239 protein-coding genes, 1 tRNA gene, 4 pseudogenes and 2 other annotated features (2 of these 246 cut by a window edge) are annotated in these 230686 nt (G+C 46.4%); of the genes and pseudogenes, 144 read left to right on the top strand and 100 right to left on the bottom strand.

Features of this window, described 5'->3' with window-relative positions; all coding sequences use genetic code 11:
• The 4 genes in view from G4D54_09635 to G4D54_09650 are tightly spaced (at most 47 nt apart) and all read left to right on the top strand, a layout consistent with a single transcriptional unit that may run on beyond the window.
• Positions 1-1461: the 3' portion of a septation ring formation regulator EzrA gene (locus G4D54_09635; protein ID QJA02673.1), read on the top strand. 294 nt of this gene lie to the left of the window's left edge; 1461 of the gene's 1755 nt are visible here — the last part of the coding sequence; its start codon lies beyond the left edge, outside the window; the stop codon is at positions 1459-1461.
• A gap of 1 nt (position 1462) precedes the next feature.
• Entirely contained in the window at positions 1463-2593 is a 1131-nt protein-coding gene (locus G4D54_09640) for a cysteine desulfurase (GenBank protein QJA02674.1), read from the top strand.
• Positions 2574-3782, top strand: coding sequence for a tRNA 4-thiouridine(8) synthase ThiI (thiI, locus tag G4D54_09645; GenBank protein QJA02675.1), 1209 nt, complete (start codon positions 2574-2576; stop codon positions 3780-3782). Before G4D54_09640 ends, thiI begins: the two co-directional genes overlap by 20 nt.
• Positions 3783-3829: 47 nt before the next feature.
• Positions 3830-4063 carry a hypothetical protein gene (locus G4D54_09650; protein ID QJA02676.1) on the top strand — a complete coding sequence of 78 codons (234 nt, stop codon included), beginning with the start codon at positions 3830-3832 and terminating at the stop codon, positions 4061-4063.
• Positions 4064-4119: 56 nt separating this feature from the next.
• On the opposite strand, the gene G4D54_09655 is transcribed toward G4D54_09650, so the two are convergent.
• A complete protein-coding gene (locus tag G4D54_09655) occupies positions 4120-4662 on the bottom strand; it encodes a nitroreductase (GenBank protein ID QJA02677.1) in 543 nt (180 codons plus the stop codon).
• A 112-nt stretch (positions 4663-4774) separates the two neighbouring features.
• Between G4D54_09655 and G4D54_09660 the strand changes: the two genes are divergently transcribed.
• The 34 genes from G4D54_09660 to G4D54_09825 all read left to right on the top strand — a co-directional run bounded on the left by G4D54_09660 (position 4775) and on the right by G4D54_09825 (position 36610).
• Positions 4775-5593 (top strand): methyltransferase domain-containing protein, encoded by an 819-nt coding sequence (locus tag G4D54_09660; GenBank protein ID QJA02678.1) that lies wholly within the window; start codon positions 4775-4777, stop codon positions 5591-5593.
• A 37-nt stretch (positions 5594-5630) separates the two neighbouring features.
• Positions 5631-7043 carry a signal recognition particle protein gene (gene ffh, locus G4D54_09665; protein QJA02679.1) on the top strand — a complete coding sequence of 471 codons (1413 nt, stop codon included), beginning with the start codon at positions 5631-5633 and terminating at the stop codon, positions 7041-7043.
• 155 nt (positions 7044-7198) lie between these two features.
• Entirely contained in the window at positions 7199-8179 is a 981-nt protein-coding gene (locus G4D54_09670; GenBank protein QJA02680.1) for a lactate dehydrogenase, read from the top strand.
• A gap of 460 nt (positions 8180-8639) precedes the next feature.
• Positions 8640-9122 carry an RNA polymerase sigma factor gene (locus G4D54_09675; GenBank protein ID QJA02681.1) on the top strand — a complete coding sequence of 161 codons (483 nt, stop codon included), beginning with the start codon at positions 8640-8642 and terminating at the stop codon, positions 9120-9122.
• Positions 9115-10425, top strand: coding sequence for a hypothetical protein (locus G4D54_09680; GenBank protein QJA02682.1), 1311 nt, complete (start codon positions 9115-9117; stop codon positions 10423-10425). The genes G4D54_09675 and G4D54_09680 overlap by 8 nt, the downstream gene beginning before the upstream one ends.
• Positions 10426-10642: 217 nt before the next feature.
• Positions 10643-11512: a GNAT family N-acetyltransferase gene (locus tag G4D54_09685; protein ID QJA02683.1), complete on the top strand. Its 870-nt coding sequence runs from the start codon at positions 10643-10645 to the stop codon at positions 11510-11512.
• A 614-nt stretch (positions 11513-12126) separates the two neighbouring features.
• Positions 12127-14805, top strand: a complete 2679-nt coding sequence (locus G4D54_09690; protein QJA02684.1) for a hypothetical protein — start codon at positions 12127-12129, stop codon at positions 14803-14805.
• A 332-nt stretch (positions 14806-15137) separates the two neighbouring features.
• The gene (rpsP, locus tag G4D54_09695) at positions 15138-15410 is read left to right on the top strand and encodes a 30S ribosomal protein S16 (protein QJA02685.1); all 273 of its coding nucleotides are present in this window, start codon (positions 15138-15140) and stop codon (positions 15408-15410) included.
• A 6-nt stretch (positions 15411-15416) separates the two neighbouring features.
• Positions 15417-15665 carry a KH domain-containing protein gene (locus G4D54_09700; GenBank protein QJA02686.1) on the top strand — a complete coding sequence of 83 codons (249 nt, stop codon included), beginning with the start codon at positions 15417-15419 and terminating at the stop codon, positions 15663-15665.
• Between the two features lie 36 nt (positions 15666-15701).
• Positions 15702-16205, top strand: a complete 504-nt coding sequence (gene rimM / locus G4D54_09705; GenBank protein QJA02687.1) for a ribosome maturation factor RimM — start codon at positions 15702-15704, stop codon at positions 16203-16205.
• Complete coding sequence (trmD, locus tag G4D54_09710) at positions 16202-16939, top strand: tRNA (guanosine(37)-N1)-methyltransferase TrmD (protein ID QJA02688.1); 738 nt, start codon at positions 16202-16204, stop codon at positions 16937-16939. The genes rimM and trmD overlap by 4 nt, the downstream gene beginning before the upstream one ends.
• Positions 16940-17295: 356 nt before the next feature.
• Positions 17296-17883: a hypothetical protein gene (locus tag G4D54_09715; protein QJA02689.1), complete on the top strand. Its 588-nt coding sequence runs from the start codon at positions 17296-17298 to the stop codon at positions 17881-17883.
• 268 nt (positions 17884-18151) lie between these two features.
• The gene (gene rplS / locus G4D54_09720) at positions 18152-18499 is read left to right on the top strand and encodes a 50S ribosomal protein L19 (protein ID QJA02690.1); all 348 of its coding nucleotides are present in this window, start codon (positions 18152-18154) and stop codon (positions 18497-18499) included.
• Between the two features lie 55 nt (positions 18500-18554).
• A complete protein-coding gene (lepB, locus tag G4D54_09725; GenBank protein ID QJA02691.1) occupies positions 18555-19157 on the top strand; it encodes a signal peptidase I in 603 nt (200 codons plus the stop codon).
• A 3-nt stretch (positions 19158-19160) separates the two neighbouring features.
• Entirely contained in the window at positions 19161-19754 is a 594-nt protein-coding gene (gene lepB, locus G4D54_09730) for a signal peptidase I (protein ID QJA02692.1), read from the top strand.
• A complete protein-coding gene (gene ylqF / locus G4D54_09735) occupies positions 19744-20610 on the top strand; it encodes a ribosome biogenesis GTPase YlqF (protein ID QJA02693.1) in 867 nt (288 codons plus the stop codon). Before lepB (G4D54_09730) ends, ylqF begins: the two co-directional genes overlap by 11 nt.
• On the top strand, positions 20594-21217 hold the full coding sequence (locus tag G4D54_09740) for a ribonuclease HII (GenBank protein ID QJA02694.1): 624 nt from the start codon (positions 20594-20596) through the stop codon (positions 21215-21217). The genes ylqF and G4D54_09740 overlap by 17 nt, the downstream gene beginning before the upstream one ends.
• Before the next feature lie 129 nt (positions 21218-21346).
• Positions 21347-21724: a hypothetical protein gene (locus G4D54_09745; GenBank protein ID QJA02695.1), complete on the top strand. Its 378-nt coding sequence runs from the start codon at positions 21347-21349 to the stop codon at positions 21722-21724.
• A 7-nt stretch (positions 21725-21731) separates the two neighbouring features.
• Entirely contained in the window at positions 21732-22163 is a 432-nt protein-coding gene (locus tag G4D54_09750; GenBank protein QJA02696.1) for an NfeD family protein, read from the top strand.
• Between the two features lie 22 nt (positions 22164-22185).
• A complete protein-coding gene (locus G4D54_09755; GenBank protein QJA02697.1) occupies positions 22186-23130 on the top strand; it encodes an SPFH/Band 7/PHB domain protein in 945 nt (314 codons plus the stop codon).
• A 114-nt stretch (positions 23131-23244) separates the two neighbouring features.
• A complete protein-coding gene (gene dprA, locus G4D54_09760; protein ID QJA02698.1) occupies positions 23245-23976 on the top strand; it encodes a DNA-protecting protein DprA in 732 nt (243 codons plus the stop codon).
• Positions 23977-24046: 70 nt separating this feature from the next.
• Positions 24047-26293: a type I DNA topoisomerase gene (gene topA / locus G4D54_09765; GenBank protein QJA02699.1), complete on the top strand. Its 2247-nt coding sequence runs from the start codon at positions 24047-24049 to the stop codon at positions 26291-26293.
• Positions 26290-27588, top strand: coding sequence for a methylenetetrahydrofolate--tRNA-(uracil(54)-C(5))-methyltransferase (FADH(2)-oxidizing) TrmFO (locus G4D54_09770; GenBank protein ID QJA02700.1), 1299 nt, complete (start codon positions 26290-26292; stop codon positions 27586-27588). The genes topA and G4D54_09770 overlap by 4 nt, the downstream gene beginning before the upstream one ends.
• The gene (xerC, locus tag G4D54_09775) at positions 27588-28496 is read left to right on the top strand and encodes a tyrosine recombinase XerC (GenBank protein ID QJA02701.1); all 909 of its coding nucleotides are present in this window, start codon (positions 27588-27590) and stop codon (positions 28494-28496) included. Before G4D54_09770 ends, xerC begins: the two co-directional genes overlap by 1 nt.
• Positions 28468-28677, top strand: coding sequence for a hypothetical protein (locus G4D54_09780; protein QJA02702.1), 210 nt, complete (start codon positions 28468-28470; stop codon positions 28675-28677). Before xerC ends, G4D54_09780 begins: the two co-directional genes overlap by 29 nt.
• Positions 28668-29621: a 30S ribosomal protein S2 gene (gene rpsB / locus G4D54_09785; GenBank protein ID QJA02703.1), complete on the top strand. Its 954-nt coding sequence runs from the start codon at positions 28668-28670 to the stop codon at positions 29619-29621. The genes G4D54_09780 and rpsB overlap by 10 nt, the downstream gene beginning before the upstream one ends.
• 36 nt (positions 29622-29657) lie before the next feature.
• Entirely contained in the window at positions 29658-30545 is an 888-nt protein-coding gene (locus G4D54_09790) for an elongation factor Ts (GenBank protein QJA02704.1), read from the top strand.
• Positions 30546-30744: 199 nt separating this feature from the next.
• A complete protein-coding gene (locus G4D54_09795; protein ID QJA02705.1) occupies positions 30745-31458 on the top strand; it encodes a UMP kinase in 714 nt (237 codons plus the stop codon).
• A gap of 4 nt (positions 31459-31462) precedes the next feature.
• Positions 31463-32005, top strand: coding sequence for a ribosome recycling factor (frr, locus tag G4D54_09800; protein ID QJA02706.1), 543 nt, complete (start codon positions 31463-31465; stop codon positions 32003-32005).
• A gap of 171 nt (positions 32006-32176) precedes the next feature.
• Positions 32177-32881, top strand: a complete 705-nt coding sequence (locus tag G4D54_09805; protein QJA02707.1) for an isoprenyl transferase — start codon at positions 32177-32179, stop codon at positions 32879-32881.
• 1 nt (position 32882) lies between these two features.
• Positions 32883-33656, top strand: coding sequence for a phosphatidate cytidylyltransferase (locus tag G4D54_09810; GenBank protein QJA02708.1), 774 nt, complete (start codon positions 32883-32885; stop codon positions 33654-33656).
• Complete coding sequence (locus tag G4D54_09815) at positions 33653-34819, top strand: 1-deoxy-D-xylulose-5-phosphate reductoisomerase (GenBank protein ID QJA02709.1); 1167 nt, start codon at positions 33653-33655, stop codon at positions 34817-34819. The genes G4D54_09810 and G4D54_09815 overlap by 4 nt, the downstream gene beginning before the upstream one ends.
• A complete protein-coding gene (gene rseP / locus G4D54_09820) occupies positions 34816-35874 on the top strand; it encodes an RIP metalloprotease RseP (GenBank protein ID QJA02710.1) in 1059 nt (352 codons plus the stop codon). The genes G4D54_09815 and rseP overlap by 4 nt, the downstream gene beginning before the upstream one ends.
• A 247-nt stretch (positions 35875-36121) precedes the next feature.
• Positions 36122-36610: a hypothetical protein gene (locus G4D54_09825; protein QJA02711.1), complete on the top strand. Its 489-nt coding sequence runs from the start codon at positions 36122-36124 to the stop codon at positions 36608-36610.
• Between the two features lie 104 nt (positions 36611-36714).
• On the opposite strand, the gene G4D54_09830 is transcribed toward G4D54_09825, so the two are convergent.
• Together G4D54_09830 and rpsT are read right to left on the bottom strand one after the other, a co-directional pair.
• Complete coding sequence (locus G4D54_09830; protein ID QJA02712.1) at positions 36715-37842, bottom strand: transglutaminase; 1128 nt, start codon at positions 37840-37842, stop codon at positions 36715-36717.
• A gap of 70 nt (positions 37843-37912) precedes the next feature.
• Complete coding sequence (gene rpsT / locus G4D54_09835; GenBank protein QJA02713.1) at positions 37913-38179, bottom strand: 30S ribosomal protein S20; 267 nt, start codon at positions 38177-38179, stop codon at positions 37913-37915.
• 104 nt (positions 38180-38283) lie between these two features.
• Between rpsT and G4D54_09840 the strand changes: the two genes are divergently transcribed.
• The 4 genes from G4D54_09840 to G4D54_09855 all read left to right on the top strand — a co-directional run bounded on the left by G4D54_09840 (position 38284) and on the right by G4D54_09855 (position 41526).
• Complete coding sequence (locus tag G4D54_09840; GenBank protein ID QJA02714.1) at positions 38284-39159, top strand: GPR endopeptidase; 876 nt, start codon at positions 38284-38286, stop codon at positions 39157-39159.
• Between the two features lie 80 nt (positions 39160-39239).
• The gene (locus G4D54_09845) at positions 39240-40196 is read left to right on the top strand and encodes a stage II sporulation protein P (protein ID QJA02715.1); all 957 of its coding nucleotides are present in this window, start codon (positions 39240-39242) and stop codon (positions 40194-40196) included.
• A gap of 6 nt (positions 40197-40202) precedes the next feature.
• Positions 40203-40499, top strand: a complete 297-nt coding sequence (locus G4D54_09850) for a hypothetical protein (GenBank protein QJA02716.1) — start codon at positions 40203-40205, stop codon at positions 40497-40499.
• 115 nt (positions 40500-40614) lie between these two features.
• A complete protein-coding gene (locus tag G4D54_09855; GenBank protein ID QJA05183.1) occupies positions 40615-41526 on the top strand; it encodes a methionyl-tRNA formyltransferase in 912 nt (303 codons plus the stop codon).
• Positions 41527-41583: 57 nt separating this feature from the next.
• On the opposite strand, the pseudogene G4D54_09860 reads toward G4D54_09855, so the two are convergent.
• Positions 41584-41718, bottom strand: a pseudogene (locus G4D54_09860) (helix-turn-helix domain-containing protein).
• Between G4D54_09860 and G4D54_09865 the strand changes: the two are divergent.
• The 31 genes from G4D54_09865 (at position 41717) to G4D54_10015 (ending at position 69996) form a co-directional block, all read left to right on the top strand.
• Entirely contained in the window at positions 41717-41863 is a 147-nt protein-coding gene (locus G4D54_09865; GenBank protein QJA02717.1) for a hypothetical protein, read from the top strand. The pseudogene G4D54_09860 and the gene G4D54_09865 sit on opposite strands and share 2 nt — an antisense overlap.
• Before the next feature lie 300 nt (positions 41864-42163).
• A complete protein-coding gene (lepA, locus tag G4D54_09870; GenBank protein QJA02718.1) occupies positions 42164-43972 on the top strand; it encodes an elongation factor 4 in 1809 nt (602 codons plus the stop codon).
• A gap of 90 nt (positions 43973-44062) precedes the next feature.
• Positions 44063-44905, top strand: coding sequence for a hypothetical protein (locus tag G4D54_09875; GenBank protein ID QJA02719.1), 843 nt, complete (start codon positions 44063-44065; stop codon positions 44903-44905).
• 9 nt (positions 44906-44914) lie between these two features.
• A complete protein-coding gene (gene hemW / locus G4D54_09880; protein ID QJA02720.1) occupies positions 44915-46018 on the top strand; it encodes a radical SAM family heme chaperone HemW in 1104 nt (367 codons plus the stop codon).
• Positions 46015-47043 (top strand): winged helix DNA-binding domain-containing protein, encoded by a 1029-nt coding sequence (locus G4D54_09885; GenBank protein QJA02721.1) that lies wholly within the window; start codon positions 46015-46017, stop codon positions 47041-47043. Before hemW ends, G4D54_09885 begins: the two co-directional genes overlap by 4 nt.
• Positions 47044-47165: 122 nt before the next feature.
• Positions 47166-47432 carry a 30S ribosomal protein S15 gene (gene rpsO / locus G4D54_09890; GenBank protein ID QJA02722.1) on the top strand — a complete coding sequence of 89 codons (267 nt, stop codon included), beginning with the start codon at positions 47166-47168 and terminating at the stop codon, positions 47430-47432.
• A gap of 88 nt (positions 47433-47520) precedes the next feature.
• On the top strand, positions 47521-49698 hold the full coding sequence (pnp, locus tag G4D54_09895) for a polyribonucleotide nucleotidyltransferase (protein QJA02723.1): 2178 nt from the start codon (positions 47521-47523) through the stop codon (positions 49696-49698).
• A 194-nt stretch (positions 49699-49892) separates the two neighbouring features.
• A complete protein-coding gene (gene pepV / locus G4D54_09900) occupies positions 49893-51284 on the top strand; it encodes a dipeptidase PepV (GenBank protein QJA02724.1) in 1392 nt (463 codons plus the stop codon).
• 18 nt (positions 51285-51302) lie between these two features.
• Entirely contained in the window at positions 51303-51974 is a 672-nt protein-coding gene (trmB, locus tag G4D54_09905; protein QJA02725.1) for a tRNA (guanosine(46)-N7)-methyltransferase TrmB, read from the top strand.
• Between the two features lie 28 nt (positions 51975-52002).
• A complete protein-coding gene (locus tag G4D54_09910; GenBank protein ID QJA02726.1) occupies positions 52003-52332 on the top strand; it encodes a thioredoxin family protein in 330 nt (109 codons plus the stop codon).
• 17 nt (positions 52333-52349) lie between these two features.
• Positions 52350-53069 (top strand): internalin, encoded by a 720-nt coding sequence (locus G4D54_09915; GenBank protein ID QJA02727.1) that lies wholly within the window; start codon positions 52350-52352, stop codon positions 53067-53069.
• A 14-nt stretch (positions 53070-53083) separates the two neighbouring features.
• The gene (murC, locus tag G4D54_09920; protein ID QJA02728.1) at positions 53084-54388 is read left to right on the top strand and encodes a UDP-N-acetylmuramate--L-alanine ligase; all 1305 of its coding nucleotides are present in this window, start codon (positions 53084-53086) and stop codon (positions 54386-54388) included.
• Between the two features lie 50 nt (positions 54389-54438).
• Positions 54439-54816 (top strand): histidine kinase, encoded by a 378-nt coding sequence (locus G4D54_09925; GenBank protein QJA02729.1) that lies wholly within the window; start codon positions 54439-54441, stop codon positions 54814-54816.
• Positions 54817-54818: 2 nt separating this feature from the next.
• Positions 54819-55367 carry a hypothetical protein gene (locus G4D54_09930; protein QJA02730.1) on the top strand — a complete coding sequence of 183 codons (549 nt, stop codon included), beginning with the start codon at positions 54819-54821 and terminating at the stop codon, positions 55365-55367.
• 6 nt (positions 55368-55373) lie between these two features.
• Positions 55374-56369, top strand: coding sequence for a LacI family transcriptional regulator (locus G4D54_09935; protein QJA02731.1), 996 nt, complete (start codon positions 55374-55376; stop codon positions 56367-56369).
• A 36-nt stretch (positions 56370-56405) separates the two neighbouring features.
• Positions 56406-56601: a binding site (T-box leader), on the top strand.
• 39 nt (positions 56602-56640) lie between these two features.
• Positions 56641-57873: a tyrosine--tRNA ligase gene (locus G4D54_09940; protein QJA02732.1), complete on the top strand. Its 1233-nt coding sequence runs from the start codon at positions 56641-56643 to the stop codon at positions 57871-57873.
• A gap of 170 nt (positions 57874-58043) precedes the next feature.
• Positions 58044-58817, top strand: a complete 774-nt coding sequence (locus tag G4D54_09945; GenBank protein QJA02733.1) for a hypothetical protein — start codon at positions 58044-58046, stop codon at positions 58815-58817.
• Entirely contained in the window at positions 58807-59385 is a 579-nt protein-coding gene (locus G4D54_09950; protein ID QJA02734.1) for a dipicolinate synthase subunit B, read from the top strand. Before G4D54_09945 ends, G4D54_09950 begins: the two co-directional genes overlap by 11 nt.
• Before the next feature lie 3 nt (positions 59386-59388).
• Positions 59389-60255 (top strand): 4-hydroxy-tetrahydrodipicolinate synthase, encoded by an 867-nt coding sequence (gene dapA / locus G4D54_09955; GenBank protein QJA02735.1) that lies wholly within the window; start codon positions 59389-59391, stop codon positions 60253-60255.
• A gap of 26 nt (positions 60256-60281) precedes the next feature.
• On the top strand, positions 60282-60461 hold the full coding sequence (locus tag G4D54_09960; protein ID QJA02736.1) for a sporulation protein Cse60: 180 nt from the start codon (positions 60282-60284) through the stop codon (positions 60459-60461).
• Positions 60462-60504: 43 nt separating this feature from the next.
• A complete protein-coding gene (locus G4D54_09965) occupies positions 60505-60669 on the top strand; it encodes a DUF1540 domain-containing protein (protein QJA02737.1) in 165 nt (54 codons plus the stop codon).
• A gap of 285 nt (positions 60670-60954) precedes the next feature.
• Complete coding sequence (locus G4D54_09970; GenBank protein QJA02738.1) at positions 60955-61887, top strand: ABC transporter substrate-binding protein; 933 nt, start codon at positions 60955-60957, stop codon at positions 61885-61887.
• 1 nt (position 61888) lies between these two features.
• Positions 61889-62869, top strand: a complete 981-nt coding sequence (locus tag G4D54_09975) for an iron ABC transporter permease (GenBank protein QJA02739.1) — start codon at positions 61889-61891, stop codon at positions 62867-62869.
• Positions 62869-63876, top strand: coding sequence for an iron ABC transporter permease (locus G4D54_09980; protein QJA02740.1), 1008 nt, complete (start codon positions 62869-62871; stop codon positions 63874-63876). Before G4D54_09975 ends, G4D54_09980 begins: the two co-directional genes overlap by 1 nt.
• Positions 63877-63880: 4 nt before the next feature.
• Complete coding sequence (locus G4D54_09985) at positions 63881-64681, top strand: ABC transporter ATP-binding protein (GenBank protein ID QJA02741.1); 801 nt, start codon at positions 63881-63883, stop codon at positions 64679-64681.
• Positions 64682-64927: 246 nt separating this feature from the next.
• Positions 64928-65452, top strand: a complete 525-nt coding sequence (locus tag G4D54_09990) for a hypothetical protein (protein QJA02742.1) — start codon at positions 64928-64930, stop codon at positions 65450-65452.
• Positions 65453-65476: 24 nt separating this feature from the next.
• Complete coding sequence (locus G4D54_09995) at positions 65477-67129, top strand: oligosaccharide flippase family protein (GenBank protein QJA02743.1); 1653 nt, start codon at positions 65477-65479, stop codon at positions 67127-67129.
• 4 nt (positions 67130-67133) lie between these two features.
• Positions 67134-67835, top strand: a complete 702-nt coding sequence (locus G4D54_10000) for an rRNA pseudouridine synthase (GenBank protein ID QJA02744.1) — start codon at positions 67134-67136, stop codon at positions 67833-67835.
• Entirely contained in the window at positions 67832-68293 is a 462-nt protein-coding gene (locus tag G4D54_10005; protein ID QJA02745.1) for a dihydrofolate reductase, read from the top strand. The genes G4D54_10000 and G4D54_10005 overlap by 4 nt, the downstream gene beginning before the upstream one ends.
• Before the next feature lie 20 nt (positions 68294-68313).
• The gene (locus G4D54_10010) at positions 68314-69615 is read left to right on the top strand and encodes a pyrimidine-nucleoside phosphorylase (protein ID QJA02746.1); all 1302 of its coding nucleotides are present in this window, start codon (positions 68314-68316) and stop codon (positions 69613-69615) included.
• Positions 69616-69711: 96 nt separating this feature from the next.
• Positions 69712-69996 carry a hypothetical protein gene (locus G4D54_10015; protein ID QJA05184.1) on the top strand — a complete coding sequence of 95 codons (285 nt, stop codon included), beginning with the start codon at positions 69712-69714 and terminating at the stop codon, positions 69994-69996.
• Between the two features lie 256 nt (positions 69997-70252).
• On the opposite strand, the gene G4D54_10020 is transcribed toward G4D54_10015, so the two are convergent.
• From G4D54_10020 to G4D54_10030, 3 genes are all read right to left on the bottom strand, one after another.
• The gene (locus G4D54_10020; GenBank protein ID QJA02747.1) at positions 70253-70813 is read right to left on the bottom strand and encodes a hypothetical protein; all 561 of its coding nucleotides are present in this window, start codon (positions 70811-70813) and stop codon (positions 70253-70255) included.
• Between the two features lie 692 nt (positions 70814-71505).
• Positions 71506-71838: a cupin domain-containing protein gene (locus G4D54_10025; protein ID QJA02748.1), complete on the bottom strand. Its 333-nt coding sequence runs from the start codon at positions 71836-71838 to the stop codon at positions 71506-71508.
• The gene (locus G4D54_10030) at positions 71828-72427 is read right to left on the bottom strand and encodes a TetR family transcriptional regulator (GenBank protein QJA02749.1); all 600 of its coding nucleotides are present in this window, start codon (positions 72425-72427) and stop codon (positions 71828-71830) included. Before G4D54_10030 ends, G4D54_10025 begins: the two co-directional genes overlap by 11 nt.
• Before the next feature lie 110 nt (positions 72428-72537).
• Here G4D54_10030 and G4D54_10035 point away from each other — a divergent pair, with 110 nt between their 5' ends.
• The 4 genes from G4D54_10035 (at position 72538) to G4D54_10050 (ending at position 75818) form a co-directional block, all read left to right on the top strand.
• Positions 72538-73701 carry an MFS transporter gene (locus G4D54_10035; GenBank protein ID QJA02750.1) on the top strand — a complete coding sequence of 388 codons (1164 nt, stop codon included), beginning with the start codon at positions 72538-72540 and terminating at the stop codon, positions 73699-73701.
• Positions 73702-73940: 239 nt separating this feature from the next.
• Positions 73941-74462, top strand: a complete 522-nt coding sequence (locus tag G4D54_10040) for a hypothetical protein (GenBank protein ID QJA02751.1) — start codon at positions 73941-73943, stop codon at positions 74460-74462.
• Positions 74440-75213 (top strand): HAD-IIA family hydrolase, encoded by a 774-nt coding sequence (locus G4D54_10045; protein QJA02752.1) that lies wholly within the window; start codon positions 74440-74442, stop codon positions 75211-75213. Before G4D54_10040 ends, G4D54_10045 begins: the two co-directional genes overlap by 23 nt.
• Before the next feature lie 38 nt (positions 75214-75251).
• Positions 75252-75818 carry a DedA family protein gene (locus G4D54_10050; GenBank protein ID QJA02753.1) on the top strand — a complete coding sequence of 189 codons (567 nt, stop codon included), beginning with the start codon at positions 75252-75254 and terminating at the stop codon, positions 75816-75818.
• Here the strand turns inward: G4D54_10050 and G4D54_10055 are convergent.
• Entirely contained in the window at positions 75791-76438 is a 648-nt protein-coding gene (locus tag G4D54_10055) for a gamma-glutamyl-gamma-aminobutyrate hydrolase family protein (protein ID QJA02754.1), read from the bottom strand. The genes G4D54_10050 and G4D54_10055 overlap by 28 nt on opposite strands.
• A gap of 45 nt (positions 76439-76483) precedes the next feature.
• Positions 76484-77428 carry a TIGR01212 family radical SAM protein gene (locus G4D54_10060; GenBank protein QJA05185.1) on the bottom strand — a complete coding sequence of 315 codons (945 nt, stop codon included), beginning with the start codon at positions 77426-77428 and terminating at the stop codon, positions 76484-76486.
• A gap of 184 nt (positions 77429-77612) precedes the next feature.
• Between G4D54_10060 and G4D54_10065 the strand changes: the two genes are divergently transcribed.
• The 7 genes from G4D54_10065 to G4D54_10095 all read left to right on the top strand — a co-directional run bounded on the left by G4D54_10065 (position 77613) and on the right by G4D54_10095 (position 83574).
• Positions 77613-78296, top strand: a complete 684-nt coding sequence (locus G4D54_10065) for a M48 family metallopeptidase (protein QJA02755.1) — start codon at positions 77613-77615, stop codon at positions 78294-78296.
• Between the two features lie 18 nt (positions 78297-78314).
• Positions 78315-79148: a DegV family protein gene (locus G4D54_10070; protein QJA02756.1), complete on the top strand. Its 834-nt coding sequence runs from the start codon at positions 78315-78317 to the stop codon at positions 79146-79148.
• A 36-nt stretch (positions 79149-79184) separates the two neighbouring features.
• The gene (locus tag G4D54_10075) at positions 79185-79589 is read left to right on the top strand and encodes a DUF2809 domain-containing protein (GenBank protein ID QJA02757.1); all 405 of its coding nucleotides are present in this window, start codon (positions 79185-79187) and stop codon (positions 79587-79589) included.
• Positions 79582-80622: a M42 family metallopeptidase gene (locus G4D54_10080; protein QJA02758.1), complete on the top strand. Its 1041-nt coding sequence runs from the start codon at positions 79582-79584 to the stop codon at positions 80620-80622. Before G4D54_10075 ends, G4D54_10080 begins: the two co-directional genes overlap by 8 nt.
• Before the next feature lie 17 nt (positions 80623-80639).
• On the top strand, positions 80640-81413 hold the full coding sequence (locus tag G4D54_10085; GenBank protein ID QJA02759.1) for a Nif3-like dinuclear metal center hexameric protein: 774 nt from the start codon (positions 80640-80642) through the stop codon (positions 81411-81413).
• Between the two features lie 79 nt (positions 81414-81492).
• Complete coding sequence (locus G4D54_10090; protein QJA02760.1) at positions 81493-82410, top strand: hypothetical protein; 918 nt, start codon at positions 81493-81495, stop codon at positions 82408-82410.
• Between the two features lie 168 nt (positions 82411-82578).
• Complete coding sequence (locus tag G4D54_10095; protein ID QJA02761.1) at positions 82579-83574, top strand: pyruvate kinase; 996 nt, start codon at positions 82579-82581, stop codon at positions 83572-83574.
• A gap of 105 nt (positions 83575-83679) precedes the next feature.
• On the opposite strand, the gene aroF is transcribed toward G4D54_10095, so the two are convergent.
• The 3 genes from aroF to G4D54_10110 all read right to left on the bottom strand — a co-directional run bounded on the left by aroF (position 83680) and on the right by G4D54_10110 (position 87190).
• A complete protein-coding gene (aroF, locus tag G4D54_10100; GenBank protein QJA02762.1) occupies positions 83680-84696 on the bottom strand; it encodes a 3-deoxy-7-phosphoheptulonate synthase in 1017 nt (338 codons plus the stop codon).
• Positions 84697-84715: 19 nt separating this feature from the next.
• A complete protein-coding gene (locus G4D54_10105) occupies positions 84716-85981 on the bottom strand; it encodes a shikimate dehydrogenase (protein ID QJA02763.1) in 1266 nt (421 codons plus the stop codon).
• A gap of 303 nt (positions 85982-86284) precedes the next feature.
• Positions 86285-87190 (bottom strand): LysR family transcriptional regulator, encoded by a 906-nt coding sequence (locus G4D54_10110; GenBank protein ID QJA02764.1) that lies wholly within the window; start codon positions 87188-87190, stop codon positions 86285-86287.
• Between the two features lie 161 nt (positions 87191-87351).
• Here G4D54_10110 and G4D54_10115 point away from each other — a divergent pair, with 161 nt between their 5' ends.
• From G4D54_10115 to G4D54_10195, 17 genes are all read left to right on the top strand, one after another.
• Positions 87352-89346 (top strand): FAD-dependent oxidoreductase, encoded by a 1995-nt coding sequence (locus G4D54_10115; protein QJA02765.1) that lies wholly within the window; start codon positions 87352-87354, stop codon positions 89344-89346.
• 38 nt (positions 89347-89384) lie between these two features.
• A complete protein-coding gene (locus tag G4D54_10120) occupies positions 89385-90257 on the top strand; it encodes a shikimate dehydrogenase (GenBank protein ID QJA02766.1) in 873 nt (290 codons plus the stop codon).
• A 27-nt stretch (positions 90258-90284) separates the two neighbouring features.
• Complete coding sequence (locus tag G4D54_10125; GenBank protein ID QJA02767.1) at positions 90285-91463, top strand: MFS transporter; 1179 nt, start codon at positions 90285-90287, stop codon at positions 91461-91463.
• A gap of 84 nt (positions 91464-91547) precedes the next feature.
• On the top strand, positions 91548-92060 hold the full coding sequence (locus G4D54_10130; protein QJA02768.1) for a TRAP transporter small permease: 513 nt from the start codon (positions 91548-91550) through the stop codon (positions 92058-92060).
• 4 nt (positions 92061-92064) lie between these two features.
• Complete coding sequence (locus G4D54_10135; GenBank protein QJA02769.1) at positions 92065-93357, top strand: TRAP transporter large permease; 1293 nt, start codon at positions 92065-92067, stop codon at positions 93355-93357.
• 13 nt (positions 93358-93370) lie between these two features.
• Entirely contained in the window at positions 93371-94375 is a 1005-nt protein-coding gene (locus G4D54_10140; GenBank protein QJA02770.1) for a TRAP transporter substrate-binding protein, read from the top strand.
• Positions 94376-94383: 8 nt separating this feature from the next.
• The gene (locus G4D54_10145) at positions 94384-95145 is read left to right on the top strand and encodes a type I 3-dehydroquinate dehydratase (protein QJA02771.1); all 762 of its coding nucleotides are present in this window, start codon (positions 94384-94386) and stop codon (positions 95143-95145) included.
• Positions 95146-95459: 314 nt separating this feature from the next.
• On the top strand, positions 95460-96302 hold the full coding sequence (locus tag G4D54_10150) for a sulfide/dihydroorotate dehydrogenase-like FAD/NAD-binding protein (protein QJA02772.1): 843 nt from the start codon (positions 95460-95462) through the stop codon (positions 96300-96302).
• A 1-nt stretch (position 96303) separates the two neighbouring features.
• Entirely contained in the window at positions 96304-97689 is a 1386-nt protein-coding gene (gene gltA / locus G4D54_10155) for an NADPH-dependent glutamate synthase (protein QJA02773.1), read from the top strand.
• Between the two features lie 354 nt (positions 97690-98043).
• Complete coding sequence (locus G4D54_10160; GenBank protein QJA02774.1) at positions 98044-98286, top strand: hypothetical protein; 243 nt, start codon at positions 98044-98046, stop codon at positions 98284-98286.
• A 55-nt stretch (positions 98287-98341) separates the two neighbouring features.
• Positions 98342-98540: a binding site (T-box leader), on the top strand.
• A 43-nt stretch (positions 98541-98583) separates the two neighbouring features.
• On the top strand, positions 98584-100983 hold the full coding sequence (locus tag G4D54_10165) for a leucine--tRNA ligase (GenBank protein QJA02775.1): 2400 nt from the start codon (positions 98584-98586) through the stop codon (positions 100981-100983).
• 318 nt (positions 100984-101301) lie between these two features.
• Positions 101302-102171: a YitT family protein gene (locus tag G4D54_10170; protein ID QJA02776.1), complete on the top strand. Its 870-nt coding sequence runs from the start codon at positions 101302-101304 to the stop codon at positions 102169-102171.
• Between the two features lie 154 nt (positions 102172-102325).
• On the top strand, positions 102326-103567 hold the full coding sequence (locus G4D54_10175) for an acyltransferase (GenBank protein ID QJA02777.1): 1242 nt from the start codon (positions 102326-102328) through the stop codon (positions 103565-103567).
• 205 nt (positions 103568-103772) lie between these two features.
• Entirely contained in the window at positions 103773-104510 is a 738-nt protein-coding gene (locus G4D54_10180) for a YebC/PmpR family DNA-binding transcriptional regulator (GenBank protein ID QJA02778.1), read from the top strand.
• A 354-nt stretch (positions 104511-104864) separates the two neighbouring features.
• Complete coding sequence (locus G4D54_10185) at positions 104865-106202, top strand: histidine--tRNA ligase (GenBank protein ID QJA02779.1); 1338 nt, start codon at positions 104865-104867, stop codon at positions 106200-106202.
• A gap of 12 nt (positions 106203-106214) precedes the next feature.
• Positions 106215-107957 (top strand): aspartate--tRNA ligase, encoded by a 1743-nt coding sequence (gene aspS, locus G4D54_10190; protein QJA02780.1) that lies wholly within the window; start codon positions 106215-106217, stop codon positions 107955-107957.
• Between the two features lie 491 nt (positions 107958-108448).
• Positions 108449-108886, top strand: coding sequence for a DUF3795 domain-containing protein (locus G4D54_10195; GenBank protein QJA02781.1), 438 nt, complete (start codon positions 108449-108451; stop codon positions 108884-108886).
• 80 nt (positions 108887-108966) lie between these two features.
• Here G4D54_10195 and G4D54_10200 read toward each other — a convergent pair whose 3' ends face one another.
• The 7 genes from G4D54_10200 to G4D54_10230 form a co-directional block, all read right to left on the bottom strand.
• A complete protein-coding gene (locus G4D54_10200; GenBank protein ID QJA02782.1) occupies positions 108967-109395 on the bottom strand; it encodes a DUF3021 domain-containing protein in 429 nt (142 codons plus the stop codon).
• A gap of 11 nt (positions 109396-109406) precedes the next feature.
• Positions 109407-109847 carry a LytTR family transcriptional regulator gene (locus tag G4D54_10205; protein ID QJA02783.1) on the bottom strand — a complete coding sequence of 147 codons (441 nt, stop codon included), beginning with the start codon at positions 109845-109847 and terminating at the stop codon, positions 109407-109409.
• Between the two features lie 11 nt (positions 109848-109858).
• The gene (locus G4D54_10210; protein QJA02784.1) at positions 109859-110761 is read right to left on the bottom strand and encodes an ABC transporter permease; all 903 of its coding nucleotides are present in this window, start codon (positions 110759-110761) and stop codon (positions 109859-109861) included.
• The gene (locus tag G4D54_10215) at positions 110758-111681 is read right to left on the bottom strand and encodes an ABC transporter ATP-binding protein (protein QJA02785.1); all 924 of its coding nucleotides are present in this window, start codon (positions 111679-111681) and stop codon (positions 110758-110760) included. Before G4D54_10215 ends, G4D54_10210 begins: the two co-directional genes overlap by 4 nt.
• A gap of 525 nt (positions 111682-112206) precedes the next feature.
• Positions 112207-113181: a transposase gene (locus G4D54_10220; GenBank protein QJA02786.1), complete on the bottom strand. Its 975-nt coding sequence runs from the start codon at positions 113179-113181 to the stop codon at positions 112207-112209.
• Positions 113182-113544: 363 nt separating this feature from the next.
• Entirely contained in the window at positions 113545-114477 is a 933-nt protein-coding gene (locus G4D54_10225) for a DNA ligase (GenBank protein ID QJA02787.1), read from the bottom strand.
• A complete protein-coding gene (locus G4D54_10230) occupies positions 114477-115271 on the bottom strand; it encodes a Ku protein (protein ID QJA02788.1) in 795 nt (264 codons plus the stop codon). The genes G4D54_10225 and G4D54_10230 overlap by 1 nt, the downstream gene beginning before the upstream one ends.
• Before the next feature lie 719 nt (positions 115272-115990).
• Here G4D54_10230 and G4D54_10235 point away from each other — a divergent pair.
• Positions 115991-116569 carry an HD domain-containing protein gene (locus G4D54_10235; protein QJA02789.1) on the top strand — a complete coding sequence of 193 codons (579 nt, stop codon included), beginning with the start codon at positions 115991-115993 and terminating at the stop codon, positions 116567-116569.
• Between the two features lie 326 nt (positions 116570-116895).
• Here G4D54_10235 and G4D54_10240 read toward each other — a convergent pair whose 3' ends face one another.
• Entirely contained in the window at positions 116896-117852 is a 957-nt protein-coding gene (locus G4D54_10240; protein ID QJA02790.1) for a tRNA 2-thiocytidine(32) synthetase TtcA, read from the bottom strand.
• A gap of 110 nt (positions 117853-117962) precedes the next feature.
• Here G4D54_10240 and truB point away from each other — a divergent pair, with 110 nt between their 5' ends.
• The 24 genes from truB (at position 117963) to G4D54_10360 (ending at position 142268) form a co-directional block, all read left to right on the top strand.
• Positions 117963-118793, top strand: a complete 831-nt coding sequence (gene truB / locus G4D54_10245; protein ID QJA02791.1) for a tRNA pseudouridine(55) synthase TruB — start codon at positions 117963-117965, stop codon at positions 118791-118793.
• Positions 118794-118801: 8 nt separating this feature from the next.
• Complete coding sequence (locus tag G4D54_10250; GenBank protein ID QJA02792.1) at positions 118802-119746, top strand: bifunctional riboflavin kinase/FAD synthetase; 945 nt, start codon at positions 118802-118804, stop codon at positions 119744-119746.
• On the top strand, positions 119737-121113 hold the full coding sequence (locus G4D54_10255) for a RelA/spoT family protein (GenBank protein ID QJA02793.1): 1377 nt from the start codon (positions 119737-119739) through the stop codon (positions 121111-121113). The genes G4D54_10250 and G4D54_10255 overlap by 10 nt, the downstream gene beginning before the upstream one ends.
• A gap of 61 nt (positions 121114-121174) precedes the next feature.
• Positions 121175-121732 (top strand): SpoIIIAH-like family protein, encoded by a 558-nt coding sequence (locus G4D54_10260; GenBank protein ID QJA02794.1) that lies wholly within the window; start codon positions 121175-121177, stop codon positions 121730-121732.
• A 39-nt stretch (positions 121733-121771) separates the two neighbouring features.
• Positions 121772-122101, top strand: a complete 330-nt coding sequence (locus tag G4D54_10265) for an Asp23/Gls24 family envelope stress response protein (protein ID QJA02795.1) — start codon at positions 121772-121774, stop codon at positions 122099-122101.
• Between the two features lie 50 nt (positions 122102-122151).
• A complete protein-coding gene (locus G4D54_10270; GenBank protein ID QJA02796.1) occupies positions 122152-123054 on the top strand; it encodes a 5'-nucleotidase in 903 nt (300 codons plus the stop codon).
• A 75-nt stretch (positions 123055-123129) separates the two neighbouring features.
• A complete protein-coding gene (gene nusB / locus G4D54_10275) occupies positions 123130-123507 on the top strand; it encodes a transcription antitermination factor NusB (GenBank protein QJA02797.1) in 378 nt (125 codons plus the stop codon).
• The gene (gene xseA, locus G4D54_10280; protein ID QJA02798.1) at positions 123504-124832 is read left to right on the top strand and encodes an exodeoxyribonuclease VII large subunit; all 1329 of its coding nucleotides are present in this window, start codon (positions 123504-123506) and stop codon (positions 124830-124832) included. Before nusB ends, xseA begins: the two co-directional genes overlap by 4 nt.
• A complete protein-coding gene (gene xseB, locus G4D54_10285; protein ID QJA02799.1) occupies positions 124832-125044 on the top strand; it encodes an exodeoxyribonuclease VII small subunit in 213 nt (70 codons plus the stop codon). Before xseA ends, xseB begins: the two co-directional genes overlap by 1 nt.
• Positions 125037-125879 (top strand): polyprenyl synthetase family protein, encoded by an 843-nt coding sequence (locus G4D54_10290; GenBank protein QJA02800.1) that lies wholly within the window; start codon positions 125037-125039, stop codon positions 125877-125879. The genes xseB and G4D54_10290 overlap by 8 nt, the downstream gene beginning before the upstream one ends.
• Positions 125880-125892: 13 nt before the next feature.
• The gene (dxs, locus tag G4D54_10295) at positions 125893-127770 is read left to right on the top strand and encodes a 1-deoxy-D-xylulose-5-phosphate synthase (protein QJA02801.1); all 1878 of its coding nucleotides are present in this window, start codon (positions 125893-125895) and stop codon (positions 127768-127770) included.
• Complete coding sequence (locus G4D54_10300) at positions 127767-128546, top strand: TlyA family RNA methyltransferase (GenBank protein QJA02802.1); 780 nt, start codon at positions 127767-127769, stop codon at positions 128544-128546. The genes dxs and G4D54_10300 overlap by 4 nt, the downstream gene beginning before the upstream one ends.
• A 4-nt stretch (positions 128547-128550) precedes the next feature.
• Positions 128551-130212 (top strand): DNA repair protein RecN, encoded by a 1662-nt coding sequence (gene recN, locus G4D54_10305; protein ID QJA02803.1) that lies wholly within the window; start codon positions 128551-128553, stop codon positions 130210-130212.
• Between the two features lie 51 nt (positions 130213-130263).
• Positions 130264-131265 (top strand): stage IV sporulation protein B, encoded by a 1002-nt coding sequence (locus G4D54_10310; protein ID QJA02804.1) that lies wholly within the window; start codon positions 130264-130266, stop codon positions 131263-131265.
• 184 nt (positions 131266-131449) lie between these two features.
• A complete protein-coding gene (gene spo0A / locus G4D54_10315) occupies positions 131450-132283 on the top strand; it encodes a sporulation transcription factor Spo0A (protein ID QJA02805.1) in 834 nt (277 codons plus the stop codon).
• 52 nt (positions 132284-132335) lie between these two features.
• Positions 132336-133517 (top strand): DNA polymerase IV, encoded by a 1182-nt coding sequence (gene dinB, locus G4D54_10320; GenBank protein ID QJA02806.1) that lies wholly within the window; start codon positions 132336-132338, stop codon positions 133515-133517.
• Positions 133518-133611: 94 nt separating this feature from the next.
• On the top strand, positions 133612-134235 hold the full coding sequence (locus G4D54_10325) for a stage II sporulation protein M (GenBank protein QJA02807.1): 624 nt from the start codon (positions 133612-133614) through the stop codon (positions 134233-134235).
• 37 nt (positions 134236-134272) lie between these two features.
• Positions 134273-134935 (top strand): methyltransferase domain-containing protein, encoded by a 663-nt coding sequence (locus G4D54_10330; protein QJA02808.1) that lies wholly within the window; start codon positions 134273-134275, stop codon positions 134933-134935.
• Positions 134932-135849 carry a tyrosine recombinase gene (locus G4D54_10335; GenBank protein QJA02809.1) on the top strand — a complete coding sequence of 306 codons (918 nt, stop codon included), beginning with the start codon at positions 134932-134934 and terminating at the stop codon, positions 135847-135849. The genes G4D54_10330 and G4D54_10335 overlap by 4 nt, the downstream gene beginning before the upstream one ends.
• 317 nt (positions 135850-136166) lie before the next feature.
• Complete coding sequence (locus tag G4D54_10340) at positions 136167-137003, top strand: Mrp/NBP35 family ATP-binding protein (protein ID QJA02810.1); 837 nt, start codon at positions 136167-136169, stop codon at positions 137001-137003.
• A 267-nt stretch (positions 137004-137270) separates the two neighbouring features.
• Positions 137271-138572, top strand: a complete 1302-nt coding sequence (locus G4D54_10345; GenBank protein QJA02811.1) for an adenylosuccinate synthase — start codon at positions 137271-137273, stop codon at positions 138570-138572.
• A 147-nt stretch (positions 138573-138719) separates the two neighbouring features.
• Positions 138720-139976 (top strand): glutamine synthetase, encoded by a 1257-nt coding sequence (locus tag G4D54_10350; GenBank protein QJA02812.1) that lies wholly within the window; start codon positions 138720-138722, stop codon positions 139974-139976.
• Between the two features lie 16 nt (positions 139977-139992).
• Positions 139993-140565, top strand: a complete 573-nt coding sequence (locus tag G4D54_10355) for an ANTAR domain-containing protein (protein ID QJA02813.1) — start codon at positions 139993-139995, stop codon at positions 140563-140565.
• A 101-nt stretch (positions 140566-140666) separates the two neighbouring features.
• The gene (locus G4D54_10360) at positions 140667-142268 is read left to right on the top strand and encodes a CTP synthase (protein QJA02814.1); all 1602 of its coding nucleotides are present in this window, start codon (positions 140667-140669) and stop codon (positions 142266-142268) included.
• 102 nt (positions 142269-142370) lie between these two features.
• Here the strand turns inward: G4D54_10360 and G4D54_10365 are convergent, their stop codons facing one another.
• On the bottom strand, positions 142371-143801 hold the full coding sequence (locus tag G4D54_10365; protein ID QJA02815.1) for an adenylosuccinate lyase: 1431 nt from the start codon (positions 143799-143801) through the stop codon (positions 142371-142373).
• Positions 143802-143839: 38 nt separating this feature from the next.
• Positions 143840-144547, bottom strand: coding sequence for a phosphoribosylaminoimidazolesuccinocarboxamide synthase (locus G4D54_10370; GenBank protein ID QJA02816.1), 708 nt, complete (start codon positions 144545-144547; stop codon positions 143840-143842).
• A 310-nt stretch (positions 144548-144857) separates the two neighbouring features.
• Between G4D54_10370 and G4D54_10375 the strand changes: the two genes are divergently transcribed.
• The 6 genes and pseudogenes from G4D54_10375 (at position 144858) to G4D54_10400 (ending at position 149040) form a co-directional block, all read left to right on the top strand.
• The gene (locus tag G4D54_10375) at positions 144858-146192 is read left to right on the top strand and encodes a DUF1727 domain-containing protein (protein QJA02817.1); all 1335 of its coding nucleotides are present in this window, start codon (positions 144858-144860) and stop codon (positions 146190-146192) included.
• Between the two features lies 1 nt (position 146193).
• The gene (locus tag G4D54_10380) at positions 146194-146934 is read left to right on the top strand and encodes a glutamine amidotransferase (GenBank protein QJA02818.1); all 741 of its coding nucleotides are present in this window, start codon (positions 146194-146196) and stop codon (positions 146932-146934) included.
• A gap of 350 nt (positions 146935-147284) precedes the next feature.
• Positions 147285-147605, top strand: a complete 321-nt coding sequence (locus G4D54_10385) for a helix-turn-helix transcriptional regulator (protein QJA02819.1) — start codon at positions 147285-147287, stop codon at positions 147603-147605.
• Positions 147606-147609: 4 nt separating this feature from the next.
• Positions 147610-147888: pseudogene (locus G4D54_10390) on the top strand (hypothetical protein).
• Between the two features lie 299 nt (positions 147889-148187).
• Complete coding sequence (locus G4D54_10395) at positions 148188-148628, top strand: LytTR family transcriptional regulator (GenBank protein QJA02820.1); 441 nt, start codon at positions 148188-148190, stop codon at positions 148626-148628.
• A gap of 10 nt (positions 148629-148638) precedes the next feature.
• Positions 148639-149040 carry a DUF3021 domain-containing protein gene (locus G4D54_10400; GenBank protein QJA02821.1) on the top strand — a complete coding sequence of 134 codons (402 nt, stop codon included), beginning with the start codon at positions 148639-148641 and terminating at the stop codon, positions 149038-149040.
• Between the two features lie 136 nt (positions 149041-149176).
• On the opposite strand, the gene G4D54_10405 is transcribed toward G4D54_10400, so the two are convergent.
• The 24 genes from G4D54_10405 to G4D54_10520 all read right to left on the bottom strand — a co-directional run bounded on the left by G4D54_10405 (position 149177) and on the right by G4D54_10520 (position 168231).
• Positions 149177-149482, bottom strand: coding sequence for a DUF3795 domain-containing protein (locus G4D54_10405; protein ID QJA02822.1), 306 nt, complete (start codon positions 149480-149482; stop codon positions 149177-149179).
• 86 nt (positions 149483-149568) lie between these two features.
• Positions 149569-150771, bottom strand: a complete 1203-nt coding sequence (locus G4D54_10410) for a hypothetical protein (protein ID QJA02823.1) — start codon at positions 150769-150771, stop codon at positions 149569-149571.
• Between the two features lie 277 nt (positions 150772-151048).
• Positions 151049-151753 (bottom strand): zinc metallopeptidase, encoded by a 705-nt coding sequence (locus tag G4D54_10415; protein QJA02824.1) that lies wholly within the window; start codon positions 151751-151753, stop codon positions 151049-151051.
• 172 nt (positions 151754-151925) lie between these two features.
• Positions 151926-152210 carry an HU family DNA-binding protein gene (locus G4D54_10420; GenBank protein QJA02825.1) on the bottom strand — a complete coding sequence of 95 codons (285 nt, stop codon included), beginning with the start codon at positions 152208-152210 and terminating at the stop codon, positions 151926-151928.
• A gap of 119 nt (positions 152211-152329) precedes the next feature.
• Entirely contained in the window at positions 152330-153808 is a 1479-nt protein-coding gene (gene spoIVA, locus G4D54_10425; protein QJA02826.1) for a stage IV sporulation protein A, read from the bottom strand.
• A 93-nt stretch (positions 153809-153901) separates the two neighbouring features.
• Positions 153902-154084 (bottom strand): (2Fe-2S)-binding protein, encoded by a 183-nt coding sequence (locus tag G4D54_10430; protein QJA02827.1) that lies wholly within the window; start codon positions 154082-154084, stop codon positions 153902-153904.
• 157 nt (positions 154085-154241) lie between these two features.
• Positions 154242-155834, bottom strand: a complete 1593-nt coding sequence (locus G4D54_10435; protein ID QJA02828.1) for a peptide chain release factor 3 — start codon at positions 155832-155834, stop codon at positions 154242-154244.
• A gap of 176 nt (positions 155835-156010) precedes the next feature.
• Entirely contained in the window at positions 156011-157012 is a 1002-nt protein-coding gene (locus tag G4D54_10440; protein QJA02829.1) for an NAD(P)H-dependent glycerol-3-phosphate dehydrogenase, read from the bottom strand.
• A 2-nt stretch (positions 157013-157014) separates the two neighbouring features.
• Positions 157015-158325 carry a ribosome biogenesis GTPase Der gene (locus tag G4D54_10445; protein ID QJA02830.1) on the bottom strand — a complete coding sequence of 437 codons (1311 nt, stop codon included), beginning with the start codon at positions 158323-158325 and terminating at the stop codon, positions 157015-157017.
• Between the two features lie 35 nt (positions 158326-158360).
• On the bottom strand, positions 158361-159017 hold the full coding sequence (locus G4D54_10450; protein ID QJA02831.1) for a (d)CMP kinase: 657 nt from the start codon (positions 159015-159017) through the stop codon (positions 158361-158363).
• 2 nt (positions 159018-159019) lie between these two features.
• On the bottom strand, positions 159020-159994 hold the full coding sequence (locus tag G4D54_10455; protein QJA02832.1) for a hypothetical protein: 975 nt from the start codon (positions 159992-159994) through the stop codon (positions 159020-159022).
• Between the two features lie 122 nt (positions 159995-160116).
• A complete protein-coding gene (efp, locus tag G4D54_10460; protein ID QJA02833.1) occupies positions 160117-160680 on the bottom strand; it encodes an elongation factor P in 564 nt (187 codons plus the stop codon).
• A 96-nt stretch (positions 160681-160776) separates the two neighbouring features.
• Positions 160777-161106, bottom strand: coding sequence for a hypothetical protein (locus G4D54_10465; protein QJA02834.1), 330 nt, complete (start codon positions 161104-161106; stop codon positions 160777-160779).
• Positions 161107-161134: 28 nt separating this feature from the next.
• A complete protein-coding gene (locus tag G4D54_10470) occupies positions 161135-161608 on the bottom strand; it encodes a hypothetical protein (protein QJA02835.1) in 474 nt (157 codons plus the stop codon).
• Positions 161553-161972 (bottom strand): type II secretion system protein, encoded by a 420-nt coding sequence (locus tag G4D54_10475; GenBank protein QJA02836.1) that lies wholly within the window; start codon positions 161970-161972, stop codon positions 161553-161555. The genes G4D54_10470 and G4D54_10475 overlap by 56 nt, the downstream gene beginning before the upstream one ends.
• Complete coding sequence (locus G4D54_10480; GenBank protein QJA02837.1) at positions 161935-162099, bottom strand: hypothetical protein; 165 nt, start codon at positions 162097-162099, stop codon at positions 161935-161937. The genes G4D54_10475 and G4D54_10480 overlap by 38 nt, the downstream gene beginning before the upstream one ends.
• Positions 162089-162496, bottom strand: a complete 408-nt coding sequence (locus tag G4D54_10485) for a prepilin-type N-terminal cleavage/methylation domain-containing protein (GenBank protein ID QJA02838.1) — start codon at positions 162494-162496, stop codon at positions 162089-162091. Before G4D54_10485 ends, G4D54_10480 begins: the two co-directional genes overlap by 11 nt.
• Positions 162462-162761: a prepilin-type N-terminal cleavage/methylation domain-containing protein gene (locus tag G4D54_10490; protein QJA02839.1), complete on the bottom strand. Its 300-nt coding sequence runs from the start codon at positions 162759-162761 to the stop codon at positions 162462-162464. Before G4D54_10490 ends, G4D54_10485 begins: the two co-directional genes overlap by 35 nt.
• Before the next feature lie 22 nt (positions 162762-162783).
• Positions 162784-163737 (bottom strand): type II secretion protein F, encoded by a 954-nt coding sequence (locus G4D54_10495; protein ID QJA05186.1) that lies wholly within the window; start codon positions 163735-163737, stop codon positions 162784-162786.
• Positions 163730-164722 carry a Flp pilus assembly complex ATPase component TadA gene (gene tadA, locus G4D54_10500; protein QJA02840.1) on the bottom strand — a complete coding sequence of 331 codons (993 nt, stop codon included), beginning with the start codon at positions 164720-164722 and terminating at the stop codon, positions 163730-163732. The genes G4D54_10495 and tadA overlap by 8 nt, the downstream gene beginning before the upstream one ends.
• Positions 164723-164838: 116 nt before the next feature.
• A complete protein-coding gene (locus tag G4D54_10505) occupies positions 164839-165303 on the bottom strand; it encodes a GNAT family N-acetyltransferase (GenBank protein QJA02841.1) in 465 nt (154 codons plus the stop codon).
• Positions 165304-165305: 2 nt separating this feature from the next.
• Complete coding sequence (locus G4D54_10510) at positions 165306-165917, bottom strand: MBL fold metallo-hydrolase (GenBank protein QJA02842.1); 612 nt, start codon at positions 165915-165917, stop codon at positions 165306-165308.
• A 38-nt stretch (positions 165918-165955) separates the two neighbouring features.
• On the bottom strand, positions 165956-166105 hold the full coding sequence (gene rpmG / locus G4D54_10515) for a 50S ribosomal protein L33 (protein ID QJA02843.1): 150 nt from the start codon (positions 166103-166105) through the stop codon (positions 165956-165958).
• A 53-nt stretch (positions 166106-166158) separates the two neighbouring features.
• Positions 166159-168231: a penicillin-binding protein 2 gene (locus tag G4D54_10520; protein QJA02844.1), complete on the bottom strand. Its 2073-nt coding sequence runs from the start codon at positions 168229-168231 to the stop codon at positions 166159-166161.
• 142 nt (positions 168232-168373) lie between these two features.
• On the opposite strand from G4D54_10520, the gene ispG reads away from it, so the two are divergent.
• Both ispG and G4D54_10530 read left to right on the top strand, forming a co-directional pair.
• Positions 168374-169438, top strand: coding sequence for a flavodoxin-dependent (E)-4-hydroxy-3-methylbut-2-enyl-diphosphate synthase (ispG, locus tag G4D54_10525; GenBank protein ID QJA02845.1), 1065 nt, complete (start codon positions 168374-168376; stop codon positions 169436-169438).
• Positions 169439-169686: 248 nt separating this feature from the next.
• The gene (locus G4D54_10530; protein ID QJA02846.1) at positions 169687-171129 is read left to right on the top strand and encodes a transposase; all 1443 of its coding nucleotides are present in this window, start codon (positions 169687-169689) and stop codon (positions 171127-171129) included.
• A gap of 281 nt (positions 171130-171410) precedes the next feature.
• Here G4D54_10530 and G4D54_10535 read toward each other — a convergent pair whose 3' ends face one another.
• From G4D54_10535 to G4D54_10545, 3 genes are read right to left on the bottom strand one after another with little or no spacing between them, the layout of a single operon-like run.
• Positions 171411-171941, bottom strand: coding sequence for a GNAT family N-acetyltransferase (locus G4D54_10535; protein ID QJA02847.1), 531 nt, complete (start codon positions 171939-171941; stop codon positions 171411-171413).
• A 1-nt stretch (position 171942) separates the two neighbouring features.
• Positions 171943-172824 carry a deoxyribonuclease IV gene (locus tag G4D54_10540; protein ID QJA02848.1) on the bottom strand — a complete coding sequence of 294 codons (882 nt, stop codon included), beginning with the start codon at positions 172822-172824 and terminating at the stop codon, positions 171943-171945.
• Entirely contained in the window at positions 172821-174185 is a 1365-nt protein-coding gene (locus tag G4D54_10545) for a DEAD/DEAH box helicase (protein QJA02849.1), read from the bottom strand. Before G4D54_10545 ends, G4D54_10540 begins: the two co-directional genes overlap by 4 nt.
• A 200-nt stretch (positions 174186-174385) precedes the next feature.
• Here G4D54_10545 and ispH point away from each other — a divergent pair, with 200 nt between their 5' ends.
• Positions 174386-175297, top strand: coding sequence for a 4-hydroxy-3-methylbut-2-enyl diphosphate reductase (gene ispH, locus G4D54_10550; protein QJA02850.1), 912 nt, complete (start codon positions 174386-174388; stop codon positions 175295-175297).
• A gap of 198 nt (positions 175298-175495) precedes the next feature.
• On the opposite strand, the gene G4D54_10555 is transcribed toward ispH, so the two are convergent.
• The 10 genes from G4D54_10555 to ybeY form a co-directional block, all read right to left on the bottom strand.
• Complete coding sequence (locus tag G4D54_10555; protein ID QJA02851.1) at positions 175496-176008, bottom strand: NUDIX domain-containing protein; 513 nt, start codon at positions 176006-176008, stop codon at positions 175496-175498.
• Positions 176009-176148: 140 nt separating this feature from the next.
• Complete coding sequence (locus G4D54_10560; protein ID QJA02852.1) at positions 176149-176811, bottom strand: SAM-dependent methyltransferase; 663 nt, start codon at positions 176809-176811, stop codon at positions 176149-176151.
• On the bottom strand, positions 176811-178007 hold the full coding sequence (gene rpoD, locus G4D54_10565; protein ID QJA02853.1) for an RNA polymerase sigma factor RpoD: 1197 nt from the start codon (positions 178005-178007) through the stop codon (positions 176811-176813). The genes G4D54_10560 and rpoD overlap by 1 nt, the downstream gene beginning before the upstream one ends.
• Positions 178008-178011: 4 nt before the next feature.
• Positions 178012-179778, bottom strand: coding sequence for a DNA primase (gene dnaG / locus G4D54_10570; GenBank protein ID QJA02854.1), 1767 nt, complete (start codon positions 179776-179778; stop codon positions 178012-178014).
• 20 nt (positions 179779-179798) lie between these two features.
• Positions 179799-181181 (bottom strand): glycine--tRNA ligase, encoded by a 1383-nt coding sequence (locus G4D54_10575; protein QJA02855.1) that lies wholly within the window; start codon positions 181179-181181, stop codon positions 179799-179801.
• A gap of 380 nt (positions 181182-181561) precedes the next feature.
• Entirely contained in the window at positions 181562-182302 is a 741-nt protein-coding gene (gene recO, locus G4D54_10580; protein ID QJA02856.1) for a DNA repair protein RecO, read from the bottom strand.
• Positions 182302-183201 carry a GTPase Era gene (locus tag G4D54_10585; protein ID QJA02857.1) on the bottom strand — a complete coding sequence of 300 codons (900 nt, stop codon included), beginning with the start codon at positions 183199-183201 and terminating at the stop codon, positions 182302-182304. The genes recO and G4D54_10585 overlap by 1 nt, the downstream gene beginning before the upstream one ends.
• Positions 183198-183608 (bottom strand): cytidine deaminase, encoded by a 411-nt coding sequence (gene cdd, locus G4D54_10590; GenBank protein QJA02858.1) that lies wholly within the window; start codon positions 183606-183608, stop codon positions 183198-183200. The genes G4D54_10585 and cdd overlap by 4 nt, the downstream gene beginning before the upstream one ends.
• The gene (locus G4D54_10595; protein ID QJA02859.1) at positions 183605-183967 is read right to left on the bottom strand and encodes a diacylglycerol kinase; all 363 of its coding nucleotides are present in this window, start codon (positions 183965-183967) and stop codon (positions 183605-183607) included. The genes cdd and G4D54_10595 overlap by 4 nt, the downstream gene beginning before the upstream one ends.
• The gene (gene ybeY / locus G4D54_10600) at positions 183936-184403 is read right to left on the bottom strand and encodes an rRNA maturation RNase YbeY (protein ID QJA02860.1); all 468 of its coding nucleotides are present in this window, start codon (positions 184401-184403) and stop codon (positions 183936-183938) included. Before ybeY ends, G4D54_10595 begins: the two co-directional genes overlap by 32 nt.
• 289 nt (positions 184404-184692) lie before the next feature.
• On the opposite strand from ybeY, the pseudogene G4D54_10605 reads away from it, so the two are divergent.
• A pseudogene (locus G4D54_10605) lies at positions 184693-185535 on the top strand (Na/Pi cotransporter family protein).
• A gap of 173 nt (positions 185536-185708) precedes the next feature.
• Here G4D54_10605 and G4D54_10610 read toward each other — a convergent pair.
• The 9 genes from G4D54_10610 to G4D54_10650 form a co-directional block, all read right to left on the bottom strand.
• The gene (locus tag G4D54_10610) at positions 185709-186902 is read right to left on the bottom strand and encodes a site-specific integrase (GenBank protein QJA02861.1); all 1194 of its coding nucleotides are present in this window, start codon (positions 186900-186902) and stop codon (positions 185709-185711) included.
• 80 nt (positions 186903-186982) lie between these two features.
• Complete coding sequence (locus tag G4D54_10615; protein QJA02862.1) at positions 186983-187186, bottom strand: helix-turn-helix domain-containing protein; 204 nt, start codon at positions 187184-187186, stop codon at positions 186983-186985.
• Between the two features lie 409 nt (positions 187187-187595).
• On the bottom strand, positions 187596-187847 hold the full coding sequence (locus tag G4D54_10620) for a helix-turn-helix domain-containing protein (protein QJA02863.1): 252 nt from the start codon (positions 187845-187847) through the stop codon (positions 187596-187598).
• Complete coding sequence (locus tag G4D54_10625; protein ID QJA02864.1) at positions 187831-188271, bottom strand: sigma-70 family RNA polymerase sigma factor; 441 nt, start codon at positions 188269-188271, stop codon at positions 187831-187833. Before G4D54_10625 ends, G4D54_10620 begins: the two co-directional genes overlap by 17 nt.
• A gap of 492 nt (positions 188272-188763) precedes the next feature.
• Entirely contained in the window at positions 188764-189261 is a 498-nt protein-coding gene (locus tag G4D54_10630; GenBank protein ID QJA02865.1) for a hypothetical protein, read from the bottom strand.
• 22 nt (positions 189262-189283) lie between these two features.
• Positions 189284-190312 carry a HAMP domain-containing histidine kinase gene (locus G4D54_10635; GenBank protein QJA02866.1) on the bottom strand — a complete coding sequence of 343 codons (1029 nt, stop codon included), beginning with the start codon at positions 190310-190312 and terminating at the stop codon, positions 189284-189286.
• Positions 190309-191013 carry a response regulator transcription factor gene (locus G4D54_10640; protein QJA02867.1) on the bottom strand — a complete coding sequence of 235 codons (705 nt, stop codon included), beginning with the start codon at positions 191011-191013 and terminating at the stop codon, positions 190309-190311. Before G4D54_10640 ends, G4D54_10635 begins: the two co-directional genes overlap by 4 nt.
• 16 nt (positions 191014-191029) lie before the next feature.
• Complete coding sequence (locus G4D54_10645) at positions 191030-193180, bottom strand: ABC transporter permease (GenBank protein ID QJA02868.1); 2151 nt, start codon at positions 193178-193180, stop codon at positions 191030-191032.
• Positions 193170-193952 carry an ABC transporter ATP-binding protein gene (locus G4D54_10650; protein ID QJA02869.1) on the bottom strand — a complete coding sequence of 261 codons (783 nt, stop codon included), beginning with the start codon at positions 193950-193952 and terminating at the stop codon, positions 193170-193172. Before G4D54_10650 ends, G4D54_10645 begins: the two co-directional genes overlap by 11 nt.
• A gap of 445 nt (positions 193953-194397) precedes the next feature.
• Here G4D54_10650 and G4D54_10655 point away from each other — a divergent pair, with 445 nt between their 5' ends.
• The 4 genes from G4D54_10655 to G4D54_10670 all read left to right on the top strand — a co-directional run bounded on the left by G4D54_10655 (position 194398) and on the right by G4D54_10670 (position 196903).
• Entirely contained in the window at positions 194398-194763 is a 366-nt protein-coding gene (locus G4D54_10655) for a helix-turn-helix transcriptional regulator (GenBank protein ID QJA02870.1), read from the top strand.
• Positions 194764-195006: 243 nt separating this feature from the next.
• On the top strand, positions 195007-195336 hold the full coding sequence (locus G4D54_10660; GenBank protein QJA02871.1) for a MobC family plasmid mobilization relaxosome protein: 330 nt from the start codon (positions 195007-195009) through the stop codon (positions 195334-195336).
• On the top strand, positions 195297-196643 hold the full coding sequence (locus tag G4D54_10665; protein QJA02872.1) for a relaxase/mobilization nuclease domain-containing protein: 1347 nt from the start codon (positions 195297-195299) through the stop codon (positions 196641-196643). The genes G4D54_10660 and G4D54_10665 overlap by 40 nt, the downstream gene beginning before the upstream one ends.
• 2 nt (positions 196644-196645) lie before the next feature.
• Positions 196646-196903, top strand: a complete 258-nt coding sequence (locus tag G4D54_10670) for a hypothetical protein (protein QJA02873.1) — start codon at positions 196646-196648, stop codon at positions 196901-196903.
• 179 nt (positions 196904-197082) lie between these two features.
• Here the strand turns inward: G4D54_10670 and G4D54_10675 are convergent, their stop codons facing one another.
• The 18 genes from G4D54_10675 to G4D54_10760 form a co-directional block, all read right to left on the bottom strand.
• Positions 197083-197445 (bottom strand): conjugal transfer protein, encoded by a 363-nt coding sequence (locus G4D54_10675; GenBank protein QJA02874.1) that lies wholly within the window; start codon positions 197443-197445, stop codon positions 197083-197085.
• Complete coding sequence (locus G4D54_10680) at positions 197442-197648, bottom strand: conjugal transfer protein (protein QJA02875.1); 207 nt, start codon at positions 197646-197648, stop codon at positions 197442-197444. Before G4D54_10680 ends, G4D54_10675 begins: the two co-directional genes overlap by 4 nt.
• A gap of 2 nt (positions 197649-197650) precedes the next feature.
• Positions 197651-198595, bottom strand: a complete 945-nt coding sequence (locus G4D54_10685) for a hypothetical protein (protein ID QJA02876.1) — start codon at positions 198593-198595, stop codon at positions 197651-197653.
• Between the two features lie 3 nt (positions 198596-198598).
• A complete protein-coding gene (locus G4D54_10690; GenBank protein QJA02877.1) occupies positions 198599-202432 on the bottom strand; it encodes a DUF4316 domain-containing protein in 3834 nt (1277 codons plus the stop codon).
• A 154-nt stretch (positions 202433-202586) separates the two neighbouring features.
• Positions 202587-204677 (bottom strand): DNA topoisomerase III, encoded by a 2091-nt coding sequence (gene topB / locus G4D54_10695; protein QJA02878.1) that lies wholly within the window; start codon positions 204675-204677, stop codon positions 202587-202589.
• A gap of 16 nt (positions 204678-204693) precedes the next feature.
• Complete coding sequence (locus G4D54_10700) at positions 204694-204882, bottom strand: hypothetical protein (GenBank protein ID QJA02879.1); 189 nt, start codon at positions 204880-204882, stop codon at positions 204694-204696.
• A complete protein-coding gene (locus tag G4D54_10705) occupies positions 204879-205607 on the bottom strand; it encodes a DUF4366 domain-containing protein (GenBank protein QJA02880.1) in 729 nt (242 codons plus the stop codon). Before G4D54_10705 ends, G4D54_10700 begins: the two co-directional genes overlap by 4 nt.
• A complete protein-coding gene (locus G4D54_10710; GenBank protein ID QJA02881.1) occupies positions 205597-205854 on the bottom strand; it encodes a DUF4315 family protein in 258 nt (85 codons plus the stop codon). Before G4D54_10710 ends, G4D54_10705 begins: the two co-directional genes overlap by 11 nt.
• 32 nt (positions 205855-205886) lie before the next feature.
• Positions 205887-207923: a CHAP domain-containing protein gene (locus G4D54_10715; GenBank protein QJA05187.1), complete on the bottom strand. Its 2037-nt coding sequence runs from the start codon at positions 207921-207923 to the stop codon at positions 205887-205889.
• A gap of 49 nt (positions 207924-207972) precedes the next feature.
• Complete coding sequence (locus G4D54_10720) at positions 207973-210408, bottom strand: conjugal transfer protein TraE (protein QJA02882.1); 2436 nt, start codon at positions 210406-210408, stop codon at positions 207973-207975.
• On the bottom strand, positions 210356-210760 hold the full coding sequence (locus G4D54_10725) for a PrgI family protein (protein QJA02883.1): 405 nt from the start codon (positions 210758-210760) through the stop codon (positions 210356-210358). Before G4D54_10725 ends, G4D54_10720 begins: the two co-directional genes overlap by 53 nt.
• A 21-nt stretch (positions 210761-210781) precedes the next feature.
• Complete coding sequence (locus G4D54_10730; protein ID QJA02884.1) at positions 210782-211651, bottom strand: hypothetical protein; 870 nt, start codon at positions 211649-211651, stop codon at positions 210782-210784.
• Positions 211652-211667: 16 nt separating this feature from the next.
• Positions 211668-211883 (bottom strand): conjugal transfer protein, encoded by a 216-nt coding sequence (locus G4D54_10735; GenBank protein ID QJA02885.1) that lies wholly within the window; start codon positions 211881-211883, stop codon positions 211668-211670.
• A gap of 198 nt (positions 211884-212081) precedes the next feature.
• Entirely contained in the window at positions 212082-212249 is a 168-nt protein-coding gene (locus tag G4D54_10740; GenBank protein ID QJA02886.1) for a hypothetical protein, read from the bottom strand.
• Entirely contained in the window at positions 212242-214029 is a 1788-nt protein-coding gene (locus G4D54_10745; GenBank protein ID QJA02887.1) for a type IV secretory system conjugative DNA transfer family protein, read from the bottom strand. Before G4D54_10745 ends, G4D54_10740 begins: the two co-directional genes overlap by 8 nt.
• Complete coding sequence (locus G4D54_10750; protein ID QJA02888.1) at positions 214026-214502, bottom strand: PcfB family protein; 477 nt, start codon at positions 214500-214502, stop codon at positions 214026-214028. The genes G4D54_10745 and G4D54_10750 overlap by 4 nt, the downstream gene beginning before the upstream one ends.
• Positions 214503-214584: 82 nt before the next feature.
• Complete coding sequence (locus G4D54_10755) at positions 214585-214803, bottom strand: DUF5348 domain-containing protein (GenBank protein QJA02889.1); 219 nt, start codon at positions 214801-214803, stop codon at positions 214585-214587.
• 19 nt (positions 214804-214822) lie between these two features.
• On the bottom strand, positions 214823-215698 hold the full coding sequence (locus G4D54_10760; protein QJA02890.1) for a helix-turn-helix domain-containing protein: 876 nt from the start codon (positions 215696-215698) through the stop codon (positions 214823-214825).
• Between the two features lie 413 nt (positions 215699-216111).
• Here G4D54_10760 and G4D54_10765 point away from each other — a divergent pair.
• A pseudogene (locus G4D54_10765) lies at positions 216112-216957 on the top strand (Na/Pi cotransporter family protein).
• Between the two features lie 243 nt (positions 216958-217200).
• On the opposite strand, the gene phoU reads toward G4D54_10765, so the two are convergent.
• The 5 genes from phoU to G4D54_10790 form a co-directional block, all read right to left on the bottom strand.
• Positions 217201-217839: a phosphate signaling complex protein PhoU gene (gene phoU / locus G4D54_10770; GenBank protein QJA02891.1), complete on the bottom strand. Its 639-nt coding sequence runs from the start codon at positions 217837-217839 to the stop codon at positions 217201-217203.
• A 12-nt stretch (positions 217840-217851) separates the two neighbouring features.
• Positions 217852-218613 (bottom strand): phosphate ABC transporter ATP-binding protein, encoded by a 762-nt coding sequence (locus tag G4D54_10775; protein QJA02892.1) that lies wholly within the window; start codon positions 218611-218613, stop codon positions 217852-217854.
• Positions 218614-218628: 15 nt separating this feature from the next.
• Positions 218629-219876 carry a phosphate ABC transporter permease PstA gene (pstA, locus tag G4D54_10780; protein ID QJA02893.1) on the bottom strand — a complete coding sequence of 416 codons (1248 nt, stop codon included), beginning with the start codon at positions 219874-219876 and terminating at the stop codon, positions 218629-218631.
• Positions 219873-220814: a phosphate ABC transporter permease subunit PstC gene (gene pstC / locus G4D54_10785; GenBank protein ID QJA02894.1), complete on the bottom strand. Its 942-nt coding sequence runs from the start codon at positions 220812-220814 to the stop codon at positions 219873-219875. Before pstC ends, pstA begins: the two co-directional genes overlap by 4 nt.
• Before the next feature lie 78 nt (positions 220815-220892).
• Complete coding sequence (locus G4D54_10790; GenBank protein QJA02895.1) at positions 220893-221843, bottom strand: hypothetical protein; 951 nt, start codon at positions 221841-221843, stop codon at positions 220893-220895.
• Between the two features lie 171 nt (positions 221844-222014).
• Here G4D54_10790 and G4D54_10795 point away from each other — a divergent pair, with 171 nt between their 5' ends.
• Both G4D54_10795 and G4D54_10800 read left to right on the top strand, forming a co-directional pair.
• Positions 222015-222602: a hypothetical protein gene (locus tag G4D54_10795; protein QJA02896.1), complete on the top strand. Its 588-nt coding sequence runs from the start codon at positions 222015-222017 to the stop codon at positions 222600-222602.
• Positions 222603-222988: 386 nt separating this feature from the next.
• Positions 222989-223279, top strand: a complete 291-nt coding sequence (locus G4D54_10800) for a hypothetical protein (protein ID QJA02897.1) — start codon at positions 222989-222991, stop codon at positions 223277-223279.
• Positions 223280-223333: 54 nt separating this feature from the next.
• On the opposite strand, the gene G4D54_10805 is transcribed toward G4D54_10800, so the two are convergent.
• Together G4D54_10805 and G4D54_10810 are read right to left on the bottom strand one after the other, a co-directional pair.
• Complete coding sequence (locus G4D54_10805) at positions 223334-223822, bottom strand: hypothetical protein (protein QJA02898.1); 489 nt, start codon at positions 223820-223822, stop codon at positions 223334-223336.
• A gap of 397 nt (positions 223823-224219) precedes the next feature.
• Positions 224220-224294 (bottom strand) — tRNA-Glu (locus G4D54_10810).
• A gap of 249 nt (positions 224295-224543) precedes the next feature.
• On the opposite strand from G4D54_10810, the gene G4D54_10815 reads away from it, so the two are divergent.
• A complete protein-coding gene (locus G4D54_10815; protein ID QJA02899.1) occupies positions 224544-224924 on the top strand; it encodes a helix-turn-helix domain-containing protein in 381 nt (126 codons plus the stop codon).
• Positions 224925-224975: 51 nt separating this feature from the next.
• On the opposite strand, the gene G4D54_10820 is transcribed toward G4D54_10815, so the two are convergent.
• The 7 genes from G4D54_10820 to G4D54_10850 form a co-directional block, all read right to left on the bottom strand.
• Positions 224976-226196 carry a HAMP domain-containing histidine kinase gene (locus G4D54_10820; protein QJA02900.1) on the bottom strand — a complete coding sequence of 407 codons (1221 nt, stop codon included), beginning with the start codon at positions 226194-226196 and terminating at the stop codon, positions 224976-224978.
• Complete coding sequence (locus tag G4D54_10825; GenBank protein ID QJA02901.1) at positions 226183-226863, bottom strand: response regulator transcription factor; 681 nt, start codon at positions 226861-226863, stop codon at positions 226183-226185. Before G4D54_10825 ends, G4D54_10820 begins: the two co-directional genes overlap by 14 nt.
• Positions 226841-227827 carry a PhoH family protein gene (locus G4D54_10830; protein ID QJA02902.1) on the bottom strand — a complete coding sequence of 329 codons (987 nt, stop codon included), beginning with the start codon at positions 227825-227827 and terminating at the stop codon, positions 226841-226843. Before G4D54_10830 ends, G4D54_10825 begins: the two co-directional genes overlap by 23 nt.
• Before the next feature lie 15 nt (positions 227828-227842).
• The gene (locus tag G4D54_10835; protein QJA02903.1) at positions 227843-228769 is read right to left on the bottom strand and encodes a sporulation protein; all 927 of its coding nucleotides are present in this window, start codon (positions 228767-228769) and stop codon (positions 227843-227845) included.
• Positions 228759-228959: a sporulation protein gene (locus G4D54_10840; protein QJA02904.1), complete on the bottom strand. Its 201-nt coding sequence runs from the start codon at positions 228957-228959 to the stop codon at positions 228759-228761. The genes G4D54_10835 and G4D54_10840 overlap by 11 nt, the downstream gene beginning before the upstream one ends.
• A gap of 307 nt (positions 228960-229266) precedes the next feature.
• Positions 229267-230064 carry a hypothetical protein gene (locus G4D54_10845; GenBank protein QJA02905.1) on the bottom strand — a complete coding sequence of 266 codons (798 nt, stop codon included), beginning with the start codon at positions 230062-230064 and terminating at the stop codon, positions 229267-229269.
• Positions 230057-230686, bottom strand: the 3' portion of a protein-coding gene (locus tag G4D54_10850) for an ABC transporter ATP-binding protein (protein ID QJA02906.1). 267 nt of this gene lie beyond the right edge of the window; 630 of the gene's 897 nt are visible here — the last part of the coding sequence; the start codon falls outside the window, past its right edge; its stop codon occupies positions 230057-230059. The genes G4D54_10845 and G4D54_10850 overlap by 8 nt, the downstream gene beginning before the upstream one ends.

Consider the following 230686-nt stretch of genomic DNA (forward strand, 5'->3'; position numbering starts at 1 on the left):
TGCAGCGTTACACTGGCCGAGGCGGATGATCTGATCTATGTTCATAAAGCCAAGGCCGCAAAGCGGCGCATGGAGAAGCTACGGGAACAGATGGCAGAGCTGGAGGGTGTCGCAAAGGATGTCAATCAGGCACTGGACAGCATTTTGGAGCAGGAAAACGAGCAGCGTGTACATATCAATAAGCTGAAGGATGATTTTCGTATCATCAAGCGCAATATCAATGAGAACCGTGCCTCCTTCTCCCAGAGCTATGAATATCTGGAAATGGAGATTGCAGGTATTGAAAAGATGTTTTCAGCCTTTGAGGAATGGATGTTTGCGTCCGAATTCAACAAGGCCGCTGATCAGCAGAAGGAAATACGGGAATCTGTCGCTCATTTAAAGGAGCTGGTGGATGTCCTGCCATCCATGTATGAGCGTGCCAGAGGTGTTCTTCCGCGAGCAATCGATGAAGTCGGTTATCAGTATGCACAGGCGAAAAACAAGGGTGTGTATACCGAGCATCTGGAGGTTCGCAAGAATCTGGATATCATCAGCGACATGCTGAAAAATGATTTGAATAAGCTTCGCAACGGAAATCCGAAGGATGTTCATGAGGATCTCAACGATTGTGAAAAACGCATTTCCCAGCTTGCCGAACAGCTGAGCAGGGAAGAGGGTGCCTTCGATGAGGTCAGCGACAATGTCGACATCCTCTTTGATACGATTCGCAGCATCAATATGGATGTGGAAGCTATCGAGGAGCTGTATAACCGCGTATATGAACGGTTTGGCTTTGAAAACTGGACCCAGCGGCTGCAGGAGGTGCATGAGCGCCTTTCTGTATTAAACGACATGCAGCGCAAGCTGGAGGCTGTCATCGCACAAAACAAGGTGCCATACTCCACAATACTGATTGCATATAAGGAGCTGGAGCAGAGTGCGGCTGCCTTCACCAATGAGGTTGGTGAAATGAAGCAGAAGCTCGACAATGCCTGCAGTGATGAGGAGCGGGCAAAGAAACAGCTGATCAAGCTGCAGCTGATTGTGAATGAAATTCGTGTGAAAATGTCCAAGCACCGGCTGCCGAGTGTTTCACAAAAATATGAGGATGACCTGCATAAAGGGGAAATCATGATCAAGGACATTCAGGTGATTCTGGATAATTCTCCGCTGGATGTCAAACGCCTGAACGCCGAGCTGCGCAGTGCGATTGATTATATTTATACATTATATAACAGTGTGAATAATCTGGTGGGAATGGCAATTATGGTGGAAAATACGATTGTGTTTGGAAACCGGTATCGCTCCTCCTTTCCGGATATCGACAGTGAGCTGACAAGAGCAGAGCTGTGCTTTCGAAACGGGCAGTATACCAAGGCATTGAAAATCGGCATCCAGTGCATTGAGAAAATGCATCCGGGAGCTTATGAAAAGCTGATCAACAAGAAGGATCCAAGTATCCTGAATGCGGGGGAGTAGCATGATTTATCTGGATTATGCCTCCACCACGCCGATTTGCCCGGAAATTTTAAAAACCTATACCAGGCTTTTGGAGAAGCATTACGGCAACAGTGATTCTCTGCATGAGCTGGGAAGGGAAACCGGTAAATTGATGGAACAAAGCCGTGCACAGATTGCACAGCTTTTGCACGTTTATAAGGATGAGATTCTGTTTACCTCCTGTGCCAGCGAATCCAACAATGCGGCAATCAAGGGGGCAGCCTGGAAATATGCCAATCGCGGCAAGCATCTGATCACCACCTGTGTGGAGCATTCCAGCATTCATAATGCCATGAAACAGCTGCAGGAGGTTTTTGGATATGAGGTGACCTATCTTCCCGTGAATGCGAAGGGTTGCGTGGAAGTAGAAGATTTGAAGCAAGCATTACGAAAGGATACTGTTCTGGTATCCATGATGATGGTGAATAATGAAACCGGGGCAGTGAATGCGATTCGTGAATGTGCCCAGTACGTGCACGCCAATTCCAGGGCACTCTTTCACATGGATGGTGTACAGGCGCTGGGAAAGCTGGAGGTCGATCTTTCCTGTGTTGATCTGGCAACCTTTTCCGCCCATAAAATCTACGGACTGAAGGGCAGCGCTATCCTATATAAGAAAAGAAATGTAGAGCTGGTCCCGCTTATCAGCGGCGGTCAGCAGGAAAACGGACTGCGAGCCGGCACCAGCAATGCACCGACAAATATTGTGTTTGCGAAAACGCTGCGCCTTGCCATGGAACAGCGTGAGGATGCCTATGCCCATGTGCAAAAGCTGAACAGCTACCTTCGTAAAGCGCTGTCCACAATGGAGGATATCGTGATCAATTCCCCAGAGGAAGGCAGCCCGTTTATCCTCAATATATCCAATCTGCGCATTGGCAGTGAAATCATGCTCAATGCACTGAATGCCAAAGGCTTTGCTGTTTCTGCCCAAAGCACGTGTTCATCACACAGTAAAGCGGTTTCCGCAGTTCTGCTTGCTATGGGGTTGGGGGAGCAGCGTGCAACCCATGCAATACGCATATCCCTGTCGCATCTGACTACCAGAGAGGAAGTCGATGCCTTTTTACAGGCTTTAAAGGAGATCAATCATGACTATCGAACAAAATAACATTGTATATAACCATATTCTTGTCCGCTTCGGAGAGCTGTCCACGAAGGGAAAGAATAAAAAGGATTTCATCAAGCGCTTATTAACAAATGTGAAAAATGCGCTTCGGGATTATGACAGACTGAGCTATGAGCGTACCCATGACAGACTGTACATCATGCTGAACGGAGAAGATCCGCACGCTGTCAGCGAGCATCTGCAGAAGGTATTCGGTATTTCCTCCTTTTCCTTCGCAATCCGCGTGGATTCCGATATCGAGGCGATGAAGCAAACGGCACTGCAGGTGGCGAAGGAAAGCGATGCACGGACCTTTAAAATCGAAGCACGCAGAAGTCACAAGCTGTTTCCGATGATTTCCGATGAAATCAACCGTGCTGTTGCCGGAGAGATTCTGCGGAACACTGAACTGAAGGTGAATGTGCGAGAGCCGCAGTTACGCATCCAGATCGAGGTGCATCAGGAGGATACCTATATTATGACTGGCAGAATTGCCGGGGCAGGCGGTTATCCGGTCGGTGTCGGCGGGAAGGCGCTGGTCATGCTGTCCGGTGGAATTGATTCCCCGGTCGCATCCTATCTGACCATGAAGCGCGGCGTTGCGATCGAATGCGTTCATTATGCATCACCACCATACACCAGTCAGGCAGCACAGGACAAGGTACTTGAGCTTGCCCGTCAGCTTGCCCCGTATCAGGGACATATTCGTGTCCATGTGGTGCCTTTTACAGACTTACAGCTTGCCATCTATAAAAACTGTGATGAAAGCTATGCCATTACGATAATGCGCCGTATGATGTATCGCATTGCACAGCGGCTTTGCGAGCAGCAGCACTGTCTTGCCATTGTCAATGGGGAAAGCATCGGACAGGTAGCGAGTCAGACACTGGAAAGTATGCAAACCATTAACTGTGTAACGACAACACCGGTTATTCGTCCGGTTGCCTGCATGGACAAGGTGGAAATCATCAATGTTTCCCGTGCCATTGACACCTATGATATCTCCATACAGCCCTTTGAGGACTGCTGTACGATATTTACGCCGAAAAACCCGGTAACCAAACCGACGATTCAGCGCTCAGAACGGCTGGAGGCGCGCTTTGATTATGAGTCTTTGCTGCAGGAATGCATCGAGAAGACAGAGCATGTGGATGTATACCCGAAAGCGAAGCTTGATGAGGATATTTTTTAGTATAAATTGACAACACTCACCCATACTAACAATGTGAGGTGAGAATAATGGAAAGAAGAAAACAGTACAACGAAAAACAAGTTGAGCAGGACTTATATCAGTACGAAATGGGTATTGAATTAGGTGCTGACGTTGAAGCTGAAAAGAGAAATCATCAGAAAGAATACGACAAAGAGCATTCTTCTCAGGATTTCAAAAACAACTTCAATAACAACAACCAGAGCAACTCCCAGAGAAACAACCAGAACCAGCGCAACAACAACCAGAATCAAAATCGTTAAGGCTGGCACAAAAAAAACCGCTCCTCTTCCGATTGGAAAACAGGAGTGGTTTTTTTTTATGTTTCGTAATACGTTACGATATCGTCCAGCTTCTTACGCTTTGGCTTCTCAGGGTCCATGGCCTTGTAGCCGACACTGATGACGCTGACAATAATTTCCGTCTCTGGGATGTTGAGAAGTCTTTGTATGGCTTTTGCATCACGGATGCCCATCACAAGGGTATCAAGCCCAAGATCCCTTGCCTTTAATAAAAGATTTTCATTATGCAGGCCCAGATCATAGGCACCCCACAGATTTCCGAGCTCATTGCTCGGGGTACCGTCCTTATCAAAGCCGGCCACATCCTTTACAAAGCTTGTGACAATGAGTACCGGAGCATCCTTTGTGTTTTCTGCATTAAAGGGGGCCAGACCTTCCTGCTTCATAGCCTGCAGTATGGTCGAAGATGTGATGACGTGATAGCGTGCTGTCTGGGAATTCTTCCAGCTCGGTGCCTCCATGGCACAGCGAAGCATTGCTTCGATATCCTCTTTTGCCACCGGTCTTGCGGCATATTTACGGATGCTTTTTCTTGTGACTGCAACTTCATTAAATTCCATTAAAATCACCTCTTTGTATTTATTTTACTACAATTTCCCTTAAATTTCCGTAATTAAGCAAACTTTTCCTATTTTGCCTGTGGTATACTTAGATAGGAAATGAGGTAGGTATATGCTGTTATGTCCGAAATGCGGAAATAAACTGGTCAGGGAGGAACGCGTATGGCGCTGTCAGAATAACCATTCCTATGACATTGCAAAGCGCGGATATGTCAATCTGGCGCTGCATCATAAAGCGCTCAGCGGGGATGATCGGGAAATGGTAAAGGCACGCACACGATTTTTATCCCATGGATATTATGCACCGCTGCAGGCTGCACTGGTTGAGCTGGTACGGGGCTATCATCCGTCAGTCGTCATAGATGCAGGCTGTGGGGAGGGGTATTATACGAACAGAGTGAAACAGGAAACGGAAACACTGCTTGGCTTTGACTTATCCAAGTATGCAGTCGATGAAGCGTGCAAGGCCAGAAGCGGTGCGGTATATGCGGTGGCGAGTGTTTTCCATATGCCCCTGTGTGATGCCTGTGCCGATATGGTGCTTTCTGTGTTTGCGCCGTTTCAGGCAGAGGAATTTCTGCGTGTCTTACAGCCGGGTGGTATCTTCATCAAGGTTGGTCCCGGTCCGCAGCATCTGATGGGGCTCAAGGAAATCCTGTATGATGTGCCCTATGAAAATCCGTCGGAAACGCTGCAGCAGGAGGGCTTCATTCTGGAAAAAACGCAGACGGTGGAAGCTACTATCTGTATTCGGGATGCAGCTGATATTCAGGCACTGTTTCATATGACGCCCTATTACTGGAAAACACCAAAGGATGCGGCTATGCTCTTGCAGGAGCTGGATGAGCTGAAAACGAAAATTCAGTTTCAAATCGAAATCTATCGCAAAGATGAAAACATGCTTAACAAACAAGAGCAGGCTATGCTATAATGTGATACAGGTATTAGGAGAAAGGCGGTAAACAGGTATGGCATTTGAATCACTAAGTGAACGTCTGGGAAAGGCGTTTAAAAATATAACCGGAAAGGGAAAGCTGAGCGAAAAAAATATGAACGACATGCTGCGCGAGGTGCGTATGTCGTTGCTGGAGGCCGATGTTAATTACGGCGTCGTTAAGGATTTCATTGCCCGCGTAAAGGAACAGGCACTGGGAACGGAGGTCATGACCTCTCTGAATCCGGGGCAGATGGTTGTAAAAATCGTTCATGACGAAATCGTAGCGCTGCTGGGAAGCGAGGATGCTCCGGTAAATTATAAAAGCAGTGGAATAACAACTGTCATGATGGTGGGTCTGCAGGGTACCGGTAAAACAACGGCATCCGCAAAGATCGCCAACGTAATGAAGAAAAAGCAGAGCCGCAAGCCGTTGCTGGTAGCCTGTGATGTTATTCGTCCTGCAGCGATTGAACAGCTGAAAACACTGGGGGAAAGCATTGGTGTTGAGGTCTTTTCACTTGGTGTGGAGACCAAGGCGCTGGAAACAGCGAAGCAGTCAATGGATTATGCCAAGGAAAACGGCTATGATACCGTGCTCTTTGATACTGCCGGGCGTCTGCATATTGATGAAGAGCTGATGCAGGAGCTGTCCGATATCAAGGCTTTTGTACATCCGGATGATATTTTGCTGACTGTCGATGCAATGACCGGACAGGATATTGTGAATGTTGCAGGCAGCTTCCATGAACAGCTGGAGGTTACCGGTCTCGTATTGACGAAGCTGGATGGTGATTCCAGAGGCGGTGGTATTCTGTCTGTGCGCTCCATCACACAGGTTCCGGTAAAGTTTGTCGGTCTGGGTGAAAAAATTGACGACTTGGATGTGTTCCATCCGGATCGTATGGCCGATCGTATTCTGGGCATGGGAGATATCATGTCTCTGGTCGAGCAGGCACAGGATAAAATGGATATCGAAGCGAGCACGAAATCTGCGAATCGCATGATGAGCGGACAGTTTACTCTGACAGACATGCTTGTGCAGTTCCAGCAGCTTGAAAAAATGGGGTCTCTGGGCGGTATGATGAAGCTGATTCCGGGGATGAACCAGCTGGCAGGGCAGATCGACGAAGCCAAAGCCGGCAACAAAATGAAGAAAAGCACCGCAATCATTCAGAGTATGACGATGGAGGAGCGGGAGAATCCCAATATCCTTCGTGCATCCAGAAAGAATCGTATTGCCAAAGGTAGTGGTACAACGGTAGCGGATGTAAACCGGCTGTTGAATGAATATGAGAAAATGAAGCAGGTCATGAAGCAGATGGGTGCTATGACCAAGTCCGGTAAAATGCCGAACATGGGCGGTATGGGAGCCATGGGGGCGATGAAAAACATGCGCAGCATGAATAAGATGATGCGTCAGGGCGGAAAACGAGGAAAACGATAACAAGGCATACACTGCCTTGTTTTTATTAAAAGGAAGGTGTAGTTAACTGTTGGTCAAAAAGGTTGCTTACGATTCTGATTTCAAAAGGAGATTACAATCAGTGATACCAATCAAGATTTGATGAATGCAATACGTATTTTGTGAGGAGGGTGTTTATGAAGGTATTTGTATATGGCTATCGAAAAGAGGAAGCTGCTTATTTCAGTGCCTGTGCAAAAGCGATGCAGCTGGAAATCGGTACCTGTGCACAGCGACCGACACTGGAAAATGCACAGCTTTGTCAGGGCTATGAATGCATCAGTGTGCTATCAACACCGATCGATGCTGCATTGCTGCAGAAATTGCAGGAGGTAGGTGTCCGCTTTCTGTCAACACGTACTGTCGGCTATGATCACATTGACCTTGCTTATGCCAGAAAAATCGGTATTCATATTGGAAATGCAACCTATGCGAGTGAGAGTGTGGCGGACTATACGATTATGCTGATTCTGATGGCATTGCGTAAAATGAAGCTGATTTTGCAGAGTGCGGTCAGTCAGGATTATTCCTTTGATGCGGTATTGGGCAGCAATCTGAAGGGAAAAACACTCGGAGTGATTGGGACGGGAGCCATCGGACAGACGCTCATTCGTCATATAGCCGGCTTTGATTGCCGAATACTTGCCTATAATCCACATCCGCGAAAGGAAATGGAGCAATATGTGACCTATGTGGATTTGAATACCCTGTATCAAAACAGCGACATTATCACGCTGCATGTACCGTTAAACGATGCCACCTACCATTTGCTCAATGAAGCGGCTTTTGCCCGGATGAAGCCTGGTGTAATCATCGTGAATACAGCACGCGGTCCTCTGATCGATAATACGGCGTTGATTGCTGCGATAGAATCAGGAAAGGTCGGTGCAGCTGCGCTGGATGTCGTCGAGGGAGAAACCGGTATCTATTACAATCGAAGGAAAGGGAAGATACTGAAGCAGCATGATATGGCTGTATTAAACTCCTTTCCCAATGTACTGCTAACACCGCATCTCGCTTTCTTAACCGATGATTCCTATCGGGATATGGTGACACATTCGATGAAGAGCTGCTATCTGTTTATGCACGGTGAGGAAAATCCATGGCTTATTCAGTAGAGGGATGGATAATCAGACTGCAAAACCTGATGAGAGGCTTTCACACTTTTTTCAGTATAGGAGTCGATTGATATATATGATGAAAAGGGTCAAGTTTATGTTGATCCTTTTTGTTCACACATGATCAGGATGATTTCCGGCTCGGAGCCTTGGTCTGGTTTTTTGATCACGGTTACAACAAGAAAGTGAACATAATGCATGATTCTCCTCCTTGCAGCTAAAACTGATCCTTGGAGTGGAGTGCATGCTTTCCCTTTGCAGCAGCCTGCAAACAAGGCTGTTTTACTATTTGCGAATTGCTGAAGCAGCTGTATAGGTCTTTACATGAGCATGACTGCATACAAGCGGTAGGCTGATTATGTCCTACAGGTGCTAATTGTTTTTCACTGCAACTTTTCTGCTCATATAATCGTGTTTATAATAGAGGGGATAAAATTCCTTGTTAGGAGGGAAGTGCGGCATGAGAACTTATGCGGATATGACATTTGAAGAAGTTATGGAAGCCTTTGCGGATACTGTGACCCGTCTTGCATATTTGCGGATGGGAAATGAGCAGGATGCAAAGGATATCTTTCAAAATGTCTTTTTGAAGCTATATACACAGACAATGGAATTTCACGATCCTCAGCATGTGAAGGCTTGGCTGATTCAAACAACGATTCATGCGTGTGCAGATGAGCATCGAAAATTCTGGCGAAAGCATCATATACGGCTCGATGAAGCCTTTGCTCAGGTGGAGGATGTACAGGAGCGCAATGAGCTGTATGAGCTGATGGAGCTGGTACCCAACCATCGCAATGCTTTGTATTTATATTATTATGAGGGCTATTCCATACGGGAAATCAGTAGACTCATGAACGCACGCGAGAATACTGTGAAGTCCTGGATGCGGCGCGGGAAACAGGAGCTGCGCAGTCTTTTGGGAGGTGAAGAGGATGCGTGAGAAAAAATTCAGGGGCTTTGATGATATACACTGCCCGCAAAGCTGGAAAGAACAGGTGATGGATCAGGCGGAGTCCTCCGAAAGAAAAAAAAGCGTCTATATATGGCGAATTGCTGTTTTATTTCTGCTGGCATTGCTTTCCTTAGGTACTGCATATGCGTGCAGTGATACGGTACGCGATTGGCTTTTATCACTGTTTAGCAATGGACAGGAGAAGGTGCAGGTAAAGGAAGACCCTGTTTCTGTACAAGCCCTCAATGGAATCACCTATCTGGATGCCGACTGCCGCTATTATGTAAAACTGCCGGAAGAAAAAATTGCGGGGGAAGATACGTTGACCGTATATGAAAAAGGACGAATCGTAGAAGACGCTGTTCCAAAGAAAAGCTTAGAGCTGCAGCTGCCAGTGGAAAACAGCACCGTGACCGTACAATTACAATATGTCCATCTGAAAAACGAGTACCTCCCTCTGTATCTAAAAGGGGAGGAGGGCACTGGAATACCGGATTCGTCATTCCGTGTACTGGCGGACGGAATGCTGGTGATCGAATATATGCAGGATACCTTTCAAAATGCCTATCTGGTAAATCCGGAAACAGCAGATGTGCAATCCATTGGAGATTTATCTCATGCATACCATGCAGAAGCGGAATCTGGAATGCATATCTATGCCAACACCGTACAAAGCAGTGCCTCCGGGCGGTTTCTGCTATATCGCACGTATGCATTGGCACAGGGATGGGCGAAGGAGAAAACAGAAGCACAATGGGTGCTACTGGACAGGGTGGAAAATACCCGTCGTAGGCTGGATACAAAACGGCTGCCTGGCTATCTGCTGGGAAATGAGCTGCGTATGGCTGGCGATACGCACATCATTACAACAAAAAGCTATGCAGTGGATGCTACGACCGAAGCGAATTACCCGATTGTGTATAATTACCGTAAGAATACCTGGACAGAGTACAGTGACTACCAGTGCGCTGTTCCCTTTGTCAGTGATTATTTGTATCGTGCAAGAGACTCTTCCATGGAGCTGCTGAATTTCTGTACACAGGAAAAGCATTCGATTCCATTACCGGAGAACATGCGGGCAGAAGACTGTATTTTGTATCCGTATGATGGGTTTTATATCAGTGAGAGTACGCTGAGCAGTGCATTGGATATCTATATTGTATCGCAGCAGCGATGGATTCATTTGGATGCAAAGATATTGAATGGTGAGACAGCTGTCCTCTTTGCGTATCCGCTGGATGATCACACGCTTTTGCTCAATCAGACATATTTGATCGAATTTCACAAATAATCTGGAAAAGTATAGGATAGTATGCTATAGTACTGTTATACCTTAAAGGTACCGTATATAATAAGAAAGGCAGGTGGTTTGTATGAATACATTCAAAACGTATAAACTGAGGAAAGATACAGACTGCCGTGTTGATAGCTAGCGCATGTTCTGGGCATCCCTTGGGATGCTTTTTTCTTTCCTATGCAGCACATTTATGAAAGGAAAGGACAAAAAAATGAAAACAGAAATTTGTAAAGAGCAGTACGCAGCATCTATGACAGCGATGCCGGCAAGCAGCAAGGAACAGAACCGTTCCCTGAAACGGGGGTTAAGCAGACAGGAGCTGTCTCTGCAGCAATGCTATGTGATGATTCGTAAGGAGCAGGTGGTTGCCAGAGCAGTTATTTATGATGAGCATTCCTACATTGGCAATCTGACACTGGAGGCGATCGAGCAGACGGAGGCTGATCAGTTTGTAAGGGATGTTATTGGCCATCTGGATCGAAGCAGAGAATGGCGCATCGACCTGTATTCGGACAAAATCAACTATACACTCGTATATCGGGTGCTGAAGCGCTGGTTTCCCATTGAAATTAAAAGGGAAAGCTACACAGTGATGACTGCTGAACGGGATTTGCATTCCTATGAGTTCGTATCGGCAAAGCAGATGACGAAGGAAAATCTGCTGGAGCTGATGGTGAGCGCAAGCAGAACTACACCGGATTTGCTTTTGCAAAGAGAACATACCAGTATGGGGCTGTATCCGGCAGTCCAAAAGCAGATGGAGGAGCTGCTGGATGATGAAGAAAGCGACATTTTATTTCAGATTCTGCTTGTTGAAGGGCAACCTGCAGGCTTTATCAGTGTAAATCGTCTGCTGGATGATGTTGGAGGAATCGGATATATTGGGGTACATGCCGATTATCAGGGAAAGCGGCTTGGCAGCGTGCTGCTGCAAAAGGCAATGGACATGGCCTGGCATCACGATATTCATAAGCTGATAGGGGATATTGATGTTCATAATATCGCTATTCGAAAAAATCTGATACAATGCGGCTTTATGCTCGATTGTAGGATGTGTATGTTTCTGTTGGAAAAGCAGTAGCTAAGTCAATGGAAATCTGAAAGGACAGGGAACAGGCAGTTCATCATTTTATACAGAAGGATTTAGAAGAGACGCCTACAGCGAGGGACTGGGATAACTGTTTGTAGGGTGATTCGTTAAGGAATGTCAGGGAGAAAATCTGATTTCTTGCGGACTGAAATGTTCATAAAAAAAGGGGAATCCAATCTTCTGTTAAGTGGATTCCTCTGTTTTCTTTATTATCAAGTAAAAATCACCTGTTGTTTTTTTCTCTTAGGTCTGAATAGAAAAGATTATGCTTTTTCTATCCTGTGTGGCACTTGCCAGAGCTGAAGCTTTTTACATCATACAGGAAAGAAACCGCGTATCTGGTACGGCGTTTCTTTGAGAACACCACGATAAAGACTAGCCGGACATAAGGTTTCAAACAGAAATTGATGTAAACGATTGCAAAATCGTTAAAAGCAGGGTAGTATATAAATGTAATATTTAATAATGTATACAATTGGAGACATCCATAAAACCTTAGAATAATAGCTGTAATTTGATGTCTGTACAGCTGTTTTATTAAAAAAAGCACAGATATTGGAATGTCTCATACAGTATACCTTGTGAAATAAAAGGGAGGTACTGTAATGAAAAGATGTGTTCATGCTGTAAAGCTGGCAATGACAGTAATGCTGTCAGCCTTTCTGTTTCTTTCGGTTCAGGATTTGGGATTTATTCATGCTGCTGATAAGAAAATCGTATTGTTAAAACAAGCTTCTAAAGAAAACTATGATACTATTCAAGCTGCGATAGATGCTGTTGCTGCCGGAGAAGACGCTATAATACAAATTCCTGCAGGGACTTATAGCGAGCCGCTGAAAATATCAAATACTTCTTCTCGGACGATTATACTGAAAGGGGCAAGTGCTGATGTCAGTGCCTATAGCAACGGTGGTGTCAGAAGCAGCGAGGAAACCATCCTGACCGGTGGTATAGAGGTAAACGGTCTTTTAGAGGATGACTCCTTGGAAATCAATGGATTGACACTGCATGGCAAGGGAATCAATATCGTTGGATGGGGTGCTCCAATCATATCGAGCGGGTCAATAAGAATTGTGAATAATGTGATAACAAATATCACAGATAAGAGCATTTCTGCGATACATATCAATTGTGGTTCTGATGAGTATCTCGATACTGTGAATTTAAAAAACAACTATATAGATAATATCGGGGAAGAAGGCTATGCGTCAAACGGTGTATATTCAACGCTTCCAGTTCGTGCGATGTATATATCCGGAAATTATATAGGAAATGTCAATCACACTGCAATTCAGCTGGGAAGCATGACAGTGAAAGAACTGCTTTCAATAACAGAAAATCATATTTTCAATTGGAATAAGGATGGAATCGCCGGGACAGGTGCACAGGGAAGCCAGGGAGATGGGATTTACCTTCCCAAGGGAAGTACCCCGGTGGCAGTACCGGTACAAGTGAATCAAAATTATATTGCAAGAGAAAAAGAATTGCCAGGCTCTGCAGGCTTTGCGACACGCTGTAATTTAAAAAAAGGCGCGATTGATCTTTCGGCGAATTACTGGAACGAGGTGTATCCATACAAGGTGATTTCTGGAGGTACGTATGCAAATGTCACTGTGAAATCTGTTTGTGATGAGCATATGAATGTAACACAGCAAAGCATTGGAGACTTTCGGTTTTCTATTTCCACGCTTTACAACAGCGGAACGGACAAAGAGAAAATGCTGAGCGCAACCATAGTGATGCTGGATCAGGATTTTGATAAGCCTGCCGTACAGTGGAGCAGCGCTGATGAACGTATTATTGCTGTCGAACAACGTCAGGATGCAGCTTATTATGTAGCGAAGAAGAGTGGGATGGCAAAGATTAGCGGAAAAATCACGGACCCCAAATCAGGTGTGATTTATACACAGGAAGCGGAGGGTAAGGTCATTGATATTGATATGGATAACGTTGTAATGGAGCCCGGCTCGCTGAAGCAGCTGCAAATCAGTGTGCTGCCGGAAGGGGAATCTATTTACTATAATAAGATTGAATGGACCTCCAGTGACGAGAGTATTGTAGAGGTTGACAGCAACGGCTGCTTGAGCAGTAAGGATAAAAAAGGAAATGCAGAGGTCACAGTGACCATGTATGGATTCGGTACGAAGCTGTATGCACAGAAAACCATAACAGTAACCGTTGAAAAGCCGAATCCGGTACAGAAAATCAATATGCAGAAAAACTTGCTGATGAAAAAGGGGGATACGCATACGCTGCAAGCGGAGATACTTCCTGCAGATGCGGATTCACAGAAAATCATATGGACATCCTCGAATGAAGATGTTGCTGTTGTGCATGCGGATGGCAGTATTTCAGCAGTTGCAAATGGAACCAGTACCATTACTGCCACCATCGATCATGTGACTGCGACCTGTGATGTGTCTGTCTATGAAGTCAAGGAAGCGAATATTGAGCCGCTAGATCCATCAAGGCCGTCCAGCACAAGTCAAGCAGGTATTATGGATGAAAAATCACAGGATATCATTGAAAGTACAGTTGATAATATCCTTTCTGATATAGCGGAAGGAAGAGAAATTGCTTCGGATGTCCTTGATGAAACAACTAGAACTGCCGTTTTACAGGCAATGAATGTAGGAAAAGCTATTAAGCTGACAGCAAATGCAGAGGTGCTTAAAGAAGAGGAAATTGATGCAGTGGATCTGCGTATAATACAGGAGTATCTTTCAAATATAACGGACGCTCAGCATTCCGCCCTGCAATATTTTGACTTCAGCTTCCACCTTGTGAGCGATGATGGAGCCTTATTGGGAGAAATTAAGCAGCTGAAACAGCCGATTTTCTATGCTGTTGTATTGCCTAAGGGAACAGTACAACAGGATACAAGCTATTATATGGTGCGGCTGCATAACGGTAACATCACCAAAATCCCATTGCATACCAATGCGGATGGAACTATGACCTTTTCCACCGATCAGTTTTCATTATATGCACTGGTTGCAGAAAAGAAGGTGGATGCGGGCAATGAACCAATAGAAAAGCCGAAGCAGCCACATGAGAAGCCCGAGGAACCCAAGCAGCCGAACACTCAACCAGAGCATCCGGTTACAGACGCGAAGCAACCAGCCTCTACACATGAAAAAACAGAGAAACCGGTAAAAAAGAAAGTTGCTGCTGTCAGCACCGCCGATATGCAAAATGAAGCCTTATGGCTGTCAGCGGCTGCGCTTACCGTACTTCTTATGGCAGTTGTCCTTCGAAAAAAACACAAAAAGGGTGCGGAGTAATAAATTGATGATTAGACAACTGATGCACATGCTGCTTGTTGTCTGTTTACAGGAGAAGTGATGCATCCTTAGTGTCTTTAAAGCTGCCACTGCATGGCAGCAGTGTCTGTATGCAGATGCCGTTCATTAAATATTCAGCAACCAGAAAAGGATCATCAGAGACTGCTACTAACTTCTACGCTTTTATCAATTATCTTGACAGAGAAAATTCAAAGAATATAACATAGTCACAAAAAAAACAAGGGTGTCAAGTAAAAAACCTTGACAGACGGATAATCTATGGTATACTTGTCAAGGTAATGCTAAGAAAATAACCAATAGGAGGAAATTATATGGCTGTAAAATTAAGATTAAAGAGAATGGGTTCCAAGAGAAAACCTTTCTACAGAATTGTCGCTGCGGATTCCCGCGCACCTAGAGATGGACGTTTTATCGAAATCATCGGTACTTATAATCCAACAACAAATCCTGCAAGCGTAGTGCTGAACGAAGAACTGGCTACAAAGTGGCTGAAAGAAGGAGCACAGCCTTCTGATACTGTTCGTAACATTCTTTCTAAAGAAGGAATTATGAAACGTCTGCACGAAGAAAAAAACGCTAAGTAAAAGAGTATGATCGATTACGAAAAAGTATTGTTGGATCTTGTAACACCGATGGTTGAGGATAAGACCAATGTATCTGTCAAAATGATGCCGACACTGGAGGATAATGAAATTCTGTTGTACGTATATGCCAACAGCGATGATGTTGCCCGCCTGATCGGACGTCGTGGCATGATGGCTTCTTCTATTCGTCAGATGATGTCTGTGGCATCAAGGAAAGAGGATAAAAGAGTCACCATCAAGTTTGAATCTTATTAGGATGCCTTTCGCATCCTTTTTTTGGAGGTAGGACATATGAAAGAAATCAATATCGGTATGCTTGTGAATACACATGGACTGCGTGGTGAAATGAAGGTCAAGGTGCTTACGGATTTTCCGCAGCTGCGATTTCAAAAGGGGGCAGTTGTGCATCTGCAGCTGGCACAGGGACAGTTGGACCTGAAGATACAGCATGTACGGGAAAGCAAGGGGCAGCTGCTAGTCAAATTTAAAGGCTATGATGATATAAATCAGGTGGAGTGCTGGAAGGGCAGTATGCTGACCATACGGGAAGAGGAGCTGCAGGAGCTGGATGAATACGAAGCTTATTTTTATGAACTGCAGGATGCCGTGGTCTATGATATGGACGGTGTACAGCTGGGGACGGTCAGTGAAATCATAGAAACCGGAGCCAATGCAATCCTGCGTGTCAAAACAAAGGATAAGGATATTCTGATTCCTTTTGTCAGAGCCTTTGTCAAGGAGTTTGATCGTAAAAGCAAGGTGATGAAGGTGGAGCTGATGGAGGGGCTTGTATGAAGATAACAGTACTGACACTGTTTCCTGAGTTTTTTGACAGCTTTCGTTCCACATCCATAATCAAGCGTGCACTGGAGCAGCAGCTTGTGGAATTTGAAACGGTGGATTTTCGGGCGTTTACGTTAGACCGCCACAATCATGTGGACGATACGCCGTGCGGCGGCGGACAGGGGATGGTGCTGTCCTGCCAGCCTATCGTTGACTGTCTGAAATCGGTACGCAGTGAGGATTCCTTTGTCATTATGATGACACCGCAGGGGAATCGCTTTGATCAAAAACTGGCTCACCGCTTTGCCTCCGAAATCAAGCATCTGATCATTCTTTGCGGACACTATGAGGGCTTTGACGAGCGCATTCGTTCCTTTGTGGATATGGAGGTATCTCTTGGGGATTTCGTATTGACCGGAGGAGAGGGTGCTGCGCTGGTGATTTCCGATGCTGTCATACGACTGCTGGATCACGTTATCAAAGAAGAAAGTCACAGTGATGATTCTTTTGAAAACGGTCTGCTGGAGTATCCGCAATATACCCGTCCCATCGAATATGAGGGAATGCGGGTACCGGATGTTTTACTGAGTGGTCATCATGCCAATATCCGCAAATGGCGGCTAAAGGAATCGTTGAAGAAAACGATGGAGAAACGTCCGGATTTATTAAAAAATCGTGAGTTTACAAAGGAAGAACGGAAGCTGCTGGATGAAATTAAAGCTGAGGAGGAACAAGGTGAAGGATAAAAAAATCCTTTGCCTTTTTACAATAATACTTGTTTCTATCTGCTGCAGTATAAGTACATGTAAAACGATTGGTATCACATAGGGCGTCTGTTTGAGTAAATACTGGTAGTTACTGAATACAGATTGATACGTGCTGTATTATCATACACTATATTGATAAGTAATTATCATGACAGCTTGTCTGGGATTTGTATCTCAATGGTATAATATAGTTGTCGGAGATATAAGTATAAGACTGGTTAGAATTACATGATGAAGCTCATCAGCCCTGTACGGTCTGTGTTAGCTTTTTTTGGAATATGACAATACGCTGTCGTTGAAGGTGTGCTATACTTGGGAAAAAGGAGAGATTTAAAATGAACATGAAGAGCTATCTGGAGCAGTATTCCCATACGGCGCTGGCTATGAATGACATAGAGATATCGCCTGAACACATACGTGTGGTAATGGTGAACGAATGTGCACCATTAAGGGATGAAGATGATTTTTATGGGAATACGGATGGTGAATATGCTGTATCATTGCGCTCGTTTTTTTCGGATTCAGAACCTGCTCATCTGCTTGCGCGGGGGATTTACGTAACCAATGCCTGCAAGCTGCCAAAACCAAGGGAAGGCTTTACCAAACAGCAGCTGCAGGAAAGCTCTGTCATTCTGGAGGAAGAGCTGAAGCTGTTTGAAAATCTGCGTGTGATTATGCTGATGGGGGATATTGCGATACGCATACATACCATGATTGCCAGGCGTAATCATACAGCGCGCATTCCTGCCGGTTCCACCTACAGGCTGCGCAACAGCATCTGGATGGATGGGGATATCCGTTTGTTTCCTTCCTATATTATGACCGGAAAAAATCTGCAGATTGAACGCAGTAAACGGACGATGATTGCGGAGGATATTTTGCAAATGCTCGCTTATTTGGAAACACTGGATAGTGCAGGCTGAAAAAGGAGGAGAGCTGTTCGGATTTTCTTTGTAAAATTCGGCATTCTCCTTTTTTTTAGTTGGTGAAAATGGTATGATAATAGCAGAAAGGACCCGACCTTTCTGAAAACGACTTCTTCTTTACCGCTGTAAAAAATGGATGAAAAAGTATTTACAAATATCCCAGTTCTGTGATATCATATATAAGCCTTTATGGCACGCGGTTCCGCTGAACAGTATGATTCAAGAGCCTCTACGTTATGATGAATAGAAAAGGAGCGCCATTATTATGAACATGCAGTTAGTAAATGAAGTAACAAAATCACAATTGAAGAAAGATGTCCCATTCTTTAAATCAGGTAGTACCGTTCGAGTACACGTTAAGATCAAAGAGGGTGACAAATCCCGTATTCAGGTATTTGAAGGATTGGTTATCGCAAAGCAGGGTGGAGGAATCAACGAAGTATTCACTGTTCGTAAAATCTCTAACCAGATCGGTGTAGAAAGAACATTCCCGATTCACTCTCCAATTGTTGAAAAAATCGAAGTTGTACGTAACGGTAAGGTTAGAAGAAACAAATTATTCTACTTACGCGGACGTTCTGGTAAGGCTTCTCGTATTAAAGAAGTTCGTTAAGCTGGAAAAAAGTCGGGTCTTGCTCGACTTTTTATTTTAGGCTGGAGGGTGTACGATGCAGAAGCAGGAGAAGGACAGACACAGACTGGAAGAACACGAATCACTGGCAGGCGTGATTTTTTCCAACCTGTTTTCATTGCTGAAAATATTCCTTGTCTGTTTTGTGCTGGTGTATCTGACAGCCAATTATCTTGTGCGGCCGCTGCGTGTACAGGGAGGCAGTATGTATCCGACGCTGAAAACGGGTGAATTCGGATTTGGCAATGCGTTTTCCGGTCATTTTCAGGAAATCAAGCGCGGCGATATCGTGATTGTCTATGACAAGAAGAAGACGCATACCTATTGGGTGAAGCGTGTCATCGGTCTGCCCGGTGAGCGGATCCGCGCCAGTGGGGATACGGTATACATCAATGATACAGCTATTCAGGAGCCTTATCTTGACAATGATTATGCGGATAGTATCCGGTTGACGGAAAATTATAAATTCACAGAGGATTTTGATGAGGTGCAGCTGGGAGAGGACGAATATTATCTGATGGGGGACAATCGCTATGCAAGCAAGGACTCCCGCGAAATGGGGGCCTTCAAGCGCGGGGATATCAAGGCAGTGGATTTTTTCATTGTGCTGCCGTTTAATAAAATGAGAGTGGCGGAATAAGATATGAACAAAAACAAAAGAACCAGAAGCAATCTGGACATTGTATATACTATCCTTGACTTTGCCCGACTGATTCTGATCACTGTAGTGGCGGCAATGGTCATTCTGGTCTTTGTGGCACGCAAGGAGGAAGTCAGAGGCACCTCCATGTATCCCACGCTGGTGGAAGGTGAGTCGGTAATCATCAATATGGCAGCAAACTATGTCGGTGAAATTAAGCGCTTTGATGTGGTTGTTGCCAGAGAATATCGAAGTGATGATTTGTGGGTCAAGCGTGTCATCGGGTTGCCTGGAGAAACGATCAGCTACCGTGAGGATGTGCTGTACGTGGATGGAAAGGCGATGGAGGAACCGTTTCTGGATAAGAAGTATGTGGAACAGGTGAAAAAAAGTGCGAATAAGCTTTATTTTACACAGGATTATACATCAAAAAAGCTGGGGAAGAATGAATATCTGCTGGTTGGTGATAACCGTAATGAATCTCTGGATTCAAGAAATGATGCTGTAGGGCCGTTTCAGCGAGAACAGATCATCGCCAGAGGGGTGTTTGTTTACCAGCCGTTTTCGAAAGCGAGGTATGTAGGCAATGGCGGATGATAAAATACGCATTCAATGGTTCCCTGGTCATATGACCAAGGCGAAGCGGGAAATGCAGGAAAAGCTGAACATGGTGGACATGGTGATCGAGCTGCGGGATGCCCGCATTCCAAGTGCCAGCAAGAATCCGATGATTGAGGAGCTGTGTCAGAACAAGCCGCGGCTGATCGTACTTTCCAAAAAGGATAAGGCGGATGCTGCGGCGACAAAGCTGTGGTGCAGTGCGTTGCAGAATGAAACCACACGCGTTGTGGCGCTGGATATTCTGAAGGAGAATATCACAGCGAGAATCGTGGAGGAAAGCCGTCTGCTCATGCAGGCGAAAATCGAACGCATGAAGCGAAGAGGCATCCGTCCCCGTGCCATTCGTGCAATGGTTGTCGGAGTGCCGAATGTCGGTAAATCCACTTTTATTAACCGGATATCCAAAAAAAAGGTGGCTGTCACCGGAGATCGTCCGGGTGTGACAAGGGCACTGCAGTGGTCGAAGGTGAATCAGAATCTGGAGCTGCTCGATACTCCGGGGGTGCTGTGGCCGAAATTTGAGGATGAAACCGTCGGTGTTCTGCTGGCTATCACGGGAGCGATACGTGATGAAATCCTCCCGCTGGAGGAGATTGCGGCCTGGGCGATGCGGTATCTGATTGCGAACCATAAAGAGGCGCTGCAGCAGCGCTATGATATTGCCGTGTGTGAGGATCCCTATATCATGCTGGAGCGAATTGCAGAAAAGCGCGGCTTTATGCGCAAGGGTGAAATGGATGAGAAGCGTACCATTGAAGCTTTCCTGCGGGAGCTGCGGGATGACAAGCTGGGAAGAATTACGTGGGAGATGCCGTATGCAGACAGCGAATGAGTATGAACAGGTATGGTGGCAGCAGGGAAAGCGCTGCATTGTAGGCATCGATGAAGCAGGCAGAGGTCCCATTGCCGGACCTCTTGTCGTTGCGGCCGTTGCCTTTCCACCAGGGTATTCCCATCCGGAAATTTACGACTCCAAGAAGCTGAGCGATAAGAAGCGAAGAGCCCTTTTCCATGAGGTGGTTGCGCAGGCGCTGGAATATCATATACGTATCATCGAGCCGAAGATTATCGATGAATTGAATATTTATCGTGCGACCCAGAGGGCGATGCAGGATATAAGCGATATGTTTGCACATGCGGACGGTATTTTAACGGATGCCATGCCGCTTCCTCATAATGAGCGGGATGTGATTTCCCTTGTTAAGGGAGATCAGAAAAGCGTCAGTATTGCAGCCGCAAGCATTTTGGCCAAGGTTACACGGGATTGTATGATGGAAGCGTATGACCGGCAGTATCCGCAATATGGCTTTGCGCGTCACAAGGGCTATCCGACAAAGGCTCATATAGAGGCACTGCATACCTATGGTGTGATTACAGGGCTGTATCGGGAAAGCTATGGTCCGGTAGCTGCCATGCGGCAGCTGGTGCTGGATATTTAAGCAGTGAAGGCTGCTTTTTTTAATTTTTGTAAAAAATAATAAGAAAAATAAGAAGTGTATAAAAATGTATTGCAAAATAAGAGAAACCGTACTATACTATGGATAAGGAACAGGAAAGGCGGTGGCAGGATGTTTACATGGGTAAAAGGCAATGTATATACGCTTGTATTGACACTGTATCCGAATAACATTACCTTGAACAGCAGCGCTGCCTCTTATTTTGAGGATGTGCGCTGGGCCATGATCGGACTGGATAAGGATAGCCTGAAATTAGGAATACGTCCCGTTACAAAACGGGAAATCGATCTGCATCTGGTATCTATGGATCAGCTGCATAAGGTGTCTGTTGGAAAAGGATATGCAAGAATCAGCAACAAAATGATCATTGAGGAGATTTCCGGTATGATCAATCAGCCGATCAACGGACTGAAAATCAACGCGGCCTATGATGAAACGGAGAATATGCTGATTGCAGATCTCCATGAGCTGGCTGCAGATAAGGGGTGAATGGATTATGGTACTGATCTGGATTGCCATTAGCGTAGGCGCGGTTCTGGTTGAACTGGCGACACCTACTGCATTGATTTCCATATGGTTTGCCGTGGGAGGTGTAATCGGAGCGCTGACGGCTTTGATCAATCTTCCGCTGTGGGTGCAGATTGTATGCTTTGTTGTTGTTTCACTTGCCAGTATGCTGATTGTGCGTCCGATAGCCTCACGTTATCTGCGTGGGAATACGGTGCCTACCAATGCCGATCGCTTTATCGGTGAGATTGCGCAGGTAACCAGTCTTGTGACAAAGGATGAATGGGGTGAGGTCAAGGTGAACGGGACAATGTGGCATGCGGTTCCTGTGGATGATGATTCCATCGAGGAAGGTGCAAAGGTCAAGGTTGTCGCTATTGAAGGTGCTAAGTTACTTGTAAAAAGAGTAAGCGAAAGATAGAAAAAGAAAGAAGGTAATGATGATGAGTGTATTTCAGATTATACTGCTTGTTGTAGTTGCGCTGATTCTGGTTGGGCTGTTTGCCTACCTCATCCGTATCGTGCCGCAGGCAAAGGCATATGTCGTTGAACGACTGGGTGCCTATCATACAACTTGGAACACAGGAATTCATATTCTGGTTCCTTTTGTGGATCGTGTTTCGAATAAGGTGACATTGAAGGAGGTTGTGAAGGATTTTGCTCCGCAGCCGGTTATCACCAAGGATAATGTAACCATGCAGATTGACACGGTTGTATATTTTCAGATTACCGATCCAAAGCTGTATACGTATGGTGTTGTAGGACCGATCACCGCGATTGAAAATTTAACAGCGACCACACTGCGTAATATCATCGGTGATCTGGAGCTGGATGAAACGCTGACCTCCCGTGATATTATCAATACGAAGATGCGTGCGATTCTGGATGAAGCAACAGATCCATGGGGCATTAAGGTGAACCGTGTAGAGGTTAAAAACATCATCCCGCCGCGCGATATTCAGGAAGCGATGGAAAAGCAGATGCGTGCAGAGCGTGAACGACGTGAATCCATCCTTCGTGCAGAGGGTGAAAAACGAAGCAATATCCTGACTGCCGAGGGTGAAAAGGAAGCGATGGTGCTGCGTGCTAATGCAAAGAAGGAAGCAATGATTGCGGAAGCGGAAGGACAGGCACGTGCAATGGAGCGTATTTATGAAGCACAGGCCCGTGGTATTGAGATGATTAAGAATGCCAACCCGACGAAGGAATATCTGAGTCTGAAGAGTCTGGAAACCTATGAGAAAATGGCGGATGGCAAAGCGACCAAGATTGTTGTGCCAAGCGAAATGCAGAATATGGCTTCCTTCCTGACAAGTGCCAGAGAAATTCTGGTAGATGATGCAGCGAAGGATGCGCTGGAAGAAGTCATTAAGCCGAAAAAGGGCTGAGTGAGACACGCGGAGTACCTTAGCACAGATGTTTTTCATGAAAAGCAGGAAAAAATTCCTGTTTTTTTTAGGAGTTTTTGATGTTCATTTCGTATATACATATGAGGTGATATTATGAGAGAACAACTATTGTGCTATGCACTGCGCTATGAAGGCGACTGGAAAAAGATGAAGCTTGCGCTGGACAGGCAGGAGCCCTGGACACGGATGGCGTATGAGGGAAGCTATGTGACGATTGCTGATCAGGCCTATCCCGACAAGCTGCGAAGGCTTGCCTGTCCGCCGTGGATATTGTTTTATGAGGGTGACATGACACTGCTTCAGAAACCGGGCTGCGGTATTGTCGGCAGTCGGCAGGCGAGTGCTGCGGGGCTAAGAAACTGTGCGCGTATTACCGATTGTATGAAAGAGCGCTTCGTCATCGTGTCCGGTCTTGCCAGGGGAATTGATGGACAGGCGCATCGCAGTGCACTGGATCAGCATACGATTGCAGTAATTGGCTGTGGTCTGGATGTCGTATATCCAAAGGAGCATGCGTCCCTGTATGCTGTTATGATAAAAAAGCAGCTGATTATCAGTGAGTATCCAAACGGAACAAAGCCCTATGCGTACCACTTTCCATGGCGAAATCGGATTATCGCCGCATTGAGTGAGGCCGTTATCGTTGTGGAGGCTCGTCGAAGAAGTGGTTCGCTGCTGACGGTAAATGAGGCGCTGGAGCTGGATATTCCTGTTTACTGTGTGCCTCATGCTTATCTGGATGAGGCCGGAACCGGCTGCAATCTATTGATCTCACAGGGGGCAAATATCCTTGTGGATGAGGACGATCTGCGCCTTATTTTTTAAAAAATGTTTGACAAAACAGGAATTTGTGCGAATAATAGGAGACGTATATTTAATTGCTAGGAGGCATAACATGAAAAATCTGGTTATTGTGGAATCCCCTTCCAAATCCAAAACCATAGAAAAATACCTGGGTGGCGACTATCATGTTGTTTCATCCAAAGGACATATACGTGATCTTGCGACAAGCGGCAAGGGTGGTCTGGGAATCGATGTTGAGAATGATTTCGAGCCGACCTACAAGGTCAGCAGTGACAAACGCGCAGTCGTTAAGGAGCTGAAGGACCTCGCGAAAAAAAGCGATCATGTATATCTGGCAAGTGACCCCGACCGTGAGGGAGAGGCGATTGCCTGGCATCTGGCAAATGTGCTGGATTTGAATATGGAAGAAGAAAACCGTATCATCTTCAACGAAATCACAAAGCATGCAGTGGTGGAGGCGTTTGAGCATCCGCGTACGATTGATCAGGACCTGGTGAAATCCCAGGAGGCACGGCGTATGCTGGACCGCATCATCGGCTTTAAGCTGTCCAAGCTGTTACAGAGTAAAATAAAAAGCAAATCCGCAGGCCGTGTGCAGTCGGTGGCACTGCGCCTGATCGTTGAACGGGAAAATGAAATCCGCGCGTTTAAGAGTGAGGAATACTGGACACTGGCTGCCAATATTGAAAAGGATGGAAAGATGTTCAGCGCATCCTTAAACAAGATTGACGGCAAGAAGGCTGACCTGAAAACGCAGGAGGAGGTCAATGCGGTCATCGAGCGCTGCTGTCATGACTTCATTGTCAGCAGCATTGAAAAGAAGGTTCGCAAGAAAGAAGCAAGAATGCCGTTCATCACCTCCACCCTGCAGCAGGAGGCAAGCACCAAGCTGGGCTTTGGAGCAAAGAAAACCATGCAGATTGCACAGAAGCTGTATGAGGGACTTCCGCTTGCGGGAGGAGTCAGCGAGGGTCTTATTTCCTATATGCGTACCGATTCCACACGACTGAGTGATCAGTTTGTCAAGGATGCGGAAAGCTATATCGAAGAAACCTATGGGAAGGACTACAAGGGACGTGCCCGTCAGAAAAACAGTGAAAATGCACAGGATGCGCATGAGGCCATTCGTCCGACGAGTATTCTGAATACGCCGGCAAGAGTCAAGGAATATCTGACAAATGATCAGTATAAGCTGTACAAGCTGATTTATGCCAGAACGCTGGCATCCTTAATGGCGCCAAGCAAAAGCAATGTGGTCAATGTACAGATCGTATCCGATGGCTGTGAGTTCAGTGCCAACGGCTCCATTCTTACCTTTGACGGTTATCTGAAAATCTACAGCGATTATGAAACTGTTAAGGATGAAATGCTGCCAATCATGGAAGAACAGGAAACGCTCAAGGATGTTGAGCTGGAAGGTAAGCAGCACTTCACCGAGCCGCCGCTTCGCTACAGTGAGGCCCGCCTGATCAAGGATCTGGAGGAAAAGGGAATTGGACGTCCGTCCACCTATGCAATCATCATTGATACACTGCAGGCCCGCGGCTATGTCTCTTTGGAGCGCCCAAGTGAGGGCAGTAAGACGAAGGTCTTCATCCCCAGTGAACAGGGCGAGCTGACCGACACCAAGCTGCAGGAATTCTTCAGCGGCATCATCAACGTATCCTATACGGCGAATATGGAGCATCACCTGGACGAGATTGCGGCAGGAGAGCGAAACAATATTGAAGAGGTTCGTACCTTCTATAATGAATTTGAACCGCTGCTGCAGAATGCATATGAGAATATGGAAAAGAAGGAGCTGGAGCGCACCGGAGAAAAATGTCCGGACTGCGGGAACGACCTGGTGTATCGCATCGGGCGTTTCGGTAAATTTATCTCCTGCATCAACTTTCCGGAATGCCGCTATACCAAAGGTGAGGATGAGGATGAAAATGCTGTGGAGGAGGTCTGCCCGAAATGCGGAAGCAAGATGGTGACGAAAAAAGGACGCTACGGCTCCTTCCTTGCCTGCAGCAATTACCCGGAATGTAAATATATCAAAAGCAACAAGACGAAGGAAGAACCGGAGCCTACCGGAGAAATGTGTCCGGACTGCGGTCATGAGCTGGTAAGAAGAAAATCCCGTTTCGGTACGACCTTTATCGGCTGCAGCAATTATCCGAAATGCCGCTATATCAAAAAGGAACCGAAGAAGGAAAAAGCGGAAGGGGATGATAAGGCAGCACCGAAGAAAAAGGCAGCTGCCAAGAAAACGACCAAGAAGGTTGTGAAAAAGGCAGTGAAGAAACCCGTGAAGAAGGCTGTGGAAGCAGAGGCAGAAGGCAGTGAATCATGATGGATAAGGTAACCGTTGTCGGAGCCGGTCTGGCAGGCTGTGAGGCGGCGTGGCAGCTGGTAAAGCGCAAGATTCCGGTACGGCTTGTGGAAATGCGGCCGAAAACGTCCTCACCGGCACACCACAGTGAAAACTTTGCGGAGCTTGTGTGCTCCAATTCCCTTCGCTCGGATTCCCTGAACAATGCGGTTGGGATTTTGAAAGAGGAAATGCGGCATCTGGATTCCATCATCATGGAGAGTGCGGATGCCACACGGGTTCCGGCCGGCAGTGCGCTGGCAGTGGATCGTCAGGCCTTTTCCCGGCGTATTACAGAACAGCTGAAACAGCATCCGCTGATTGAGGTCATACAGGAAGAGGTAACACAGATTCCCGATGGTCCCTGCATCATTGCCAGCGGTCCGCTGACAAGCGATGCATTAAGCAAAGCCATACAGGAATACACCCATGCGGATTATTTCCATTTCTATGATGCGGCCGCCCCGATCATTGAAAAGGACAGCATTGATTTTTCTAAGGCATATATCAAATCCCGTTATGATAAGGGAGAGGCTGCCTATATCAACTGTGCGATGAGCAGGGAGGAATTTGATGCCTTTTACGAGGAGCTGATTCATGCGGAAACCGCACAGCTGCACGAGTTTGAGGATGAAACCTACTTTGAAGGCTGTATGCCGTTTGAGGAAATGGCACGCCGCGGACGGCAGACGCTGCTGTTTGGGCCGATGAAGCCGGTTGGACTGGAGCGTCCGGATGGAACGACACCGTATGCGGTTGTCCAGCTGCGTCAGGATAATGCCGTGGCAAGTCTGTATAATATCGTCGGCTTTCAGACGCATTTAAAATGGGGGGAGCAGAAGCGTCTGCTGTCCATGATTCCCGGCTTAGAGAATGTTTCCATTGTGCGCTATGGTGTCATGCACCGCAACTCCTATCTGTGTGCACCGAAGGTTCTGCGCCCCACCTATCAGCATGTCCAGCGGGATGATCTGTTCTTTGCCGGTCAGCTGTGCGGCGTGGAGGGCTATGTCGAAAGTGCGGCCAGCGGACTTCTGGCTGGGATGAATATGGCCAACCTCATGCGTGAGAAAGCAGTCGTGGAGCTGCCGGATACGTGTGTCATCGGATCGATGGCGCACTACATCACTCATGCCAGCGAGCGCTATTTTCAGCCGATGAATGCCAACTTCGGAATTATGCGTCTGTTGGAAAAGGTAAAGAAGAAGGAACGCAAGGAGGCATTTGCCAATCAGGCGCTATCCGTAATCGATACATACAAAAAGGAGTTTGACTGATGGAGGAACTGCTTGCGCGGTTTCTGCAGTACATGGATTCCCTCAACAGCGGCAGTGTGCATACACGCGCCGCCTACCAAAGAGATATACGCGAGTTTATCTCTTTTTTGCAGGAAGAGGGAATTGAGGAGCTGCAGGATGCAGATCGCATCATCGTCATGAACTACATTGCCTCTTTGCGTGAGAAGCCCGGGGTCAGCGGAGAAATGAAAAATTCCACGATTGCCCGCAAGCTGTCCTCCCTTCGTTCCTTTTACCGCTATCTGAATGAATATGTGGGAATCACGCAGAATCCGTTTCTGTATTTTAAGACACCGAAGCGCGCCAAGCGGATACCGGAGTTTCTGTTTTATGATGAAATGGATACCTTTTTGAGCAGCTTTGATCTGGACACGCCGGACGGACTGCGGGATCGTGCGATGTTTGAGCTGATGTATGCCTGCGGTCTGCGGGTCAGTGAAGCGGCCTCCCTTCGGTTATACGATATCGATCTGCACGATCGCATCCTCACCATACACGGTAAGGGAAACAAGCAGCGCATTGTTCCCTTTTATGCGCTGGCAGGAGAGTTGCTGGAGCACTATCTTCAGGAGGTGCGTCCACAATGGATGAAGGAGGAACACGATATCGTGTTCATCAATCAGCGGGGGAAGGGGCTGACCACGCGCGGCATACAGTACCGCATGCAGCTGGCCGCTGATACCTGTTCGCTTTCCGTGCATGTGCATCCGCATATGTTCCGGCATTCCTTTGCGACGCATCTTTTGGATAACGGTGCCGACCTGCGTGTGGTACAGGAGCTGCTGGGACATGCATCGCTATCGACAACGCAGGTATATGTCCATGTGACACAGGAGCGGCTGAAGAAGGCCTACACGCATGCACACCCGCGTGCACAAGAAAAGTAAAAAAACTATTGAAAAGAACAATGAATGTGATATAATAAACAACGGTGCGAACACGCACACTACACACATCATGGATTCGGCAGCCCGTGCTTCGAGACGCAGTGTATGCGTCAATGACAAGTTGCTGCCGCGTGGAAGTGATGGAGGCGTAACGGAAAGTGAGGATATATCATGTCAGTAGTAACAATGAGAAAATTATTGGAATCTGGTGTACATTTCGGTCATCAGACTCGCAGATGGAACCCAAAAATGAAACCAAACATCTATGCAAGCAGAAACGGTGTTTACATCATCAATCTGGAGAAAACTCTGGAACAGCTGGACACTGCATATGCGGCAATGAAAGATATCGCTGAAAAAGGCGGAAAGGTACTGTTCGTAGGTACGAAGAAACAGGCACAGGCTGTGGTTGTTGAGGAAGCGCTTCGCTCCGGAAGCTTCTTTGTAAATCAGAGATGGCTGGGTGGTCTGTTAACAAACTACCGTACGATTCAGAAACGTGTAAAACGTCTTGTTGAAATCGAAGAGATGGAAGCAAACGGAACACTGGACCTGTACCCTAAGAAAGAAATCGCACAGGTGAAGAAGCAGAAGGCTCGTCTGGAAAACTTCCTGGGCGGAATCAAGGAAATGAAGAAGCTGCCAAACGCAATCTTCGTTATTGATCCAAAAGAAGAACACAATGCTGTTGCAGAGGCTAAGAAGCTGGGAATCCCTGTATTTGCAATGGTGGATACAAACTGTGACCCTGAAACAGTCGATTACCCGATTGCTTCCAATGATGATGCAATCCGTTCCGTAAAACTGATTACAACTCTGATGGCAGATGCTATTGTAGAAGCTAAGGGTGGTCTGTTAAGCGTTGCTCACAATATTGATGAGAACGAAAACGATGTAACGATGAAGGATGTTATCATCAATGTGGAAGAGCAGATTGCAGAAAACGAAAGACGTCGTCGTCAGAGAAACGAGGAACGTCGTAACCGTCGTCCTTATGACCGTAACCGTAACGGACGCAATGCAAAGGCTCCTTACCAGAGACGTGAAAACGTACGACCTGCTGCAGACAGCAGACCGGCGAATAACGATTCCGCAAGAAGTGAAGCACCTAAGACTGCTGAATAATCAGAAAAACATAAGAATATAAATGGAGGAAAGATCATGATCACTGCTGCATTAGTAAAAGAATTACGTGAAAAAACAGGCGCAGGAATGATGGACTGCAAAAAGGCTCTGACAGAGTGTGATGGCGACATCGCAAAGTCTATCGACTGGCTGCGTGAAAAGGGTATTGCAAAGGCTGCCAAGAAGAACGACCGTATCGCTGCAGAAGGTCTGACACGCGTTGGTGTGGAAGGCAACACCGGAGTTATTTTCGAGGTAAACTCTGAAACGGACTTCGTTGCAAAGAACGAACAGTTCCTGGAGCTGCTGGAAACAGTTAAGAATGCACTGATTTCCAACAAGCCTGCGGATCTGGATGCTGCACTGGCTTGCACGGTGAACGGTGAAACCATTGCGGATCTGGTAACAACTGCGACAGCCACGATCGGAGAAAAAATCTCTCTGCGCCGTATGGCTGTAGTTGAAAAGGCGGACGATGAAGTATTTGCTTCCTACATGCACATGGGCGGAAAGATTTCTGCGCTGGCTGTATTAAAGGGTGCGGATGAAAAAGTCGCTAAGGATATGGCAATGCAGATTGCAAGTATGAATCCGCAGTATGTCTCTCGTGATGACATGCCGGTTGAGGTTGTTGAACACGAGCGTAAGGTACAGACTGAAATCGTGAAAAACGATGAGAAGCTGGCCAGCAAACCGGAAAAGGTTCTTGCCGGAATCATCGAAGGAAAGGTTTCCAAGAATCTGAAGGACGCTTGTCTGGTTGAACAGGAATTTTTCCTGAATCCTGACCAGAAGGTAGGACAGTATCTGAAGGAACATGCTTCTACTGTCGCAAGCTTTATTCGTTACGCAGTAGGTGAAGGAATCGAAAAACGTGAAGATAACTTTGCTGAAGAAGTAATGAGCCAGGCATTTGGTAAATAGGACACTCTTTGTGTCCTTTTTTTAAGGAAAGGCAACGTAAACAAATACAGAGAAGCAGACGGGTGTGCTTGTGACAACATTTATAAAATGGAAAAAAACAGCACATTCCTCTTCCTTTTTGAAAGCTTTTTCTTTATAATAAGAACGAAAGGATTTCATAATCCATACATACGAAAAAATGATAAAGGTGGACGTAATTATGTACAAACGAGTATTGCTGAAATTAAGCGGAGAAGCATTGTCCTCTCCGGGGAATTCCTTTGATCCCAAAATTCTTGCTTCCCTGGCAAAGGAACTGAAACAGGTGCATGAGCTTGGTGTGGATCTGGCAATCGTTGTCGGCGGGGGAAATTTCATCCGCGGCAAGATGGCGGAAACCATGGGTATCGAACGTGTGCAGGCAGACTATATGGGGATGCTGGCAACTGTAATCAATGCACTGGCAGTACAGAGTGCGCTGGAGCAGGAAGGTGTTCCTACCCGTGTACAGACAGCGATTGAAATGCAGAAGGTTGCTGAACCGTTTATTGTGCGTCGTGCAAACCGTCATTTGGAAAAAAGCCGTGTTGTCATCTTTGGTGCCGGAACAGGAAATCCATATTTCTCAACGGATACCACAGCAGCTCTTCGTGCGAGCGAAATCGGAGCCGATGTGATTCTGATGGCAAAAAACGGCGTGGACGGTGTTTACAACGCGGATCCGAAGATCAATCCGGATGCAGTAAAATATGACACGCTTACGTATATGGACCTAATTCAGGAGGGGCTGGCTGTCATGGATACGACAGCTACCAGCATGTGCATGGACAATGACATCGATCTGGTGGTGTTCAATATGAATGAGCACGGCAATATCCTGAAGGCTGTACAGGGGGATATTACGGGAACCGTTATCACAAAGGAAAGGAAGTAATACTATGGAAATCTTAAATCATGCGGAAGAAAAAATGAAGAAGGCTGTAGCCGTACTGGAGGAGGATCTGAAAACGATTCGTACCGGTATAGCACACGCATCTCTGCTTGACCATGTGCAGTTTGAATATTATGGAAGCCCGACACCGATCAATCAGGTGGCATCCGTTAAGGTTGTTGAGGGACGTCAGCTTGTCATCAAGCCGTATGACCGCGGCACGCTGAAGGACATTGAACGTGCGATTCAGACAAGCGATACCGGTCTTGTTCCACAGAGTGATGGAGAAGTTATTCGTCTTAATGTTCCAGCGCTGACAGAGGAGCGCCGTAAGGAGCTGGCAAAATCCGCTCATAAAATGGGAGAGGAAGCAAAAATCGCTATCCGTAATATCCGTCGTGATGCAAATGATGCAGTGAAGAAGGATAAAGAGCTGACAGAGGACCTGAAGAAGGATGCACAGGAGAAAATCCAGAAGCTGACGGATAAAATCGGAAAGTCCATTGATTCTGCTGTGGATACAAAAGCAAAGGAAATCATGAAGGTTTAAACACATACAGGAGATGTCTGGCAAGCAGCATCTCTTTTCTTGTGCCATATGTAAAAAAAGGGAATCAAATTCAGCTGTATAGCTGTAAAAGTATGGTAGTTCATGGAAAGTATGGTATAATAATTCTGTTCTGATGAACACGCGATAATGATTGTAGGAGGATGAATCCTTATGGATACAAGAATCATACCGCAGCACATTGCCATCATCATGGATGGAAATGGACGCTGGGCTAAGAAACGAGGTCTGCCGAGAACTGCCGGACATAAGCAGGGCGCGGAAAATATAAGAAAAATCGCCATCGCATGCAATACGATGGGAGTGAAAGCACTGACCTGCTATGCGTTTTCCACGGAGAACTGGAAACGTCCGCAGGATGAGGTTGATTATCTGTGCAAGCTTCCGAAGCTTTTTTTTAACCGCTATCTTGCAGAGCTGAAAAAGAATAATATCAAGGTAACCTTTCTCGGGGAAATCGAACGCTTCCCGGATGAGACACGCCGTGTCATTACCACAGCCGTTGAGCAGACGCAGGAGAACACGGGGCTGATTCTCTGTCTGGCTGTCAATTACGGTTCCCGCCGTGAAATCACATTGGCCGCGCAGAGATATGCACAGGATGTACAGCAGGGGAAGGTGAGCCCGGAAATCGACGAGGATGCTTTTGGCAGCTATATGATGACAGCGGATATGCCGGAGCTGGATTTGATGATCCGCACGAGTGGAGAGCTGCGTATCAGCAATTTTCTGCTTTGGCAGCTGGCCTATGCGGAGCTTATATTCACACCGGTGGCCTGGCCGGATTTCTCACAGGAGGAGCTGAATAGAGCCATCGATGAATTTAATCACAGAAACCGCAGATTTGGAGGTCTGTAATATGAAGACCAGGATTATTACAGCGCTGCTGATCATCCTCTGCGTAGTCCCGCCACTGGTATACGGCGGCTGGCTGATTGATCTGCTGATTGCGTTTATTATTGTTGCAGGCGGCATTGAGCTGCTGAATCTAAAGGAACAGGATGCAAAATGGCCTCTGGGAATCAAGACACTTGCGATTGTGGCAGTCTTTGTACTGGTTTTAAGCGATGAACGGCTGCATGTTGCCTTGCTTGGTGTCTCAGCACTTATCTTTTTATCCATACCGGTATTCACAGATCGCTTTCATGCCAAGGATGGCTTCCTGTGTATTGCCTATGTGACGTTCTTCTTTGCAATCGCACGCTGCTTTCTGCATATTTACGGAACCAATCGCATGTATGTGTGGTTTATCATCATCGCCACCTATGCGTGTGATACCGCTGCGTATTTCTGCGGACGGTTTTTAGGGAAGCATAAGCTGAATGTACGTATTTCTCCAAAAAAGACATGGGAGGGCTCCATTGGCGGGTGGCTTTTCGGCGCTCTGTTATCCTTTGCCTTTGCCTGGTTTATGATCGATACGATGACGCCGCTTCAGATGATGATTGCTTCCGCAATTCTGACGGTGACCGGACAGATTGGTGATCTTGCGTTCAGCGCTATTAAGCGCAACTTCGGTATTAAGGATTTTTCCGATCTGCTGCCTGGACATGGCGGTGTGCTGGATCGGGTGGATTCTCTTGTCTTTAATTTTATTTGTTTTGATCTGATACTGGTGGTGTTGATGTTATGAAAAAAATAATGCTGCTTGGTGCCAGCGGAAGTATTGGCACCCAGACTCTGGATGTGGTAAAGCATCATAGTTCTGAATTTGAAATCATAGGATTAAGTGTCGGCTATAATATGAAAAAGCTGGCAGAGATATTGGATGCCCTGCCAAAGGTGCGTCAAGTCTGCGTGGCGCAGGAAGCGGATATGGAGGATATGCAGAAACGCTATCCCAGCCATTCCTTCTGCTTTGGCGATGCCGGACTGAAGCAGCTTGCCGCAAATCCGGATTACGATGTTCTGGTGAATGCGGTCGTCGGCTTTCGCGGACTTGTACCGACACTGACAGCCATTGAGCATCACAAGACGGTAGCCCTTGCCAACAAGGAGAGTCTGGTTGCCGGGGGACCGCTGGTAAAGCGTGCCCTAAAAGAGCATCCGGTTGCGCTGTATCCCATTGACTCCGAGCATTCCGCAATCTTCCAGTGCCTGCAGGGGAATGCGCTGAAAGAGGTCGATAAGCTGATTATTACGGCAAGCGGGGGAAGCTTTCGTGACCGCAGCCGTGCTGAACTTGCGGATGTCACCGTAAAGGAGGCCCTGCAGCATCCCAACTGGGACATGGGCGGACGCATTACCATTGATTCCGCTACCATGATGAACAAGGGCTTTGAGGTGATCGAAGCACATTATCTGTTTGATATTCCTTACGATGCAATCGATGTGGTGATCCATCGCGAGAGTATTATCCATTCCATGGTGCAGTATCGTGACCATGCGATCATGGCACAGCTGGGAACAGCAGACATGCGCCTGCCAATTCAGTATGCATTATCGTATCCCTCCCGTCTGGAAATGAAAAATGCCGAGCCGTTTGACTTTCAGCGGACCTTTGCACTTCATTTTACGCCTGCCAGCGAGGAGCGCTATCCTCTGCTGAAGCTGGCCTTTGCGGTTGGCAGAAAAGAAGGAAACCTGGGCGCAGTTATGAATAGTGCGGATGAGGAGGCCGTTGCGTTGTTCCTCGATGGGAAAATCGGTTTTCTGGATATCGAGCGCTATATTATAAAGGCAGTGGAAGCTGCTGCATACATCGCGCATCCTTCTCTGGAAGAGGTTATAGAGAGTGATGCCTGGGCACGGGAATTCGTGCACAGGGCGTGGAAAGGAGGAATGTGTACGGTATGAGCAATATAGTAAATATTATTTATTTTATTCTGATTCTGAGTGTTATCATTATCGTTCATGAGCTGGGACATCTGATTGCTGCCAAGCGTTTCGGTGTCTACTGCAAGGAATTTTCTATCGGTATGGGCCCTGTTGTTTATCAGAAGCAGATCGGTGAAACTGCATGGTCCATCCGTGCTCTTCCGATTGGCGGCTTTGTGGCGATGGCCGGAGAAGAGGATGATGATGAGGCAGAGGAACTGGATATTCCATATGAGCGCACATTAAACGGCATCAAGCCGTGGAAGCAGATCGTTGTTATGGCGGCAGGAGCTGTCATGAATGTCCTGCTGGCGTGGGTGCTGTTTATTGGCATTACCGCGTATCAGGGTGCTGTCAGTGTCCCGGGAAAGGCACTGGTTGCCTCAGTACAGGAGAATTCCGCAGCAGAGAAGGGTGGAATGAAGGCCGGGGATGAAATCATCCGTGTGAAGAACGGTAATGAGGTTCTGGAGCCGAAGACCTTCAACGATGTTGTAGAATTTATCCAGTATTATAATGGTGATACGGAATTTACCGTATTGCGGGATGGGAAGCAGGTAACGCTGCATTTCACACCAACGTATGTCAAGGATGAAAGTAAGTATATTCTCGGGGTTCTTCAGCAAAATGAAATCAAAGAGATTTCACTGCTGGAATCCATACCATACGGTACAGAAAAAATGGTAGATTCAGTAACGACTATTTTTGAATCCCTTGGAAAGCTGGTACAGGGTGTCGGCTTGAAAAATCTGAGCGGGCCTGTCGGTATCTATCAGGTAACGGCCCAGATCACGCAGACCGGTCTGCTGTCAACGATTGCACTGATTGGACTGCTTTCTGTCAACGTCGGCATTTTCAACCTGCTGCCGATACCGATTCTGGATGGTGGACGTATTTTTATCGTTTTGATTGAAACCCTCATCGGGCGTAAGCTGAACGAGCGTATACAAAGTGCCATCATGATGGCCGGTCTGCTGATGATTGTCGGTATTATGGTTCTGGCAACCTGGAATGATATATCGCGTCTGTTTTAACATATCGTATTGTAAAAGGAAGCAGTTAAAATTCTGCTTCCTTTTATCTTCTTTTTCGGCTTTGCAATCAAAGTCTTGCAGACGTTGCAGAATAGATTTATAGTATAGATAGATAGGATGTACCGCAGAGCTTTTCCTGATTATGGAAGTGCAGTCTTTCCACCCTGATTAACATGAAGAATGACGGGGATCATCGTGTATTGATAACAGAAAGGCAAGCAGGGGAAAGCGTAGGCGGTGTTTGAACATGGCCGGTGCCTGTTGGACGGCTCCGGTTAGGGCAGAGAGTGAAAGGGGAAGTGAAATGGATTCCTTTGCATATACGAGAAATTATGATAATATCGCTTTGTTTGACAAGCACACAAGACGCTTTACCTTCATACTGGGGGATGGGGGTATATATTCCTATGATGCTATAAAAAAAGCAAGAAAGTCATTGGAATATGTGGGAACACCATTAGAAAATGCGTTTGCTAATATAGGCAGAATCGGGCCAGGAAATGCCTTTTCATCAGGTTCAGAAAAGGTGCAGGTACGTGTAAAGCTGTTTTTCACAGATGGTACTTTCACATATGGGTATGTATCTAAAGAAACAGTACAAAAGGGCTCTTTACAATACCATAAAGAAATTGCAAAAGCTGAAAAGGTCGTAAAGGTACTGAATACCATCGCTCGTAAAAACCGCAAAGAGGATGCCGATCAGGATTTTCTAATCAAAATAAGGAGAATAAAATAACCTTGGTATTCATGCAGCTTGCTGCTGTATGTGGAATGAGTAAGGGATAAAAAAGATTTCAAATGCTGTCCGGCTATCCTCGGTCACATTCGAAATCTTTTTCTTTACCAGTAATTCAGAAAGAAGCAGTAATTCTCATCCAGACTGTAATACTCAAATTCCTGCGGATTGTAGCCTGCGCTCTGGAAGAGGTCAAAGATATGCTGGGAGCGCAGCAGCTGCTTGACCTGCTCATATGTCTGCCTGCTGTCACACTTGATGGCCAGACAGGGATCGGGATTGTTGATGTTGGAGGCAATGATCCCGATGATCTGATTTTCATCATAGCCCTTCAGATACGCGTCTCTTTGATAAAAGAAGCTGTCCTTATATGCAGCTGTCTGCTTGATTTCCTGCTGTGGGGCATAGATGTTTTCTACCTCCGCACTGGTCATTGCAAAATAGGCGTAGCGGTAATTGTTATAGCTTTTCTCAATCTTGATATCACCAAAGGTGGGGTCCAGATAATACCACTGCTTATCCATCTGCACCATATTGATGACATGATATTCCTCCGGGTTTTCAATGACCTGTACCAAAATAATCGCATTGGGGATATGCAGCTGATCCAGCAGATATTTGAAGCTTTTGGAATACCCGGCACAGACTGCCTTTTTATCCAGAAATACACTGAGCATATTCTGATTGTTTTCTTCCTTGTTTACATAATCACTGCGATCAATGATCCAGTCATACAGAAGCTTCACTCTTTCGTAATCAGTCTGCTTTGCTTCCGCTTTCTGTAATATCTCGGCAGCGACGGCATCCACCTGCTTTTGCAGGTTTGCTGTTTCCTCCTGATCGTATGCATAGGAGGGATACAGTGTCACACTTTCCTTATCATCGGATTCTTTGTAATTGTATTCGTAGTTCGACCAGAACAGCTCGGGATGATCGAAGGTAACGGCATCAAAGAGCTTCATGACATAGGGCATACTGCAATCCAGCAGTACAGAGGATTCATGATGCAGCAGAGCACCGTAGAGCCGGTCATAATCATCCTGCAGATTTTCATGCAGCAGGGAGCGCTGGTATTTGTAGCAGGTATCCTCATTGATTGCCTTGCTGTTTTGAATGGATGTCTGCTTCAATTCAACAGCAGGATCCTTCTGCTCTTTCTCTTCCGCCTTCTGCGTGGCACTGCAGCCGAACAAGATAAGGGAAGTCAGCAAGATTATGCCATAGCGTTTCATATAATCCTTCCTTTCCCCTCTATACTATCATAGCATGAAATGAAAAAAAACAGAACCTCTGTCCTGTTTCTTATGCAGCAATAGCGTTGATTGCTTTAGCCAAACGTGATTTCTGTCTTGTTGCGTAGTTTTTGTGGTGAATACCCTTCGCAACAGCTTTATCTAATTTAGAACTTGCTTCGTTGTAAGCAGCAGCTGCGGCAGCTGCGTCTTTTGCGTCAACAGCAGCCAGAACTTTTTTGATGGAAGTTCTCAATGCAGATTTCTGAGCACTTACAGCCAAGTTTCTTTTGTTGTTGGTTTTTACACGTTTTTTCTGTGATTGGATCTGTGGCATGTTGCACCTCCTAGTTTTCAATTGCCAATAAATTATATCAAAAAGAATATGAAAATGCAATAATAAGGTGAAAAAAAACCATACTATGGAAGAGGTGTATAAAAATGGCAGAACCATATCAGATACGTAGTGATTTTGCGGATGAAATCATATCCGCAGATATCCAGTCAAAAACCTATGAGCATATCGAAAAAAAGAATGATTACATTCGCAGCAATTATATTAAGGTCCTTTGTGATGAAAATGAGCTGGGCAAGCATAAGGGGGATTATGTTTCCATTGAATGTCGTGATCTGGATGATCATGTCGTCCGGGAAAATATGATTGATGCAATTCAGGAGAATCTGCAGCATATGAGTGATAACATGCATGTGACGCTGAAAAAAATTCTTGTGGTTGGATTGGGAAACCGCTTCATTACCTCGGATGCACTGGGGCCGCAGGCGGCAAATGAAATCCTGGTGACCGCCCATCTGTATGAGCATGAAGACCCTGCCTATTTAAAGGGAACACGCAATGTTGCGGTGCTGCAGCCGGGTGTTATGGGACAGACCGGTCTGGAGTCGCTGTCTATTGTCCAAAGCGTTGCGCAAAGCTATCAGCCGGATCTGGTCATTGCCATAGATGCACTGGCTACCCGTAATATCGCAAGGATCAACCGCGTCGTTCAAATCAACAATACCGGTATTCAGCCGGGAAGCGGCGTTGGAAATCACCGGATGTCACTCTGTGAGAAAAGTCTGCATATTCCCGTTATCGCCATCGGTGTGGCCACGGTTACCAGCATCGGTGCCATCCTGCATGAAACCCTCGAGGTCAGCGGAGAGGAAAAGCAGCATATTCTGCAGAAGATACAGGACAGCAATTATCTGAATCTTGTCGTAACGCCTAAATCCATGGATGATGAATTGAAGCATCTGGTCTATATCGTTTCCGAAAGTCTGAATCGCTTCCTGCATCCCAACTATGAACAGCTGTAATGTCGGATTTTGTCATCCATAGTTTAACATGAAAGCACGCCCGGCCACATATGGTGGTAGAGAAGGGAGTGCTTTTTTCTATGAAATCTACATGTAAGCTTCTCGTTAAAGTATTCGTACTGATTGCCTTTCTCTATCTGACACCCTTTGCCAGCGGTTTGAAGCACTGCTTCCGCAATGCAGATGATCTTTTGAATAATTTTGTTTATAAGCAGAAGACGATCAACAGCTCCCTTTCACTGAAGGATTCCTTAAATGTATTGTCCTACAATTCCAATCTGACGATTCCCAAGGAGGACATCAGTGAGGTGGAAACGACACAGGATAATCCGAGTGTTGTGCCGAAGACGACAGACGAGCAAAAGGATACCTCGCAAAGCAAGGATGACGGTAAGAACAATAAGGCTGAAAACAGTGACAAGAAAACGGAAGAAAAATCCGAGGATAAAAAAGTAAAGAGTACCGGAAAACGGGTATATATCTACGACACCCACCAGGATGAAAGCTATAAGGGTGGCAAAACGGTGCTGGATGCTGCGGCAATTCTGGCGCAGAAGCTGGAGGACCGCGGCATTAAGGTGGTTCTGGAAACCAATGATTTCATCCGTTACCGTGATACGCATGGACTGACGTATAATGAATCCTATGTGGTATCCTATAAATATCTAAACGAAGCGCTTGTGAATTACGGCGGCTTTGATATGTGTCTGGATCTGCATCGTGACAGCATTCCAAGGGAAGCGAGCTATATCAATATCGATGGTAAGAATTATGCCAAGGGGATGTTTGTTGTCGGTGGTCTTGGGAAAAATGCCAAGACGGCAACCAAGCTGTCCACGACATTAACTGACACGATCAATGCAAAGAAGAATGGTATCATGAAGGGGGTCATGACAAGGGAGGCCTATTATAATCAGGAGGTTGCCAAAAACATTGTATTGATGGAGCTTGGCGGTGATGTAAACACCTTCGAGGAGGTTTCAAACTCCCTGGATGTTATTGCAGACGGTATTCATGATGTACTGACAAAGGAGTGATTTTATATGAAGCGATTTCTGGCGGATGCCATTCTGATTTGTATTCTTGTATCGATCGGCTCCTATATCAATCAGCAGGGGTCAGATGATACGCGAAATCTCGTTCAGGAGCAGGTGGAGAGCTTTGAATCGGATGTTGCGCAGAATCGAGTTGTGAAAGCACAGAACGATCCAGTCGCATTAAAGGATATTGAGGAAAACCGCGCTTCCCAGCTTGCGAAGAGCAGCAGTGAGGCAATTGTATCCACAATGAAGGGATGTGTACAGATGTTTTCCGATGTATTCGATGGACTGTTGCATTAGCTGTCATACCCAAGAGGAAGACAGTTTGTTAAAGTAGATGCAAACGAACGCACAACATGTTATAATGCCTACTGAGGTGATTAGCTTGGATAATAAACAAATACGAATTCTGTTCATGGGCACGCCGGAAATTGCCGTGTCTATGTTGGAACGGCTGTGGAGTGACGGCTATCGGATCATCGGTGTTGTCAGTCAGCCGGATAAAAAGGTAGGAAGAAAGCAGGTGCTGCAGATGCCGCCGGTAAAGCAGGCAGCTTTGGCACATGATATCGCCGTGTATCAGCCAATCCGAATACGGGATGATTATGAGGAGCTGATGCAGCTGGATATCGATTTGATTGTAACCTGTGCATATGGGCAGTTCATCCCTTCGAAGCTGCTGGAGCATCCGACCTATGGCTCAGTCAATGTGCATGCATCGCTGCTGCCAAAGCTGAGAGGCGGGGCACCGATTCATAAGGCAATCATCGAAGGGCATGCGGAAAGCGGTGTATCCATCATGCGCATGGTGAAGAAAATGGATGCCGGTGCTGTCATGGCGCAAAGTCATGTGACGATTGAAGATGAGGATACGATGGGGTCCTTGTATGATAAGCTGGCCGTTTCCGGTGCACAGCTGCTGAGTGAAAGCATTCCGAAAATCATTGACGGAAGTGCTGTCTTCGTGGAACAAAACGAAGCGGAAGCAACGTTTGCCTACACCATTCAAAAGGAAGAGGAGCATGCTGATTTCAGGAGAGATGTAGAAAGCGTCTATAATCATATCCGTGGTCTGATTCCTGCACCCTGTGCCTATGCGCTTGTAAATGGCAAAAAGCTGAAATTCCATAAGGTGCGCAGACTGAGCAAAAAGGGAAGTGCCGCCTGCGGAGAAATCATCGGTATGGTGGACGGCGGTTATGCGATTGCCTGTGCCGACGGACTGATTCTGGCAGATGAGCTGCAGCTGGAAGGAAAAGCGAAGATGGAGGCAAAGGTCTTCTTTAACGGCAGCGGGAAAAATCTGATTGGCTGTATCGTGGAATAATGAAATAGAAAAAGAAGGTGTCCGGTGGGATGCCTTCTTTTGTGGGTAATCACATTATTATTTAGCTGTTTTATTTTCTTCCCATTCCATAATCTGAAAGGGCTGAACCTTCAAAAAGGTGCAAACCTTATCTAGTGTCTCCGTTGTGACAATTTGATGGTTGCTCAATTTACTGATGGTTCGAGATTATATGAATAAAATAGAAGTATTGAATTTCTATGATGAATTAACAAACGACCAGAAACAGAGTTTTATGATGCTGATGGATACTCTGGGAGTACTTTGCGAAAAGCGTAGCAGAGAAGACAATATCTCGGTACGTGAAAGTATGCTGTAACATGACTGTATTGACGCCATTGCGTATTCTGTTGTTAGTAAAGCAATAAAACAAAGGGTTATGTATCATATAACGGTTATGCTTTTTTATACAGTTGCTGAATAAAGAAAGGACCCGTCTCCTACAACGGGTCCTTCTTTGTTAGAAAAATTCTAACGTAAAAAGGCTCTCTCATCCTTTTCCACTAAACTTTAGCACTACTCCTTGAAAAGGTCAAGAGGAATTGCTCCCCACGTACTAAATTTGCTTTCCATCCCACAACTTTCCTGTTATAATAGTCCTTGCGTTAGGAGTGAGAGTATGGATCAGAAACACATAAGAAACTTTTCAATCATCGCCCATATTGATCATGGGAAATCAACTCTGGCCGATCGTATTCTTGAAATTACAGATACTGTTGAACAGCGGGAAATGAAGGAACAGCTGCTGGATACCATGGATTTGGAACGGGAGCGCGGCATCACGATCAAGCTGAATGCCGTACAGCTGAAATATAAAGCGGAGGATGGACAGGATTATATTTTCCATCTGATCGATACACCGGGACATGTCGATTTTACATATGAGGTATCCCGTTCGCTTGCGGCCTGTGAGGGAGCCGTTCTGGTTGTGGATGCGGCACAGGGCATCGAGGCACAGACACTGGCCAATGTCTATCTGGCTTTGGATAATGATTTGGAAATCATTCCGGTTATCAATAAAATTGATCTTCCCAGTGCACAGCCGGATGTTGTGCGCAAGGAAATTGAAGATGTAATCGGACTGGATACCGGCGATGCACCTTTGATATCGGCGAAAAACGGTTTGAATATCAAGGATGTACTGGAAGCGGTCGTACGCAATGTACCTGCACCGTCCGGGGATCCGCATGCTCCGCTGCAGGCACTGGTGTTTGACTCTTTATACGATGCATACCGCGGTGTTATTGCCTATGTTCGTGTCAAGGAAGGTACTCTGCGGGTTGGTGATCATATCCGGTTTATGGCCAGTGGTGCGGAATACGAGGTGCTCGAGGTAGGTATCCGTAATCCGAAGGAAGTCAAAAAGGATGTACTGGAATGCGGTGAGGTAGGCTGGGTTTGCGGCTCTATCAAATCCATTAAGGATGTGCGAGTCGGAGATACCATCACCCATGCGGATCATGCGGCAAACGAGCCGCTGCACGGATATCGGGAAATGAACCCGATGGTATACTGTGGGCTGTATCCCATCGATTCCAGTAAATACAACGATTTGCGGGATGCTTTGGAAAAGCTGCAGCTGAATGATGCCTCCTTGCAGTTTGAAGCAGAAACCTCGCAGGCACTGGGCTTTGGATTTCGCTGCGGCTTTCTGGGACTGCTGCATATGGATGTCATTCAGGAGCGCATCGAGCGGGAATACCGCATTGATCTAATTGCGACGGCACCTTCCGTTGTCTACCATGCATATCTGACGGACGGCTCCGTACTGTCCATTGATAATCCATCTCTGCTTCCGGATGTGCAGAAAATCGATCATATCGAGGAACCGTTTGTCCGTGCCAGCATTATGACGCCGAATGATTATGTCGGACCGATCATGGAGCTGTGTCAGCGCAAGCGTGGAAATTATAAGGATATGGTCTATATTGATGAGGGCCGTATGAATGTGATCTATGAGCTGCCACTGGGAGAAATCGTGTTTGATTTCTTCGATAAGCTGAAATCCTGCACAAAGGGATATGCGTCTTTGGATTATGAGCTGATCGGTTATCAGACGAATAAGCTTGCCAAGATGGATATTCTGTTAAACGGGGAAATCGTAGATGCCTTAAGCAGTATTGTACATCGGGAGTTTGCTTATCCAAGAGGACGTGCCATTTGTGAAAAGCTGAAGAAGCTGATTCCAAAGCAGCAGTTTGAAATTCCGATTCAGGCTGCGATCAATGGAAAAATCGTCGCACGTGCAGATATTAAATCCTTGCGAAAAAACGTGCTGGCGAAATGCTATGGAGGGGATATCTCCCGTAAGAAAAAGCTTTTGGAGAAGCAGAAGGAAGGAAAGAAGCGCATGAAGTCCGTCGGTAGTGTGGAGGTGCCGCAGGAAGCCTTCATGGCGGTGCTATCCATGGACGATGATGATAAATAAACAGGTCGAAAATGATCTGTTTTTTTCTGCTTTTGTCGATTGCTTCCAGCTGCCTGCAAATCCGTGCTACACTGTTGATGAGGTGAACATATGTTTGAAGAAACCAGAAAGTATACAGAGGAAATCTATGTCAGTAAAGAGGAGCTGGCCCAAAGGCTTGAGCTAACAGGTGTCGTGCTGGATGCGGTCTGGAAGCAGGTGGAGGATTATCGTGCACTGCTTCGCCGCAGCTTCTGCTTTGACGATCTGCATGCGGATATTGTTATGACAAGGGCCCTGTGTGCAAAGCTGCAGCAAACTACAGAGCTGCTGTATCGCTGTCCATTGCAGCGCCCCTTTTCTGCGGCTGTTCAAAAAAGCGTCCTGCTTGCAGGGAATTATCCGCATTGGCTGTATAAGGTAGGCGAGCTGTTGGCGCTTGCACCGCTGCCGCATGGACTTGTGACATTTCTGGAGCAGGAGGAGGAGCCGCTGTTGCTGCGTATCTTTTTTCTATCCATGTTTACAGGAGAGCGCGCCTATCTGGACTGCCTGCTGGTACATGAGCGCTGTCATGCACCGTTTACTTTTGCGATGGAGGAAAAGCAAAACAGAAAGACTGCAGGGGATCTGAGTGTACGCTTTCTGCATTTTCTGGAAGATATCCGCTTGCAAATCTCACGATCCATGCTATCATTAACGGAAACGGATGTCACCGCCTGTCAGACGATGCAGCTACAGGAGCTGCTGGAGCAGTATCCGATGCTCAGTGAACAGCAGCTGATGTTCTATGTCGATCATCGACAGCCATACCGCTATTACACCATACGGCAGTTTATGGAATATGCTGGCGTGTGTAATGAAACAGCGCGCTGTGCCATGGAGCTTCTGGTGAAGCAGCACTGCTATCAGCGGCGGAAAATCGGTAAAAAATACGTATATTATACGGTTTAGGAGGTTTGTATGAAAGCTGTTTATGTCCATGTGCCCTTTTGCAGAGATATCTGCGCCTATTGTGATTTTACCCGGTGCCGCTATCATGCGGGACTTGCGGACCAGTGGCTGATTGCTGTAAAGCGGGAGCTGCAGGAAAAGCTTGCGCAGGTTTCGGTAGAAACAGTGTATATCGGAGGTGGAACCCCGAGTGCATTAAACAGCAGACAGCTGGAGCAGCTGCTGAAGCTGCTCGCCCCATATACGACACAGGTACAGGAATATACGGTGGAAGCGAATGTGGAATCACTGGATGAAGATAAAATGAAGCTGCTGAAGCGGTATGGCGTCAACCGTATTTCACTGGGCGTGCAAACTCTGCAGCCCGTCCTTCTGTCCATCATCGGGCGAAGGCATACAAGAGAAGAGGTGGTGGAGCGGATTCGGCAGCTGCACCAGTATGGTATTCATAATATATCCATTGATCTCATATATGGTCTTCCACAGCAGACGATGGAGATGTGGCAGGACGATTTGCAGGACATTGTACAGCATTTTCAGATATCTCATATTTCGCTGTATGCCCTTACCATCGAGGAGCATTCTCAGTTCGGGCGTGACGGTGTAGAGAATATCGATGCGGATGTGGAAACGGATATGTATCTGTATGCAGTGTCCTATCTGAAAAAGCATGGCTTTATACAATATGAAATCAGCAATTTCGCAAAGCCGAACGCAGCATCCCTGCACAATCAGATGTACTGGAACTATGAGGATTTCTGTGGAATCGGATGCGGTGCCAGCGGAAAGAGCGGACATATCCGCTATGATAACACCCGCAATCTGCATACCTATCTGCAAAAGGGCAGCTGTCCGGATATCATTGAGCTGAGCAGACAGGATGAAATGTTTGAGATGCTGATGATGGCGCTAAGGATGAAGAAGGGGATGAGTCTCTCTCTGTTTCGGGAACGCTTTGCGGCTGATTTTGAAACAATCTATTCTGCACCGCTTCAAAAGAATATCGCAAATGGCATGCTGCAAGTGAAGGATGATCATGTTCGTACAACGGAAGAGGGCATGCTGCTGCTCCATGATGTACTTGTTGATTTTTTATCGGAGGAAACGTTATGAAGGAAGCGGAACGCAAACGAAAAATACTCTACCATCAGCATCTGACCTCACGCTGTGATGCACAAACAGCTGCACGGGATGTGTTGGCGCTGCAGGCGCAGTTTCTGCGGCATGCACAAATGTCACTGCGCCTCAGAACAAGGGATGATTCATGGAAGCAATGGGTCAAGCAGAGTGTGAAAACACGTGCCTTTCGCGGAACGCTGCATCTGCTGGATGCGGAAGACCGCCTGTTGATCACCTCGGCGCTGTGGAAGGATTATGAGCATCGCAAGTACTATATGGCCCGCTATTATACACCGCAGGAGGAACAGCTTTTCTGCAATGCGATCCTTGATCTGCTGCAGCAGGGCATCTGCGGACGCCGCAAAATTTATACAAGGCTGGTTGCGATGGGGCTGGATGAAAAGCTGTGTGAGCTGGCCTGCTCCAGCTGGGACGGCCTGTTTGCTGTCCTGAATATTCAGGGAAAGGTGATGTTTCAGCATGCGGCATCACGGGAATTTGCCTATGCTCCGATATCGCTGCGAAGCGATCTGGATGCCTGCCGCAAAGAGCTTGTATACCGGTATCTGAAGGGCTATGGTCCGGTAACGCTGCGGGATGCCTGTTATTTCTTCGGCTGGAAAAAGAAAGAGCTGGAGGCTGTATTGCAAAAGATCCATAATGTACAGATGAGTGATTGCAATGGATCTACCGTGTATGAGCTTCCTGAGGAAATCGACGCCTATCCCCGTATCCCCACCGCCGTGTTTCTCAGTGGCTTTGATCCGCTGATGCTGGGCTATGAAAAGCATGAAAACCCGTTTTTGCCGCAGCGCCATCTGCGCAGGGTGTTCAATCTGCAGGGAATCGTATATCCCTGCTTCCTGTATAAGGGAAATGTTGCAGGACGCTGGAAGCTGGAAAAGGAAACCCTGCAGCTACAGCCGTTTGAGGACTTTGATGCTCTGCAGAGGCAGCAGATCGAAAAAGCAGCGAAACGACTGCTTCAGCCTGCACGAATCATATGGGCGGATTTCTAAAAAATGCTTGCATCCAAGCAGTAACTGTGCTATGATAGCAAAGGTTTTATACTTGGTCTACGCGCAATATTCCTCAGCGGTTCACTCAGTATGGAACGAATAAGAAAACAGGAGGAAAGAACATGTTATTAAAAAGCGAAAAACAGGCGATTATGAAAGAGTATGCACGTTTCGAAGGAGACACAGGCTCTCCGGAGGTACAGGTAGCTGTATTGACTTACAGAATCAACCAGCTGACGGAGCACTTCAAGGAGCACAAGCACGATTACCACTCTCAGCGTGGTCTGATGAAGATGGTTGGTCGTCGTAGAAACCTGCTGGCATACCTGAAGAATAAAGATCTGAACCGTTACAAGGAACTGATTTCTCGTTTAGGACTGCGGAAGTAGTAAAAAAGCTCGAAAAGAGCTTTTTTTCTTTTATTGGCTTTTAAAATATGATATCATGGTAAAGATAAGAAAAATAGAGGTGAAGAACGTGGCGAAACAGGTATTTCGTTTAGATTTCTGTGGGCGTGGGCTCACAGTGGAAACTGGTGAAGTGGCAAAACAGGCAGGTGGAGCTGTCCTGGTCAGATATGATGACACCGTTGTATTATCAACAGCTACAGCCAGCAAGCAGGCGAAGGAAGGCATTGATTTCTTTCCGCTGACCGTTTTATTTGAAGAAAAGCTGTATTCAGTTGGTAAGATTCCCGGTGGATTTTTACGCAGAGAGGGAAGACCGAGCGAGCATGCGACGCTGACGGCCCGTATGATTGACCGTCCGATCCGTCCGTTGTTTGCGGACGGCTTCCGCAATGAGGTACAGGTTGTGAATACGGTATTATCCGTAGATCAGGACTGTACACCGGAAATGACCGCAATGTTTGGGGCATCCCTGGCACTGTGCGTTTCCGACATCCCGTTCAACGGTCCGATTGCCGGTGTAATGGTAGGACGCGTGGATGGCGAATACATCATCAACCCGACTCCGGAGCAGCTGGAGAAGAGTGATATCAACCTGACGGTTGCCGGTACAAAGTATGCCGTAAATATGGTAGAGTCCGGTGCGAAGGAAGTTAGCGAGGAAGCAATGCTGGGTGCTATCATGTTCGGTCATGAGCACATTAAGCAGCTGGTTGCCTTTCAGGAGGAAATCGCAGCAGCCGTTGGAAAAGAAAAGATGGAGGTTAAGCTGTATACCGTGGACGAGGACATCGACCGCGAGGTACGTGCACAGTTTGAACAGGCAATCCGTGATGCGGTATCCATCGAAAAGAAGCTGGAACGCTATGGCAAAATTGACGAGCTGACAGAGGAAGCTGTCGCTGTTTTTGATGCTAAGGAATATGAAAACGAAGCCGCAAAGGCAAAGGTGCTCAAGCAGGTAAAACAGATCTGCCACAGTATTGAGGCAGACGAGGTCCGCCGCTTGATCATTGAAGATAAAGTGCGTCCGGACGGTCGTAAGATTGATGAAATCCGTCCGCTGGATTCCCAGGTTGACATCCTGCCAAGAGCACACGGCAGTGCGCTGTTTACCCGTGGGGAAACACAGGTGTTAAGCGTTACGACGCTGGGACCGATGAATGACAATCAGATTATCGATGATTTAACGGAAGTGGAAACAAAACGCTTCATGCATCACTATAACTTCCCGCCGTATTCCGTAGGGGAAACAGGACGTATGGGAAGTCCCGGCCGTCGTGAGATCGGTCATGGTGCACTGGGTGAGCGTGCACTGTCCCAGGTACTGCCGAGTGTTGAGGATTTCCCTTACACAATCCGTACGGTTGCCGAGGTAACCGAATCCAACGGTTCCTCCTCTCAGGCATCCATCTGTGCCGGAACCATGTCTTTGATGGCAGCCGGTGTTCCAATCAAGGCGCCGGTGGCTGGTATTGCCATGGGTCTGATCATGGATGAGGAAAATGGAAAGTATACCGTACTGACGGATATTCAGGGTATGGAGGATCACTTCGGTGATATGGACTTTAAGGTTGCCGGTACAAGCAAGGGTATCACGGCACTGCAGATGGATATCAAGGTGACAGGAATCACCAGAGAAGTATTTGAAGAAGCTCTGGCACAGGCGAAGGTTGCCCGTGCGCAGATTCTGGAAAATATGATGGCAGCCATCAGCGAACCGAGAGAAGATGTCGGAACCTATGCTCCGAAGATCGAGCAGTTCTATATCGATCCGGAAAAGATTCGTGAGGTTATCGGGCCAAACGGCAAGATGATCAACAAGATCATTGAGGCGAGCGATGATGTTAAAATCGATATTGAGGACGACGGACATGTGGTCATTTACCATATGGATCGTGCGGCAATCAATCATGCAGCGGATATGATCCGTGATATCGTACGGGAAGCCAAGGTCGGCGATATTTACGAGGGCAAGGTTGTCCGTATTGAAAAATTCGGTGCCTTTGTTAATCTGTTCCCGGGGACGGATGGACTGCTGCACATTTCCAAAATCAATCATGAGCGTGTCAACAAGGTGGAGGATGTATTAAACATCGGGGATACCGTTCGTGTCAAGGTTACGGAAATCGATGACCGCGGCCGTGTGAATGTCAGCGCCAAGGCACTGCTTCCTAGACCAAGAACGGAAAAGAAGGAAGAGGATGCGAAGCCTGCAGCTGCTGCGGAGGATAACAAAGAAGCATAAAATCATTACGGAGGCAATCCAGACGGACTGCCTCTTTTCTTATAAAATCACGAACGGTTTTTTCATACCTTGACCTTTTTAAACTGTTGGAATTTTTCTGGATTGCGGCGCTCGAAACTTTTATGAAAATTTATGAAAATAATCATAGGTATTCACATTCCTTTGTGGTAGAATATATGCATGAGGTGAATCGAATGAACTGGTTAACGGAATTGGAAACGTACAAGGATGCGTTTATCCAAGACCTGAGAGGTCTGATTGCCATTCCTTCTGTGCGGGATGACAAAACAAAGACAGCCAATGCACCGTTTGGGGCAGGCTGTAGAAAAGCACTGGATTATATGCTGGAACTTGGGAAAAGAGAAGGCTTTCAGATAAAGGATTACGACGGCTATGCCGGTGTGATTGCATATGGGGAAGGGGAAGAAAGCGTCGGTGTGCTGGCGCATTTGGACATTGTGCCGATCGGTGAAGGCTGGAGCAGAGATCCCTTTGGCGGTGACATCGTGAACGGCTACATGTTCGGACGCGGAACACTGGATGATAAAGGCCCTGCCATGGCCGGCTTTTATGCGCTTAAAATGCTGAAGGATAAGGGAATCAAGCTGAACCGCAAGGTCATGCTGATTCTGGGCTGTGATGAAGAAAGCGGCATGGAGTGCATGAATTACTATACAAAGCATGGTGAGCTTCCTACCCTGGGCTTTACACCGGATGCGGATTTCCCGGTTATCTATGGGGAAAAGGGCGGCTTGCATGTGGAACTGAGCGGAACGTGTGATACCGTAATTACAAGTATGCATGCGGGAGAGCGCAGCAATATCGTAATCGGACAGGCAAGTGCCCAGGTTAGGGACTGGAAGGAAGACTATCTGGATGCCTTTCTGTACTATTTACGGGCCTTTGATTTAAAAGGAAGCGTGGAAACTCTGGACAATGAGAGTGCTGTTCTGCATATGGAAGGGGTCTTTGCACATGCGGCTATGCCATACAACGGTGTAAATGCGGCATTGCATCTGTTAAACTTCATTGGCTGTACCTATGGTGATAAATTTGCACACGATACCTATACCATGCTGAAGGACTGGCAGGGAAAACCGCTGGGCATCGATATAGATGGTGCCTACATGGGCTTTTTGACCATGAATACCGGTATTGTAAACATTGAACATAACGAGGCAAGCATTGTTATTGACATCCGCTATCCAAACGATGCAGATCCAAAGCGCATCATGAAGGGCTTTACCGATACGGCGAAGAAGCTTGATTACGCACTGGATGTAACGCTGAAGAAAAACACGAAGCCGCTGTTTGTGGATCCGGATTCAAAGCTGGTCCAGACCTTGAGCAGTGTCTATCGGGATTACACCCATGATACCTTTACGCCGAATATGACAATCGGCGGTGGAACATATGCAAAGAAATTTGATAATTTTGTAGCATTTGGTCCAGAATTACCAAATAGGGAGCAGCCAAAGGATATGTTTATCGGCGGCTGCCACCAGAAGGATGAGGCAATACGGGTGGAAGATTTGTTAAGAGCGGTTGCCATCTATACCGCTGCCGTAGAGCAGCTTGCGAAATAATATGAGGAGTAAACGAATATGAGAATGCGAAAACTGCCCTGGGCCCAGGATTTTCTGAAAGAGCAGGAGGTTGTGGTTCCAGATGCGTCGGCACTTGCCGGAGCCTGGAAGCAGACCCTGAAGCGAGCAGAGCTGCATGTGGAAATCGGAACCGGCAAGGGGGATTACTGGGTGCAGATGGCACAGAAGTATCCGGATATTGCATGGGTCGGCGTTGAAAAAAACATCAATGTGGCTGCCCTGGCTGTACGCAAGTATACCCAGCTGGAACAGCAGCCGGACAACATGCTGTATATTCAGGGAGATGCCGAGGTGATCGACACCTGGTTTGCACAGGGAGAGGTCGATGTGATCCATTTGAATTTTTCCGATCCCTGGCCGAAAAAGCGCGCCCATAAAAAGCGCTTGTCCAATCATGCCTTCATTGCGCGCTATGCACACATTCTGAAGCCGGATGGCGAAATTCAGATGAAAACGGACAACAGTGCTCTGTTTGAATATTCGCTCATGGAATTTCAGGAGGAGGGCTGGCGGCTGAAGGAAGTCAGCGTTGACTATCGCCGCGAGGAGCATGCAGAGGATGTCATAACGGAATACGAACGGCGTTTTCTGGAAAAGGGACAACCGATCTATCGGGCGGTTTTTGTGAAGAACGGTAAGGAAAAGGATGCACCTTTCCCTGAGAAATAGGATAGAATACTAAAAAAGGAGCGATACGATGAAAGAATATATGACTGCAATACATTCCATGGAGGAATTTCAGGAGGCTGCCGCTAAAGGCGGTGTCAGCGTTTTTACATTTTCTGCGAACTGGTGTCCGGACTGCCGCTTTATTGAGCCGTTTATGCCGAAGCTGGTAGAGGCATTCAGCGACTACACGTTTTATTATGTGGACCGCGATGAAAATATCGATATCTGTCAGGCACTGATGGTAATGGGGATTCCAAGCTTTGTTGCCTACAAGGACGGTAAGGAAAGCGGCCGCTTTGTTTCCAAGCTGAGAAAAACTGAAAAAGAGATCAACGACTTTCTGGCTGCCCAGAAATAGCGAAAGGACGATGATGTATGTCAGTATTTAAAAAACTTGCAGGCCTTCTGTTTGAAGAAGCGGATGCCGAGGTTCTGGCAGAGGATGAACTGCAACCGATTGAAATCAATGAAAAGCAAAAGAAAGCAACGGCTTCTCCTGTCGTAGAGGAAGAAAAAACGCATGTGCAGATGGAGTCTTATTTCAATCCGCATGCAGCCGCAGCGAAGGAGCCGAAAAAGGAAGAAAAGAAGTTTGTGACCATTGATCTGGAGGAAAAGCCGAAGGAGAAGGAAAAGGAAGCAATCGTTTTGAGTGAGGAGCCGTTGCGTGTGAAGAAGCCTGTGAAGCGCGAGGAGAAAAAGGAGTTTGAGTTTTCTCCAGTCATATCTCCGATTTTCGGTTCCAGTGAAGAGGAAAGCAAGCCGAAAAAGAAAAGTGCAGCCCCACTGCCGCAGCGCTCAAAGAAAAAAAATCCTTTAGGAACCATTATCTCACCATACTACGGTGTCGGCGAGCTGGAGGAATTTGAGGCAAAGGCACAGGAAAAAATCGAAGAAAAAGAAAAGCTGAAAAAGGAAGAGCTTCCACAGCAGGAGGTTGAAAAATACGACCTGGAGGAAGAAATCAACAGCGTTCCGCTTGAGGATATGATCGAGAAAACACCAGGTGAGGACGGCGATGATCTGATGCAGATTTCTCTGTTTGGAGAATCTACACCGATCAGCAGCGTTGATGATGCAAGCGATAAAGAGTAAAAGAGGTGTTTCTTATGCATTATCATTTCATTGGAATTAAAGGGAGCGGGATGGCATCTCTTGCGACGATCGTTGCAGATCGCGGAGATGAGGTCAGCGGTTCCGATATTGAAAAATATATATTTACCCAGCAGCCACTGGAGGAGCGTCATATTCCGATTACGTCATTTTCCGCAGATAATATTCATGAGGGAGATACCGTGATTATCGGAAATGCTTTTAATGAATCCAATCCGGAGGTGAAAAAAGCCCTGGCTATGGATACTGTGAAAACCTACTGGTATCATGAGTTCCTCGGCAGTCTTGCGAAGGAATACACATCGATATCCGTAGCGGGTACACATGGCAAAACGACAACGACCGGCATGCTTTCCCACGTAATGAGTCTGGCGGCGCCAACCGGTTATCTGATTGGTGATGGAACCGGAGAAATGCCGAAGGACAGCCGTTATTTTGTGCTGGAATCCTGTGAGTATCAGCGTCATTTTCTGGCATATAAGCCGGAATATGCCATCATTACCAATATCGAGCTGGATCATGTCGATTATTATAAGGACATGGAGGACTACTGCGACGCATTTGAAGCCTTTGCGAATCAGATTCAAAAGGGTGTCGTGCTCTTCGGAGACGATGCGGCTGTGCGCTCCCTGCATGTGAAAACAGAACATTTATATTACGGCTTAAAGGATCACAACGATGTGCAGGCGGTGCATGTGAAGCAACATGAGGACGGCATGCAGTTTGATGTGCTGTATCGCAAGAAGCTGTTTGCACATTTTGATCTGCCCTTTGTCGGTAAGCCACTGCTGTGGAACAGTCTGGGCGTTATCGCTATCGGTATCATGGAGGGACTGAGCGGGGAATTGCTGCAGGAGGGTCTGCAAAGCTTTCCCGGTGTAAAACGCAGGTTTACAATCGAAGAAAACGGGGATAATGTATATATCGATGATTATGCACATCACCCCACTGCAGTGAAATATATGATCGAGGCGGCACGCATCAAGTATCCGGGGAAGAAGGTAATTGCCCTGTTCAAGCCGGATCGCTATTCCCGTATCTATTATTTCATGGATCGCTTTGCGGAAGAGCTGAATCAGGCGGATGAAGTGTATCTGTGTCATTTTCCGGAGAATGCCGCAAGAGAAGACGGTATTGATATCACGATTTCGGACCTTGCGGATAAATGTGAGAAGGCGACTGTCATCAATGAGGATGAGGAAGCGGCAAGAATGCTTGCACAGCGCGGTCCGGCCGTATATCTGTTTATGAGCAGCAAGGATATATACAAATTAAAAAATATTGTAAAAACTTTTCAATAGAAGTTGAAAAAACTTACAAATTGTTTTAGAATAAATAAAGAGGTGTTTCTATGGGTTTAGATCAATTATTGGAATTAACAAGCAGTGTCGCCAGCAAGGCATTGCCGATCTGTGGTGTTGTTGTGCTTATTTTCCTCGCTGTTTTTGTAAAGCATCTGATTGTACTGCTGAAAAATGCGAATGATGCCGTTGTGAAAATGTCAAAGACGCTGGAAACGACAAACCGGCAATTAGAAACACTGGACAAGCCGCTGAATACGCTGAATGAGCTGAGTGAAACGGTAGATTGTGTTCATGAGGCGAGCAAGCATGCGGTACGTTCCACTCTGGTAGCTGTCATAGAGAATTTTTCTTCCATCAAGGACTGGGTGTTTGCCGGTATGAAGAAGGAAGACGATCATGATGAAGAGGATGGAGTGAGTGAATAATCATGGATAACGAACGAGAAAAAGAAGTCGAAGATCTGGAACAGAAAGCGAAATTCACCATTATCACCATGGAATGTGACGATGATGAGAACGGGCGTTCAAAGAAAATTCTGGATGATGCTGCCAAACAGCTGCAGCGCCTTTTTCAGGAAATGCGTGACTGGCTGAACGAGCATGCGGATTCCATGGAAGTGAACGAGCGAATGGAACGTTTGAAACAAGATACACAGAGGCTTCTTGCGACAACACAGAATCGTCTGCAGCGATTTACGCAGCGTGAGGATGTACAGGCGGGCAGAGAAAAAGCTGCAGCTGCAGCGGATAAGCTTGCAGGCTATGTGCAGGAAGGCATACAGGAGGTTCGCCAAAACGAATATGTACGCCGCTCTGTTCATGCTGTCGCGGATACGGTGGATACCATTCGCAATGACGAGCAGGTGAAAAAGGGTGTAAGAAAGCTGAAAAAAGGAACACTGAAGGCTGCGGAGGCGGCATTTCAGGGACTGAAGCGTGTCTTGGACACAGATGAAGACGACAGTCGGAAGGGATAACAGGTTATGAAAAGAATTACGATTTATGATGTAGCAAAGGAAGCCGATGTATCTCTGGCAACAGTATCCCGTGTAATCAACGGTTCAGAGGTCGTGCGTGAGGATACCCGTATCAAGGTACAGGAAGCTATAGAAAAGCTGGGCTACAAGCCGAATGCAATCGCACAGGGACTGGCATTGCAGAAAACCACAACGATTGCGCTGATTGTTCCGGAGGCAAGCTATTTCTATACCGGACAGATCATCAATGGTCTGATCGATGTGGCAAAAATATATAAATACAACATCATGCTGCATACCACAACCGAGGGTATCACGGAGATGAACGATATCATTGAAAATATCATCAAATCCCGTGTGGACGGTGTTGTGATTTTCAATGACAAGCTGAATAAGGAAGAATTGAACCAGCTGACCAGATATCAGGTACCGATCGTTGTCATCGGTAATAAGATGAGTGATGATACCGTGGGCAGCGTCTACGTGGATTATGCGAACCTTGTATATGAATATGCAAGCGGCTGCATCAAGCAAGGCAAGAAAAATATTGCACTGGTGGAGGACCGCAAGAACCCGCAGATGATCAAGCAGCTGCTGGACGGCTTAAACAGAGCATTTGAAGAACAGGGGATGAAATTTGAAAGCTTTATTCAGATTCCAAAGGAATACCGTTCCTCCTATCTGTTCCTGAAGGAATACATGAAGCAGGGAATTCGCCATGATGTCGTGATTACCTATCGTGATTCCCAGGCGATGGCCGTGATGAATACTGCAAAGGAAGCAGGTATCAGTATTCCGGATGAAATGGAATTGATCTGTATTCTGGACAGCAAATACAATGCAATGGCACGTCCGCAGATTTCCGGATTTAAGATTCCGGATTATGATTTAGGAGCTGTGGCAATGCGTCTGTTGACAAAGATGCTGCACGATGAAAACGAAGTTACCGATAAGGAAATCGAGCTGAGCTATATCTATACACCGAGAAAATCTACAAAATAGGATTGACAATTTTTACAATAACAGATATCCTGAATAAGGAAAGCGTTGATAAGAAAAGAGCTTGGGGATAATCCCTTCAGAGAGCGGCTGGCTGGTGAAAAGCTGCGGGATGCCTTGAGAAATACACCTTGGAGCTGTCTACTGCAAAGGTAGACCGGACTGCCCCGTTATGGCATTGAGTGCTTCTGTAAAGAAGAACTAAGGTGGTACCACGCTATGTTGCGTCCTTGGATGACAGGGACGTTTTTTTATTTCAGAAAGGAAGACGATGATGAAATTATTTGATGAATTGAAATACCGCGGACTGATCAATGATGTGACAAGTCCACAGCTGGAAGAGAAACTGAACAACGGAGGACTGACCTTCTATATCGGAACCGATCCGACCGGTGATTCCCTGCATATCGGACACTACTCCTCTTTGCTGTGTGCAAAACGATTAAAGGAGCATGGGCACCACCCAATCATGCTGGTTGGAGGCGCAACCGGATTTATCGGTGATCCGAAGGCAAGCGGTGAACGCAATATGCTGACAAAGGAAGTGCTGGAGCACAATTACCAGTGTCTGAGCAAGCAGATTGAAGCGCTGTTCGGCTTTGAAATGGTCAATAATCTGGATTGGACAAAGGATATTTCCGTGATTGATTTCCTGCGGGATTATGGAAAATACTTCAATGTCAACTACATGATCAACAAGGAAACGGTAAAACGCCGTCTGGATGCCGGTATCAGCTATACGGAATTCTCCTACATGATTTTACAGGCACTGGACTTTTTACATCTGTATGAGGATAAGGGGTGTACACTGCAGCTTGGCGGACAGGATCAGTGGGGAAATATCACAAGCGGTCTGGAGCTGATTCGCAAGAAGCATGGTGCGGATGTGGAGTGCTATGGACTGACGATGCCGCTGATTACCAAGGCTGACGGTACGAAATTTGGAAAGAGTGAGTCCGGTACGGTATGGCTGGATAAACATAAAACAAGTGCGTATGAAATGTATCAGTTCCTCGTAAATTCCGAGGATGAAAAGGTAATTGATTACCTGAAGAAGCTGACCTTCCTGAGCAAGGAGGAAATCGACGCACTGGAGGAAAAGGTGAAAACCGAGCCGCATTTCAGAGAGGCACAGAAAACACTGGCGAAAGAGGTTGTTACCTTCCTGCATGGGGAGGAGGAATACAACAAGGCGTTAAAAATCACCAACGCGCTGTTTAAGGGAAATATCAAGGAGCTGGATGCAGGAGAGCTGCAGGATGCTTTGAAGGGCTTTGAAGCCGCGGAAATTGCTGATGAGCTGACTCTGACGGATACACTGGTGCAGGCCGGTATTGCAAGCAGCAAGCGGGAAGCCAGAGAATGGATCAATCAGGGCTCTATTCAGATCAACGGGGATAAGGTGAAGGATGTGGAGTTTATCGTATCCTCTAAAAATGCCATCTCGAAGGGACGTACACTGATCAAAAAGGGAAAACGGAATTATTTTGTGATTTCACAGAAATAGAGCTGAGAAAAGAAGATAGCAGACTGCAGTACGAAGAATCTATTGCAGTCTGCTTTTTTTGTGAAGCCTTGATGAATTACGACACGAAATTCCTTCTATTTCTATGCGCAAACGGCTTTCCTAATGGCAAAAGCCTGTTTGCGACATACAATGGCGTAAGGAGGGATAGTGTGAAAATTGCAGTGATATGCAGTGATGAAAGAATGATACAGGTATATGACAATCTGTCCAGGGACTTTATGGTAGATCGTCTGGATGCACAAACGGATTTCCTGAATCTACCACAGTATCAGGCAGTGGTCTTCCCGGTAAAGGGCGTCGATGAGTTTGGATATGTCCGCATACAGGAACAGGCGATTCACATACCGCACGCCTTTTACGAAATGCAGGGTAAGGATTGTCTGTTGTTTTGCGGAATTCGAAATGCAGTGCTGGATGCTCTGCCGCAGCGAAAAATCTATTACATGCTGGAGGAGAGCGTGATTCATGAAAATGCGGTATTGACGGCTGAGGGTGTGCTGAATGAGCTGATCAGCTGTATCTGTAAGAGCATTTACGATATACAGGTCGATATTGTCGGATATGGTCATTGCGGACAGGTGATTTATGACATGCTGAAGAATTTGCATGTCCGTGTTCGCATCATACGAAGGGATTGTAAAAAGGAGGGGGACTTTCTGCCGGTTCGTGATTGGGAAACCTGCGGTGATGTTATCATCCATACGGCAACGGGTGTCATGATTGCACCATCCAGAATGCGCAGCTGGAAAAACAAGCCGGTCATCATCGATATATCCACACCGGATCTGATTGATCTCAAGGCGGCACATGAGGAAGGTATTACCGTGATCAAGGCGGGAAATCTGCCGGGACGCTTTGCCTGCATCAGTGCAGGAAATATTATCGCGGAATGTATAAGGGGGAAACTGAACAATGGAAAATAAACGCATTCTGTTCGGTATCTGCGGCTCTTTCTGTAACCATGCGGCAGTTCTCGAGCAGCTGACAGCACTGTGTGAGCGCAACGATGTGACGGCTGTCGTCAGTGAAAATGTATATACGTGCTCCACCCGTTTTTTCGATAAGGACGTATTCCTGGGAAAAGTAAAGGATGTGACAAAACACGACATCATCCATACAATCGTGGAAGCAGAGAAAGTTGGGCCGGCAAACGCATATGATATAATGGTGATTGCACCCATGACAGCCACTGTTGCAGCAAAGATGGCACATGGTATTTACGATCATCCGGTTACACTGTCTGCAAAGGCCATGATTCGCAATCAGCGGAATATCGTATTCGGCATCGCGACGAATGACGGTCTGGGAATCAGCGGGGTGAATATCTTTTCTCTGATCAATATGAAGCATTTTTATATCATACCGTTTCGACAGGATGCCCCTTTTTCCAAGGAGCGAAGCATTGTGTCCGACTGGGAGCTGATGGAGCAGACGATGGATCAGGCCTTAAACGACAGACAGCTGCAGCCAATCTTACTGGGAGGCAGATAAACTATGAAAAAACTGATGGTTGCTTTGGTTACACCGTTTACCAGGGATAACAAAGTGGACTACAAATCGATGGACCGCATCCTTCACCGGCTTTTGAAGGAGGGGTGCGACGGCTTCATCGTATGCGGGACAACGGCAGAAACACCGACACTCTCTCATAACGAGAAGCTTTCCATTCTTCGCCATGTCATCAAACGCGTGAAGCATCGCGCAGAGATATGGTATGGCTGCGGCAGCAATGATACAGCTGCGACGATTCTGGCATGCAGGGAGGCGCAGAAGGAGGCAATTGACGGTGTATTGATTGTAACGCCGTATTACAGCAAGCCGAATGCCGCCGGGCTGTATGCCCATTATGACGCAGTTGCTTCTGCTGTGGATACGAACATCATGCTGTATAACGTACCATCGAGAACCGGGGTGGAGCTTACCTATGAAACCGTACATGCCCTTATTGAGAAGCACAGGAACATAACAGCATTAAAGCAGGCCTGTTCCAATCTGGATATGGTGCGCAGGCTGAAGCAGCAGCATCCGAATTTTCTGATTTACAGCGGGGAGGACGGCTTCTTCGATGAGGGTCTTGATGCCGGTATGGATGGACTTATCTCCGTCATGGGTCATGTATGCATGAAGGAGCTGCGGATTTTCTGCGATGATGAGCGCGTCGATAACAGAATGCGCAGGAGGCTCTATGAGCTGGCGTCTTTGACATTTACAGAAGCATCGCCGGCACCGGTGAAATATATGCTGCATCTGCAGGATGAGTGTGAAAATATCCTGCGATTGCCACTGGTCGCTGTCAGTGAAGCAGCAGAAAACAGAATTCAGGAGTATTTTACGAAAAATCGACACCGACTGAAGGATTGAGCTGATAGGATGGAATCGGTGATACAATGGTACAGATCAAGGTGTTTGATGAGGAGCATGAGGATGATTTGACAGAGGCGGTCAATGTCTGGCTTCAGGAGCATGCGGATATCCGTCTGCTGGATATAAAGTTCTCAACAGCCGTGAGTGATTTTGAAGAGGAACAGATTTACTGTTTCAGTGCGATGGTGATTTTCAGCACATAGATTTCAGACAATGGTTCATACTAACAGCGTGGAGGTGTAAACCATGCAGAAAAAAACCGAAATTTTATGCAGCGTACACAATTGTGTTTATAACAAGGATGCATGCTGTAACGCAGAAACCATCAGCGTATGCTGTGATAACTGTGTTCATCCAAATGATTGTCACGAAACGGAATGCAAATCCTTCCGCTGCAGATGTACAAAATAAAACAGTCCCCGGGGCTGTTTTATTTTCGTTGTTTCTTATGAGGTGCTATGGGTATGGTCATGTACAGTACACTGGACACTGTTTAAATGACATACGCATACCCATACGCAGTCGATTCGTATTCGCATACATATCGAAAAGAGCCTGCACCTTCTTATCCGGCTGCATGGCAGCGGTTGGCTGTTAAAATATGGAAAGCGGGTGAAATGCTTGCAGGAACAGGAGCGATTTGCTATAATGGCACACGTAAGTTAGAATAAGCTAACAGAATGAAGGAGGACATCTATGAAAAAGACAATCGGGATGCTTTGTATGCTTCTTGTGACACTTGGCTTTGTGAGCGGGTGCCAAGGCAGACAGGAGGCATCTTCAAGCGATAAAACAATAACGGTAAGGGATGCGAAGGGAGAGGTGGCAATTCCGGCAGAGCCGAAGCGTATCGTTGATCTAAGCGGAAATAGTGATATTTTATCTCTGCTAGGATATTCCGTTGCCGGTACGGCAAATTCGGATGCCTATGATTACACCCAATTGCCAACCTATCTTCAGGAGCCGTTACAGGGTGCGAAAATTCTTGGCTACAGTATGCAGGATACCATGGACATCGAGGGTATCCTGGAACTCCATCCGGATTTGATCATTATCTCTGGCGTGCAGGAAAAAATGTATGAGCAGCTGAAAAAAATTGCGCCGACGCTTATGGTGGAGCTGGCACAGACAGACTGGCGGCAGGATGTGAATACCTTTGCCCGTATGATGCAGCAGGAGGACCGTGCTGCATCATGGCTGAAGAGCTATGATGAAAAAGCGAAGAAGGCCGGCGCTGCCGTACGCAAGGCGAATGGTGAGGATACCACCTATCTGGCGCTGCTGGCAAGCGGGGGACAGCTGTTTGTATTTGATGCAGCTGGTATCGGAAGTGTTCTCTATGAAGATATGGGCCTGAAGAAGCCTGCCAATATGCCGCGGCAGGATTCCATCAGTCTTCCCGTTATTTCCTATGAGGGACTGGCGGATCTGGATGCCGATCATCTTATCGTTGTCGGTACGGATGCTGATATGAAGGCCCTGAAAAAGAATAGCATCTATAAATCAATGCAGGCAGTGAAAAACAACAGAGTGCTTGAACTGCCATCGAGTCCGTATTTCAATATCGGATACAGCAGTATCGGAAGAGACGTGTTTCTGGATGAGGTTCAAAGCCTGCTGGTAAAGTAAGATGCGCAAGAGGATTCTGATAGCGACGGCAAGCGGCATTCTGCTGTTGCTTCTTGGCATTGTCTTATCGGTTCTGGCGGGAGCGAAGGATATTCCATTCGATGATGTCCTGCATGCTCTGTTCGATTATCAGGGAACGCTTCATGATCAGCTGATTCGCGATGTGCGTCTGCCGCGTGCGCTGAGTGCCTTACTGACGGGAGGACTGCTTGCAGCCAGCGGTGTAATGATGCAGGGAATTTTGCGTAATCCGATTGCAGAGCCATCCATTCTCGGTATCACGCAGGGCTCGGTTATGTTTGTGGCAATCGCCCCCATGCTTCCTTTGCTTACTGCGGCTGGTAATTTCTGGACAGCACTTGCAGGTGCCGGCTTCAGTGGTCTTCTGGTGTTTCTGTTTGCTGTTAAATATGCCGGACATCCGGATGTATCGCGTATCCTTCTGGCGGGCAGTGCTCTGAGCATTTTCTTTCTATCTGCGGCTTCCCTGAGTGCACTTATACAAAATCGCTCGCAGGAGCTGGCCTTCTGGATTGCCGGAGGCTTTCGGCAGGCCGACTGGGGTGCCGTCATCGGTTTGGGGATTGTCACGCTTGTCTGTATGGGCAGCTTTCTGCTGCTGAGCGGTAAGGTCAATCTTCTTTCCCTCGGTGATGAAGCTGCCATTTCCCTTGGCATTGATGCTGCCGGATTAAAAAAGAAGGTCATACTGGTGATGATTCCGCTTTGTGCAATGTGCGTGGCAGTTGCCGGCAATATCGGCTTTGTCGGACTGTTTGTTCCGCATATTCTGCGCAGCATGCTCTCGCGGGACATTCGTCATACACTCCCTCTCAGCTTTTTGTTTGGAAGTGTGCTTATGGTGTTTTCCGATATTGCTGCCAGAACACTGAGTGCGCCCTATGAGCTGCCGGTCGGCTTGTTTACTGCCCTGCTGGGAATACCTGTGTTTTTGCTGCTGGTGAGAAAGGAGTGCGGCTGATGCGTAAACGATTTTGGATAATTGGTTTTTGTTTGTTCGTACTGCTTGCTGCCGCTGCACTTTCCATCATGGTCGGCAGCTTTGCAATCAGCCCTTCCGACGTATTGCGGACGCTGCTGGGCGGGGGAAGCAGCACCCATGCATTTGCAGTCTTTCAGATACGGCTTCCGCGTATCGTACTTGCGATTCTTGTTGGAAGTGCGCTCGGTGTATCCGGCGCCATACTACAGGGAATTACGAAAAATCCGCTTGCAGAGCCCGGTATGATCGGTATCAATGCGGGCAGTGCACTGTTTGTGGTCTTGTGGATTTCGTATGGAGCGAACGCATACTACAGCTCCCTTTCCAATGTAAAGGTGCTGTTCATGCCGCTGCTTGCCATAGCCGGAGCATTTTGCACTACGGCCTTTCTATATGCGTATTCATGGCGCAAGGGAATCCGCCCGATTCGCTTTTTACTCACCGGTGTCGGTGTCAATGCAGGAATTACCGCAGTGATCAGCTTTTATCAGCTGCAAATGAGCAGAGGAGATTATAATCAGGTGCTGATGTGGACCAACGGCTCCTTGTGGGGAAGCAGCTGGCGTTATATTCTTGTCAGTGCACCGCTCATTCTGTTCCTTACAGGGCTGGTATGGACACACAGCAGAACGCTGGACATCCTTTCGCTTGGTGATGAAGGGGCAACAGCACTAGGCGTATCTACCCGGCGGACACGGATACTGTTTCTGGCAGCCAGTGCGGCGCTTGCGGCTCTGGCAACGGCTGTGGCAGGAAATATTGCGTTTCTGGGACTGCTGGGTCCCCAGATTGCACTGCGTATTACCGGTATGCGGCATCGCCTGCTGCTTCCGCTTGCAGCACTGAACAGCTCCATACTGCTGGTTGTTGCGGATATGCTGGCCAGAAATCTGTTTTCACCGCTGGAGATTCCGACAGGAATTCTGGTCTCCATGATCGGCATCCCCTATTTTATTTATCTGATGATGAAACTCGACAGGAGGTAGCACAATGCTAGAAGTACACAATCTGTATGCCGGATATGATGGGCGCAATATCCTGCAGGATGTCAGCCTGCAGATACCGGAGGGGAAAATCACGATGATGATCGGTCCAAACGGCTGTGGGAAATCAACGCTTTTAAAGACGATGGCCGGTATCATCACGCCGCAGAAGGGAGAGGTTTTGCTGGATGGTGTTTCCCTGAAGGGAATGAAGCGCAGACAGGTGGCGAAGCGACTTGCCCTTCTTCCGCAGTCTCCGCTGGTTCCGGAAGGTCTGCGAGTACGAGAGCTGGTGCAGTACGGCCGCTTTCCCTATCAGAAAACGATGCGTTCACTGAATCGACAGGATCTTGAGATTGTCGCGTGGGCTATGAAAAAGACCGGAGTTCTTGTGCATGCGGATGCCTATGTCAATGAATTATCCGGCGGGCAGCGGCAGCGTGTGTGGATTGCCATGGCCCTGGCACAGAAAACCGGTATTCTGCTGCTGGATGAGCCGACAACCTATCTGGACATCGCCCATCAGCTGGAAATACTGGAACTGCTAAGAGACTTAAACAGGGAGGAGCAGACGACGATCATACTGGTTATCCACGATCTGAATCAGGCCGCAAAATTTGCGGATCATGTGATTGGCATGAAGCAGGGAAGGGCACTATACTGCGGGAAGGCACAGGAGGTTATCCGGGAACAGCAGCTGCTGCAGCTGTATGATATTCATGCGAAAATCGTGCAGGACGAGGAACATGGCTACCCGATTTGCATGGATTATGCACTGCATAAACATACTGATATACTTGAGCATTGAGGCTGTGCAACTTGCTGGTGATACAGACTTATCATAGCGTAGAAATCTGTCTGCGCTTTGGCGGGTCTTTTTTTATTTCCGACCCGATGCCTGTAAGCAGCTGTACACGGATGCAGCATTTTTTGCTTTTCATCCTTTGCCGCTTGTACGCAATTGTTATCCTAAATGTACAAATAAAGTACCGCATGATTATAAAATGTGGCTTAAATAATGCCTTTATGGTATAATATCTCGAGAGGTGATTCCATGCGAAAATTCCCCCTTTGGTGTCTGCTCTGCTTCCTGCTGCTCACCGGCTGCGGCGATGCGCATAAAGAAGAGCAGGAGAGCATAAAAAATTATGAGAGCTATGTAGACGCTGTATTGAACAACAAGGGCAGTGAATCCAAAATCATACCCTTTGATTATAAGCTTTCTGTATTTAAGCAGAAGGACAACAGCTATCAGTATGAGATTATTATTTCCAATCCACGCGTGGCGATGTACAATATTCAGGCGATTGCTGTAGATCCGGCCTTGGACAGCAACAGCAATGTCTATCCGTGTCTGGGATTGCTGGGAGATGACGCAAAAACCTCCTTCAACATGATTCCATATCAGGCAAACGGTGCGCGTAACTTTGTCAGTAAAATCTTTCTGGACGGTATATCCGAGCATGATCAGTTTACATTGCAGGTTATGGTAACCTGGAAGGATTCCAAGCTGGTTAATACGAGCCGTGTATTCTTCACATGTAATTATGCACAGAAGGATAACGAGGCGAATGGTTAACGGGAACTAGAAAGGATACGTTATATGAGTAAGAATATGGATGTTTCCAAACGGAAGCAGTCGATTATAGCAGGAGGGCTGATCAGCTCTGCCGGCATCTTTTTTGCAAAATTCATTGGATTGTTCTATGCAGTCCCTTATAATTCCATGCTGGGAACAGCGGACAATCTGGCCTATTACGGAGTAGCCTTCAATATATATTCCTATCTGCTGAATATCTGTACAGCAGGCTTTCCGTTTGCGATTGCGACATTGATCGCAAAATATTCCACAAGAGGGGACTATCAAACCTCACTGCTGATCAAAAAGCTGTCCGCATCCCTGATGACCTGCTTCGGCTTCGGGATGATGATTATCGTAATTCTGTTTTCCTCTCCGCTGGCTGCACTTGTTATGCCGGATGAAGGAGACAGCGTTAAAACGATGCAGATGGTACTGATACTGATTTCCTTTGCCCTGTTTTTCGTTCCGCTGCTTTCCAGTATCCGCGGCTTCTATCAGGGACTCAAGCACATGGAAATTTATGCACTGTCACAGGTTCTGGAGCAGGTTGCCCGTGTGGCATTTCTGCTGAGCGCCAGTGCGATTGCGGTATATGCATTGCATAAGGATCAGGTATGGGCGCTGTATTTCGGTGTGATTTCCACCAGTATATCGGCAATTCTGGCGATCATGCATCTGAAGCTGTATGATAAAAAGCAGATGCGCGAGCTGAAGAGGCTAGCCAAAACACAGGAAGTTGCCGGAAACAATGATCGAAGAGAAATTCTTAAGGAGCTTGTTTTCATTGCGTTTCCTTATTTGATTGTAGCGATACTGGGCTACAGCGATACGATTGTCAACACGCTGTTTTTGAGTAAGGGGCTTGAAGCGCACGGCAATACGGATGCGGAAATCTTACTCATCAGCGGCTCTATCAATTACGGTGTTTTAAAGCTGATGTCCATCCCAATGATTCTGGCACCGGGGTTCTCCTCCGCCATCATACCGCATATCACTACGGCACTTACCAATCATGACCTGAAGCTGGTACGCAAAAATATCCGGGACTGTGTGGATATCGTCCTGTATATCGGACTGCCGATTTCCTTCTGTCTGTTTGTTTACGCAAAGCCGCTGTATGCCATCTTGTTTCCACCGGCAGATCCGAAGAATCTGGAGCTGCTTGCCGATATTTTGAGCTGGTTCTCCATCGAGGCGTTTTTAAATACCATCGGACCGATTTTCACGGCACTGTTAATGGCAGTAGGCTTGCGCAGGCTGAATATCCGCAACCTTGCCATCATGATGGTGGTGAAATTTTCGGTGGCCTATCCACTGTTAAAATATTTCGGCTATCAGGGAGTCGTCATGTCAAGTATTCTTGCAATGGGGATTTTTATCACTCTGGATATCTATGCATTGACATCACGCTATAAGATTCGCTGGAAATATACGCTGCATAAGCTTCTGGTTATCCTTTTGGCGATGGCAGCCCTGTTTGCAGTCGCAAGAGGCTGCGATTTGATTGGCTTGAAGGGCTATGGCTCCGGGCGGATGCTGAGTCTTTTACAGCTTGCGGTCAACGGAAGTCTTGCAATGCTAGTATACTTTGGCATCACGTACTTCTTTTCCATACCGCAGACCATTCTGCATCTTGACCTGTCCCGCTTACTGAAGCGCGGAAGAAGGAGATAGGCATATGCGACTGGATAAATATCTGGCTCATGCAGGTTTGGGTACCCGCAAGGAGGTCAAGCTGGCTATTCGCAAGGGAAGAGTGAGTGTCAATGGTGAGGTATGCCGAAAGGATGACAGGAAAATCCAGGAGGGTGCGGATGTCGTTTGTTTGGATAAAGAGGAAATCTATTATGAGGCTGTTGTCTATATCATGCTGAACAAGCCGCAGGATGTTGTCAGTGCCACCAGTGATCCCACATATGAAACCGTGCTGGACTGCATCGATGCCTTTTTGCCAAAGGATTGTTTTCCGGTCGGACGACTGGACATGGATACGGAGGGCCTGCTGCTGATCACAAATGACGGAAAGCTGGCGCATCGTCTGCTCTCTCCCAAGCATCATGTTGAAAAAACCTATCTGGTGGATCTGGCGCAGCTGCTGCAGGAAGGTGATCAAAAGAAGCTGGAAAACGGCAGTATCGTACTGGATGAGGAACCTGTTCTTCCGGCTCGTGTGGAAATTCTGGAGGACACGCAAATCCTTCTGCATATCCAGGAGGGAAGATTTCATCAGGTGAAGCGAATGCTGCATGCAATCGGTAATGAGGTTGTCCATCTCAAGCGGATTGCCATGGGACCGCTGCGGCTGGATGAAGCACTTGCGAGTGGGGAATGGCGGTATCTGAGCGAAGAGGAAATCACTGCCCTGAAGAATGTGGCATGATCAGTATTGTCGTTGCAATGGACGCCAATCAGCTGATCGGCGCAAATCATAAAATGCCATGGCATTGCCCCGCAGATTTAGCTCATTTCCGTCAGCTGACACTGCATCATCATTTGCTGATGGGGAGAGTGACCTATGAGCATCTGCCGAAACGACTGGATCATAGAATTCTGCATGTCGCAGGTCATAAGCCGCTGTCCGATAGCGATGTGCTCCCCTGCAGTGATGTGCAAGCACTTTGCAGGGAATGGAAGAAGAAAGAGGAAGTGCTCTATGTATGCGGCGGTGCACAGATTTACGCTGCAGCAATCGCATATGCAGATGAGCTGTGGATTACCCGAATCGAGCAATCGTATACAGGGGATACCTGGTTTCCGGCGTTTTGCATTGGGGATTTCCGATTGCTTTCAAATGAACAAAAAGAAGGATGCAGCATCATGCATTATCGTAGAAGATAAGCAGGAAGGAAGGGAACTTTATGCGTTTTGTCGATCTAATAGAAAAAAAGAAACAGAAGCAGCCACTGACAAAGGAAGAGCTTCATTTTTTCATTACCGGTTATGTCCGGGGAGATATTCCGGATTATCAGGTCAGTGCGCTGCTAATGGCGATTTACTTTAATGGTATGAATGCACAGGAAACAGCCTGGCTGACAGAGGAAATGCTGTACAGTGGAGATGTGATTGATCTATCGGCGATTTCCGGAAGAAAATGTGATAAGCATTCCACCGGAGGTGTCGGTGATAAAACAAGTCTTTCCCTTGCGCCAATGGTAGCTGCCTGCGGTGCCAAGGTCGCGAAAATGAGCGGTCGAGGACTGGGACATACCGGCGGAACGCTGGATAAGGTGGAGTCTGTTAACGGCTTTCAGGTTATGCGGACACAGGAACAGTTTATTTCACAGGTGAATGATATCGGTCTGGCACTGATCGGACAAACCGCAACACTGGTGCCGGCAGATAAAAAGCTGTATGCTTTGCGCGATGTGACGGCTACCGTCAACTCGATTCCTCTGATTGCATCCAGCATCATGTCAAAGAAGCTGGCAGCAGGCTCTGATACGATTCTTCTGGATGTGAAATTCGGAGAGGGTGCTTTCATGGAAACAAGCGATAAAGCAAAGGAGCTGGCAGAAGCGATGATTGCCATCGGAAGCCATTTCGGCAAGGATGTCAAGGCACTGATCAGCAACATGAATCAGCCGTTGGGCAATGCCATCGGAAATGCACTCGAGGTAAAAGAGGCAATTGCAACGCTACAGGGAAAAGGGCCTGAGGATTTTACACAGCTGTGTCTGGAGGCCGGAAGCATCATGCTCATGCAGACAGGAATAGCCAGAGATGAAGAGAACGCAAGAAAACAGCTGCTGGAAGTCATTCAGAATGGAAAGGCGCTGGAAAAGCTGGTTGCCATGGTTGCGGCACAGGAGGGGGATGTAGAGCAGGTTCTGCATCCAGAGTTGCTACCACAGGCAAAAGAGATTTTGGAAGTAACATCGCGGGAAGAGGGCTATGTGAAGGAGCTGCATGCTTTGGAGCTGGGGACGCTGGCGATGAAGCTTGGTGCAGGACGTATGGTTAAGGAGGATCCGGTTGATCCGGCTGTCGGAATCGTGTTAAACAAAAAGGATGGAGACTATGTAAATAAGGGTGATATTCTTGCCTATGTACACATCAATCATCCATTACCGCAGCACTGGCTGGAGGACTTCTATCAGACCTATGTCTTCACACAGGAGAAGGTGGAAAAGCAGAAGCTGATCCACGATATCATTCGGTAAATGCAGCATATGAAATTATATCTGGGCGCTGGCGGGCTATGCATAATCGTCAGTGTTCTGCTTTTTATATCAGGAGGTACAAATGAACTACCGGCTATGATTCGCTGTCTCTCACTGGCTTTCGGCACCTTTCTGCTGACAAGGGGTGTTCTTCTTTGTCTGCACGTTAAGCAGAGAGGCCTTATATGGCTGTATGGTGCGGGTGTTCTGATCATGGGCTGTTATACGCTGCTGGCGCTGGACACCTATGTCTTTCATGTGATGAGCTGGTTTCCCGGCATTCTTCGCTATCCGCTGTTTTCACTCTATGGAGTAAGCTATCTGCTGTTTGCTCTGCCAGGCATCTTTCTGCATGTCGGCAGTTTTGATATCGAGGTGTGAGTGACATCCTATGAGAGTGTTTTACAACAAGGGCAAGGACTTTTTATACAATATTGGATTCATTTTCCTGATTACTCATAGTAGTCCATTGTAAATTATGAAAACGGTATTCTTTGAGAATTGAGCCGTGTCACACCTTCACGAAATGTATATAGCTGATTTATAAATACAAGAAAGCCTCCAGATAACGGGAGGCTTTCTTGTATATTTTCAAATCAGTTTTAAACAGTACGCAATCAAAAAACCTAACGATTGCTCATAAATCAGGAATACGCTCTTCAGGTATCAGAGTACCTTTTTTATCATAAAACATAATGGATTTAGCCTCGTCATATGCTACACTCATTACGTATGATTTTATAATATATTTATCATTCTTTAATAGGTTTGGGCAACTTAAGATTAAATATTCATCCTTATCAGATGCGGTTAATTGTATTGAAAATCGGTCTGCTTTTACAACGGTATTATCAATAAATACAATGATATACAATTTTCCTTCTGCTTTTATTGACTTTAAACCATATGGAGAATTTGTAATATGACCTCCATCATAGGTAAAGGAATTCCCCCTTTTCTTGAACTGAACAAGTTCATAGCTATCCTGCGATTTAAACAAAATCATTTGTTCAGTGGAATCCTCTAATTTCGCGAGTTGCTCATACTCTGGATAAACTGATTGAATATATTCATTGGGGTCAATCTTTTCATTTTTAGAACAGCCGGTTAAGATAAATAGTAAGCAGAGTACAGTTATTACTATGTTTGTTTTTCTTAAGCTCTGTATGAAAAAGCTTTTACAAACTTTTGTCCTCATAGGTCTGCCCTTATTATGCATTCATTGCTGTATGATATGCTGCATAGCCTTTCTAAGTTAATTGTAGCTTATTATCATTATAAATATAGTATTATGTTCAATGATTTTTTATGTTACTATAATATAATGAAGATATAAATAACAGTCATACGACTTCATGAATTTTTTTCAGGACTACGATGCATGTTCCACTGTATTTAACTACTATATTTGTAAAAGCGCGCATTTCTTTTCATATAAATATGATGTATCTTATCTAGCACCAGGCTGTTACTAGTTGCTGTAGATGATACATAAGAAACAGAGTCACGATTATATTTTAAACATAACATGATTTTAACATCTATTTCCTGCTTAGGCATTACTCCTGTGAATAATGAAAAGACTTAATCAGCACATATTCATCTGACCATGTTATATTGAAAATCAAGACCAGCTTATAGCTCTTTATGAAAAATCATAATCGTAATTTCATCAGGGTGAAGCTCTATGAAATTCTCATGGGGAATTATAATTTTCATACATTGATGTTCAAATAAATAAAGTATGAAGATAACCTCCTGTAATATATCGGTATTTAGATTCTATTTCAACGATTGATTTATCAAAGGAGGAAGACCCCTTTATATGATGGATGTTCGCTCTTATACTAAAAGGAGAGCTTAAGATTAAAAAAGAAGGCTGTCTGCCTTCTATGCCTTGATGATCAATGCCATAAACACCAGTGGTTCGTCTCCGATGTTTTCAATGCCGTGAAAGCCCTGATCCGGAGTAAAGGTGACATCTCCCGGCTGCAGTTCACGCTTGATTCCATTATCATCGTAAAGTGCTCTACCCTGCAAAATATAGTAGGACTCACCATCGCCGATATGCTGATGTACACCCAGCGATGCATTTACATCAATCGTCACCTTCGCATACATCTTCACGCCGCTTCCCATTTCCTCGCTTTGCAGCAGGCGTTCGATATGCATCGTACCCTTGCCGCCACAGCGGTTTTCATAATGCTCTACTTCACTCTTCATGCTCTTCCTCCTCATTTGTTATTTTCGTATAGGCCTCCCGATAACGGGAATAGGCCAGCTTTTCACTGTCCTGCGCCAGCGATTTCAGATTGGCACTGACACGCTCTGCACTTTCTCTCATGTCGCTTTTCACCCAGCTGATAATCACGCCGGTTATCCCAAAGCTGTAAAACTGGGAATAAAAATTCATTTCTACCTCATTGATCTGATGATGCTGGTCAAGGCTTACGATTGCCATATGGAAAATGGACTTCGTTAAATCAAAAAGGAATTGTTCAAAGCAAGTCTCATCACTGCGAATCGTATTGATATAAAAGTCCTTCTCGCTGCGCATGTGATTCAAGAGGGCGGAAATATATTTCGGCCAGTTTTCAAAGCTGAGATTTTCATCAAACACCTGCTGTGCATCATCCGTATAGATCCAGTTCAGCAGCTCGTATTTATCACGGAAATGATAATAGAAGGTCTGCCGGTTGTAGCCGCTTTGCTGCGTGATATCCGCAATCGTGATTTTGTCAAAGCTCTTGCGGCAGGTCAGCTGTTTTAATGCTGCTGCCAGTATTCTTTTGGTATCGAGATGTTCCTGCATATACACACCACCGTTTCAACAGTTCTATTATACAATATGCGAAAAGAAAAGGGAAAAGATTTTTAGATGCCTGCAGCTGTGTCCATACTATATCTGAGGATGTGATTACTATGAAAAAGCAAATGCGATGGCTGCTTTATGCCATGAACTTTCTTGCCTTTTTTGCCATATCGATGGTCAATACCCAGATGATTCCGTTTTTAAGCAAGCTGGGCTATACGGTGGTACAGCGCGGTTATATTCTGGCCGCAAATGCGGTTGTGGCAATCGCCGGCCAGTTTCTGTTTGGTTACCTGTGCGACCGTTTTCAAAGGGTTAAGGTCTTTTTCTTTGCGGCCTATGTGCTGCTGACGGCGAGCAGCTTTGCCATGTTTCTGGTAGAACGCCAGACCTTCTGGTATCATGTATTCACCGTGGCTCTGATGGGTGGTATGGTAAAGGTCATTATGGGACTGGATGAAACCTGGATGCTGGAAATCGATCAGGAAAACTACGGGCGGCTGCGGGCAAGCGGGGCACTGGGGCTTACGATTGGTTCTCCGATTGCCGGCTACCTCGTCCGCCATTTTCATTATAAAAGTCTGCTGATTTCACTTGGTATCGTAAGCGTTATTCTGTGCTGGCTCATTTACAAGGCAAAGGATGCTGAGAAAAAGGAAGGGGAGCGGATTCGCATGGAAAGCGTGCGGCAGCTCCTGAAGAATAAAGGCTATTTATTGCTGGTGCTGATTTATCTGCTCGTCTATATGATCGGTACGGCAGATCAGTATGTGGTCATCGACAAAATGCTGGATATCGGCGGAGACACCACAGCGGTCGGCATTAAGTGGGCGCTGCAATCCTTTATGGAGGTGCCGCTCTTTCTGTTTTCCTCGAAAATACTGGAACGCTTTCAGACTAAGACACTCTTATACTTTGGAACATTTATGTATGGTGTGAAATTCCTGCTTTACGGCTTTTCCTTTCAGCCGTGGATGATTATTCTGACGGCAGCACTGCAGCTGGTAACGCTGCCCATCATCATGCTGACAAGCAAGGTGCTGGTAAAGGAAATCACTCCCCAGAAGCTGTTCAGCAGTGCGCAGATGTTTGCCATGGCCGTATTTATCGGCGTCAGTGGATTGATAACACCGCTGATCACCTCCTATCTGTCCAAAGCCTTCGGATATGACTGGACCCTGTATATCGTAGCTGCTTTCTCCATCGTGCCGCTGCTGCTGATTTTCTGCTATGTTCATTACTTTCAAAAGAAAACAGTGAAGAGAAGCTCCTGATTTACATTTGCAGAGGACGGAAAGCAGATTGCTTTACAGAGAATTTACAGATACCTTCGATATTGTGTGCTGTTGGACAATAACAATTTTGCACACACCGTTCGCTCATGTCTTGAAAAATGAGAGGAAATCACCTATAATAAAGGTGACATCCAAAGACTGTGTAACCCTACGATAGTGGGTTGAGATAAAAAGCTCTTGTGCTATCAAGAGCTTTTTCATGAAAGGACGTGAAGACAATGGAATTTACGATGCGTAAGGACATTGATGAATACAGCATTGAGGAGCAGGGGCGTTGTGTATTCCGTGCCTCCTATGAAAAGGAAGGCGGATTGCTCAGTATATATCTGAAGAATATGTATGGCGATGATATTATGGGCTTTTACCAGCTTCGCAAATGGTATTCGCGGTTTCGCCCGTGTATGGATTTCACCGTATACGAGGGGGATGAACAAATCGGAGAATTGAAAAAGAGTCGGGATGGCTATGAGCTGATTTACCACGATGTATATTATCGCTTCTATTGCGGGATGCATGCAGGAAGACGTGTGGTGATCTGCTTTGACCGCGCACAACAGATTGCGGAATTTGTGCTGGATGATATCAGCACGCTGCGCTTTAAGAGTACGACACAGCAGGCGCTCCTGTCTTTACTTTGTGTACTTATGAAAGCCTTTCTCGATCAGGAGCAGTTCTCTCAGGAGGCTTTTCTTCACCACTATATAGGAGTATATAACGATGCATCCGCTACTGCGGCATAAAACGCTGCTTCTGGACCTTGATGGAACGATGTATCGCGGGGATGAGGTCATTCCCGGTGCACCCTTGTTCATAGAAGCCTTACATACACTGCAGATTCCATACTATTTCCTGACCAACAACGCCATGCGTACGCATGCACAGAACCGGGAGAAGATGGAAGCGATGGGCTTTCAAGGATTGCGGGATGCACAATATTTTACGAGTGCGATGGCAGCTGCCGCCTATGTCCGTCATGAAACAAAGCTGCAGCGCGTCTTCTATATCGGAGAAGATGGGATGCGGGAGGCGCTGCTGGAGCAGGGATTTACGCTGTGTGAGGAACATGTGGAAGCAGTATTTGCCGGTCTGGATTCCAATGTGACCTATGAAAAGCTGTGCCGTGCCTTTTATCATTTACAGAAGGGTGCAGTGCTGATTGGCACCAATCCGGATCGACGCTTGCCGCATGGAGACTATTTTCGCATCGGAAACGGTGCTATGGTGCATATGCTGGAATATTGTAGTGAGCAAACGGCATGGATGATCGGAAAGCCGCATGAGCCGATGCTGAAGGAAGCGTTGCGCTATGCCGGAATTGCTAAAGAGGATGCTGTTGTGATTGGAGATAATCTGGAAACCGATGTCGCCTTCGGACTGCGGCATGGGTGCACGAGCGTCTTTGTGACAAGCGGTGTGCATTCCCGTCTGGATTGTGAACAGCGCTGTCTTCACCCGGATCTGATCATCGATAATCTGCTGGAGCTGGTATAAAATAGAAGCCTGCACGTATAATGAAATGAGGGGATTTCATGAACGTACAGGATTTTTTTATCGTATGGCAGGATATCGGTCTGATACTGTATTCTGTTTTAAAAGCATTTCTTCCGCTTCCTTCTCTGGAAGTCATATTGGTACCGCTGGTACTGCATTCACCGCAGAAATGGTTGCTGTATTCGCTGGAGGGTGCAGTAGGCACCTGTATCGGCGGGGCAATCGGCTATGGCATCGCCCGGATACTGGGCAAAAAAGTGCTGTATAACATCGCCGCAAAAGAGGATGTGGAGCATGGCGAGGAGCTGATGGACCGCTATGGACTATTGGCCGTCTTCATTGGCGGCATCACTCCGATTCCGGATTTTCTTCTTGCCTATCTTGCCGGCTTCACCAGCATGCGGCTGCTTCCGTTTCTGCTGTGCGACGGCTTTGCCAGATTGCTGCGCAGTCTACTGGTAACACTGTCCCTGCGCTATCTGGGAACTGTGATGAATGTGGATGCCTTCGGCACCTGGTTTTCTCTGGCCATCATGCTGTGGCTTGTTTGGAAATGGTGGAAGAGCAGAAAAAAGATTCAGGCGCAGACAACATCCAGAAAATAAGGAAGGATCTGATCGTCTTCCATCAGCTCCGGGTGCCACTGGACAGCGAGAATGCGACCATTCTCGTGCTCCATGGCTTCTACATAATTCTCCTCGCTGAAGGCAGAGGTATAAAAGCCCTCTCCCAATCGCCCGGCTACCTGATGATGGTAGCTGTTTACGGTAAAGCTTTGCGGATACAGCTGATGCAATACACTGCGTGAGCTGCTGTGTACGGTGTGCAGCTGCTTTGGCGCGTGTGTCTGCGTGTCAATATGCTGCAGAAGTGTCCCGCCGGCATATACATTCAATGTCTGCATTCCGCGACAGATACCAAGAATCGGCTTTTCGTTGCACATAAATGCGTCGATTACCTGAAATTCCAGATGATCCATCGGCTGCGCATAGGTTGTGACATGCTCATTGCGGTCCTCCTTCAGATAATAGCTTTGCACATCATAGCCTCCGGGCAGTAAAAGTGCATCGCATACCTGCAGCGCACTCGCGATTCCCGCCATGCTGCAGATGGGATACAGGCTCCAGCCCAGCGCTTCCACGCGGTCTACATACGGCTTGTTGATAAACCATTTCCAGGCATGATCCAGCTTTTCAATTCGCATAAGGACAGCCAGTACCTTCATTGATCGTCACCTCTTGCTTTATCCTATGCGAAAAAAAAGGGAAGGTTACGTATTGTACTTTCCCTGCCAGGTATTGCGCTGCTTCATTTCCTTGTCAATGTCGTTGAGAATCGTTACCTTTTTCAAAGTCCAAAGCGGGGTGATCAGCGCTTCCTTCACGCCATCTCCCGTCAGCCGCTGGATGATCATTTCCGCCGGCAGCAGCTCCAGCTGACGGATGACGATATCAATATATTCCTCTCTGCTCAGCATGACAAAGGGGGATTGTCTGTATTCCTGGGCCATGCGCGTGCCCTCCATAATGTGCAGCATATGGATCTTTACCGCATGCACGGGCAGCTTTGCGAGCGCAGCCGCGGTTTCCAGCATCTGCTGTTTGTTTTCACCGGGCAGTGAATTCATCAGATGGACAGCAATTTTCAAATCGGTATGCGACAGCCGCTCGACGCAATCCAGAAACTGTGCATAGGTGTGCCCGCGGTTGATGCGCTGTGCGGTATCATCGTGAATACTCTGTAACCCCAGCTCCACCCAGATTTCCTTATCAGTACACAAGGATTGCAGATAGGCGATCTTATCATCCTCCAGACAGTCGGCACGTGTGGCGATGCTGATAGCCGCAATATCATCACGCTGCGCAAAGGGGTCAAAGGTAGCCTTTAACACGGGCAGCGGTGCATAGGTATTTGTATATGCCTGAAAATATGCCATTGGAATTCCGGCCGGCCATTTTCTTTGCATCATCTGCATTCCCTGATCAAACTGCCGAAACAGATCGTCATGGATGTCTCCTGCATAATCACCGCTGCCAAGGGCACTGCAAAAGGTGCAGCCGCCGACGCCGCAGGTGCCATCCCGGTTGGGACAGGAGAAATTCGCATTCAGAGGAACCTTGAACACCTTGCTGTGAAAGCGGTGCTTCAGGTAATAATTCCAGGTATGATAACGCTTGTTGTCATCACTGTATGGAAACGGATTGTTATAGCTCATAATATCACCGTAGGTATTGTAACACAGAATAACACAGACGGTAAAAAACAAATGGAAAATCTGCTCATTTCCTGCACTTTCAGCCATTGTAAAAAATTCCAGAATTCCTTACTAAAAAACTGTTTATTTTTTTAATCAAGTATGAGATAATTAGATGCGCACTAGAGATTGGGGTAGTAGTTAAATGGATGTAAATAAAAAGGTTGTTCAGTGTAGAAAATATCCGATTACCTATACACTGGTTACAAAACAGGTAAAAAATATCAACATGAGGATCTCTTCCAAGGGAGAGGTCGTGGTCAGTGCGAATCCGTTTGTGCCTATGGATAAAATCGACGATTTTGTTTCCAGCAAGGTTTCCTGGATTGTGAAGCATCAGAAATCCATGCAGGAGAGAAGTCAGAAATCCATGATCGACGACAAGCATATCGTATTGTTTGGAAATTCTCTGAAAATCCGCAAGACAACGGGGAAGTACAATCACGTAAGCTATGACAAGGACACTCTGTATGTACAGTGCAGAGAGCAGGCAGACCCGGAAAAGGTCATCCGGCAGTTTCTCGATAAGCTGTGCAGGGATGTGTTTCTGGACATTGCCACACTGACATTTCGCTCTTTGAGCAATTACCATCTGGAATTTCCGGACGTAAAAATTCGGGATATGAAAAGCAGATGGGGAAGCTGTACACCGGCCAAGAACTCGATAACACTGAACCGGAAGCTGATTCATTATCCGTTCGAGTTCATCGAATATGTGGTGCTGCATGAATTTGTTCATTTCATTCAGCCGAATCACTCCAAGGCGTTCTACAATATTATAGAGAACTACATGCCGGATTATAAAACACGCATGGAAATGGTCAACTAGGAAAAGGAAAAAAATATTATGGTACATATCATTACAGACACATCTGCACTCTTTACGGTTGCGGAAGGAAATGACATGGATGTTCATGTGATTCCTCTCTGCGTCAGTATCCAGGATGAGCATTACCGGGATTTATGCTTTGACACGTCATCCTTTCTGAAAAAGGTTCGCTCAGGAGGTATTCCGACAACCTCACAGCCGCCGATTGGCGATGTGCTGGCTGCCTACGAGGAGCATGGTGATGAAGAAATCCTCAACATATGTATGGCAGATGGTCTGTCCGGTACGTATCAGACAGCGCTGATGGCGAAGGAACAGGCGCCCAATGCAGACAGCATAACGGTATTGAATTCACAGACTCTGTGCGGGCCGCACCGCTATCTGGTGGAAAAAGCGGTAAAGCTTCGTGATGAAGGGAAAAAGGCAGCGGATATTGTCGCAGCCTTAAAAGAAAGCATGGCACATGAGCATTCCTTTCTGATTCCGCAGGATTTCAGCTTCTTAAAGCGCGGCGGGCGTTTAAAGCCGGCAGCGGCCAGTATCGGCGGGCTGTTGAAGCTGAAGCCGGTCATGCATGCAGTGGAGGATGGAAGCCGTCTGGATAAATTTACAATAACACGTACATTGTCCAAGGCAGCAGATTCCATTATCAGCTATTTCCGCGAGCATGGTGTGGATGCGGCCTATCGTATTTCTGTATCTCATGCAGATGCGTTAGCGGATGCACGCTTCTTTATAGACCGATTGAAAAATGCGTTCCCGAATACAGAGCTGGAGCTGTTAAAGCTTTCACCGGCCTTTATCACACAGGGGGGACCGCAGTGTATTGCAGTTCAGTATATTCGCAAATAGAGTGGGAACACTCTATTTTTGTATAGGAGGCTCTATATGGGAAAACAAAACAGAAGAAACCGCTGCCTGCTGGTCGGCTATGTTGTGCTGGTGATTGCGGCAGGACTGTTATCAAGAAGCACGCTTCCCTTGCCGAACTGGTTTCGGGAATACGGAGGAGATACGCTGTGGTCGATGATGATGTATGGAATCTTCGCACTTCTGTTTCCCGAGGCCAGAGTGAAATCGCTGTTGATCGCTACGCTGCTGTTTTCCTATCTGATCGAATGCTCGCAGCTGCTGGATTATGACTGGCTCATTACGCTGCGTGCAACACCACTACGCTATCTGCTGGGACAGGGCTTTGTATGGAGTGATCTGGTATGCTACAGCACAGGCTGTATATTGGCGTGTTCACTGGATGTGATTATGTTAAAAAGGAGACATGATATTTATGGATAAGGAATTTTTGTATGATATGCTGAGGACACCAAGTGTCAGCGGACATGAAATTGCATTGCAGAAAAAGGTGATTCAGCATATGGAACCGGTTGCGGATGAAATTCTGACGGATGCGACCGGTGATGTGATCAGCGTTGTGAATCCGCATGCAGAGGCAAAGGTTCTGCTGTGCGGGCATATTGATGAAATCGGCTTTCTGGTCACCCGGATTTGCGAGGATGGAATGCTGAAGGTGACAAAGGCAGGCGGTATCCATCCGGTTCTGTATCTGGGGACACATGTACAGGTTGTCTGTGCTTCACAAGTCCTGCCCGGTGTCGTTGTGACAAACCGTACGCTGGAAAGTAAGGAACAGGTGCAGGTGGAGGATTTGTTTATCGATCTGGGCTTTGACAGCAAGGCCGAGTGTGAACGCTATGTTTCCATCGGCGATCCGGTATGTGCTGCGAGTGAGTTCACTGAGCTTGCACAGGGAAAGCTTGCCGGACGTGCATTGGATGACCGTATCGGTGCCTTTATCATTTTGGAGGCATTGAAAAAAGCCAAACAGAAGCAGACTGCCTGTGGAATCTATGCGGCGACAACCTGTGGTGAGGAAACGACCATGCGGGGAGCCTATCATGTCGCAACCCGTGTGCAGCCAAGCTGTGCATTGATTGTGGATGTGACCTTTGCGAGTGATTATCCGGGCGTCAGCGGTGATGCGAGTGGAACCGTGAAGCTTGGCGGGGGTGCTGTATTATGCTCCAACAGCATGATCAACAAGCCTTTGAATGCGGCGCTTGCTGCGATTGCCGAGGAGCATCAGCTGGATGTACAGTGGGAGGTGTTTGCCGGAAAGGCCGGAACGGATGGCGATGTTGTCCATTTTACAAACGGTGGCGTGCCGGTTGCTCTTATTTCCATCCCGCTGCGTTATATGCATTCCTCCATTGAAACTGCAAGCTATCAGGATTTGGAAACGATCATTGAACTGATCAGCAAATTTCTTGTTCGCTTTGATGACAGCTTTTCATTTGATCCGTTTCCGTGAGGCAGGGAGGTATGTGTATGCGCTGTGCTGACATATTGCATGTTATTGAGGAACACTATCCGCTGTCCTATGCGTTGGACTGGGATAATTGCGGATTGCAGACAGGTCGCTTCGATAAGGATGTGCAAACGATTTACATTGCACTGGATGCCGGTGATGCGGTGATTGCGGATGCAGTGACAAATCATGCAGATTTTCTGATTACCCATCATCCACTCCTGTTTAACGGTATCAAGCAGATTCACAATCAGGATTTTATCGGCAGAAGGATAATGGAGCTGATTCAGAAGGGGATGTGCTGCTATGCCATGCATACCAATTACGATGTGCTCCGCATGGCAGAGGTGGCTGCGCAAATGCTGCAGCTTAAGAAAACAAAGGTACTGGAGGCTACTAATGAAGACGGGAAGGGGATTGGACGGTATGGTATGCTGCCGGAGGCAATGCCGGTTTTTCAGCTTTGCGAACAGATCAAGCAAACCTTTGAGCTGCAGGGCGTGCAGGTTTATGGTGATGTAAGCAGGCAGGTTCAGCGGATTGCGATTTCTCCGGGTGCGGGAAACAGTATGATTACGCATGCACTTTACAAACAGTGTGATGTTTTGATTACCGGAGATATTTCTCATCATACTGGCATTGATGCGGTGGCACAGGGGCTTGCTGTGATTGATGCCGGACATTATGGTATTGAACACATCTTTATCCAGGATATGGCGGCATTTCTGTCGGAAAAGCTGAAGGGTGTCAAAATCATATCTGCACCGCTGTGTCATCCGTTTACGATTGTGTAAATTTTTTATTATAATGCTTTCTCTAAAATAATATACATAGCTGAATAGATATAGGGGAAAAGTTGGGAGGAAATAGACTATGAGCATACTTCTTACGTCCACAGTTATTGTCGCTTTAATTAGTTTTTACAAATGGAAACAAAGCCAAGCACTGGAAAGGATAACCGATAGCAGGGCAGAATGGAGAGAAGGATTACGGAAGATAGCGATTGATATTTTAGAAGCTGATGATTATGATGAACGCATTTTATTATCTGAATTGAAGGTTCGTATAAACACAAAAGGGTTGATGTTAAGGCTTAATAATTTAAATTCGGAGCAAGATAAAAATGATTATTTCATGCAGGATGGTTATATCTGGGAACTTATAAAAAAAATTGAGATATCTAATGGAAAAAGTCAAAAAGACATGTTAAAGCAAAAACTTGTTGAAGCTATCAGTCTGTTAATCAAATATGACTGGGATCGTTCTAAGCATGAAATCACATCAAATCAAGTGACAAAATTTAATCGTATGACATATCTGCTATTGGTGTTAACCGTGATATTAGTAATCGGTTATATTTTTTCTGTAAAGGATATAAAGTTCGATTTAGCATTTGCGCTGTTAATGATAATAGGGCTTCCTATTATCATTCCGTTTATTTATCTATGGTTAGATAATGAATATCATAACTATAGAGACTATGATAATCTGAATAATCATAATAAAAAGAAGTTATATAATGTGGAAATCAATAGAATGTCCTCACTTTTATCAGGGTTGGCGATAATGGTTGTCATAGAGCTTGTCTATTTCATCTTTAGTAATGCTTTTGAAGAGAATACATGGCATGCAACGTTAGCTTTGATTATTATGTCAGCTATGGTTTATTTATCACATTATGTATCGGTGCAAGCGTATTCTGAACTAAGTATTTATTCTTATTTTAAAGTAGCAGAATCTATCATCAAAAGCATTCCAGAGATTCACGGATGTAATGGTGACAACACGTAAAACATGTTAGAGATCGTTTGTTTATTTCGATTCTTATGGACAGTCTATATGCAGGGTTTTACACTTCTTCATTTAAAAATTAATGTAGTATTATGAAACGGACATTCTGATAAAAAAAGTGAAAATCAGGATAATCAAATTTGTTATGATAAAACGAGGTATAAGATAATGAAATCACTGGATATTTATGGAACACTAGGGCCGTCTCTGCATACACAGGACGCCCTGTATGAAATGCTTTGTATGGGAATGAATGGTGTCCGCTTGAATCTTTCCCATGTGGATTTGACAGATTGCGAGGAATGGCTGTACGCATTCCACAAAGCACAGGAGCATGCAGGCGTACAGGCAAAGCTGCTCATCGATATGAAGGGACCGGAGCTGCGGGTCGGAAGGCTGAGGGAGCCTGTCTTATTGGAAGAACGGCAGACAGTCGAACTGGGGAAGGATATTCCGATTCCTGTGGAGCTGCTGGCTCATACGGCGGTACAACAGAGGCTTCTGCTGGATGACGGTCGTATTCTTCTGGAGGTGAAACAGGTAAGGGAAGATGCCTTGCTGTGTACTGTTCTGCATGGAGGTGTGTTGAAATCGGGGAAAAGTCTGGCTCCGGTGAACGGTCACATTGAATTGCCGACACTTACAGAAAGTGATATCCGCAATCTGAAGGCCGCCAGGCAGTATGGCGTTACCGGAATCATGCAGCCCTTTGTAAGAAATGCACAGGATTTGATCACGGTGAAGGAAACCCTGAAAAGCATCGAGAATCCGGATTTGCAGGTATATGCAAAAATTGAAAACATGGAGGGGGTAGCGCATCTGAAGGAGCTTTTTCCATACTGCGATCAGATTGTGATTGCCAGAGGAGATTTAGGTAATGCGATGCCGTTATGGGAACTGCCTGCTGTACAGAAGCGGATACAGGATATATGCCGTGTACACTCCATGCCGTATATGGTGGTAACGCAGATGCTGGATTCCATGATGGAGCATCCAGTACCTACAAGAGCTGAGGTCAGCGATATTTTTCATGCGGTTTACCATGGTGCCTCCAGTATCATGCTGACCGGTGAAACGGCAGCCGGCAAATATCCAAGGGAGGCTATGAAATACTTCAGTGAAACGGCAAAATCCGCATTGGTCTGCAGGGAAGAGGTGTTGTAAGCAGATATGAAAAAAGAATCCCTTTTCCATTTATGGGTGGGATTCTTTTTTTGTTTCTTCCTGCGTTTGCAACTGCATGTATCATGTATATAGGGGCAATAACGCCTACATACTGCGCCCGATCACCTCGGCGATTTTTCTTCCCTTGCGGATCACCTCGCCAAAGCGCTCCGGCTTTAATGACTGCGCACCATCACTCCATGCATTTTCCGGATCGTTGTGCACCTCAATGATCAGTCCGTCTGCACCTGCGGCAATCGCTGCCAGGGAAGCGGATTCCACCAGTCTCCAGTCACCGGTCGCATGACTTGGGTCAATGATGATCGGCAGATGCGTTTTCTCCTTGATAATCGGCACTACACTGAGATCCAGTGTGTTTCGTGTGTACGTTTCAAAGGTACGGATACCACGCTCACAGAAAATGACGTTTTCATTGCCCTCGGACATGATATATTCCGCAGCCATGATCCATTCCTCAATCGTATTGGCAAGCCCGCGCTTTAACAGCACCGGCTTGTTGATGCGCCCGACCGCCTTTAACAGATCAAAGTTCTGCATGTTTCTGGCACCGATCTGAATCAAATCCACATGCTCGACGAATTCATCGATTTTATCTGCACTCATCAGCTCACTGACAATCGGCAGCCCATAGGTTTCTCTGGCATGCACCATACATTTGACACCCTCTGTTCCCATACCCTGGAACGCATAGGGACTCGTTCTCGGCTTATATGCACCGCCGCGCAGCATATCGCCGCCGGCATTCTTCACTTCCTTTGCAATATCCATAATCTGGGTATCACCCTCAACGGAGCAGGGTCCGCCGATTACGACGATTTTCTCATTTCCGCCAACCTTGATACCGGCTACATCCACGATGGTATCCACCGGATGAAACAGACGGTTCGCCTTTTTATACGGTGCGGCAATGCGTGTGACATTTTCGACAAACGGATGTGCCTTCACCAGCTTTTCATCGATTTTGGAGGTATCGCCAACCAGACCGAAGACATTGTAATTATCTCCCTGAATCATGGTAACGGACAGCCCCTTGTTTTCAAAGGTATGAATCAGCTTTTCAACCTCTGCCTTGGGAGCATCTTTTTTTAATGTGATAATCATTGTTTCTTCCTCTTTTCTTCTAATCGCTGACAGCATCAATTAAAATGCTGCGATAGGCTTCTTCGATTTCGGTGACGGTTGATTCAATGTCACTGTTGTTTACAGCGACGTAGGCTGCATATTTCTGGTACAGCGGCAGACGCTCGGCATGCATCTTCTCGAGGGCGTCTGTGCTTTTGGACAGCGGTCGGTTCGGATCGGAGCTAATCAGCTTATCCACATCGCGGTCAATGAAAATCGTAATTCCGTTTTGACGCAGGTAATCCATATTCACCTTATGCTTGATCGTACCGCCTCCGGTGGCGATGATTTTATTGTTCAGCTTGCTGACCTCGATTGCCGCTTCTGTTTCAATGGCGCGAAAGCCTGCCTCTCCGCTTTCCTCGAAAATTTCCGGAATGGACTTTCCGGCCTTTTCGATAATGATATCATCCAGGTCAATGAACTCCTTCTGCATACGGTTCTCCAGCATTTTGCCAATGGTTGTCTTGCCGGCAGAGGGCATTCCGATCAATACGATATTGCAGCGCTCGCGCAGCATATCCTGATAGATATCGTCGATGATCTGATCGTCGATACTCTTATCCAGGAAGAACTCCACGGACTGCTTTGCCTGTGCTATCAGCATCTCCAGACCGTTTACACGCTTGATATCCATTTCCTGCGCCTCGAAGCACAGTCTTGTCAGAATCGGATTGTAGATCACATCCAGAACGGCCTCGCATTTATGAAACATGCTGATATCGATCGGAGCATTGCCGATACGCGGGTACATTCCGATCGGGGAGGTGTTGATGATGATTTCCGCATCCAGATGACTGGAGAACATTTCATCATAGCTGATGGCACCGTTTCCTGGCACAACATCGATGATGACCATGCTGCCAGCTGATTCATGCTGTACCACTGCCTGAATGGCAGCACTGGCTCCACCGTTTCCGATAATCAGCACCTTTTTTCCTTCCATGTGTACATTGTGCTTTTTCACCATGTATAAAAAGCCGGTGAAGTCGGTATTATAGCCCTTCAGCTTGCCGTCACGATTGACGATTGTATTTACAGCACCGATTGCTTTTGCATGCTCATCCATTTCATCCAGGTAGGGGATGACATCCTTCTTGTAGGGGATGGTTACATTCAATGCAGTAAACTCCTTTTTCTCCATGAATGTCTTGAATTCCTCTTTGCTCAGCGGTATCAGATCGAAGGTGTAATCTGCAATCCTTTCATGAATATCCTTTGAAAAGCTGTGTCCCAGCTTTTCACCAATTAGTCCGTATCTCATTTGTTCTCTTCCTCTCTTTTCTTAATTTTCTATCATAGAAGCTTGCTGTATCCGGGACAGGCTACAAAAAAAGCATCAACGTTTTCTTCGTTCGATGCTTTTTTTATGCCCTGAAACGCTAAAATAACCACGATATCTCAATGGTTTGTTTCAGGGCTATCTAAAGTAAAAATAATAAGCTGCTGTCTGTATGGATTTGTTCATGGGTATCACTCCTATTGCCATTAGGATACAACACTCTTACGGAAAATGCAAGCATAAGTTTTCATATTTTTGTGAAAATTTATGAAAGAAAATGGAAAATCAGTCACTGGTGTGCGGGTTTTTAATGGAGGTGTGATGTACGATAAAGTTACAGAAGGTGTGTACAGCAGGGGGGAGGTAGCGGTTTTTGACGGTAGCCAGATAAATGTAACGCTCATGCGGCGGATTGGTGATGGTCAGCTTTTTCACCGGAAACTGCTCCAGCATGGCAATATTCGGCACCAGTGCGATACCGTAATTGATGGCTACCAGACCGATAACGGCACTGTCCTCTTCCACCTCGCAGATGATGTTGGGCTCTATGCCCACCTGTTCAAACAGGGAATCCAGCAGCGGGCGGATACCGCTTTGACGATCGTAATAGACAAAGGTTTCCTCCTTCAGCCGGGCAAGGTCAACGCTGTCATGCACTGCCAGAGGATGGCTGCGCGAAACAATAGCGACAACCTCCTCCTGTGCAATCGGCAGAAAATTGATATCCGGCTGATTGTCCACGTAGGAACAGAAGGCCACATCGTACTTTTCCTCCTTCAGCGCCTGCAGAATCTCTGTGGTATTGCCCTGCTTCAGGGAGAATTTGATCTTGCGGTTTTGCGACTGTGCCAGAAAGCTCTGCAGCAGATGGGGAACGTAGTGGCTGCCCAGCGTGTAAATAAAAGCCAGATCGATCCATCCGTTTTCCTGGGAGGTGAGCTCCCGCAGCCGGCGCTCTCCCAGATCGACTTCCTGCAGTCCCTTATCTATATATTCATAAAAGATACGTCCATATTTCGTCAGCTTGATATTGCGCCCCTGCTTTTCAAACAGATAGCAGCCCAGATCCTTTTCCAGAGCGGCAATGGCATGGGAGAGGGAAGGCTGTGTGATGTCCAGCTGATTGGCAGCCTGTGTGTAGTGCTCCGTTTTTGCCAGCACGCGAAAATAGTGCAGATGATTCAGATTCATACGCATACCTCCAGTATTTACCATACGAATAGTATAGCTCATTTATAGATAAAATCTATAGATTTTGTAAAAATTATGAATTGTTTACATGTAAGGGAATATATATAATAAGCGTGTAATGTTTGTGAATACGATAACATTCACAATTAGGAGGCATAGTAATGGGAAAGTATTCTTCGATCTTTGAACCATTGACGGTGAAACAGATGACGATTCCAAACCGTATCGTCATGACGCCGATGGGAACAAACTTTGGTGAGCAGAACGGTGAAATGAGCTTTTTGCACATCAATTACTACGAACAGCGTGCCATGGGCGGTACCGGACTGATCATCGTGGAAAATGCGTGTGTGGATTATCCGTGCGGTTCCAATGGAACAACACAGCTGCGCATTGATCATGACAACTACATTCCACGGCTGTATAAGCTGGTGGAGACGATTCATAAACACAACACGAAAATCGCGATTCAGCTGAATCATGCCGGAGCAAGCGCTGTGGAAGAGCGTATCGGTATGCAGCCGGTCAGTGCGAGTGATGTGCCGAACAAGAAAAACGGGGCAGCACCGCGTGCCTTAAGCAAAGAGGAAATTCTGCATATTGTTGACTGCTATGCGAAAGCGGCAAAGCGTGCACAGATCATCGGCTTCGATGCTGTTGAGATTCATGCGGGACATTCCTATCTGATCAATCAGTTCTTATCTCCGCTGACAAATAAGCGTACAGATGAATTCGGCGGCAGCTATGAAAACCGCGCCCGTTTTGCAAGACTGGTGCTGGAGGCTGTCCGTAAGGAAGTCGGAGCACAGTTTCCAATCATCGTACGCATCAGTGCGGATGAATTTTTAGAAGGCGGCAATACGCTGGAGGATACGCTGAAGCTTCTGGAATACTTCCATGCGGAAGCGGATATCATTGATGTTTCCTGCGGTCTGGTGGATTCCATTCAGTATCAGATCGATGCGAACTATCTGCCGGATGGATGGCGCTCCTATATGGCAAAAGCCGTAAAGGAAGCTTATGCGAAGCCGGTCATCACGACGGGAAACATCCGTGACCCTAAGGTTGCCGAGGATATTCTGGAGCGTGGAGATGCTGATTTGATCGGTATGGGACGCCAGATGATTGCGGATCCAAGCTGGACCAACAAGGTGCATTACGGAAAGGAAGATACGATTCGTAAATGTATTTCCTGTAACATCGGCTGCTCGGGGCACCGCATCGGCTTGAACCGCCCGATTCGCTGTTCGGTCAACCCAAGTGTCAACGAGGGTGAGGAATACCGCAGCTGGAAAGTGAAAAAACCATGCAATGTCGTTGTCATCGGCGGCGGTACTGCAGGTCTTGAGGCAGCATGTACTGCCGCAGAGGTTGGCTGTACGACCTTCCTGATTGAAAAGGAAGACCATCTGGGCGGATTGAGTGTGGAAATTTCCAAGATTCCGGATAAAAAGCGTCTTCGTGATTTCCCGGATTATCTGATTCATCGTGCAGAAAAGCTGCGCAACCTGATTACCTTTACGTCTACAGAGGCAACACCTTCCTTTGTGAAGATGCTGAAGCCGGATTTCATCATCAATGCGACCGGTTCCACGCCGCTGCTTCCGCCAATCAGCGGACTGCGTGAAAACATTGATGCGTCAGGAAGCCATGTCAGCGGCATTCTGGGTATGATTCAGCAGATTGATCAGTATCCAAAGGATCTCAGCGGCAAAAAGGTTTGCGTTGTCGGCGGCGGTGCGGTAGGATTAGACGTAGTGGAATTCTTCGCAAAGCGCGGGGCTGCCGTAAGCATTGTGGAAATGCTGCCGGTTGTCGGGAAGGATTTGGATACCGTTACCAAGGTGGGAACCTACGATATGCTGGAAAAACACAACGTACAGGTACTGACCTCTACAGCACTGCAGGAAGTGCATCCGGATCACTTTGTCGTAAAACGCACCGAGCAGATGGAAACACTGGACTTCGATTACGGCTTTGTCTGCCTGGGTATGCGTGCGTATTCTCCGGTTATGGAGGAGCTGAAGCAGACCTTTGCGGATGAGGATGTAGAGCTGTTCAATATCGGTGACAGCGTACGTGCCAGAAGAATCATTGACGGTGTGGCAGAGGGAAGAAACATTCTCAACGCATTGAAGCAGAAAGAATTTTTATAGAAAAGAAACAGAACACGTTATATAAGGAGGAACCAATTATGGCAGAAAGAATTAGCGGACACACAGAACTGATCGGATTGATTGCGACACCGATTCGTCATTCAAAATCACCAAAGATGCACAATGAGGCATTCGCAAAGCTGGGACTTGATTATGCCTATCTGGCGTTTGAGGTAGGAAACGAAGAGCTGGAGGATGCGGTGAAGGGCTTTAAGGCACTGAAGGTGCGCGGATACAATGTATCCATGCCGAACAAAACCGTCATCGGACAGTATCTGGATCATTTATCTCCGGCTGCTGAGCTGTGTGGTGCTGTCAATACGGTTGTCAATGACAACGGGGTATTAACCGGACATATTACCGACGGTATCGGATATATGCGTTCCTTAAAGGATGCAGGAATTGAGCCTGCCGGTAAGAAGGTTACGATTACAGGAGCCGGTGGAGCTGCGACGGCAATCGAAATTCAGATGGCTCTGGATGGAGTTAAGGAAATTTCCATTTTCAACCGCCGCGATGAATTCTGGGAGCGCGCAGAACAGAATGTGAAAAATATCAACGAAAAAACAAGCTGCAAGGCAACGCTGTTTGATCTTGCGGATACGGAAGCATTCAAGCGTGAAATCGAAGACAGCTATCTGTTTGCCAATGCGACCGGTGTCGGAATGAAACCACTGGAAGGGCAGATGGTTATTCCGGACGCAAGCTTCCTGCGCAAGGATCTGATCGTTACCGACGTTGTCTACATGCCAACGGAAACTGAGCTGCTGCGTGTCGCAAAGGAAGTCGGCTGTAAGACGATGAACGGTCTGGGTATGATGCTGTATCAGGGTGCTGCCGCATTCGAATTGTGGACAGGCAAGGAAATGCCGATTGACTACATGAAAGAAATTCTGGATATCAAATTTTAAATAAACAAACGACATAAGGAGAAAGTTATGAATAAAAAATACTATCCAAGTGCCTTTATCTTGTACTTGAATTACTTCATTCACGGTATCGGCTGTTCCATTCTGGGACAGGCCGTGATCAAGGAAATGCTGGTTGCCCAGTGGGGACAGGGCATGGATGCCATCGGACAGGTGACGATGGTAGCTGCTGCGCTGGGTCTGGGACGTTTGATTTCCCTGCCGATTGCAGGACCGCTGTCCGATAAAATGGGAAGAAAGCTTTCCTCCCTGATCGGTATCGCATCCTATGCGATCTTCTTCATCGGTGTGGCAATGTCACCGAATATGTGGGTTGCCTATGCTGCGGCAATTCTTGGAGGAATCGCCAATTCCTTCCTGGATACCGGTGTCATTCCGGCCTGTGTGGAAATTCTGGAGCCAAGATCCTCTCTGGCAACCATGCTGACAAAATTCTTCATCTCAGCAGCACAGCTGCTGCTGCCGTTCATGCTGGGGGCACTTGCAGGGGCAAGTCTTTCCTACAACGTACTGCTGTACATCAGTGGTATCGCGATTCTGGTGATTGGTGTACTGGTGATCTTTGCACCGATGCCAAAAGCAGAGAAGGCTGCCGGCGAGAAAGCACCGGGACTGCTTGAAAACATCCGCAATTCTCATTTCTCTGCGGAAAGCATCGCATTGATCGTCATCGGCTTTACCTGCACCGCTACCTTCCAGCTGTGGCTGAACTGTGCACAGACCTTCGCAAAGGATCTGGCAGGAGTGAGTGATCCAAGCATGATGCAGACATATTATTCCTTCGGCTCTCTTGCGGCCATCATCGTAACGGCTGGTTTGGTATCCCGCATCAAGGGTGTGCGCTTCCTGTTTGTGTATCCGCTGATAACACTGATCACGCTGGTGCTTGTCTATGTAACACGCAGTGAAACGATGTGCTACATCGGAGCTGCCTTAGTCGGTTACAGTGCCGGTGGTGTGATTCTGCAGCTGGTTACTGCAACTGCCAATGACCTGTTCCCGCATATCAAGGGAACCATCACAAGTATTGTCATGATTATGTCCAGTCTTTCCAATTATACGATTCTCTCTGTTGCAGGTACCATGGATTCCGCACAGATTCTGATGATGAACATTGTGATTACCGTGATCGGTGTATTACTTGCACTGTTTGTCAACCTGCGTTTTCAGAAGCTGGCAGGGAAATAGTAGAAATAAATGGAAATTTATCATACCGCATGTGGGTGCGGTATGATATAATAACGGCAATTCTAACGGTTAGGAGGAAGTAACATGAAGATTATACGATGGCTGGATGACAATCTGGAAGAAGCACTGCTGATTGCACTGCTGGTGACGATGACGCTGCTTATGGGCCTTCAGGTGTTCAGCCGTTACATACTAAACGCGTCGCTGAGCTGGTCTGAGGAGCTGACACGCTATCTCTTTATCTGGAGCGGATTTTTAAGCATCAGCTACTGCATCAAAAAGTGGATTTCCATAAAAATTGATCAGGTCATTCTCATGTTTCCCAAGCCGGTGTATGTCGTTGCACAGCTGGTGTTAAATGTGATCCTGTTTGCGCTGTTTGCGTTTCTGGCATGGCATGCGGTTACCTATTTGCAAATGAGTATTGCAAGTGCGCAGAAGTCACCTGCACTGGGACTGCCGATGCCCTTTGTACAGTCGGCTCCGCTGGTAGGCTTCACGCTTGCCGCCGTTCGCGCCCTCCAGCAGATCGTGCTGGAAATCGGTAATATCCGCTATTTCATTACCTGCGGAAAAATTAAGGAAAGAGGGGAGTAACGATATGCTGGCAATGGTAATTATGATTTTGTTTATCGTTCTTCTGCTTGTATCCGTACCGATTTCCGCAACGCTGTCGGCGGTATCGCTGGCACCCTCGCTGCTGGATCCCAATTTTCATATATCGGCGGAATATATCATCCGCGCCATGCTGGGAGGAATTGATTCCTTCCCGCTGCTCGCTGTCCCGATGTTTGTGCTGTCCGGTATTCTGATGGCAAAGGGCGGTGTCAGTAAGAAGCTGTTTGATGTCTTCTCCTATTTTCTGGGAGAGCATACCGCAGGAATGCCCTGTGCCGTCATTGTGACCTGTCTGTTTTACGGTGCGATTTCCGGCAGTGCACCGGCAACGGTGGCAGCTGTCGGCAGTATGACAATTCCGCTTTTGATTCGTATGGGCTATGACAAGGTGTTTGTGACTGCCATTGTTGCGGTTGCGGGCGGTTTAGGTGTCATAATACCTCCAAGCATACCGTTTATCCTGTTTGGTATGGCGAGCGGAGCCAGTGTCGGTAAAATGTTTATGGCCGGTATCATTCCGGGGATTCTGATTGCCCTGCTGCTGATGCTGTATGCGCTTTACTATTGTAAAAAGCATGGAGAGGATAAGGAAAAGATCCACGCAGAGGTATCCGTCCTGCATGAGAAGGGGTTTGTGAAGGTGTTTCTGGACAGCTTCTGGGCACTGTTAACACCAGTGATCATTCTGGGCTGCATCTATAGCGGGATTGCTTCCCCGACAGAGGCAGCGGTTATATCCGTGTTCTATGCGCTGATCATTTCCATGTGTATCTACCGGACATTGAAATTCCGTGATTTAAAGGGTGTGCTGGTGGAGGCAATCCGCACCTTTGCACCGATTCTGTTTATCCTGAGTGCGGCAGTGGCGTTTTCCCGTATCATTACCCTGCTGCAGATTCCGGAGATGGCAGGGGAATTCATCCTGTCCACCTTCAGCGGCAAGGTTGCGGTACTGCTGGTGATCAATGTGCTGCTGCTGATCGTCGGTATGGTCATGGATACATCGCCAGCCATTCTGATTCTGACTCCGATCCTGATTCCCATCACCAACAGTCTTGGAATCGATCCGATTCAGTTTGGTATCATCATGGTTGTCAACCTTGCCATCGGCTTTGTGACACCGCCGATCGGTATCAATCTGTTTGTCGCGAGCTCGCTGACAGATGTTCCGGTCATGCAGATTGCGAAAAAGGCCATGCCGCTGATTGTCTTCTTTCTGATCGCTTTGCTGGCCATTACCTTTATTCCGCAGATTTCACTTCTGCTGGTATCGTAAGAGGAGGGACGTTATGAAAAAGATTCTATTTGCTCTTTTCACTTTCTCTTTGCTGCTGTCCGGCTGTGCGCAGAAGATTGAGGATCCGGCAGAGGCTTCTGCCGCGTATCCGTGGATCATTGCGACCGATTCCCCAAAGGATACGGTAACCGGACTGTTTGCCCATAAGTTTGCGGAAGAGGTGGAACGGCTGAGCAATGGCTCCATCCATATGCAGGTGTATGAAAACGGTACGCTGGGAAGTGACCGTGAACTGATTGAGAGCTGTATGGGACAGGATATTCCCTTCGTTTTGCAAAACACGGCACCACAGACCAATTTTATGCCCAAGCTGGCAATCTTCGATCTGCCGGTTGCGTATACGGATATTAAGGAGCTGCGCAACACACTCGATGACCCTGACCTGATGTCCATGATCAACAAGGTGTATAGGGAAAAAGGCTTTCGTCTGCTGGCCATGGGAGATCAGAGCTTTCGTGTCATGACAACCAACCGGAAAATTCAAAGCATTGATGATTTTAAGGGACAGAAGATCCGGACGATGGAAAATCCATATCATATCGCCTTCTGGCAATCCATCGACGCCAATCCGACACCGATGACGTTCTCCGAGGTATATATCGGCTTACAGCAGGGGACGATTGATGCACAGGAGAATCCATATGAGGTTGTCGTATCCGGAAAAATTTATGAACAGCAGGATTACATCGTACAGACGAACCATCTGCCGCATCTGCTTTCGCTGATTGTCAACGATGAATTTTATCAGTCGTTAAGCAGCGAGGATCAGAAAATCGTCGATAAGGCAGCGGAGAATGCCCGCAACTATGCGCGACAGCAGGCGGATGAGCGTGTGAACGACCGACTGAATATCATTACTGGCAGCGGAACAACCATCATAGAGCTTGAGGATTCCATGATTGATCAGCTGCGCGAAAAAGCACAGCCTGTGTATGAGAACATCAAGGCGCAGACTGGCGATGCATTGTATGAAGCATATACGAAACGTATGCAGTAGGAGGAAACATGAATACGGTAAACGTAAGAAATATAGTAATCGGCGAGGGGATTCCGAAAATCTGTGTGCCGATTGTCGGAAAAACAAAGGAAGAGCTGCTTTCTGAAGTAGAAGTGCTAAAGAGTGTTCCTGTAGATGTGGTAGAATGGCGTATGGACTGGTTTGAAGAGGTGGAGTGCTGTGAAAAGGCGGTAGCGATGCTGCAGGTACTTCGTGAAGCTATTCCGGAAATGCCGATTCTTGCGACCTTCCGCAGTAAGAAGGAAGGCGGGGAACTGGAAATCAGTACAGCAGCCTATGTAGAGCTGAACAAAGCCATCATTGACAGCGGAAACGCGGATTTGATTGATGTGGAGCTGTTCACTGGAGAAGCGCAGGTAAAGGAACTGATTGCCCATGCGCATGACAAGGGTGTTCGCGTCATCATGTCCAACCATGATTTTGACAAAACACCATCTTATAATGAAATACTGACACGTTTAAAATCAATGCAGACACTGGGAGCGGATATTCCGAAAATCGCGGTTATGCCAACCTGCAAGGCAGATGTAATCACACTGCTGCAGGCGACAAATGACATGCATGAAAACTTTGCGGATCGTCCGATCATCACAATGTCAATGGCGGGTACAGGCGTACTATCCAGATTGTGTGGAGAGGTCTTCGGTTCTGCACTGACCTTTGGAGCCGCAAAAAAAGCGAGTGCACCGGGACAGATGGGCGTCGAGGATTTAAAAACGGTACTTTCTCTGCTGCACAAGAGTCTGTAAGCTTCTATTCCGTGCAGAAAAGACTTAGACAGGCAACGACATTGGTCGGCTGAATAAGTCTTTTTCTTTATACCTTCAACCCGTTAGGAAACAAACACCAGCAATGGAATACTATAAGTGGCAGATGTGTTCAGGAATGATGTACGCGTAGGTTTGCTGTGTCTGTGAGTATTGGATGGATTGTAGTGGAACATGGAAATGACAAGGAAATGTGACGTTTAAATATTGCATATCCAAACGAAAAAAGGTAAAATAAGGTTATGCGTTATGGAACTTTTTCAGAATGGTGAAAAAGTTTTCAGAAAGGAGAAGCAATGTACAAGGTTATAGAGAAGGAAATTCTAAATCCAACCGTTACCAAAATGGTTGTTGAAGCACCGGCTGTTGCGAAAAAAGCACTGGCAGGACAGTTTATTATTCTGCGTGTGCACGAGGATGGGGAGCGTATTCCGCTGACGATTGCGGATTATGACAGAGAAAAAGGCACGATTACGATCATCTTTCAGATTGTCGGCAAGACAACGATGCTGCTGAATCAGCTGAATGTCGGGGACAGTATTCTGGATTTCGTCGGTCCTCTTGGCAAGCCTTCCCATGTGGACGGGTATAAGAAGGTCTGTGTCATCGGTGGAGGTGTCGGCTGTGCCATTGCTTATCCAACAGCAAAGGCGTTGCATGAAAACGGCACGGAGGTTACCGTGATCACGGGATTCCGTAACAAGGATCTGGTAATTCTCGAGGAGGAATTCAAACAGGTCAGCACGCATGCCTATCTTGTCAGTGACGATGGCAGTACCGGCGTTAAGGGGCTGGTTACCAACGTGCTGGAGGATTTGATCAACAAAGGGGAAAGCTTTGATGAGGTCATTGCGATCGGACCGCTGATCATGATGAAATTCGTTTGTCAGCTGACAAAAAAATACGGTATCAAAACCGTGGTATCCATGAATCCGATCATGATTGATGGTACCGGAATGTGCGGCGGCTGCCGTTTGAGTGTAGGCGGGGAAACAAAATTTGCCTGTGTGGACGGTCCGGATTTTGACGGTCATCTGGTGGATTTTGATGAAGCGATGTCCCGTGGGGCAACGTATCGTGATTTTGAAGCACATGCCAGAGATGCTGCCTGCAATCTGATGAATAAGGAGGTACGCTGATATGCCGAATATGTCATTGAAAAAAGTGGAAATGCCTGTCCAGGACGGAGAGGTCAGAAGAAATAATTTTGAAGAGGTGGCTCTGGGCTATACAAAGGAAATGGCAATGGAGGAGGCGCAGCGCTGTCTGCACTGTCCGACAAAGCCATGTATCAGCGGCTGTCCGGTTGCTGTTAATATTCCGGATTTTATCGAACAGGTAAAGGAAGGGAATTTTGAGGAAGCTTATCAGATCATTCACGAAACAAGCTCTTTGCCTGCTGTTTGCGGGCGTGTGTGTCCACAGGAAAAGCAGTGTGAGGCAAAATGCGTACGCGGTGTAAAAGGGGAAGCCGTGGCAATCGGACGTCTGGAGCGCTTTGTGGCTGACTGGCACAGAGTAAACGTGAAGGATGAGCTGAAAAAGCCGGAAGGCAACGGTCATAAGGTTGCTGTGGTAGGGGCAGGACCTGCGGGACTGACCTGTGCCGGAGATTTGGCAAAAAAGGGATATCAGGTATCCGTGTTTGAGGCACTGCATGTCGCCGGCGGTGTGCTGATGTACGGTATTCCGGAATTCCGTTTGCCAAAGGCTGTCGTGCAGACGGAAATCGAAGGGCTGAAGCAGATGGGCGTCGATATTCAGACCAATATGGTCATCGGTCGCAGTGAATCTGTCGATGATCTGTTTGATGCCGGATATGAATCTGTCTTTATCGGAAGCGGTGCGGGGCTGCCAAGCTTTATGAATATGCCGGGAGAAAACCTGAAGGGTGTGTATTCCGCAAATGAATTCTTAACACGCTGCAATCTGATGAAGGCATATAAGGATGGTGTGGATACACCGATTCAGCATCCAAAACGCGCCGTGATCGTCGGTGGCGGTAATGTGGCGATGGATGCGGCACGCTGTGCAAAGCGTCTGGGTGTTGAGGAAGTAACCATCGTATACCGCAGAAGCATGGATGAGCTGCCTGCCCGTAAGGAAGAGGTGGAGCACGCCATGGAAGAAGGCATTGTCTTCAAGCTGCTGACCAATCCGGTCCGTGTGCTGGGAAATGAAGACGGCTGGGTATGCGGTATGGAATGTGTGTCCATGGAGCTGGGAGAACCGGATGCCAGTGGAAGAAGACGTCCTGTGGAAATCAAGGACAGCAACTTCGTGCTGGATGTTGACTGCATGATTATGGCAATCGGAACATCGCCGAATCCGCTGATTCGCTCTACAACAGAGGGCCTGGAAACCAATCGCAAGGGCTGTCTGATTGCAGATGATAACGGTGCAACCACCAGAGAAGGTGTATTTGCAGGCGGTGATGCGGTAACCGGAGCTGCCACGGTCATTCTTGCGATGGGCGCCGGGAAAACAGCTGCTGCAGCAATCGATGATTATATTCAAAATAAATAGCGAAATCAGATAAACTCGGGAATTGTCTCTTCTTCCCGAGTTTTGTGGAAAGAGAAAGAAAAAACGTGGAAGGGTTTACAATAGGAGTAAAAAATGTTACTATATAGACAGGAAATAAGTACCTTATTTCTGTTATCATGATACTGGCTCTATTGTGATAACCTTGAAAGTTGTGTATTCTTTACATTCCTTCCTTTTATTGTAAACTACACGATTTCAATTACTTTTATTCATATCGATTTCCTTTCGATAACCTAATGAAAAGGGACGTGGTGATGCGCGTCCTTTTTCAGTTGCCTGCGATTGCGGTTGTTTTTCCTTCCAATTTCTGCTATTCTAGTTTCAGGTGATGCTATGAAATCCAAGAGAAATAAACTGATCATCGGCGGTGTGGCAGGTATCGTCGCCATGTTTCTGCTGTCGCTTTTTCTACCTGTTTTCCAGCCGTTTGCCAAGGCAGGGGCACTGGTGATTTATGCACTGGTAAATTATGTGCAGATCAAAGAGATGAAGCGTAACGGTCAGGATATTGAAAAACCGGCGCTTTTTACGGCAGCTGTACTGATCATTGTCGGCTATCTGCTGTTTTTTACATAGAAAATGGCAGTGAACGATTGACAAAGGATACCCAAATTGGATATACTATTAAAGTATAAAGGCTGAGAATTAAAGTAGTACCTTGTGGAAGTGTCACAGAGAGTCGGTGTTGCTGAGAACCGATACATAAAAGCTTGCGGAACTTGTTAAGGAGCTGATAGCTTGCTATCCGTTTGACTTCGCGTTAAGAAGAAATGAAGGGCACTTGTACAAGTGAACTAAGGTGGTACCGCGTTAATTATGACGTCCTTAGAGATAAGGGCGTTTTTTATTTGATATGTAAAGGAGAATGCAGTTATGAATTACAACCATCAGGAAGTAGAAAAAAAGTGGCAGAGCTACTGGCTGAACAACAAAACCTTTGCCTGCGATGCATGGGATTTTGATAAGCCGAAGTGCTATGTTCTGGATATGTTCCCATATCCGAGCGGAAACGGACTTCATGTCGGACATCCGGAGGGCTACACCGCAACGGATATCGTGTGCCGTATGAAGCGTATGCAGGGGCGCAATGTCCTGCATCCAATGGGCTGGGATGCCTTTGGATTACCGGCAGAGCAGTTTGCCATCACAACAGGAAATCATCCTGCAGAGTTCACAAAGATGAATATCGATCATTTCCGTGAACAGATTCGTGCGCTGGGCTTTTCCTATGACTGGGACCGTGAAATATCCACGACGGATCCAAGCTACTACAAGTGGACACAGTGGATTTTTCTGAAGCTGTATGACAAGGGACTTGCCTATGTGGATGAAATTCCTGTCAACTGGTGTCCGGAGCTGGGAACCGTGCTTGCCAATGAAGAGGTCATCGACGGCAAGAGTGAGCGTGGAGGCTTCCCGGTTATCCGCAAGCCGATGCGCCAGTGGGTACTGAAAATCACAGAATATGCAGAACGTCTGCTGGAGGATCTTGAGCTGTGCGACTGGCCGACCTCCACCAAGGAAATGCAGATCAACTGGATTGGAAAATCCAAGGGTGCCAATGTCGTGTTCAAAATCAAGGATACAAAGAAGGAATTCACCGTGTTTACAACACGCTGCGATACCCTGTTCGGGGCAACGTACTGCGTTATGGCACCGGAGCATCCGTATGTGGATGAAATTACGACGAAGGAACAAAAGGAAGCAATTGATGCATATAAAACAGCATGTGCTACGAAATCCGACCTGGAGCGTACCGAACTGAACAAGGAAAAAACCGGTGTCTTCACCGGTGCCTATGCGATCAATCCGGTAAATGGAAAAGAAGTGCCAATCTGGATTTCCGATTATGTGCTGGCAAGCTATGGAACCGGAGCCATCATGGCGGTTCCTGCACATGATACGCGTGACTGGGAATTTGCTAAGAAGTTTGGCATTGCTATCATTCCGGTTTTAGAGGGCGGCGATGTGACACAGGAGGCTTATACCGAAGATGGTGTGCATATCAATTCCGGATTCCTTGACGGCATGGGAAAACAGGAGGCAATTGATACGATGATTGCCTGGCTGGAAGAGCATGCATGCGGCTGTGCCAAGACGACCTATAAGCTGCGTGACTGGCTGTTCTCCAGACAGCGTTACTGGGGAGAGCCAATCCCGATCATACATATGGAGGATGGTACAACCCGTACGGTGGATATCGATGAACTGCCGCTGGAGCTGCCGGAAACAAAAAACTTTAAGCCGAGTGGTTCCGGAGAATCCCCGCTTGCACATTGTGAAGACTGGCTGAATGTGGAAATCGACGGAGTGAAGGGAAAACGCGAAACGAATACGATGCCGCAGTGGGCTGGCTCCTGCTGGTATTATCTGCGCTACATCGATCCGAAAAACGATGATGCGATTGCGGCAGAGGAGCTGCTGAAGCACTGGCTGCCGGTTGATCTGTATGTCGGTGGTGCCGAGCATGCGGTTCTGCATCTGCTGTACGCACGCTTCTGGCACAAGGTGCTGTATGACTGCGGTGTGGTGCCGACAAAGGAACCGTTCCAGAGATTGTTCCATCAGGGAATGATTCTGGGAGAGAACAATGAAAAAATGTCAAAATCCAGAGGCAATGTTGTAAATCCGGACGATATCGTGGAAAGCCATGGTGCCGATGCACTGCGTGTCTATGAAATGTTCATGGGACCGCTGGAGGCAGCACTGCCTTGGAGTACCACAGGTCTGGATGGGGCAAGAAGATGGCTGGATCGTGTTTGGAGATTGTACACGGACTATGATAAATTCACAGAAGCCAATGATGGAAAGCTGGATAAGGTATACCATGCGACCGTTAAGAAGGTAACCAATGATGTGGAGACTCTGAATCTGAACACCGCAATTTCACAGATGATGATTTTCATCAATGAATGCTATAAGGCAGAAAGCATTTATGTGGAATACGCAAAGGGCTTTGCCAAGATGTTCGCCTGCTTTGCACCGCATATGGGGGAGGAAATCTGGAGTACGGTGTTTGGCGGATGCGGAACGATTACCTATGAGCCATGGCCGACCTATGATGAAGCCAAGCTGGTTGAGGATGTCATTGAGGTCATCGTACAGGTAAACGGCAAGCTGCGTGGAAAATTCACGACGGAAGCCGGCAGTGATGAGGAAGCCATGAAGAAACAGGCATTGGAAATCAGCGCAGTTGCGGCACAGATTGAAGGAAAGACGATACGTAAAATCATTGTCGTCAAGGGCAAGGTTGTAAATATCGTTGCGAATTAAAAAAAGCAATGCTGCTGGATTCATTGAAAATAGAGCAGATAAAAAGCGGACTCCATAGAGGAACTCCGCTTTTTTTGCGTTCCTTTTTGTTATCAGTTGGAGCAATTGAGGCCATATTTCAAAAATGAATACATTGATACCGCATACTACTTGTTTTGCAGTCGGGGTATGTATACGCAAGTATAAGCTGACAAGAAGCAGTATACAGTAGATGTGCATTCCTTTGGCATCAAAAGCATTGAAAAAAAACGTAAAGAAAGTAAATAAAAACACGCCATTCTGGAATACTAAGGTAGTATATGCAGAGAAGGAGGGAGTATGATGAGAAAACAGAATAAAGAGCTGTCAAGAGCGATTTTTACGCTGGGATGTGTTCTTTTATCGGCACTGCTGCAGACCTATGTTATACAATCCATGATGCAGCCGATGGGGTTGCTATCGGGAGGCTTTACAGGGCTGGCAATTCTGCTGGATCGTATTGCCGGTGTCGCAGGCTTTCCGTTTTCCGTTTCAGCAGGAATACTCATGCTGAATATACCGCTGGCACTGCTTTGCTATCGGGGATTAAGTAAACGCTTTACCCTCTATTCCAGTATCCAGTTTATCTCCTCCAGTATCTTCCTGCAGCTGTTTCATTTTCAACCAATCTTTCATGATCTTTTGCTGCAGGTGCTGTTCGGTGGCTTTTTGTACGGCTTCAGCGCTGTCATCGCACTGCGGGGGAATGCATCAACCGGAGGTACGGATTTTATTGCATTGTATGTTTCCAACCGTCTGGGAAAATCCATATGGAGCTATGTGTTTATTGGAAATACAATCCTGCTTTGTATATCCGGTCTTCTGTTTGGCTGGCTGTATGCAGGCTACTCTATCATTTTTCAATATATCACAACCAGAACGATTGAAATGTTCTATCATCGTTATGAACGTGTGACCCTTGAAATCATGACCAGAAACAAAGGCGAAGTACGGGATGCCTATATCCGCCGGTATGAGCACGGCATTACCATCATACCGGCTTATGGCGGCTACAGTCATAATCGAATCTATCTGCTGCGAACAGTTGTATCCGCTTATGAGGTGTATGACATCATACAGCTTGTCAGAAAAACAGACCCGGATGTTCTGGTCAATGTGATAAAAACAGAACAGTTCTATGGCTCGTTTTACCAGCAGCCGCTGGAGTAACCATTTGCAGGAGGTTGGAAAAGATGATTGCTTTGTACAATAAAAAAGTACAGAGCCTGCTATTGACATGCTTATCATTCTTGTGTATTATTGTATTAGATGCTTAATACAATAAGCAGATATATTTGATGAAGGAACGTGTGGAGGGCAGTATATGACCTGGAAGAAAAGAAATATCATTATCATAACCATGAATTTTCTTGCCCTGCTGCTGTATATGACAACGATGCTGCAAAGGGAAAATCCGATTGGACAAACACTGACGGTAATCCTGCTTGCCGCTTCCGGCTCCTTACTTGTGATCCGTATGGAAACACACATGGCGTTTCATGCACAAACAAAACAGCTGCAATACCAAAATCTTGATTTGTTTCGTTTTCTTTCCTCAATCATCATCATTGTGCTTCATGTACGTCCCTTCTTCACAGTATCCTATGAAATTGATATGGCAATCAATAATATCATCGGCAGAATCTGTGTGCCGTTCTTCTTTTTCATCAGTGGTTATTTCGCTGCAAAGCAGGAACAGAAAAAGCCGGATTACATCCGTTCCTATATCCGTTCCATGATCCCGGTATATCTGCTGTGGAGCGCATTGTATCTGCCATGGTCACTATCCCTGGCTGCTCCTTATATCCAGCAGGTATCGGGTCTGCTTTGTACAATTGGGTTACCTACTGCCATACAGAATCTGCTTCTGCTTTTATTGGTTCCTCTGGCAGTGATCGTCGCCCTGTTGTATTCCGGAGTGTATTATCATCTCTGGTATTTCCCGGCACTTCTGCTTTCCATGCTTGTTCTGCGCTGGTGGAAGAGGAAGTATTCCCTAAGGGTACTGCTTACGGTTTCCTTTGTTCTGCTGCTGTTTGGCGCCACAGAGACCTATTACGGCTTTTGCGGTCAGTTTTTCCAATCCCTGCTTCACTATTATTATGCGGTTTTTTTCACAACCCGTAATTTCCTGTTCTTCGCCTTGTTTTATGTCACCTTGGGCTATTGGATGGGAAAGCAGGAGCAGCCCGCTTCTTCTCTGTGCTTTTTAAAGCTGCTGCTCAGTATTGCCGCCTTAGTCGGGGAAGGAATGCTACTGCAGACAACACAGCGTCTGGACAGCAATATTCTGCTTGCCTGTGTGCCGCTGGTTTATTATTTGTTCTCCTGTCTGCTGTATACGAATATCCATGTGCCTCAGCTTTCAGAAATTCCGTTTCGAGCGATATCCAAATACTATTATCTCGTTCATCCCCTGATGATACTGTTTGTCCATGCATGGTTTCCACAGGTGGATTCCTTCTGGATGGCTGTCGCAAAGGTAATGTGTGTCCTGTGCTGTACGCATATCTGTACGCTTTTGCTCATACATATGAAAAAGCGCTATCCCGTAGTTCCGCTGTGATAGTCAACGGATACCGTAAGCAGATGGCAACAGTATCCGTGCAGTTATGTCTTCGCTTTGAGGAATATGTTGCTGTTATATCCTAGCATCCATGGTGTTTTTCTCTTGGATATGGCACCAGGGAAATTGCATCTTTTTGATATTTTATTGTCACAATATATAAATTCTGCTATAATGGTAAAGGAAATTTGGAAGGTGATTAAAAATGGGTAGACATTTTGAAGTGCGTGCCGCTTCTATGGCAAAAACCGCTGCGGTAAAAGCAAAACTATATTCCCGTTATGGAAAAGAAATACTGATGGCTGCGAAGTCCGGTGTGCCTGATCCAGACATGAATGCTTCTTTGAAGAAAGTAATCGAGCGTGCAAAGGCAAACCAGGTTCCTGCGGATGTTATCAAGCGTGCGATTGAAAAAGCCAAGGGTGGAACGAATGAAAACTATTCTGCGGCTACATATGAAGGCTTTGGTGCCGGCGGTCAGGCTACGATCATTATTGACTGTCTGACGGATAATGCGAACCGTACCATTGCAGATCTGCGTGGATGCTTTAACAAGTCACATGCGAAAATCGGTGTCAGCGGCTGTGTTTCCTTTAATTATGAACACGTTGGATTGATTTCCATAAAGTATGATGATGAAGAGGCGATGATGGACGCGCTGATCATGGCTGAGGTTGATCTGAAGGATATCGAAGTCGAGGAAGGTCAGATGACCATTACCGTAGAGCCGACAGAGCTGAATAAGGCAAAGGATGCCATTGAGGAGCTGATTCCTGAAGTATCCTTTGATATTCTGGAAGATACCATGCTTCCAAATGAATATGTGGAGCTTGAGGGTGAGGATCTGATGCTGTTCCAGCGTTTGGTGACTCTGTTGAATGAGGTGGATGATGTTCAGCAGGTATATCATAATGTACGCAATATTAACGATTCTGTAGAATAAGAGAAAAGGACGGTGCACAGCATTGTCCTTTTTAAAATAAAGGATTGACAAAAAAAGAGGAAATGAGTACACTATAAGTACATCCGATGAAAAAGAGAGGCTTTGTGAAATGTAGTGCAGAGAGAGGAACAGCTGGTGAGAGTTCCTTCTATAAGTAGCACAGCCGGACACTTTGGAGGGATTATCAGGAAATGGATAATCGTAATCAACCTGCGTTAAAGGTCAAGCTGCACTCGGTGTGAGTGAAATAAGGTGGTACCGCGTTCCCGACGTCCTTTGTTGGTGGCGCGTTTTTATTTTAAGCTGTCTGTTTTCAGGCAGTATGATAAGGTAATGTATAGAGGAGGTAATGAAATGAGCTATCAGGTACCAAGAGGAACACAGGATATTTTGCCAAATGAAATAAGTAAATGGCACCGTTTGGAAGAGCTGATCCGTCAGTTTACATATGTTTACAACTATCAGGAAATCCGGACACCGATTTTTGAACATACCAATGTCTTTAAAAGAGGAAATGATTCCAGTGATATGGTCAATAAGGAAATGTATACCTTCCAGCTGGAAAACAGCTCAACTTCACTGACGCTGCGTCCGGAGGGGACGGCAGGTGTTGCCAGAGCATTTGTCGAACATAAAATGTATGGATATGCTGACCTGCCGATGAAGATGTACTATGTGGGACCGCAATGCCGTCATGAACGCCCGCAAAAGGGCAGAATGCGTATCTTCAATCAGTTTGGTGTTGAGGTCATCGGTGCCAAAAGTCCGTTGCTGGATGTGGAAACGATTGCACTTGGATGGTCGTTTATCTCGGCGCTTGGCTTGAAGGATATGAAGGTGCTGATCAATACGCTTGGGGATGATGCATCCCGTGCCGCCTACCGTGAGGCTTTGAAGGAGCATTTTAAAAACGATATTGACCATATGTGTACAGACTGCAAGCGTCGCTATGAGCAGAATCCGCTGCGTATTCTGGATTGTAAGATTGATCATGATCTGGATGTCATGAAGCAGGTTCCCAAGATGGCGGATTATCTGAATGAGGAAAGCAAGACATATTTTGAACAGGTTCTGGAAGGGCTGGATGCTTTGGGTATTCCTTATGAGGTGGATGATAAGCTGGTGCGTGGTCTGGATTACTATACGCATACTGTATTTGAAGTCGTTTCTGTAAATAAGGAAATGGGGGCACAGTCAACGGTATTTGCCGGTGGACGCTATGACGGACTTGTCGAATATTTCGGCGGACCTGAAGGAATGAGCGGAATCGGCTGGGCAATGGGTCTGGAGCGTCTGTTGATTGCTTTAGAGGCGGAAGGAATTTCCCTGGTGGATGAGGACAGTCTGGATGTGTATGTATTGTGTCTGTCACCGAAGGCATCCACGACCGTTTTACAGGTCGTGACACAGCTTCGTGCCGCAGGATATCGTACGGATACGGATTATCTGAATCGATCCATGAAGGCACAGTTTAAGACAGTCGACCGCAAGCATGCCAAGGTTGCCATTATGATCGGAGAGCAGGATCTGGAAAGCGGCAGTGCTGCTGTGAAGAATATTGAAACAAAGGAAAAGACGGAGGTGGCATTTGATTCCATCGTTGAGGCAATCGACGCCATGTTCGGTGAAGCAGAGGAAGAACATACCTGTACGTGCGGGGAGGAACACTGTACCTGCCAAAAGGAACAATAGGGAGGCAAGCATATGAATAGAACACATACGAATGGAGAATTGCGCTTGTGTGATGCAGGGAAAGAGGTTACCCTGATCGGATGGGTCGCAAAGAGAAGAAATTTCGGTTCTCTGGTATTTATCGATTTACGGGATCGTACCGGAATCACACAGCTGGTGTTTGATGAACAGCTGTCGGAACAAATCCGTGATGTGCGTAATGAATACATTCTGGAAGCAACCGGCTGTGTCATGGAGCGTAAGGATAAGAATCCAAAGCTAAAGACCGGTGAGATTGAAATTCAGGTCCGTGCCGTTACGATTATCAACCGTGCGGAAACCACCCCAATCATTGTTGCGGATGAAACCGATGCCCTGGAGGATACCCGCCTGAAGTATCGGTATCTGGATTTAAGAAGACCTGTAATGCAGCAGAAGCTGATGCTGCGCCATCGCATCACACACAGTATGCGGGAATATCTGGACAGCAAGGAATTTATCGAAATCGAAACACCGATGCTTGGAAGAAGTACACCGGAGGGGGCGCGTGATTATCTGGTGCCAAGCCGTGTACATCCGGGAAGCTTTTATGCCCTGCCGCAGTCACCGCAGCTTTATAAGCAGCTGCTGATGGTATCCGGCTTTGAGCGCTATTATCAGTTTGCCCGCTGCTTCCGTGACGAGGATCTGCGAGCGGATCGTCAGACGGATTTTACACAGGTCGATCTGGAAACCAGCTTTTTAAGTGATGTGGAAATTCAGACAATGATGGAGGAGATGCTGCAAAAACTGATGAAGGATGTCAAGGGAATGGACATCAGCATACCATTTCCACGCCTGACCTGGACGGAAGCCATGAATCGTTATGGAAGTGACAAGCCGGATAACCGCTTTGGCATGGAGCTGCAGGAAATAACAGAGCTTTTTGAGAACTGTGGATTCAAGGTGTTTGCGGATTGCATTGCAAACAAGGGCAGCATCAAGGCTGTTGTCGTTCCTGGAAAAGCCGGCATGACCAGAAAAGAAATCGATAAGATTACCGAGCTGGCGAAGAAAAACGGAGCCAAGGGTCTGGTAACGCTGAAATACAAGGATGAAGAATTGAGCGGACCGATTGTGAAGTTCTTAGCAGAGGAAGAAATACAGGCGCTCGTTACGCGTTTAAGCCTGAAGAATGAAGACCTTGTTCTGATTGTTTCCGACGCATGGAGAACGACCTGCGAGGTGCTGGGGGCATTGCGTAATCATTTCGGTGCAGAGCTTGGCTTAAAGAAATCGGATGAATTTTCATATTTGTGGGTAACGGACTTCCCGATGTTTGAGTACAGTGAGGAAGACGGTCGCTGGTATGCAATGCACCATCCGTTCACACGCCCAAGAGATGAGGATATGCAGTATATCGACAGTGATCCGGGCAAGGTGCATGCCATTGCGTATGATGTTGTTTTAAACGGATATGAGCTTGGTGGCGGCTCCCTGCGTATTTACGACGGTGCCATGCAGGACAAGATGTTTGAGGTACTGGGCTTTACCGAGGAGAAAATACAGGAGAACTTCGGCTGGTTTGTGGATGCCTTGAAATACGGAACACCGCCGCATGGAGGTCTTGCGTTTGGACTGGACCGCATTGCCATGATTCTTTCCGAGAGTGAATCCATCCGTGATGTTATCGCTTTCCCGAAAAATGCAAATGCAAAATGTCCAATGAGTGATGCACCAACGCAGGTTGATTCCGCACAGCTGGAAGAATTGCATATCGCTATTACGGAAATGTAAATAAAACTCCTCGCGGCAGAGCCACGAGGTATCTGAATACATATATCTGGCTTCTCCTACTGGAAAAACTGCTTTCCTGCTGTTTTACTTGCAAATGTAAAACAATATGGACATGGACATAAGGCAAAGCTTTGAGGTATTTCATCCTTTTTGAGAATAAAACAGGATAATCTCGATTCATGCAGAAAAGCGTTGCATGATCAGTGAGGATAAAAGCACGAGATTTCAAATGCTATTGTTTGAATTACGCAATAGTATATGGAATCTCTTTTTTCTTTGCCATATCCCTTACAGCCTGCATGCTCTTGCTGTATACTGTAGTAGAACCAAGGAGGTACGGATACGACTGATAATTACAAGAAAGTAAATAATTATCTTTTACACGTAGATCAAAGGGAAGAGAAGCCATGTCGTAATCACGAAGGGAACATCATGCCATATTCCTGTCATCCTTGTGACTGTACGAAAGGCATAGGGGAAAGGAGTACAATATGAAAATGCCTGAAATGATGGAAGAAACCATGTTTGCGCCTTGCGGTATGAATTGTATGGTGTGCTATAAGCATTGCTTTACGAAGAAAACCAAACAGCCCTGTCTGGGATGTCTGGCAGGTGATGAAACGGGAAAGCCGAAGCATTGCCGTAAGTGCAAAATCAAAGATTGTGTTCATGAAAAGGGAATCACCTATTGCTTTACCTGTGCGAGGTTTCCCTGCACCTTGATTAAAAATCTTGAAAAGAGCTATAACAAGCGTTATAAAACCAGTCTGATTGCCAACAGTCTGTATGTCAGCAGATATGGTCTTGCCCGGTTTATGATGCAGCAGACTTCCTTGTATGCCTGCTCTGTATGCGGTGGTATATATTCTTTGCACGATCGAATTTGTACGGAATGCGGAAATACTTTCCATAAAACAGAATTACAGTAAAAAAGCGGCAGATATGAGCTGAATCCCTCCTCCATTTGGTTATCAAATTCCAGGATTCCTTTCGGCTTTGCCGCTTTTTGTTATGATGTACTTTTTTTATAATACTTCTGCAGACGTTCATTCATAAGCATCGTATCCCGTTTGGATCGAAGCTGCAGTGTCGTGTATACAATCAGAAAGATACAGGCAATCATCAGCAGCATGCTGAGAACCATCTGTATGCTGTCAAGGTAGAACCATTCGAAATACAGTCCGCTCAACAGCACAACTGCGTTGATATACAGATAATGCAGGAAAACGATGCCGTAGTACAGCCGCCTGCTTTTGACTTCTCCGCGAAACAGCAGATTGCCCAATGTACACAGCAGGCTGCAGACGATTATCTGCCACAGAATGGCACTGTTCAGCTCGGGGTTCTTCCAGAATATGCTGATATAAACAGCGGCACCGATAACGGTACAGGTAGTAATTGCAGAAAATGTAAATGTCAGCTCTTTTAAAATACGCATACTCTACCTCCCTATATTTTCAGCAGCACTTTCAGTGCGGCTACATATTGTCTTGATATCATGATTTTTTCATCGTTGAGCAGGGTAGCCTCCAGACGGCTGCCGAGCACAGGGGAAAGATAGCGGATTTTGCTCAGATTGACGATGATGGATTTCGAAGAGCGGAAGAAATCAAGGCCGGCATAGCTATCTTCGATTTCATACAGCTTCTGCCGTATTTCATAGACCTCTTTTTCTGTATAGAGGAAAGTTTTGTTATCAACGGATTCAAAATAGTAAACATCATCCGGCCGGATTCTGGCGATGGTTCCGTTTTGTGTACAGGTGATCAGCTCATCACCGGCTTTCAGCTTCTGTAGAAGCTTCAGGATGGATTCGCTCAGAGAAGCACATCGGACGATAATGGTGTCTTCTTCCTCTCTGGATGCTTTTTCTTCGATGATGATTTTCAAACCAAGACCTCCTATCTGTCGAATGCCGTATGTCTGTTCAATAAATATACGGTGATACCTAAAGCTATTATACCACAAAGCAGCAGAGCGAAAATCTGGATATGAGTGGAAAGCGTCTGATTGCTAAGGGAGACGGTGATTCCCATTGCTTCGCGATAGGCTTTTAAAAGGGGGTAAGGCAGCGTATGAAATATATCCCGCAAGGAAGATGCCGTGAAAATATCACGCATGATTGCTGTTTCATGCAGAAAGGGAAGGCTTTTCAAGACGCTCTGTACAACGCTTGGCAGCATGCCGACGGGAAGATAGATGCCTCCCAGAAAACCGATGAGGGTGCCTGCCAGCGTGGAAAAGGCACCCCAGGCATGGTCACTGTTCACCCAATGCGCAATCAATGTAACCAGCGCACTGGATACAAAGGTGCATAGCAGCAGCAGACCACAGGCCTGCAGGAGCTGAGAAAGACTGAGAAAGGCGAAGCCGGAGAAGCTTACGTAGCAGAAGGACAGCGCCATCAGCAGCATGCACATGAGAAAGCCTGTTATCACAGCAGCGAGCAGATAGGACAGCAGCAGAAGCGAGCGGGGAACACAGGAGCAGTAAAAGCTTTCCAGTTTTTTCTGTTCCTTATCCTGAATAAGAATACCGATCATGGTGATGGGAACGGTAAAGGCATTGACAACGAGTATACCCGCTATCGTCCACATGGTGATCAGATGCATTGCATCCGCTTCCTGAATGCTGCCCTGAGCACGTTGAACCAGCTGCATCAGTTCATCCTTATTCATATCGCCCAGAAATACAAGCATCAGCAGCAGGACGATCAATACGGAAAGCATGGAAAAGAATACTGCGGAGCGATCACGGACATATAACAGGATATGTCGTTTGGTCAGAGTATATAAGGTTGTCATTGTGCTATCTCCTCTTCCAGTGTTTTACCGGTAATATTCAGGAACACATCATCCATCGTTCCCTGCAGTACCTCAAAGCCTTCGATATAGGGCTGTACTGCCGGCAGAATATGCAATGCGTCCATTGTACTGTTCAGCTCTGCCAGAAAACGTTGGTCATCGCGCTGATAGGGAATATGCAGACTGTCCAGCAGCTTTGCCAGCGCTTCTTGCTTTGCTGCGATAAGGATGAGCCTGTCCTTTGCGTGGCGATCCTTTAATTCGTAGGGTGTTCCATATTCCAATAGCTCCCCCTGATCAATCACGGCGATATGAGCTGCCTTTGCAGCCTCCTCCATATAATGCGTTGTGAGAAAAACAGTCATATTGCGGTTTTTCTGCAGCTGTTCGATACAAGTCCACACGGATTGTCTGGTTGCCGGATCAAGGCCGGTTGTCGGTTCATCCAGAAATAAAATCCTCGGCTCATGCATCAGTGCTGCGGCAATCTCACAGCGCCGCTTCTGTCCGCCAGAAAGATGGGCGTAGCGCTTTGCCGCAATTTCCTGCAGTCCAAGCAGCTTACACACCTCTTTTTCGCGATGCTGTAAAGTGCTGCGGCTGTTTTCATATAAGGATCCGCGAATCAACAGATTCTCCCGGACGCTCAGCTTATCATCCAGACTGTTCTGCTGCTGTACGACACCGATACACTTGCGGATTTCCTGATTGTCCTTGCCAAGCCTATGATTGCATATATGTGCTGTACCGGCATTGGGTGGAAAGAGGGTAGTAAGCATGTGAATCGTAGTCGATTTTCCGGCACCGTTAATTCCCAGAAAGCCAAATAATTCACCCTCCTTCACATGAAAGCTGATATCCTTCACTGCAGTAAAATCCCCGTATTTTTTATTCAAATGGGATACTTCGATAATCTTCATAACCATTCCTCCTTGCACTACCACCTTACTATGAAACAGATACTGCATGCAATACGGATAACGGTAAGTGGCACAGCGGCAGGGGTAAGTGGGAAAAATGAAGGGATGAGCTGCAGAAGAGAAGCTATGGCACAATATTAATCCTAAGCATGCAGGCTAAGGACTGCCTTGCTTGCGAGCAACGAGAAATCTGGTATCGTGGTATATAAAAACAGACATATCTATATGATAAATTCACGTATGATGACATACATGGTATATTGATATACTCTTTTCACCATGCACATCTAATCAAAAAGGAAGCTTATGGCCCATTTCCTGCAGCTTCCTTACATTAAATTTTAAAATTTACACACGTACATGACAAATCCCATCCATCCATAAAGTATATTTTCAGTTTACCATTTTTTAATCCTTCTTTGGTGTTGTAATGTTTTATCTACAACAAAAGCTGTGACTCTGGATGTCACAGCTCCTTATGTTTTGTATATTCTGTTTGCTTTGATTTTCTAAAGTATGCTCACGTTACTTTTTCTCCCTCACCTTATCTTTTAAAAGCTCATATGTATCACAGTCCAGGATATGAAGGACTGCGTCATCGACCTGTTGATTGGATAATGTATCGGCCCATGCATCATCTACGCCGTATTTGTGTAACAATAATAATTTTAACGATGCTTTTTTACCTGTCTCCAAACCTGTTTCTAAACCCTTTTTCAGACCTATTGTCACACCTTCTTCGATTCCTTCCAGCTTTCCAATTCTTTTAGCTTCTGCAGTTTGATCTCGCAGATTGGCCTGTACTGCTCGCTCCGCAAATTCCACCGATTCCGCCCAGCTGAATAACGCCCCATCCTCTCGCATTTCATTATATTTTTCCATAGCTATATCCACCATCCTTCTCTTTATTTTTAGTATAGCATCATCCGGATTATATGCAAGCACATAGCAGAAAGTTTCAAATTCCGTCAGGTTTTCTACGCCTCTGACTTCCCTTATACGCTGCTTGATCATCGGTAAAAACACAATCGCACGATTCAGTGTACCGTTTGGCTCCTCTTGATTATCTTCATCCTTTACCCTGTAGTGACGAATCATGCGTCCTTTATCCTCCGGCTTGCAGTTCATAAAGATGATCTGATAAAACGGCTTCAGCTTTGTATAATCATCTCCCTGCTTCAGCTGTCTGCCAACCAGACGGTAGCCGTACTGCTGAAAACGCAGCTGCTCTTCCTTCGTGTACCCGGATACCTGCATTTCCAGGTCATAAAAATGACCTTCCACATCCTCTAACACAACATCCAAAATCGCTCGTTTTCCAAAAAAGGCTTCCGGCAGCAGCTCCGGATTCAACACCCTTGTCTTTTGAACCTTCAGTGAGTAAATCGCTTCGATGATCCTGCTTCTCAGCAGTTCAGAGTCTGCATCCTCTCCGATCAACATGTACTTGAAAAAAACATCATTGTGAAAGGGAATCGGATAATTCTTTTCTTTTACCATATGTAGTATCCTCCTTGTTTTCTTTATACATATCTATACGAATCGAACATGCAAAACTCCTAAATAATTTTGAAATTCGTAAAAAATTATATTTTCAGGAAACACATGGTGCTGCCGCAGCTGTAAAAGGACGATATACACCAGGTATGTATGCTTTTTATTACCAGCACGTACCTTTGTATGAAGTTGTTTGATGATGAAATAGAGCCTCCTTGAAAGAGATATAAAAAAACTGTAACACTGGTTTCTATTCAGCGTCACAGCCCGTCTATTGACTGTAAAGAACGAATACCTTACTGTTTACATTCAAAAAACCAGCTGCAAAAAGACGGCTGGTTTATAGCTGGTGGTATTTGCAAAGCTCTAGTGCTTGCTTCTGCATTCCCTAATGGTTTTATCCTCACGAAAGCCTTTGAATACCGGCTGTCGCAGGCCGCCCTGTTCTGTATACTGCATGAATTTTACTGTTCCTACCAACGGCGGATCAATCCATACGGCTTCTTCATTTCCACCGGGGATGCTGGGCAGAAAGCTGGTGTCGGTCTTTTCACTGTGCTCCATCAGATAGGGAAGAGATGCCCCCATGGTGACATGTCCTTTATATACGATATGATTCTGTACGTCATACTGTGCCAGAACAAGGGATACAATGCCTTTCTCCTTGACAATATAGCCACAGACGATAAAATCATCATCCAGCAGATTCTTGCATTTAATCCAGTCCTTCGTGCGCTTTCCACACACATAGCGGCTGTCTTTGCGTTTGGCGACGATACCCTCTAATCCGCGTTGTTTGGTTAGTTCAAACAGCGCAATTCCGTTGGTTTCAATATAGCGGGAAACCGAAAGCCGTTCATTTTCCCGAACTGTCTTTTCCAGCATCTTTTTGCGTTTCATGAGTGGCTGATCGATAACGCATGTATCCTTGTAATAAAGGATGTCAAACGCAGTGAAGCTGGCAGGGAACTGGCGGGAATGTAAACGGATTTTAAAGGGGTCCGAGGTCAATGTCCGCTTCTGTACCTGAAAGAAATCCGGTTCTCCATTATGAAAGATGTATAGCTCGCCATCCAGAATACAGCGTGTTTTTACCTGCTTATGCAGCTGTGTCAGCTCAGGAAACTTTGCATTCAGCTTCAGATTTCGTTTGTTTCTCAATTCGGTGCTGTCTTTGTCAAGATACAATAGACAGCGTACACCGTCCAGCTTCCATTCATAGATGTAGTCCTCATCATCGAAGGCCGGCTGCTCCAGCCCGATGAGCATCGGGGAAGCATCTCTGGCTGCAAAGTCCATCAGTGCTTCACGCTCCTGCGTCTTCCCTTGGGCTTCATTTCAGAAAGGGACTGCTGCAGGGCCTCCATCAAATCGACTGGAGTTGCAGTGTCCTGCTTGCGGTCACTGGCATGCACGATATGCTGACCACTGATTTTTTCTTCGATTGCTGCACGCAGTCGTTCCTGAAATTCATCATGGTAATCACCGGGATCAAACGGCTTTGTCATGGACTGAATCAGCTGCTTTGCCATATCACTTTCCGCCTTGACCAGCTTGGGGTGTGCGAAAGCCTTTGGATTCTCGGCAATCTCTTCCTGATAAAACAACGTTTTCACTAAAATGCCGTCCTCACCGGGACACAGTGCCAGCAGGGTTTCCTTTGTGCCAATCACCGTTTTTGCTATCGCGACCACAGACAGCTTTGCCATGGCATCACGCAGCAGCTCATATGCTTTTTCTGCATGCTTTTCCGGTACGGCATAATAGTTTTTTTCATAATAGATATCATCGATTTCCGCAAGCTTCGTGAACTGAAGAATCGTGATTGTGCGATCCTTTTCCGCCTTTAAGGCGTCAATCTCCTCATTGTCCATAATGACATACTTATCCTTTTCATACTGATAACCCTTAACGATATCGGCTGCCTTCAGCTCCTTATCGCAATGTCCGCAATATTTTTTATAGTGCACCCGCTCATGTGTTTTCTTACAAAGCTGGTTGAAGGAAATATCCACATCTCTGGTTGTACGATACATCTGTATGGGGATATGTACCAGGCCGAAGGAAATGGCTCCCTTATGTGCAACTGCCATTGTTATCACCTCATCATTAGGTTGTGAAATTTCAATTAAATCTATACAAGAAATGCAGGAAGCCAAATATTTGCATTTTATATGCAATTCTGATAGAATAGCTGATTAAAAATCTTAAGATACCGCAGGACACAGGGGATAAAAGTGGAACAACAAAAAAAATAAAGTCAAGAGTATTATTTTCATTGATCCATGATATACTATAGATGTCCAGGAGGTACAAATTTTTCCTACACTTAGAGATAAGGGACTCCGGATGTTGTATTTTGGTGTGAATACCTGCACATCCTAGGTAAGACTGTAGGGATCCTAAAAAATTACACAGGGGACCCACCTGTATTTACAGGGAAAGATCTCTCCTCCTGGGCACTGAAAAGCAGATGATGAAAATCATCTGTTTTTTAGTGTTAGCCATGAATATCCAAGTGCTTGTTTCATAGTAGAAATCTCCTGCCTGTTGAATATATGCTGACCTTGCATTTACTTGTTTCCTTTCGCTTCCTGCAGCAGCTGCATGATTATCTGTGCTTCTTTGCTCTGCTCACCTGCATTTTATTGGTGCTTGGGTGATATCTGCGGTTCGTTATGGAACGCTGCAAAAATCTGCAAAGGCGGCACGATGCAATAGCTTTTGTCCCTCGTAGCGTTTTCCTGCTTTTTGTAATTTCCACAGGTAAGAATTCCTGCTATAATAGTAGCATACGTATGGAGGAAAGCTTATGGAGAACAAGGAGCGGTTTTTATCAATATACAGGGAGCATATCCATCGGGAGGGCAGCGAGAAGCTGCTGGAATATCTGCTGTCGGAGCATAGTGATTTCTTTCGGGCACCGGCAAGTACCCGTTTTCATGGTGCTCATGCACAGGGGCTGCTGGAGCACAGTTTGAATGTGTATGACTGTCTGAAGGATTATCTGAGCCGTCCAAGGGTAAAGGAATGCTATCATATGGATTACAATGAGGAAACGATTGCTATTGTGGCGCTGCTGCATGATATATGTAAGATCAACTGCTACAAGGAAAGTACGCGAAACCAGAAGGTGAACGGACAGTGGGTACAGGTACCGTATTACGAATATGATGACCGGCTGCCGTATGGCCATGGTGAAAAGAGCGTTTATATCATCACCGGCTTTATGCGGCTGAGCAGAGAGGAAGCCTTTGCCATCCGCTATCATATGGGGTTCAGCGGAAGTGAAGAGGTACGAAATGTCGGTGCTGCCTTTGAAATGTATCCGCTGGCATTTGCTTTGAGTACAGCGGATATGGAAGCTACGTATTATCTGGAAGAGAAGTAGTGATTGGAAATCCACAGGGACGAAACGAAAAGTGATCCGGTTCAGCAGCAGGATAAAAGTAAGCCGGTATAGGAGGCAAAATAACACCTGCAGTTAGTAATGCGCAGTTTATCGCGCAAGACGGTAGCCGGGTATATCCGTGAACGCCTGCAAAAGACTTTAGAATTTCAATCGTGTTATTGAAAACAGAGAATGACTTGTCCATACATCGAATCGGCAGCGTATGGAATGAATCACAGAAGTCATCGAACATAGGGAACAGATATACTTCGGAAAATATTGAAATCATAAAAATATTATAAAAAAAACGTCGCCTGACGTTTTTTTTACTGTGTATGCTTCACAGAGGAATATGCTTGAAAGATTTCCGCAATCGGTGTTCCTTCCATGATAGCTATGCTTTCATCCTCGCGAATTTTCAAATGATGACGCTGCTTCGGGTTGTCGCTGTGCGAATAGACGATAAAATAGTTGGCACCGTGGCGTGCGAGCTGCAGATCTTTTTCCTCCTTCAGAAGTACAGACATGGATTTTGCTTTCTCTGCCATGTGGTCACCCTCCCTGTGCCACAGCTCCACCTGATCCTCGTTATACAGCATCCGGATGAAATTTTTCTGTGCCATTGGATAGCTCCTGTAAAATTCCTGCAGCATATCCTTCATTGCCTGCCGCTCCGTATAGCCGTCGTTGGGACAGGTGCTTTTCACGAACGGAATCTGATTTCGTTCCAGTGCCGATAAAATATCGCTTTCATAGGAATAAACCAGCGGGCGGATAAAGGTGGTGTCTGTTCGCGACATATACATCTTCGGTAAAAACGTTGCCAGCTTTCCGCCGTGTATCGCATTCATCATAAGTGTTTCCACAGCATCATCGCTGTGATGGCCGAATGCCACCTTCGTGCAGTTCAGCTTCTTTGCGGCGTCGATAACCGTTGCCTTTTTAAACTTGGAACATAGGCTGCATTTGATGTTGCCCTCCTTATCTGGATTCCGCTTCAAAATCTCATACACCTGGGAATCAAACTGGTAAAAGGTGATGCCCTGCTGCCGGCAGAAAGCAACAACCTCGCTGAAGTCCATGTTCGGAAAGCCGAGCTTTATATGAATGCCGACCACCTCAAAATTCCTGTCTGCAAATTTTGAATACATGTGCAGCGCAGTCAACAGCACCATGCTGTCCTTCCCGCCGCTCACCCCCACGGCAATCCGGTCCCCGTCATCGATCAGATGGTAGTCCTGATCCGCTTTTCGTATATCGCCTAAGATAGTATGCAGTTCCATTTTTTCACATCCTTTAGAAACCGTTTTATTATACCATGCTTTTTTTCACTTTCACATATTCCTCTCATGATTTGTGAAAAATCTATGGTATAATTAGTGATGGTGATAAGATGGACGGTATTTTACTAATAAACAAGGAACAGAATATGACCTCGCATGATGTGGTGGCACGTCTGCGAAGGATTTTACATACAACGAAAATCGGACACAGCGGTACACTGGATCCGAATGCGACCGGCGTGCTTCTGGTTTTGATTGGCAAGGCCTGCAAGGCGCTGCCGTTTCTGGAGGATACGGACAAGGAGTATATTGCGACGCTGCAGCTGGGCATTCAGACGATCAGTGATGATATCTGGATGGAGCCGCTGAAGAAAGCGCCGATACAGCCGATTACAGATTTTCAATCGGTTCTGAACAGCTTTCGCGGTGTACAGAAGCAGGTACCACCAATGATTTCCAGTGTCCGGGTGAACGGAAGAAAGCTTTATGAATATGCACGGGAAGGGATAGCGGTAACGCGTCCAGAGCGTGAGGTAACCATATATGATATTGAAGCGCTGGATTCGCAGAAGCTGCAGTTTCGGGTCAGCTGCAGCTCCGGAACCTATGTGCGTTCCCTGTGCCATGACATCGCACAGAAAACAGGAAATCTGGGATGTATGTCCTCGCTGGTTCGTACAAAGGTAGGGCGTTTTTCCCTTGATGAATGCGTCACTCTGCAGGATGTTCAGGAAGGCCGTTTTCAGCTGCATACGCTGCAGGAGGTGCTTTCCCATTATGAACCGGTGGAATATGAACGGCCTGCGGATATTTATAATGGAAAGAAAATCACACTAAGGTGCGAGGCGGATGATGTTGCCATTACCCATAACGGAAACATTGTCGCTATATATCAGCGTGAGGATGCGGCAGTATTTCGCTGTGTCCGCGGCTTATGGTAGGTGAGGCTATGAAGGTAGTACATATAAATTTAACAGGGACAGCAGTTGTCGAAGAACCGCTGACAGCCTGCATCGGCTATTTTGACGGTCTGCATCTGGGGCATCAGAAGCTGATTGATGAGGTGAAGCGTGTTGCGAAAATACGCAATACCCGCTGCGCCCTGATCACCTTTGATCCCGATCCCTGGTGCGTGATCAAGGGGGTGAGGGATATTGCACACATCACACCGATGAAGCAGCGGATGCGGATTGCGGAGGCCATGGGAATCGAATACTGGATCATTCTTGATTTTTCCAGAGAAATGGCGGATTTGACTCCGCAGGATTTTCATGAAAAGGTGCTTAAGCCGCTGCGTCTGGATACGCTGGTTTGCGGATATGATTTCCACTATGGAAGAAAAGGGGAGGGGAATGCACAATCCTTACATGAACAGACGGATTTCGATGTGCATGTCATCGATCAGGTTAGCAGTGAGCATAGGAAAATCAGCTCCTCGCGTATCGAAGAGCTGATCCAGGAAGGCGATATGGAAAAGGCGGCCCGCTTCATGGGACGCTGGTACGATATGGAGGGAAGCGTCAAGGGGGGCAGTCATGTTGGAAGGAAGAACGGATTTCCTACGGCCAACCTGCGTCTGCAAGAGCTCTACGTCATGCCGAAAAAGGGGGTATATGTGGGGGCGGTCAAGGTGCTGGGGACATGGCACAGGGCGATGATGAACGTCGGTAACAATCCAACCTACAATTACCAGGAAGCAGGATCCATCGAAGCGCATCTGCTGGATTTTGATCAGGACATTTATGAGGAGCCTGTCATCTTCCGGTTCCTGTCCTATATACGGGAGGAACGGAAGTTTCCGGATGCACGCGCCCTCGGTGAACAGCTGAAAAAAGACCTGGCAACGACACGTTCCTATTTTGAAAAGGGAAAGGAGTCTGCCCTATGCGATTAAAGGTATTTGACACAATTGATGAAGCATTAGCCCTGCTTTCTGAAAACAATGAATTCTATCATGAAATAGAACGGGAGATTGAACAGTATCTGATTGCGGTATTTAAGGAATCCAGTGAAATGATCATCGATATCAATTCGCGTGTGAAGTCAAAGGAGAGCCTGCGTGAAAAAATCATCCGCAACCGCTTTTACGTGGAGAATGACAGTGCGCAGGGAATTCTGGATAATCTGAGTGATTTGATCGGCTTTATCATTGAATGCCGTTTTATTGAGGATGAATACAATGTGCTCAATAAAATACGGGAAACGCTGAACATCCGTAATGAAGAGGATGGCTTCTATTATAATGAAATCAATCCGCACTTCTTTCTGGACTGCGCCTCACGGCAGCCCCAGATTCAGAAAAACGGCTTTGCAATCTATCGTATTGACGGCTATTATCTCAAGGACGGACAAAAGGTCAATGTAGAGCTGCAGATCAAGGCGCTGGTGCATTCCTTCTGGGGTGAAATCGAGCATAAGCTGGTGTATAAAAATACGAATTATTATGTGTATGATGATTTCATGAAGGATCTGCTTGCCAGCATCAAGGCCAATCTGACCATTACCGACCGGCAGCTGAACATCATATACAATCAGATGCAGGAAACGTCGCTGAGTGATGCGAGTATCACGGAAACCAGCTTTGAAAAACAGATTTCCAAGGCAATCAATGATTTGTTCGCACTGAAGATGAACGAATCCATCGGCTTTACGATGAATCTGAAAAGTGTGTCTACGATTCTGGGACATTACATCTTTATCAAGGACATTCGCTTTGACGGCGGTAACAATGACCGTATCTCCTCACTGTTTCGTACCTTCAAGAAGCTGAATTCCATTCAGATGGATTTTGAAAATGAAATTCTCATGGATGCGGATTTCTATTCCAAGGATGTGTTTGTGCATATTCTGGGGAATTATCTGATCTCCGTGCTGAACCGCGATTATGACTGGTTCGTCTTCTTCAAGATGCTGTTCGCCATCGAGCCGGGAAACAATATGGAGGATTTCTGTCTGTTTTTAAATGTCATCAAGAATTATCTGGTCGACAATTACTGGCTGAATACGAGCTTTGTCCGTCTGCCGATGGATCAAAGCGACCTGCTGCATGAGGAATGTGCCCGTATTCTGGCAAACTCCCTGTGTGAAATCGGTACAATTGATATCATCCACGATGATAAAATGGTCGCCATCAACAAGGCATTTGTCCGCTTTATCGAGGAGCTGGAGAACCGTGTGATTTCCTATTCCGACTTCATGCAGTACCGCAGTGCCTATTATGAGGACTGGATGCAGCGCATGAACAATATTTTTCAAAAGTGAATTAACAGGTATAAGAGGTGTCCTTCCTGCATAGGGTGTAATAGCAAGGAGGGCACTTTTTATGAATAAACAAGCACTTGCATTTCTGACCATGTTCTCTCTGATTCTGATGCTGTCTGTCTACTATGTGACACTGCCGGCGGATTCCACCAGTGTCATGGAGGAACAGGCCCCTCAATCTGATAAAAAAGCAGATAAGGAAAACACAGCAGCAAAGACAGAGGATGCTCAGGGCAAGACGGAAGAAGCACAGGAACAGAAGAAAGATACATCAGAATCGGCAGATGGTTCAACAAAGCTGCAGGACAGCATCAATCAGAAAAAGGAAGAGGAGATCAACCGCAATTCCAGTGTGGTTGCGGATACCAAAAGCGATGACAGTGCAAAGAAAGAAGCACTTGCCGCAATCGATGAGCTGAAGGATGAGAAAAGCATGCAGAAAAGCGTGGCTGACCTGTTGAAGAAGGATGGCTATCAGACAGCTGTGGAAATCAATGGAGATACGTGTATCATCTCGGTGTTTGAACAGAAGGATGATAAAAATGTTGCGAAAACGATCATGCAGAAGGCACAGGAAGCTACAAATCACAAATATTTGATGGAAGTTACTTTCAAATAAGAAATCTTTTTGGTATAATAAGCCTAGAAGGTGATGAAAATGGCTCAAGAGTATATTGCATTAAAGGAACGAAACAATGCAGGTGTAATCGCACTCAGCAAATCTGCATTCCAGACGATTGCAAAAATCGTTGTCGAAGAGGATGAAAACATTCGGCTGGCGGACAGCGCTACACCGTTTAAATATCCGATCAGCTGCAAGATCGTGAATGATCAGCTGATTTTGTCGATCGACATAAAAGTAAAGTACAGCGTAAACGTAAATGAAGAATCAAGCAAAGTACAGAGTAAGATCTTTGAAAATATTGAACATATGACCGGGTATACACCGGATATCATCGATATCCACGTCGTTGGCTTTATCTTTTAAAGAAATCCGTACGGATTTCTTTTTTTCATGAACAGAAGGGAAGTGTAAGCATGGCGGTAAGTCTTGAGGACTGCCTGGTAATCGGAATATCCAGCCGGGCATTGTTTGATCTGGATGATGAAAACTACATATATGAAACCAAGGGATTACAGGCGTATAGCGAATATCAGCTGGCGCATGAGCAGGAAATTCTGAAGCCGGGCAGCGGATTTGCCCTGGTGAAGGCACTGCTGAAGCTGAATGAGAGCAGTAAGAAGCGAAGAGTTGAGGTATTGATCATGTCACGCAACAGTGCGGATACCTCGTTGCGTATCTTTACCTCGATTGCCCATTACGGACTGGATATCACCCGGGCGGTGTTAAGCGGCGGAGGACCACTGACCGGCTATCTAAAGGCATTCGGTGTGGATTTGTTTTTAAGCGCCAATGAGGAGGATGTCCGTTCTGCGCTTGCGGTCGGTTTTGCGGCGGGACGCATTTATACCAATGCGATTGAGGGCTATGATCCGCTGCAGGATATCGCTCAGATCCGGATTGCCTTTGATGGTGATGCCGTGCTGTTTTCAGATGCGAGCGAACAGATATTTCAAAAGGACGGTCTGGAGGCATTCGCAGAGCATGAAAAGGCATGTGCCCGACAGGTACTGCCGGAGGGACCCTTTGCGCAGTTTCTCAAGACGATTGCGGCCCTGCAGAAGGAATTTGAAGGGCATGCGCCGATACGCACCGCCCTTGTGACCGCACGCAATGCACCGGCGCATGAACGGGTGATCCGAACTCTGCGTGCATGGGATGTCCGTATTGATGAGGCCTTTTTTCTGGGTGGCATTACAAAGCGCGAGGTACTGAAGGCGTTTGGTGCGCACATCTTCTTCGATGACCAGAGCAGCCATACCACACCTGCCAGCAGTGTTGTGCCGAGTGCACAGGTTGTGTATGGGGATGGAAAGTGAAAAAATTAGCAGGAGCAAAGACTGCAAAGTAACAGGCAAATATGATAAAATAAGAAAGATGAATGGAGGATTTCTATGAACAGCAGACATAAACTACGGGAGCTGGCAATGACCAGCCTGTATCAGCATTTTTTATTACAGAAGGATATCAAGGAGTGTGTGTACGACAACAGTGAAACCAATGAGATTGATCCGTTTCTCTACACGGTAACCATCGATGCCATCCGCTATCAGGATGTCTATATTGACAAGATCAATGCGGCACTTCGTCAGGACTGGACGTTTGCGCGCCTTGGCTTTGTGGAGCAGGCCATTTTGATGATGGCGGCATGCGAGCTGGATCTGGAAACGGCACCGAAGGCAATTGTCATTGATGAGGCTGTTACACTGGCGAAGAAATACTGCGACGATGAAACGTATCGTCTGATCAACGGGGTACTGGATCGTCTATGAGTCAGAATGTTTATAGTGTATCCGCGCTGGTTCACTATATCAAGCAGACGCTGGACAATGATATCCGTATCCAGTCCATTCTCATCAAGGGGGAAATCAGCAATTTTACAAATCACCGCAGCGGACACTGGTATTTTACCCTAAAGGATGCCCGTTCCAAAATCAGCTGTGTTATGTTTTCTTCCCATGCCAGACGCTGTAACATCCTGTTAAAGGAGGGGATGAAGGTCATTGTAACGGCCTCTGTCTCCATGTATGAGGCGGGCGGAAGTGTACAGCTGTATGTGACAGCGGTACGCTCGGATGGCCTGGGTGATCTGTTTCTGCAGCTGGAGGAAGTGAAAAAGAAGCTGGCTGCACAGGGCTTGTTTGATCCGCAGAAGAAAAAGCCGCTGCCGCAGTATCCGATGCGCATCGGTGTTATTACCGCGAAAACCGGAGCGGCCGTACAGGATATCCTGACGACGATTTCCCGGCGCTGGCCGCTGGCTGAGGTTGTGGTGTATCCCAGCCTGGTACAGGGGATTCAGGCAAGTGGAGCCATTGTTGAAAATCTGCGCAAGGCGGATCAGGGCGGACATGATGTCATCCTGCTGGCAAGAGGCGGTGGACCGATTGAGGATTTGTGGTGCTTCAATGAGGAAGCAGTCGCCCGTGCCGTGTTTGCCATGCATACGGTTATCGTAACCGGTGTCGGTCATGAAACGGATACGACACTGGTGGATTATGTATCGGATGCCCGGGCGCCGACACCGACAGCTGCAGCGGAGCTGATCACGCCGGATTTGGAAGAGGTTCGCATGAACGTATCCCTGATGCGGCGGCGGCTCGTAAAGGATATGGAAACACGTCTGCATATGGCGAAGCAGGCCCTGGAGCCAATTCGTTCACACCGCTATATGCGCGACCCGTTAAGCTACATACGGGAAGAGGAAATGAAGCTTGCCATGCATGTGCAGCAGCTGAGCATCGTGGAAGCAGCGGTTGCCGCAATGGCCATGCAGCTGAAGCAGAATTCCCATAAGCTCGCCATACACAGCGAACGCCTGTTTCAGAAGAATACACGCAGCATCGCGGAAAGCAGGCTGCGCCTGACGCAGGCACTGCACAATTACGATACGCTGCGAAAACGTCAGATAGGGAATATCAGCGCACTGCTGGATGCCTATTCCCCGCTGAAAAGTCTGTCCCGCGGTTATGCCATCGCCTATCATGGTGATGAAGTGATATCCAGCGTGGACGCTGTAGAACAAAATGACCGGCTGCGCTTGCGCATGCAGGATGGATATTTATATACGAACATCGAGAAGAAGGAGAAATTATAATGGAACAGAAACTGCCGTTTAAACAATCCATGAGCCGGCTGGAGGAAATCATTGCCGCACTGGAAAAAAATGAAATTGAGCTGGAGGATGCCATCGCTCTGTTTGAAGAAGGACTGCAGCTGGTGAATTCCTGTGATTCACAGCTGAAAAATTTTGAAAATCGTGTACAGGAGCTGCTGAACACCTATCAGGAGGGCAGCGACAATGTCTGACTTTGAAAGCTATCTGTCCCATTGTCTGGATACGCTGGAGCACAGCAGAGTCCACGAGGCAATGCAGTATTCTCTGATGGCAGGCGGCAAGCGGATACGCCCCAGGCTGCTGCTGGCAGTGTTGCGTGCCTATGGCTTTGAAGAGACGATCGGCTATCCCGTAGCCGCTGCGATTGAAATGATCCATACCTATTCTTTGATTCATGATGATCTGCCGGCAATGGATAATGACACGCTGCGCAGAGGCAGGCCGACCTGTCATGTCAAATTCGGTGAGGATGTCGCTATTCTGGCAGGGGATGCCCTGTTGACGCAGGCCTTTTATACAGCGGCTGCGTGTACCTGCCGTGCAGAGGTTCTTGTGGAAATCTTAAAGCTGCTTTCCGAATTCAGCGGAGCAGACGGTATGATTCTGGGACAGATCAAGGATTTGGAGGGGGAAGCAAATCCCGGCATTGATCATGCCGGACTGCAGGACATCCATTATTATAAAACCGGTAGACTGCTGAGTCTTCCGCTGGTCTGTGCTGCACTGCTTGCAGGACACAGGGAGGATGCAGCGGTATGGGAGCGCATTGGCGCGGATACCGGATTATCCTTCCAGATTCAGGATGATATTCTGGATGTGACCAGCACTGTTGAGGAGCTTGGGAAAAACATCAACAGCGATGCGGAAAATGAAAAAACAACCTATGTCACGCTGATGGGCGTTGAAGCCGCCCGAGAGGAAGCGGATCGTTATTACCGGCGGGCGCTTGCACAGCTTGATGCGCTGCCGCTGGATGCAGCACCGGTAAGAGAGCTGTTTGATCAGCTGATGAAGCGAAAAAACTGAGAGGAGCGGTTGCATGAACATCTACGATATCAAACAGCCTGAGGACATCAAGGAATGCTCGATTGCGCAGCTGCAGGATCTGGCACAGCAGATACGTGTCTTTCTGATTCAAAGCATTGCCAAAACCGGAGGACATCTGTCCAGTAATCTCGGTGTGGTGGAGCTGACGCTGGCCATGCATTATGTCTTTGATTCTCCAACGGATAAATTTATTTTTGATGTCGGTCACCAGTCCTACGTACATAAAATCCTGACGGGTCGGGGAAATCAGTTCGCAACCCTGCGACAGTATAAGGGGATTGCCGGTTTTCAGAAACGTAAGGAAAGTGAACACGATGTCTGGGAGGCCGGGCATTCCTCCACCTCACTGTCAGCGGCACTGGGCATGGCAGTAGGACGTGATCTGCATAAGGATACCTACCAGATCGTGCCGGTCATCGGGGATGGTGCGCTGAGCGGTGGTATGGCGATGGAGGCATTGAACCAGATCGGTAGTGAACAGCGCAATATGGTCATTATTTTTAACGATAACAACATGTCCATATCACAAAATGTGGGTGCGATGGACGAGGCCTTTACCAAGCTGCGGACAAGCAAGCCCTATACGACATTGAAGGAAGATCTGAAAGGGGCATTATCCACCTCCCGTATGGGTTCCTCTTTACTGCATACCATGAAAAATATGAAAAATGCAGTCAAGGAAAACGTGGTGGATACCTCTATATTCGGTGATTTTAATCTTGACTATATCGGACCGGTGGACGGACACGATTTAAAGATGCTGATCAAGGTGCTGAAAATTGCCCGGCAGCACGAGGGACCGATCGTTGTCCATGTCATCACGAAAAAAGGCAAGGGCTATCGCTATGCGGAAGAGGATAAGGAAGGAAAATGGCACGGTGTCAGCCAGTTTGACCCGGAAACCGGAGAATCCCTGGCGAAGCTTCCGGCGGGACATAAAAGCTGGAGTGAGGTCATGTCCCGTACACTGGTGAAGCTTGCCGAGCATGATGAGCGCATTGTCGCCATTACACCCGCAATGAAATCCGGCAGTAAGCTGTCCGCCTTTTTTGACCGCTATCCGACACGTTCCTTTGATTGCGGTATTGCAGAGGAGCATGCAATGACGTTTGCGGCGGGCCTCTGTACGCAGGATATCCGTCCGTTTATCTCCGTATATTCCTCCTTTCTGCAAAGAGCCTATGACCAGATCAGCCACGATGTGGCACGTATGCAGCTGCCGGTTGTCATCGGTATCGATCGCTGCTCACTGGTCGGAGAGGACGGTGAGACGCATCACGGTGTGTTCGATATCGCCATGCTGCGGCCCATTCCGAATATGATACTGGCACAGCCCAAGGATGCCCGGGAAGCGCAGAATCTGCTGTACTCCGCCTTTGCGCAGAACAATCAGCCCTATGCGATACGCTATCCAAGAGGTAACGTGTCCTATCAGGCGGTGGAGCAGTACACCTACATACCACCGGGAACCTGGACACAGACGGTGATCCGTGAGGATTATGCGCTCAATATCATCACCTACGGACCGGATGTGGATCGTATCATTTCCAAGGCGAGGGTGAATCAGCTGCCGATCCGGGTAATCAATGCACGCTTCTTCAAACCGATTGATGAGGAGCTTTTGACCTCCGTCTGTGAGGAGGATAAGCCGACGATCATCTTTGAACCGGATATGCTGTGCGGCGGCTTGTCCAGCGCTATTACAGAATTTGCCAATGACCACCGCTATGCGACACATTTTGTCCGTATGGGAATCGATGATCATTTCGTGGAGCACGGCTCTTTACCGCAGCTGCGAAAGCTGGAGCATCTGGATATGAACACGCTGTTTGAAATCATCACAAGCTACCTGAGGCCGGAAAAGAAATGAGACTGGATGTATATTTAAGCACGCAGGGACTGTGTGACAGCCGTGCAAGAGCACAGGATGCCATACAGGAGGGCAGAGTGACTGTAAATGGAAGGATTGCGAAGAAAAGCAGTATGCCGGTGGATGATTCCATGGATATCAAGCTGGAGGAGGCGGAAACAGCATTTGCCTCCCGCGCAGGCTATAAGCTGTATGATGTGCTAAAGCCCTTTGAAATCGATTTGGAGGGACGCGTCGTTTTGGATGTCGGTGCAAGCACCGGAGGCTTCAGCGATGTCTGTCTGCAAAACAAAGCACGCCTTGTCTACGCAGTGGATGTCGGGAAGGGTCAGCTGCTCGAGCGATTGAAAAATGATCCGCGCATTATCAATATGGAAGGTGTCAACTGCCGCTATCTGAGTGGGGATATGTTTGATCCGCGTCCGGATTTTGCCTGCATGGATGTATCCTTTATCTCCATACGGCAGATTCTTCCGGTGCTGGCAGAGCAGTTTGCCGATATGGAAATTGTCGCCCTGGTAAAGCCGCAGTTTGAAGCGGGCAGGGCAAAGGTCGGCAAGCATGGCATCGTGAAAAATGAAAAGGTACATATCGAGGTTTTGCAGTCCATGTGTGACTATGTGAAAACCCTCGGCCTGTATGTCCATCACCTGTGTGCCAGCAGTGTACTGGGCAGGGATGGCAATAAGGAATTCGTTATGCATTTGAAGCATACAGAGACACATAAGGTTTTTCCCATTCGGGATATTGTTAAAAATTATACAGTAAAGAGGTGAGAATATGCTTACACAGATCTATGTGAAAAATTTCATCCTGATGGATGAGGTGCAGCTGGAGCTGCATGACAACATGTCAGCCTTTACGGGAGAAACCGGTGCCGGAAAATCCCTGTTAATGGATGCCATCGGTATTCTGAAGGGAGATCGTGTCAACAGCGACATGATCAAGGAGGGCTGTGACAAGGCTGTCATTGAAGGCGTTTTTGAACTTGCGCCACAGCACAGCGTGCTGCAGCAGCTGCAGGATGCAGGCCATGAATGTGAGGACGGCCTGCTGATTGTTACACGTGAGGTAACCCGGGAGGGAAGAAGCATTGCGCGGATCAATCAGCGAACGACAACGGTTTCCTTTGTAAAGCAGATCGTTTCTCAGCTGGTCGATATTCATTCCCAGCATGACACACAGTATCTGCGTAATGCGGCATCTCACCAGCTGCTGCTGGACCGATTTGCACGGGATGAAGACCTGCTGGCAAAGACAAAGCAGAGCTATCACAGCTACCGTTCCATGAAGGATGCCCTGGAGGAAGCGCTCCACAGTGATTACAATGAGGACGATCTGGAATTTCTGACCTTTCAGCTGAATGAAATCGACGAGGCACAGCTGCAGGAAGAAGAACTGGAGAAGCTGGAGCAGGAACAAAAGCGTATGATGGCATATGAAAAGCTGAGCTCCTCCGCAGCACAGGCGATTGCCCTTTTGGATGAGGGAAGTGTTTCTTCCATCTATGAAAGCTATCGCCTGCTGCATGCGCTGCATGAGGATGAAATCTTTACGGATGCGGCTGCACAGCTGCTGGATCTGTACTATGCGCTGGATGAGCAGTGCTCCCGCGTCCGCACCCATCTGGAGGAGCTCGAATTCGATGAGGGCCGTTTCCATGAACTTCAGGAAAGAATTTTCCTGATACACAAGATACAGCGGAAATACGGCGGCAGCTATGCGGCTGTCATGGAGAAACGCAGCTTTCTGGAAAAAAAGATCGACAGCATCCTGCACCGCCAGGATTTTATCGCAAAATCCGAGAAGGAGCTGGAGAAGGCCAGAAAGGTATATGAAGAAGATTGTATGCAGCTGCATGTGCTGCGTGAAAAAAAGGCAAGGGAGCTGGAGCAGCTGATTCTGCAGCAGCTAAAGGATTTGCAGCTGCCCAATGCACGCTTCCACGTTGAACTGGAGCCCTTTGAGGGAAATGCGCAGGGCAGTGATAAAATCACCTTTCTGGTATCCATGAATGCCGGAGAGCGGCTGCGTCCGCTGCAGGCTACAGCCAGCGGCGGGGAGCTTTCCCGTTTTATGCTGGGATTGAAGACCGTCTTTACACGGCTGACGGGTATTGATACCATTATCTTCGATGAAATCGATACCGGTGTCAGCGGCAGTGTTGCGTTTTCCATCGGAAAGAAAATGCGTCAGCTTGCGCAAAGGACTCAGGTGTTCTGCGTGACTCATCTTGCAAGTGTTGCGGCCTGTGCCATGCAGCATTATGTTGTGGAAAAGCATCAGGAAGGCGGACATACGGAAACGACGATCCGCCTGCTGAACGATAAAGAGCGCATACAGGAAATGGCTGTGATATCACAGGGCAGCACCAGTGAAAGTGCTCTGCAGGCAGCAAAAGAGCTGTATGAGCTTGCAAAAAAGGAAACAGGTAATAATTAACTGACATGACCATCTCCCGGGGAACCACACTATCTTCAGGAGGTGAACGATTTGTACAAAAAAATAGTTGCTTTTTTATGCGCACTGTCCCTACTGCTTCCCATCGGCATTCACGCCAGCGATGACCTGTATCTGGGCGGTGACAGCATCGGAATTCAGCTGGATTACAACGGTGTGATGATTACGGGAACATATCCGTTCGTCGTACAAGGTGAAACCTATGATCCCGGCGGTACCATCCAGCCCAGTGATATCCTGGTAAAGGTGAATCAGGTACCGATATCCTCCATGGATGAATTGTATCAGCAGCTGTCCGCCTTTCAGGAAGCTGTCAATGAAATCCCTGTCGAAATACGACGCGGTTCGAACACCATACCGGTTACCCTGAAAACCACGTATGATGCCTCCACACGTTCGTTTAAAAGCGGCTTGTATGTAAAGGATAAAATCGTCGGTGTTGGAACATTGACCTATTATGATCCCTCCAACAATACCTACGGAGCCTTAGGTCATGAAATCATGGATTCTGATTTAAAGCAGATTGCAGAGGTACCTTCCGGAAGCCTGTATCCGGCCAATGTCATATCGATAACGAAGGCACAGGATAACATTCCGGGTGAAAAGCATGCGGAAATAGATTTCTCCTCCGCCTTCGCCAATGTACTTGCTAATACCAATATCGGTATTTATGGTCATTACGATTCCATGCTGCGAAATGTCGAGGCTCTGCCATGGGCAAAGCATGATGAGGTACATACGGGAAAAGCCGTCATGTATACTGTCTTACAGGGAAATACGATTGAGCCCTTTACGATTAACATCACGAAGGTACACCGGCAGAATACATCCGATGTCAAGGGTATCGAATTTACGATTGCGGATGAGCGTCTAGCTTCTGCGTCGAATGGAATCGTACAGGGAATGAGTGGATCACCGATTGTGCAGGATGGAAAAATCATTGGTGCTGTCACGCATGTCATCACCTCCCACCCTTCCAACGGGTATGGAGTCTTTGTCGAATGGATGCTTGAAAAATCCAGAAATATGGCTTAAAATCCGCATAAACCGACATATTTTGAGCAAATGTTATGCTTTGAAACAAAAGGAACGGCGTTATCGTCGCTCTTTTTCATTTTTTGGAAGTTTTTGTGAAATTCTTTTCTTCATTCGACATTTTATCTGAATTTCTGCATACGGAGGTTCGTATAATGGATGTCAGTAAGGAGAGAGGAAATGTATGAATAACAAAATGAATGTATATCTGGTGGATGATAGCATGGAGATGATCCACAGTATGAAGGAAGCGCTCACAAAGAGCGACGGGTATCAGGTCATCGGAAGTGCCACCAATGGCGAGCAGTGTGTCAATGAGCTGCGCGGCAAGCATCTGGATGTCCTTGTGCTGGATCTGATTATGCCGAAGAAGGACGGCATCAGCGTTCTGCACGATTTGAAGAAAAACCATATACAGGTGGATCACATCATCTGTACAACACCGTTTGTGAACGATCTCATCGTGGCAGGTGTTCAGAATTACCGTATCGATTATATTCTGATGAAGCCCTTTGAGATAGAACAGCTGTGTGATAAGCTTAACTTCATTGTCGGCTACACACGGAAGGAGCATATATCCAGCAATGTGGTGAAGGTCAATCTGGATGATGATGAGAAGGAGCGTCTGCAGAAGCTGGAGCTGGAAAGTGAGATTACAGAGCTGTTGCATGAAATCGGGATTCCTGCACATATCAAGGGCTACATGTATCTGCGTACAGCAATTCTGGAAACCTATCTGAATGTTGATTTTCTGGGACAGATCACAAAGGTGCTGTATCCGGAAATCGCCAAGAAATATGCAACCACGGCATCCCGTGTGGAAAGAGCCATTCGACACGCAATCGAGGTAGCATGGAACAGAGGCAACATCGATGCAATTGATGATATCTTCGGATATACGATATCTGCCAGCAAGGCAAAGCCAACCAATTCCGAATTCATCGCCATGATTTCCGACAAGCTGCGCTTAGAGCACAGACTGCGCAACAAAAACAATGTGATCAAGACATTCCGCTAGCTTTTCCCCTGAAAATCCAGTATACTATACTGTAAGACAAGGGAGTTGTTTTATGGCAGGAAGAGTTATCTTACATATTGATCTAAATTCCTACTTTGCAAGTGCGGAGATATTGAAAAACTCTGCACTGGAGGGGCAGCCGGTCGTTGTGGCGGGACTGCACAGGCGAAGTGTGGTATCAACGGCAAGCTATGAAGCCCGCAAGTACGGGGTACACAGCGCGATGCCATTGCATATGGCAATGGAGAAGTGTCCAAATCTTGTTGTTGTTCAGGGCGATTACGGCTGGTATGAGGAATTGAGTAATCGTTTTTTTAAATATCTGCGTCGTTTTTCAAGTCTGATCGAGCCGGCCAGTATCGACGAATGCTATATGGATGTCACCGATGTCATCAAGGACTATAAGCGACCGCTGGACCTTGCCTGGCAGATACAAAAGAGTGTGCAAAAAGATTTGAAGCTGCCCTGCAGTATCGGTGTGGCACCGAACAAATTTCTGGCAAAAATGGCAAGCGACATGCGTAAGCCGATGGGAATCACGATATTGCGCAAGCAGGAGGTTCCCAAAAAGCTGTGGCCGCTTCCCATCAGTGATATGTGGGGAATTGGAAAGAAGACGGTACCACTGCTGATCAAGCATGGAATCACAACGATTGGCGACCTTGCAGATGCAGAAAATGAATCCAAAATCATGACGCTGCTTGGCAAGCATGCCTATACATATATTCAGAATGCACGTGGTAACGGAAGTGCACAGCTTTCCTTCAATACCAGTGTGCAGTCCATATCGCAGTCCACAACTCTGGATCGTGATATTACGGATTATGAGGAGGTTAAAACTGTTTTGAAGCGTCTTGCGGCCACATTGAGCAGACGGGCAAGGGAAGATCATATCAAGGGTTCTTTAATATCCATCAGTATCCGCTATTTTGACTTCACCAATGCCGTTCGTTCCACCAACATTCATTCCTATACCGATGATGCAAACGTGCTGCTGGAGCATGCACTACTCTTATTTGACCGTCACTACAACGGCAGGGAAATCCGTCATCTGGGAATCGGTCTGGGCTCTCTGTATTCCGCAGAGCATACGATCGATCAAATCGATTTGTTTCAGCATGAGATTCAGCCGCTGAACGATGTCGAGGATGTGTTGAAGGAGCTGAATGCGCAGCTGCCGGGAGCGCATCTGATACGAGCCAGTGATATTCATCCATCCAAGGGACAGAAATAAACGAAAGAGCCTTATAAAAGCTTATGAGAAGTTTGTCGATAAGTTGGCAGCAAGACTGCCTTCTTTTTTTCATATAATGTAGTGAGGTGACAATATGAAAAAAAATATTCCCCTAAAAAAGAGGCAGGGCTATCATGGGTTTCTCAAGAAATACCATAACGTATATCTGTTTATAGCGATTCTTGTCGGCTGCGGGATACTGATGGGTATCATTGTATCCAATTATATTGATGTATCGGATATAAAGAGCTTATCCAGCTATCTGACGACCATTGATTCCGGTGTTGATAAATACGATTACTTCGTATCGCAGTTTTTCAGCGGCATCGTGTTTATTCTGTTTGTGTTTTTGCTGGGAACCTCCCTAATTGGAATTCCCATTATCAGCTTTATCGCCTTTACGAAGGGTATGCAGATCGGCTTTTCCTGTGCGCTGTTTGTGTATACATATCATTTAAAGGGAATTGCAGGCATTATCATGACCCTGCTTCCACAGGTGGCAATGGATCTGATTGCGACCTTTCTGATCTCCGCCAGCGCCATTCAGCTGTCCATGTATATCATCTATTCCACAACGAATCGGGAGCGGCTCAATTTCAAGCAGCTGGGCAACAATGTACTGAACGATATCTTTATCTGCTTTGTGATCATTCTGGCAGGCAGCTATCTGAAATCGACACTGGTGATCGAATTCATAAAACTGTTTAATTTGATGTGATCTTCCGCTATAATAATAGAGACAGGGAGGTTGCAGCATGGAAGATTACACGTATGATTATATCAACGGGACGGATATTTATCTGTATCAGCATAAAAAGATGTTTCGCATCAACACAGACACGGCGCTTCTGGCGCAGTTCATGAAGGTCAAAAAAGGGGAACGGGTACTGGATATCGGCACGAACAACGGAGCGTTGCTTCTTGCGGCACACCGCTATGCTCCGTCATATCTGTATGGCATCGATATCCAGCCGGAGGCCATAGCGGTTGCGGAAAAGAATATGGAGCATCACCATATAACGAATGTGGTGCTCATGGCACAGGATATATACGATGCCGCTTTGGAAAAGGTGGATGTTATTGTCTGTAATCCGCCATATTTCAAGGTGGATCAGGAAAGCAATCTCAATGAATCGCAAAGTCTTCAGATGGCGCGCCATGAACGCTTCCTCACACTAAGGACCCTGTGTCAGCGGGTCAGTGAGCTGCTGGAGGAAAAGGGACGCTTCTATATGGTGCACCGGGCTTCCCGTATATCGGAAATCGCCTATACCCTGAAGCAGCATCGTCTGGAAATCCGTACCCTGCAGTTTGTCTACGATGCCAACAGAAAGGAAGCAGTCAGTGTATTGGTGGAGGCGGTAAAGGATGGCAGGGTAAACGCCCATGTACTGTTACCGCAGATCATAGAGCGATGAATCTGCAGGACGCTCTGCAGGACTATCTGCATTACATACAGGCGGTTGACCAGAAATCACTGGCAACCATTCATTCCTATACACAGGATTTGCAGGAATACCTCAGCTGGCTGCAGGCGCAGGGAAAAACGGAAATGGAGGATATTCTGCCCAGGGATATCCAAAGCTTTTTATCTGATATGGGGGGCATACAGGAGGACGGTCTGCGCTATAAGCGCAGCAGTGTCAATCATATGCTGAGCAGCATTCATATGTTTCACCGCTTTATCTCAATGAACCATCCCTCGATTCTGGATCCCTCTATCCATCTGCGGGGAGGGAAGAAGGTACAGAAGCTGCCGCTGTATTTCAATCCGCATGATATCGAGCTGCTGCTGGACAGCTTTGGACAGGATGCGCAGGGACTGTATCAGAAAGCGATTCTGGAGCTGCTGTATGGCTGCGGTCTTCGTGTCAGTGAGGTGTGCGAGCTGCGCATAAATCAGGTACACCTGGAGCAGGGCTATCTGCGGGTGATCGGAAAAGGGGATAAGGAGCGCATGGTGCCGATGCATGAACGCTGTATGCGTGTCCTGCGTACGTATCTGACACAAATCCGTCCAACATGGGAAAAGCGGAAAAGTACACGTGTTTTCCTGAACAGCAGAGGAAATGTTCTGACACGGCAGTATGTTCATACGCTGATTAAGCAGCGCCTGCAGGCACTGGGGCTGGATGAGCGTCTTTCAGCGCACAGCTTCCGTCACAGCTTTGCGACACATCTGTTGGACGGCGGTGCAGATTTACGGGTTGTGCAGGAGCTGCTGGGACACAGCGATATCGCAACAACACAGATTTATACTCATGTGCAGAACCGGAGGCTGAAGGAAGCCATCGATCAGTATCATCCCCGCTCCGTTAAAAAGGAGAAATGACAACGAGGAAAGCGCACAGCATAAGCTTAGCCATATACCACCTCACCGCCTCTGCTGCATGGAGTGCTGTCTAAGATAACATACAGGAGGAAGGCAAGGCAGTTCTAGTTAAAATTATAGAAGGTTTCTGCACGAACAGCGCATAGCCTTCATCGTGCTGGCAAAGAGTCATTTAACGCCGACAGGAAACGCACCTTCCGTTTGCTATACGAGCCCTACCATCCATTTCGCGAAAAAGTGAAGCGAAAGCATTGGAAAACGATGCGAAAAGATGTAAAATAAGATAGGTTATACAGATAATATAAGGAGAGCTGAATATGAGTAACTGTAATTCATGCCCCAGCAAGGGAACCTGCGGCAAGCAGGCTGACAGCTGCGGCATCCAGAATAATGAACGCAATAAAATCCGTCATGTCATCGGTGTGATGAGTGGCAAGGGCGGTGTAGGAAAATCCAGTATGAGTGTACTGATGGCAAAGGAAATGGCCAGAAGAGGCTTTCGTGTCGGTATCATGGATGCGGATATCACAGGACCAAGTATTCCACGTCTGATGGGACTGGAGCATGCACAGGCATTCGGTACAAACGACGCCATTGAGCCGGTCGTGGATAAGGATGGCATCAAGGTCATGTCTTTGAATTTTCTGATGGAGGATGAAAACCAGCCGGTTGTATGGCGCGGTCCGATCGTAGCAAATGCAGTTAAGCAGTTCTGGACTGATGTCGTATGGGAGGAGCTGGACTATCTGTTCATCGATATGCCTCCGGGAACTGGTGATGTCGCGCTGACGGTACTACAGAGTCTGCCTGTCAGCGGAGTTATTATGGTATCCACTCCGCAGCCGATGGTATCCATGATCGTATCCAAGGCAATCAATATGTGCAAGCAGGTCAAGGTCGAGGTACTGGGGATTATTGAAAATATGAGCTATGTCGTTTGTCCGGATTGCGGTAAACGGATCGAAATCTTCCAGCACCGCAATGTGGAGGATTTTGTCAGGGAAAATGAGGTGCCTTTATGGGCAGAGCTGCCGATGATGGACAGCATTTCCAGAATTTACAAGGATGATGATTTTGATACGGAAACAGCACAGCAGATGTATGCCTGGATTTCACCTGCGGCAGATCAGCTGATTGAAAAAATGGGCAAATAATTACATAAAGAGGAATGTTAAACAGCACGATAGCCTTTATTGGATATCGGCTGCATCTTCCTCTTTTTTTTGCGTAGTCTTACTACAACAGCAAAGCTCCTTTACAGGGGATATTTAGATAAAAATGCTGGAAATCCTTTCACCCTTCTTGGATGAAACAATTTTCAAAAAAAGATGTTTATTTTTTACATGAAGTGTGCTATATTAGTAAAGGATTTTTTTAAAAGTATCAATCTGCTTTGAAAATACCCGTAAGGAGGAATTTTTATGCCAGGATATGTAGTTGTCGGAACCCAGTGGGGAGACGAAGGAAAAGGCAAGGTTGTAGATTATCTGGGATCACGCATGGATGCCGTTGTGCGGTTTCAGGGAGGAAACAATGCGGGTCATACCGTCGTTGTACAGGATAAACACACAGGACAGAATCAGCAGGTGGTGCTTCATCTTCTGCCAAGTGGTGTGCTGCAGAAGGCTTCCTGCATCATCGGACCAGGGGTTGTTGTGGATCCGTTTGTCTTTCTGGAGGAAATCAATCAGCTGGAGGAGCGCGGTTTCAATACAGATCATGTATTGCTCAGTGACTGCTCACACATCATCATGCCCTACCATGTACGGCTGGATGCTTTGATTGAAGCAAGTCTGAAGGATCATAAAATCGGAACAACCAAGCGGGGAATCGGCCCCTGCTATGCGGATAAATATTCCCGTCAGGGACTGCGTATCGGAGATTTGCAGGATTTTGAAAGCTTTAAGAAAAAGCTGAAGCTTGCAGTGGATATGAAAAATATCACCTTTCAGAAGGTGTATGAGGATCCGGGCTTTTCCTATGAGGAGCTGGTTGCGCAGTTTGCACAGATTCGCAAGGCATTACTGCCGCGTATCATCAATGCACAGATTGTAATCAACCAGGCACTGGATGCACAGAAGCAGGTTTTATTTGAGGGTGCACAGGCCGCCATGCTGGATATCAATTACGGGAACTATCCGTATGTGACAAGCTCCTCTCCAACCTCCGCCGGTGTTTGTACCGGTGCCGGAGTTTCACCAAAGAAGCTGGATGTCATCATCGGTATCGCGAAAGCATATTCCACAAGAGTCGGAGAGGGACCGTTTGTGAGTGAGCTGTTCGACGATATGGGTGCGTGGCTGCGTGAACAGGGACATGAGTTTGGGGCAACCACCGGACGTCCGAGACGCTGTGGCTGGCTGGATGTGAATGTGGTGCGTCATGCGGCTATGATCAACGGATTGAGCGATCTGGTTATCACCAAGCTGGATATTCTGAGCGGCCTGAAGAAAATACGCATGTGTGTAGCTTACGATATTGACGGTGTCCGCTATGATTATATCCCGAGCAGCATGGAAGAGCTGCAGAGGGCAAAACCGATTTATGAAGAGTTTGACGGCTGGCAGGAGGATATTTCTACGATGAAGACCTACGAGGAGCTGCCTGAAAACTGCAAAATCTATCTGCGTCGTATCGAAGAGCTGTGCAATACGCGAATTTCTATGATTTCTGTCGGTCCGGAACGCAACTGCAACATTTATCTTCATGAAATGCTGAAATAGTTGACAACAGCACATCACTTTTGTAATATAATACTGGTATCGGAACAAAGGCGTTCTACAGGCGGAAAACGTAGCTTTTCCAGATTTGTAGACGCCTTTTTCCGTATAAGCGGCCAAATGCCACACAGGATAGTAAGGAGGATGCATATGGTGACAAGTGAACGTGAAATTATGGAATTCATCGAGGAATATGATGTGAAGTTTATTCGTCTGGCTTTTTTCGATTTGTTTGGCAACCAAAAAAATATATCCATCATGCCCCGGGAGCTGAAGCAGGTATTTGCCCATGGCTTGAGCTTTGATGCAAGTGCAGTTAGCGGATTTTCTCAGGGATCACAATTTACAGAGGAGCATACCTCCGATCTGTTTCTGTTTCCGGATATCTCCACACTGACCATTCTTCCATGGCGTCCGCAGATTGGGCGTGTTGTCCGAATGTATTGTGAGATACGTTATCCTGATGGGAGTGCATATGCTCTGGATACACGCTCTCTGCTGAAACGTATGATGAAGCAGGTAGGCGAGAAGGGAATGCAGATTATGGCAGGCACGGAATGCGAGTTTTACCTGTTTGAGCGAGATGAAAACGGAAAGCCGACAACGATTCCCTATGATGAGGCCGGCTATTGTGATATTGCGCCACTGGATAAGGGTGAGAATGTCCGACGGGAAATCTGCCTTGATCTGGAGGAGATGGGCATTCATCCCGAAAGCTCGCATCATGAGCAGGGACCCGGGCAAAATGAAATCGACTTCCGTTTTGACGAGGTTATGCCCTGTGCTGATAATCTGATGACCTTTCGCAATGTCGTGGACATGGTTGCTCTCTCCAGCGGTCTGAAAGCAAATTTTCACCCAAAACCGCTGCAGCAGCAGCCGGGAAACGGTCTGCATATCAATCTGTCCCTGTTTCGAAACGGCGAAAATCTGTTTGCACAGGAGCAGGGCCGCTACATGGAGGCTTTTCTGTCCGGGATACTACGTCGTATCCGGGAAATCACCCTGTTCTTAAATCCGGAAACAGAATCCTATCTGCGTCTGGGAGAGGATAAGGCGCCCAAATATATATGCTATTCCCGCAGCAACCGTTCCGCACTGATTCGGATACCGGCAGCGAATGAGCATCGCACACGCATTGAGGTACGCAGTCCCGATCCCTCCTGCAATCCCTATTTGGCACTGGCACTGCTTATCGCCGCAGGTATGGAGGGCATCGAGGATGGATTAACGGCGAAAGAGTTTCATGGAAATGTCTATCTGCATCATGAGGGTCTACAGGAACTGCCCAGTTCACTGCAGGAGGCTCTGCAGCTAGCTCAAAACAGCAGCTTCACAAAGCGTGTTTTGGGAGAGGAACTGCTGCAGGGCTTTCTAAACGCGAAGATCAAACAGCTACGCATGTAAGAAAGGGGGACTGGTCATGTTACATGTGCTTCTCGTCAGTACGAGTGAGAAAACCACAGGAATTCTAAAGGAATATCTGAATATGGAGGACTGTATGAATATCACAGCCTGTAAAACGGCCTCTAGGGCACGTAGAACGGCTCTGGAAACAGCCTTCGACATGATCATCATCAATTACCCGCTTGCGGATGAACGTGAATATGAGCTGCCGCAGGATCTGGCAGAAAAAAGTGATGCCTCTATCATGCTTATGGTACCGGCTGAGGTCTATGATATCATTGCGGATCGCATGGAAAAAGCCGGTATTTATGTGTTGTTAAAGCCGGTTAATAAAACAGTACTGCTCTGTGTCTTACGCTTTGCCATTGTCACGCAGAAGCGCATCCGCGCCATGCGTATGAGAAATCGCTCACTGAAGGACAGACTGAGTGAAATTAAAGTTATCAATCAGGCAAAATGCCTGCTTATGGAACATGAGCAGCTAAGTGAAGCACAGGCACACCGGTATCTGGAAAAGCGAGCTATGGATTCGCAGATGAGCCGACTGCAGGTGGCGGAGCAGCTGTTGAAAAAATATCAGCTGCCCTGACTGTAAGGAAAGTGATGCAAAAACTGCCTTACGTTTTCTGCATATGTAGGAAACTGCAGTATTGGAATGAAAGGAAACAATAGAAAAAAGGAAGGTCATATATGAGTAAATTTATATTTGTAAGCGGCGGTGTTGTGTCCGGTCTGGGGAAGGGCATCAGTGCAGCATCCCTGGGACGATTGCTGAAAGCAAGAGGTCTGAAGGTCAGTGCAATGAAGCTGGACCCCTATATCAATATCGACCCGGGGACGATGAGTCCCTACCAGCATGGCGAGGTATTTGTGACGGAGGATGGAAGTGAAACCGATCTTGATCTCGGTCATTATGAGCGTTTCATTGATGAGAATCTGAATCGCTACTCGAATGTGACCACCGGAAAAGTATACTGGAACGTCTTAAACAAGGAGCGGGAAGGGAAATATCTGGGGGAAACCGTACAGGTTATTCCGCATATCACCAATGAAATCAAGGATTTTATTTATAAGGCACAGGAGGAAAGCGGTGCGGATATCATGATTTGTGAAATCGGAGGTACCACCGGGGATATTGAAAGTCTGCCTTTTCTGGAAGCAATCCGTCAGGTTGCACAGGATAAGGGAAGAGAAAACTGTCTCTTTCTTCATGTAACACTGATTCCATATCTCGAAAGCAGCGGGGAGCATAAGTCAAAGCCGGCTCAGCACTCTGTCAACCAGCTGCAATCCTATGGTATCTTTCCGGATATCATCATAGCGCGCTGCAGCCGCCCGTTGGAGGAGGGGATTCGTGATAAGCTTTCCCTGTTTTGCAATATACCCAAGGAGTGTGTATTCGAAAACAGAACGATGCCTTCTCTGTACGAGGTACCCTACATGCTGCAAAAGCAGGGGCTGGATGATGTCGTTTGTAGAAAATTCCATATCGATGCACCACAGGCGGATCTGCACTCCTGGAGTACGCTCATGGAGCATGCAGAGGATGTAACGGAAACGGTAACAATTGCTTTAATTGGAAAATATGTTCGCCTGCATGATGCCTATCTGTCTGTGGTAGAAGCGCTGTATCATGCGGGATTGAAAAACAATATAAAGGTACATATCAAATGGATCGATTCAGAGAATATTACGGAAGGCAGTATCCGAGAGCTGCTGCAGGATTGCAGCGGCATTCTGATACCGGGAGGCTTTGGTACGCGCGGAATTGAAGGAAAAATACGGGCAGCCACCTATGCCAGAGAGCACAATATACCTTATCTGGGTATCTGTCTGGGAATGCAGATAGCCACAATCGCCTTTGCACGAAGCGTACTGGGCTACAGCGACGCCAACTCCTATGAATTTCAGCCGGAAAGCAGCCATTTGATCATTCATTATATGGCAGATCAAAGCGATGAACAGGATATGGGAGGAACCATGCGTTTAGGCGCATATCCATCCAGAATCAAGGAAGGGACGCAGCTGTATCGCGCCTACCGGACAACGGAAATTTCAGAGCGTCACCGTCACCGCTATGAATTTAATAATCAGTTCCGTGAGGAATTTATACAAAACGGCATGGATATCACAGCAACCTCACAGGACGGTTCTCTGGTGGAAGCTGTGGAGTGTGTCAACAATGATTTCTATGTCGGGGTGCAGTTTCATCCGGAATTCAAAAGCAGACCAAATCGTCCGCATCCGCTGTTTACCGATTTCATTGCCTACTCCAAGGCTAACAGAAAGTAGCTGACTACGGTGCTGCGCATTACCGCCGTAAGAATAGAAAAAGACTCTGATTTTTACCTATATAATCAAAGTCTTTTTTTATTTTATGCAGAATAGCTTAGCCTACACATTGATCTTTGCATGCAGACCCAGCGCATCCTTTTCTGTTTCCAGAACCGGATCAATGCATTCTTCGAAAAATTCCACGGTCTGACTTGGCGCACGTCCAACAAAATTGATCGGGGACATAATAGCCTTCAGCTGTTCCATATTCATAGGGAACATTGCATCCTCTGCAATACGCTTCAGCAAATCGTTTTCCAGCCCCTCCTCCTTGACAACCTTACCGGCAGCCATGGAGTGAACACGGATACGCTCATGCAGCTCCTGACGGTCACCGCCTGCCTTGACAGCATCCATCAGAATCATTTCCGTCGCCATAAACGGCAGCTCCTTCATCAGGTGGGATTCGATGACCTTCGGATATACAACCAAGCCATCGGTGATATTGAGATATAAATCCAGAATACCATCCACTGCCAAAAATGCCTCCGGAATACTGATACGCTTGTTTGCAGAATCATCCAGCGTACGCTCAAACCACTGGGTAGCAGCAGTTATTGCAGGATTCAGGGTATCTGCGATAACATAGTTTGCCAGAGAAGCCATCCGCTCACTGCGCATCGGATTGCGCTTATAGGCCATCGCACTGGAGCCGATCTGTCCCTTTTCAAACGGCTCCTCCACTTCCTTCAGATTCTGAAGCAGACGGATATCATTGGAAAACTTATGTGCACTCTGCGCTATGGAGCCCAGTGCATTCAGAATTCGGGAATCCACCTTACGGGAATATGTCTGTGTGGAAACAGCAAAGGATTTTTCATAGCCCATTCTGTGAGCGACCATCTGATCCAGCTGTTTTACCTTGGCTTCATCATTATCAAACAGCTCCATAAAGCTCGCCTGTGTACCGGTTGTCCCTTTGCAGCCGCGCAGCTTTTTATTTTCCAGAAGGAAGCACAGCTCTTCATAATCCAGCAGCAGGTCCTGTGCCCAGATAGCAGCACGCTTTCCCAGTGTTGTCGGCTGTGCAGGCTGAAAATGTGTAAATGCCAGCACCGGCAGGTCCTTGTAATCCAAAGCAAACTTTTTCAGCTCCGCAAGGACGTTTACCAGCTTTTTCTTCACCAGCTCCAGCGCCTCATACATGACAATTAAATCCGTATTGTCACCAACGAAGCAGGAGGTTGCGCCCAGATGAATGATTCCTTTCGCATTTGGACACTGCTGTCCATAGGCGTATACATGGCTCATGACATCGTGACGGACAATTTTCTCCCGCTCCCTTGCGACATCATAGTTAATGTCCTCTGCATGTGCCTTTAATTCATCGATCTGTTCCTGTGTGATAGCAAGACCCAGCTCCTTTTCGCTTTCCGCCAGGGCAATCCACAGCCTTCTCCATGTACGGAATTTCTTGTCATTGGAGAAAATGCGCTGCATCTCTTCACTGGCATAGCGCTGTCCCAGAGGGCTTATGTATCTGTCGTTCATCTGAAAACATCCTTTCTATGTATTCGTTTGTTGTTCAATTATTTAATTCCCAGTCTTCTGTATACTTCCTGATATGCATCCTCAACATTTCCAAGGTTTCTTCTGAAACGATCCTTATCCAGGTGATCATGCGTATGAATATCCCAGAAGCGGCAGGTATCCGGTGAAATCTCATCAGCTAACACAATGCCGCCCTTAAAACGTCCAAACTCCAGCTTGAAGTCAATCAGCTCGATATCAACCGCTGCAAAGATACTCTTCAGCTCTTCGTTTACAGCAAACGCAAGCCTTGTAATCTCATCGATTTCCTCCTGTGTGGAAATACCGACAGCAAGTGCCATGTAATCATTGATCATAGGATCCCCCAGATCATCATCCTTATAGCTGAATTCCAGAATCGGGCATTTCAGCTCCATACCTTCCTTCAGTCCCATACGCTTTGCAAAGCTTCCGGCAACCTTGTTTCGGATAATAACCTCCAAAGGAACGATTTCCACTTTTTTAACGAGTGTTCTGCGATCATCCAGCTCCTCGATCAGGTGTGTAGGAATCCCTTTATCCTCCAGCTTTTTAAACAGGAAGTTCGTCATTTTGTTATTAACAACGCCTTTTCCGAGAATCGTACCTTTTTTCTGACCGTTGAATGCCGTCGCATCATCCTTGTAATCTACGATGACCTGATCCGGATTTTCTGTTGCGAATACTTTTTTTGCTTTACCTTCGTACAGCATTTCTAACTCTTTCATTTTGTTCTTTTCCTCCTGCTAGTTAACAATAACTCCAGCGCAAGAATGGGCAGATTCTGCCTTTTTTTCTTACCATATTATTATAGGTCAGCCCCTCATGCAAGTCAAGAATGCGCAGGACATTTGAAAACATTTTTCAAGCCCAGACAGCATGCCTGTAAATTTCTTACGCATCCATAGAAAAACTTCACCAAAACAGCTTTTTTTCCTGTATAATAGAGAGGTGTTTTAAACATATGCAGGGTGGACATCCTATAAATAGATACTATGGATTGATTTTCCCTGCGGGGTATATACAGGAGGCTGATTTATGACGACGTTTGCAATACTGATAACAAAACTGGCCGGTGCTATGCTGCAGCTGATTCATCGCGGCGGCTCGCTGCCCGGACAGATCGGGCTGAAGCTGTGTCCGGATATACTGAAAAAGCTGCGCATTGACTGTCCACTGATTCTGGTAACAGGAACCAACGGCAAGACTTCTACCAGCAATATGATAGCCGCTATGCTGGAGCAGGAGGGTCGCACTGTCGTAAACAATCGGAAGGGCGACAATCTGAAAGAGGGAATTACGACGGCTTTACTGATGCACACAACGCTAAGAAAACGGGTACAGGGGGATGCTATTGTTTTGGAAGTGGATGAGCTCAACATTCCTTTCATTATGAAGAACCTAAAAGCAGATGCTCTGGTTGTGACAAACTTTTTCCGGGATCAGCTGGACCGTGCCCGGGAGATGGAGCAGCTGATTGTTAAGATGGAGCAGGCGATTTCCGATTTCGAGGGAACTCTTATTTTAAATGGCAATGACCCCAATGTAGTACGGCTGCAAGATGCGGCACCGAAAGCATCCATGCTTGCATTCGGTATGGAGCGCTGCTCCTTCAGCAGTGAAACAACAGGGGAAGCAAGTGAAGGCAAGTTCTGTCCACGATGTGGAAAAAGACTGGAGTATGCATTTTATCAGTATTCCCATATCGGCGTATTTCACTGCAGCGGCTGTGATTTCCAAACACCGAATCTGGATGCGGCAGGAGTGGTGGAAAGCATTCCAAAACGCAGTTTCCGCTATGAAGGCAAAGCATTCAGCGCACCGCAGGGTGGATTGTATACCATGTATAACTGCATGGCTGTTCTGGCAGTCGCAAAGCTTTTGAAAGTGGATACAAGGCATGCTGCAGCGGCTTTTACTCACATCAAGGTACCGGATGGACGAAATGAAGCATTTACATATAAGAACCACACCTGTGTGCTGAATCTGGTAAAAAACCCGACGGGAGCCAATGAGGTCATGAAGGTGATCGAAGAGGACGAAACCGAAAAAAGCATCCTCATTGTATTAAACGATAATGCACAGGATGGAACGGACGTATCCTGGATCTATGACACCTTTTTCGAGAAGCTCATGAAGAATACTACAAAGCGTATCATTGTTTCGGGCAGTCGCTGCTATGATATGGCACTGCGTTTAAAATACGGAGGCTATACAGGAGCGCTGGAGGTTCAGGAACAGATGAAGGAGGCTGTAACAGCTCTTCTGAAGTCAAATGAAACCATGTATGCGATAGCGACCTATACCGCCTTGCAGCCGGTACGCAATCTGCTGCTGACTCAGGGTGTGCAGGAACGAAAAGGAGGCGCATGATATGGAGCTGAATGTATGCTGGATGTACCATGATATTATGGATCTCTATGGTGATAAGGGAAACATGATGGTTTTACAGAAACGCTGTGAGGAGCGCGGTATCAGCATCACCATTGATACCCTGTCCATCGGAGATCAAAGGGACCTTCGCGCGTATGACCTTCTTTTTCTGGGTGGGGGCGCCGACAAGGAACAGATGATGCTGATCGATGATTTGCTTTCCAGAAGGGAAAATATTCGTGAGGCGATGGAGCAGGGGACCTTCGTTCTATTGATTTGCGGCGGTTATCAGCTGTTTGGACAATATTATATCAGTGCAGATAACGAAAAAATTGAGGGGCTGAAATTTTTCGATTATTATACGACTACCGGCAGCAATGGAACACGCTGTATCGGCAATATCGCCATACGCTGCAATCTGGATGGTCATGAAATCACTGCTGTTGGCTTTGAGAACCACGGTGGCCAGACCTGCAATGTAGCAACACCGCTGGGGAAAGTCATCAGTGGCTATGGAAACAGCTTTGATAGTGGATATGAGGGCTTTTATAACGGAAGTGTACTTGGCACCTATATGCACGGCCCGCTTTTCCCGAAAAACCCAGAAATTGTCGACTTTGTTATCTATAAGAGCCTGAAAAAGAATCATCCGGATGTTCAGCTGGAGGATCTCATACAATTGGATGACACACTGGAACAGAAAGCAAAGGAAGCTATGCTAAAACGGCTTCAGGTGCAATAACCGGAATAACCGATATCTTATAGGAAACATAAGATTCGGTTTTCTTATCCCCTAATTATTATGTTAATCTATATATATAATATAAAAACAGTTGATAAACATAATATTAGGTGTTATAATTCATGCGAGGAGACGATACTTGTCCCATTGTCACTCAAAAGGAGGTTGTTATGCAACCTCTTTTCACAATGAAAGGCACAAAGACACGTCTAAATGAAAAGCTGAGAGCCTTATCCTTACTTACACATCACTTACACATCCTGCCGACTTCTCTATCTGTTGAAGCAAATAATGGATACTGGCTGGTGATATGTATAGGATATATCAAATGAAAAAAAAGAGGTGCTGTTATGGCTAAGGAACATAATTTTTTTAAAATGGAAATGCTGATTCTCCTTATATTAAAACAGGGGAATTGTTACGGCTATGAGCTTGCCGGTATTCTGAAGAAGCAGACAGAGGGGATTATTGATATAAAGATGGGCACCCTGTATCCCATTCTCTATAAGCTGGCTGATGATCACTGCATCACCGGTATGGAGGTAAGGGAAGGACGCAGAACAAAAATCATTTACAAACTGGAACCTAAGGGAGAAGCTTTGCTGGTAACTTTGCAAAAGCGTTATACAGTCTGGGTTCAGGCGATCGATATGATTATGAAGGGAGCATAGGAACATGGCTGGTAAAGAAAGATACAAACGGGAAATTGCGATGCTGTTCCCTTATATGTCAAAAAAGGAAAAAATGTTTTTAAATAACTACATGCAGAATATCGAGGATGCAGAGTATAAGGATATCGTAAAGGAATGGGGAGCACCGATTGCAGTCGTGCATTCCTATATTGAAGCACAGGATACAGAAATCATCATGAAAAGTTAAACAGAAGAAAGCTTTTAAAGACATTTTTATACGGTTCTCAATGAAATTAAGGAGACCTTGATTATTGAGGAGTAACCTGATGGAGCAGCGTTACTTGTTAATTAGAAGAACCCGATTTTGCTGTTCTTCTTTTTCGTTTACAAAATACGCAGATTCTACTGAACTTAAAAGATTACATAATATACATTATGCGAAGTAAAACATAATATACATAATACATATGTATCCAATGTATCCAAGATCAGCCATCATTATCAATTACAGACCATAATGAAGCAGTTGGCAGCTTGTATACCACTTTGGGTAACTTATCGGCATTTCATTGCATTTCTGCTGTGTGCCCTTTATACTGAAATCAACAGGAGGAATACAGGATGAAACTTACCATACTTCAGGATGACGCAATAGCAGAAGATGAAATCATCATCAGAACAGCAACACGTCATCCGCGCTTAGAAAGACTGATAGATTTGATAAAGCAATACAGCATCACCTTAAAGGCTTATCACAACAATCGGGAATATTATCTTCCCATAGAGACTATTTACTATATTGAATCTGTTGATGGAATCACATATCTGATAACGGAGAAGGATTCCCTGTTATGCAGAATGTCTCTTCGCGAGATTGAGGATAGTGTTCAGCATACCTCGTTTTGCAGGATAAGCAAGCATATGATTGTAAATACAGCACATCTGAAGGCTGTAGAATCCTATGCTAACCATCGGCTGCTGCTGGTGCTGAAGAATGACGATAAAGTACTTGTAAACAGAAATTATGTAGAGCATCTGAAAAAACAGATAAAAAAATTATAGGAGGATGAATATGAAAAGCTTTTTAAAAAATTATGTGCCCTATGGATGCATGTGCTTCACTGCAATCTTACTGATCAATGCATGTTCTGCTTTCCTTCACAATACACCACTTATTCTGGATGCTGCCAGCCTGCTTAGGGATTTTGGAATATGTATGCTTCTTATCATAGCCGATTACGGTATCAATGAATACATGGAATTCAAAACATACCGAAGCTTTGTCATAACAGAATTTCTCATACTCACAGGAATTTTCCTAATCCTGAACAATGCGGGACACCTGGATACTCTTCAGGTACGCTCTATCATTTCCCAAATTCTGAGTATGGCTGTGATTCTGGGGGCAATACGCCTGTATATCGCCTATAGCTTTCGAAAGGAAATAGATGATCTGAATGAACATCTGAAATGAAACATGTTGATTTCTTATTTTCGCCAGGAATACTCAAAGTGCCTGTTTCCTACATACAGCATGTGGATACAGGCACTTTTATTTATATTTATCTATCTTATACAACATATTCTTTGGTACGTTTGTTCACCAAGAGCTATTGAGCTTCCGTAAGGTTTTTCATCTGCATAAGAAAATCCTTCTGATTATCCTCTTCACTTTTTGTTGGATCCTGTGCTTCATACAAAATACAGGGCAGTTCATGACAGTGTCCGCAGTGCTTTAGCTTCTTACTTTTCTTACAGCATTCATAAATATCACAGACATTTCTATCCTCCACATATTGCAGCCAGTATGGCTTCCCTTCCAAAGCCTTACATCCAAGGCAGATGTCCGGATAATGCTCACATGCATTACACTGAACACCACAAACACTCATAGTTCTTGTTTTTACAGCCTCCATTACAAGTTCTCCTTTCTACAGAATCTGGTTTAACCTCTACCCTAACCATACCATAGATAGGTACATATTGCCATCCTTTTTCACGATTACTCTGTTTTCCTTGTACTGACCTCTGCATAGCATAATGTAATGGATGTCTCTGCGGGAACGATTTTCTTATAATAACGACCCTCCTCATCTCTATACTCTGAAATTTTTGTGGAAGAGGTATTGAAAAATTCTCCCGATTCCTGTTTTCCGTCACGATTAATAAAACTTTGCCACAGTACCACATAGGTATCCTCTTGAGAAGGGGGTATCTCTTTTATGAAATCCTCCTGCGGCATATAAAGAACGGTAGAATCTGAAGCCTTTTCAATCGTCAATGCTTCCGAGAAGGCATGAATTTCATAGTTCTTTTTCATATCCCGAAAATCTGCAGGATTTGCTTTCCCCTTGTAAATATTCACCGTATCGTTTGTATCTCTGCCATATTGATCAAACGTGTAATAACAGATCTCACCAACGAAACGTGGTGTATAGTCTGTATGATACTCTTCCCCATTCGTGATTAAAATAGAATCTTTCAAATCCTTGGCGAATTTCTTTTGTAGATCTCTGTAAATGAATATACCATCATCACTCAGATTATCGATGAAGGATATTTCATTTTTTGCAAGCTCATGCAAGAAATCACTTTCCCCATTTTTTGAAGTAAAATTCAATAGAATGAGATTGGTACGATTGAGATCTTTTCGATGCTGCAGCGTTTTTAGCTCGGGTTCATCCACCGTATATAGCAGCGTCTTACTATACATATCTTTCATAAATGCATCTATATCACCGCCATCATACTTTATTTCCTTTGGAAAGACATTCTGATACCATGCTCCTTTATACTGGAAGAAAACATCAAACGCAGAAATATGCAGGTCTGTGTCCAATTTCAACGAAGCTTCAATTCTCTTTCTGTATGCCTCTTGCAGCTCCGGCATCTGATAGTCATCACTTCCATCCTGATTATTTTCATCTGTGTAGACATTTACTGTAAACGATCTTTCCTGATACATCATTTCAACCCATGCTGTACCATCCGGCTTCCGTTTGAGCCTGGGAATTGGTGATGCATCGCCATATCCCAGATGGGTTTCTTTTACAGTTGGCTGTATACCGTATTTATCCTTCATATAAAGAAGAGCATTGGCTGTTCCCTGTTGTTTTTCCCTATCCAGCTCCTGTTTCTCCTCTTTGCTGGTACAGGCACTCATACAAAGAAGCATCAGCAGAATCAATAAGCATTTCTTCACCATAGACGGCCTCTCTTTCTAAATCCGGTTATTTTTTCGTACGCTGTTTATCAGCTAAATTATACCACATGCCCTTATCGGTGAACAGCATAGTCAAAAATGCCTGATCTTTGTGCAGCTGCTTCCATCATCTGGCTGTATGCTCATCCGTAAATATTTTCCAATATCTTTCTATGATTCACGCAAAACAAAAAGCTCTCATAAACCTTCCCTTTATTCGTGAACCCTGAAGGATTCAGAAGCTGACCAAGACACGAAAAAAGAACCCCAAAGGATTCTTTTAGTCATCATCTCTTCTTCCCAGTACCATAAGCAGGATACGTAAGATTTGTGCGAGAGTGGAGAGCACTGCTGCAACATAGGTGAAGGCTGCTGCACGAAGCATTCCCTTCACATCATAGCGCTCCTGTTCACTGATCATGCCATACATGGCTAGCTGTTTCACAGCCCGGCTGCTGGCATTGAATTCCACCGGCAGCGTCACAATCTGAAACAGCAGAATGATACAAATCATAGCAATACCCGCATACAGAATAACCGGTGTGGAGGCAAACAGAAACAAGCCGAGCACAAGCACGACCCAGCCAAGCTGGGAAGCAATATTTGCCATCGGCAGCAGCCGGTTTCGCAGACCGATCGCCCCATAATGCTCCTTATGCTGAATGGCATGTCCTACCTCATGAGCGGCAACACTGATAGAGGCAATGGAGGCGTTGTAAAAGATATCCGGAGATAGACGCACAACATGATGGACAGGATCATAGTGATCCGATAGCATACCGCCCTTGGCTACCTCTACACGGATGCTTTGCAGATTGTTCATATCCAGAATTCTGCGGGCAACAGCCTCTCCAGTCAAACCATGCTCGTTCGGAATTCTCTTATATTTGTGATAAGCAGCCTGTACACGGGACTGGGCAAGCATTACAACTGCGAATGCCAGAATATACAGAAAATACTGAGACATATACGAATTATTAAACATAGGTATCCTTCCTTTTCAATATGTATGTATTAGTTATTATATCACAACTGCAGATGAATTATCAGCAGGTTTGCATAAAGTTGCAGGAAAGCGAATGCTTTGGTCTTTGCTTATGAAAATATGAAAAAAAGGATATCTGTATAAATGATCCCAGACATCCGTTTTTAGCCTACTATTTTACTGCTTCCTTCAATGCTTTTGCAGCTTTGAATTTCGGCGCTTTTGAAGCGGCGATTTCAAGAGGTTCCTTAGTTGCAGGGTTGATTCCCATACGTGCAGGACGTTCGCTGATTTCAAATTTTCCAAAACCAGAGATATCAACTTTTCCGCCTTCAGATAAAGTCTTTGCAATTTCATCGAAAACAGTTTCTACTGCTACAGTTGCATCTTTCTTTGTCATTTCCAATTTCTCAGCAACGACTTCTACTAAAGCTTTTTTATTTAAAATTTCACTCATGTTCATTACCTCCAACATAGCTATATGATACCATCTGGAAGCGTATATTTCAACATTTTTCTCAAAAAAGATGGTTTTAAAATCCCCATTATTTCTGCGGTTTTCAAATGCCGTTATTTCTAGAGAACGATGGCGATGACATTGCCTTTTCCCTTATTTACAAGTTTTGTAAGAATGTCCTGCAATCTTGCTCTGGCTGCTTCCGGTATCATGGAAAGCTTGGCATTGAGACCGTCACGGATCAGATCCGACAGCTTGCGTCCGAAGATATCGCTGTCCCAGATGCTCTGATCATCATTTCCATCATCCCGCAGCAGATAACGAATCAGCTCTTCACTTTGCTCCTTACTGCCGATAATCGGCTCAAAGGTGCTTTCCACATCCACCTTGATCATATGAATGCTTGGGGCGATTGCCTTCAGCTTCACACCATAGCGGCTGCCCTGCTTCACAACCTCCGGCTTGCTGAGCTGAATATCCTGCAATGAGGCACTCGCAAAGCCGTATCCGGTCTGCTTGACCATTTTCAATGCACTTTCAACTGCATCATATTCCCGCTTCGCCTTGCTGTAATCCTGCATGAGAGATATCAGCTCCGCCTTATCCTTTATCTCGTGACCGATGATTTCCTTCAGTATTTCATTATACAGCCCAGGCTTTACAGTGATGTCCACATTGACAATCCCCTGCCCTGTATCAATGGTGGCAAGATTGCTGCCGTCGATATACTCATTTTCATTTAACACATCGGTGATATTTTCAACCTCGCGAAGACGGTCCACGCTGGACATGCTTTCCTGAATCGTATCATGGAAGCTTTTCTTCAGCCAGTGATCATCGCTCAGTACTGCAATCCACTGCGGCATGTTGATATTGATCTCCGATACCGGGAATTCATACAGAGCCTCCCGAAGGATATCATGAACATCCTCTTCACTCATATGGTTTACTGCAATTGCAAGTACCGGTACCTCATATTTTTCCTTAAGCTTGTCCACGACAGCCTTGCAGGCCGGAGAATGCACATCCGCACTGTTGACAACGACAATAAACGGCTTACCAATCGACTTGAGTTCATCAATGACCTCTGCCTCAGCTTCGATATAGGCTTCTCTTGACAAATCGGAAATCGTACCATCCGTCGTCACAACAATGCCGATTGTGGAATGATCCTGAATAACCTTCTGTGTACCGGTCTTGGCAGCCTCGTTGAATGGTACCGGTTCATCATTCCAGGGGGTACGTACCATACGGATTCCATCCTCATCCTTATAACCCTTTGCTTCCGGTATAACATAGCCTACACAGTCCACCAAACGGACATTCACGGTAAATCCGTCATCAAATTCGATTGTTGCGGCATTATTCGGCACAAATTTCGGTTCGGTGGTCATAATCGTTTTACCGACTCCTGCCTGCGGCAGTTCGTCAATCATGCGTGATTTCTCAAATTCATCACTGACATATGGAATGACTGCTTTTTCCATAAACTCCTTGATGAAGGTTGATTTGCCGACGCGTACAGGACCCACGATCCCTAAGTATATATCGCCACCGCATCTTTGTGCTATATTCTTTAAAATCTCTGTGGTATTCATTGTTTGTCCTCCCTTAGTCATTCTAAACTTATGATGAATTGAGGTACTTTATGACTAAACAGACAAAAGAAGAAAAAGAAAAACAGATGGATTTCACCTGTTTCTCAGTAATTGCTCAACAACGCTTTCCAGGACATCATTGCAGGCACCGCAGACAGTTCCTGCTCCGGTAGCATCCTGCACCTCCTGGAAGCTGGAAGCACCTGCCTCAATTGCCGTTTTGATATCACGAACAGAGACACTCATGCAGGTACATACAATATCTTCATCATGCATATAGCTCACACCTCACTGTCTACTAGGATACCCGTTTTCGAAAAAGACATACAGCATTCCCTGAAAAAGGAACTTCCACAAAAAAAGGAAGAGCCAAAGTCATCGATTTCGGCAATCCTCCTGTTAGGTAAATGCTTGCTGATTATGTATATTGTAATTACTCGGCAGTACCCACATCACTCAGTGTCAGACCCTTGTTTTGTTCCAACGCCCACTTGATGCCCCAATTATTCATGAAAATAATCAGATTTCTCCCCTTTAAATCACGTACACGCTTGGAATCACTGGTAAGATTCAGCGTATTCGGATCCAATGCCTGATCATCGATCCAGCGAACGCACTGGAACGGCAGAATTTCGAGCTTGATATCGACATTGTATTCACTTTTTAAGCGCTGTTCCAGCACCTCAAACTGCAGCACGCCGACACCGCCGACGATGATTTCCTCCATTCCGATATTGATTTCCTGAAATACCTGAATGGCACCTTCCTGTGCAATCTGCGTAATTCCCTTTGTAAACTGCTTCCTCTTCATGGTATCCTTTTGCGTAACACGGGCAAAATGCTCCGGAGCAAAGGTTGGAATCTTTTTAAATTCAAACTTCATGGAGGGATCGCACAGCGTGTCTCCGATGGAGAAAATACCCGGATCAAACACACCGATCACATCCCCTGCATATGCCTCTTCGACAATTTCACGATCCTGTGCCATAAACTGCTGCGGCTGTGAAAGCTTGATTTTACGGTTTTGCTGCATATGCATAACCTCCATTCCCTTTTCAAATCGTCCGGAACAGATACGCATAAAGGCAATACGGTCACGATGTGCCTTATTCATGTTTGCCTGAATCTTAAAGACAAAGGCAGAAAAGCGCTCATCCATGGGATTGATTTCTCCCTGTGTGGATTCTCTAGGCAGCGGAGAGGTTGTCATATCCAGAAAATGGGAAAGAAACGGTTCCACACCGAAATTCGTCAGTGCACTACCAAAGAATACCGGTGTCAGCTCTCCCTTTGAAATAAGCTCCTGATCAAATTCAGTGCTGGCGATATCCAGCAGCTCACTCTCCTCACGCAGCTGCTCGAAGAAATGATCGCCCAGTACGCCACGGAAGGTTTCATCCTCCAGCGTACCTTCGCTTACCTCCGCAGCCTTCTGTCCGTGATCGCCTCCATGAAAGGCGATGATACGGTGATGATCACGTTCATAAACGCCTTTGAATTCTTTTCCGGAACCGATTGGCCAGTTCATGGCATAGGTGGCGATTCCCAGTTCAATCTCGATATGCTCCAGCAGCTCAAACGGATTCATGGCAGCACGGTCCATTTTGTTGATAAAGGTAAATACCGGTATCTTTCGCAGCAGACATACCTTGAACAGCTTCTTCGTCTGTGCCTCGACACCCTTGGATGCATCGATCACCATAACGGCAGAATCGGCAGCCATCAGGGTACGATAGGTATCCTCCGAGAAATCCTGATGTCCCGGGGTATCCAGAATGTTGATACAGAAATCATTATATTCAAACTGCAGCACAGAGCTTGTGACGGAAATACCTCTTTGCTTTTCGATTTCCATCCAGTCACTGACCGCATGCTTGTTCGCTTTTTTTCCCTTTACACTTCCGGCAGAAAGAATCGCCCCGCCATACAGCAGCAGCTTCTCCGTCAGCGTTGTTTTTCCGGCATCCGGATGGGATATGATGGCGAAGGTTCTCCGCCTTTGTATTTCATTGACATAATTCGTCATACAGCTTCCTCCTATAGTTCTATGTGAAACGATATTCTCGTATTTTTTCGTTTAAAGCAGTTCTCATCTACATGGTGATTCCTCCAGTTCGGTTAGATGACTAGCGTTTTTTATTATAGCATATTCCCACGCTTAAAATCCATAAAACTAAAAAAAATGACGCTGTTTCAGCATCATTATTTCATTTCATGCTTCAAATCACGCAGCATCAAATCCCTTGCGGACTGCTGTGGTTTCTTGTCCTCATACAAAACCCGGTAAATTTCTTCCACAATCGGCATATCGATCTGCTTCTGCTTTGCTACCTCATAAACAACCTTGGCAGTACGTACACCCTCTACGGTCTTGGTGTTGTTCTCCCAGAAATAGCGGGCGCTGTTATGCGTTCCGATTTCATAGCCTGCCTGAAAATTCCGGGAATGTACACTGGTACACGTAACAATCAGATCACCGATACCGGTCAGTCCCATAAAGGTTTCGGCTCTGCCACCCAGAGCGACGCCATAGCGGATCATTTCCGCAAGTCCACGCGTAATCAGGGCAGCCTTGGTATTATCACCATAGCCAACACCACTCAGCACACCGCTGGCAACTGCGATGGCATTTTTCAATGCAACGCCGATTTCACTTCCAACCTCGTCATCTCCGCGGTAAACACGCAGATATTCGTTCGAGAACAGCTCCTGTACGGAACAGGCATCCTCTTCACATAAGGATACGGCACAAATCGTTGTCAGCATGCGCAGGACAACCTCCTCTGCATGGCTGGGGCCGATCAACGATACGACGCTTTTCAGTTTATCCTTCGGCATAAAGCGACGAATGACATTGGACATGCGCTCATTTGTCTGCGGATGAAATCCCTTGGAGGTATTTACGACAATTACCGGCTTTTCAACAAGCGCTCCGATTTTTATACACAGCTCTTCCACAGCGATGGTCGGAACGGATAACACAAGAAGATCCGCATCGCGAACAACGTTGAGGTCGCATGTTGCCTTCAGGCTTTCATGCAGTGTCACATCCGGGAAAAACCGGGTATTTTGATGCCGCAGATTGATATCGTCTATTTCCTTGGGATTCTTTCCCCATAATACAACCTCTCTTGCGTTGTCAACAAGCACCTGTGCAAGTGCTGTCCCCCAGCTTCCGCTTCCGATCACAACTGTCTTCAACATGATCACCTGTTTCTTTCTCTGGCTAATATTCTTAGTGTGGTTCCGGTAAATCCGAACGCCTCCCGCAGTCTGTTTTCCAGATATCGCTTATAGCTGAAATGCAGCAGCTCCGGATCATTGACAAACAGCACAAAGGTCGGTGGAGCCACGGATACCTGAGATGCATAGTAAATCTTCAGACGCTGTCCCTTGTGCGTTGGCGGCGGCGTCATCAGCTGCGCATCCATAATGACCTCATTCAATACATTGGTCTGAATCCGCAGTACGGAATAATCATGAACCTCGTCAATGACCGGCAGAATCGTGTGAATCCGCTGCTTTTTCAATGCGGATACAAACAGGATCGGTGCATAGGATAAATACAGAAACTGTGCACGGATCTCCTTTTCAATGGTATGCATGGTCTGCTCATCCTTCTCTACGGCATCCCATTTATTGTATACGATAACAACACCCTTACCTGCCTCATGGGCATATCCGGCAACGTGCTTGTCCTGATCCCGGATACCTTTTTCTCCATCGATGACTACAAGTACGACATCACTTCGTTCAATGGCACTCATGGCACGCAAAACAGAATATTTTTCAATATTCTCATAGACCTTGCCGCGCTTTCGGATTCCGGCTGTGTCAATGACAACATATTCCTTGCCTTCCCGTTTGAATGGTGTATCTATGGCATCTCTGGTAGTGCCCTCGATATTGGAAACAATGACACGCTCCTGGTTTAAAATCGAATTGACAAGGGAGCTTTTCCCCACGTTTGGACGACCGATAACACAGAATTTCGTCATGCCGTCATATTCGTTTTTCTCTTTTTCCGGTAAAGCGTGGATAACTGCATCCAGTACATCACCGATACCGATACCATGCGCACCGGATACTGCCAGCGGATCCCCGAGCCCCAGACTGTAGAATTCATAGATTGCATCATTCTGTGCAAAATCATCCACCTTGTTGACGGCCAGAATGACCGGCTTTTTTGTTTTATGCAGCAGTCTTGCGACATATTCATCATCATGGGTCAGACCATCCTTGCCGCTTACGACAAATACAATGCAGTCTGCCTCATCAATAGCGATTTCCACCTGCATATTGATTTCCGTCTGAAAATCCTGATTTGCAAGCTGAATACCTCCGGTATCAATTACCCGGAATTCTCTGGTCAGCCATTCCGCTTTTCCATAGATACGATCCCGGGTTACTCCCGGTGTATCCTCCACAATACTTTTACGTTCACCGATAATTCGGTTAAAAATCGTTGATTTACCGACATTCGGACGACCAACGATGGCTACAATTCCATTTATCATATGTTGACTTCAGCTTGCGCTGAATGCACCTCCTATCATGAAAGGGTAGGAATATTCCTGCGTATTTCTTCAACAACCTCTGTAATCGTCATATTTGACGTATCTATTTCGATTGCATCCTCCGCCTTACGCAGCGGCGAGGTTTTACGGTTCATGTCCTGATAATCCCGCTGTTCGATATCACGGTAGATTTCATCATAATCCGCTTCCACATGCTTTTCCAGATATTCCTTATATCTGCGATCTGCCCTTGCCTTGACACTGGCAACCATGTAGATTTTCAGCTCTGCATCCGGTAAAACAACCGTACCGATGTCGCGTCCATCCATAATGAACCCCTTATCTCGTGCCATCTGCTGCTGCAACGCCACCAGACGCTCTCTTACCTTAGGATGTGCAGAAATGCTGCTGGTAAGCATGGATATTTCATTTTCGCGAATCTGCTTGGATACATCCTCGTTATTGAGATAGACATTTCCTGCCGGATCAAAGCTGATCTTCATTTCATCCAGCATGGCTGCCAGAGCAGCTTCATCGTTTGGATCGATACCGCGCTTTTTAGAAGCAAGCGCCGTACAGCGATACATCGCTCCGGTATCCAGATGTGAATAGCCCAGCTCCTTTGCCAGTATTTTGGCAATGGTGCTTTTACCTGCCGCACTCGGCCCGTCGATAGCGATATTTATTTTCATCTTTAAATTCCTCCAGCCTTCCATAAAGAATAAGCGATAAAGCCGATGATCACCAGCAATACCAGTATCAGAAAGCACAATACAAAATTCAACAGCTTATTGGTCTTCTCCACACCGTCGGAAAGGTCGGTCAGCTCATCCTCATATTCATCCATCTGTACACGCAGCTGCTGTGTTTCCTCCAGCAGCTTTTTATGCAGCACCGCCTGCTGCGGCGCATCCTTTTCCACAGGTATCTCATCTTCATCCTTAAAAGCATCCTCCATCATAGCTGGCTGAATGATTTTTTTAGCAGGACGCTGCGGACGCTGCTCCGGCTGCGGAGCATATTCCTCGACAGCTTCCACAGCTGCTGGCTGTGGCTGAAAGGATTCCACAACAGGGGCTTCCTCCAACACCGGCTCCTCATATTCGACAGCTTCAGCTTCTGCACGATAAGCTGGAGTTTCTACAGGCTCCTTTGTAAAGCGCATATCCGATTCCGGCAAGGGGGCTTCCTCCTCCTTTAACAGATTTTGTACCTGCAGGGCGATATCATCCCGGCTCAACACGGTTTTCTTTGGCTCCTCCGGCTGCGGTTCATCCTGTATTTCCTGTATGTAATGGGATCTTTTTGCACGGTTTGCCGCATTCAGCTGATACAGAATATCAGCCTGTGTGTTATCGCTCTCTCTGGTACCCTTGCGAATATTATATTCTCTTACTTCCTTAATGAAATCATCCAGATATTCATTGGTAAAGGTATCATCTACCGGCGGCTGCTCCAGCGGCTCCTCTTTCTTTTCCCGAACCGGAGTATATTCCCCATCCTCTTTGATATCCACCTTTTTGAAGATAGATGAATCGAATTTCTTTAGGGTTTCCTCCTGCTCCAGCGCACCGTTTTCCTCTGTGTGCAGAGTTTTATCTATATTATTATCAGTTTCAATGGATTTTCTCAATTCCGCATATTTTTTTACTCTTGATAGCTTTTCCATCCGATTACCTCCCAATCTAACAATCATTATAACAAAAATAAAGGTTCTTGGATACGTATATTCCTTAAGAAATCATACTTTTTGAAAACGATTTGCAAAAGAAAAGCTGCATGGGCAGCTTTTTAGTCTTTTGCTCTTCCGGAATATTTTCCATCAGACGTGTTTACCAGCACCATTTCATCCTGATTGATGAACAGCGGCACCTTGATTTCCAGTCCGGATTCCAATGTGGCATTCTTGCTTGCGGAAGTAGCTGTATCACCCTTGACAGCAGGCTCGCATTCCACGATCTGCAGTGCCACCTTATCCGGCAGAATCACACCGAGAATTTCACTTTCAAACATGGAAATATTAACGTTGTCATTCGGCTTCATGAAGTTCATTTCCCATTTCAGACGATCCTTAGGAATCTCAATCTGCTCATAGGTTTCATTATCCATGAACACCAGTGCATCATCTGTATCGTACAAATACTGCATCTCTTTCTTTTCAATGTGTGCAGGTGTGATTTTATCTCCACCGCCCCATGATAATTCTACATTTGATCCCGTTCTCAGGTTTCTGACTTTCGCCTTTACCACCATTGCGGAACGAGCTGTTTTATTCTGACTCTGTTCCAGCACAACGAAGATTTCTCCATCCTGCTGAATTGTCATACCAGGTTTTAAATCATTGGAACTGATCATAATACATTCACCTTTCCTTTATATTTTCTTATGTCCTATTCTATTTTATAGGATTTGACGCATTTGTCAAATTTTTTATGAAAAAAGTCTGATTTTTCACATCAGACTTTTAAAACGGATACTGTCCGCATACAGCATAAAGGCTATAAATGTTGTAAGATACAAATACCAGAAGGTTGTAACATCAAACAGCTCCTGCCGCCATTCAAAATAGCCAAGAAACAGCAGGACGATCACCAGCGTCAGCAAAAAGTCCTTTCCTTCCAGCGCCTTACAGTTTGCCTCGCGATAAAACAGCCTGCCAAACAGCAGCAGCACAGCATACAGCGGAACCAGCATATAGGCTGTTTCATTCATAATCAGCAGCAGATTTCCAAGTCCTGCAAATGCCAGAAACAACAGTGTGCTCAACCCGATCGTCAGCATGTAAACCACCTCCTTGTTAGTGTGGTTCTCACTGCTGTAAATATACAACGTCCTGTATGGTACCATCTGTACGATCAAAGAATATCTGCATATGCACGGTATTGCTTTTTTGCGTATAGGTCACAGCGATATGCTCCTCCTCTTTTGTGAAATGAAAGTATGTGTTTCGAAACAGCACCTCCCATTCCTTCGGCTGCTCTTCCTTCTGCGGTTCCTCTCCTGTCTCGCTCTCTTCACCTTTTCTTTCTTTCATATCAGCTTCCGCATCAGCATCCGGCTTTAGAGTCTCCTGCAGATACCTGCGGCAGCTGTGAATTGCAAACAGGTCATAGGACTCCTGTAATCCACGTACGGCTGCATAGGCTGCAGCGCGCTGTACAAGCAGGGTGACAAAGCAGAGGAAAATCAATAGCAGCAGCATGGCATACAGACTGATAAAGCCCTGTTCATTCACACGTAAGCAGTGCTTCTTCACGCTTTTCTTTCCGAACCCATGTGACATAATAGCATTCCTTTCTCTTTTGAAACTGCAGCGCATCCACATCCTGCAGAAAAATTTCATAGCCGCTTCTGCGCACCAGACGCCTGCGGTCATATTCCAGTGTCTGCTTCTTTTTTTGATAAATGAAGGAAAGGGTGTTCTCCTGTAAAGACAGCCTGCTGCTTTGTGCAAGCAGGAAGCGAAGCTGATACATGGCGATGCGGTCTTCACTGTAGTAGACAGGCTCCTGCAGCCTTTGCAATACGGATACCACCGGCATCAGCAAAACACAGCTGACTGCAACACAGCTGAAGGCTACCAGCATTTCCACCAGGGTGAAGCCGCCGTTATTTCTGATAGGCTTCTTCCACTGCATCATTGTCATACCCCTTTCCTGTATCATGCATCGTATGTGTCATTCCCGCACACTGCAGGCAGAGCAGTGCCAGAATGCCCAGAATCATCAAAAGAAACAATGCCTCCATCAAAACGACGCCACGCTTATCGAACATCCATGCGTCCGCTTCCCAGCTGTGCCACAAGCTGAACAGTGGAGGAGGCACTGCGGCAGTTCAGCGTGAAGGCCTTTGAAATCGTTCCCTGTGCGGTATAGTGAAAGCTCATGGACGAACAGCTGGTGGACGACTGCAAAGAATAGATCTCACGATTACAATATACCTTACTGCCCTGAATCTTTATAGGGATGCTTTTGTGTTCTCTTATCGCCTGTGCCTGAGCCTTCGTACAGATTTCACGTATCTGCTGCACATCCATACGCAGCAGGATGCGCTGCTGCCGCTTCAGCAGCGGTGTCACAAGCAGTAGCACAGAGAGCAGAAGCAAAACAAGCAGCATTTCCACCAGGGTGAACCCGCTATCGCACGGCGGCCTGTCCATTGCTGATTTCAATGGTGTCTCCATTCGGGCATCGGCGCTGTGTATCCTTTAAATATCCCTTACTGATTAAATCGGACATACTTTTCGGCGGACTCAGATTCTCCACCTCATACAAAAGAATCTGTGCATTGGCAACCTCAATTAGTGCCTCACAGCCCTTGCTGCGTATGATTTTTTCCTTCTGCTGAATGTTGGGCAGCGTCAGCAGAAATACGAGTGCGATAATGGATAATACGATCATCATTTCCAGAATGGTAAAGCCTTTGTTATTTTTCATAAGTTCAATTCCTTTCCAATTTCTACATCTGTTCCAGCATTGTAAGCGGGATCAGCATAATCTGGTATACAAGCAAAACCACAACACCCACAAAGCTGTATGCAATGCACTGCACGGTGACTGCCGTACGCTTCAGCAGCCGCTCCCATGTACGTTCCTGCTGCTGCAGCCCTGTCTGCAGCATACTGCACAAAGAACCGGTAGAGCTGCCAATGCGAAACGACTGCTTGAAGATATCGTTCAGCAGCACCTCACGCTCAATCACACAGAGGATATCCTCACCATTTTGCAGGCCGTTCATCAAATGCTTATGTAATTCACAAAACAGGGAGCCTTTTCGAATTTGCTCCAGATACTGCAGGGCGGTTCGTGTCGGTATACCCTGCTTCAGCAGTTCAACCATGTAGCCGGCGAACAGATAGGATTCCACATGGGATACCAGCTTGCACAGGCGCGTGCTTCTTAAAACCAATGCATTCCGTATGGCAGGCTTATTTCTCAGATACAATGCACCAGCCAGTAAACACAGTGCACAAACACCAATTAACCTGCAGCCTCCCTGCAGAAGACTCACACCGAGCAGCAGCCCTTGAAAGTCCTCCCCCTGATCAAAGCTTTGCAGCATTTGCGGAATGATGGCAGTGCTGAATACCAGCAGCATCACATAGGCAAACACAAAGATAGAAACCGGATAAGCCGTTTTCTTTAAAAGACGGGATAGCAGATTCCGTTCAAAGTTATACAGCTGCAGGGAGCTGTCGATAGCCCGGCTCAGGGAGGTGATTTTCAGGAAGAAGGAAAGATGCTCAAAAAAGCGCCCTGTTCCCTGTGTTATCAAAATTTCCTCGATGCTGTGTCCCAGCTCCAGTTCTTCTCTGATTCTTGTGGTATCCTTGTCCAGCAGCTGTAAAGCCTCCAGATAGGGATAGCCGTTCTGCAGCAGATCATGCAGATAGCGCCATTCCTCATTACGCATATGGAAGGTCGATGACGGCTTCCTCCTGTGCAACAATTCCTTTTGAAACAGCAAGCTGAATCTCCTGAAAAATATCACGATGCTGCTGAGGCAGCTGTTCCTCACGGAAGTAAGCATCCAGCTCATTTTGTTCCAGTATTTCATATATACACACCCTTTCCTGCGTTCCCTTTTTCTTGTACAGACGCTGTGCACAAACAGCACTCAGTGTATGATACAGTTCCTCCCTGCGCAAGCCGAATTCAAGCAGACGCTTGATTGCCTCACTGCAGCATTTGGCATGAATCGTTGTAAATATCAGATGTCCGCTTAATGCGCATCGAAGCAGCATACGTGCCGTGGATGGATCACGTATTTCTCCAATCATGATGACATCCGGATCATGACGCAAAAGCTCCTTGATTCCTTCATCATAGGTAAAGCCGCCTGCCTCATTGATCTGCAGCTGCAAATAGCTGTCATCAAAGATTTCAATAGGGTCCTCCAGCGATACGACATGCAGTCTGTTCTCTTGAGCAATCCGCTTCAATATCGCGTGCAGGGTTGTCGTTTTCCCGCTGCCGGTGGGACCGCTCAATACGATGAGTCCGCTTCTTGTTTTCGTCCAGTTCAGAAAGCTGGCTGTCTGCTTGCTGTCTAAGCTCAGATCTTCCAGTGATATTTCTTTGTGGTTGTTCAGCACGCGCAGTACCGCTGTCTGTTTTTCAAGCGTCGGCAGCAGGGAGAAGCGAAAATACAGAAGCTCCTGACGAAACTCATACTGAAAATTTCCGCTTTGCGGCTGCAGAGTGTTTCCTAAATCCAGATTACTGATGTACTTCAGATAACAGAACAAGCCCTCATCAAATGCAGCGTTCTGAACAGTTTCCAGACCATTCCATCCGCGTACCTGTACATGCAGCCTGTGCTGCATCAATGTGAAGTGTACATCGGTAGCCCGCTTGCGTTCCACCATGTGCAGCAGCTGTTCAAATTTTTCCTTCATACTCTCACCTTCTTTCTATTTACATACTTCTATACGTTTCAAAATGGCAAAACTCCTAAATTATTCTGAAAAAAGGTAAAAAAAAACGAGAATTATCCCGTTTTCTTAAAAATGTATCATTTTAAATTCTTTTTCATGGTTTTAACCGCCGTCATATAGCCATGCTTTTCATAAAGCCTCTGAGCACTCCGGTTTTCCTGCAATACGTTTAGCTCCACATATTCCAGATGCCGTTCTCTGGCCCAGTGCTCCACCTCAAGCAGCAGGCGGTTACCGATACCAAGACCTCTGGCTTCCCGGCTGACCACCAGATCCATCAGCGTGGCATATGCATGCGGAATCACAAAGGAATCCGCCGGTGTCAGCTGCTTCATCACCAGTGCCAAACCGAAAATACAGGAATTTTCCACAGCCAGCAGGATGTCGCAATCCTCCAGCCGGATCATCGTTTTTAAAAACTCCTCATCCTGCATACCCCGACAATAGCTGAAGGGCTGCAGTCTTGCCATGTCTGCATATAGAACCTCATACAGCCTCAGAATTTCCCGTATATGAGACTGCGTCGCCGTAATGATTGTCATAATCAGAACTGCAGATATGGGTTATAGCGAAATTCCATATCCAGCGTCGTATCCGGTCCGTGCCCCGGGTACACCTTCAGCTTTGAAGGCAGTGTTTCCCGTATCATCCGAAGCGTCTGCATCATTTTGGTATTGCTGCCGGTCGGTAAGTCCGTACGTCCGATGCTCCCCTGAAAGATGACATCTCCACAGATCAGATTATCATCCCACAGCAGCATGGTACTTCCCTCACTGTGTCCGGGGGCGTCGATTGCCTGAAGCGTAAAGGCACCGATGCTGTTTTTACCCGGCTTCAGCTTTGTTACCGGACTGTTCACAACAACAGGAGCCTGATAGGAGAAGTTCAGCATCGGGTCCTGCAGCATCGCCATATCCAGCTCATTGATATAAACAGGACAGTGATATTTCTTAACAAGCGCATCCACACCGGCAATATGATCAAAGTGTCCATGTGTCAGCACAATCGCATCCACAACACCATTTTGTGAATCAATCGTTTCCTGCAGCTTGTGAGATTTGCTTCCGGGATCAACAATCAGTACATGATTCTCTTCCCACAACAGGTAGGTATTTACCTGCACCATACCCAAAACAAAAGTATCCATCTTTTTCATGTCAGTCACCGAATAAAAAAGACCGTAGTCGGCCCTTCTTATTTTTTCTCCTTATGTAAAGTTTTCTTGTTACAACGTGGGCAATATTTCTGAATTTGCATACGTTCTGGATTTTTACGTTTATTACGTGTCCCGATGTAGTTTTCTTCGCCACATTCTGAACATTTGAACGTGATTCTATCTCTCATGTTGTCCCTCCTCGTACTTGCTTGAAAATTATATCATACTCTTTACAAAAAAGCTAATACTTTTTGAAAAACTCTTTTAAAACTTCCGGCATGATATTGTAGGCGCACAGGTTTCCGGCAACGCTTTGATCATTTGTTGCAGATTCCGGTACGGAACAGGCAAATGCCACCTTGGCTTCCTTATCATATGGCGCATAGCCGACAAGAGAAGCGTTGGTATAATCTCCTACCTCGGCAGTACCGGTTTTTGCAGCTACCTGTACATCCAATGCCTTGATAGGGTCGATTGCATGCTCTCCTGCAACCACCTCGCGAAAGCCCATCTGGATCGTTTCCAAATCCTCCTTGCTTCCCGGCAAAGCTGACAACACCTGTGTTTTATTTTCATATACTGTATAATCTGTATTTACTTCCGTTGCCGTATTAACCAGCTTCGGCTGTACCTTTTTACCGCCATTGGCGATGGTTGCCGCATACTGCACAAGCTGAATCGGCGTATAGTTATCATACTGCCCGATGGAATAATCTAGTAATAATCCAGGATTCATAGTATTCCCTGTAAAGCCTTGTGCTTCATTTGGGACATCCAATCCTGTTTTTGTACCAAGACCAAACATAGAATAATAATTCCGCATCAGCTTGAAGGTTTTCTGCGCCATTTCATTTGTGATGCCCAGTGGCTGATTATATACATAATTACCGCCAGCTAATTTTATAACAGACTTAAACATATAAACGTTACTGGATACCGCTAATGCACGAATCGAATTCACCGTACCATATGTGTTGAACGATTGCTTAAATGGAGTTCCCGCTATTTTCATTTGTTCATCCTGCTCGGTACTGTAGCGTGTCTGAATTCCCTGATCCAGCATCATATACACCGTAGCGCCCTTCACAACGGAACCGGACGCAAAGGCATCCAAATACGCACCACTGGAATAGTTCTGAATTTTCCCATCCTCATCCAAATATTTACCGCTCATCGCATAAATTTCACCGGTCTGAGGATTCATGAGGACAACGATCGCTTTCTTGAATTTTTCACGACCTGCTGTGCCTGCATACTTCTTTAATGTATCCTCCAGAATGTCATCAACCTTCTTCTGCAGCTCCACATCGATGGTAAGATGCAAATCATAACCATTCTTGCCGCTGCTTGTTTCATTCATAATGGCTGTACCATCGGAATCATACGATATCTCACTGACTCTCGGTGTGCCGCTCAGTAAATCCTCATACTGCTTTTCCAGACCGCTTTGCCCGACACGATCCGTCAGCGAATACCCCATCGCTTCGTAATAGGAGCGCAGCTCGGAGGGTACACCCTGCTTGGAGGTCGTAATACTTCCCAGCACATCACGCAGCGTATCCTTATATGGATATTCCCGCTTCCAGGAGCCTAGATTCACATCAAAGCCCCGGTATTTGTCTTTATTTTCCATCAGCTTTGCGACACTATCACTGTCCACATCCTCCAGAATCACCTTATTCTGATTGTTGGGCAGCTTGCGCATAGACAGGTAAACTGAAAAAGCATCCTTTATATCATCATCCGCCAGCTCATCCACCATTTTCATCGTGATCCGGCTTCTGATTTTCTTTTCCTGTTCCTCTGCTGTCAGTGTTTCCTTCTCCTGTTCAGACAACAGGTTCTTCCCGGAGTCCTTATTTCCTTTTTCATCCTTATGTAAAAACATATACAAATCCTGATAATCCGAATTTGTCATACCCTTGTGATCTACCTTAAAATCCTTGGCAAAGGTTTGTGCCAGCTCCCATTGTTCCTCACTTGTTGTATCCTTGGGAGGAAAGTAGACAATATTATGAGAGGAAACGGTCTTTGCAATGACCTTTCCGTTTCGATCCACCATCTCCCCGCGCGCCGTACTGTCCGTCTGCTTTTGCGATGAGTAATTTTCCAGCTTCGCTGCATAGTCCTCCTGATTTCTTATCTGCAGGAAAACCAGCCGTACAGAAACAACGGCAAAAATCAGACAAATGATAATACCGAAAATAAAGATGCGCCTGTTTACGATTTTAAAATAATCGTTCTGCGTCTTCAGAACATCAGAGCTTCTGCTTAATTTTTTTTGATCAAGATCTCGAAAAGGATTTCGTATCATGCGCACACCTCCTGCCCATTAGTATACCATAAACAAAATAGTGATTCCATACATTTGAAAATTTGTAAGATTTTCGTAATGGGGCAGCGGATTGCTTTTCGCAAGCGACTTCTGCTATAATGAAGACATGAGGTGAAACGACATGAAAAGAACGGAAACAAGAAGTATTCAGGTACGAGATATAACGATCGGCGGACAGAATAAAGTAGTTATTCAGTCCATGTGCAATACACGAACAAGTGACATAGAGGCCACAATGGCACAGATTTTACAGCTGGAACAGGTTGGCTGTGAGCTGGTGCGCATGGCGATTATAGATGAAGCGGATGCAGCTGCCATCACTGAAATCAGGAAGCGTACACATATCCCGCTTGTTGCGGATATTCATTATGACTATCGACTGGCCATCGCTGCGGTAAAGGCCGGCATTGATAAGATACGTCTGAATCCGGGAAATATCGGCAGCAAAGAAAATGTGAAGGCGGTTGTGGCGGTATGTAAGGAATACCATATACCGATTCGCATCGGCATTAACAGCGGTTCTCTGGAAAAGGACATTCATGAAAAGTATGGCAGACCTACCGCTGAGGGCATGATGGAAAGCGCACAGCGCCATGTGCAGATTCTGGAGGAGCTGGACTTCCATGACATCTGCCTGTCTTTTAAATCCAGTGATCCACTGCTTTGTATCGATGCCTACCGCATGGCATCCACAGCCTTCCCCTATCCGCTGCATCTGGGTGTAACGGAAGCGGGCACCTTCATCGGCAGTGCAATCAAAAGCAGCATGGCACTGGGAACATTATTAAATGAGGGTATCGGTGATACGATTCGCATCAGTGTCAACGGGGATCCGGTGAATGAAATAACAATCGTCAAGCAGCTGTTAAAATGCTGCGGTTTATTGAAAAACACGCCGAATTTGATTGCCTGCCCGACCTGTGGCAGAACAGCGTGGGATATGCAGCCGGTTGTAAATGAAATGGAAGCCTTTCTGCAGACCATAAACTGTGATGTAAATGTGGCGATTATGGGCTGTGCAGTAAATGGACCAGGAGAGGCGAAGCATGCGGATATCGCGATTGCCGGCGGCTGCAACGAGGGCTTGCTCATCAAAAAGGGAGAGATTATTGAAAAGCTGCCGCAGGAACAGATGGTGGCACGGCTGAAGGAAGAGATTCTGGCATTTGAAAAAGAACACAGCTGATATAAACCCACGGCATCAGTTCATGGCAATATCAATCTATACACCCCTTGCTTAGAAAGTAAAAGAATTCACTGCTACCAATCATAACGGTAACACTGAATTCTTTTTTATGCATCCTAAAACATATAATACAACAATTTCATTTCCCTTCGCAAAGAGAAACTTCCTTTTATCTGTGATTCGGACAAAATAGTATTTAGTAAAAACGAAGATAGAGGTATAGTATAAGTGAAGAGGTGGTGATGTATATGCTAGTGAAAAAAGATAAAGAGAAAGCACTCCAGCTTCTGAAAGATGGAAAAATCATTGATCTTCTTCCATATGTTCCCCAGTTGGCCGATGAAATCGCTGTAAACGCTGAAAAGCAGCATAAATTTATATCTGCTTTTGATGATTCCTTTCCTAATCATAATGCTCATCATGATGCTATGCCTCCTAGTGTTTTTCTCACTCTTGGCACGATTGCCAGACTCAAAAATTTTCAATCCATGGCTTCTTTTCCTCTTGCCACTACAAATCCCTTTCTGCTGGAATGTCTTAATTTTGCTGTCCGTACCGGTAAAGAAGGGCTTTTCAACGAAAAAAACGTCAGAATGTTTTCTAAAAAATATAGTAAAGATTCCTTCGTTGACCATACAAATGATTTTCTCATCCGCCTTTTCAACAATACTACATTCAGAAATATGCATAATTTCAGTTATGACTGCTCTGAGATCCCTGTCTGCCTCAAGAATGACAGATATGAAAATTCAACCGTCATAACTGGCAAGAAAGGTGAGAAAATCAGAGGATATAAACTTGGCATTCTGCGTGGGCAGCTTCCACATGACTGTGGTTATCCATGTCTTATCACCTTTGGCTCACTAAAAACACATGACCTTATTCTCTCAAAAGAGGCACTGATCAGCAACGCATGGCTGAAACCAGGAGATAATCTGAATGTGGACAGAGGTTTCCTTGACCATTTCCTGCTCAGAGCAATGAACGAAAAGGGAGTATCTGTTACTGTGCCAGCAAAAAAGAATATGGAAATCTATAAGGAGGCTGTAGCTATAGCTGTAAAAGAAAATAACTGGAATGTACATCCGAATCCCAAAAGGAGGCATCAGAAGATCCAACTTGTCAAAGATCTAGCACCATTTTATCAGGGAGAAGCAGCCAGGGAACATGGATTCAGCAAAGAAATGAAGATCAATGCAGCAGTTATACGGATTGATGTGAAAAAAGATAAGAAAACTGAAACCGATGATATGATGGTATCAAAAGACAAACATTACGCTTATGCAGTCATACTGTGTACAGACAGCAGACTTACTGCAAGAGAAATCATTCAAAATTACCAGACGAGATGGGGATGCGAGGAGGATTATCGCCAGTTGAAAGAATTCTGGAAACTGAATGCTTTCACAACGACAAGATATGAGGGAATCCTGTTAGAAATGATCTGCTGTATCATAGCATATGCATTGTGTGAACTGTTCAAAGAGACACCCAAAGGTGCAAAATACAGAAATCACTGCCTGATGAGATACATAGAGCCAGAGAAGCAGTGTTTCAAAATGTCAGAAATTGGCTGTACTTTGGTAGTACCTCAATATTATGCAGTATTACAGATGAAAGAAGTGATGAAGTTGTACAGGGAGTGTGATGAGCGTACATGTAGATTGTTAGACAAAAAGATGGATGGCTAAAAAAAACGACACAAAAAAACAGGGGTCTTTCTGCGCTTTCATGAATAAAAAATCAGTCTTCACGTCTGGATTTATAAGAAATTCTGATATGTTGACTGATTTTTATTTTATAACCTTCTATTTCCCCTCTTTATCATAGCCTACTTTTACTTTAGTCCGAATTACAGTTCCTTTTATGATATGTGTATTTGAAAGGAATGTAGCCTGAAAGTGTATTGAAAAGATGTACCTTTGCTATTGGGGTTTGTCCTATTCCTTTGCATTCTTGAACGGCCAATCAATTACAGATAACAGCCCATTTCAATGCGGACATTTTTTCTTTGTATATCCTGATTGCTTGCAACACTCAAATCACAGCCCAGAAACACGAAGCCGCTGCGCAGGTAGCATTGTATGGCAGGATCATTACAGGATTGCGTTTCCAGCAGAACGCAGCGGATATCACGCTGCATTGCCAGCTGTCTGGCATGCTCCAGCAAACGGGTAGCGCAGCCTCTTCCCCGATAGGCTGGCTCTATAAACAGATTGGTGATCCGCAATCTCTGCGTCCAATTCTCCATGCAGATTTCTAAAAGACCGGCAATCTGTCCATCCACACATACGCCATACAGCTCCGGCTGCTTTAGCCATTCACTGCCCCAAACATCATCAAAGCCGCAGGACAGCGGTTTTGGTAAAGCCGTGCGCTGAAACATTACGCCAAAGCAAGCTGCGTCCTGACTGACGACTGCTTCATAAACATATGATGTCGTGTATTGAACCTTTATGGCTTTGCCACGATATGCGGCAATATCCAGTTCACATATTTCCATATCAGATGTCTCCCTTGATTTTCTCCATAATCTGTTCATCAAACACACCGCTTCTCAGCATGGCGATTTCCTGACGGTATGGCGGATGATTCTCAACATACGGTGTTTCCAAGATCTTTACAACATCCTTTACACGTTCATTATGTACAATGGCATTCAGCTTTTCAAAACCAATTTCGCCAAAGCCGATATTCGCATGCCGGTCCTTACGTGCTCCCTGTACATTTTTGGAATCATTGATATGCATACAGGCCAGACGTTCCAGACCGATAACAGCGTCAAATTCATCCAGCACCTTGTCAAAGTCGGACAGATCATAGCCGGCATCATGAATATGACAGGTATCCAGACAGACACGCAGACGATCACCGTATTTTGCATGATCCATCAGATAACGGATATGCGCAAAGCTATAACCGATTTCACTGCCCTTGCCGGCCATTGTTTCAATGGAAATCTGAACATCCTGTACATCCTGCATTGCCAGATCCAGACCCTCAACGATTTTCTTGAGACCTTCTTCTTCTCCGGCCTTCACATGACTTCCGGGATGCAGCACCAGAACCGTTGCATGCAGCGCCTGTACGCGAGCTATTTCCTTTTGTAAAAACTCCACGCCCAGCGCAAAGGTCTCTTCCCGTACACAGTTTGCCAGATTGATGATATAGGGAGCATGCACAATCATACTGCCTTCGTCAATCCCATGCTCCTTCATCAGGCTGTGTGCTTCCTCTATTTTCAGTTCGTGCATTGCTTTGCGTCGTGTATTCTGCGGTGCACCGGTATACAGCATAAACGCATTGGCGCCATAGTTGATCGCTTCTTTTACCGATCCCAGCACATAATCCGGCGCAGACATGGAAACATGACAGCCCAGCTTCATTCCTGTCCACCCCGTTTCTCCATGACCCTTTGCTTTGCACGTTCCTTTTTCTGCCGCTGAATATCCTCCTGAATCATTTGGCGGCGTGCCTTACGCTTCAGCTTTTCCACTTCCTGCTTCCGTTTCACCTTATAGCCCGGCTTCACCTTTTTCTTCTTTTTGGAAACGATTTTGGAAATTTCCTTTTCCAGCGGATCATCCTTTTTGACCTTTTTGCGATGCAGCGGCTCCAGCTCACTCCAGGTGCCGTTTTTCAGATTGCGATGCTTGAAGCCGACTCCCTTAACCTCCAGGGAGCGGATCATGGCATCATCCTGCTTTTTATACAGGGCATAGCAGATACCGTCCCGACCGGCACGTCCGGTACGTCCGCTTCGATGAATATAGTAATCCAGCTCCTTTGGAAATCCCAATGAAATCACATGAGAAATCCCTTCAATATCAATACCGCGCGCAGCGATATCCGTCGCTACCACATAGGACTTCTGTATATTTACCAAATCCTTCATCGCCTTTGTTCGCTCTCGCGGTGTCAAATCCCCGTGCAGCTCGATAATACCGTATCCGGCATCCCGCATCATCCCGGCAACACTTGCGGCCTGCGTTCTCGTGTTAGCGAAAATCAGACATACATATGGTGTAAAGGTCGCTAACAGCTCCATCAGCTTTTCTTCATAGCTCTTTTCCTGACACGGTATCAGCACATGCTCGATTTTCGGATGAAAATCACTCTGCTCCTGAATATGCACCGTACTTGGATTATCCATATATTTCTTTAAAAACTGCTGCAATGCAACCGGAATCGTTGCTGAAAAGCTCATCATCTGTAAATTCTTTTTCATTTTTCCGGCAATGGCATCCACATCCTCCAGAAAGCCAAACTCCAGTGTCATATCCGCTTCATCGACAACCATGATATCAGCGGTATCCACACGCAGGGTCTGTTCCTGTAAAAACAGGTCCTTGATACGTCCCGGTGTTCCCACGACGATATGCGGCTGTACCTTCAGCTGTTCGTTCATTCTGGATTTTTCCATACCGCCGGTAATCAGACGGATGCGAAGCTTCGGGTCTGCTTCACTCATTTTTTCACAGCGATTATAAATCTGTAAGGCAAGCTCTCTGGTCGGTGCCGTTATAACTGCCTGAATCACAGACAGACTGCTGTCCACCCTCTCCATAATCGGAATCAGAAAGGAATGTGTTTTTCCGGTACCCGTATCGGAAATACCAATGATGTTTCTTCCCTTGCATGCCAGCGGGATCACCGCCTGCTGAATCGGTGTAGGCTCTTTGAAGCCTTCCAGGTTTATAAATGTTTTCGTGGCCTCACGAAAGTTGTAATCCGTATATTTGCTCATAAATACCTCCTTATACAAATAAGCAGCTTCTTTATTATACAGGAAATCTGAAAGTTGTAAAACAATTTCTTTTTTCTGTAATACGTGCGCTCTTTTTCTATTACCTTGCATATCGTATACGTTTATTATGGCATAATCTGCGGCAAAATTCTATGCATGTGCCGGGCTTTTCCTGTATAATGATATCTGAGGTGAAGTACATGGAAGTTATAAAGGTCGTACCGCGTGGATATTGCAAGGGTGTTATCAATGCCATTCTTATCGCAAAGAAAACAGCACAGGAGCATCCGGATACCCCGATTTATGTTCTGGGTATGCTGGTGCATAACTCCTATGTTATGCAGGCACTGAAGGAATTGCATATTTATCCCGTTGATGATAAAAATAAAACCCGACTGGAGCTGCTAGATGAAATTGAAGAAGGAATCGTCATCTTTACCGCACACGGTATTTCCCCTGCAGTAAAGGAAAAGGCACTTCGGAAGGGACTTCAATGTGTTGATGCAAGCTGTCCGGATGTGGTCAAAACACAGGATATCGTTATGGAGCAGCTGAAAAACGGCTGTGATGTCCTGTATATCGGAAAGCCGCGTCATCCGGAGGCAGAGGCCGTTTTATCGCTCAGTGAGAAGGTGCATCTGATCAGTACGCAACAGGATCTGGATACCCTGCCTCCTTTGGCACAGGTGTTTGTCACCAACCAGACAACCATGTCTATTTTTGATATTGAAGCACTGTTTGAGGCAATACGTGAACGGTATCCGAAGGCTGTCTTCTGTGAGGAAATCTGCAACGCAACCCGTATACGCCAGCAGGCAGTTGCCGATTTGAAGGACAAGCAAATCGATGTATTGTATGTGGTTGGTGACAGGTATTCCAACAACTCCAACCGGCTCGCGCAGATCGCCCGTGATCAGGGCATCAATCAGGTATATCTGATTGATGATGTCAATGATATTCAGGATGAGCAGCTATGCAATGCAGGACGTGTGGCGGTAACCTCGGGAGCTAGTACGCCAACGTATCTGACAGCACAGGTTATCGCATATCTGGAGGATTATGCGCCGGGGAAATGTAAGCCGCAGATAAGACTGTCTGAAATATTGTCATAATACATAGCAGGATAGGAAAGTAATTAGCACGAAAAAAGGTAGACGATGGCGGACGTCTGCCTTTTTCCTTCTTGTTTTACATACAGGAAAGCCGTGCCTGTTGTTTGATTATAAAGCTGCCTTCCCATTGTCGCACGCATATGCAGTAGCCTAACCATTCACATTACACAGGTAAGGATTTCCCCTTCAGACCTGCCGCTATCTGCTTTTTTGGAAGTAAACAGCAAGCGTATCCTTCAGCTCATGGTACCAAAGCTGCAGCGGGTGTGTCAGAATATGAACCCGCATCATGTCCTCGAATGTGGATTGATCAACCAGCATGGCATCGATGGTCTCCTTTTCCTGCAGCTGCAGCTTATCCAGCTCTACCGGATACTGCAGCAGATAATGATCGTAAATCCCCTGCCCCTTTACCTTGGTATGCAATTTTTGCAGCTGCTCCATTCTGCAGGAGATACCGGTCTCCTCATACAGCTCCCGTTTTGCCCCCTCCTGCGAGGTTTCTCCATGTAATACAGAGCCGCCTGTAACCTCCCAAAGCAAACCGCCGGGCTTGCAGGCATCCCGCTTTGTTAACAGCAGTCTGCCGTCATAGGTGAATGTCCAAATGAAGACAACGATATGATAATAGCCTTCCGGTATTGGCTTGCCCCGCATCTGCAGCTTATTCATCGGCTGCCGCTGTGCGTCATACAGATCCCAAAGTTCCATGTACTCACTTCTTTCCAGTGAATATTATATCAGAAATTCCCGCATTCGAACAATCCCTATTCCTAACAGCTTTCATGCCTGCTGCGTATAGCCTGCGATTCCTATAGCTCTTATAGACGTACCAAAAAAGGAACCGGTATTTAGTCCAGCTCCTTCAGCTTCTTTTCAATTGTTTTGATTTTCTCAACAGCAGCTGCATATCCGTCATGATGCGGCTGTGTGTGCTGTATGATTATTTTCTGCTTTTCCAGAATATACGTCCAATACTCTTTAAATAGTGGATGCCGATCAAGATACACACCGAATAGATACTGGTCTTCCCGCATATCAGATGGCTCCTTATGTACGGAGAGCATCTGATAATAGTGATGATCCTTTACGAGCTGCTCCGCATCGATTGTAAAACCGTTTTGATGCAGCCAGCGGCGCATATCCTCGACATGTGTATTGCATTGCAGAATTATCTGCTTATAATGTTTCAGCTGCTTATCACCTTTCATAAGAATCCTGCAAATGGTGTCATATCCCATACCGGCAATAACGACAACCTCCACATCATCCTCCAGACCCTGCAGACCGTCACACAGCTTTGTGGTGATGGAATTCTGCAGACCGTATTGTCTGATGGCTTCCTGTGCCCGTGATAGCGGACCCTTTCGTACATCACACGCATACACGTGTGCACATTTTCCCGACTGTATAAGGGCGATAGGCAGCAAGCCGTGATCACAGCCAATATCCGCAGCAACGCCACAGGGCTGTACCATATCAAAAATCGTATGTAATCGTGTACTCAGCTTCATTATGGCTTATCGACGAAATCCTTTAGACGCTTGGAGCGTGTAGGATGCTTCAGCTTACGCAGTGCCTTTGCCTCAATCTGACGGATTCGTTCACGAGTAACGTTGAATTCCTTTCCAACCTCCTCCAGTGTACGGGTTCTGCCATCATATAAACCGAAACGCAGGCGCAATACCTTTTCCTCACGCTCGGTCAGACCCTGCAGCACCGTATTGATTTCATCCTTCAGCAGCTGATTGTTGGCATATTCATCCGGTGACAGAGCTTCCTTGTCCTCAATGAAATCACCCAGATGAGAATCGTCCTCCTCACCGATCGGTGTTTCCAGAGATACCGGTTCCAGTGCGATTTTCTGAATTTCACGCACCTTTTCCGGAGAGATGTTTTCCATTTTTGCTGCGATTTCCTCTGCAGAGGGATCCCTTCCAAGATCCTGCACCAGCTGACGCTGAATACGTGTCAGCTTGTTGATTGTTTCCACCATATGTACCGGAATACGAATCGTTCTTGCCTGATCGGCGATGGCACGTGTGATTGCCTGACGAATCCACCATGTCGCGTAGGTTGAAAACTTAAAGCCCTTGGTATAATCGAATTTCTCAACCGCCTTAACCAGACCCATGTTTCCTTCCTGAATCAGATCCAGAAACAGCATACCGCGGCCAACATATTTCTTCGCAATGGATACAACCAGACGCAGGTTGGCAGAAATCAGCTTTTTCTTTGCCTCTTCATCACCTGCCTGAATGCGCCGCGCAATTTCCGGCTCCTCTTTCGGATCCAGAAGCTCAACGCGTCCGATTTCCTTTAAATACATTTTTACCGGATCATTGATTTTTGTGTGGGAAGAGTTGGCAAAGGACTGCTCCAGATTTTCGATATCGGCAGCAAGCGTATCCTCTTCATCGGTATCGTCATCCAGAAAATCAATATCATCGTCATCCTCGGTTGCGACCAAAGCGTCATCATCCATCAGATCGACATCATCGTCTTCATTTTTTACTTCAATATCATTGTCGGAAAACCACTGAAACAGATCATCAAAATCTGTATCTGTCATTGCCAGATGCTCCACGGCATCCATAACATCCTTCTGATAGAGGACATCATTCTGTTTGTATTCGTCCAGGAATTCCTGCTTGATATCTTCCAGTGTCTTGTATTCCTGCAAAACAGCTTTTTTCTTGGTGTTCTTCATATCCTTACTTCCTTCCCGCGCTGCGCCATTCCTCACGCTCTTTGATCAGCTGATTTTTCTCCACGGCGAGCTTAGCCTTTTCCATGGGATCATTCACAGATCGTATTTTTTTATTCAACAGCTGTATCTTATCATCCAGAAAGCAGGATTTTTCCTTGGCGATTGCTTCCTGCAGTACAGCCATATCCACATCCTCTCGGGCAAGCTCCCAGTTTGCGATTTCCAGAAGAAGTGCCTTCACGTCCTCCTCCCGAATCACATCCAGCAGCTCAGCGACAGCGAGGGTGGTGTGTGTTCGATAATAATCAATGATGTACATCGCAAGCTTGTTGCCGGTATCATCCTTTAAAAATCCAAGCTCCTCCTTGAACAGATTGCTTGCAGCAATTCCATTCAGCATCTGAGAGAGGATTTCATGCTCGGCATGACTTCTTCCACTTTTCGGAAAGGTCAAAAAGCTCTGCCGCGGGGGCTGCGGCTGATGAATCGCCCTGCGTTCCTCTTTGGGCTGCTCCACCTGCATATCAAATTCAGTCAGCTCCCGCAAACGAATGAAATAGCTCTGTTTCTCAAAATCATCCTGCAGTGCCTGAATTTCCAAAGCCATTTCCTGCGCGAATTCCTTTTTCTGAGAGTAGTTGTCCAGATTATACCGCCCAAGCAGGTATTCAAAGAGGAAATCAATCCAGGATATCGTCTTATCAAGCAGTGCGCGAAGCTCATCCTTCCCGTATACATCAATGACTTCATCCGGATCCAGACCGTACTTATTGTCTACAATTTCAAAGGGCAGCTGTGCCTCTCTGGCCATTTTACCGAATTTGTAGGTGGCGTTGCGACCGGCCTTATCTCCGTCATAGCAGATGACGATCGGTACATGCAGGAGCTGCAAAAGGCGCAGCTGTTCCTTGGTCATTGCCGTTCCCAGCGTAGCCACTGCATTGTGCAGCTCCACCTTTTCCAGTGCAAGCACATCCATGGCGCCTTCCACCAGATAGGCTTTTTTTGCTTTTCTGGCCTCCTGCTTGGCTCTATGATAGTTGAAAATCAGATTTCCTTTTTTGTAGATATCCGTTTCCGTAGTGTTGATATACTTTGCTTCTTCATTTTCCGCAACCCGCCGGGCTGTAAAGCCGACCGGTTCTCCGAATTCATCATGAATGGGAATCATGATACGATGCGAAAACACATCCTTCATTCCGAGGGAGGTAACACGTACAAGACCTGCGGACACAAGATCATCATCCGCATGCTTTTTGGCATGCAGGAAGCGATACAGGGCGTCATCCATCGGATTGTAGCCGATTTCAAAGCGCTTGATAATTTCTTCCGTAATATTGCGTCTCATCAGATATTCCTTGACGTTTTTCGCATCCAGCGTATCCAGCTGATAATGGGTGAATTCCATAGCCTCCCGGCATGCCTTATGCAGTGCCTGCAGGTGCGGATCCTTTATCCGAGGGGTGACATCAAGAGTATGCTCCAAAGTCACACCGGCATACTCGGCAACCTTGTAAACCGCCTCGATAAAGGATATTTTTTCATAATTCTGTACAAACGTGAATACATTACCGCCTGCTCCGCACACAAAGCATTTGTAAATCTGTTTATCGGCAGCTATGGACATTGACGGATCATGATCGTCATGAAACGGGCAGACGCATTTATAGCTCTTTCCCTTTCTTGTCAGCGGCACATAGCGTCCAATCACATCTACGATATCAGCTTTTGCACGAATCTGGCTGATTTCCTGTTCACTCAAGCGTGCCAAGAACATCACTCCCCGCTGTTTTACAGCTTAATTCGCTCTTCGATATACGCGCTTAGATCCTTCAGGCTCACGCGCTCCTGTTCCATGCTGTCACGGTGGCGTACGGTTACGCAGTTGTCATTCTCTGTTTCAAAATCCACAGTGATACAGAACGGTGTACCAACGGCATCCTGACGACGGTATCGTTTTCCGATGCTTCCCGCCTCATCATAATCGCAGTTTCCCACTGGTGCAATCAGCTGGAACACCTCCATCGCCTTGTCGCTCAGCTTTTTGGAAAGCGGCATGACACAGGCCTTGATCGGAGCTAGGAACGGATGCAGATGCATGACGATACGGGTATCGTTTTCCAGTTCTTCCTCATCATAGGCATCGCACATAAATGCCAGCATCAGTCGTTCAACACCGACGGCCGGTTCTACGCAATAAGCCAGATATTTTTCATTCGTTGCAGGATCCAGATATTCCAGCGATTTCTTACTTGCTTCCTGATGCTGCTTCAAATCATAATCGGTTCGGTCCGCAATTCCCCACAGCTCACCCCAACCAATCTGGGAATGGAAATTATACTCAATATCGCAGGTACCCTTTGAATAGAAAGCCAGCTCCTCTGCTGTATGATCACGAAAGCGCAGATGATCGCTGTTAATACCCAGATTCGTCAAAAAGCTCATACAGTAATCCTTATAATACTGGTACCATTCCATATCCGTTCCCGGCTGACAGAAGAACTCCAGCTCCATCTGTTCAAATTCTCTGGTACGGAAAATAAAGTTTCCCGGTGTAATTTCATTACGGAAGCTCTTACCGATCTGTCCGATACCAAATGGCAGCTTCTTACGCATGGAGCGCTGTACGTTTTTAAAATTGACAAACATCCCCTGTGCCGTTTCCGGGCGCAGATAGATAGCACTCTTCGCATCCTCTACGACACCCTGAAAGGTTTTAAACATCAGATTAAACTGACGGATATCCGTAAAATTATGCGCTCCGCATTTTGGACATTTCAGCTGATGCTCTTCAATATAATCCATCATTGCTTCATTGCTCCAGCCCTCAACGCTAACCTCACCGTTTGTAGCGTCCTCAATCAGCTGATCGGCACGAAATCTGGATTTACACTCCTTGCAGTCCATCAATGGATCGGAGAATCCGCCGACATGACCGCTGGCAACCCATACTGCCGGATTCATCAGGATCGCAGACTGTATACCTGTATTATATGGAGATTCCTGAATGAATTTACGCCACCAGGCTTTTTTTATATTTTCCTTCAGTTCGACTCCCAAAGGACCGAAATCCCACGTATTGGACAAACCGCCGTAGATTTCAGATCCCTGAAACACAAAACCACTGTTTTTCGCATGGGCTACTACAGTATCAAATAATTTCTCGTTGTTCATGTTTATGCCCCTTTCAAAAAAAATTCACCCGCCGGTGATGCTCATGAAACTATGAAAATAGTTACAAGAATACACTATAATATAACACTTTTTTAAAGGAAATGTCAACGTGTTTTCCCCAATTAGAATAACAAAGTAAAAAAATAAAAAGAAGAATCCCTTTCCAATTGAAATTCTTCCCTGTACAGTAAAGGCAGCGTCATAAAAGCACCGGCGTTTATCTTCTTTTCGTTTTGATGCAGGCCGCTTTGCCCGTTGTCCATCTACAGGCAGTACGTGCGTAAAAATACCGGTACAATAATCAAAAAAAAGCAGCCCTATAGAGAATTCCCTTGTAGGATTGCTTTTCATTTACATTCTGCAGGCATTTCGCATCCAGCTTACATGTGCCCCTCCATAGCGAACAGGGTTCGAAGAAAACGCACACTTTTCAGCGCTATGCCGCCATAATCTTCAAAAAAGCCATACAGCTCTTCAAAGTTTTCACTGCTAAACGGTTCCAGTCTCTCAATCAGCTCATAATGCTCCAGCTCTGCCTTGCAAAGAAGACGAAAGGTTTTCAAATCCCTGCGCGGTATGACATGATCGCCATATCGCAGACAGCTTTTGCAAACAAAGCCGCCATCTCTTCGCGACACTGCCTGAATATGCTGCGTGCTCTGACAGCGGACACAGCCATCCACAAACGGTTCAATTCCATGCATGCGATTCATAACAGCCTGAAACAGACAAAGTATCTGCAGCGGATGCTTTGCATCCTGTAAAATATCCAGGCTTTGCTTCAGCAGGATGTATACATTTTCCTCAAAGCCACTGCGGTATATGCATTCACAGAAGTAGGAGGCAATGCTCTGCTTTACAAGATCCTCCCGAATTTTGCGATAACTGTTTATAATTTCTGCCCGGCGTAGAGACTGTATCGAAGCAGTCTGCTGATAATTCAGCTGCAGACGTGCCAGTGTAAACAGCTGTACGGCAGGAGCATTCTTACTTGTGACCTTACGAACTCCACGGGCGCTCACACTGAGCAGGGAGCCATCCTCACACAATACCTTCAACAGGGCATCATGTTCCCGATACTCCTTCACATCCACCAGGATTCCGCACACTTCCTCCTGCATTATTTCCCTTCTTCCAGCTCTAGATAACCCAGCTGATGCAGCTTGCTGCTGCGATTGCGCCAGTTCTTCTCGACACGCACATACAGCTCCAGCTCCACCTTTTTACCGAATTTTTCCTTCAGCTCCTTCTGGGCTGCAAGACGGATGCCGCGAATCATCGCTCCCTGCTTTCCAATCAGTATACTCTTTTGCGAGGAGCGCTCCACGACGATGAGAGCCGACAGCTCCATGCGGGTATCGCTTTCTTCCTTTTTTTCCACGATGACCGCAACAGAATGCGGGACCTCTTCATTTGTTTTATACAATACCTTTTCCCGGATGATTTCCGCAATCTGGAAATTTTCTCCATGGTCACTGATCATATCATCCGGAAAATACTTCACGCCCTCCTGCAGATACGACTTTGTCACCTCCAAAAGATGCTCCACATTTTCGCGTTTCAGCGCAGATACCGGAAAGATTTCCGCAAACTGCATGCGGCTCTGCCACTTACTCAGGGTCGTAAGCACCGCCTCCTTATCCAGCAGATCGATTTTATTAAGAATCAGAAATACCGGAATCTGTGCGCTTTTCATCTTTTCCAGAATGAATTCGTCTCCACTGCCAAAGGGCTGTGTGGCATCCACCATCCAGTAATTCACATCCGCCTCAGCAATCGCCGTATATGCATTGCGGTTCAGAGTACGCCCCAGCTCATGCTTCGGCTTATGAATTCCCGGTGTGTCCACAAAGACAAACTGCGCATCCTCCCGCGTCAATATCCCTGATATATTATTCCGTGTTGTCTGCGGCTTTGGCGTTGTAATGGCTACCTTTTCCTGCAGGATGGCATTTAGCAGGGTGCTTTTGCCTGCATTCGGACGGCCGATAATGGAAATAAATCCTGACTTATAGCTCATAAAACATCCTCACTCGTAAAGGACATCGGTAAAAGCTCGGCGATGCTTGTTATTTTCTGCTCCTGCTTGTTGCTTAACACGATGGGAGTATCCTGCTGCAGCAGCTCCACCAGTACCTGCCGACAGGCACCACAGGGCGCCGCAAGCTTCGTTCCGTCACTCACAATGGCAATCGCTACGATATCCTCCCTGCGATAGCCCATAGAATAAGCGGCAAATATCGCACTTCGCTCGGCACAATTCGTCAGACCGAAGGAAGCATTCTCTATATTAGCCCCCGGAATCAGCGTTCCATCCTTAGTTTTCACACAAGCTCCCACATGATAGCGGGAGTATGGTGCATATGCATGCTGCATGGCAGCAAACGCCGCATCCAGCAGCTCCTGATATTGTTCATTCACATTCATAAAAACAGCTTTCCTCCTATGATTACGATTCCAACAGCTGCCGCCGCCAGCGACATCACCAGCACAGCTGCAGCTGCGTAATCCTTTGCTTTTTTCGCTCCCTCACTGTATTGCGGCGACACCATGTCCACAATCGTTTCCAGAGCGGAATTGATATATTCCAGTGCAATCACAGCACCAATGACGATCAGAATGACGCACCATTCCATCGCCTCCAGCCCCAGACAAGCACAGACCGCAAGCACAACCATTCCCAGAACTGTCTGCAGCACAATGCTACGGTCATGCAGCAGCCCATGCATAAGACCGGCAAATGCATACCGGAATTTATTTCCGTATTTTTTTAGGAACGATATCATCCAGTATCACATTCTGCAGCTGAAACATCACAGCCTCATCCTCCGGTGTCATGTGGTCGTATCCCAGCAGGTGCAAAAGCCCATGCGTAAACAGAAAGCAGACCTCTCTTCGCAAGCTGTGACCGTAATCCGCCGCCTGCGCTGTAATCGCTTCTATGTTGATGAATATATCACCGAGCTCTTCCTCCCCCTCCATGACCTCATATGCATCCTCGCTGTCCTTCATGGCAAAGCTGATGACATCAGTCGGCCGGTCGATACCGCGATAATCCCTGTTCATTTCATGAATCATCTGGGGTGTCACGAAGATTACGGAGGCACTCCTGAGCCCTTCCAGCTTTAAAACCTGCTGTGTCTTTTCACTGATCGTTCTGAAATCGGAGGCATAGCGCGACCAGCGCCGTTCTCCGCTCTGATTAAATACACTGATTTCCATAAGCCACCTCGATTCTTAACCGTATATCCCCATATGCCACCTTACATAGCGTCGTCGCTTTCTAGGTTTTGTATCCTATACAGGCATATACCCTATTATAACACGAGCGGCGTGCAAATGAATAGCAGAAAAAGATTGTCACAGCACGAGCTGTACGCCATATCCGATCAAAAGGGCTTTTCTGACGTGAAATTGTAAAAACGCCTTTCAATTTATATACAGAATGTAAAAATTCTGTTAAAATTACCTTGCTACCATGTAATTTTAGAGTTTTTTTGGGAGGAATCTTATGTTACATATTGCAGCTTCCGCCATGACACCGGCAGATATCAGCTGGGACTTCATCATTGGAGGTCTGGCGCTCTTTTTGTTCGGAATACAGTTCATGGGAGATGGTCTGAAAAGCATCGCGGGAGAAAAATTAAGAGAGTATATCGACCGTTACACCAACAAGCCCTGGAAGGGAATCCTTGTGGGTAGTATCATTACCGTATTTATTCAGTCAAGCAGTGCCACCAGTGCCATTGCCATCGGCTTTGTACGTGCCGGATTGATGAGTCTGGAGCAATCCATCGGCATCATCATCGGAGCGAACATCGGTACGACCGTAACCGCATTTCTAATCGGATTAAAGGTAGAGGCACTGGCCTTGTATTTCGTATTCCTGGGGGTTTTGATCACCCTGTTTGCCAAGCGGAAGAAACAGACCTATATGGGACAGATCGTTCTGGGCTTCGGTCTGCTGTTCTTCGGTCTGCGGCTGATGGGAGACGAGCTGAGCAAGCTGGGACAGATGGATTTCTTTACGACACTGGCAACGACTATGCAGAATCAGCCGATTCTCGGCTTTATCAGCGGTACCCTGATGACCGCCGTCGTGCAGTCCAGCTCTGCGGTTGTAGGAATCATACAGAAAATCTACGATTCCGGAGCCATGACGCTGACAGCTGCCCTGCCGTTTGTCTTTGGCTCCAATATCGGGACAACAGTAACCGCCGTGTTTGCGTCCATCGGCGGCAGCACCTCGGCCAAACGAGCCGCTGCTGTCAATGTTCTGTTCAACACCATCGGTTCTGTGATTTTCATGTTCCTGTTGACACCGTATGTGGATTTCATCGCCTTTTTATCAGAAAATTAGATATGAATTTTGATTATCTTTTTAGAAGTTCTTATATGCCGGTATAGCCCGTATTTACAGGCTTTTCCGGCATTTTTCGTATCGGAAGAAACTCACATATATTTTTATATCCGCTTAGGTTTTTGCTTTCAAAAGTAGTAAAGAAGTAGTAAAACCTTGATTTACTACTAAGCTGCTATCCGCAGCATTTCAGCTTTTGCGCTGTCGAAAGTAGCGTGTGCGTAATAGTTCAGCGTCATAGTAATGTTGGAATGTCCCATAATGTACTGTAATGCTTTCGGGTTCATTCCGGCATTTGCCATGTTGGTACAGAACGTATGACGTAAGGTGTGCGGTGTCATTACTTTCGGTAGAGCTTCCTCATGGTACTTGTTGTACTTCTTTGCAAGCCCCCTAAACATACCGTCATAATTGGTAGCTGTTTTCGGGTAGCCGTCCCGGTTGAGGAAAAGGAAGTTGCTGTAACCGTCAATAGTAACAGCTTTTGCACCCCTGCGCCGTTTCAGCACTCGGTTAAATGCTTCATATACTTTTTCGCTCATTGGAATTTGACGAATACCGCTTTTCGTTTTTGGTGTTTCAATGTAATATCCTGTTTCCGCACTTCTTAAAAGTTGGTGGTCTACATTGATTATCCTATTCTCAAAGTTAATGTCAGTATCGGTCAGCCCGCAAAGTTCAGAGATACGAAGCCCTGTCCCAAGCAAAATAATAAGCTCGTCATAATACTTCTGATAAACTTTGTCATTTTGAGCAAAGGACAAAAAACTTTCTTCCTGCGCTGGTGTTAGCGGAACCTTTGGTTCTGTATCATCTTCAATGACAGTGTTTAACTGGAAGTCAAAAGGATTTTTCCTTATGCAATCGTCCTGTATCGCTGTGTAAAAGGCAGCTTTCAAGGAACGCTTGTCATTACTGATAGTCTTATAGGAAATTCCTTTTTCTTTCATGCGGATTGCCCATTCTTTCGCGTCGGACAGCTTCACGCTGTCAATCGGGCAGCCCCCAAGTTTATCTTCTTCCAGTAGCTTCATCAGCCGCTTGCGTCCGTTTTTCGTATTGTACCTTACATTTCCCCGGTGGCGTATCTGCTTTGCATAAAGTTGGCAGACCGTCATTTTCTTGCCTATGGTGTCTATCCCGTCGTCAAGGTCTTTCTGTATCTCTTTTACCTTTTCTCGTAGGGATATATCCTCACGCTTTCCGGCAGGGGTCTTGTCCGTAGGTACTAACTTCCACGCATACACAAACTGCGGATTACCAAAGGTATCTATATATTTGTAAGCATATCTTCCGTCTTTTCTCTGGCTCTCTCCCGACCGCAAAACTCGATTTTTGCTGTCACGTCTTTTCTTTGACATTTTTCAATGCTCCTTTCCAAGACGGAAAGAGCCTTGATATGCTTATCCCATTATAGCACATTCAAGGCTCAATTTCACTATCAGATTGTGTCTATGGTATCAATCATTTTTTCAAACTGTTTGCGCTTGATTTGAATACGGTTGCCGTTCATAATAACCCACCCGGCGGCAGGATTTTCCTCGGCTAATTTACGCAGCTTGTTTTCTCCGATACGGAAGTATTTAGCTGCTTCATCTATCGTAAGCGTGTATTTTTCCCAAATAGGCACGTCGGCGTTACTCATAGTATCGTCCCCCTTTCAATATTAGGAAAAGTGAATAGTAAAAGGGGCTTTAATCGGACGGCTGTTAGCACAACCTCGCGGGAGTTCCACCCCTGCCCGTTAAGGCAGCTCTACCCAATGCCTGCGACGCTTTTAACGCTCGGACTATGGCTATAAAGGCTTGTCTACCCTTAGTGCGTGTCGTCGCCCACAAGCCGCTACACTTGTTCCCCGGCGTGGTGGTGGTCGCTCGACTTTCTCCAATAGAAGAAAAGCGTCATGGCGCACCTGCCGTATGGCTCAACGCAAAAAGGACGTATCCGATTTGCCCTATACTGCGTCGCCGTTATCTTGCGTCGCTTTCTTTGTCAAAGAGCAAGTAAGGTCAAGTCAACAGGCAGCGGAAAGGGGGACGCTGCTTGTGGTTATCTCAAACCTTGAATGAAAGGACAGCCCGCATAAGACGCGAACGCAAGCGGTCGCGTATATCCTCATCTATGCCCCAATAGATATTTCCGCGCTCATCACGCAGCTTTCGCATAGACAGGGACGCTATGTAGCTTTCGTAATGCTGTACGACAATGTTCATAGCTTCCGGGTCGCCCTTAGTAGCGGCTATGATTACCGGGTAAGGCAACAAGCCGCGTTCGTCCTGTTCTGATTTACTAATCTGTGCAGTCATAGGCTTTTTCCTCCAAATAGCGTTTTAACAGCTTCATTGAGCTTGTCCGGCGGGACTGTACCGTTGTCCTTGACAGATTACAAAACTTTGCAATCTCGCGTTCGCTCATGTCAAAGAAATAATACAGCAGTACGGTTTCCCGCTTTTCTTCCGGCAAACTGTGCAGGGCTTCGGCAAGCAGCTTCGCAGTAATTTCTTTGCCGCCGACAACGAAAGACTGTTCTGCTTCATCATCTGCAAAATACTCGTCGCAGACGTAGAGCTGTTTTTCTTCCAGTGGCGACAGGTCAGAAAAAGTAACCTCGCGTAATTGTCGCTGCTTTGTGTCCCTGTGGGCATTCATAGCTTCTCGCTTCAACGCCAGTTTGCAAAAGCCGTTAAAAGCACAACGGATTTGCCATTGGGTACGAATAGGCTCGTTCATGTTCTCACCTCCTTTCGCTGCCGCGAAAGCGGTGGAGTTTGAAATGTCCCCTTTCGTAAACCCTCAAACCAACGCACTTCAAAATGGACGTTGGTTTTAGAAATTTTTTGAAAAAGTTTTTTGATAAAATACAAAATGCGCCCGTCTGCAAATTGCAGACAGGCGCAAAGGAATTATCAAAAGTATATGTATGATTTGTGAGTTCATCTATGTAGCCAGAATAACCCGTTGGCGGGTAATGGCTTTTTTTGATAACAGTCTATTAGGGCATAGGAAAAAGGACATGACGATACCTCCTTGATACCGCCATGTCTTTATCTAGTAGGAGAGTTATCGTTAGAATTTAGATAGATAAAAAGAAACGGCGGCTCTGAAAATCAAAGCCGCCGAAATAGAATAGGCGCGTGAAAACCTGTCTGCGTTGCGACGGCTTTTTTTCTTTGCCGTCGTCCGGCAGATGTTCTATACTATGTCAATTTCAAAAATTTCTCATTATCCTTTATTACTTTTTTGTTTTGTCTTATGTAAAAGCAGGATAACCAAAACAGAAATAGCTATACTGCATAGAATATATGTCCAATTAAAATATGATAGATTTATTAAATTCTGTGCTGATTGATTTTTAATGAAGTTTGTATATGGTGCGTTACTCTTAATCGCTTCCATAACTCCTACAACATTTATCGGTCTTAAATTGTATAAGTACGCACCAAATAAATATATTGCTGCTTTTTCAACGACCGACGGTATTAAAATAGCCAATGCAGCAAGCCATAATTGACATTGCTTGTGGGATTTCTGTAAATATAACGCCCCAAAAAGATAGGGCAATATCGCAAGGCAACAGCCCAAGAGGACAATATTCTGATGAAGCCCAAAGAGGGCAAAGAATATGCGGATAAAAAGATACGTTCCAAATATAATTAACCAATCAATGAGCAAGCTTTTTATTGGCGTGTGCTTTTTTACTATTTCATTCTGTAACTGCATTTCACTACCTCCCAAATAGACGTTACACTTTTGGAAACGTCAAGGTTACGGTTGTTCCACCGTATGAATTGTTTTTAAGCTCCACCGTGATAAATAAGTCAGTTGCCATTTTCTGAACAAGGTATAAGCCCATACCTGTAGAACGACTAAGGTAACTGCCCGTATCTCCGGTAAACCCCTTGTCGAAAACAAAGGGTAAGTCAGACAATGGTATGCTTGTGCCGTTGTCTTTGATAGATAAAGAAATCTGTTCACTATTCATACTATCAGCTATGGAAAATATGAGCCGTGGGGCAAGGTTGTTTCCCACATATTTCACACTATTACTGATTATCTGTCCTAAAATGAACATCAGACCTTTTTTGTCAGAAATCACTTGATAATCGTTTTCGGTATATTCAATAGAAAATCCGGCTTCTTCAAGAAGCGTTAAATTATCTTCAACTGCTTCACGGCAAGTTCCAAGAATTGAAAGCGACTCAAAAGAGTAATCCTTATGTGTAGCCCCAAGCCTTGAAAAGTATAGAATTTGTTCTATATCCTGTCGGGTATGGTCGCGTACATAAAGCATACGAGTATGAACCAAAGGGGACATTTCATCTTTTCGATTATCCAGTAGCAAGGTCATAAGGGATAGTGGTTTTTTGATTTCATGCACCCAATTTTCAACATAGTGTTCATAGTCTGTAACTGTAATTTTCTGTTCGTTGATATATTCTTGCTGCGTCCTCAAATGTTTTCCCAATTCACAGATAAGAGGGCGTATTACAGCGGGAACAGCTTCACACAGTAAGTATTCGTTGGTATCGTCCGGCTCTAATAGAAAACGCCGAAAAATAGCGTCTGCCTTGTTACGTTTTCTGATTGATATAGCAAGAGGAATAGCAAGTGCGGCAAATGACACAAAAATTATCAATGCAGCATAATTTATAAAATAATCAGGGTTAGCCAACCAAGCAAGAAATATAAAGAACAAGTCCAAACAGGCAAGTGTAATAATCCATACCCGGTTAGAGGAAATATAGATTAAAAGTATTTTCAACTTATTCATAAGCGCACCTGCTCTTTCAAGCGGTAGCCTTGACCGCGCACTGTTTCTATACGTTCTTCAAGACCAAATTCACGAAGCGTTTTTCGCAGCCGAGTAAAATTTACTTGTAATGCATTTTCGTCTATAAATTCTTCTGTTCCCCATAGTCTAATGCATAATTCTTTTTTAGAAACAATCTTAGGGCTATTTTTCAAGAGAGCAAGTAATATTTTTCCTTCGTTCGGTGGCATAAGGTAAGAGCTATTCCCTACATAAATTGTAAAGGTATTCGGGTCAAGTAAAAAACCACCTCCATCAAGTAACCCTTGCTGTACCTGTTCTTCTTTACGTCGAAGAAGATTTTTAATTCGGGCAAGTAAACGTGACATATTACAAGGTTTTGTTAAATAGTCATCAGCCCCCAAGTCTAATGCGTGCAGTTCGTCCTGCAATTTATCTCTTGCAGTCAATACGAGTACCGTACCAATCTGTTTAGCTTTCAACTCTTTACATATTTCAAAACCCGAACGAAAGGGAAGATTGATGTCAAGCAAAATTAAGTCGGGAAAATATGCTGCTATTTCTGATACTGCGTTTTCAAAATCCGATAATCCAATCGTATCATATCCCGATTTTTCTAATAAGTTCAACAGTTCTTCTCGCATATAAACATCATCTTCAACCACAACTATCTTTGCCAATATGTCCGCCTCCTTTCCCATAATATTTATAAGCCTGTTAAGAATTGGGCTTGTAATTGAGCTTTCCTATTTCACGATTAGCTGTTCGAGCAACAGCCACACCGTAAATTACCATAACAAGAACAACAATAACAGCCATAGCAATTAAAAGAGGATAGGACTGTTCAAGGTGTGCCGCTCCTGAATATAAATATAGCTGCATGGCATATATCCCTACTGCTCCGCTGATACACGCTAATATAAGAGGAAGCAGGAAATACCATAATACTTGTTGGTTGATAGAACGCTTAATTTGTTCACGTCGTGCTCCTAAAATAGAGAGTGTTAGATACCTTGATTTTGTAGTTTGCATTTGCGTCAAGAATTGCAGGGCAAGTAATGCACACGCAATAATCAAAAACATAAATCCCATGTATAGTGTTGTATAACTTCCGGAAATAACATAAAATAATTGTCGCCCAAAATTATTAAGATAGCTTTCGTAATATAGACCAGATGGTTTTAACAAATCACGAGCTTCCATAATCGGTAACATTAAACCTTTTGTTTCAACAAGTTCATTAGGAATACAAAAGTTCCAATAAACCATACAAGTGTCTGAATTTACAAATTCTGAATATATCTCATCTGAAACAATCAATGCAGTTATAATCTTGATATTTTCATCTGCGGTCAACCCTTTCATCGGTACAGAGGGAACAAGATAAAATGGTCTTTCGTTGATAGAAAGCAACGCTTCATTATTCGCCTGTGCGTCTGCTGCAATTTGATTTAACAGTGTAACCGTTTCATCTTGAGCATTACCTAAAAAATCTGGGTTGAGATAATAGACAACTTCATTGTTCCCAAGGCTAATCTGTTTTTCTCCCGCGGCATCCAATAACCGATTATAGGAAGATACAGGAAGCAAATAAGGAGAAGAACTACCAGTATCAATAAGACCTAAAAGGTTTAAGGCAGCAGGTTGGTCGGAGCCAAAACTATACATACCATCTTCTTGTGTGGCAGGGTCTACTACATCTTGAGGTAAATGCTGCACGATTTGTTTCCTAAATTTCGACCAATCAACAGGAGAACTTATCCCATCCGAAGCAGTGGATTTTATATTTCCTATTTCCATACGGTTCAGATTTGATACATAAGGACGAATTTGTTCGTTGGAAAGATACTTCTCAACAATTTGGTCGTTGCCCATTACAGTAAAGTCATAAACAGAAGTACCTCGTGTCAATTCACTTCCATATGACATTATGCGCACTGAGCCGTCGGTAATTAACATAATAGTAAGCATCATCAGAATGGACGCTACGCTGATTGAAATATATTTATTAACGACATTTTCATGCAACTGCCGTAAAGTAAATACATAAAGTCCTCTTGTGGCTTTGTGTTTTATAGAAGCTGCCCATATACTCAAAATTCTTGCAAGTCCTCGAATAAATAGAATTGTTCCGATAATTCCAAGTAAAACGGCAATAAGCAGCATTGCCCCACTCGCAGCCATAAAATGCTCTACAACAATCCAGTACGCGACAAGCAAAATTACGGTGCCTATAGCAAACGATACGAAACTTACATATGGATTCCCTGTGCGTTGCTTTTTCGCCATCTCTCCATAAACAAGTTGATGTAGCTCTTTACGGAACAGCTTTCCGCATAGAACAAACAATGCTACAAACTGAATAATCAAGAAGCCTAACGATGTGAAAATAGCGGCACTTACAGAAAAACTTAATTGGTGTGTAATGATACCATGCCCTACTAAACGCGCGGTTGTAAGACTTATAGCTTCGGATAAAAAGCCACCGCATACAAGCCCTCCTAAAAGAGCTAAAAACGACGTGATTAGCCCCTCTGTCATTATTTGAATAAATAATTTAATCTTTGTCATTCCAAACATCAAATAAAGCCCCAGTTCTCGACTACGACATTCAAGTTGATATTTGTTTGCAAATACTACGAGAAAGAACACAAATAATAAAGCACAAAGATAAACCGTCGGTAAAAGATTAGTAAGCAACCGTTCTACTGCGTCGCTCTCAATTTCACTTAAAAAACGTATTACGTCCTGTTGTCCAAGAGAAAGCACTATATAAAACATTGCTACGGCTGTTATCATTGTCAGAAAATAAATTAGGTTTTCGCTACGGCTCCGTTTGGCGTTTCGCCATGTGAGATTAAAGAACATTTGCACTTCCTCCCCCCATTTGAGCCATCACTTGTAAAATACGTGCATAAAAATCTTCCTGTGTTTCATTTGGAATTTTACGACGTAACTCATGGAAAATAACACCGTCTTGAATGAACAAAATACGAGAACAGAAACTCGCGGCGTTAGGGTCATGCGTGACCATTAGGATTGTGCGTCCACGCCTAAGATTGATTTCCTGTAACTTCTCCATGAGTAAACGTGCTGATTTTGTATCTAATGCACCTGTAGGTTCATCAGCCAAAATAATATCGGGGTCAGAAATCAAACTACGTGCAGCAGCTACGCGTTGTTTTTGACCGCCCGACATTTGTGACGGAAATTTAGAAAGAACGTCTGTAATTCCAAGAAAATCTGCTATATCTTTTAGCTTTTTTTCCGCTGTAACAATGTCAATATTATGAATTGATAAAGGCAATATAATATTTTCTTTACCAGTTAGATTATCAAGTAAAGCAAAATCTTGAAATAGATAACCAATCTTGTTGCCACGATATTCAGCCAACTTCGTGCCATCAAAAGAGCTTATATTGGCACCTGAAAGTAAAATTTGTCCAGAGGTTGGTTTAATGACCGTAGCAATACAATTCAACAATGTTGTTTTTCCAGAACCGCTGGCTCCCATAATTCCCAAATATTCGCCATTCAGAACATCAAAGGTAATTCCGTTTAGTGCTTTTGTTGGAACCCCCTCTTTGGAATATGCTTTGTGCAAGTCGCGTACTTCTAATAGTTTTTTTGTATCATTCATATCTCACACCTCACATTTTTTGCTTACGCTTATCTTACGAATATAATTTTACTGCATAAGAAGCAACCACACCACTTACAGTTGTTGTAAGGTTTATTTGTTTGTTTATTGTATCTGCATTTTATGTTGTTTCTTTCTCATATCAAAAGGTTTTTCCGCGTTTTTTGGTATCAGCCACATATACCCCAGTTTTGAAACGCCCGGTATGCGATTTTCGCTACAAAGTATCTGTACTCGTCTTTCAGAAATTCCCCATTTCTTTGCCGCTTCGGGACAAGACATATATTCCATAATCAAAACGCCCTTTCCTCAAATTTTACCAGTATAATTATACTCGGATAGCCGAATAATATCAAGTATATGATATGCTCTATTTCAGTCAATAATGTGCTGTGTGTAATCATATCTCGAAAGGAAGATGAAATATACAATGTAGTTGGGTGAAATGACTATGAAGCAGAACAAAGAAAAATTTGATTTTAAGGCTTTCGGGCAAGCCATTAAAGCAGCAAGAAAAGCAAAGGGAATATCACGCAATCAGTTAGCCGATACGCTGAATATTGCGCCCCGATATATCGCGTCCATTGAGAACAGCGGGCAGCACCCAAGTTTACAGATTTTATATGAGCTTGTAACCCTGCTTGATGTATCAGTAGACCAGTTCTTTTTCCCGGAACGGGAACAGGAGAAATCCACGCGCCGCCGTCAGCTCGATACTATGCTTGACGGTATGAGCGAAAAAGATTTGAAAATCCTGTCTGCTACTGCAAAAGGAATAGAGGAAGCCAACAACGACGAAACGGGGGAATAAAGTTCTCTCGTTTTTGTTTATATAGAGTGATTGAAACGTCGCAGATTGCGGCGTTTTTCTTTTGGGAAAGTTCGTCAAATTTGCCGTTCCCGGTGTTGTAGGTAGTAAGGGATAAAGTTTCGTAGCAAGCATAGGAAAAGAGTACCCTTTTCCGTATTTTCGCCCTCCCGTCCTGCGGTGCGTCGGTTGAAAATTGCTTGTTGGGAAGTGTCCCAAACCCTCGGAATGGAAAGGAGCGATTGCATGAACGGACGCAAAAGAAAAATACAAATCAAATTCTATGTAACAGAGGAAGAAAGGGCATTGATTGAACAGAAAATGAAGCTTGTCCCTACCCGGAACATGGCGGCGTATCTTCGCAAGATTGCCATTGACGGGTATATCATTCAGACAGACCATAGCGATATAAAAGGCATGACAGCAGAGATACAGAAAATCGGGGTCAACATCAATCAGATTGCAAAGCGTGTCAATGCGACAGGCAGCGTTTACCAAGAGGACATAGAGGAAATAAAGGGGGTGCTTGCGGAGATATGGCGGTTACAAAGATTAAGCCTATTAAAAGCACGTTGAGCAAAGCCCTTGACTATATCCAAAACCCGGATAAAACAGACGGGAAAATGCTTGTGTCCTCCTTTGGGTGCAGCTATGAAACGGCAGATATTGAGTTTGGATTTACGCTTGCACAAGCCATAGATAAGGGAAACAATCTCGCCCACCATTTGATACAGTCCTTTGAGCCGGGAGAAGTAGATTATGAGAAAGCCCACGAAATCGGAAAGCAGCTTGCCGACGCGGTAACAAAGGGACAGCATGAATACGTCTTAACTACCCACATAGACAAAGGGCATATCCATAACCATATCATTTTTTGTGCGGTCAATTTTGTTGACTACCATAAGTACAATTCCAATAAGCGCAGTTACTACGGCATACGGAACATGAGCGATAAGCTGTGCCGGGAAAACGGGCTGTCTGTTGTCGTTCCGGGCAAAGGCAGCAAGGGAAAAAGCTATGCAGAATATCAAGCGGAAAAGGTCGGTACAAGTTGGAAAGGCAAGCTGAAAATTGCCGTTGATACGCTTATCCCCCAAGTAGCAAGTTTTGAAGAATTGTTGCAGCGGTTACAGGCAGCGGGTTATGAGATAAAGCCGGGAAAATATATCTCCTGCCGCGCTCCCGGACAGGAACGCTTTACCCGTCTGAAAACTCTCGGTACAGATTATACAGAGGAAGCCATAAGAGAACGGATAGAGGGCAAACGCACAAAGGCAGCGAAAGCTCCCAAAGAGCAGCGCGGCGTATCGCTGCTTATTGACATTGAAAACAGTATCAAGGCACAAGAGAGCCGGGGCTATGAACAGTGGGCGAAAATCCATAATCTGAAACTGGCTGCAAAGACTATGAATTTCTTGACAGAACATAAGATTGAGCAGTACGCAGATTTAGTCAGCCGGATTGAGGAAGTAAATGCGGAAAATGAAAAGACAGCAGACGCATTAAAGAGCGTGGAAAAGCGTCTTGCAGATATGGCGGTGCTGATGAAGCACGTTACTACCTACCAAAAGACAAAACCTGTCTATGAAGCATACCGCAGGGCAAAGGATAAGGACGCATACCGGGCAAAGCAGGAAAGCAGTCTGATACTCCATGAAGCGGCAGTAAAGACACTGAAAGCGGCGGGCGTTACTAAACTCCCCAATCTTGCCGCCATGCAGGAAGAATACGGGAAACTACAAGCGCAAAAAGAAGCCCTTTACGCTGATTATGGCAAGCTGAAAAAACAGGTCAAGGAATACGACGTTATCAAACAGAACATAGACAATATTTTGCGGCAAGGCAAAGAGCCGGAACGGAAGAAAGGAAAGGAACGGGAATAATTATGAAAATGGTTGGTATTACACCATGTTACAGAATAACATTAGAAAATGGCAGTTATGGCGTAGAAACTTATATTAACGCAGACAGTAAAATCCAAATTACTTTTGAGGACGGAAATACACTTATCGGATATATAGAATGTGTGGAATATGGAACTTATTCCGATGAAAATGATACTCTGGTTATAAGGGGAGAGAATGGAGAGCTGTATATCCTATTGGAAAACCGAATAAAGGATATAGAAGAACTGCACGAATAAAGTAAAAGAACAGGGCGCAGACAGCCAACAAAAGACTGTCCGCGCCCTGTTTTATGTAGGTGCGTTTTTGGTATCTGTTACGCAATAGAACGTCATTTTTAGGGGATAAGGTATAAAACCCTTGCCGCGTCATTTTCAAGCACTGAAAGCCCCGTAAATCAAGGCTTTTTTTGCCCCTACTACGTAACAAGGGCGCGCCGTTTTCTCATGCGCTCCGCTGCCTGTCTGCGGGTAATACGCTTCCGGCAGTCCGGGCAGTATTTGACGCTGTTAGAGGTGGACGCAAAAGAAGTTCCGCACTCGGTACAACGCTTTTTATCCTCGGTCTTGAAAAGCTCTGCATACAGCAGCTTATCAAGGGGCAATACGGCGGTCTGAAACCATTTGCAAAGAAGCGAATAGGAAATAAGCTGCGGGCAGACACATTCCTCCCCGTCGTCCAGTAAAATACAGTGTCCGTTATCGCAGTTGCAGCACTCCTTTTTTATAAGGCTGTTGACTTTCCGGCTTTGGGGTGGTGTAAGCCGCTTTATCCCGGTCATACCTCATCAGCGGCGAAAATAGCAAGCTCCGCATACTCATTTTCTGTCAGAGGTGCGATTTTCGCAAGGGTGCGTTTCGCCAGTTCCCGCATATCCTCGTCCATGAACGGCAGCGCAGCGTTGATGTTTTCTGTAAGCCCACGTTTGCCGTCCTCATTGTAAATGCTCAACAGGTTTGTTTCTTCAACTGTCAGTCTAATCATGCTCATACCTCCAATTCGTGATTTTTTGATTTTACAGCCGCCTTTTTCGGGGCGGCTTTTCTTTTGTCAGCGGCAAGCTGCGCCCGGATTGAGGGGCGCACCCTGCGAATATCTGTGCCCCGGTTTTCATTTTTATCAATCAAGGCGTATGTTCCATGTCTGCCCTCGATTTTGGAAAAGGAAAGTGTCTTATAGGGCAACATGGAAAACAGACGGTCGGTGTCCTTAGAGGACGCAAGCTGCATAAATGTCGGGGACAGCTCCACCATGAAATGTGTCCTATTAGGGCTATTGGGCGTGTCCCTGCGCTTCATTTCCTGCACAATGCGCCGCGCTTCGGCTTCAATCAGCCCAGCACGCAGGGCGGCGGTATGTTCCTTGAAGTCGCCCGGTGTCAGTTTATCCCGTTTTTGCTTTTCTTCCCGTAAAAGGAATTGTAGCGCGTCCGGGTCGTTGGGTACTGCTTCAAAGTGTTCAAACTTCCCTAAAGAAGTATCGGGATTTCCGTTAAAATGCTGTCCGGCGGGTATCTCCCTTGTCCCATGCTCATAAATCAACTTGACTGTGTCGGCGGCAAGCGCATTGTCCTTAACGCGCTCATACTGCCTTGCATAGTCAAGCTCATAAAGATTGCCTTTGATTTTCCCGCGCTCCCTGCCCGTCAGCTCGACGGCATAGGCAAGAACGCAGTCGCAGGTCTGCTCTTTGTAAAAACACCATGTATTGTGGGCGGCGGTATCCTTTAGGAACACGTCGCGCTCCTTAAAACAATGCGTCCCGGACGGGCGGCAAAACCATAGCAGCGTCTTATCCTCTCTGTTAGGGCTTGCCGCTGCTTTTGCGATAATCTCCTTGTCAATGTCAAAATCACTTTGGAAAAATCCTGTATTCTGCCGCATGATAGCGTCAAGAGAAGCGAAAATATCCACGTTTTCAAACTTATTCATGCGTCAGCTCCTTTCCAAATCCTGTGTTTTCTGTTTTGCCTGTTTCTTCGGTGTCTGTTCTTTCGCTGCTTTAAGCTGCGCCCGGATAGAGGGCTTCTTTTCCGTTTTTGCTGCCTTGCCACGTTCCTTGTCAGCCTTGACAGTTTCCGCAAGGTCAACAAGGGAAATGGTTTCTCCTGTCTTTACCTTTGCTTCCAATTCTGCGACGGTCGGGGTGTTGTTTATCTGCCCGTCAATCATGTTGTAGTTTTGCTCGGTGGTCTGCTCGGCAGTTTTCAGATAGTTTTCCGGCTGCAAAAATTCCGGCACTTTCTTATAACCGAAGCTGTCTACATAGTGGGCGGTGTCCTGCCCGTTCTGATGAAGCACCACTACGTCGGAAACAGAAAGGCTGTGTCCCTTAAAATCTTTCGGGTGGTCGATATTAAAGCGGGTGTAAATATCTTCAAGGGAAGTCCCCGGCGTAAGAGGTGCGGAATAGACAAGGGCATAGTTTTTCGGGTCTACCCGGTGTCCGGCGGCAATCAGACGGTCGTAAGGCTCAAAACGCAAGTCCCTTGTTTCGTCCCCGCCTTTTATCTGATAAATGGAAAAGGTGTCTTTGTCCTGTGGGGCTTCCTGCTCCGGCTGCTCCTGTGCGGGTTGTTCCTGTGCAGCTACCTTTTGCTGCCGGATATGCGCCCGCTGTAACTCGGTAGGCTTTTCCCCGGTAAGGGGAGCAATCGCTTTCACATAATCAGCCGCATAGTAGGCGTTACTGGTAAGCTGCCGCTGCCATGCCCCGGCTTTTGGCGACCAACGGAAGCCATTACTTTTTAAGGCTTCCCGCGTGGCTTCGTCCGGCTTATCCTCAAAGAAGATTTGCAGTCGGTTCGCTTCGGTGTTTGCTTCCACCTTGCCGCCGTCAAATTCCCAACCTACAAAACCGATTTCTTTTTGCTGTGAAAGGGATTTGATACGGTCTTTCACGCGCCGGATTTCTGCGCTGTTGTTGGATAACGCCCAAGTCGCAAAGGGCTTGTCCTCCAAATGCCAACTGCTCGCCATGTCTGCTTTCAATTTTTCCAGTTCCTCCGGCGGTAAATGCGGGCAGCCGTCAAGGGTCTTATGCTTGCGGTAGTAGGCGTTTACGGCTTTCATGGTTTCCTGTGATTTTTCAAGGCTTTCCAGTTTCTTTTCTAACTTCTGTACTGCCTGCGGGTCGTCTGCGCTGATACCGCCCATGCCGGTACTGCGGATTTTATCAAGAAGCCCTTGTATGTCCTGCCATTCCCGGTAATTGCTGTCGCGGGCTGCGTTCTGCTTTTCTTTCTTCCTTGTGGGGAAGTTAGAGCCGCCCGCAATCAGGATAGAGGGAACACGCGCGTCAATCTCATAGCCTTTATTCATGTTCGCCGCCAGTTTCCGGGCATAGGTGTCAAGCAGGCTGTCGATTTTCTCATGGTACATCGGGTCTACCCGCTGTTTCTGCCTTTCTGCAAGTTGTACGGCTTCATCTACATAGTGCCTGTATTCAGCCGTCGCGCTGCCTTGCTTATAATCGGAAAAACTGTTCATATCCTTTGCACGTTTGGCGGCAGCTTCATTGATAGTATAATAAGGGGCGGCGGGTGCAGCCTGTTCCGGCTGTGCTTCTTTTTCCTGTACCGGGGCTGTTTCTTCGGGAAGCTCCGGCGCGGCTGCTTTTGTTTCGGGCTGTTTGGCGGCTTCCTGTGCGGGCTGTGCCTGTTCGGTGGTCTGTTCCTTATCCTGTGCCTTTTGGATTTCTGCAAAATGTCCGTCTATGGTATCAATCAGATTTGCGGCGGTGCTGCGGATTGTTTCAAGAGAGCCTTTCAGTTCTGCAAGTTCTTTTCCGCTGCTCCACCCGGCGATATACCCAAAAGAATAGTCCGACGTATCAAGCCCGTAATGTTGGCAGACCGCATAGGCGACGCTTTCCGCCTGTACCTCGCGGGTGCGGCGGTCGGGGCGTTCCGGCATGGCAAGGGCGGTATCATGCAGCGTGGCGTGGGCGATTTCATGGATTGCGGTCTTGATATTCTGCAATTCGTCCATGCCCTCGTTGATGAAGATACGCTTTTCCTCATAATTGCAGCGTCCTTTTACGCCGCCGCTTAGTGCTTCAAATCCCATAGCAAACGGGGAAGTCTTTTCAAGGGCAGCGAAAAAATCCTTGTATTGTTCCACGTTGCCCGTAAGCTCATAGGTAAGGGCAGGAAGTTCTTTTCCCTCGGTCTGTGAAATATCAAAGACAGATACTACACGAAAAGCGGGTATCTTGATTTCTTTTTCTTCGGTAACAGGTTTTCCGTCCTTATCGAAAACAGGCTTTTGGGTGTCCGGGTCGATTTTTTCCACCTGCTTCTTGACGGTAAACGGGGACGGTGCAAGTATCTTGATAGCTTTTTCTCCGGGCTTTACATGGCGGTCAAATTCCTTTTCCCATTGTTTATAGCCTTTCACAAGATTGCCGCCCTGCATGGCGATAAGGATTGTATTGTTAAGGCTGTAATCATGGAATTTTGACATGGTACGCAGATAATCGGCGTAACGGTCGCTTTCATACAGTCCTAAAATTCCCTGTTCCAGTCGGTCGGTAATCTCTTTCATTTTATCGGCGGGCTTTTCAGAAGATAGGATAATCGGGAGAACCGGGGGCTGCTCTGTGGCGGCGGTTTGTATGGCTGCGGAAGCGTCAAGGTCTGCCTGTTCCTTTTCCTGTACTGGCGGCTGCGGCGTTACCCGGTATTCCTCCGGCACGTCGCGCCCGTCGTACCACTGTGTAAAGGTGTTGCGGTTATTGTAGATATAGCCCTGCTCGGTAAAGCTGCCCCCGTCATTGATAGCAGCGTCCCGCCCGTATTCCTCATACATGAAATATTTTTTTGCTTCTTCGGGCAGCTCCAACTCGTCCAGTTCTTCAATCAGATAATGCCCGTAATCTTCCTCACTCTGTACGGACGGGTAAAGCCAGTAACAATCAAGGTTTTGTGCAAGGTTGATAATATCCTGCAAGTCCCTTGTATGGTCGCCGTATTCCATAGCTGCAACAAATTTTTCCCGGTCGTCGTCAAACTGCATTTTCAAAAGTTCGCTCAAATAGTTCAGTTCGTCAAGGCTTTCAAGCTCGGTCAATTTTCCTGCCAGTCCTGCAATAGAGGACTGGTATTCTGTGATATGCAGCTCCCCGTAGTTTTTGCCGTCTATCCCGATACGGTCAAAGACTTCTTTCAAATGCTCGGCAGTCGTGGGGAATGATACCCATTCGCCCGCAGGTCTGCCCTCGGTGTACTTTCCAAGATTAGAAAGATACCCGCTTAAAATCGTTTCTACCATGCGTTCGCTCCTTTCGTTTTCAATCATACGGTGCATAAGTTCGTAGTCCTCCATGCTCATGCTCCCGTCAAAAATATAGGGGTCGGGTTCTTCGCCGTCCCGGTAGGCTTTTTCAGAGAAAGGAAGCCCCGCAGCGTGGGCGGCGGCTCTTGCTTCCTCGATAAGCTCCGGCGGCAGCCTGTCGTCGTGGGCTTCGATAAATTCCCCGATATTGCTATATCCGTTTTCGTAGTGGCGGCGCACCCCGGCGGTCAGCTCGTCAAGGTTCATATCCTCGCCAAGATAGCCGGAATAATAGCCGTTTACCACAACGGCGGCAGGGTCAGCCTGTTTGATTTCTTCCATGCGGCTTCTGTCCTCCGGGTAAATGTAGTCGCTCATTTCAAGGTGGAAATATTCGGCGTTCCAAGAACGTCCCGTTTTCCAAAACGCCACCCAAGCGATACCGTCCCTTAATTCTTCTTGATAGTCCTTTACGGTGTCCCGTAAACTTGCCATGTGTAACCTCCTTTCTTCGGTTTCAGAGGGTAAAACCCTCCATAAAACAGAGGGTTTGGGAAACTTCCCAACAAGCAAAAATCCCCGCCGTTCTCGGTAGAGAAAGCAGGGATTTTACGGAAAAGGGTACTCTTTTCCTATGCTTGCTATTCAGTTATTTCTTCTTCGACAGTTCAATGCGGTAGTTGACATATTTCCCGCCTGTATCAGCCAATACGATAGTTCCGTCGTAGGTTTTGCCCGTCTTTGGGGAATAGAGCTTTTTCACATTTACTTTGCCGGATTGTAAGAGTGCAGCGGCAATTTTGGGGGTAAAGGTTACTTTTCGTTCTTCAAAGAAACGGTCATTTTTCCACATGGTAAAGCTACATTCCTTATTGCTGCAATAGTAGTTTTTCTTTCCCTCATAGACAGGAGAACCGCAGCGGGGGCAGCTTCCCAACGCTTCCCGTTCCGGCTTGAACATCTGCGCTTTATCATCAGAAAGAAACGGATAGGTCTTTACCAGTTCCCGCGCCATATCCTCGATACCCTCCATAAATGCGGCGGGGTCTGCCTTGCCTTTGGCAATCTGCGTCAGATTGTTTTCCCATTCTGCGGTAAGCTGCGGGCTTGTCAAGGTGTCCGGCAGGACACACACAAGATTGATACCGTCCTTTGTGGGAAGTAGCTGCTTGCCTTTTCGCTCCACAAAGCCGCCCTTTACCAGTTTTTCAATGACGGCGGCGCGGGTGGCGGGAGTTCCAAGCCCTTTGCGTTCTGCGTCCGGGTCGGTGTCCTCACTTCCGGCGCGCTCCATAGCAGAGAGCAGCGACGCTTCGTTGTGAGGTTTTGGCGGTGTTGTGTCATGCTCCGTTACCTTTGCCGTCGGATTTTCAAAGGTCTGTCCCTCGGTAAATGGCGGCAGGGTCTTTTCTGTGTCACTGTCTGCGTCGTCCGTTTCGGGCTTGTTCTTTAAGGCTGCCCTGTATCTTCGGTCAATCTCTTTCCACCCGTCGGACAGCACCGTTTTTCCCCTTGCGATAAAAGACTGTCCGGCACATTCAAAAACTGCTGTAACCGCTTCAAAGGTATGCGGTGCAGCGGTCGCCATGAGCAGACGCGCCCCGGCAAGGGTAAGGATATTCCTTTCGCTTTCCGGCAGCGTGGCAAGGTCGGTCTTTGCAAGCTCCATAGTCGGGATAATGGCATGGTGGTCTGATACCTTTTTACTGTTCAGCACCTTTCCAAGCTCCGGCGTGAAGTCTTTTCCCGCCATAAAAGAAAATTTCCCACAAAGCAGCTTGATAATGCCCGCCGCTGTGTCGCTCATGTCGTCGGTCAGAAATGCGCTGTCTGTTCTCGGATAAGTAAGAAGTCTTTTTTCATACAGAGATTGTGCAAGGTCAAGGGTCTGCTTTGCGGTATAACCGAACAGGCGGTTTGCTTCCCTCTGTAAAGAAGTAAGGTCAAAGAGCTTCGGCGGGGCTGCGGTCTTTTTCTCTTTCACAAGGGAAGCACAGACTGCTTTTGACACTTCGCAAGCAGCTTTCAGCTTGTCAGCTTCGGAACGGTCAGATAGTTTTTCGCTTGCAGCTTCCGCGCCGGATAAGACAAGGCGCACATGGTAGTATTTTTCTTTCTTAAATGTGGTAATCGCTGCGTCCCGGTCAACAAGCATTTTTAAGGTCGGGGTCTGTACGCGTCCCACGTTCAAGGTATGATTGTAAAGGACAGAGAAAAGGCGGGTGGCATTGATACCGATTAACCAGTCAGCCTTTGCCCTGCACAATGCGGAAGCAAAGAGCGCGTCGTATTCCTCGCCGTTCTTCAGACGGGAAAAGCCCTCTTTGATTGCGCTGTCCTCCATAGAAGAAATCCAAAGGCGGCGCATAGGTTTCTTGCAGCCCGCCATTTCATAGACAAAGCGGAAAATGAGTTCGCCCTCGCGCCCCGCGTCGCAGGCATTGACGACTTCGGAAACGTCTGCCCGGTGCATAAGCTCTTTTAGGGTTTTGAATTGCTTTTCCTTGTCAGAAGCAACGGTGTACTTCCATTCCTGCGGCAAAATCGGTAAGCTGTCATAGCTCCACTTTTTATATTGTTCCCCGTAGGTGGCAGCTTCCGCAAGCCCTACCAAATGTCCCACGCACCAAGAAACGATATAGCCGCTTCCTGTGAGAAATCCGTCTTTCTTTTCCTTTGCCCCCAGTACGGCAGCGATTGTCTGTGCCACACTGGGCTTTTCTGCGATAACTAAAATCAAATATAAGTTCCTCCTTTCAGCGTTCCGGCTCGGTTTTCTTTTTCTCCTGTACCTGTTTCAGACAGTACCCCACACAAGGGGACTGTCCCTTGTAAGGGCAGGAAGCACAAGCAGGGGGATAAGGAACAGGCGGCGCATTATCACGCCGCCCGTTCGGTTTCTGTATCATCATCTTTTCAAAGGGATTGTTGGTAAACAGGGTCATAGGGTTTCTTCCTCCGTTTCTTCATCTTCGGGAGTTTCCCCGGTATCTGCTTCCGGCTCGTCCTCGTCGTAGTCCTCAAATTCAAAATCTTCAAGGTCGGTATCGCCCTTTACATTCTGCTTCGGCTTTAGAAACTTAAAGTAGTAGAACGCTGCGCCGCCACCAAGCAGGGCAAAGAGGACTAAGGCAAGCACCACACCGGGATTGCCGCCTTTTTCTTTCAGTTCTTCCGGCTGCTCCGTTGGTGTTGGGGTAGGTTCTTTGCCTGTGCAGCCTGTCATACTGGTAACACATACCGGGCAGGACGTGTTTACCTTTCCGACTTCGCATTTTTCCGTACAGTTACAGATTTCCGGCTTTTTGGCAGCTTCGCCGTTTTCGGTCAGTGCCATAAGGTCGGCTTCGTCCACTTGATTTAGGAAATGTACGGTCTGTTCGCCCTCGGCGGCGCGGTCAATGAGGATATAGAAATAGTTGCCGCCTTTGGTGGTAACAGTGATAAGTTGCTTATTGCCGCCGTAATCGTCAACCAGTGTAGCGTTTCCCTTTGGGGTAAGGGGCGGCGTTTCCTCTTTTTCCTCCACAACTACATTACTGTCGTTGGTCGCGTCCCCGGCGGGCGGCTCTGTGGCTGCGCCCTGTGCATAGGCAGGGACAGAAAAACCGCCCATAAGGATAAGGGCGGCACAAAGGGCAGTCATGGTCTTTTTCAGTTTATTCTTCATCTGCATTTTCCTCCTGTTCGTTTTCTTCTGCGGGTGCGGCAGTCATGCCGGGAATACCGCCGCCGGACAGCATAGCGTTCAGTTCCTGCGGGGTCAGACGCATAGCTCGTACAAGCTGCACGATTTCAAGGTTTTCCGCTTCGGTTTTCTGCGCTTCCAGTCCTTTTAACTTGTTCTGATACTCTGTGATTTTCTCGCGGGTCTTTGCGATTTCCTTATTGATACGGTCGATTTTATTGTTTGCCATAGGTCATTTCTCCTTTCTTTTTTTGGGCTGCTTTACCAGTTCATCAGCCCGTAGCCTTTGATACATTGATAGTTAAGGTCATAGCTCTTTATCTTGCAAGCGTCGCCGGAATTGCCCTCAACGGTATAGACGCGGCTGCCGTCCCTGCCAAGCACAAGCCCCACATGGTCGGCAACACCGTCTAAATCCCAATCGAAAAAGATTGCGTCGCCCGGTGCGATATTCTCATAGCCGCGTGCGCCCCATTGTCCCCTTGACTGAAACCAAGGGACACCCTGCCATTCGCAGCCCGCAAATCGGGGTTCGCTTTTTCCGGCTTGATTGTAGCACCATGATACAAAACAGGCGCACCATTCCACGCGGCTGTTAAAGCCGTACCAAGACCAGTAAGGGTAGCCGCCCACGTTTCCGACTTGCTGTTTTGCAAGTTCCATAAGCTCTTGATTTCCGGGGCGCGTACCGTTTACAAACTCCACGCCGCTTAAATCCTCAGACGGGCTTCCGTCGGGAGAACCGCCGCCAAAAATCAGCGGTTTGTTGCCGCTTGTTTCCAAGTACACATGAAACATTTCAAGCTGCTGTGGCGTAAGAAGTTCCTCCGCAAGCTCGGAAATCAGCTTATTTGTCAGTTTCACATTCAAGATGTAATACTCATAAGGGACTTCCTCGGTGGTGGTTTCCCCGGTTTCCGGGTCGGTACTTGTTTCGGTGCGGTAGCGTATTTCCACTTCCTCGGTCAGCGTCAAGGTGTACTGCATGGAAAAGATACGTTCAAGCTCTGCCTGTGCGCTCTGCGGGGTGTAGCTCTGCAAGAGGGCGGTCAAATAAGACGCAAGTTCGTGGGGGTTATGCCCGATACTGTCAAGGTCGTAGCGGTATTCATCATAGCCGGGGTGGGTGCTTTCGATATTGTCAATCTCACTTTGCAGCCCGTTTTCCAATGCGGCATAGTTGTTTTCAACTGCCACAAGGTCGCTGTCCTCGGATGTGTAGGAAGTGCCAAGCACCCCGTTTGTCAAGCCCGAAAACATAGCCCCGCAAGAGGACAGCCCTGCGGAAATCATAATAAAGAGAAGCAGCGCGGCAACTGCAATCAAAATGCCCGCCGGGTGTCTTGCCGCAAATGCGGCGGCTTTCCTCGTTTCCTCGGCGGTTTTCTTCGCCGTCTTTCTTGTGGCTTCCGCTGCGGCTTTTGCCCCTCCTTTCTTTGCCGCCTTTGCATACTGGCGTTTTATCTGCTGTTTCTGCATGAAACGGGAAAGCGGGTTAGAAGTAAGCTGCGGGTTGTCGTGCAGGGTTTTGTGATACTGGAAGTTGACGTTTGCCTTAAATGCTGCCTTTTCTGCCTTTGCCGCTTCCCGGTAAGGTTTCAGCTTATGGCTGCGGTAGCCCTGTTTTAACTTCCGCGCCCCGTATTTCGCGCCGCGCTCGGCAAGTTCCTCCGATTTATGCGCCCCCTCAACGCCGGAATTGTCCTTTTCAACGGAATGTATCTTGTTGTGGACGAAAATCCCTGCTTCCTGTGCGGGGCGGGACAGCGGGTTTCCTTTTTTGCCGCCGGGTATCGGTTTTTCCTGTTCTTCAAAGTGAAGTCGGGTCTTTGCCTTTCCTGCGGCTTCGTCAAAGGTGCGCTCCTTAACCAGTTTCTTTTGCTTCGGGATAGCTGCCTTTGCTGCGTCCAGTCGGTCAGCGGCTTTGTTTGATTTCTCAATATAGCATTCCAGTTCCGGGACGGCAAGTTCTTCCTCGGTAAACTGCAAGCGGGAAGATGTTGTTTGTACGGTAACTTCCTCCTGTGCTTTATGTACCGCTTTTTTACTGGCTCTGCGGGTCTGTGCTGCTTCGATATGCTCCATAACGCGCTCTGCTGTGGCGGTGTCCCTTGCGGGGGAAGCTCCCGGTGCGTGGGGTAACGGGGAAGTTTGGGACGCTACACCTTGAAGCTGCGTCCCGTCCTGCGCCGCTTGCTGCTCCGGGGACTTTTGAAAATCCGCGTCCTGTTCCCGTTTACTGATACGCTCGGCGGTCTGCTGTGTTTCGTTTACCTCAATAAGCCCGTCGCGGGTCATTTTCTGTGTGATTTTATCGCGGGATTTATATTGCTTCATGGTCTGCACCTCACTTTCCGCTTTCGGAAACTTCCTCCGGCTTCGTTGTCATTACCCTGTAAAGCTCGGTATCTTTCGGGAAGCGGTCTACAAAAGGCAGCACCACATTTCCATAGAAGATAAGCCCCTCGCCCGCTTCGGTGTGGGTAACATACTTCATCTGCTGCGGGGAAATATTAAGCTGCTTTGCAAGGATAGTACGGTCGCCCTGCGCTTGATTGAGCATGAGGACAAAATCGCTGTTCTCAAAGATATTTTCCACCTCGCGGCTTGCCAAAAGGTCTTTGACGTTCTGCGTAATGGCTGTTGGGATACCGCCCCATTTACGGAAACGCTTCCAAATCTCCACGCTGTAAGCGGCGGTCTGTTCCTCTTTTAAGAGCAAGTGAAATTCGTCCATATAGTAGCGGGTCGCCTTTTTCTCTGCCCGGTTTATCGTTACCCTGTTCCATGTCTGGTCTTGCACAATGAGCATACCTAACTTTTTAAGCTGCTTTCCAAGCTGCTTTATATCAAAGCAGACAAGGCGGTTAGAAAGTTCCACGTTGGTTCTGTGGTTGAATACGTTAAGGCTGCCGGAAACATACAGCTCCAATGCCGCCGCGATACGGGCAGCTTCCGGCTCCGGCTGTCTTAACAGCTCGTCGTAAAGGTCGCCCAAGATAGGCATTTTTGCCGGGTCGGGGTCTGCAAGGAACGGGCGGTACACATTTCTTACAGCCCTGTCAATGACGGTCTTATCGACAGGCTGCAAACCCTCCTTGCCTCCGATAACAAGCTCGCAAAGGGAAAGGATAAAATCACTTTTCAGCGCAAGGGGGTTGTCGTCCTCGCTGTAATTAAGGTTTATGTCCATAGGGTTTACATACTGGGGCTTGCCGTCAATGCCCCTGCCCGTAGGGGAAAGACGTATCACTTGCCCATTAAGACGCTGCACAAGGGAAAAATACTCGGCTTCCGGGTCGCAGATGATAATGTCGTCGTCGGTAATGAGGAAAGCATTTGTCATTTCCCTTTTTGCCGCAAAAGATTTTCCGCTTCCCGGCGTTCCCAATATAAGCCCGTTGGGATTTTTGAGCTGCTTTCTGTCGCAGAGTATCATGTTGTTAGAAAGGGCGTTCAAGCCATAGTACAGGGCTTGCCCCGTCTGAAAAAGCTCCTGCGTGATAAAGGGAATGAAAATAGCGGTGCTTGATGTGGTAAGCCCCCGTTGTATCGGGATAAGGTTTTCCCCAATCGGCACACTGGATAAAAGCCCTGCTTCCTGCTGATAGTCAAGGCGTGTCAGGCGGCAGTTGTATTTCTGTGCGATACCCGCCGCAGCGAAAATATCATTTTCCAGTTTCCGCTTCGTGTCTGCCATGTTTACCACAAGGAACGTAAGGAGAAACATTCGCTCGTTGCGGCTCTGTAAGTCCTGCAACAAGTTCTTTGCTTCGCTGCCAAAGGTGGCAAGGTCGGACGGGATTATATCCATGTCATAGCCGCTTCTAACCGCTTTTTTCTGTTCCTCAATCTTCATCTTGTCAAGGTCTGTGATTTTGCGCTTAATGGTCTTGATTGCTTCCGACTGGTCGATACTGCGGATATGTAAATTGACGATTACCCCTGTTTCCAAGTCCAGTATGTCGGCAAGCATACGGTCGTTAAGCTCCGGCGCAAGGATTTCAAGGAAGCTCGCCGCGCCGATTTTCTTCCCCATGCGGAAATATCTGCCCTCGCCAAAACGGAAAGAGGACGGGGCGATAAAATCCTTTGTAGACAGCCCCGACGGGGTAAGCCAGTCAAAGGAAAAGGAGAACGGCTCGCCCTCCGGGTGGAATACCCCATGCAGCACCTTTAAGCGTTCATAGCCGGATAAGGGGCGGGCGGTTACGCCAAGCACCTTGAAATTGTTAAACACGTCGGTTTCGATACGGGAAAGTCTTGATTTTGCAGCCGCCTTGTTATCGGCTTCAACGGTAAAGGTAATGTATTTGTGCTTCACAAGCCCGTTGTTGCCTTTACTAAGCTGATTTTTCAGCATATCCGAATACTCGGTGCGGATAGAGTTAAAAGCGTCCTCCTGTGCCGGGATAGTGATAGCTTTTTCTGCCTGTTCCCGCTGCGTCCCTTGATTGATGAAAGAAAGCTGCACGCTCACGCTCGCGTCAAAGTAGTTGAGGAAATCGCACCAGTTTTCAAAAATGGCGGTCTTATCGTCTGCCTGTGCAAGCTGATAATTGATGTCCTCGAACACGACGCACTTTGAATATCTCTTTTCCGTAACCTTGCAGATACCGTCCGGGTACATGGCAAGGTAAGGAATGGTCTGCTGTGCGGTGCGGGCTTTGCCGTCCCCCTTTGCCTTTCGGATAGCTTCGGCAATCTGTTTCTTTTCGGCGCGGGTCAGCTTACGCCTGTTTCCTGCGGCTTCCCGCGTCTTTTTTGTTTGTCCTTTTGACAATCGCTGATACCTCCTTTTCAAGTTTTCGCTGCTTTTCCAAGACAGCGTATAGGTTTTCGGTTCTGTAAGGTCGCTCCTTTGGGCGGGTAAACTTTGTCTGAACGACATTTCTTACCACCACTTCAAGGGGCTGCCCATGTTTTTCATACATGGCAAGCAGGAAACAGGGGAGCATGACGACAATCATCGCCATAGCCGCAAGGTTTGTCCCTGCGCTGCCTTTGAGCAAAAAAAACAGCGGCAGTCCGATTAAGAGAGCCGCCGCAAAACAAACGATTTGCCGCTTTGTCAGATTGAAAGCGACTTTTGTTTTGACTTTGGAAAGGTCTTTGGGTACAGGTACATACGCCAAGAAAATACCTCCTTTCTGCCCTTAGTGGGCGTTGAATATGGATTTTGCCAGTGTGCCGGATTTGAACAGGGAAAAACAGAGGATAACCGTATAGGCGGCAAGGGAAAATACCGCGCTGTGCAGATTGTCTGCGATTATCATATCGTTTACCAGTACGGCGTAAATACCGACACATATCATAATGAGGAAGCCTTGAAAACCAAGAGCGAACAGCCCTTTTAGGTAGTTGTTTCCAATCTGTCCCCATTCTCTGTTGGTCATGGTCGCAAATGGAATAGGCGATACCGAACAGTAAAGGTAAATCTCTATCATTCTGCCGTAGAGGATAACGGTTATCAGTACGGACATGATTTTCATGCAAAGGCTTACAAGGCTTGTTTCAAGCACAAGTAAGAGCAGTTCGGGGATTTCCATATCTTCAAGCCCCTCCTGCATGGCGGCAAGGGCTTCGGCAACGTCGATATTCGTATCGCCGCCGATAACCCCCGCTGCGCCGGAAACGATATGCTGCGCCATATCAAAGACCGCCATTGTGATGTTGAACGTGTTGGTTACGATAAACACCGCGACAAAGGCTTTGAATATCCACTTAAAGAACATGAATGTGTCTATGTCGTGCATATTGTTCTTTTCCGTTACCATGCTGATTAGCTCGTAGCATAGGACATAGGTAATGACAAGCCCCGCAATCGGAACGATTACATTTTCAGAAAGGGTCTGTATCATGCTGAAAATATTTGCGTTCCAACCCTGCGGGGTCTGTCCTACCTCGTTTGCGATAGTCCCGACTTTTTCGTTTACGTCCCCGAACATAGTTGACAGATTACCGTTTATCGCTCCGATAAGGATTTCCTTTATCCATTCGTTAATCGCGTCAAGTATGCTCTGCATAGGCAGCTACCCGCGCTTAACCGAACAAGCCGGAAAGCAGAGGTACAAGGATAGTGCCGATAAGGGCAACGCCGCCGCCCGCCATGAGCTGCTTAATGCCCTGTGATTTTGCGCCCGGATTATCATTTCCGTAGCCCTCCAAGAGATTGATAACGCCCCAAATGCCAAGTCCTGCTCCAAGAGCGATAACCAAAGTCTGTAATACGCCGATTGCGCTGTTGAAAAATTCCATAAAACTCCTTTCTGCCGCAAATGCGGCTTGCCCGTAAAAGGGCATAAAAAACGGCGGTCAGTTTTCAAACTGCCGCGGTCATAAGTCCCCGCGCTGCCTAAATGTCTGCTGCGCGGCGGTATTCAGTTGTCAGTGTGGGCGATAGGAATTTTTGTAGGGGCGCGTATCATGCAAGTTGTCTTTTTCTTTGTTACTGCGTCAATTCCTCCTTTCTTTTCGCTGCTGCTCATACAGGGCTTCACACCGTTTCACAAACTGCCGGATAGCAGCCTGCCGCTGCTGTTCCCGTCGTTCAGCAATCGAAACAAGCCCGTTTATGGCTTCTGTGATTTTCTTGTCCTTTTTCTTTCTGATACGTCTATTCATGGTCGGTGTCCTCCTGCAAATCGCTTTCGCTGATTTCGTAGTAGTCAAATACTTCGTCCGGCTTCACAAGGGCGGGTCTGCGCCTTAAATGCTTTTCCATATCAAAAGTATTTTTCTTGTCATAGTCGGAAAGATATTTATAGTTGGGGTGCTTTGTAATGTCGTACTTATCAGAGAAGAACGGGCGCACCCCTCGTAGCTGTAAAATACATTTCCCGCCGTCCATAACCGCTATTTCATCTTCCGTCATAAGCTGCTTGCCTAACTTCTGATAGTTCAGCCCATGCGATACCTCGCGCCCCCGGTTCTCGGAAGTGTTGAAGCTGTCAATGGTTTCTTTCCCCAAGATTTCCGACATTTCTTTGAGGGTGGTTTTCTCCTTGCCGCCCAAGAAAAGGGTGGTGTCGCAGTTGCCGACTATGGTATCGGCGTTGTCCTTATAGATTGCCTTTAACTGGCTTTGCGACTGTAAGATAATCGACGCGGAGATTTCCCGGCTTCGTATGGTGGCTATGAGCTTTTCAAACTTCGGTATCTGCCCGATATTTGCAAACTCGTCTAACAGACAGCGCACATGGACGGGCAGCCTGCCGCCGTATTCATCATCTGCCTTGTCGCAAAGCAGATTGAAAAGCTGCGTGTAAAGAATACTCACGACAAAGTTAAAAGTATCGTCGGTGTCGCTGATGATAACAAACAGGGCGGTCTTGCGGTCGCCTATGGTGTCAAGCTCCATTTCGTCGGTTTCCATAAGGTCGCGCAGCTCCTTAATGTCAAAAGGGGCAAGCCGCGCACCGCAGGAAATGAGAATAGAGCTTCGTGTCTTTCCCGCAGATAACAGGAATTTCTTGTACTGCCGGACGGCAAAGTGTTCCGGGTCTTTTTCCTCCAACCGTTCAAACATGAGGTCAACGGGGGACTGAAATTCCGGGTCGTCCTCGCGGGCTTCACTGGCATTTATCATTTCAAGCAGCGTCGTGAAGTTCTTTTCTTCCTCCGGGGCTTCGTACCAAATGTAGCCGATAAGGGCGCAGTAAAAGAGCCGTTCCGATTTTACCCAAAAATCCTCCCCGGCTTTTTCCCCGTCCCCTTTGGTGTTGGCAATCAAGGTATTTACCAGTTTCAAAATGTCTTTTTCGCTGCGGATATAGGCAAAGGGATTATAACGCATGGATTTCTTAAAATTTATCGTGTTCAGCACCTTTATCCGATACCCGCCGCGCTGTAAGAGCTTCCCACACTCGACTAAAACCGTACCTTTCGGGTCAGTTACAACGTAGCTTGAGTGCATTTGCATTAAGTTGGGCTTCACAAAAAATCTCGTCTTGCCGCTGCCGCTTCCCCCGATAACAAGGATATTTTTATTCCTTGCATACTTCGGCTGCTTCGGGCGGCTGTTCATGGTAAGCCGTTCCGTCTGTGTCAGAAGCACGTTATTTTGAAATACCGGGTCGGTATAGGGCTTTATATCTTCGGCGTTGCCCCAACGGGCTGAACCGTATTCGATACCTTTTCGGTATTTCTTCGCGTTCTTGCCTTTGAAGTACACCATAAGCCGGATAAGGACAGCCCCCACAATACCGATAAGCAAATCCATAGGGGCAAGGCTCGGAAGCGGGGTTGCAAAGGCAGCGGAAAAGCCGTCTGCAAGGGAAAGCACCTTGCCGGAAAGGTCAGCCCCCGGCGCAAGGCGTACCGCTTGTCCGATTTTGTCAAAGAGATAGACAAAGAGCAGATAGGGGGCATTTAGGATAAGCAGCTTTTTAAGTTCCGGCTTCATAGCGATACCTCCCTGTCCTTTTTCTTCACTTTGTCCTTCTGTGCGTTCAGAGCTGCCGCCTTGTCTTTCAGAGTGGAAAGCAGCTTGCGGATAGAGGGCTTTTTATCCCTGCCTAATTTCTTTGCGGTAAATTCCCGGAACGCTTCGGTCATAACGTCAATATCCTTGCCCTTAAAAGACACAAGATAGGTCGGCGGCTTGCCGTTCTCAATCTTCTTGACGTTGTAATCAAGCCCGCTTTTCCTTGCGATAGGGTCAAAGGCTTTGATATTTTGGTCGGTAATCTCAATGTTGGAAACCTTTTCTCCCTGCTTCATAAGCTGCCGCATAGTGATTTTCCCATGCGGGGCTTTGGTTAGCTGCCCTTTGCCTTTGGCAAGCAGGGCTTTCATAGCCTTTTGCAGCACTTCGGCGGTCAGCTTAGATGTTTTGATTGCTAAAGACACGACTTTTTCATTGACTTCATCTTGCATGAAATCCCTCCTTTCATAGTTTGGTTAGGGTGGTGTGCCGCTTCGGGGCATAAAAATAAGGCGTACATTTTTCATGCCGCCTTTAGATACGCACCCGCAGCCCGTTCAAATCCGAAGCCCTCACACCGACAAGATACCAGTTGTCCCCGTACTCCATGCGGGTCGGCTTCCATTTGCCGCGTACAAACACTTCAAGGCAATCCCCACAATGCAATCCTCCGTAGTAGTCGTTAAGGTCAAAGCGAATGTCGTAACGGTCTGCCGTTTCATCAAAAATCAAAGCTCCTGTTTTCTGTGTCATATTAAAATCCTCCTGTTTTTTAATAGCCGCCGTACATATCGTGGTTGACAAGGGCGGTGTAATAGCTGTCAATGGTGTTGGGCGCGTTGAAAAGTACCGCTTTCAGATATTGCTTGATGTTACGGATTTTCGTGGTGTTCTCTTTCATGCAGTCAAAGACAAATTCAATGTGGCTGCTGTTCAGCTTCATAAACTTTGCTTTGACAAGCTCTGCCGGATAATCGTCCCCGGCGATACGAATTGTCTTTCGTTTGGTGCAGACAGTTTCAAGGATAAGGGACACAATCTCGTCCAAGCGTTCCCTGTCAATGTTGGTATGCTTGATAAAATGCTCATACTCGATATTGTCCTTGATGATTTCCTCATACACGCTGTATGCGTCTGCCGCTTCCGTTCCTTTCCGTTCCGGCTCTGCCGTTTCTTCCCTCAAAGGAGAGGGGTTAGGGGAAAGGATAGGAATGGAATGGTTACTTGATAAATCCGTATTTGATTTTTCTTTTTTTGGTAAGTCAGTCTTTTGTATATCTTTATTTAATTGCATTGGATTTTCCAACGTAGGTTTTTCCTGCGTAGGATTTTCCAATGTAGGTAAATCCAAGTTAGGCGGCTGCTCATAGATGATGTAATCAGTTCCCCGCAAGCGTCCTTTCTCGTCGCGCTCCCTTGAACGCTGAATATATCCGGCTCTTTCAAGCTCCCGGACAGCTTCGCGGATAGCGTCGATTTTTTCCCGGTTGATATAGGACAGTCCCGCAAGGGTATAGTCCCAATCCTCCGGCAAGGACAGCATTTGCGATAACAGCCCTTTTGCCTTTAGGGAAAGTTCTTTGTTGCGTAAATGGTGGTTGCTCATAACCGTATATCCTGTGTTTCTCTCCACGCGGAAAACTGCCATAGCTTCATCAACTCCTTTGCTGCATATTTGTTACGCGGTAGAACAGCGATTTTAAGGGTTTAGGTATCAATCCCTTACCCTGTGAAAACCGTACCCGCAAAGCCTTGTGTAGCAAGACTCTTTTTGCCCCTACTGCGTAACATGAGGGTAAAAAAATAGCGGCGTTCCTTGTTTCCCGGTTGGGATAAGGTAACGCCGCCAGTGCGGTGCTATATGAAATTGTGTGATTGCCGACGTGCCGCGCCGCCAGTGCGTCGCGTTTGTATTGGGTTGTTTCATGCTCGCAAGATGTTCCGGCATATCAAGGCGCAATCCGTTAAAAGTAGTAAATTGGTAGTAAAATCAATCTGAAATCCTGCGAATGTGCTTGTATTTCAAGGGTTTTTCGGGATAATCAAAATTTTTCTTTATACAAATACAGCATCTCACCGATGATGCAGATTGCCATTGCCCACATTTTGCGAACCATTGTCATATCCATCCTCGCTTATCCTTGTATCAATCTGATGGTCAGTGTCATCAAGAAGATCATACCGGGTGAGGAGGAGCGCATCGAAGTCGATCTGGAGGGTCTGGATCCAAAGCTAGCCGCATCACTTCCTGCCGGAGCCCTTGGCGTATCCAAGCAGGTAACGGTAAAAATGGGAGAGCTTGCTTCCGATTGTATCCGGGCGAGTCAGGAGTATTTCAATAAGAAAAGCGGTAAATACCGGGGTATGTCCAGTCAGTACGAGGATGCTATCAATTCTCTGGATTCCAAGATTACCGAATACCTGATGACGATTGCCCACAACAGTCTGAGCGAGCACGATACAGATGAATTCATCAACAATCTGCAGATTATCAAGAATATCGAACGGGTTGGCGATTTAACGATGAATCTGAATGAATTTTATGAGCTGACCTATGAAGACAAGGGAGCCTTCACAGACGAGGCTGTTGGGGATGTCAATGAAATGTATGAAACCGTTCTGGAAATGAATGAGATTGCATTGAATTATTTCTCTACCCGCGAAGAACATTATATTCAGATGATCAATGATAAAGAGAATTATCTGGACCTGGTGGAAGAAAAAGCCAGACAGCGTCATTTCAAGCGTATGGCCGGAGAGGTCTGCGGAAGCGGTGTTGCTGCCAGTATCTTTGTGGATATTCTCGGTACGCTGGAGCGTATTGGTGACCATATCTGGAATATCGTGAAGGAAGGAAATGAGGAAGCTATGACACTGGACCTTCGTCCAAACGAAACGGATGATTAACATGCAAAAGCCCTGCCGGTGTGCAGAGCTTTTTTTGTGCAGTTGTCGAATCATGGAAACATGGTGAAGATGCTTTTTTGTGAACACAGCACATTGGGTGATGGGACACTTTTTTACCAAAGCGTTTGATCCCTCACCACCCACATTATCCTTTCCAGAAATCACAAAGGGCCGCACCAAAGAACGCAAATGCCTAGCTTGCCCTAAGTTGTTGAAACAGCTTTTTTACGCAAACCGAAGCATCTATCCAAAGTCGTAATGCTGTCCCTTTATCATATAAATGATATGCTCGCAGATATTCTTTGTATGATCCCCTGCCCGCTCAATGTTACGCAGCATGGAGGATATTTCAAAGATGTGCTCCACCAGATAGCTGGAATCATCATGACGGATTTTCTCTTTCAGCTCCTTATACAGAACATTGATTTCCTTATCCTTTTCCGGGATTTCAAAGGCTGTATCGATATCCCGGCTCTCATAACAGGTCATCGTTTCCTGCAGCATGGCGATAAAGCCCTTTTCCATGGCCTGTGCATAATCGAGAATAGAGGCATCCATATCATCGTGCTTGATTAGAAAAATGGAAATGTTTTTTGCATAATCACCGATACGCTCCAGCTCGGAAGCGATTTTGATGTCAGCCACCACCTTGCGAAGATCACTGGCAACCGGGGACAGCAGCGCCAAAGAGCGTACTGCCTGATCGTTGATTTCCTCCTCCAGATGATTGATAATATCATCCGACTGTACGATTTCCAGCTCGATTTCCTTATTAGGGGAATTTAAGGCCTGTACAACCTTTTCATGCATACGGACAACCTTCTGTCCCATTTTCAGCACGTTTTCCTCCATGGTATCCAGCTCTTTATCAATTTTGATCATAGGTTCCTCCTTCTATCCAAATCTTCCTGTAATATAATCCTCGGTACGCTTGTCACATGGCTGCTGGAATATCCTGCTCGTCTTATTGAATTCCACAACCTCACCAAGCAGAAAGAAGGCGGTGTAGTCACTTACACGTGATGCCTGCTGCATGGAATGCGTAACGATAACAATCGTATAATCCTTTTTCAATTCCTCCATCAGATCCTCTATCTTATTCGTCGCAATCGGATCCAAGGCACTGGTCGGCTCATCCATCAGGATTACCTCCGGCTCCATGGCGATTGCACGCGCGATACACAAGCGCTGCTGCTGCCCGCCTGATAAACCGAATGCAGAATCATTCAGCCGATCCTTGACCTCCTCCCACAGGGCCGCTTTCCTTAAGGACTGCTCAACGATGGCATCCAGTGTCTTGCGGTTCTTGATTCCCTGACACTTCGGTCCGTAGGTGATATTGTCATAGATTGACATCGGAAACGGATTCGGCTTTTGAAACACCATCCCCACCTGCGTGCGCAAATCCACAACATTCATTTCAGAGCCATAGGCATCCACCCCATTCAGCTCGATCGTTCCATCGATACGGCAGCCCTCAATCAGATCATTCATGCGGTTCAGGCAGCGCAGAAAGGTAGACTTCCCGCAGCCGCTCGGTCCAATGAGTGCGGTTATTTTATTCTGTTCGATATCCATGCCGATATCCTTCAGGGCATGCTTTTCTCCATAAAACAGATTCAGGTGCTCCACATGGAACACAGGTTCCTTCTTCATATACGAATTCCTCCTCTAATACCAGGATTTATTGAGCTTTTTACTCAGCAGCTTCACACAGATATTTAAAATCAGTACGAACACCAGAATCACAATGGAGATTGCACTGGCCAGTTCAAAATTGGGCTGCTCACTGCTCATGATGTTATAAATATGCACGGCAAGGCTGGTTCCCTGCGACATAAGGGTCGGCGTGTCATTGACATAGGTTCCCATAGTATAGATCAATGCCGCGCTTTCTCCAATCACACGTCCGATGCTCAGCAATACGCCGGTTAAAATTCCCGGGACCGCACAGGGCAGCACAACCTTGAAAATCGTCTGTGACTGATTGGCACCTACAGATAATGATGCATCCCGCAAAGACTGCGGTACAACGATCAGCGCTTCCTCGGTGGAACGGATGATGGTGGGAAGCAGAATGATGGACATGGTGAAGCTGCCCAGCAGGATATTGGTCGTCGTTGCCCCAAACAGCTGCGTAATCGGAAACAGTACAGCAACCCCCATCAAACCGAAGATGATGCTTGGTACGCCCGTCAGCATTTCAATGGCGCTGCGAATCAATGATGTCAGCCTGTTCGGCTTTGCATATTCATGCAGATAAATGGCAGATGCAATTCCCAGTGGAAGTGAAATCAGCAGCGAAATCAATATCAGATACAGGGTGGATATAATCGAGCCGCGAATACCGCCGCCCGGTGTTTTGTAATACACCTTGGTAATGCTTTGTGCGGAGCTGTCCAGTGCCTGTGCCACCTCAGCTGCATTCTGCGACATGATGTTGCCCGCAATCATCGTCGCTCCGCTTTTGGTCCGATAGCCGAGGTTTTCCACCTGAAAGCCAACCTCCGTAGATAGGGAAACATCCTTATCCTTAATGCTTTCATCCTTCATATAATGGAAGGGAGATGCCTCATCAATGTATTCGACCAGAACGATAGCATCGCCGTTTTGATCCTTGGTATCCACAAAGCCGATTCCCCATTTCGAGGAGAAGGACGCTTCCTCACTCAAGGATGACGGCCGTTCAAAGCTGCCGGGATGATTTTTCGTTGTTTCCACACTGGTCAGATAATTCTTAGACCAGTAATTTCCCTTCAGAAGATCAATGCCCAGAGATGAAAAGCCCTTGGAAAAGATGAAGACAAAAATTGCAATCAGCACGAATACACTTAGTCCGCTGGAAAGGTAGGTTACCCCGTTGCACAAGCCATCAAACAACCGGCGCTTCCTTTTCTGATGGGAGGGTGTCTGTATCATTTCATATTCCCCACTTTCTTCTTCATCAGATTCAAGAGCAGATTGGACAGCAGAATGACTGCCATCAGCACCAGACCTGCCGAGAATCGTATGTCATAATCCAGTCCGGTCGTTTCCTTTAAGCCGGCCAGCATGGTTGTTGTCAGTGTCCTTGTCGTATCAAACACATTAACGGTCGGTCCAAACATTTTGTTTCCCGCTACCATGGCAACAGCTGTAGCTTCTCCGAAGGCTCTGCCGATGCCCAATATCGCTCCGGCAAAGATTCCGGATTTGGCACTTGTCAGAATAACCTTGAAATTCGTCTGTGTCCGCGTGGCGCCAAGTGCAAGACTGCCAAGCTCCACTTCTCTGTCTACAGAGCGGATTGCCGTGATTGACAGGGATGTAATTGTTGGAAATATCATAATCGCCAGCAACAGAATCACTGCCAGCAAAGAGCTTCCTCCAGCCGTCACAAAGCCAAGGGAGGATGCAAGCGAGCTGACCAGCACGGTAATCGTACCGGATGCAAATACACCATATACAACAGAAGGTATACTGGCAAGCAGCTCCACTACCGTCGTCATGACCTCTGCGACATGCTTGGGTGCTATTTTTGCAATAAACAATGCCGTCAGTACAGACAGAGGAAAGGAGATCACCAGTGCGCCGAATGCCGAAACCAGCGTATTGATAACAATAAAGCCAACACCATAGATTCCCTGATCCTTACGCCACATCATTCCGGTCAGAAAGGAGACAATATCCTGCTGCCCATAGGAATAGCCGCTCAAAAAGGGAGAAATCCCCTTGACACTGATGAAGATAATGATGATGGCAATCGCACTGGACGACAGCAATGCCGCCAGAAGAAAGATTGCCTTCATCCTTTGATCCTTTTTCAGCTTTTTACGATTTTTCTCTGTACTGATGCTATCTCGTACATAACTTTTCATTCTTCACCAATCCTTATCATCATAAGACAGCCTGGAAATCCAGGCTGTCTTGCAAGTCACGTTTTTAGCTTCTTTTCTTTATTTGATGTCTTCCCATTTCAGCGTTTCACCTGTAAAGATGCTCTTCAGCTGTGCCTGCGTCAAGGATGTAACATCTGTATTTTCCTTATTTACAACTGCGACTACCGCATCGATGCAGTACTGTCCGCTTTCCATAGCTTTGGAAATATCCTCTGAGCCATCCTCCTTGAATGCACGGGAAGCAAAGCCGATATCCCCTTTGTTCGGACCGTCTTTTTCTTTTCCAAGCACTCTTGGTACTGCATCTCCGCTTCCGGACTGATTCATAGTGAATTTGAAGTTTCCTGCCATTGGAGAGAACGCCTCCAGAGAAGCCTTCACCGTTTTTTCTACGGATGTTGAGCCGCAGGTCGTAATGGTGATTGCGGAATTATCCTTCCCTAATACAGCTTCATATTTTTTGGAAAGCTCATCCCAAGGCTTTGCCTTGCTTTCATCAACTTCCCCGCCGTTTTTCTTAACGATCGCCATACCTTCTGTAGAGTTCTGCATGAAGTCCAGGAATGCCTGCACCAGCTGTTCCTTGTCATCACTTCCATAATCACCTGCTGCCCTTGTTACATACATAAACGGGCGCTGCAGCTTGTAGCTTCCATCCAGTACGCTTTCACTGCTCGCTGTGACCCCTTCATACTGCAGAGCGCTGACACCGTTTTTCTCGAAATCGGTGGACAGGGATGTATAGCCGATACCGTTTTTATCGGCTCCTACCTTGGCTGCCATATCGTCATTGCTGGATACCTCGATAGCATTCTTTGTCAGACTTCCTTCAAAGTCCACTCCCTTTTCGAATGCCTCTCTGGTTCCGCTTGATGAATCTCGCGTATATACTTTGATATCACCGCTGACACCTGCTGTTTTTCCTTCATCGCTGGATCCGCAGGCTGCCAGTGAGAATGTCATCAGGCAGGCTACGGTAGCCGTCATAGTTTTTTTCCACATGTTCATTTTTCATATTCCTCCTTGAATACGGTTCTATCATACGACACCTATGTTAACGGATAATGAAGAGATTGTTAAGCAATCGTTAAAATGTAAAAATGTTTTATATCCGGTGCCATCCAAACCGGTAGTATAATGTGCTATACTTATGACAAGAGATAAAAAGGGATGGCGATTATGAATAAATTGTTAAGAGGCTTTATCACAGCTTCGGCAGCCGTTTTTCTTTGCAGCGGCTGCAAGGGGATACCTCCGGAAAACGAGGCCATGAGTAAGGCGTTGCAGGACAGGGATGTAACATACAGTATTGTTGCACTGGATGACAAATGCTTCTATCTAAGCCTGGAGAATCAGGATCTGATATTCGATTATCTTATGGAAACCGACAAAAACAAAGAAGGCGGAAGCTATTATACAATGGAAATCACCACAAAGAAAACGGATGCCATGAGCTTTCAGTGGGTACAGGCAGCTGCCTATCAAAATAACACGCTGAAGAAATTTAAAAACGGAGATTGTGATGTTATGATGGATGATGCCATCCATGCCTTTGATTCTAAGAAAATTTGCACAGGAGCTGCCCTGCAGGAGGCAAGGACCTATGAGGCAGAAGTACGAAAGCGGCTGGCTGCATATGGCATTACACCGCAGGATACCTTCTCCTACGGGCGCAGCTACCTGAAAAACAATCAGGACACAGCACTTGTCAATCTGGATATTATGACCCGCTTCAAAAATATCATGCCCACGAATAGCAGCCGCTAAACAAATACGTAAAAACAGATACTGCCGGAATTACACCTACAGTATCTGTTTTCATTTCATTTCTATGATATTGATTTACCGCCTGCCTTTTCAGATCTTCCGCAATACAGCCTTGAACTGCTGCATCAGCCGTTCACTTCTTCTTTTCCAAGCGGTGATATCCGAAATTTCAATCTCCATCTAACAGCTTCCTATTAAAACGAACATCGAACATCAAAGCCCGAGAATACAACCGCCTGCTTCAGGAGCGCAGCCCTTTTCTGTCATGCAGTATAGTGACTCGTAAAAAAGCGTCAGAATACACTATTCTCCATTTGCATTTTACAGTATATCGCGCTATGATATTAAACAGTTGGCTGTAAGCACAGCAAGATTGGAGTAGAGCTATGACAGTAAAGGAAATTTTTAAGAAAGCAGTGATTGCCGGCGCCGATCCGTTATCCATAACAGAGCTTGGCTTTGCCTATCTTAATGATATCGGCACCTGGAATATCAATATCAATTCACAGAACACCGGCTGCAAGAATAAAACGATCACCGTAGAGCAGCTGCTGGATATCTTCGAGCATCACTGTACCTGCTTTCGCACGCAGAATGAATGCTTTGAGGATAAACGTAAGGAAATGATCCAGCTTTTAAAGGAACACGATCCACAGGCAACCATAGATTTCAATTAAGAGAAGCATTGTTTCATTCACCCCACCGGTTTGAAACAATGCTTTTTATGTATGTTATCCCCGCAATAGCTCAATCAGCAGTGCTTCACTTTCATAGATATCGCTGCGACTGTCACGCAGAAAGGCATTCATCCCCTCTGGTTCGCACATCTCCCACATGACCACTTCAACAAAATGGTTATGCGCCTTTAACAGTCCATCATATGCATCCCACACACTCTTTCTTATGAACGGCTTGTTCAATCTCAATAACGACTGACAATCCGTTAGACGTTCTTTAAGCGTATCGATCATCTGCGAGGTCATCATCATGTCATTATCCAGATAATCATCACAGATTTGATATACCGACCGATACATATCGTAGCGATTCCACAGGTCTTTGAGAAGCTCCCGCTCCTGTATTTGTACATACTCCATCTCTTCAACTGCCTGCCCCTTCCGGCTTACCATCCACTGGTAAAAGGCAAAAAGCATCCCGGCACTACCAATCACCGGAGCAGCTGTTTTGAGAAATCGCCTTGTGCTGTGTGTCAATTCCATACTACTACCTCCTTACGATTTCCCCATTTTTTCTTCCCACCTGTATCTTACTATGTATAGAATGCAAATTTTGTGATATTTTGTCGAACACGCCTTGATATATGAGAAATTTAACAAAATTTGTCATATAGTGTTATCATTTTAGCAATACATATCGCTCAGCTTTATAGTTTACATTTCAACAATTAACAAAGGTATCGCCTTTTTTTATGTCACCCACAAAGAAATCATAGCATATATTTCAGCAATTGCGCGAGAAACTTAACAAATTGCGGATAGTAAGCCTTAAACTTTTAACATGCGGTGTTTTCTTCTCACAATATCCTTATTGCACAGATACAGTATGTTGCTTTCAAATATAAAAAAGACACTGATCACAGTGTCCACGATTTTCATATGGTATCGCGTACGGGATTCGAACCCGTGATACAGCCTTGAGAGGGCTGTGGCTTGACCGCTTGCCGAACGCGACATCTTTGTTTGCTTGACTATTATAGCATTATTCTTTTTCAAACGCAAGAGCAAATTTACATTTCATACAATTTGCTGAAGTGAAAAGTTAAATTCCACTTTCAAAGTAGCCAAGTAGAAAAGACTCTTACACAACAATCTAGTTGAATTTACACTTACAATTGCATTTAGTCTTTCATATATCCTTTTTTATATCTATGATGAAGGTAACCGCTGGTTATTATCATACACATTACAAAGGGTGATGAATATGGCAACGAACAAAAACAAACATCTGACTCAGGACGATCGCAATGTCATCGCGATCGGCATCGTTAATGGTTCTTCTAAAAAAGCTATTGCTGATAATCTAGGCAAAGATAAATCTACGATAGATAAGGAAATCCGTGCTCACCGTTATCTCTCTCATAAATCTACACTTTCTCTAGAATGCGAGAACTATGCTCACTGTAAGTTTGAGAGAAAGAATTGTACTGTCAACTGCCCTGATTATTCTAAGTTCCACTGTAAACGCAGAGATCGTACTCCGGGAGCTTGTAATGGCTGTGAGAAACTGAAAAGCTGCCGCTTTGATAAATACCTCTATAAACCTACGATCGCCTATGAGGAATACCGTAGCGAATTTATATAAAATATAAATTTTTTCAGTAAAGAAATGACATTCACGATCAGCATTGGAAAATCAGTTCTTCAATCTGACCGTAAATGTCGTTCCCTTATCAAATTCACTCTCTACCTTTATTTCCCCATGGTGAGCCTCGACAATGGATTTCACAATGGAAAGTCCCAGTCCTGAGCCGCCGCTGCTTCGGGAGCGATCATCATCCACCCGATAAAAGCGGTCAAATATTTTCTCCAAATCCTCTGCGGTAATACCATGGCCCTCATCCCTTACCTGCAAAACATACCAGGAGCCTTCTTCCCTCGTTTTTAGGGTAATCGTGCCTCGATCGCTGTACTTGATGGCATTCGACAACAGATTCAACACAACCTGACTCATTTTCAAAGGATCGCAGAATACCAGATCATGATTCTGATACTCCTTCACGATGCGCAGTCCCTTTTTCTCCGCCTTTTTCTGCAGTGACTTTACTGCCTTATCGATCACCTGACAAAGATCGGTTTTCTCTCGTTCCAGCAAAACCGTGGACAGGCTGAGACGTGACAGCTGCAGCAAGTCCTTTACCAGAATATCCAGCCGATTGATTTCCTGCTCAATCTGGTCCATGAATTCACGACGTGTTTCCTCATCATCAAAATCCTCGCGGTTGAGTATTTCCACCATACCCTTAATGACGGCAATCGGTGTTTTTAATTCATGCGATGCATCTGCGATAAAGCGCTTCTGCATCTTTTCCCCCTCCAGCGTTTTCGAAATATCCTGAAACAACACCAGACAGCCGCTGTATTTCTTCTTGGCGGTTACCGGTACACTGATGGACTGATACTCCACGCCATTGATATCGATGATTTTGTCCATCGGCTTTTCCAGAATAAAGGCATCCTTGATAAACTCACGCACCGGATGCAGATAAGCATTGCTCATATATGTCATATGCTCAGCGATCAAGCCATCCTCACACAGCTCACTGACATTGTTATGCATGACGATATTACCAAACTGATCAACCAGCAGCATCGGAAACGGTATACTGGTCACGACCGTCAGCAGCTGCTTATTCTTCAAATGCGCATCCTTGGCAGTCGATTTGATTTCCTCCTGCAGCTCGATATTCTCCCGGCGATGCACGTTCAGGTTTTTCTGATCCAGAAACTCCCAGAGCAAAGCAATCGAAACTACCACGAGCAGCAGCAGTACATATTCATTCAAATGATAATTGTACTGCACAACCGCAATGCAGGCCAGAATCAATCCCAGATACCCGTATTTATTGCGTTTCATGCACTTCCTCCAGCAGATAACCGACTCCACGGGATGACCTGATATGTACATGCGACGCATTCAGCTTGTTTCTTAGCTTGAATACATGCACATCCACAATCCGTGTATCTCCGTCATAATCAAAGCCCCAGATATCGTTCAGGATGCTGTCACGGGACAATACGATATCCTTGTTCTGGATAAAATACTCCAGCAGGTCAAATTCCTTCTTTGTCAGCGTCATCATCCGCTCTCCGATATATGCCTCACGCCGCTTCATATCCATGGACAGATCCCCCACACTGAGCCGCTTCTCCTGCTTGCGGTTCTGCCGCTTCAGATGGGCATTCACCCTGGCCAGCAGCTCTCTTGGAGAAAACGGCTTTGTGATATAATCATCCACGCCCTGCTCAAAGGCATACAGGATATCCGTTTCATCATCCCTTGCCGTCAGCATGATAAAGATAGCGTCAATGTGCTCACTGCGCAGTTTTTTCACGATATCGATTCCGCTGACATGAGGCAGCATCCAGTCGATGATCAGCACATCAAAATCCTCTTTCATCGCCAGATCGACAGCCGTTCTACCATCACCGCATTCCACGATATCAAAATCCGCTTTTTTCAAATCATATGCAATGATCTTGCGGATGTTATCTTCGTCTTCAATCAATAAAATCCTTGCCATATCGTTCTTCCTCCTGCTCATATCGTTCAATGATTTTCTGAACCAACGGATTACGAACTACATCGAGGCTGGTTAGCTCCACAAAGGAGATGCCCTCTATCCCGGACAGCAGATGCTTGGCATTCAGCAGGCCGGAATCACGTTTTTTAATCAAATCAATCTGTGTTACATCCCCGGTAATGACGATGCGTGAATGAAATCCCATCCTCGTCAGAAACATCTTCATCTGTGCACGAGTTGTATTCTGCGCCTCATCCAGTATAATGAAGGCATTGTCCAGCGTCCGTCCGCGCATATAAGCAAGCGGCGCGATTTCAATGACTTCCTTTTCCAGCAGCTTCTCCACCTGCTCCTGTCCCAGCGTATCATACAGGGCATCATAGAGTGGGCGCAGATACGGATCCACCTTTTCCTTTAGATCGCCCGGCAGAAAGCCCAGGTTCTCTCCGGCCTCCACGGCGGGTCTGGTCAAAATAATCTTGCGGATTTCTCCCTTTTTCAGCAGATCGGCCGCATACACAACAGCGAGGTAGGTTTTTCCGGTACCGGCCACTCCGGTCGCAAAGACGATTTCACTGTTGCACATGCATTTAAACAGATGCCGCTGTCCGATCGTTTTGGGATAAATCAGCTTCCCGTTGACCGTTTTACCGATCGCCTTCTGATATGTCGTGGAAAGCTCCTGCAGCCGATTCAGCTTGGCCAGACGGCAGGCATATTCAATATCGCGTCCACTCACATCAATATGTGCCTCCATCATATCAAACAGGGCCTTTACCACAGATTCAATGCTGTGAAAGGTAACTGCATCCTCACTGAGAATGCGCAGCTCATTGTCCCGCATGATGATATCACAGGAAAAGGCGTTTCGCAGCAGCTCCAGATGCTTATCCTGTGCTCCGCATAATTTTACGATCCATTCCATCGGGTATTCTTCTAATGCAATACGAAATTGTTCACTCATAGGCGCTCCTTATCGTTATGGTGTGGTGATGTCCTTGATCAGTGTGTAATGAATCACCATCTTTATTTTACCCATATCTGTAGAGAATTGCAAAATATTTTCCTTGTAAATGCGATCGTCCTTGTGAAAGTCCTCGCTCACCTTGCGTCTGGCATCAAACAGCAGCTGAAAATACTGAAAGGCCTTCGGTTCCCTTGTCTTGTCCATCGTCACGGTGATATCCTTCCAGACATAGGCAAAGACACGTCCCTTGACATATACCTCCTGCTTGCCGCCCTTGGAATCCTCCAGCACATTGCTGACCAGCACATCACCCTTATGCACAAATTCATTGACCTTGTGCAGCTTGTTTCCATGCTGTATATCAAAGCGCTCAATCATACCGTCCTCCTGTGCAATCAGCTCCTCATGTCCCAGCTGGGATAAGGAGGCAAATTCCTTTGGCGTATAGGTAATCAGATACCGGCTGCCCTGTTTCTCAATTTCCAGCCAGGCGATATCATTTTCCAGATTCTTTTTCAGCTGTGTCTTCAGCTGTGAGACATCCCTGCTTTTAAAAGGTGGTACAACCTCCATCTTTTTCAGGGTATCCGCAATCAGCTTCCGGCTTTCATCCTTTTCTCCCTTGATTTGTATTTCAAATACCATGGACGAAAGACCGTACCACAGCAGGATAGAAAGCAGAATTGCCGCAATGCGATAGGGCTTTTTCAGGCTGCGCAGTGCATATCCCAGCATACCGGTGGTTGTGATCAGATCACATGTTTCAAAGCAGCGGTAGATTTTCGGGCGCTGCAGAATGGATGCGTAGAACTGAATATAGTTTCGATGTAGAGTAATATCGTATAGTTCCAGCTGATTTTTCTTTGTAATCCATAAAAACTCATCGCAAGAGGCCTGCACTTTCCATTGATCAAGACCGAAACCCTTTCTATTTTTCATATGCGAACGCCAGATTCTGCACACTGCCCTCCAGCAGGATCTCATCCTTTCCCAGTGCCAGCACATGCAGCTGCTCCCCGTCTATCGTGATACGGTAGGATTTCATCGTCACCTGTATTCTCGTTTCGCTCACCAGGGTCAGTTCCCGGTAATGTTCAATCATGACCTGATTCTTATCTATGGAAAGCATACTCTCACCTCTATACAAAATACGTTTGTGCGTGAGGTTTTATGCCTGTGAATGCTATCCTCCTTCGTTTCCATTATAAAGAAAAGATAAACAGGAAATGTTATAATTTTGTTAAAAGTAAATTAAATGTTGTTTTTCACCCGCATGAATGCACTTTCATGTAAAGCTTTCATTATCACGGAGTTCTATTTTATGAACACAAGCTGTTTTGAGAGGGGCTTCTGCTCATGTATAAAGCATGTACAGTGCAGACAAAAAAGAGGCAGTCCTGCACATACAGGAAATGCCTCAAAGCAGCCGCAGACAACTATAAGGAAAGATCTCTTTGCATAAAGCTTCGCCGGGCGATGAGCAGACAGCTGCCAGCGATCAGAAGCAGCACACCCAGACGTGCCCATGCCTGTGCTTCATTGGCAATCAGCCCCTGTGTGTCAAACAGCGTCATAATCGTCGCATACTGCAGCTTTTCAAGATTTCCCTTCATATTGGCGAGCATCTGTATCATGATGAATACAACACCAGTTCCGGCACCTATCAAAGCGGCATGCCGATATTCATTCAAGGCGGAAGAAGCGAGAAAGCTGATGGACGCCAATGCTGTCTGTAGCAGCAGGCATCCCAGATTCAGCCGCAGAAAGGCTGCAATATCCAAATCGCCCGGAAACATGAGTATACTACAAACAATACCCATAAGCGTACAGAAGGCAATTAGAAGAAACAGCGCACTCAGCAGCACAGCCAGCTGAGTCATCCAGACACGGCTTCGCTTTTCACCACAGCTCAGCAGATAGGTCATACTTCCGTTATCCACCTTTTTGACAAGCAGTCGCAGGGAGAGAATAACAGAAAACAAAAACGGGAACATAATCATGATCATGCCATACAGATAGGTTGAGAAGAAATCCACCAGAGTAGCTGCTGTGCCGCTCATGCCAACCGCTGCCATCATTTCCGGCATAAGCTTCTCAAACTGCGCCAGCGCAGAGCCCAGCTCCGGATCAAACATCGTCAGCATAATGCTGAAATACATCGCTAGAATCAAAATGAAAATCAGCAGCAGCTTCCATGCCGATTTCCACTCCATACGAAACAGTGTCTTATTCATGTGCTTCTCCCTTCTCTCCGTAATACTGCAAAAAGATATCCTCCAGACTCTGTGTTGCGACATTGAGATCGCGCAGCTCATAGGCCGGCAGCAGCTGCAGAAGCTCCTTGAGATCCTCCCGGACATATACATGCACACACAGCTCACTCATTTGCTTCATCTGCAGTCGCTCCTGCAAAAAACGCTGTGTCTGCGAGGAATCGGCAAAGGTGAGAATGTATGTCTTCGTTTTATTCTTCTGCAAGATGACGGTATCCTCGATTGCCGCCATATGTCCCTTCCGGATGATGCCGATGCGATCACAGGTTTTTTCCACTTCCTCAAACATATGGGAAGACATCAGGATTGTCTTTCCTCTCTGCTTTTCCTCCTGAATCAGCTCGACAAAGGCATTTTGCATCAGCGGATCCAGTCCGCTGGTCGGCTCATCCAGAATCAGCACCTTGGGATCATGCATAAAAGCCGCTACGATTCCCAGCTTCTGCTTCATTCCCTTGGACATGCGACGTATGGCCCCGGTTGGCCGCAGCTCAAAGCGCTCCAGCAGCTCCTGTGTCCGTCCGCTGTCCTGCATGTTCCGGTAACGTGCCATAAAGCGCAGAAATTCCTCACCGCTCATTTC

Source organism: [Clostridium] innocuum (assembly GCA_012317185.1).
Classification (GTDB): Bacteria; Bacillota_I; Bacilli_A; order Erysipelotrichales; family Erysipelotrichaceae; genus Clostridium_AQ; species Clostridium_AQ innocuum.

Excerpts from the sequence above, each read along its gene's own strand:
- G4D54_10230 (QJA02788.1), bottom strand. The coding sequence starts at position 115,271 with ATGGCAGTTGCACATAAGGGAGCCATTTCCTTCGGCCTGGTACATATC.
- G4D54_10555 (QJA02851.1), bottom strand. The coding sequence starts at position 176,008 with ATGGAACTTTGGGATCTGTATGACGCACAGCGGCAGCCGATGAATAAG.
- G4D54_10175 (QJA02777.1), top strand. The coding sequence starts at position 102,326 with ATGACCTGGAAGAAAAGAAATATCATTATCATAACCATGAATTTTCTT.
- xerC (QJA02701.1), top strand. The coding sequence starts at position 27,588 with ATGGAGGAACTGCTTGCGCGGTTTCTGCAGTACATGGATTCCCTCAAC.
- G4D54_10415 (QJA02824.1), bottom strand. The coding sequence starts at position 151,753 with ATGTTTAATAATTCGTATATGTCTCAGTATTTTCTGTATATTCTGGCA.
- G4D54_10430 (QJA02827.1), bottom strand. The coding sequence starts at position 154,084 with ATGCATGATGAAGATATTGTATGTACCTGCATGAGTGTCTCTGTTCGT.
- G4D54_09715 (QJA02689.1), top strand. The coding sequence starts at position 17,296 with ATGAACATGAAGAGCTATCTGGAGCAGTATTCCCATACGGCGCTGGCT.
- G4D54_10050 (QJA02753.1), top strand. The coding sequence starts at position 75,252 with ATGAACGTACAGGATTTTTTTATCGTATGGCAGGATATCGGTCTGATA.
- rpsB (QJA02703.1), top strand. The coding sequence starts at position 28,668 with ATGTCAGTAGTAACAATGAGAAAATTATTGGAATCTGGTGTACATTTC.
- G4D54_10520 (QJA02844.1), bottom strand. The coding sequence starts at position 168,231 with ATGATACGAAATCCTTTTCGAGATCTTGATCAAAAAAAATTAAGCAGA.
- G4D54_10000 (QJA02744.1), top strand. The coding sequence starts at position 67,134 with ATGCGACTGGATAAATATCTGGCTCATGCAGGTTTGGGTACCCGCAAG.
- G4D54_09975 (QJA02739.1), top strand. The coding sequence starts at position 61,889 with ATGCGCAAGAGGATTCTGATAGCGACGGCAAGCGGCATTCTGCTGTTG.
- G4D54_09935 (QJA02731.1), top strand. The coding sequence starts at position 55,374 with ATGAAAAGAATTACGATTTATGATGTAGCAAAGGAAGCCGATGTATCT.
- G4D54_10235 (QJA02789.1), top strand. The coding sequence starts at position 115,991 with ATGGAGAACAAGGAGCGGTTTTTATCAATATACAGGGAGCATATCCAT.
- trmB (QJA02725.1), top strand. The coding sequence starts at position 51,303 with ATGAGAATGCGAAAACTGCCCTGGGCCCAGGATTTTCTGAAAGAGCAG.
- G4D54_10135 (QJA02769.1), top strand. The coding sequence starts at position 92,065 with ATGCTGGCAATGGTAATTATGATTTTGTTTATCGTTCTTCTGCTTGTA.
- G4D54_10465 (QJA02834.1), bottom strand. The coding sequence starts at position 161,106 with ATGCTGACGATCGGGTTGAGCACACTGTTGTTTCTGGCATTTGCAGGA.
- G4D54_10005 (QJA02745.1), top strand. The coding sequence starts at position 67,832 with ATGATCAGTATTGTCGTTGCAATGGACGCCAATCAGCTGATCGGCGCA.
- G4D54_10700 (QJA02879.1), bottom strand. The coding sequence starts at position 204,882 with ATGACCCTGTTTACCAACAATCCCTTTGAAAAGATGATGATACAGAAA.
- phoU (QJA02891.1), bottom strand. The coding sequence starts at position 217,839 with ATGATCAAAATTGATAAAGAGCTGGATACCATGGAGGAAAACGTGCTG.
- G4D54_09770 (QJA02700.1), top strand. The coding sequence starts at position 26,290 with ATGATGGATAAGGTAACCGTTGTCGGAGCCGGTCTGGCAGGCTGTGAG.
- aroF (QJA02762.1), bottom strand. The coding sequence starts at position 84,696 with ATGATTATCACATTAAAAAAAGATGCTCCCAAGGCAGAGGTTGAAAAG.
- G4D54_10635 (QJA02866.1), bottom strand. The coding sequence starts at position 190,312 with ATGAATAAGTTGAAAATACTTTTAATCTATATTTCCTCTAACCGGGTA.
- ybeY (QJA02860.1), bottom strand. The coding sequence starts at position 184,403 with ATGGAAATCAGTGTATTTAATCAGAGCGGAGAACGGCGCTGGTCGCGC.
- G4D54_10680 (QJA02875.1), bottom strand. The coding sequence starts at position 197,648 with ATGATTAGACTGACAGTTGAAGAAACAAACCTGTTGAGCATTTACAAT.
- G4D54_10475 (QJA02836.1), bottom strand. The coding sequence starts at position 161,972 with ATGACAATGATGCAGTGGAAGAAGCCTATCAGAAATAACGGCGGCTTC.
- ispG (QJA02845.1), top strand. The coding sequence starts at position 168,374 with ATGAAAAGAACGGAAACAAGAAGTATTCAGGTACGAGATATAACGATC.
- G4D54_10160 (QJA02774.1), top strand. The coding sequence starts at position 98,044 with ATGAAATCCAAGAGAAATAAACTGATCATCGGCGGTGTGGCAGGTATC.
- G4D54_10355 (QJA02813.1), top strand. The coding sequence starts at position 139,993 with ATGTTACATGTGCTTCTCGTCAGTACGAGTGAGAAAACCACAGGAATT.
- G4D54_09685 (QJA02683.1), top strand. The coding sequence starts at position 10,643 with ATGAAAACAGAAATTTGTAAAGAGCAGTACGCAGCATCTATGACAGCG.
- G4D54_10755 (QJA02889.1), bottom strand. The coding sequence starts at position 214,803 with ATGACACAGAAAACAGGAGCTTTGATTTTTGATGAAACGGCAGACCGT.
- G4D54_09850 (QJA02716.1), top strand. The coding sequence starts at position 40,203 with ATGAAGCGATTTCTGGCGGATGCCATTCTGATTTGTATTCTTGTATCG.
- G4D54_10655 (QJA02870.1), top strand. The coding sequence starts at position 194,398 with ATGACTATGAAGCAGAACAAAGAAAAATTTGATTTTAAGGCTTTCGGG.
- G4D54_10145 (QJA02771.1), top strand. The coding sequence starts at position 94,384 with ATGAATACGGTAAACGTAAGAAATATAGTAATCGGCGAGGGGATTCCG.
- G4D54_09790 (QJA02704.1), top strand. The coding sequence starts at position 29,658 with ATGATCACTGCTGCATTAGTAAAAGAATTACGTGAAAAAACAGGCGCA.
- G4D54_09690 (QJA02684.1), top strand. The coding sequence starts at position 12,127 with ATGAAAAGATGTGTTCATGCTGTAAAGCTGGCAATGACAGTAATGCTG.
- trmD (QJA02688.1), top strand. The coding sequence starts at position 16,202 with ATGAAGATAACAGTACTGACACTGTTTCCTGAGTTTTTTGACAGCTTT.
- efp (QJA02833.1), bottom strand. The coding sequence starts at position 160,680 with ATGATCAGTTCCAATGATTTAAAACCTGGTATGACAATTCAGCAGGAT.
- G4D54_10375 (QJA02817.1), top strand. The coding sequence starts at position 144,858 with ATGACGACGTTTGCAATACTGATAACAAAACTGGCCGGTGCTATGCTG.
- G4D54_10660 (QJA02871.1), top strand. The coding sequence starts at position 195,007 with ATGAACGGACGCAAAAGAAAAATACAAATCAAATTCTATGTAACAGAG.
- G4D54_09940 (QJA02732.1), top strand. The coding sequence starts at position 56,641 with ATGAAATTATTTGATGAATTGAAATACCGCGGACTGATCAATGATGTG.
- G4D54_10540 (QJA02848.1), bottom strand. The coding sequence starts at position 172,824 with ATGAAGCTGGGCTGTCATGTTTCCATGTCTGCGCCGGATTATGTGCTG.
- rpsO (QJA02722.1), top strand. The coding sequence starts at position 47,166 with ATGTTATTAAAAAGCGAAAAACAGGCGATTATGAAAGAGTATGCACGT.
- dinB (QJA02806.1), top strand. The coding sequence starts at position 132,336 with ATGGCAGGAAGAGTTATCTTACATATTGATCTAAATTCCTACTTTGCA.
- G4D54_10065 (QJA02755.1), top strand. The coding sequence starts at position 77,613 with ATGGATGTAAATAAAAAGGTTGTTCAGTGTAGAAAATATCCGATTACC.
- pstC (QJA02894.1), bottom strand. The coding sequence starts at position 220,814 with ATGAAAAGTTATGTACGAGATAGCATCAGTACAGAGAAAAATCGTAAA.
- G4D54_10805 (QJA02898.1), bottom strand. The coding sequence starts at position 223,822 with ATGGAATTGACACACAGCACAAGGCGATTTCTCAAAACAGCTGCTCCG.
- G4D54_09830 (QJA02712.1), bottom strand. The coding sequence starts at position 37,842 with ATGAAACGCTATGGCATAATCTTGCTGACTTCCCTTATCTTGTTCGGC.
- G4D54_10325 (QJA02807.1), top strand. The coding sequence starts at position 133,612 with ATGAAAAAAAATATTCCCCTAAAAAAGAGGCAGGGCTATCATGGGTTT.
- G4D54_10345 (QJA02811.1), top strand. The coding sequence starts at position 137,271 with ATGCCAGGATATGTAGTTGTCGGAACCCAGTGGGGAGACGAAGGAAAA.
- pepV (QJA02724.1), top strand. The coding sequence starts at position 49,893 with ATGAACTGGTTAACGGAATTGGAAACGTACAAGGATGCGTTTATCCAA.
- G4D54_10610 (QJA02861.1), bottom strand. The coding sequence starts at position 186,902 with ATGTCAAAGAAAAGACGTGACAGCAAAAATCGAGTTTTGCGGTCGGGA.
- G4D54_10795 (QJA02896.1), top strand. The coding sequence starts at position 222,015 with ATGAATAAATTGTTAAGAGGCTTTATCACAGCTTCGGCAGCCGTTTTT.
- G4D54_10195 (QJA02781.1), top strand. The coding sequence starts at position 108,449 with ATGAAAATGCCTGAAATGATGGAAGAAACCATGTTTGCGCCTTGCGGT.
- G4D54_09910 (QJA02726.1), top strand. The coding sequence starts at position 52,003 with ATGAAAGAATATATGACTGCAATACATTCCATGGAGGAATTTCAGGAG.
- rplS (QJA02690.1), top strand. The coding sequence starts at position 18,152 with ATGAACATGCAGTTAGTAAATGAAGTAACAAAATCACAATTGAAGAAA.
- G4D54_10025 (QJA02748.1), bottom strand. The coding sequence starts at position 71,838 with ATGAAGAGTGAAGTAGAGCATTATGAAAACCGCTGTGGCGGCAAGGGT.
- G4D54_10800 (QJA02897.1), top strand. The coding sequence starts at position 222,989 with ATGACAGTAAAGGAAATTTTTAAGAAAGCAGTGATTGCCGGCGCCGAT.
- G4D54_09805 (QJA02707.1), top strand. The coding sequence starts at position 32,177 with ATGGATACAAGAATCATACCGCAGCACATTGCCATCATCATGGATGGA.
- G4D54_10255 (QJA02793.1), top strand. The coding sequence starts at position 119,737 with ATGCGATTAAAGGTATTTGACACAATTGATGAAGCATTAGCCCTGCTT.
- G4D54_10710 (QJA02881.1), bottom strand. The coding sequence starts at position 205,854 with ATGGCAAACAATAAAATCGACCGTATCAATAAGGAAATCGCAAAGACC.
- G4D54_10740 (QJA02886.1), bottom strand. The coding sequence starts at position 212,249 with ATGAATAGACGTATCAGAAAGAAAAAGGACAAGAAAATCACAGAAGCC.
- G4D54_10380 (QJA02818.1), top strand. The coding sequence starts at position 146,194 with ATGGAGCTGAATGTATGCTGGATGTACCATGATATTATGGATCTCTAT.
- G4D54_10445 (QJA02830.1), bottom strand. The coding sequence starts at position 158,325 with ATGATAAATGGAATTGTAGCCATCGTTGGTCGTCCGAATGTCGGTAAA.
- G4D54_10105 (QJA02763.1), bottom strand. The coding sequence starts at position 85,981 with ATGAGATACGGACTAATTGGTGAAAAGCTGGGACACAGCTTTTCAAAG.
- G4D54_10835 (QJA02903.1), bottom strand. The coding sequence starts at position 228,769 with ATGAAAAATAGAAAGGGTTTCGGTCTTGATCAATGGAAAGTGCAGGCC.
- G4D54_10370 (QJA02816.1), bottom strand. The coding sequence starts at position 144,547 with ATGAAAGAGTTAGAAATGCTGTACGAAGGTAAAGCAAAAAAAGTATTC.
- G4D54_09925 (QJA02729.1), top strand. The coding sequence starts at position 54,439 with ATGGGTTTAGATCAATTATTGGAATTAACAAGCAGTGTCGCCAGCAAG.
- pstA (QJA02893.1), bottom strand. The coding sequence starts at position 219,876 with ATGATACAGACACCCTCCCATCAGAAAAGGAAGCGCCGGTTGTTTGAT.
- G4D54_09780 (QJA02702.1), top strand. The coding sequence starts at position 28,468 with ATGCACACCCGCGTGCACAAGAAAAGTAAAAAAACTATTGAAAAGAAC.
- dprA (QJA02698.1), top strand. The coding sequence starts at position 23,245 with ATGAGAGAACAACTATTGTGCTATGCACTGCGCTATGAAGGCGACTGG.
- G4D54_10760 (QJA02890.1), bottom strand. The coding sequence starts at position 215,698 with ATGGCAGTTTTCCGCGTGGAGAGAAACACAGGATATACGGTTATGAGC.
- G4D54_10220 (QJA02786.1), bottom strand. The coding sequence starts at position 113,181 with ATGGTAAAAGAAAAGAATTATCCGATTCCCTTTCACAATGATGTTTTT.
- G4D54_10015 (QJA05184.1), top strand. The coding sequence starts at position 69,712 with ATGATTCGCTGTCTCTCACTGGCTTTCGGCACCTTTCTGCTGACAAGG.
- G4D54_10505 (QJA02841.1), bottom strand. The coding sequence starts at position 165,303 with ATGACAATCATTACGGCGACGCAGTCTCATATACGGGAAATTCTGAGG.
- G4D54_10270 (QJA02796.1), top strand. The coding sequence starts at position 122,152 with ATGGCGGTAAGTCTTGAGGACTGCCTGGTAATCGGAATATCCAGCCGG.
- G4D54_09960 (QJA02736.1), top strand. The coding sequence starts at position 60,282 with ATGGTACAGATCAAGGTGTTTGATGAGGAGCATGAGGATGATTTGACA.
- G4D54_10585 (QJA02857.1), bottom strand. The coding sequence starts at position 183,201 with ATGAGCTATAAGTCAGGATTTATTTCCATTATCGGCCGTCCGAATGCA.
- G4D54_10035 (QJA02750.1), top strand. The coding sequence starts at position 72,538 with ATGAAAAAGCAAATGCGATGGCTGCTTTATGCCATGAACTTTCTTGCC.
- G4D54_09675 (QJA02681.1), top strand. The coding sequence starts at position 8,640 with ATGAGAACTTATGCGGATATGACATTTGAAGAAGTTATGGAAGCCTTT.
- G4D54_10735 (QJA02885.1), bottom strand. The coding sequence starts at position 211,883 with ATGGAATTTTTCAACAGCGCAATCGGCGTATTACAGACTTTGGTTATC.
- G4D54_10495 (QJA05186.1), bottom strand. The coding sequence starts at position 163,737 with ATGCGTAATGAGGAATGGCGCTATCTGCATGATCTGCTGCAGAACGGC.
- lepB (QJA02691.1), top strand. The coding sequence starts at position 18,555 with ATGCAGAAGCAGGAGAAGGACAGACACAGACTGGAAGAACACGAATCA.
- G4D54_10405 (QJA02822.1), bottom strand. The coding sequence starts at position 149,482 with ATGGAGGCTGTAAAAACAAGAACTATGAGTGTTTGTGGTGTTCAGTGT.
- rimM (QJA02687.1), top strand. The coding sequence starts at position 15,702 with ATGAAAGAAATCAATATCGGTATGCTTGTGAATACACATGGACTGCGT.
- G4D54_10440 (QJA02829.1), bottom strand. The coding sequence starts at position 157,012 with ATGTTGAAGACAGTTGTGATCGGAAGCGGAAGCTGGGGGACAGCACTT.
- G4D54_10470 (QJA02835.1), bottom strand. The coding sequence starts at position 161,608 with ATGTCACATGGGTTCGGAAAGAAAAGCGTGAAGAAGCACTGCTTACGT.
- G4D54_10115 (QJA02765.1), top strand. The coding sequence starts at position 87,352 with ATGGGAAAGTATTCTTCGATCTTTGAACCATTGACGGTGAAACAGATG.
- tadA (QJA02840.1), bottom strand. The coding sequence starts at position 164,722 with ATGAAGGAAAAATTTGAACAGCTGCTGCACATGGTGGAACGCAAGCGG.
- ispH (QJA02850.1), top strand. The coding sequence starts at position 174,386 with ATGGAAGTTATAAAGGTCGTACCGCGTGGATATTGCAAGGGTGTTATC.
- G4D54_10095 (QJA02761.1), top strand. The coding sequence starts at position 82,579 with ATGAAATCACTGGATATTTATGGAACACTAGGGCCGTCTCTGCATACA.
- G4D54_10650 (QJA02869.1), bottom strand. The coding sequence starts at position 193,952 with ATGAATGATACAAAAAAACTATTAGAAGTACGCGACTTGCACAAAGCA.
- G4D54_10675 (QJA02874.1), bottom strand. The coding sequence starts at position 197,445 with ATGACCGGGATAAAGCGGCTTACACCACCCCAAAGCCGGAAAGTCAAC.
- G4D54_10545 (QJA02849.1), bottom strand. The coding sequence starts at position 174,185 with ATGAGCAAATATACGGATTACAACTTTCGTGAGGCCACGAAAACATTT.
- G4D54_10480 (QJA02837.1), bottom strand. The coding sequence starts at position 162,099 with ATGTTCGATAAGCGTGGCGTCGTTTTGATGGAGGCATTGTTTCTTTTG.
- G4D54_10575 (QJA02855.1), bottom strand. The coding sequence starts at position 181,181 with ATGAACAACGAGAAATTATTTGATACTGTAGTAGCCCATGCGAAAAAC.
- G4D54_09875 (QJA02719.1), top strand. The coding sequence starts at position 44,063 with ATGTTTGAAGAAACCAGAAAGTATACAGAGGAAATCTATGTCAGTAAA.
- G4D54_09670 (QJA02680.1), top strand. The coding sequence starts at position 7,199 with ATGAAGGTATTTGTATATGGCTATCGAAAAGAGGAAGCTGCTTATTTC.
- G4D54_10400 (QJA02821.1), top strand. The coding sequence starts at position 148,639 with ATGAAAAGCTTTTTAAAAAATTATGTGCCCTATGGATGCATGTGCTTC.
- rpsP (QJA02685.1), top strand. The coding sequence starts at position 15,138 with ATGGCTGTAAAATTAAGATTAAAGAGAATGGGTTCCAAGAGAAAACCT.
- G4D54_09700 (QJA02686.1), top strand. The coding sequence starts at position 15,417 with ATGATCGATTACGAAAAAGTATTGTTGGATCTTGTAACACCGATGGTT.
- dxs (QJA02801.1), top strand. The coding sequence starts at position 125,893 with ATGAACATCTACGATATCAAACAGCCTGAGGACATCAAGGAATGCTCG.
- G4D54_10290 (QJA02800.1), top strand. The coding sequence starts at position 125,037 with ATGTCTGACTTTGAAAGCTATCTGTCCCATTGTCTGGATACGCTGGAG.
- G4D54_10595 (QJA02859.1), bottom strand. The coding sequence starts at position 183,967 with ATGATATCGTTCCTAAAAAAATACGGAAATAAATTCCGGTATGCATTT.
- G4D54_10450 (QJA02831.1), bottom strand. The coding sequence starts at position 159,017 with ATGAAAATAAATATCGCTATCGACGGGCCGAGTGCGGCAGGTAAAAGC.
- G4D54_10395 (QJA02820.1), top strand. The coding sequence starts at position 148,188 with ATGAAACTTACCATACTTCAGGATGACGCAATAGCAGAAGATGAAATC.
- G4D54_10030 (QJA02749.1), bottom strand. The coding sequence starts at position 72,427 with ATGCAGGAACATCTCGATACCAAAAGAATACTGGCAGCAGCATTAAAA.
- G4D54_10530 (QJA02846.1), top strand. The coding sequence starts at position 169,687 with ATGCTAGTGAAAAAAGATAAAGAGAAAGCACTCCAGCTTCTGAAAGAT.
- G4D54_09980 (QJA02740.1), top strand. The coding sequence starts at position 62,869 with ATGCGTAAACGATTTTGGATAATTGGTTTTTGTTTGTTCGTACTGCTT.
- G4D54_10185 (QJA02779.1), top strand. The coding sequence starts at position 104,865 with ATGAGCTATCAGGTACCAAGAGGAACACAGGATATTTTGCCAAATGAA.
- G4D54_10200 (QJA02782.1), bottom strand. The coding sequence starts at position 109,395 with ATGCGTATTTTAAAAGAGCTGACATTTACATTTTCTGCAATTACTACC.
- rpoD (QJA02853.1), bottom strand. The coding sequence starts at position 178,007 with ATGAAGAACACCAAGAAAAAAGCTGTTTTGCAGGAATACAAGACACTG.
- G4D54_10240 (QJA02790.1), bottom strand. The coding sequence starts at position 117,852 with ATGGAACTGCATACTATCTTAGGCGATATACGAAAAGCGGATCAGGAC.
- G4D54_10535 (QJA02847.1), bottom strand. The coding sequence starts at position 171,941 with ATGGAAATATGTGAACTGGATATTGCCGCATATCGTGGCAAAGCCATA.
- aspS (QJA02780.1), top strand. The coding sequence starts at position 106,215 with ATGAATAGAACACATACGAATGGAGAATTGCGCTTGTGTGATGCAGGG.
- G4D54_10335 (QJA02809.1), top strand. The coding sequence starts at position 134,932 with ATGAATCTGCAGGACGCTCTGCAGGACTATCTGCATTACATACAGGCG.
- G4D54_10365 (QJA02815.1), bottom strand. The coding sequence starts at position 143,801 with ATGAACGACAGATACATAAGCCCTCTGGGACAGCGCTATGCCAGTGAA.
- G4D54_10040 (QJA02751.1), top strand. The coding sequence starts at position 73,941 with ATGGAATTTACGATGCGTAAGGACATTGATGAATACAGCATTGAGGAG.
- recN (QJA02803.1), top strand. The coding sequence starts at position 128,551 with ATGCTTACACAGATCTATGTGAAAAATTTCATCCTGATGGATGAGGTG.
- G4D54_10435 (QJA02828.1), bottom strand. The coding sequence starts at position 155,834 with ATGACGAATTATGTCAATGAAATACAAAGGCGGAGAACCTTCGCCATC.
- G4D54_10625 (QJA02864.1), bottom strand. The coding sequence starts at position 188,271 with ATGAACGAGCCTATTCGTACCCAATGGCAAATCCGTTGTGCTTTTAAC.
- G4D54_10640 (QJA02867.1), bottom strand. The coding sequence starts at position 191,013 with ATGGGAAAGGAGGCGGACATATTGGCAAAGATAGTTGTGGTTGAAGAT.
- G4D54_10670 (QJA02873.1), top strand. The coding sequence starts at position 196,646 with ATGAAAATGGTTGGTATTACACCATGTTACAGAATAACATTAGAAAAT.
- G4D54_09985 (QJA02741.1), top strand. The coding sequence starts at position 63,881 with ATGCTAGAAGTACACAATCTGTATGCCGGATATGATGGGCGCAATATC.
- dapA (QJA02735.1), top strand. The coding sequence starts at position 59,389 with ATGAAAAAACTGATGGTTGCTTTGGTTACACCGTTTACCAGGGATAAC.
- gltA (QJA02773.1), top strand. The coding sequence starts at position 96,304 with ATGCCGAATATGTCATTGAAAAAAGTGGAAATGCCTGTCCAGGACGGA.
- G4D54_09810 (QJA02708.1), top strand. The coding sequence starts at position 32,883 with ATGAAGACCAGGATTATTACAGCGCTGCTGATCATCCTCTGCGTAGTC.
- G4D54_10690 (QJA02877.1), bottom strand. The coding sequence starts at position 202,432 with ATGGCAAGTTTACGGGACACCGTAAAGGACTATCAAGAAGAATTAAGG.
- G4D54_10410 (QJA02823.1), bottom strand. The coding sequence starts at position 150,771 with ATGGTGAAGAAATGCTTATTGATTCTGCTGATGCTTCTTTGTATGAGT.
- G4D54_09745 (QJA02695.1), top strand. The coding sequence starts at position 21,347 with ATGTTTACATGGGTAAAAGGCAATGTATATACGCTTGTATTGACACTG.
- G4D54_09855 (QJA05183.1), top strand. The coding sequence starts at position 40,615 with ATGGGCACGCCGGAAATTGCCGTGTCTATGTTGGAACGGCTGTGGAGT.
- G4D54_10150 (QJA02772.1), top strand. The coding sequence starts at position 95,460 with ATGTACAAGGTTATAGAGAAGGAAATTCTAAATCCAACCGTTACCAAA.
- rseP (QJA02710.1), top strand. The coding sequence starts at position 34,816 with ATGAGCAATATAGTAAATATTATTTATTTTATTCTGATTCTGAGTGTT.
- spo0A (QJA02805.1), top strand. The coding sequence starts at position 131,450 with ATGAATAACAAAATGAATGTATATCTGGTGGATGATAGCATGGAGATG.
- G4D54_09995 (QJA02743.1), top strand. The coding sequence starts at position 65,477 with ATGAGTAAGAATATGGATGTTTCCAAACGGAAGCAGTCGATTATAGCA.
- G4D54_10140 (QJA02770.1), top strand. The coding sequence starts at position 93,371 with ATGAAAAAGATTCTATTTGCTCTTTTCACTTTCTCTTTGCTGCTGTCC.
- xseB (QJA02799.1), top strand. The coding sequence starts at position 124,832 with ATGGAACAGAAACTGCCGTTTAAACAATCCATGAGCCGGCTGGAGGAA.
- G4D54_10685 (QJA02876.1), bottom strand. The coding sequence starts at position 198,595 with ATGAATAAGTTTGAAAACGTGGATATTTTCGCTTCTCTTGACGCTATC.
- G4D54_10075 (QJA02757.1), top strand. The coding sequence starts at position 79,185 with ATGGGAAAACAAAACAGAAGAAACCGCTGCCTGCTGGTCGGCTATGTT.
- G4D54_09680 (QJA02682.1), top strand. The coding sequence starts at position 9,115 with ATGCGTGAGAAAAAATTCAGGGGCTTTGATGATATACACTGCCCGCAA.
- G4D54_10630 (QJA02865.1), bottom strand. The coding sequence starts at position 189,261 with ATGCAGTTACAGAATGAAATAGTAAAAAAGCACACGCCAATAAAAAGC.
- G4D54_10455 (QJA02832.1), bottom strand. The coding sequence starts at position 159,994 with ATGGAAAAGCTATCAAGAGTAAAAAAATATGCGGAATTGAGAAAATCC.
- G4D54_10260 (QJA02794.1), top strand. The coding sequence starts at position 121,175 with ATGAATAAACAAGCACTTGCATTTCTGACCATGTTCTCTCTGATTCTG.
- G4D54_10790 (QJA02895.1), bottom strand. The coding sequence starts at position 221,843 with ATGAACATGTGGAAAAAAACTATGACGGCTACCGTAGCCTGCCTGATG.
- G4D54_09750 (QJA02696.1), top strand. The coding sequence starts at position 21,732 with ATGGTACTGATCTGGATTGCCATTAGCGTAGGCGCGGTTCTGGTTGAA.
- G4D54_10210 (QJA02784.1), bottom strand. The coding sequence starts at position 110,761 with ATGACAACCTTATATACTCTGACCAAACGACATATCCTGTTATATGTC.
- G4D54_10510 (QJA02842.1), bottom strand. The coding sequence starts at position 165,917 with ATGAAAAAGATGGATACTTTTGTTTTGGGTATGGTGCAGGTAAATACC.
- G4D54_09990 (QJA02742.1), top strand. The coding sequence starts at position 64,928 with ATGCGAAAATTCCCCCTTTGGTGTCTGCTCTGCTTCCTGCTGCTCACC.
- G4D54_10750 (QJA02888.1), bottom strand. The coding sequence starts at position 214,502 with ATGCAAGATGAAGTCAATGAAAAAGTCGTGTCTTTAGCAATCAAAACA.
- recO (QJA02856.1), bottom strand. The coding sequence starts at position 182,302 with ATGCAGGAGGAAGTGTGCGGAATCCTGGTGGATGTGAAGGAGTATCGG.
- G4D54_09915 (QJA02727.1), top strand. The coding sequence starts at position 52,350 with ATGTCAGTATTTAAAAAACTTGCAGGCCTTCTGTTTGAAGAAGCGGAT.
- G4D54_10350 (QJA02812.1), top strand. The coding sequence starts at position 138,720 with ATGGTGACAAGTGAACGTGAAATTATGGAATTCATCGAGGAATATGAT.
- G4D54_10820 (QJA02900.1), bottom strand. The coding sequence starts at position 226,196 with ATGAAACGCAATAAATACGGGTATCTGGGATTGATTCTGGCCTGCATT.
- lepA (QJA02718.1), top strand. The coding sequence starts at position 42,164 with ATGGATCAGAAACACATAAGAAACTTTTCAATCATCGCCCATATTGAT.
- G4D54_10825 (QJA02901.1), bottom strand. The coding sequence starts at position 226,863 with ATGGCAAGGATTTTATTGATTGAAGACGAAGATAACATCCGCAAGATC.
- G4D54_09965 (QJA02737.1), top strand. The coding sequence starts at position 60,505 with ATGCAGAAAAAAACCGAAATTTTATGCAGCGTACACAATTGTGTTTAT.
- G4D54_09845 (QJA02715.1), top strand. The coding sequence starts at position 39,240 with ATGAAATCTACATGTAAGCTTCTCGTTAAAGTATTCGTACTGATTGCC.
- G4D54_10490 (QJA02839.1), bottom strand. The coding sequence starts at position 162,761 with ATGAAAAATAACAAAGGCTTTACCATTCTGGAAATGATGATCGTATTA.
- G4D54_10705 (QJA02880.1), bottom strand. The coding sequence starts at position 205,607 with ATGAAGAATAAACTGAAAAAGACCATGACTGCCCTTTGTGCCGCCCTT.
- G4D54_10090 (QJA02760.1), top strand. The coding sequence starts at position 81,493 with ATGAGCATACTTCTTACGTCCACAGTTATTGTCGCTTTAATTAGTTTT.
- topA (QJA02699.1), top strand. The coding sequence starts at position 24,047 with ATGAAAAATCTGGTTATTGTGGAATCCCCTTCCAAATCCAAAACCATA.
- G4D54_10020 (QJA02747.1), bottom strand. The coding sequence starts at position 70,813 with ATGAGGACAAAAGTTTGTAAAAGCTTTTTCATACAGAGCTTAAGAAAA.
- G4D54_09970 (QJA02738.1), top strand. The coding sequence starts at position 60,955 with ATGAAAAAGACAATCGGGATGCTTTGTATGCTTCTTGTGACACTTGGC.
- G4D54_10560 (QJA02852.1), bottom strand. The coding sequence starts at position 176,811 with ATGAAGCTGAGTACACGATTACATACGATTTTTGATATGGTACAGCCC.
- nusB (QJA02797.1), top strand. The coding sequence starts at position 123,130 with ATGAACAGCAGACATAAACTACGGGAGCTGGCAATGACCAGCCTGTAT.
- G4D54_10620 (QJA02863.1), bottom strand. The coding sequence starts at position 187,847 with ATGACTGCACAGATTAGTAAATCAGAACAGGACGAACGCGGCTTGTTG.
- G4D54_10615 (QJA02862.1), bottom strand. The coding sequence starts at position 187,186 with ATGAGTAACGCCGACGTGCCTATTTGGGAAAAATACACGCTTACGATA.
- G4D54_10085 (QJA02759.1), top strand. The coding sequence starts at position 80,640 with ATGCGCTGTGCTGACATATTGCATGTTATTGAGGAACACTATCCGCTG.
- G4D54_10225 (QJA02787.1), bottom strand. The coding sequence starts at position 114,477 with ATGGACTTTGCAGCCAGAGATGCTTCCCCGATGCTCATCGGGCTGGAG.
- hemW (QJA02720.1), top strand. The coding sequence starts at position 44,915 with ATGAAAGCTGTTTATGTCCATGTGCCCTTTTGCAGAGATATCTGCGCC.
- G4D54_10170 (QJA02776.1), top strand. The coding sequence starts at position 101,302 with ATGATGAGAAAACAGAATAAAGAGCTGTCAAGAGCGATTTTTACGCTG.
- G4D54_10645 (QJA02868.1), bottom strand. The coding sequence starts at position 193,180 with ATGTTCTTTAATCTCACATGGCGAAACGCCAAACGGAGCCGTAGCGAA.
- G4D54_10120 (QJA02766.1), top strand. The coding sequence starts at position 89,385 with ATGGCAGAAAGAATTAGCGGACACACAGAACTGATCGGATTGATTGCG.
- G4D54_10180 (QJA02778.1), top strand. The coding sequence starts at position 103,773 with ATGGGTAGACATTTTGAAGTGCGTGCCGCTTCTATGGCAAAAACCGCT.
- thiI (QJA02675.1), top strand. The coding sequence starts at position 2,574 with ATGACTATCGAACAAAATAACATTGTATATAACCATATTCTTGTCCGC.
- cdd (QJA02858.1), bottom strand. The coding sequence starts at position 183,608 with ATGAATGTGAATGAACAATATCAGGAGCTGCTGGATGCGGCGTTTGCT.
- G4D54_10840 (QJA02904.1), bottom strand. The coding sequence starts at position 228,959 with ATGCTTTCCATAGATAAGAATCAGGTCATGATTGAACATTACCGGGAA.
- G4D54_10110 (QJA02764.1), bottom strand. The coding sequence starts at position 87,190 with ATGAATCTGAATCATCTGCACTATTTTCGCGTGCTGGCAAAAACGGAG.
- G4D54_10165 (QJA02775.1), top strand. The coding sequence starts at position 98,584 with ATGAATTACAACCATCAGGAAGTAGAAAAAAAGTGGCAGAGCTACTGG.
- G4D54_10125 (QJA02767.1), top strand. The coding sequence starts at position 90,285 with ATGAATAAAAAATACTATCCAAGTGCCTTTATCTTGTACTTGAATTAC.
- G4D54_10300 (QJA02802.1), top strand. The coding sequence starts at position 127,767 with ATGAGACTGGATGTATATTTAAGCACGCAGGGACTGTGTGACAGCCGT.
- G4D54_09655 (QJA02677.1), bottom strand. The coding sequence starts at position 4,662 with ATGGAATTTAATGAAGTTGCAGTCACAAGAAAAAGCATCCGTAAATAT.
- xseA (QJA02798.1), top strand. The coding sequence starts at position 123,504 with ATGAGTCAGAATGTTTATAGTGTATCCGCGCTGGTTCACTATATCAAG.
- G4D54_09840 (QJA02714.1), top strand. The coding sequence starts at position 38,284 with ATGGCAGAACCATATCAGATACGTAGTGATTTTGCGGATGAAATCATA.
- murC (QJA02728.1), top strand. The coding sequence starts at position 53,084 with ATGCATTATCATTTCATTGGAATTAAAGGGAGCGGGATGGCATCTCTT.
- G4D54_10215 (QJA02785.1), bottom strand. The coding sequence starts at position 111,681 with ATGAAGATTATCGAAGTATCCCATTTGAATAAAAAATACGGGGATTTT.
- G4D54_10745 (QJA02887.1), bottom strand. The coding sequence starts at position 214,029 with ATGAAGCCGGAACTTAAAAAGCTGCTTATCCTAAATGCCCCCTATCTG.
- G4D54_10775 (QJA02892.1), bottom strand. The coding sequence starts at position 218,613 with ATGAAGAAGGAACCTGTGTTCCATGTGGAGCACCTGAATCTGTTTTAT.
- G4D54_10330 (QJA02808.1), top strand. The coding sequence starts at position 134,273 with ATGGAAGATTACACGTATGATTATATCAACGGGACGGATATTTATCTG.
- G4D54_10250 (QJA02792.1), top strand. The coding sequence starts at position 118,802 with ATGAAGGTAGTACATATAAATTTAACAGGGACAGCAGTTGTCGAAGAA.
- G4D54_09640 (QJA02674.1), top strand. The coding sequence starts at position 1,463 with ATGATTTATCTGGATTATGCCTCCACCACGCCGATTTGCCCGGAAATT.
- G4D54_10055 (QJA02754.1), bottom strand. The coding sequence starts at position 76,438 with ATGAAGGTACTGGCTGTCCTTATGCGAATTGAAAAGCTGGATCATGCC.
- G4D54_09755 (QJA02697.1), top strand. The coding sequence starts at position 22,186 with ATGAGTGTATTTCAGATTATACTGCTTGTTGTAGTTGCGCTGATTCTG.
- G4D54_10070 (QJA02756.1), top strand. The coding sequence starts at position 78,315 with ATGGTACATATCATTACAGACACATCTGCACTCTTTACGGTTGCGGAA.
- G4D54_10080 (QJA02758.1), top strand. The coding sequence starts at position 79,582 with ATGGATAAGGAATTTTTGTATGATATGCTGAGGACACCAAGTGTCAGC.
- G4D54_09660 (QJA02678.1), top strand. The coding sequence starts at position 4,775 with ATGCTGTTATGTCCGAAATGCGGAAATAAACTGGTCAGGGAGGAACGC.
- G4D54_10420 (QJA02825.1), bottom strand. The coding sequence starts at position 152,210 with ATGAGTGAAATTTTAAATAAAAAAGCTTTAGTAGAAGTCGTTGCTGAG.
- G4D54_09815 (QJA02709.1), top strand. The coding sequence starts at position 33,653 with ATGAAAAAAATAATGCTGCTTGGTGCCAGCGGAAGTATTGGCACCCAG.
- G4D54_10845 (QJA02905.1), bottom strand. The coding sequence starts at position 230,064 with ATGAATAAGACACTGTTTCGTATGGAGTGGAAATCGGCATGGAAGCTG.
- G4D54_10060 (QJA05185.1), bottom strand. The coding sequence starts at position 77,428 with ATGAGCTATAACAATCCGTTTCCATACAGTGATGACAACAAGCGTTAT.
- G4D54_10360 (QJA02814.1), top strand. The coding sequence starts at position 140,667 with ATGAGTAAATTTATATTTGTAAGCGGCGGTGTTGTGTCCGGTCTGGGG.
- lepB (QJA02692.1), top strand. The coding sequence starts at position 19,161 with ATGAACAAAAACAAAAGAACCAGAAGCAATCTGGACATTGTATATACT.
- G4D54_10665 (QJA02872.1), top strand. The coding sequence starts at position 195,297 with ATGGCGGTTACAAAGATTAAGCCTATTAAAAGCACGTTGAGCAAAGCC.
- G4D54_10715 (QJA05187.1), bottom strand. The coding sequence starts at position 207,923 with ATGACCCGCGACGGGCTTATTGAGGTAAACGAAACACAGCAGACCGCC.
- G4D54_09795 (QJA02705.1), top strand. The coding sequence starts at position 30,745 with ATGTACAAACGAGTATTGCTGAAATTAAGCGGAGAAGCATTGTCCTCT.
- G4D54_09740 (QJA02694.1), top strand. The coding sequence starts at position 20,594 with ATGCAGACAGCGAATGAGTATGAACAGGTATGGTGGCAGCAGGGAAAG.
- frr (QJA02706.1), top strand. The coding sequence starts at position 31,463 with ATGGAAATCTTAAATCATGCGGAAGAAAAAATGAAGAAGGCTGTAGCC.
- G4D54_09865 (QJA02717.1), top strand. The coding sequence starts at position 41,717 with ATGAATAAAATAGAAGTATTGAATTTCTATGATGAATTAACAAACGAC.
- G4D54_10265 (QJA02795.1), top strand. The coding sequence starts at position 121,772 with ATGGCTCAAGAGTATATTGCATTAAAGGAACGAAACAATGCAGGTGTA.
- G4D54_10340 (QJA02810.1), top strand. The coding sequence starts at position 136,167 with ATGAGTAACTGTAATTCATGCCCCAGCAAGGGAACCTGCGGCAAGCAG.
- G4D54_10730 (QJA02884.1), bottom strand. The coding sequence starts at position 211,651 with ATGCAGAGCATACTTGACGCGATTAACGAATGGATAAAGGAAATCCTT.
- G4D54_10010 (QJA02746.1), top strand. The coding sequence starts at position 68,314 with ATGCGTTTTGTCGATCTAATAGAAAAAAAGAAACAGAAGCAGCCACTG.
- rpsT (QJA02713.1), bottom strand. The coding sequence starts at position 38,179 with ATGCCACAGATCCAATCACAGAAAAAACGTGTAAAAACCAACAACAAA.
- G4D54_09650 (QJA02676.1), top strand. The coding sequence starts at position 3,830 with ATGGAAAGAAGAAAACAGTACAACGAAAAACAAGTTGAGCAGGACTTA.
- spoIVA (QJA02826.1), bottom strand. The coding sequence starts at position 153,808 with ATGAATACCACAGAGATTTTAAAGAATATAGCACAAAGATGCGGTGGC.
- G4D54_10045 (QJA02752.1), top strand. The coding sequence starts at position 74,440 with ATGCATCCGCTACTGCGGCATAAAACGCTGCTTCTGGACCTTGATGGA.
- ylqF (QJA02693.1), top strand. The coding sequence starts at position 19,744 with ATGGCGGATGATAAAATACGCATTCAATGGTTCCCTGGTCATATGACC.
- G4D54_09930 (QJA02730.1), top strand. The coding sequence starts at position 54,819 with ATGGATAACGAACGAGAAAAAGAAGTCGAAGATCTGGAACAGAAAGCG.
- G4D54_10815 (QJA02899.1), top strand. The coding sequence starts at position 224,544 with ATGGCAACGAACAAAAACAAACATCTGACTCAGGACGATCGCAATGTC.
- truB (QJA02791.1), top strand. The coding sequence starts at position 117,963 with ATGGACGGTATTTTACTAATAAACAAGGAACAGAATATGACCTCGCAT.
- G4D54_09885 (QJA02721.1), top strand. The coding sequence starts at position 46,015 with ATGAAGGAAGCGGAACGCAAACGAAAAATACTCTACCATCAGCATCTG.
- G4D54_10385 (QJA02819.1), top strand. The coding sequence starts at position 147,285 with ATGGCTAAGGAACATAATTTTTTTAAAATGGAAATGCTGATTCTCCTT.
- G4D54_10130 (QJA02768.1), top strand. The coding sequence starts at position 91,548 with ATGAAGATTATACGATGGCTGGATGACAATCTGGAAGAAGCACTGCTG.
- rpmG (QJA02843.1), bottom strand. The coding sequence starts at position 166,105 with ATGAGAGATAGAATCACGTTCAAATGTTCAGAATGTGGCGAAGAAAAC.
- G4D54_10830 (QJA02902.1), bottom strand. The coding sequence starts at position 227,827 with ATGAGTGAACAATTTCGTATTGCATTAGAAGAATACCCGATGGAATGG.
- ffh (QJA02679.1), top strand. The coding sequence starts at position 5,631 with ATGGCATTTGAATCACTAAGTGAACGTCTGGGAAAGGCGTTTAAAAAT.
- G4D54_09950 (QJA02734.1), top strand. The coding sequence starts at position 58,807 with ATGGAAAATAAACGCATTCTGTTCGGTATCTGCGGCTCTTTCTGTAAC.
- G4D54_09825 (QJA02711.1), top strand. The coding sequence starts at position 36,122 with ATGGCCGGTGCCTGTTGGACGGCTCCGGTTAGGGCAGAGAGTGAAAGG.